The sequence below is a fragment of the Serratia sp. CC22-02 genome (assembly GCF_900182895.1).
GTDB classification, from domain to species: Bacteria; Pseudomonadota; Gammaproteobacteria; order Enterobacterales; family Enterobacteriaceae; genus Serratia; species Serratia nevei.
This window is the reverse complement of the sequence record NZ_FXUD01000005.1, coordinates 93038-323723: the sequence shown is the minus strand read 5'-3', so window position 1 is coordinate 323723 and position 230686 is coordinate 93038. Positions and strand designations below refer to the sequence as shown.

Below are 230686 nucleotides of genomic sequence, written 5' to 3'. Positions count from 1 at the left end.
CGCCACGGGTCAGCAGCGCGTTGGTCACCACCTTGTTGGCCGCCGAGGTGCCGTTGAGCACAAAGTAGGTTTTATCGGCGTTGAACACCCGCGCCGCGTGCTTTTGCGCATCCTTGGCCGACCCTTCGTGGATCAGCAGATCGCCCAGCTTGACGTCGGCGTTGCACATATCGGAACGGAACAGGGTCTCACCGTAGAAATCGAAGAACTGCCGGCCGGCCGGGTGCTTGCGGAAGAACTCGCCGCCCTGATGCCCCGGACAGGCGAAGGTCGAATTTTCCATCTCGACGTAGGTCTTCAGCGTTTTGAAGAACGGCGGCAGCAGCGCCTGCTCGTAGGCGTCGGCGGCAGCCTCCAGTTGCGCCATGTAGAACGGCTTGCTGGCACCGGCCAGCAGCGCGAAAACCCCACTGACGAACGGCAGATAGTCCGGCGAGAGATGCTCATCCCCTTCCACCGCCACGAAGGTTGGAATGTCGAACCCCGTCGCCTGCAAGCGCGCCAGAATGCCGGCGTTCACGTCGGCGACCGACACCACCACCGCCGCCACGTCGGTGTAGTCCGTCTGCTCTACGCGCACGATTTGGCGCAGCGTCTCAATGGTGGCGACCAGGCTGGCGCTGGTCGCGATTTTCAATTCTTTCATCATGCTGACTCTCAAACGGTGAAGGATGAGGGTGTGCCACCGGCACGGTAATGAGATAACGCGGTTATCCCGGTAAAGCGATACCCGGGCACGGCAGCATAAGCGGCGTGCGTGACCGGCTCATGATCGGGGATCATCAGGCGGCTATCGGGGGAACTGGTCTTGGCAGCGTCCGACAGGCATCAGTAAAATCAGGGCCGCAGCGCTGGCTTTACGCATGCCTAACAGCGAGCATCGGCGGCCTTACCGCATGGCCGGCAGGCGTATTCGGGCGGATGACGTGCGAAGGAGACAACGGCGGAACGGTGGCGGCGTCAGATGTCTGGTGCGCAGCAGCGCTTGAGCAACAAAACCAGTCATGCCAATAACCCTCTGGCTTATAAGAAGCGGGAACACCGTCAGGGAACGGAGAGTGCTAAAATTTGCGCAATGATTGCATGATTCGTTGCGGGGTTCAAGCAAGAATCGCCTTGGTTTAACGCGCATTGATTTTAAAATAATGCATTGTTATTTAACTAAAAAATCATAAAAACCCATATTAACGACGGTATAAATACACGTTTTATATGCATATTTATTGAATGACGATACCCTCCCATTCCCCACTCCGCCAGGTTCGCTGCCTGAAAATAGAGCAACCGATCGGCTTTGTGACAGAAAGCGATTGACGCCACCCGGCCAATACGGTTTAATGCGCCCCGTTGCCCGGATAGCTCAGTCGGTAGAGCAGGGGATTGAAAATCCCCGTGTCCTTGGTTCGATTCCGAGTCCGGGCACCATATTCAGAAGAACCCGCCTATGGCGGGTTTTTCGCTTTCTGGGATACGGACTCTCCATCGAACTGCGTTCGATTATTCGGCCAAAGGCCTCACCCTGCGGGCCAGCGCTGAAGCGCTGTTCAACCCGGCGCCAGCGCCGGTTGTCCGAGTCCGGTCGCCCTATTTAGAAGAACCCACCTATGGCTGGGTTTTTGCTTACTGAGATACGGACTCTCCATCGAACTACGTTCGATTATTCGGCCCAAAGTCCTCACCCTACGGGCCAGCGCTAAAGCGCTGTTCAACGCGGCGCTAGCGCCGGTTGTCCGAGTCCGGTCGCCCTATTCAGAGAACCCAGCCTATGGCTGGGTTTTTGCTTTTCGGAGCCAGGGCTCCCCATCGAACTGCGTTCGATGATGCGGCCAAGGGCCTCGCTCGGAAGAAGGCAAAGTGCAGCGCGTGGTCGATCTGCGGCCGCGCTGAGGCGCAGTACATACATAGCGGGACATCAGCAACGTCCTAAGCTCGAGGATTGGCTCAATGGCTGAGTGTCTAAAAGCATCCGCTGCAATGCTCTCGTGCAGAACTATTCCTACAAAACGGACTCCGGCATTGATCGCGACCAGAGCCGAGAAGAACTATATAGTTAATGAACGTATACCGAATAACTGTTTGAGCTGAAAATCAACGGCTGGAAGAACCGGTGAAAATAAATGACGAGTGGTTTTATACGGAAAAATTTTTCCCTGGTTTACTATGTGGTCTCTGATTTTTAACGGGCAGAAGGGCTCACCATTATTCCAGTCGTGTACTCTCACGCGTACATCAGTATAATCAAGCAATATACAAGGAAGGTACATTAGCCCAAGATTATTGGCCACACGATATCGATGGTTGCCATCCATAATGATCCCCGTGTGCTTTTCAATGGGAACGGGTGTTATCCATTTTTGGCAACGCGCTATATCCTCTGTTAATGCTATAACATGTTCCATATTGACCTCTTCAGAGGGACGGATCAAGGCAACTGGGTGTAATATTACCTCATACTGCATGTTCACCTCACCTGAAATTTTCAAGGGCATTAAGTAAGATATCTATCTCATCTTCACTGTTATACGCATGAACGGATGCACGAACGACTGACTCCAGCCCACGATTTCGCATGTCAATGAATGTCGAACTAAATCGAGAACATGAGACATTAATTCGACGTGGTTGAGCCGATAGGTATTCCTTAACAGATTCAGCTGTTTTATTTTTAACTGTAAATGTAACTATTCCTGATAGATTATCTCCTTTATCCTGTAACTGAACGTGCGTTATACATTTCAGGCCTAAGCGAAGTTGCTTAGCCAACTTAAAAATTCTTTGCGTTACTTTATCCTGCCCTAACGAAAGCGCATATTTCGCGGCAGCCCCCAGGCCAAGCCTGTCAGCGATATTTGCCTCCCAGCATTCGAATCGTCGGGCTCCCTCGCTAATATGATAACTCTGCTCATCTATAAGTCTTGCAGCATGGTGATCAAGCCACACCGGTTCAATATTCGAACTCAGGGTGCTGTCCATCCATAAAAAACCCGTACCGCGTGGAGCTCGCAGGTATTTACGCCCTGAGGCTGTTAACACGTGGCACCCAATTTTTTGGACATCAAGTTGTAAATGTCCAATACCCTGGCAAGCATCAAGGAAAAACCACACGCCAGCATCACGAGCAAGGGCGCCCATTTTTTCTACCGGCTGTATTGGTCCCCCATGAGTTCCCAGTATTGGGAGGCTGATTAATCTGACCCGAGGGTTGCCAAGGGCATGTTGTAATTGCTTCAGACAAACAGCCCCCTCCTCATCCGCTTCCAGAATGTTGATCTGAATGCCATCACGTTTTTGTCGTTGCAGGTAAGGTATATAATTACCTGCATATTCAGTGGTCGAAGTCAGGATGATATCTCCAGGGCGCAAGGGAAGAGAGTAGAATGCGATGTCCCAGGCCCGGGTAGCATTTTCCACAAGCGCGATATCTGCAGGCTTTGCCTGGATCATTTTCGCCAGATAACCATATATATCACTAAGCCATTGGCGCTCACTCTCTGCGGCTTCATACCCACCGAGGGTAATTTCTTTTAAATAGTGTTCATGCACAGCCTGTATAACCGGGACAGGCATTAAGCTTGCTCCTGCATTGTTAAAATGAATAACATGCTCAGTCCCTGGCGTGTCAGCGCGGAGTTGTGCCAGACTTAACGTCATGGTTATTCTCCTCTTTTTTCAGGCTTACCATATACCCGGATTGATACGGAACGGGAAGAAATTCCTGATGCATACGACGGAATGTGTCATCAGGGGCCAGGTCCGCGAATAATTGTGGATGTATCCATCTGGCGAGTTGCTGGATGGCAATAACGTCATACGGGCTGTTGTAGAACTGATGCCAGATGGCGAAAAATGCGCTATTACGGCGGGCAGTGCTATCTGCATAAGCTGGACGGGTGGTGAACCATGCCAGCTTACGCCTGGACTCCTCGATATTGACGCCCGGTCCGAGAGGGATCCACCTTCCGCCAGGAACGAAGGCCTGAAAATTCCCGCTGGTGAGTATGACGACATCAGGATTTGCAGCTATCACCTTTTCAGGATTTAGCGTAAAAAATGAACCGGGAGCAAGATTGGCTGCGATATTGTCTCCTCCGGCTAATTTAACAAAACGCCCAAAACTCCCCTTTCCAAAGGTCATACAGCATTCTTCTGAATAACCTCCAAGACGTTCTAAAAATACCTTTGGCAATGGCTTCTGTAATTTTAAAGTCCTGGATATGACGCGTTGTAACTCACTATCGCGAAACTTTAAATAGGCTTCAGAGCGTTCCGATTGACCAAATAACTCGCCAAATAGTTTCACTGTAGGAGGAATATGTGCAATAGGGTCATACCGAAAATCCACATAGACAATTGGGATACCCGCACTGGCAAGTGCGGCTTCATACCCTGAGTCAACAATGGCATTTCGCGCATCCATATTCATGATGATGACGTCAGGTTTCAAATTAATAGCCTGTTCGATATCGAAGGTCCCTTGCTCGCTGCCTCCAAATGTCGGGATTTTCTCCAGTTGTGGAAACTGTTGCCGGTACTGCTGCCATGTTGCCGGATCTGACTGTATTAAATCTTTCCGCCAGGCCACTATCCTCTTGGCAGGATTTTCTTTATCAAGCATTGCGACCAGATACAGTTGGCGCCCTTCCCCAAGGATGACACGCTGTACCGGTAATTTGATGTTAACGGTTCGGCCAAGGAGATCGGTTACAGGCGTCACCGTCTGTTCAGCATGAGCAACTGATGAGGTTAACAATACAATAAAGAGCACAAGTCGTAATATCATTTTTCATAACCTATTTTCTTGTTGAATTCCCTTGAAGAACGGCTGATTTTTAACGTAATCATTAAAGTCATGGAATACATGACCACAACGCAAAGAAACAACGCTGACAACCCCGGCCAGAGAAGGACTACGCCCCCCAAAGCAATACCTATGATGGAGGCGAACTGGCTGATGCTCTGGACCACCCCCAATATATACCCTTGCATACCTTCGGCTGTTGTGCGCGAAATTAATGCGGTAAGCACAGGCGTGGTTGCGCCAAGGAGAATTCCCCATAAAAAATAAAGCCCGATAAACCAGCTGGTTTCCCTTACTGTAGCCAGCAGCAGTGTTACCAGGATACATCCCATGATGATCCCCACCATTCGGTAGAGCGTGCTGGCTATATCGTGCGCTTCAAACCATCTTGCCCAGAGAGACGCTGATACAATCACTCCCGTAGCCTGTAATCCATAAGCTAATCCTGTTAGCCAATTAGGGGCATTGAACACCGTGCTGACATAAAGAGAAAAAGGCGTTTGCGTAATCATGCGGCTCATTAATAACAAGCCAAGAACCGTCAGTAAGCCAACAATGACGCCATTGTTGATTCCAGTTGGAGTCCTTTTCTTATCTTTTGAATGAACAGCTGAAGTAGACGAGACTCCATGAGGAGCATCAGCAGGTAATATGAAAAGAACAATCAGTGCACATAGCGTACAAATAATGAATGCGCTGACGTTTATCCAGAAGAAACTCAGTAGATCGAGAATGGCTCCCCCGATAATCGCCCCTGCCAAAGAGCCTGCGTTGGTCGACACCTGCAACCAGGCAAAAAGTCTCGTACGCTGTGCCGCTGGCACCATTGCAATACCATAGGCCTGCGCCGGCGCAATATAACCCGCACAGGTACCCTGTAAAAAACGTAAAATAAGCACCAGCCAGACGTCATTGGCGAAAGCAAGCCCAAGTTGCGTTAATGCCAGGCCCATCAGTGCGCGGATCATCATGACTTTATTGCCCGTTTTGTCGCCTACCCGCCCCCAGAATGTGCTGGTTAGCATAACGCCAAGCATCGGTGCTATATACACCCCTGTGCCAGCGATGCTCAATAGTTCTGTGGACGTCATGCTTTCGATATGAAGCGGCCAAAAAGGGCCGCTCATTTCCATCGCTCCCATCGAAAGTAGTTGCACGATAAACAGAAACTGGACAATAAAAGTCACACTGCCCGTTACGCGCATCCTCATTCCCTCCTTATCGTTGGCCAATCGGCGGGGATCGGGGAGCGGGCAATCTTCCCTCCCATATACTCGCAACACCAGTAATAGATTTCTTCTATATATGGTGTTGGCACCTTGAGCCTCTGGCCGATTAAAACCAGCAGGCTTAAACCGCAGCCAATATCTTCCCGAAAGACCCGATGGTTTTTGTCAAAAATAAAAGTGTCGGATCGCCCTTCGCGGATCAGAGGCAGCGGGATCCCCTCATAGGCCTTATTCGTTCGTAAAATACTGAGGAGTGTTCTGGGGTCAGAAATTGAGTCACCGTATGCCTCGACTATTTCCTGCTGCAATGGCTGCACAGAGCTGAGATCGATACCCAGTGAAAGTTCGGCAGCTTTACATAAGGCCTGATTTTCCTCATCACAGCGAGCAAGGAAATAAGCACCGAGTTCAGGGCAATCACTCCACCAACACGGAATATGATTGAAAGCATGCCCGTGCCACTGCCCCCATGGGCCGATGAGGCCATAAATGACGGAACTGTGCATGATTGGATTTCCTGGTGTAAGGGTAATCTCCAGATAATTAGACAGCAGAGTGACGGGAGCCTCATAAAGCTGCCTCAGATAATCAAGCAGAATATCGGTATTCTCAGGTGTTTCCCGGCGATGAACAGCCACGTACAACTGTGATTTCTCCCCCCCTATCCTGACACTTTTTCCGGGTACAAGATCAAACGCAATATGGGGGACATCTTTCATGCCCCATATAACAATATTCGATAACCCTCCAAATGCTTTTTCTGCCAGCCAGTCAAATCCGCCAAAACCGGGAATGGCTCCGACGAAGACCTGCTTATGCCGGGGCAGCGCTGGCGCGATGCTTTGAAGCACGCTTTCGCGTACATGGCTTGGGGCAGTAATGATAATGAGATCTGCAGCGGCGCAGGCTTCATCGACTGACGCCGTCATCCTGACGGCAGAGGCTTTTATGACATTTGCGTCAGGCATGATCGCATGCAACTGAGCGCCACTGCCTTGATATGCGGTGACAGTTTCTGGCCGGCTAGTGTAAAGAGTTACTGCAACTGCGGGATTTTGACTGAATAAAATGGCAGCAAGGTGGCCCGTACGGCCGGCCCCACATATTGTTACCCTTAACTTCTCGCCTGAGAACATTATTCTCCCTCCTGAACAGAAGAGAGTGCAAACCAGCCATCAAGTTTCTCCCAGACTTGCTCGGAGAGAAGATCCCGTTCTTTGAGCCACTCCTCATTGAAGATCGTATTTAGATATTTTTCACCGCCATCTGCAATAACGAGAGCCACATTCCCCCGAATCGTTCCATTATTGATAAATTCCAACGCTTTATATATTGCACCACCGGTAGAACCGCCAACAAGCAGCCCGAAACGGCGCGCAAGATAGCGTGCAGTTTCAAAAGCGCAGACGTCGGAAACCTGTTCACCATAATCAATGCAGCTGTAATCCAGAACTAATCCGACGGTGTCTCCTTCCGGTGTGCCGGTCCCTGATTGATAATAGGGTTTTCCTGGCTTGCCAAATACGATAGAGCCTTCTGGCTCTACCGCGATCGTAACTGTATCCGGATTATGAACCTTGAGGCCATGCGCTATCCCTGTCATCGAACCGCCAGTGCCAACACATCCAATCCACGCGTCGACTTTGCCAATCTGGCAGATAATTTCACGCACCAGGTCTGCATATCCACCGGCATTGGCCGCATTATCTGATTGGTTCATGAAAACTGCGCCGGGTATTTCACCTGCAATTTCAGCCGCCATACGCTGTCGTTCCACAACCGCGACTTCATTTTCACCATAATTACCCTTAACGTAACGAATATCTGCTCCCAGAGCTCGCATGATGGTAATTTTATCCTGAGCGGCATGATGGTCCACCACTGCAATAAATTTAAGCCCAAATTCGATAGCCGCAATGGCCAGGCCGATCCCCGTATTTCCTGATGATGATTCAACAATCGTCCCACCTGGTTGGATCCGCCCTGATTTCAGCGCCGCAACAATCATATTTCTGGCCATGCGATCTTTCATGCTCCCGCCAGGATTGTTCTTCTCCACTTTGATATAAAGACGAGAGTCAGATTGCGCCAGCGGTAATTGAATGACGGGAGTATTGCCAATCAAATCAGTTACTTTTCTGAAGATCATTTTACAACTCCTTAATTGTCAACGGTAAAAATGAGGTTTTGGCGCGAGCTCATGACAGCGGTCAGTCTTGTGGGGAGCGGGTGCCGGTGGAACTGGTTTTCCAGTAAATCCATTTGGTAACCAGCGGTATTAGCAAATATCAGCAAGTCGCCCGGTTCAGGCAGGTGCTTGAATGCAATCAGACGGTTAGTTATAACGTCCTCGTCAAGGCAACTATGACCCGCAATCCATGCTTTCGCAGCAGGAGATGGCTCATGAGAATTCTGACGAATATGAAGCGGATCGCTTAAGAATTCAGAGTTAAACCACGTTTCGCATGCACTGAAGCTACTTCCCTCGACAAAAATAACGTATCCGGAATCACCGTGAGGCCGGACTCGACATACACGAAAAACACTTATGGCGCTCTGGTTGGCCAGACTTCTTCCGGGCTCGACACACAGCGTTAATCCTTCATCGATTAATGCATCGCAGACTCTTTTACCCACAGGGCCCGCGCCGCCAAGAAACTGAGTGAGCCAGTGCTCAGCGTTTATATCACCACCATAGGGATAGAAAGCATCCGGGACCCGTCGAGTACGATAATTTTCCTGCGTCTGTGAGGATAGCCATGCCTTATAGCAATTCCCCTCTACATACTGAACGGGCAACCCTCCCCCGATATCGATAATGCATGGGGAATGGCCAAGACTACGGGCGCAGGCAATCAACGGTAATGTGTCAAAAAAAGCGTTAACCCTGGATACGGGCGAGTAGCCACTAAGATGGAAATGGAAGCCATCGATTTTTAATGGATTACAGGTCTCGAGTTTCTGAAGCACGGCACTCACTTCACTGGATGACATACCAAAACGGCTGGTATGGCTGAACGCGGGGCGAAGGCGCAGTAGTATACTGATTCGGCCTGTCGGGCTTTTCCAGCATTTAGCTACTTCCATGAGATCGTCCATTTCCTCGACTGAATCCACGACAATCCGCGCCCCCTGCAGAATTAACTCCTGCAAAAAACGTATTGTTTTTGCAGGACCGGTGGCACACAAATCGGTGCCTCTGCATCCAGCGCGGATAGCATCGTTGAGCTCATGCAGGCTGGATACATCAGCCCCTGTTCCGGCAGCGACGGCAGCCTGTAATAACGACTGTGATTTATTGACTTTAACGCCATAATAAAATTTCGCTTCAATACCAAATCCCGCCGTAATAGCAGCCATCGCATTGAAATTATTCTCCACGGTATGCGGCCAAACAATATTGAGCGGAGAACCGTAAATTTCTGATAAGCGAACAAGAGTATCAGGGGACGTCTCTAACCATCGGGCAATAACAGGATCCACATAGGGGGGTAATTCTCTGGCAGGGCTTACCCGCCATGAAGTGGTTTCCCGGCAATAGGTATTTAACAGCGAAGCCATATTAAATCCTCTCAGAAATCAATGGTTACCGATGCAAGGAAGGTGCGTGGCGCTCCCTGCGCAATGGTGCTGTATGACGCCACGCCAGCCCAATAATGGCGATCTAACACGTTCTGAACATCAAAGCGGAAAGTTGCCGGTGTACCGTACACACGCGTTTTATAGGCAGCCCCCATATCTACCGTTGTCCAAGAACGGATAGACTGCGTATTCGCCTGATTGACGTACTGCTTCCCGCTGTAATTAACATGACTGTTCAGGGACAATCCCCGTAGGACAGGGAGGTCATATTCCACACCCGCGTTTGCTTGTACCGGGGAGACGCCAACGGGTTTGTTACCACGAACGCCGGTGGAGGGAGATTTGGTGAGCTCAGCATCAATCAGGGAAAGGCTTCCTGACATTCGCAAATTATCAAGAGGTTTATGGGAGATATTCAGTTCAATTCCTCGGTTCCGCTGCTCGCTATTGGAATTGAATGTATTGTTACTGTCGATTGCACCACTCGGCTTCGTGATCTGGAAAAGAGCAAGACTGTTTTGGATTCCCGCCTCATCGTATTTAATGCCCACTTCGTATTGACGCGATCGGTATGGACGCATCACCTGACCTGCGTTTTGTGCCGTACCAGGGGCAACATCACCTTTGCTGAGCCCCTCAATGTAGTTGGCATACAGCGAAACGGGTTTCCAGGGACGGTAAACCAGGCCAAGCATCGGAGTGACGGCAGAGTCATCATAGGTGGATGAACGATCGCCATTAGCGGCGAAGTTATCGGCACGAACCCTTTGGAGACGCACGCCTGGCGTGATGTCAACACGTCCATCCAGTACGGTCATTGTGTCTGCAAGCGCGAGACCACTTAACTGGCTGGAGGAGGTTTTTGATACTCTGGCTGGCGCAGAAGGCAGGGTGACATCAACGTCTGACGGGGAATAAATATTGGAATCTACCGTTTGCCCCCAAGTGCTGGCGATTGCGAGGCGATCATGGTAATAACTGACCTGCAGCGTCGCCTGATGATCAATGGAACCGGTTGAAAAATAACTTCTTGCGCCAGCTTCTAAAGTATAACGATTCACCTTAAAGCGGAAATTAGTAATCGTCGAGACGACATCCCCTTTGTCGTTAATAATATTAGGGGTTTGCTCTGATATGCGTGAAACCATCGAGCGCCCACCGCCTGCATTCGCAAAAACGGTCACGTTGTCATTAATATCGTATTCTGTGTGTAGCAATGCCCCCTGATCCCGGATTTTCCACCACATCCCCTTTTGTGCGATGTTTGTCTTACCATCAGGAGCATCCGGAACATCAATGCCTGCAGCGACAGTGAAGGGGCGATTTGGGGATTTGACTCGCTGATATTGATCAAGCAGGTCAAGGGAAGCCCTCACCCCTCCGTTCCCATAATCGAGAGCAAGCGCGCCTAATGCCGTATTTTTATAGGCATTGTCGAGTGCCAAATCGCCACCACTACCGCCACCGTTAAAACGGATTCCCCACACCTCACCGTCCGGGGTAACCCACAATTTACCGACATCGACGTATGCACCGAGTTGGTTGTTGGACTCCCAGGTGGTGGTGAGTCGTTTAATATCCTGAGCTGTAGCCCTTTTAGTCACTGCGTTGATGACACCGCCAACCCCTCCATTCGGGGACATCCCATAGAGCCCCGCGCCCGGCCCCTTCAGTAACTCTATTCGTTCGAGATATTGCGGCAATAATTGATAATTTGGTGCCACACCATAGACACCATTGAGTGCCACTTCACCGGTATTGCCTTCACCAATAGGGAATCCACGGATCATGAAAGAATCCAGGATCCCGCCTGAAGGAGAGGTAACCCGCACGGATGAATCATTTTTTATAACATCGCCGAGAGATTTAGCCTGCCTGTCTTCAATGTATCGCGAGGTATATCCCTTGATACTGAATGGCGTATCATGAATGACTTTACTTCCTAATAAGCCAATGTTGGCTTGTTTGGATAGTTCATCTTCAGTTTGTGTAACAGCACTGTCGGCGGTAACGACAACGGTATCTTCCGCGTTCGCAATATAAGGAATTAAAATTTCTACAACAGCCAAAACCAGAAACTTCTTTCTACGATTCATAACCATTATCTCGAGTCCCAGAGTTACCGGCGTATCAATCAGCTAAAGGATTATTAAGGCCGTGCTGAAGTCGATAATCAGTATATTGTTGTAAATGCATGCTCATTAATGAGCGGGTATACCAGGGATGGTTCATAAAATGCTCGCGTTCCTGATGCCAGAAGCTGTCATCTAGCCTTGGGTGAAGTTCTTTAAATACACGGTCAAGTTCTTCGCCAATAACTTTCCACATACGGTTATCTTGGATGCAATAGAAGTGAGTCAGGCAAAGGGCGATTTCATGTAAATGACTGACAAGGCAAGCATCCACGACGAAGGTTCTGACGGGTTCAATATCATCTTCAAACACCGTGGGTAAAATGCCAGGCCAGATATAAGGCTTGAGTTCGTAACCTTGCTTACGGAGTGCCGGGGCCCAGCTGCGGCCATCGCCGAAGTCACGGATAAGCATGGCCACAGCGCGGCCGGAATCATCAAATAAAACCTGCGTATTTTGTTGGTGTGCTTCAAGCGCCACGCCATAAATCAAATACATAGCCAAGACCGGTTTCAGTATGATCCGGGTGTAATGACGAAACCATGTCTCAGGCGTGTATCCTGACAAGGCAATCAGCTCACTGATAAGGGGATCGGATTTATGCGGGAGGGCGGTAAATAGCGATGCAACCGTGATAGCCAATGAATTATCGTTTCTTTTCCACGCATCCGTACTACGAAACACGACGGAGAGAAACTTACCCTCAGCGTCATCCATACGATCTTTATGACGGAAGTGCCATGCGGCATCTTCCCGGAAAAAGTCCAGTTTGCCGTCAAAACCCTGCTCCACATCCAGGATATCCTCAATAATCGTACTAATACGCGGCCCCATGTGAATGGATTTAGCCTGGAGGCTACGCATCTCACTGGTCATCCATATGGCAACGGGCAATTTTATAAAAGGCAATGCCGGGGCCGTCGGAAGCATAGTTCTGAACGACATTGAGGGTGCGGTTTCAATTTCGGGACCAAATGGCAAAAGAATGCCTTCATCTATTTCTTTGGCGAAATGACCCAAGACCCAATGTTCAAGATGCCAGGGGTGAAGGGGAATGGGCAGCCATTCTTGAGGGTTGTGATGTTGACTTTCGAGCCAGGCGCACCATTCACTCCAGACGCCAGGAAAGGCCGATGACAGCCATTGATGGGTATCCTGAACATGAGGCATCTTCTCGCAATAAACCATGTCGGCCTGTATGGCTCCCATGCGAAGAATGACTCGGGCTCCAAATTCGGCGGACAGGGCCTCGATGTCTTCATCGTTTAATCCAGGCCGGGACTTCCAGGTAGGATAATAAGGGTGGCCTTCCAGAGATCCCCACTGGTCCAGGAGAGTCGCCCCCTCTCTCAAACTGTGATGGCGTCTTATCCATTTAACAAAATAAGACTCCCCCTCTTTCTCCATGTCTTTAGTAATGCTATTCCGCCATTTTGACCGATGCGCTCTGGCCAGCCGGTCATTATGGATACTGTTAGCAACATCTTTATTGAATTTAGCTATACCCTCAGCCGAAGGGCTGAAACTAAATTCATTTTTCAGGACGTCGATCAGTTGTTCATGTGACAGAATCGGTGTTTTGCTCCCGTCGGCTGCCTCGAGGATAATATCACCACGATTAATAACACTATTCGCCGGAAAAACCGCCGTTAGATTTAGCCGAAGGGTATATTCTCCATCAGAGAGGCGGTAATTAACCCTACTTTTATCATCGAAAATCTCAAGTTTCTTTTCATCAAGTAGTTTTTCCGAAAAAAGACAACGAATTATTCGAGAGAGTGCGTTACGAGCCGAAAAATCAGGTTGTGTTGAAAGTGCCTGTCTCGCAAAGCCATTCTCCTCTGCCAGCTCCATCATATTTTCTCCCAAAGTAAGAGGGTTGAAACGATTAGGCGTAAATTGAGAACCTTAAGATCAACGTGATATTTCATTGCTCTCTCAGGTTCCTTGAAAACTTTCAGTCACTACGCTACCATCAAAATAAATTCATGTAAATGATAATCAATATCATTCTCATAACTGTAATCCATGATGAGAGAATCAATTTATATCAATCACTTAGGCGGACAAGGTATGAGTATAGAGATTAGCTATTTGTTTATCCCTGCTAATAAAGAGGTAATGTTTTCGAAGGCGTTGGCCAGTGGTACCGATGCGATCATTATTGATCTTGAAGATGCTGTTCATCCGAACGAAAAGCCCCTTGGGCGTGATAACGTTCTGAGTTGGCTACATAAAATTAATAAGAGCAGCGTTAAAACCGGAATATATATCCGGATAAATCATCCAAACGACAAGGAATTTGATGACGACATCAGTTTACTCAATTCATTAAATAAGCCATTGATTACGGGTGTGATGGTGCCAAAACTGGAATGCAGTGAAACGATAAACCATTTGAAGTCGAGGCTTAATGCCGGAATATCAAGGCTACCCTTTATCGGCATCATAGAAACGGCGCGAGGATTGTATCACTGTGAGAGTATAGCCTGTAGCGGTGTGGTCAGATTAGCGTTCGGCTCTTTAGATTATTCGCACGATATTAATTGTCTGCAAACACCTGAGGCACTTCTCTATGCGAGAAGTCGTATCGTGGTGGCTTCACGGCTTGCCAACCTACCGCCCCCTATTGATTGCGTCACCCCCGAATTTTTTACGCCCGAAACGTTGTTAACGGATTGCTGCCATGCCCGATCTCTTGGATTCAGTGCGAAATTATGTATTCATCCGGATCAAGTCGATGTGGTTGCCAAAGCATTTAGCCCTACTGAGGAACAAATTAAATGGGCTGAAGAAGTGTTAAAACAGTCCAGAGAGAGTTATGCATTCCAGATCGGAGGTTCGATGGTAGATTTACCTTTAATAAAACAGGCGGCCCGTTTAATGGACAATAAATAAATCAGAATGGACATATTAGCAACCCACTCAAATAATATTAATCATAATTATTATTTGAGTGGTTATAGATAAACTCTCTCTATATATATTTAACCGTTCGATATCATTTAACGTCAGGCCAAAGCATTTGCCCCGGAGAGAGTGTCCGACAAGCAAAGAGTAGCCTTCCAGTAAGGAGCCCGAGTCTGCGATAGAGGCGCTGCATTTCGCACAAACCAGGCATGTTGTCACAACGCTCATTTTGGTAAGATTTTCTTATGAATTCATGATAGCATCGGGTAACACTATTACGCTGGCAAGGATGTCAGAGGGACTGAAATCATAGGGACGAAGATGCAGACTGCTATGCAAAGCAATCCCCCCGAAATTACACTATCAGCACTGAGCCATCTGGCCTTTTGTGCTCTTGTTGGGCTGGGTATTGCTCGCCAGGAAGGCGTTGCCAGTACGCCGTTGACTGAACATCTGTTTTTGGTTCGTTGGTTGGCTACGGCTCAAAAACAAAAGCGGTTTCCAAAATGTGTTGCCATTGATATTGCACTCCTGCTTGAGCAGGGACGGAGAAAAGGCCCCGCCAGCAAGCTGCGTGAAAAACTGCAATACCTGTGGCGATCCTGCACTGACCCCCTCATCACCCAATCGGACTTATTTCGACTCACCTATGTTACCGAGAAACTGAGAGAGCAAGGTTGGAAAAACTTCATCATGGACAGCCACATCTGGAAAGATGAACGCTTTTCTGCATCTTCTGCACCCAATGAGTTTTACACGGAAGAAAATACGTTAAGAGCAGCGTTCTCCGATAATGGTGAGTTAACCAATACTTTAGAGTTACGCATCATTGGAGATGTTGAATCACTCTTGGCGCTAATGGCCCAATCAGCTATTTCTGCAAAGCTGATTGAGAGAGGCGAGCTCTTCCATCGGGTCGTGCTGTTTCCCCAATAAGCACTTATATCCAATCACGCAGCCCTGCACGCTTGGCTGAGTCGTGCCACAGTGGCCAGCGCCAGTGTAAAGAAAATTAGCCGCCTTGCCGCCAATGATGCAGCAGCCGCTCGAGATAATGTGGAAAAAAGTCTATTACTACGGGAGGATCACGCAGGATAACAAACAGATTACCGAAGGAATGCTTTTTTCTTGCCGGGAGAATACAGGCAACCCACCTTGCGAAGTGGTCTATACTCCATAGACAAGTAAGCTTTTATTACCAAAGAGACATAACAAGAAGAGGCCCATTAAGAGGCCCTTGCAATCTTCAATTATGTTCCATCAACCCCATCCCATAGTGGATACATTATGGGATGCGTACCCTATTTTTTAGGCGCGGAACAAAGCCTCTCTGGCATCCTGCCGTTATACATGACAAGGTTGCCATCATCTAACTTTGCAAGTTTCAGCACATAGAGTCGTTTGTTAACACCCAGAAAAAATTTTTTCGCCTCGCCTAAGGAGAAGTTATCTCATCTAAGATAATTAGGCTATCGATTAAGAACCTCATAATCGCTCTATTAGACCCACTCTTAGTTCGGTACATAGCCGAAACATCAGCATCTTCCCATCCTTCTTGCCATTGATGGCATAGTAGCAAGTCAGGCCTTTATATCAGCGCAATCGCCTTACGCGGGGTAGCCGCTCCTCTTTGAGAGCCCATTGGCATTGAGTCGATGTTCACTAAACGCGCAACACATTTTGTATATGGCATGAACACTTCTTGTCCTATCACTTAACGCTCACAGGGGGCGAATTCTATTGATTCAGGATGAGAACGACGAAGTAAGGGAACCTCTTCCTCAGGCCCCCCCCCTGCTCATTCACTCAACAAGCAGCTATGAACAAGCATTCAACCCATTGAATTAAAATGTAAAAAAAGAAGTATAATAAACTGATTTCATAATTTCACTTTTAATTTCATTTTTTCAAAATACCCCCTGATTCTAATATCACGTTATTTCACCTTCTCAGCGCCTATTTTAGGGTTATTCTAAGCAACGAACACCCGATCCCGGAAATGAAAAACGAACGCAGGCTGGCGCATACACCAGAAAATCAGATGAGAACCCATACGATGGGTAGCCGCTTCAGGCGATCGTTTTCATGGCGTCGAGACTCAGGGATATCGGATTTTTACGTAGGAATAATCATTAAAACCACATGCAAGCTTTCATAGGGATTTTCATGGAAAGAAATACGCCCGTAGCCTTTACCTGATGCGCTACCTAATTCTAAACGGGCATTTAAAAATTCGGTATTTCTGGCCCGTACACATTTTAATTAAATTTAATTCGTGAAGCTTACTTATAAGAAAAAGGCAGCCTGGTTGCTATAAGCCACCCTATCTGCAGCCGTATTTCTGGGTATTATTCTCATTATACTGGAGCTTATTAATGAATCAGCGTTTGGATATCATCGGCATTGGCCTTGGCCCGTCGAATCTTAGCCTGGCGGCCTTAGGAAGTGAAATAGAGGGGTTTACTGGGCAATTCCTGGAGCGCAAACCTCATTTCTCCTGGCACCCAGGGATGATCCTGGCGGATTGCAGCATGCAGACCAACTTTTTAAAAGACCTGGTGAGCGCAGTTGCGCCCACCAATCGCTACAGTTTCCTCAACTACTTGGTAAAAAACAGAAAGTTCTATCGTTTTCTGACGACGGAACAGCGCACCGCATCGCGTGAAGAGTTCGCCGACTACCTCACCTGGGCCGCCGGCGGGATGGACTCGTTGGCGTTTAACCAAGACGTTCAGCAGATCGAGTTCGACGATCGGCAGCGCCAGTTCGTGGTGACCACCTCGAATAAGGTCTTCCACGCCAAACACGTCAGCATTGGTATAGGCAAGAAAATAAAGCTGCCGGATTGCGTGACGGCGCAAAGCGATCGCTGTTTCCACGCCAGCGAAATGATGCTGCGCAACCCCGATTTGACCGGCAAACGCGTGGCGATCGTCGGCGGCGGCCAGAGCGGCGCCGATCTGTTCCTGAATATTTTTAAAGGGGAATGGGGCCAGCCGGACCAGCTCGACTGGATATCGCGCCGCAACAATTACAACGCGCTTGATGAAGCGGCCTTTGCCAACGAATACTTCACGCCCGATTACGTCGAGAGCTTTTACTCGCTGGATAGCGCGGCCAAACGGCATATGCTGGCCGAACAGAAGATGACCTCCGACGGCATCACCAGTGAGTCGCTGCTGGCGATTTATCGCGCCATGTACCACCGCTTCGATGTCCTGCGCGAGAAATTATGGGTGCGCCTGCTGCCCAGCCGTTCGCTGACGGCCGTGAAACACACGCTGGATAACGCCTACCAACTCGAAACGCGTCATCATCTCGATCACGGTGAGGAAGCCTTCAAGGCGGACGTGGTGATCTTCGCCACCGGTTATCAGACGGCCACGCCAGAGTTCCTTGAACCTTTGGCCCACCGCCTGCTGACCACTGCGGATGGCGAATACCGCATCGCCCCAGACTTTACCTTTGAGTGGGAAGGCCCGGCGGAGAACTGCTTATTCGCCATGAACGCCAGTATGCACAATCACGGCATCGCCGATCCGCAGTTGAGCCTGATGGCGTGGCGATCGGCCCGGATTCTTAATCGGGCGTTAGACCGCAAGCCATTTGATCTGGGAACCACGCCGACGGCCATTCAATGGCGCAGTGAAAGCGTACCACACGCGTTTTAAATACAAGAACGTCTTAATCATTGTCACTACGCTTTGATGGAATTACGTATATGAAAAGACAAGTCATTAAATTTATTACGAAGCAGCTGGCCGTATTGGCCCCCGAATTCAAGGCCAGATTGCTCTACAAAAAAGCATTTGGCAAACCGTTGAACTTGCAGGCGCCATCCACCTGGAATGAAAAGATCAATCACCTGAAGTTGAATGGCTATAGCCACAATGCGTTGGTGAAGCAGTGTGCAGATAAATATGCGGTAAGACAGTACATCAAAGATCAAGGGTGCGAAGAGATCCTTAATGAATTGTACTTTGCCTGTGATTCAGTGAACGATATTCCGTGGGACGCATTACCGGATAAGTTTGTGATCAAAGGGAATCACGGTTCCGGATATAACCTGATTTGCCAGAATAAAAAATTGCTGAATATCAAGAGCGCCAAAAAATTGATCGATGGCTGGATGAAAGACGATTATTGGAAAACCTATGTAGAGCTCAACTACAAAGGGATACAAAAAAAGATCATTGGGGAGAAATATATCGAATCGGCCAATGGTCACGGGCCTGAAGACTATAAAATCTATTGTTTCCGCGGTGTGCCTTACTGCACGTTGCTGTGTGTCGGCAGAGATACCGGGTCGCCGAAGTATTACTTCTTTGACAAAGATTTCAAGTTTCTGTGCTACAGCGATGACTGCCTGGCCTTGAGCCAGGAAGAAATAGACGCCTTCGTGAAGCCAGAAGGCTACGATGAGCTGTTTGAGTATGCTTCACGCTTGTCCGCGCCCTTCGAGTTTGTTCGCGTTGATTTCTACATCTCCAAAGGCCAGATCATTTTCGGCGAATTGACCTTTACCCCCTCCGCCGGGCTGGATACGGATATCCTGCCGCCAACCGATGTTTTGCTCGGCGAGATGTTGACGTTGCAACAGCACTGATTTTCACCTGGCCCCACGGTGAAGATCGACCACGCCTGAGCAGAAATACCGGCCGGCACGTTTGCTGCCGGTCGGTATTGCCTTGAGGGTTATCGGGCCGAGGCTCTCGCCTGTTCTTCCGCCGTGACGGCAACATCTCCGCCTCCCGCCCTTGGCTATCCGCACCAGCCCCAAGGGCAATACCTCAACCAGGTTACATAACCATTTGAAAAACAATGGTATTGAGCGATTAATAAGAATCACTTACATATTTATAATAAAATGTTCTATATGTATAGGAAGCTATAATATAAGATACCGGAAAGTTTCCCTGGTGTTGTTGTGTGTCTTTGCCCTATTTTATAGGGCTTTTTTTGCTAAACAACGTTGATAACCGTGTGTTTTCACCCTTCTTCGCCGTTTGCTCACCCACAAAAATCATAACCATTTCTAATTAATTGTAATCCTTGTTATTCCTGACTTATCAATAATAACAAGGGGTTGCTATTAACCCGGCAAAGCAACTGGCGGCCCTCTGTGGGCTGCGGCCGCACTTCGCCGTCGGAATGCCCGCCCTAAAGGTAGGTTTTGCCGGCCCTAAAGGTAGGTTTTGCCGGCCCCGAACGGATGCTACTATCGGCTTTTTACAAGGATGTTGATCCGCATGTTCTTGTCCAACCGGCGTTTTATCTCCGCGCTTCTGGCGCTCGCCATCGGCCTTTGGCTGCCGGGCTCCGTGCTGGCCAGGCCCGACCTGGAACGCAAGATCGGCACTACCGTTGCCGATAGCGATTCTGCAGATTACCGTTTCAGCGATCTGCGCTTCACCTCCGCCGACGGCCAACGGCATTACCGCGTTCGCATCGCCCAGCCGCGCCAGGCCCCTGCGCCTGACGGCTATCCAACGGTTTATTTCCTCGACGGCAATGCAGTGCTGATGGGATTGAATCCCGCCTTGCTGGCCAAATTGGCGGCGGCGAAGCGGCCACCGGTGCTGGTGATGATCGGCTATGACAACGATCTGCGCATCGATGCCGCCGGCCGCGCCTACGACTATACGCTCCCTCTGCCGGCGGGCCTGAAGCAACCGCCGCGGGGCGGCGGGGGCGCGGATGCGTTCCTGCAATTGATTGAAACTCGGATCAAACCGGCGATCGCCGCCAAACTGGCGGTCGATCCGCAGCGGCAAACGCTGTGGGGTCACTCCTATGGCGGGCTCTTCGTGCTGCACACATTGTTCACCCATCCCACCGCCTTCCAACGCTACATCGCCGTGGAACCCTCGCTGTGGTGGGGCAACGGCATGATCCTGCAAGAAGCGCAGCAGATGATGGCGCGACGCCCGACGCCGGTGGCGAAGCTGCAACTGTGGGTTGGCCTGGCGGAACGCGATCGTGCGGCCCCGCCCGGCGTGAAGAGCCCCGCTCTGCCGGCGGACGCAACGCGTTTATTGGCCGAACACCTGGCGCAGCTCGACGGTCTCGCCGTCGGCTATCGGGAGTGGCCGGCCTTAGGACACGGCGCCATGCTGGATGCCGCCATCGAGCCGGCGCTGAGCAGCGTCATAACAGAGAACTAAATCAGCGGATCAGAAGGTATCGGCCACATTTTCATCTGCGGCGCATATCTTCTGATGAGAAGAGTGTTTAATATCTGAGACAGCGAATGGCGGGCGCGGCTGGGCGCGTCAAAAAACAAAGTGGCTCCCCCGTCGGCAATTGAGCTTGCTCTATCCGGTGGAGCCATACAGTACTGCAGTTTTCCCGGTGGGGCCCTGGTGAGGCGCAAGTAGGAAAAGATGGTGTAAGCAGGGCATTTCAGCGTTTTAATACCGCCTGTTTCACTATTTTCTTCTCCCTGCGACGCCTACTATAAGCGCCCCCTCCCCCGGCGGAAAAGGGTGAAAACCACCCTTGAAATACATTAACGGAAGTGATATTAGAAGCGGTTAGGGCGAAAGTGCCTAGTTCAGTTTTGAATAATTAAATCAGGGAATTATATTAAAAATGAATATTAATATCACCGACAAACCCAACCCGCAGGATGAAGAGTTCGTTATCGACAGCCTCTGGGCTCACAACCATAAAACCCAGCCCGTAGACATTCACCCACTGTTCCTGACCGTCACCGACGACAACCAGCAGATCGTCGGCGGCCTGGTCGCACGTACCTGGTGGGGCGGCCTGGAAGTGCAGTATCTGTGGGTCGGCGATCGGTGTCGCAAGAGTGGTTACGGCCGCCGATTGATGCAACTGGCCGAAGAAGAAGCCCGCAAGCGCGGTTGCCATATGGCCTATGTCGATACCTTCGATTTCCAGGCCCGGGGCTTCTACGAAAAACTGGGCTACCGGGTCTACGGCGAGCTGGGCGACTACGCGCATCGCCACACCCGCCATTACCTGGCTAAAAGCCTGTAACGCGGCCTGAGCGGCGCAGAGGTAGGTATGGGTTCATCGCATAAAAATAATGAATCTTATTTTAAGGGCCTCATCACCATGATGGAGCACCTGAGCGAGCCCTGGGGCATCAAAGACCAGCTGTCCCGCCACCTTTATATGAATCGCGCCGCTTATCTCTATACCAATACGCCGCTGAATTTCGACGTCGCCGGCAAATATGACCACGAATTCCCCGCCGACTGGGCCGACTCCGCCGCCGACTTTATCGAGCATGACAAGATGACCGAAGCGGCGCGCGATCGGGTCACGGTCATAGAAACGCACTACTGGTACGGCAAAGACAGCCTGACGCCGTTTATCAGCGAAAAGCTGCCGGTGTACAACGATGACAAACAGGTGATTGGCGTGATCTGGAACGCCAAGCCGATGAACAGCCTGTCGCCGCTGAAATACATCAATCAGCAAAAGCCCAGCGTGTTGACCACCGAAGTCAATAACGAGCTGTTCACCCGTGCCGAACTCGATGTCATTTTTCTTATGCTTCAGCGATTTACGGTGAAAGAGATCGCCAAAATCTATAACGTCAGCAATAAGACCATCGAAAACCGCATTTATAACATTTACCAGAAGGCCAACGTGCATACTCAGCAGCAATTTGAGGAGTACTGCAAATACGCCAACCTGGATAACTACATTCCCGATCGCCTGATAACCAAAGGCATTCAGTTTATTTGAACCGCAAGGAAGATCTCACCGTGATAAAGATCGAAGATTATCCGCTCACCCGGGTGCCGCAGGATAAAAGAGTTTCGTTTTTAAGCGTGGCCATCGTGCATATGGGCATGTTGACCGCGCTGGACCAGTTCATGCTCGGCGCCGTGCTCGGCAACTCCATGACGCTGCTTGACGCCTTCACCGCCATTTTCGTCGGCAGCCTGATCTTCGGCGTGGTGACCTACGGCCTGGGGCTGGCGGGCATGCGCGAAGGGATTTCCGGCAGCCTGCTGGCGCGCTGGTGCGGCTTCGGCCGTCTGGGGTCGGTGCTGATCGGCGTGGTGGTGGCCGTCAGCCTGTTGGGTTGGTTCGGCATTCAGAACGCCATTTTCGCCAAGTCGCTCGACTTCGCGCTCGGCAATAAGCTGGGCTTCGGCCTGGCCGCCGGGCTCTCGGGCACGCTGCTGACCATCCTGGTGGCATTCGGCTTCAAAGCGCTGCGCATCGCCGCCCGTATCGCGGTGCCGATGTTCATCATGCTGGTGGCCTATATATCGGTGACCGCACTGACCGGGCATAACCTGCAGGAGATCATCCAGCTGGCGCCGCCGGGTGAACCGCTGACCATCAGCGCCGGCATCACCATCGTCGTCGGCGGTGCCATCGTGGCCAGCCTGATGACGCCCGACCTGACCCGTTACTCCAAAAACGGCAAGCACGTGCTCGGCGTCACGATCTTCACCATCATCGCCGGCGAGTTCGTGGTGAACGGTCTGGCGATCCTGATCGCCAAAACCCTGGGCACCGCCGATGTGGTCACCATCATGTCGCAAGCAGCCGGCGGCGCCGGTTTGCTGGTCGTGGTGTTCTCCACCCTGCGCGTCAACGATCTCAACCTGTATTCCTCTTCGCTGGGCATCGTCAACGCGGTGGAAGGCATCACCGGCAAAAAGCTGAAGTACACCTACACCACTCTGGTGATCGGGATTCTGGGCACCACGCTGTCGGTGCTGGGCATTCTGGACCGCTTTGTCGACTTCCTGACGGTGCTTGGCGTAGTCTTCCCGCCGATTATCGGCATCATGCTGGTGGACTATTATCTGCTGCGCAGCCACCGCAAAATCCTGGACGAGAGCCGCCGCACGGGCCAGCTGCCAAACGAGACGCCAACCATCGGCTGGGCGGCGATCGTCGCCAGCATCGCCGGTGGCGCCGTTGGTCTGGCGACCGAATGGGGCGTACCGACCATCAACTCTCTGGTGGCCGCCAGCCTGCTGTATTGGGTGCTCAAACTGGCCTTCAGCCGGGCGCAAAAACCGCTGGCCTCACAGAAGTCGCTCTGATTTTCGCCCATGAGTTAATGCACTCCTCCGGTGACGGGGGAGTGTTTATGCTCAGGAAAGGTGGGCGTAACGGAAAAGAATGGGCCGATCGCGCGGACAAACGGCCATGATGGTTAGGGTCCCTGGTGTCGGTAGCAAGCTATCTATTAGACTCAGAGTGTGGCAGCGCCCCCTCTGAGTTTTTTATTATAAAATCGTTGGCTTCAGTGTTTTGATCATAAAGAAAAACTTCAGCTTGAATGAACAGTAGCTCATGAAATCGGCTTTGGTCAACATAAAAGGACACATAAAATTGGCTTTTGTGTTCACTTTTCCATAAGCAAAAGCTAATCAATTGATTTACACAGTTTTATCATCTTTGCAGGTCACCCCGATCGCCTGCGCTAACATCACTGCGCTAAACGGCTGACAAGAAACAATAATTACCACCAATAATCAGCCGGTTACCTTCCCCTCAGCGCCTTTTTATCTGGACAACGCCGACGCGTAAGATATAGTGAAGCCAGCGTAATGTTTGTAAGGACAGCCGATGAAAACCACCAACGCACAGCGCAAAATCAACATCATTAAAAATATTGAATATCTGATGCGTACCCGCGGTGAAACCAAGGCTTCCTTTTCCAACCGCAGCGGCCTGACGCGCACGACTCTCTACAAAATTCTTGACGGAAGAGTGAACAACGTTCAGCAATCCACCGTGAATCGGATTTCCGATTTCTTCGGGGTCTCCTGTGAAGAGATCGAAGACTACGATCTGGAAAAACTGGAGCTGCTCAACGAAACGCTGTCCACCGAGGGCAACAAGAACCCTTCCGCCATCCCGGTGATCCCGCAGTCGCGCTATCTGGCCGTCTCGCAGCGCAAGATCGGGCAGCTGGTCACCGAGTTTCCTCTGACTTATTTCTTCGGCGATGAGTCGAACATGTTGGCAATGAAAATAGAGACCGAAATTAAAGGGTCATTTATTCCCGGCGAAGTCATCATTATCAAACGCCCGCCGGTACTGATTTGCGATTCACCTTTGCTGTATCACTCGGGAAAAAGCGGCTTCTTTGTGGTTGACGACAAAGACAGCGAAAGCATGGACAAACGCCCTCAGGACACCGTGCAATTCCTGGGTTATATCGTTGGAGAAAGGTTATAAATGGAACCGAATCAGAAGTTCAAGCTGTTGGGCTTCACCCGACATGGCACCATCGCGGCCAATGTCATGGTATTGGCCACCGGCAAAACCATTACCATGGGGCTGAATGAGCTGGCCGACAGCGAAATATCAGAAGATCTGAGCCGGCACGAGCTGCAGGCGCTGTACCGCAAACTCTATGGCGACAACAAACAAAAAACCGCCTACGAGCTCAGCGATCGCCACGAACGCTCCTGGTACGCCTACCTGATTATTACCGTGGCGCTCAGCGTGATTTATATTTTCTCAACGCTGTGCGGCGTCAAGCCGATCCAAATCCCGGTGCTGAATCTCATCACGCCCCCGGCGATCTTCATCTACCCGCTCACGTTCATTTTGGTGGACATCCTCAACGAATTCTATGGATTACGGCTGGCCCGGCGCACGATTATCATCTCGTTTATCGCCAACCTGACCTTCGTCCTGGGGGTCTGGGTAACGACGCTGGTGCCGAGCATTCCGCAGTGGGAGTACAGCGAGACCTACAACGGCATCGTGCACAGCATCATGGCGGTGCTGGTGGCCTCGTCGGCGGCCTATCTGATCTCCGAGAACGTCAACTCCTACCTGCTTTGCAAAATCAAAGAGTTGACCAACTCCCGCTACCTGTTTGTGCGCGTGATCACCAGTACCGTTGTGGCTTCGGCCATCGACAGCGTGGTGTTCTGTACGCTGGCGTTCTACAACGTGCTAAGCTGGGACATCATCAAAACCATGATCCTGTCGCAGTTCCTGATCAAGGTGGTTTACGCCCTGCTGGGCGTCGGGCCAATCTACGCCACCCGCAGTCTGTTTAACCGCTACATCAATACCGAACAAGCAAAGGGCAATGAATATGCATATCCAAAAGCAAGATAAGATCACCCATCTTGGCGCGAACTCCGATTATCCGGATCAATATGCTCCCGCATTGCTCGAAGCCTTGCCGCGTGCGCGCGGCCGCGATCTGATCGGCGTGGACGAGCGGCAGCTGCCGTTCAGCGGCTTTGATCTGTGGACCGCCTTCGAGCTGTCCTGGCTCAACGCCAAGGGCAAGCCGGTGGTGGGCATCGGCGAATTTACCTTCCCGCATTCCTCGTCGAACCTGATCGAGTCCAAATCGTTCAAGCTGTATCTCAACAGCTTCAACCAAACGCGTTTCGACAGCGTGGAACTGGTGAGCGCCGCCATGCAGAAAGATCTGTCGCAGGCGGCCAACGGCCAGGTCACCGTCAAGCTCTATCCGGGGCTGGAAGATTACCCGGCGCAGATCGACCACCTGCCGGGCATCAACATCGACGATCTGGATATCGCGATCGACGACTTCACCTTCAAACCGGAATACCTGAACGGCGCGGCCGAGAGAGGGGAACCGGTGTCGGAGACGCTGTCTTCCAATCTGCTGAAATCCAACTGCCTGGTCACCAACCAGCCGGACTGGGGCAGCGTGGTGATCCGCTATGAAGGCCGCAAAATCGATCGTGAAAGCCTGCTGCGCTACCTGATCTCCTTCCGCCAGCACAACGAATTCCACGAGCAGTGCGTCGAGCGTATTTTCAACGACATCAAGCAAAGCTGCCGTCCGGAAAAACTCAGCGTGTTCGCGCGCTACACCCGCCGCGGCGGCCTGGATATCAACCCCTTCCGCAGCGATTTCGAAACGGCGCCGGCGCTCGGCCGCCTGATCAGACAGTAAGCGTTATCCCCACAATGCTCCCACCAGGGAGCATTGTTTCCCTCGCTTTCATCTCCCTGTTATTTTTCGCCATTATCGTCGTCAGCGGCTATCTTCAAAGCACACTGACGGAGATTAACGACGCATGCCTGACCTTTCACGCAGAGACATCCTGCGGGCTGCCGCCATCGGATCGGCGTTCTCGCTGTTGCCCGCCTCGATTCGCAAAGCGCTGGCCATTCCCGCCAACAACCGCACCGGCACCCTGCGCGACGTCGAACACGTGGTGATCCTGATGCAGGAGAACCGCTCTTTCGACCACTACTTCGGCACCCTGCCGGGCGTGCGCGGCTTCAGCGATCGTTTTACCATTCCATTGCCCGGCGATCGCCATGTCTGGCAACAGCAGGGCGCCGAGCGGTTGGTACTGCCCTACCACCTGGACAGCAAACGCGGCAACGCCCAGCGCGTCACCGGCACGCCGCATTCGTGGGTGGATGAGCAAGCCGCCTGGGATCACGGCCGCATGAGCGCCTGGCCCACCTACAAAACGCCGGCTTCAATGGGCTACTACCGCCAGCATGAGCTGCCGTTCCAGTTCGCGCTGGCCAACGCCTTTACCCTGTGCGACGCCTATCACTGCGCTATTCACGCCGGCACCAACACCAACCGGCTGTTCCACTGGACCGGAACCAACGGCCCGTCCGCCGCCGACGTGGCTGTGGTGGTCAACGAATGGGACAGCCCCGGCCCGGCGGAGATCGGCTACCAGTGGACAACCTATCCGGAACGGCTGGAGGCGAGCGGCGTCAGCTGGAAGGTGTATCAATTCCTGCCGGACAACTTTACCGACAACCCGTTGGCGGGCTTCCGCCAGTACCGCGCCGCCAGCATTCAGGTGGGCAATCCGGCGCGGCCGCCGAAAGACTTCAACGCCTTCGTGCCCTATCGCGATGCGCTCAACGAGGCCGCACCGCTGTACAAAGGCAACGGCAACACCCTGCCGGCCGCCGACGGCAACGATCTGGACGCCATGCTGGCCGGGTTCCGCTCCGACATACAGCAGGGCAAACTGCCGCAGGTCAGCTGGATCATCGCGCCGGCGGCCTATTCGGAACACCCCGATCCCTCCAGCCCGGTGCAGGGCGGCTGGTTCACCCAAGAGATCCTCAACGCGCTGACCGACAACCCGGAGGTGTGGAGTAAAACCGTCCTGCTGGTCAACTACGACGAAAACGACGGCTTTTTTGACCATATGCCTTCGCCTTCCGCGCCGTCGCTGCGCGAGGACGGCAGCTTCGCCGGTAAATCGACGGTGCCGTTCGACACCGAGATCTTCCAGCACGTGGCGCCGCCCGGTTCGCAGGATCAACCGCCGCCGGACGGCCGCATTTACGGCCCCGGCCCGCGGGTGCCGATGCTGGTGCTGTCGCCCTGGAGCCGCGGCGGCTGGGTCAATTCGCAGGTCTTCGATCACACCTCGGTGCTGCAATTCCTGGAAAAGCGCTTTCAGGTGCATGAACCCAACATCAGCGCCTGGCGCCGCGCCGTGTGCGGCGATCTCACCTCGGCGTTCAACTTCGTCAACCCTAACGGCGAAGCGCTGCCGAGCCTGCCCGCCACCAGCCGCCACGCCGCCGATGGCCTGCGCCAGCGCCAGGAACAGCTGCCGCAGGTACCGCTGCCATCGCCTGTCCACCAGCGTTTGCCCCACCAACGCCGCCTGGCGCGCCCTTCCCGCGCGCTGCCCTACCAGCTGCACGTCGAGGCCACCGTCGCGGCCGAACAGCGCCGCGTGACGCTGAACCTGTTCAATACCGGCGAGCAGGGCGCGGTGTTTCACGTCTACGATCGGCGAGATCTGGCGCAGATCCCGCGCCGTTTTACCGTCGAGGCGGGCAAGGCGATCAGCGACGACTGGCAGACGGAGGATGGGTACCATCTGTGGCTGCTCGGCCCCAACGGCTTTCATCGTGAACTGCGCGGCGCCCTGAACCGGCCGCAGCCGGAGGTGCGTTTGCGCCCGACGGGCCGCAGCCTGCAGCTGCAGTTGAACAATCCGGGCACCGAAGCGATAGCGGTTACCCTCGAACGCTGCCCCTATACGCAGCAGGGCCCGTGGCACATCACGCTGCCGGCAGGCGGCAGCCACCAGCAAAGCTTTGATGCCCACGCCAGCGGCGGTTGGTATGACCTTACGCTGCAAAGCCCGGGAGGTTGGCTACGCCGCCTGGCGGGCCGGTTGGAGGATGGCGAGCACAGCGTCAGCGACCCGCTGATGGGCCAGGAGTAAAGCGTTGTAGATTGAAATCGCGGAAATTAAACCGCCAGCCTCTTTTTTGTGGCGCCCACAGACGTCGGTTCTCCCGCGGTGGGCGCATTCTCAAAACCTTCTCCCTGCCCCACCCCCGCTATTTTTTTGATCTCGCTCACGGTCGGATATTATTTCATTGCCTTGCTAAACCGGTTCTTCTATTTTAGCCACCCATCTGACAAGGCTAATAACAGGGGTTAAGCATGATAAATCGCGTATGGGTACTGGGCGACGCCGTGATCGACCTGGTGCCGGAAAATGCCAACGGTTATCTCAAATGCCCCGGCGGCGCGCCGGCTAACGTGGCGGTGGGGATCGCCCGGCTTGGTGGCGACAGCGCCTTTATCGGGCGGGTGGGGCAAGACGGCTTCGGTGCCTTTCTGCAGCAGGTGCTGAGCGATGAAGGGGTGGATATCGGCCATATGCGGCCAGACCCCGAACACCACACCTCCACGGTCGTGGTGGATCTCGATCTGCAGGGTGAGCGCTCATTCACGTTTATGGTGCAGCCCAGTGCCGATCTGTTTTTGCAGCCTGACGATCTGCCGGATTTCCAACGGGGGGAATGGCTGCACCTCTGCTCCATCGCGCTCTCGCAGGAACCCAGCCGCAGCGCGGCCTTTGCCGCGATGGAACGCATCCGGGCGGCCGGTGGCCGGGTCAGTTTCGATCCCAACATCCGCGAAGAGGTCTGGCGCCAGCCGGAAGCGCTGCGCCCCTGCCTGCAAAAGGCGCTGCTGCTGGCGGACGTGGTGAAACTGTCGCGCGAAGAGCTGGCTTTCATCAGCCATCTTGACGATCTGGAGAACGCCATTCGCTGGATGATGCAAACCTATCCGCTGCGCCTGCTGCTGGTGACGCTGGGCGGCGACGGCGTCTATGTGCATGACGGCCAACGGCTGCGTCATTTCCGCGCGGCGCCTGTCGTTCCGGTCGATACCACCGGCGCCGGCGATGCCTTCGTCGCCGGGCTGTTAGCGGCGCTAGCACGCCTTCACGAATTGCCGCAGGAAGCGCAGTGGCCGGCGGTTATCGCCCAGGCGCAGGCCTGCGGCGCGCTGGCCACCACCGCCAAAGGGGCCATGACCGCCCTGCCCCACGCCGACGAGCTGGCGGCTTTCCTCCGTTGATCCTCTGCATCCACGGCGATCCTCAGGTTCGCCGTGGTCTTTTGCCCACGATTTGCGCGCTCGATCACAATAGCTGAATCGGGTTAGCTAACTGAGTTGCCAGCTCGCCTCCCTCTCGTTATCTTTCGCCTTGAAAAACCGGTTTAGCAATTTAGCAAACAATAATAACAACCCTTACCCGGATGATAGACGATGATGAAAAAACTCAGCTATTTGGCGATAACAACAGGGCTTTTCCTCTCCGCTTCCAGCGCAGCGGCATCGGGCAGCGGCGGCATCGAGGCGCGCCTCAACGCCCTGGAACAACGTCTGGCGCAGGCGGAACGGCGCGCCGCACAGGCTGAAACCCGCGCGACGGCGGCGGAACGCCGGGCGCAACAGCTGGAACAGCGCACCGCCAACACCGAACGGCAAACCGCGCAGATTGCGCAGCATGCCGCTACGCCGATTGCCCCGACCGGCGCACTGAAACTGAACGGCTTCAACGATCTGAAGCTGTACGGCGACGTGGAGTTCAACCTGGACGGCGCCAGCCGCAGCGGCCAACTGACGTCGCTGAAAGGCAGCGACCACAAGGACTGGAAGCCCGGCAACAAAGAGCGTTGGGATATCAACGGCCGCATTCTGGTCGGGCTGGACGGCTACCGCCGCAATCAGGACGGCAACTTCTCCGGCTTCAGCGTGCAGCCGCTGGCGGACATGACCGGCAAAATGAACCTGGACGACGCCGCCTTCTTCTTCGGCAATGAAAAGAACTGGCAAACCAAAATCGGCCGCTTTGAAGCCTACGACATGTTCCCGCTGAATCAGGACACCTTCATTCAATACTCCGGCAATACCGCCAACGATTTGTACGCCGACGGCTTCGGCTATATCTACATGATGAAAGAAGGCCGCGGCCGCAGCAGCAGCGGCGGCAACCTGATGTTGAGCAAATATGCCGGTGATGTCTATTTCGAGCTGAACACGCTGGTGGAGGACGGCACTTCGCTGTTCCAGGACAACAGCTACCACGGCAACGCCCTGAACAATAAGAAAAACGTCGCCTATTTGCGCCCGGTGATCGCCTGGAAAAAAGACGCCTTCAGCATCGCAGCGGCAATGGAAAGCAACGTGGTGAATAACGCCTACGGTTATCAGGACGGCCAGGGCCGCTTCGTCGATCAGTCCAAGCGCAACGGCTACGGCATGACGATGAGCTGGAACAACAGCGCCGCCGATCCGGACAACGGCGTGGTGGCCAACCTGAGCACCGCCTATCTGGATGCGTCAGGCGAGCAAGACTTCACCGCCGGCGTGAACGTGCTGTGGCGGCGCTTCGAACTGGGTTATATCTATGCCCATAACAATATCAAAGAGTTCAATACCGCCGGGATCGCCGCCGATATCCACAACCCGCTCAGCGAACCGGGCAACTACGACATCCACACCGTTCATGCGTCGTATCAGATACCTAACATTATGAATATGAAGAATTTCAATTTGTATTTGGGGGCCTATGTCTCGCTGCTGGAAGCCAACGCCGACAACAAGATAGCCAACGGCGACAACGACCAACGTTACGGCATGCGCGCCAGATTCAAGTATTTCTTCTGACATCGATTCACGTCGCTGCGCCGCAAACTGCGCAGCGGCATTTTTATTTAGCAAGGGGACAACATGGACATTACCGCAACCGCCAACGCGCTGTTGCCACTGCTCGGCGGTAAAGAGAATATCGCCAGCGCCGCCCACTGCGCCACGCGTCTGCGCCTGGTACTGGTGGACGACAGCAAAGTGGATAAAGAGGCCATCGGCAAACTGGACGGCGTCAAAGGCTGCTTCAGCAACGCCGGTCAGATCCAGGTGATCTTCGGCACCGGGCTGGTCAACAAGGTGCATGCGGAATTCATCAAGGCGGCGGGCGTCAGCGAATCCAGCAAGGCCGAAGCCGCCGATATCGCGGCGAAAAAGCTCAACCCGCTGCAGCGCATCGCCCGCCTGCTGTCGAACATCTTCGTGCCGATCATCCCGGCGATCGTCGCGTCCGGCCTGTTGATGGGGCTGCTCGGTATGGTGAAAACCTACGGCTGGGCCGATGCCAACAGCGCGCTATTCATCATGCTGGATATGTTCAGCTCGGCGGCGTTCATTATCCTGCCAATTCTGATCGGCTTCACCGCCGCACGCGAATTCGGCGGCAACCCCTACCTGGGTGCCACGCTCGGCGGCATTCTGACGCATCCGGCGCTGACCAACGCCTGGGGCGTCGCCGGAGGGTTCCACACCATGAACTTCTTCGGTCTGGACATCGCCATGATCGGCTATCAGGGCACCGTGTTCCCGGTGCTGCTGACGGTGTGGTTCATGAGCGTGCTGGAAAAGCGGCTGCGCAAGGTGATCCCCAACGCGCTCGATCTGATCCTGACGCCGTTCCTGACGGTGGTCATCTCAGGCTTTGTCGCCCTGCTGTTTATCGGCCCCGCCGGCCGGGCGCTGGGCGACGGCATCTCCTTCGTGCTCAGCACGCTGATTGCCCATGCGGGGTGGTTCGCCGGGCTGCTGTTCGGCGGCCTCTATTCCGCTATCGTCATCACCGGCATTCACCACAGTTTCCATGCGGTAGAGGCCGGGCTGCTCGGCAACCCCAATATCGGCGTCAACTTCCTGCTGCCGATCTGGTCGATGGCCAACATCGCTCAGGGCGGCGCCTGCCTGGCGGTGTATTTCAAAACCCGCGACACCAAAATCAAAGCCATCGCGGTGCCTTCGGCCTTTTCCGCCATGCTCGGCATCACCGAGGCGGCGCTGTTCGGTATCAACCTGCGCTTCGTGAAACCGTTCCTGGCGGCGCTGGCGGGCGGCGCGCTCGGCGGCGCCTGGGTGGTGGCCAACCATGTCGGCATGAACGCGGTCGGACTGACGGCGATCCCCGGCATGGCGATCGTGCAGGCCAGTTCGCTGGTCAGCTATATCCTCGGCCTGGCAATCGCTTTTGGCAGCGCCTTCGTGCTCTCCCTGCTGCTGAAATACAACACGGACGCGCAATGATGGAAGAACTCAGCTTAATCAAACAGGCACTGCGGGCGGTCATGAACGGCCAGCCACTCGCGCAGCGCGATCCGCACCGCCCGGCCTGGCATCTGGCGCCCAGCGTTGGCTTGCTGAACGATCCCAACGGCTTTATCCAGCACAACGGCGTTTATCACCTGTTCTATCAGTGGAATCCGCTGGGCTGCGATCATCGCAACAAGTGCTGGGGACACTGGCAGTCGATCGATTTAGTGCATTGGGAACATCAGCCGCTCGCCCTGGCACCGGGCGCCTGTTACGACAGCCACGGCTGTTACTCCGGCTCGGCGGTGGTGGCGGAAGACAAAATCACGCTGATCTATACCGGCAATGTGAAATTCCCCGACGGCTCACGCACCGCTTACCAATGCCTGGCTCAGGCAAGCGATCGGGGCGAATACCGCAAACTCGGGCCGGTGCTGCCGCTGCCGGAGGGCTACAGCGGCCACGTACGCGACCCGAAAGTGTGGCGTCATCAGGATGCCTGGTACATGGTGCTCGGCGCGCGTGACTTGCAGGATCGCGGCAAGGTGTTGCTGCTGCGTTCCAGCGATCTGCGCGACTGGCAAGCGCTGGGAGAGATCGCCGGTTCCGGCCTGAACGACCTGGGCGAATTCGGCTACATGTGGGAATGCCCGGATCTGTTCTCGCTGGACGGCGGCGACGTATTGATCTGCTGCCCGCAGGGGCTGGCGCCGCAGCCGGAACGCTATCTCAACCGTTATCAGGCCGGCTATCTGCTCGGCAAGCTGGATTACCGGCAGGCAGCCTTCAGCCACGGCGAATTTCACGAGCTGGACGCCGGCTTCGAGTTCTACGCGCCCCAGACAACGCTGGCGGAAGATGGCCGCCGCCTGCTGTTCGCCTGGATGGGCGTGCCCGAGCAAGATGAAGAAGCCCATCCGACGCGCCGTTATGGCTGGATCCATACCATGACCTGCCCACGCGAGCTGTCGCTGCGGCATGGCCGCCTCCACCAGCGCCCGGCGCGCGAGTTGCAACAGCTGCGCGGCGAGCGAGAAGACTGGCGAGGCCGCGCCGATGACGCCCCCGCCTATGCGCTGGGCGCCGCGGAGCTGCAGCTGACGCCGCAGGGCGCGTTCAGCGCCGCCTTTGGCGACGCGATGACACTGAGCTGGGACGGCGAGCGGCTGCAGCTGACGCGCGCCTCTCTGGCCGACGGCCGGCCGGAGCACCGTTACTGGCGCGGCCCGGTCACGCATCTGCAGCTGCTGTTCGATCGCTCCAGCGTGGAAATCTTCATCAACCACGGCGAGGCGGTGATGAGCGCGCGCTACTTCCCGGCAGGTGAACCGCAACTGCGGCTGAACGGGAGCGCAGCGCTGGCGTTGGAATACTGGCCGCTGACGCCATGCATGCTAGAATGACGCATCCTCCGATGACTTCAGATGGCGTCAGTGAAAAAAAATAAACGCATTACCATCAGTGACATCGCCACGCTGGCCGGGGTGTCGAAATCGACCGCCAGCCTGGTGCTGAACGGCCGCAGCAAGGAATACCGGGTGTCCGACGACACCCGCGATCGCATTCTGGCGCTGGCGCACGAACACCATTATCAGCCCAGCATCCACGCCCGCTCTTTGCGCTCCAACCGCAGCCACACGCTGGGGCTGGTGGTACCGGAGATGACCAACTACGGCTTTGCGGTGATCTCGCGCGAGCTGGAAACGCTGTGCCGCGAAGCCGGTCTGCAGCTGTTGATCGCCTGCACAGATGAAAACCCGGCGCAGGAGATGATGGCGGTGAACAGTCTGGTGCAGCGGCAGGTCGACGGCCTGATCGTCGCCTCCAGCCAGCTGAACGACGCGGAATACCAGAAGATCAACGTCGGGCTGCCGGTGGTGCAGATGGACCGCCTGATCGCCGGTTCCGAGCTGCCGCTGGTGATCACCGATTCGGTTAATGCGACCGCCGACCTGGTGGAAAAGGTCGCGCGCCAACATCCGGATGAGATCTATTTTCTCGGCGGGCAGCCGCGCATTTCACCGACCCGCGATCGGCTGGCCGGCTTCCAGCTTGGCCTGGAGCGCGCCGGCGTAACGTGCAAACCGGAATGGATCATCAACGGCAGCTACCACCCCAGCTCAGGTTACGAGATGTTCGCTCAGCTGTGCGCACAGCTGGGGCGTCCGCCCAAAGCGCTGTTCACCGCCGCCTGTGGCCTGCTGGAAGGGGTGTTGCGTTATCTGACGCAGCATCAGCTGATGGAGAGCGACATCCACCTGTGCAGCTTCGACGATCACTACCTGTTCGATTGCATGACGCTGAAGATAGACACGGTCGCGCAAGACTGCCGGGCGCTGGCGCAGCATAGCTTCGACCAGGTTACCGCGCTCATCGACGAGCGGCCGCTGGAACAGCATGCGCTTTATCTGCCGGGCCGCATCCACTGGCGTCATGCCGGTTCCCGGGCGTTGTTGGCCGGGGAGTGATATTTCTGAATCAATAAAAAAGGGCGCCTGAGCGCCCTTTATCGTTTTGCTGCCACTACTTGGCGGCGCCTTCCATGCCCACCAGCCCCACTTTCAGGTAGCCGGCTTTACGCAGGGTGTCCATCACGCTCATCAGCGTTTCATAGTCCACGCTCTTGTCCGCCTGGAAGAAGATGGTGGTTTCTTTGTTCGCCTGAGTGCGTTGATCCAGCACCGAAGTCAGCTGATCGGCATTCACCGGCTGATCGCCAACGTAGAGCTGCTTGTCGGCCTTCACCGACAGGAACACCGGTTTTTCCGGCCGCGGCTGCGGTTTGGCGGAAGAAGCCGGCAGATCGACGCGAATATCTACCGTTGCCAACGGCGCGGCCACCATAAAGATGATCAACAGCACCAACATAACGTCGATAAACGGCGTTACGTTGATTTCATGCAGTTCGCCGCTGTCGTCCAGATCTTCATTTAAGCGCATCGCCATGACTCACCCCGCCCGCAGTTGGTGTGCGTGCTGTGAGCGCTTGGCTTCCGCCGTCGCGGCCAGATCCAGATCGCGGCCCTGCAGCAGCAAGACCTGCGCCGCCACGTCGCCCACCTGGGCACGGTGGCCGCTGATGACGCGGGCGAAGATGTTGTAGATAACGACGGCAGGGATCGCCGCGACCAGGCCCAGCGCGGTCGCCAGCAGCGCCTCTGCGATGCCCGGCGCCACGACCGCCAGGTTGGTGGTCTGCGAATGGGCGATGCCGATGAAGCTGTTCATGATGCCCCACACGGTGCCGAACAGGCCGACGAACGGCGAGATGGCGCCGATGGTAGCCAGGAAACCGTTGCCGCGGCCCATGTTGCGGCTGTAGGCCGCCACGCGGCGCTCGAGGCGGAAGCCGGTACGCTCTTTGATGCCGTTGTTGTCGTTAGATTCCGCAGACAGCTCCAGCTCATTTTGCGCATCGTTCAGCAACACCGCGCTGACGCTTTCCGAGCCGAAGTTTTGCGCCAGCTCGGAGGCTTCATCCAACGAGCGCGCTTCGGCCAGCGCCAGCTGTTCGCGGCGCAGACGGCGCTTGGCGCGCAGCAGTTCGCTGCCTTTGGAGAACAGTATGGTCCAGGTCACGATCGAGGCCAGCACCAGGCCGATCATTACCGCTTTCACCACCGCGTCGGCGTGCTGGTACATGCCCCAAACAGACAGGTCCATGCCGCGGGTTTCCGGTGGCTGGATCGTTGGCGCCGGGTTCACCGGCGTGATGCTCTCCGGCGCGGCGGCTGCAGCAGGTGCAGGCGCGGTGGTCGGCGCAACGCTTTCGGTAACGGCCGGATTGGCCGCCGGCGCTGCCTGCGCACTGCCGGCCAGCCCCACGACCAGCACCATAGAAGCCATCAGGCTGCGGCCGAAGGCCTTGCCCCACTGCGCCCGGCCCTGGCCGAACGATCCTTGATTTAAATTCTTGCCAGCCGTTTTCACGCTGTGCCTCCACCCATTACCGATCAAAATTAAGGAATAATTCAGCGTGCGATCATATCAAACCAACCGGGGATTGATAGTAGTTCTCATTATTATTTACCAAATAAACGAGAAAATTTTAGCCAGCCCCGCCGCAAAGCGCCAATCCGCGCCCGTTCACCGCCAAACGCCCCTTTTATGGGGTTATTTCGTTACTTTTCTCCCACAACGGCGCAACAACGCCGCGCTGCCGAACGGCGTCTTGACCGAGGAATGGGCTTCTCTCTCGCCCCCCGGCAGAAGGATGAGGCAAGAAAGGCGCGCCCGGCAGCCAATTATAGCCGTTTCTGTATCCAGAAGTTAAAACGTCTGGATGGCTATATTAACTCATGCTAACGTAAGGGCTATCGCAAACGGGCACGTGCAGAGCAACCAGAGGTGAGCCAGGTACCATGACGTCAAAACACATCGAAACCACGCTGATCGGCGCCGGCCGTGGCAAACGCTACACCCAGGGCTCCGTCAATCCCGTCACGCAACGCGCCTCTTCTTTGGTTTTCGACTCCGTCGCCGCCAAAAAGCATGCCACCGTGCAGCGCGCCCACGGCGAGCTGTTTTACGGCCGACGCGGCACGCTGACCCACTTCGCCCTGCAGGATGCGATGGTGGAGCTGGAGGGCGGCGCCGGCTGCGTGCTGTACCCCTGCGGCGCAGCGGCGGTGGCCAATGCGATCCTGTCGTTCGTCGGCGCCGGCGATCACCTGCTGGTCACGGGTTCGGCGTACGAACCGACCCAGGATTTCTGCACCCATATCCTCGGCCGCATGAACATCAGCACCACCTATTTCGATCCGCTGATCGGCGCCGACATCGCCACGCTGATCCAACCCAATACTCGCGTGGTGTTCCTGGAATCCCCCGGCTCCATCACTCTGGAAGTGCAGGACATTCCGGCGATGGTGCAGGCCATTCGCGCCGTGGCGCCGGAGGTGGTGATCATGATCGACAATACCTGGGCGGCGGGCGTGCTGTTCAAGGCGTTGGATTTCGACATCGACATTTCGATTCAGGCCGGCACCAAATACCTGATCGGCCATTCCGATTACATGCTCGGCACCGCCGTCGCCAACGCGCGCTGTTGGGATCGGCTGCGCGAGTACTCCTACCTGATGGGGCAAATGGTGGATGCCGACACCGCCTACATGGCGAGCCGCGGCCTGCGCACCCTGAGCGTGCGCCTGAAGCAGCACGAACGCAGCAGCATCGAAGTCGCCCACTGGCTGGCGGCACGGCCGGAAGTGGCGACGGTCAATCACCCGGCCCTGCCCAGCTGCAAGGGCCACGAGTTCTACCGCCGCGACTTCAGCGGCTGCAACGGGCTGTTCTCCTTCGTGCTGAAAGAGCGGTTGGACGATGCGCAGTTGGCCGCCTACCTGGACAACTTCAGCCACTTCAGCATGGCCTACTCCTGGGGCGGCTTCGAGTCGCTGATCCTGGCCAACCAGCCGGAAGAGCTGGAAGCGATCCGTCCGGCGGGCGGCGTCGATTTCTCCGGCACGCTGGTGCGCCTGCACATCGGCCTGGAGAACGTCGAAGACCTGATCGCCGATCTGGCGGCCGGTTTCGATCGCCTCAACGGCGTGCGCTAAGGTGGATTCCGCTAATTTTCTTCGTCTCGTTTAATGTCGGCTTAAGCTATTAGCGGTACACTATCCGGGTAACTGTCAGATACGGTAACCGCCGCACCCTGGAGAACGTGACCCCGGGCGCAACCGGCATGCAACAGGACATAAAATGGATGTATTACGAGAGATTATTCATGCGCTTTGGCAGCAGGACTTTATTGCCCTCGCCGATCCAAGCGTAATTTGGGTGGTTTACGCCGTACTTTTCACCACTCTGTTTTTGGAAAACGGACTGCTGCCCGCCTCCTTCCTCCCCGGCGACAGCCTGCTGCTGCTGTCGGGTGCGCTGATCGCCAAAGGCGTGATGGGCTTTGCCCCCACCCTGCTGATTTTGACCGCTGCCGCCGGCCTCGGCTGCTGGCTGAGCTATATCCAGGGCCGCTGGCTGGGCCACACCGGCCTGGTGAAGGGCTGGTTGCTGCAGCTGCCGGCGCAATATCACCAACGCGCGCATAACCTGTTCAACCGCCACGGGCTGACGGCGCTGCTGATCGGCCGCTTCCTCGGCTTCGTGCGCACGCTGCTGCCGACCATGGCCGGCATTTCCGGGCTCAACAGCTCACGCTTCCAGGTGTTCAACTGGCTGAGCGCGGCGATCTGGGTTTGTGCGCTGGTGGGCCTTGGCTACGCTTTCAGCCAAATTCCGCTGGTGAAGCGCTACGAAAGCCAGGTGATGACCGGCCTGATGCTGCTGCCGCTGCTGCTGCTGTTCGTCGGCCTGCTGGGCGCCATGCTGGTCATTTGGCGTAAAAAGCGCGCCTCCTCCTGAGCCCGGCGCGCTACAGCGCCTTCTCGACCAACGCCAGACTGGCGGGCAACTTGCTCACCAGCGTATCCACCGCCAGCCGCACCTTCAGCGGCAGGTGAGGCGTGTGCGGCCACACCGCATGCGCTTCAAAGGCGGCGCCCGGCCGGTCGCGCAGCAAGCGCACCAGCGCCCCGCTCAACAGCTGCTCACGCACCAGCCAGCACGGCAACCAGGCAATGCCGAACCCCGCCGTCGCCGCATCCGCAATCGCCTGCAGATCGTCCATTTGCAGCCGGTTAGTCGGCATTACTTCCTGCAGCTTGCCGTCGCTATCCAATACCAACCAGCTGCGCCGCGCACCGGCGCGCATATAGGTCACCGCCTCATGCTGCACCAGCTGTTCGATGCTGTGCGGTTCACCGCACCGCTGCAGATAGGCCGGCGAGGCGCACAGCGCCATGCGGTGATCGCCGATGCGGCGCGCCACCAGCCCGCCGCTGTTGGCCAGCGTGCCGTTACGGACCGCCATGTCGAAGCCGTCCTCAATCAGATCCACCACCCGATCGCTGAACGACAGCTCCAGCTCCAGGCCCGGGTGCTCGCGTGTCAGCTCGGTCAACAGCGGCGCAATGCACATGCGGCCAAACAGCACCGGCATCGATACCCGCAGCCGGCCGCTGACCTGTCGCTTGCCCGACTCCAGCAGCGTTTCCGCACCGCGGATCTCCTCCAGCGCTCGCAGGCAGCGCTCATAGAATAACGCGCCGTCGTCGGTCAGGCTCTGGCTGCGGGTGGTGCGATGAAACAGCCGCACGCCCAACCGCTGTTCCAGCCGGGCGATGGTTTTCCCCACCGCCGAACGCGACAGGTGCAGCCGGCTGGCCGCCAACGCAAAACTGCCCGCCTCCACGGCGGTGACGAATACCGAAATACCGCTCAACCGATCGCTCATGATTTGTCGCCCTGAAAGAAACAATCTTCGGAAATCTTATCGCCACTGGCGAACCTTCATCAACGATATTATCGACCGGTCGTTAATCGCTGACTTTGGAGAACATCATGACCGACACGATGCAACGCTGGACGATGGACGCCCTGGGGCGTGAACACCTGCGGTTGACCGCCGACGCGATCCCGCAGCCGGGGCCACACGAAATCAGAGTGAAAGTGAAAGCGGTCGCGCTCAACTACCGTGACAAACTGATGATTGAAAGCGGCATGGGGCTGACGCTGCCGCAGCCGTTCACCCCCGCCTCGGACATGGCCGGCGAGGTCGACGCTATCGGCCCCGACGTCAGCCGTTTCCAACCCGGCGCCAGGGTCATCTCGACCTTCAGCCCCGGCTGGCTCGACGGCCGGCAAAAACCGTACGGCAATGCGCGCCAGGTGCCTTACCACACCCTCGGCGGCTTCTATCAGGGCGTGCTGGCGGAATATGTGATTTTGCATGAGGACTGGCTGGTGGCGGCACCGGCGTCGCTGGACGACGTGCAGGCCAGCACCCTGCCGTGCGCCGGGCTAACTGCCTGGTTCGCGCTGGTGGAGCAAGGAAAGCTGCATGCCGGCGAGACGGTGCTGGTGCAAGGCACCGGCGGGGTGGCGCTGTTCGCGCTGCAGATCGCCAAAGCGCACGGCGCCGAGGTGTATGTGACCTCCGGCAGCGATGAAAAGCTGGCGCGTGCCCAGGCGCTGGGCGCCAGTCACGGCATCAACCGACTGAACGGCGATTGGGTGGAAGCAGTTTATGCGCTGACGCAGGATCGCGGCATCGACCATGTGATCGATACCGTCGGCGGCCCGAATCTGGGCAACTCGGTACGCGCCGTGGCGGTGGGTGGCCGCATCTCGGTGATCGGCGTGCTGGCGGGCGCCGAGATTTCCGCCCCCGCCGGCCTGCTGCTGCTGAAATCGGCGGAGATCCAGGGCATCGGCGTCGGCCACCGCCGCGCGCTGGAAGATCTGGTGCGCGCCGTGGACGCCGTCAACCTGCAGCCGGTGATCGACCAGGTCTACCGTTTCGATCAGCTGCCGCAGGCGTTGGATCACCTCGATCGCGGGCCGTTCGGCAAGATCGTCCTGACCCCGTAAACGCGGTTCAGCCCTCCAGCAGCAGCGGGTTGGCGTCGCGCAGCCGGGCGATTTCATCGCTCGGCGTCATGCCGAACAGGCGCTTGAATTCACGGCTGAACTGCGACGCGCTCTCGTAGCCGACGCGGATCGCCGCCGTGCTGGCCTTCAGGCCGTCATGCACCATCAACAAGCGCGCCTTATGCAGCCGGTACGACTTCACGTATTGCAGCGGCGAGGTGTTGGTCACCGCCTTGAAGTTGTGGTGGAACGCCGAGACGCTCATGTTGACCTCGCTGGCCAACTGCTCGACGTTGAGGTTGTCAGCATATTGATTTTCTATGCGCCGCAGCGCCTTGGCGATCTGGCTGAAGTGGGTATGCCGGTTGACCAGCTCCTGCAGCGACGCGCCGCAGGTGCCGCGCAGCACGTAGTAAAGGATTTCGCGCACGATCTGCGGCCCCAGCACCCGGGCATCGAGCGGCTTGGCCATCACGTCCAGCAGGCGTTCGGTGGCGCACAGCAGCTCTTCCGTCAGCTCGGCCAGGTTCACCCCGTTGCTCTCTGCCCGCGGTTGCATCAGGTAGTCGTCGTCGCCGATGTCGATCAGCAAGTCCTGCAGCATTTGGGTATCGATATTGACCGCCAACCCAACCAGCGGCAGTTCCGGGCTGGCGAAGGTTTCGCATTCGAACGGCAGCGGCACCGTCATCAGCAGGTAGTTGCGCGGATCGTACTGGAACATCTTGTTGCCGCAATAGCCCACCTTGTGCCCCTGAAAGACGATCACGATCCCCGGCTCGTACATCACCGGTTGGCGCGGGCTGTGGCGATCGACATACAGGATCTTTACCCGCGGCACCGGTGACGGCGTGTAGCCGTTGCCGGTGGCGATAGCCATCGCCTGGCGCGCCATGCGGCTGCGCTGCGCATCGATTTCAATCACGGAAACACCCTCTTACAGTCAGAACGATTCGGCATAAATAATAATTTAAAACTCGCTATTTCTACAGTGACTTGTAGGAATAGGCAAGAACCAAACAGGAATGTGCATTGTGCGTTGCCGCCAGGTTCCTGACAATACGGGCCAGAAACCTTTGCGCCACTTTGGCGCCCGCCTGACAGAAAGAGAGAAATCATCCATGCAAAACTTCATTCTGCATACCCCAACCAAAATCCTGTTCGGCAAGGACCAAATTGCCGAAGTGGCCGGACAGATCCCGGCGGACGCACGCATCCTGATCACCTACGGTGGCGGCAGCGTGAAGAAAAACGGCGTGCTGGATCAGGTGTACAGCGCGCTGGCCGGCCGCGACGTGCGGGAGTTCTCCGGCATCGAGCCGAACCCGACCTACGAAACGCTGATGAAAGCGGTCGAAGTGGTGAAGGCGGAAAACATCGATTTCCTGCTGGCGGTCGGCGGCGGTTCGGTGGTTGACGGCACCAAGTTCATCGCCGCCGCCGCGCGTTACACCGCCGACGGCGACGCCTGGCATATCCTGCAGACCGTCGGCAGCCACATCGCCGACGCGGTGCCGATGGGCTGCGTGCTGACGCTGCCGGCCACCGGTTCCGAATCCAACAGCGGCGCGGTGATCACCCGTAAAAGCAGCGGCGACAAGCAGCACTTCTTCTCGCCGCTGGTGCAGCCGCGCTTCGCCGTGCTGGATCCGGTGGTGACCTACTCGCTGCCGCCGCGCCAGATCGCCAACGGCGTGGTCGACGCCTTCGTGCACACCCTGGAGCAGTATCTGACCTACCCGGTGGACGCCAAAGTGCAGGATCGCTTCGCCGAAGGCCTGCTGCTGACCCTGCTGGAAGACGGCCCGCGCGCGCTGGCCGAACCGGAAAACTATGGAGTACGCGCCAACGTGATGTGGAGTGCCACCATGGCGCTGAACGGCCTGATCGGCGCCGGGGTGCCGCAGGACTGGGCGACCCACATGCTGGGCCACGAGCTGACCGCCATGCACGATCTCGACCACGCGCAAACGCTGGCCATCGTACTGCCGGCGCTGCTGCACGAGAAGAAAGCGCAGAAGCGCGAAAAACTGCTGCAGTACGCTGACCGCGTCTGGGGCCTGCGCGAAGGCAGCGAAGATAGCCGCATCGACGGCGCCATCGCCGCCACTCGCGCCTTCTTCGAGCAGATGGGTGTACCGACCCGCATGGCGGATTATCAGCTCGACGGCAGCAGCATTCCGGCGCTGCTCGACAAGCTGCATCAGCACGGCATGACCGCCCTGGGCGAGCATCAGGACATCACCCTGGACGTCAGCCGCCGCATTTACGAAGCGGCGCGTTAATCGCAAAACGGCGATTTTTTGCTAGGCTTTAGTCTCCGCCAGCCATTTTTCGCCGCATCCGGCGCCCGGCCGATCACCGGGTGCCATCGGGCGCCTCCGCGCGCCGCCGATCGTTTCGCACCACCCGTCTTACCGCTCATTCGCAGGGAGAGCGGGGAGAAAGTCACCCTCCCGCCACCGCTGAAATTAGGCTGGCAAACCCGGCAACCGCCCATTTTGCCAACTAGAATTTATCTATAGCCGTTTCGGTGCCGCAGGCGCCGCAATCCGTACACAAGGAGATGCGCATGACAACGCAACAACCCATCATCAAACTCCACGATGGTAATCTGATGCCGCAGTTGGGTCTCGGCGTTTGGCAGGCGAGTATTGAAGAGACCACCCGCGCGGTGAGCAAAGCGCTGGAGATCGGTTACCGCTCCATCGACACCGCCGCGATCTACAAGAACGAGGAAGGCGTCGGCGCCGCACTGCAGTCCAGTTCGCTGCCGCGCAGCGAGCTGTTCATCACCACCAAGCTGTGGAACGACGATCAGGGCGATCCACTGGCGGCGCTGGAAACCAGTTTGGAAAAACTCAGGCTGGACTATGTGGATCTGTACCTGATCCACTGGCCGCGCCCGCAGCAAGATCAATACGTCTCCGCCTGGCGCGAACTGATCAAGCTGCGCGATCAAGGCCTGGTCAAAAGCATCGGCGTATGCAACTTCCATACGCCGCACCTGCAGCGCCTGCTGGATGAAACCAACGTGGCGCCGGTCGTCAACCAGATAGAGCTACACCCGCTGCTGCAACAGCGCCAGCTGCGCGCCTGGAACGCCACGCACCATATCGCCACCGAATCCTGGAGCCCGCTGGCGCAGGGTGGTGAAGGGGTGTTCGACCAGCCGCTGATCAAGGCGCTGGCCGAGAAATACGAGAAAACCCCGGCGCAGATCGTGGTGCGCTGGCACCTGGACAGCGGCCTTATCGTGATCCCGAAATCGGTCACGCCGTCGCGCATCCGCGAAAACTTCGAGGTGTTTGATTTCAAACTCGATAAGGACGAACTGGGCGAGATCGCCAAGCTGGACGTCGGCAACCGCCTCGGGCCGGATCCGGATACCCTGTAACCCCTCCCCAAGCCCTCTCCCGTCGGAGGGGGCTTTTCCTCCCGCGCATTGCTCCCTTGCGCCGCCTGACGTTATGATGACGACGCCGGAGGCCTCGCCCGCCGGTTAACGCCGTTAAAAAACAGACAAGCACGGAGCACCATGAAATTCTCTTTCTCACACGGGTTACGACTGGGCATGCTTTGCGTCATGCTGGTGCTGGCGGGTTGCGCCGGCAAGAAACAGCGTATCAGCTACGATCGCCACGCTTTCGATAGCGCCATTAAAGACGCCGCCAGCGAATACGGTGTGGACGCCAAGCTGATCACCGCCATGATCCAGGTGGAGTCCGGCTTCAACCCCGCGGCGGTGAGCAAGTCCAACGCTATCGGCCTGATGCAGCTGAAAGCCGATACCGCCGGCTGCGATGCCTACCGCTACAAAGGCAAACGCGGCTGCCCGGACGCTGACGACCTGCGGGATCCCGACACCAATATCGATCTCGGCGCCGCCTACCTGGCCACCTTGCAAAAACAGCAGCTTAAAGGGATCACGAACCCTGTTACGCTGCGCTACGCCACCATCATCGCCTACGTCAACGGCACCGGCGCGCTGCTGCGCACCTTCTCCAGCAACCGTCAGCAGGCCATCGCGATGATCAACAACCTGTCGCCGGAAGCCTTTAACTGGCACGTGCGCAAATACCATCCCGCTCCGCAGGCGCCGCGCCATTTGATGAAAGTGGAAGCCGCCTACGATAGTTTGTGATGAGCAAAAGTAAAAAGGAGAACCCGAGGGTTCTCCTTTTTGTTTGCGCACGCGGCGTCGCCGTTACGGCTTGGCTTTGCGAATCGGTTTGCGCGGCGGCCGGTTGGACGGCGTGCGCTGCCGATTGATATCGGTATGTTTGGTCAGCGCCGGCCGGGTATGGCGCTGCAGGCGTTTCGCTTCGCGCTGCTCGTCGATGCTTGGCGCCGGCACCAGACACTCACGGCGGCTGCCGATCAGGTGCTTCAGCCCCATCTCTTCCAGCGCGGTGCGGATCAGCGCCCAGTTGGCCGGGTCGTGGTAACGCAGCAGCGCCTTATGCAGGCGACGCTGGCGATCACCGCGCGGCACCACCACGTCTTCGCTCTTGTACCCCACCTTGCTCAGCGGGTTTTTGCCGCTGTAATACATGGTGGTGGAGTTGGCCATCGGCGAAGGATAGAAGTTTTGCACCTGATCGAGGCGGAAACGGTTCTTCTTCAGCCACAGCGCCAGGTTCACCATGTCTTCATCGCGGGTGCCCGGGTGCGACGAGATGAAGTACGGGATCAGGTACTGCTCTTTGCCCGCCTGCTTCGAATAGTGATCAAACAGCTGCTTGAAGCGATCGTAGCTGCCCATGCCCGGCTTCATCATCTTCGACAGCGGCCCTTCTTCGGTGTGCTCCGGCGCGATCTTCAGGTAGCCGCCGACGTGGTGGGTCGCCAGCTCCTTGATATAACGCGGATCTTCCACCGCCAGATCGTAACGAACCCCGGAAGCGATCAGGATCTTCTTGATGCCCTCCAGCGAACGCGCACGGCGATACAGTTTGATGGTCGGCTCGTGGTTGGTGTCCATGTAGGTGCAAATCTCCGGATACACGCACGAGGCGCGGCGGCAGGTCTGCTCGGCGCGCGGGTTGGTGCAGCGCAGCATATACATGTTGGCGGTCGGGCCGCCGAGATCGGAGATCACGCCGGTAAAGCCCGGCACCTTGTCGCGGATCTCTTCGATTTCGCGAACGATCGAATCTTCCGAACGGCTCTGGATGATGCGCCCTTCGTGCTCGGTGATCGAACAGAACGAGCAGCCGCCGTAGCAACCGCGCATGATGTTCACCGAGAAACGGATCATGTCATAGGCCGGAATGCGATCCTGGCCGTAGGACGGATGCGGTACGCGCTGATAAGGCAGCGCGAAGACGCTGTCCATCTCCGGCGTGGTCAGCGGGATCGCCGGCGGGTTGATCCACACGTAGCGATCGCCGTGTTTCTGCATCAGCGCACGGGCGCAGCCCGGGTTGGTTTCATGGTGCAAAATGCGCGAGGTGTGCGCATACAGCACCTTGTCGCCCTTCACTTTCTCGAAGGACGGCAGCAGCACGTAGGTCTTCTCCCACGGCTTCGGCTTGGCGGCGCGCACGGTGACAGGCTTGGCTTCAGGCTCTTTCGGCTTGGCGCCGTCGGCGCACGGCAGATCGTCGCCGTACGGGTTCGGGATAGCTTCGATGCGGCCCGGCTTGTCGAGACGGGTGGAATCCACGCCGCTCCAGCCCGGCAGCGCTTCTTTGCGCATCACCGCGGTATTGCGAATATCGTGGATGTCGCCGATCTTCTCGCCGGCGGCCAGGCGATGTGCCACTTCCACCAGCGGGCGTTCGCCGTTGCCGTAGATCAGCATGTCGGCTTTGGAATCCACCAGCACCGAGCGGCGCACGGTATCAGACCAGTAATCGTAGTGGGCGATGCGGCGCAGGCTGGCTTCGATGCCGCCCAGCACGATCGGCACGTCTTTGTAGGCTTCTTTACAACGCTGGCTGTAAACCAGGGTAGCGCGATCCGGGCGTTTGCCGCCGACGTTGCCGGCGGTGTAAGCATCGTCGTGGCGCAGTTTGCGATCGGCGGTATAGCGGTTGATCATCGAGTCCATGTTGCCGGCGGTGATGCCGAAGAACAGGTTCGGTTTCCCCAACCGCATGAAATCTTCTTTGTTGCTCCAGTCCGGCTGCGCGATGATGCCGACGCGGAAGCCCTGCGCTTCCAGCATGCGGCCGATGATCGCCATGCCGAAGCTCGGGTGATCGACATAGGCGTCGCCGCTGATGATGATCACGTCGCAGCTGTCCCAGCCCAGTTGATCCATCTCTGCTCGCGACATCGGTAAAAACGGCGCGGTGCCAAAACATTCAGCCCAATAAGGCTTATAGGAAAACAGTTCACGATCGGGTTGGATCAGGCTGGTGGTGCTCATTCTGCTGCTCTTTTTACAGGTTAATTAATCGCCGGGCGGCGATTATACGCACTAGCAGCAAAAAGAGCATGGTTATTTCGCTAACCGTTCACTTCGAATTCATAAACGTCGCTGCGACACAGGATATCGCTGAACTCCAGCGCCTCGCCCTGGGCATTGCGGCTGGTCTGGGTGATGTGCAACAACGGCGCGCCGCACGGCACGTTGAGCAGCTCGGCGACCTCGTCGCTGCAGGACACCGCCTTCAGCAGAAAGTGTTTATCTTCAGGCACGATGCCGCGCGATTGCCATAACGCATACAGCGAATGCTCCAGCTGCCCCGGTTCGGGCAGGAAGCGCGGCGGAATATAGGTGGTTTCCAGCGAGACCGGGCTGCCGTTCAGCAAGCGCAAACGCCGCAGTTTGATCACCTCATCCCCCTCCGCCAGCCCCAGCGCCGCCGCGGCCTTGGACGGCGCGCCGACCCGGGTGCGCAGCAACCATCGGTTACTGACGCTGCTGCCGTGGCGCAGCGCCTGAGCGGTGAAACCGCTGTCTTTATCGAGGGAATAGCCGATGCGCATCGCCACGCGGGTGCCAACGCCCTGCTGCCGCGAAATCAGCCCCTTCTCCTCCAGCAGCTTCATCGCCTTGCTGACGGTGACGCGCGACAGCCCCAGGCCTTCCGCCATCTGCCGTTCCGGCGGCAAAAACGCCTCCGCCGCCAACACCTGCTGCCTGATTGCGGTTTCTATCGCCGTCGCCAGCTGAATATAACGCGGCGCTACCGCCCCCTGCGCCAGATGGCCACGCAGCCAGGCCATAAAATCCGTCATTCGCCCGCCCTCTTACCTATGCCATTTGTCTGGATTTCGTTTTTTATCCTATCGCCGATCCGGCGATAAGCCCCTCACCTTAACTAAAATATCGCTAATGTTTTCAGAGTGGCATCACAATTTTTGCCTAATGGACTTTCATTGGATCTAGATCGCGCGTAATCTGTGCTTATTGATGTTGATACATCAATCGCACCAACACCAGGGACCCACTTTAAAAACAATAAAAAACCCGCTGCCAGCCCTAAAGGATACCCTTGATGGCCGGTAGCGGGGATATACTGTCAGCACAAACGGCCGAGAATAAGCAACGTAGCTAATGGATAGCTTGCTCACTGCTCATAGCCACATCACAGGATCCCCTTGCGGTGGGCGCAACGGATCGATGTCGGCAAATAGAAACGTTCCCGCTTCGCCAAACCCCGCTGCAGACCCACTCTTTGACTACACTCATTGGCGCCGTGCGGCCGACGTGCCTCACCCGATAAGGCGGATACCGCCCTCATTTTGACAGACCCGGCGGTCTCAGCCGCTACACACTGCGCGGAATCGGCGTCTTCACCGACAACGGAATAGCCGGCGTCAACCGCGCCAACGGAATCGATTTTCAGTCAACTGCGGCGGCCCTCGCGGCCCTGCGCTACAGGGATCATTTGCTATGACCGATATCAATCGCAATGAAGCATGGAAGGTAGAAAGCACCGGTATCGATCGGGTGCCGGACGCGGAACAGACCGGCAAGCCCATCGAGCTGTTTTGGATCTGGTCGGCGGCCAATATCGGCATTCTCGGCGTGGTGTACGGCGCCATTATCGTCGGCTTCGGCTTATCCTTCCTGCAATCGGTACTCGCCGCGCTGGTCGGCGTCGCCAGCTTCGTGCTGGTCGGCCTCACCAGCTTCGCCGGCAAGCGCGGGCGCACCTCTACGCTGACGCTCTCACGGGTGATTTTCGGCCTGAAGGGCAACGTGGCGCCCACCCTGTTCAGTTGGATCAACCTGATGGGCTGGGAAGCGGTCAATGTGATCACCGGCACCCTGACGCTGGCGGCGCTGTTCGAGGCCTTCGGGTTGGGTAGCAGCCACCTGCTGACCGCGCTCAGCCTGCTGCTGTTCGGCGGGCTCACTGTCGTCGTCAGCCTGCTGGGGCAAAATACCGTGGTCTGGATGCAAAGCTGGTTCAGCCGCATCTTCGGCACCATGACGCTGATCGTGGTGCTCTATATCCTGTTCAACACCGAGTGGAGCCAGGTGCTGGCGCTGCCTTCCGGCAGCTGGTTGACCGGCTTCCTGCCGGCAGTATCGGTGATCGCCGCCGGCACCGGCATCAGCTGGGCGATTGCCGGCGCCGATTACAGCCGCTATCAAAGCCCGAGCTCGTCGAGCAAAAGCATTTTCGCCGCGGTAATGGGCGGCGCCTGTTTGCCGCTGATGCTGCTGATGCTGGCCGGCATCCTGCTTTCCGTGCAGCTGCCCGATCTGGCCAGCGCCGCCAACCCCATCGCGCTGATAGGCTCCGTGCTGCCCGCCTGGATGGCGATCCCTTATCTGCTGGCCGCCACCGCCGGCATCGTCACCATCGCGGTGCTCAGCCTGTATTCCGCCAGCCTTAACCTGCTGACCATCGGCGTGCAGGTCAAACAGTGGCTGGCGGTGTCGATCGACGCGGCCGTAGTGCTGGGCATCGCCCTGTATGTGCTGTTCATCTCCGGCGATTTCATGGGGCCATTCATCTCCTTCCTGGTGTTCTGCGGCGTCTTCCTGGCGGCCTGGGAGGCGATTTTCCTGCTCGATTACCTGTGCCTGCGCCGCCGCCACGGGTATGATGGCAACGCTTTGTACGGCCTGCATGGCCAGAACCGCGGCGTGCGCAAAGCCCCGCTGTTCTGCTGGTTCCTCGGCGCCCTGTGCGGCCTGCTGGTCACCAAAACCGGTTTTATCGACGGCCCGCTGGCCAAAGGCTTGTTCGCCGATTCCAGCCTGGGGCTGTTTGTGTCGTTCGCGGTGAGTCTGATCGCTTACGGTCTGTACCTGACCCAACGCAGAGAACATCAATGAGTGAGTGGGAAGCTGTAACACCTGTCCTGGTTATTGGGGGCGCGGTCGGCGATCTGGTGATGACGCTGCCGCGCCTGCCGACCAGCGGCGAAGATATCGAAGCCCAGCCGCAGGCGCGGCAAATCGGCGGCTGCGCGTTCAACGTGGCGCGCGCGCTGGTGCGCCTGGAAACGCCGGTGATTAACGGCATGCCGGTTGGCAACGGCGAATGGGGCGCGGCTGCCGAAGCCGCCATGGGCGAGCTGGGGCTGGAGGTGCTGTTGCGCCACGGCCAGATGGACAACGGCTGGTGCCTGGCGCTGGTGGAGCCGGACGGCGAACGCACCTTCATCACGGTTTCCGGCTGCGAAAGCCAATGGAATAAAGCGCAGCTGGCGACGCTGCCGCTGACGGAGCACACCCTGATCTACGCCAGCGGCTACGAGCTGGCGGGCGAAAGCGGCGAAGCGCTGCGCGAGTGGCTGACGCGCATGCCGTTCGACCAACCGCGCCTGATCGATCCCGGCCCGCGCATCGCTCAGCTCAGTGAAGATTTCTTCGCCATGCTCAGCGACAGCCACACCCTATTGACGCTCAACCGCGACGAAGTGGCCGCGCTGTGCGGCGCCGGCGACGCCGTAGAGGCCGCGCAGCGCTATGCCGCCGCCCGCAACCTGACGCTGATCTGCCGCCTGGATCGCGACGGCGCATGGATCTGCGACGGCCGCACGCCGCCGCTGCACGTTCCCGCCTATCCGGTAGACGTGGTCGACACCATCGGCGCGGGCGATGCCCACTGCGCCGGTTTACTGGCGGGCCTGTCCGCCGGCTGGCCGCTGCCGCAGGCGGTCGATCTGGCCAACCGGGTCGCCGCTTGCGTGGTGGCCAGCCTCGGGGCCGCCAATCCGCCGGACTGGCAGCAGTTGCAACAGCGCTTCCCGCAGGCCTGACGTTTCAGGGCGCAGCCAGGCTGCGCCCCCAGCCTTACTGCGCCGCCACCGCGCTCTTCTGCGGCGAGTGGCGGTAGTTGAAGCTCAACGCGAACACGATCCCCAGCACCAGCGTATACAGCGCAAACACCAGCCAGATGCTCTGCCAGTCTTTCACGCCGTCATGGCTGAAGAAGTCCACCACCTCGCCGCTGGCGAGCGCCCCGAGATAGGCGCCCAACCCGTTCACCATGGTCATGAACAGCCCCTGCGCGCTGGCGCGGATGCGGTGATCGGCCTCTTTCTCGACGAAGATCGCGCCGGAGATATTAAAGAAGTCGAACGCACAGCCGTAGACGATCATCGACAGCAGCAGCAGAACGAAACCAAAGCCGACCGGCGTGCCGTACGCCAGGAACAGGAAACGCAGCGTCCAGGCCGCCATGCTGATCAGCATCACCTGCTTGATGCCGTAACGGCGCAGGAAGAAGGGAATGGTGAGGATAAAGAACACTTCAGAGATCTGCGACAGCGACAGCAGCACCGCCGGATACCGGACGCTGAGGCTGTCCTGATACAGCGGATTGAGCGACAGATCGTGCAGGAACGGGTTGCCGAAGGTATTGGTTATCTGCAGCGCCGCCCCAAGCAACATGGCGAACAGGAAAAACAGCGCCATGCGCCGCTGGCGGAACAGCACCAGCGCATCCAGCCCCAGCACGCTCACCCAGCTCTTTGACTCGGCCGCGCGGTTGGTCGGGCAGCGCGGCAGCGTCAGCGAATAGGCCGACAGCAGCAGCGACGCCGCAGAAGCCAGGTACAGCTGCAGATTGCTGAGCTCGATTTGGCTAAAGCCGACCAGCCACATCGCCAGAATGAACCCCACCGTGCCGTACACCCGCACCGGCGGAAAGTCCTTCACCGTGTCAAAGCCGTGCTTCTCGAGGCAAAAATAGGAAATGGCGTTGGAGAGCGCGATGGTCGGCATATAGACCATGGCGTTGAACAGCATCACCCAGAACATCAGCATCGGTTGCTCGACCTGCGCCGCGCAGTACAGCGCCAGCGCCCCGAGCAGGTGGCAAAGCGCATACAGAGAGTTGGCCTTCATCCACCGATCGGCAATGATGCCCGCCAGCCCCGGCATGATCAGCGCAGCGATGCCTTTGGCGCTGTAAACCATCCCCACCTGCATGCCGCTGAAATGCAGCGTGTTGATCATGTAGGAGCCCAGCGTCACCAGCCAGGCACCCCAGATAAAGAACTGCAGGAAAATCATGACTTTCAATCGTGTTTTTATCGCCATCGCCATCACCTTGTTATTATGCTTTCAACGATGATTGATGCGGCAGGCCCCCTGCAGCCCGCCGCCGGTTTGCTTGCGCTATTACAGCGTTTTGAACAGCTCGCGGATCAGGCGCATGAAATCGTCCGCCGCCAGCGCCGCGCAGCTGAGCGTTTGTTCATGGGAAAGCGGCGTATCCGACAGCCCTTCGGCGTAGTTGGTCATCGCGGATACCACCAGCACCTTGAGGCCGCAGTGGCGCGCCGTCAGGACTTCCGGCACGATCGACATCCCCACCACGTCGCAGCCCAGGGTCTGCATCATGCGGATCTCCGCCGGCGTTTCGAAATTCGGCCCGGTGTAGGCGGCGAATACCCCTTCCGCCAGCGGGATGCCCGCGCTTTCGGCCACCGCCGCCAGTTGGGCGCGCAGATCGCGATCGTAGGCGTTTGCCAGGCTGAAGAAGCGCGGCCCGAAGCGCTCGTCGTTGGCGCCGACCAGCGGCGATTCCGGCATGAAGTTGATGTGATCGGTAATGGCCACCAGGCTGCCCGGCGCCACCGAGTGGCGCAGCGAACCGGCGGCGTTGGTCGCCAGCAGGAATTCGCAGCCCAGCAGTTTGAAGGTGCGCACCGCGGTGGTCATCACCTGCATGCCGCGCCCTTCATAGAAATGACCGCGCCCTTTCATGCACAATACCGGTACGCCCTCCAGCTTGCCGGCGACCAGCTGCCCGGCATGGCCGGCGACGCCGCTCACCGGAAAGCCCGGCAGCTCCGCGTAGTCGATGGTGACGGTTTCGGTCATCACCTCCGCCAGGGCGCCGAGCCCGGAGCCGAGAATCAAGGCCGCTTTCGGCTGGAACCCCGGCAGGCGTGCGCGGACGACATCGGCGCAGGTAAAAGCATCTTCTTGATTAAACATCGTATTCTCTCTTTCAGCGGGGGATAATAATCCCCATAGTAGAGAGCGAGGCTCAGCCGAGACCAATACATTCTTGGCGGCCGATTTATTCCATTTACCTATAAGTTGAGCTGCGTCACAAGGAGACGATATCCCGGATGAATCAGCCCCATGCCCTGCCCGATCCCGGCCGGATTAACTTCCGCCTGCTGCACTATTTCCGCGTAGTGGCGGAAGAGATGAACTTCACCCAGGCGGCTCGGCGGCTGAATATGTCACAGCCGCCGCTCAGCAAGCACATCAAGGAGCTGGAGAGCCAGCTCGGCGTGGTGCTGTTCAAACGCACCACCCGCTCCATGACGCTGACGCCGGCCGGCCGCACGCTGCTGCGCAACGTCGAGCGGCTGCTGGATCAGGCCGACAGCGCGCTGCATCAGGTGCAACAGATGGGGCGCGGCGAAGGCGGCCACATGGTGGTCGGCATGGTCGGCACCTCGGCCTGGGGCGGCCTGATCGCGGCGCTGCGGCGGTTCAGCGAGCAAAGCGCCGGCGTCACCTGGTCGTTGAACGAGCTGACGCCCAGCCAGCAAATCGCCGCGCTGCAAAAGCGGCATATCGATATCGGGGTCTGGCGAGAGGCGCAGCAGCAGACGCTGCCGGGGTTGACCTGCCAACGGTTGGCGAGCGAAAGCATCGCCGTGGTGCTGCCGCTCGATCATCCGCTGGCGCAGCAGGAAAACATCCCGCTGGCGGCGCTGCAGAACGATAGCTTCATCGTGCTGCCGCCGCATGAGGCCAGCCTGGGGCTGTATCTGCACAATCTGTGTCTGCAGCAAGGATTCCTGCCGGACGTCGCTTATCAGGTCAACGAGCCGCAAACCCTGCTGGCGCTGGTGGCGGAAGGCTGCGGCATTACGCTGCTGCCGGACAGCTACGGCCGCATTCCGTGGCCCGGCGTCCGCTTTTGCTCGCTGCAACAGGCGCCGCCGGCGGATCTGTATGCGGTTTACCGCGCCGACAGCGTCACACCGGTGGTGCAGGCCTTTTTGGAGATGCTGCGGGCGCCGTAAGCGGCCCGCAGCGCAGATTACATCGTCGGCTGCACCATCAGCTGGCCGGCGGTGCCGCGATCGGCCATTTCCAGCGTCTGGCTGTAATACAGGAACGGGAAGTGTTCGGAGGTAGGTTGGTTGAAATACACCAGCAGCTCGACGTCGCCATCGACCCAGACGGTGTCCTTCCAGCCGCGATCTTCCGCCATCGGCTGCGCGCCGTTGACGCGTTTGATCAGGAACTGCACGCCCTGAATATGGAACGACTGCGGCGTATCCGCATGAATGTTCCAGCGTTCCCAGGTGCCTTGCTGCGCCTGCACGTCGATGCGGTTCATATCCCAAATCGCGCCGTTGATGCCAACGCCGCCGTCGCCCAGGCGGAAATCGCGGGTGCGGCTGGCGCTGCCGTCCAACAGCTGATCCGCCAGCAGGCGCATCGGCAGGTTGTCGGTCACCAGCGGCAGCAGGCCGGTCGGGCGCAGCGTCAGCACCTGGGTGGACACCAGAATGCTCGACGGCTCGAACAGGCCGCGCAGGCGATCCATGATGCCCGCCGCTTCACCGGCGGTGATGGTCACCTCGTCGCCCTTCGACATGTCGATCAGCACTTCCCGGCGTTCGCCCGGCGCCAGCGACAGCTGCTGCACCGCGACCGGCGCGGGCAGGAAGCCCTGATCGCTGGCGATCACGTTGAATGGGCGCCCGTCGCTGAGCTGCAGGGTATAGCGGCGCGCGTTGGAGGCGTTAAGCAGGCGCAAACGCACCCAGCCGCGCGACACTTCGACATACGGGTTTTGCACGCCGTTGACCAACAGCGTATCGCCGACGAAGCCGCCCTGCGACGGCGCATCGTATTGCGGCGTGCCGAAGTTATCGAAGCGCTTGTCCTGAATGATCAGCGGGAAATCGTCGACGCCGTAGTGGTTGGGCAGCGGCAGCGCTTTGCTGACGGCATCTTCCACCAGCCACAGCCCGGCCAGCCCGTTGTAAACGTGCGGCGCCATGCGGTTCGGCGTGTTGGCGTGGTACCAGCAGGTGGCTGCCGCCTGACGAATAGGCAGCACCGGCGACCAGTCGACGTTCGGCGACATCATGCGCGGCGCGCCACCCATCAGCGTGCCCGGCACCTGCAACCCGCTGACGGTCATCGCCACCGGCTCCTGCAGGCGGTTGCTGTAGATCAGCTTGACGTCGTCGCCGCTGTAAACCCGCACCGTCGGCCCCAAATACATGCCGTTGACGCCCCACACCGCCGCTTTGCGGTTATCCATAAACGCCCAGTGGGCGCGCTGCAGGGTCAGGAACAGCGGCTGACCGCGGCGAGACTCCAGCAGTGGAGGGATGGGTAATGGGGTCTGCGTTCCGCTCGCCTCTGCCCTCAGCGGCACGGCGCTCGCGCACAGCGCCAGGCCCGATGCCTGTAAAAACTGACGTCGACTGAGTGACATATTTTCTCCATGAAAAGCAATAACTAAACCGTGTGCAAAACCCAAACGCCCGCCAATCAAGATTAGCAGGCGCTCAGGCGTTAACGGCGCTGAACGCCAATTAAAAACGTATTCTTTGAAGCCGGTAGACTCTTATTTTTTGGCGGCGTTGCGCTGGGCGACTTCGGCGTCCAATTCGGCGATCTTCGCCTCCATCAGCTCGCGGCAATGGGCCGCCAGCTCGCGCACGTTTTCTTTGCCGTATTTGCTGGTATCCACCGGCGCCAACATCTCGACGATCACATGACCGTTATTCCAGCGATTAAGATTTATATTACCGCTGGTGGTCGATACGCAGATCGGCACAATCGGCACGCCGGCGGCGATGGCCGCGTGGAACGCGCCGGTTTTAAACGGCATCAGCCCGCGGCCGCGGCTGCGGGTCCCTTCCGGGAACATCCAGATCGAAATGTCCTTCTTTTTGAACTGCTCCGCCACCTGGGCGATGGTGCCGTGCGCCTTGGCACGATTATCACGATCTATCAGCAGATTACCGGTCAGCCAATACAGCGGGCCGAAAAACGGGATCCACACCAGACTTTTTTTACCGACGGTCACGGTGCGCGGCTGCACGATATTCGAGGCCGTCACCATGTCGTAGTTATTTTGGTGGTTGGCGATATAGATGCAGTTGCCGTTGTTGGCCGCATCGGCCGGCACGCGGGTTTCAACCTTGATGCCGAACAGCGTCGACAGGCGGCCGAAAAGGTGGCCGAAGGTCGCCACATGGCGGGGATTGCGCGGGCTGAACAAGCAATAAACAGAACCGAAAATACACACCAGAATACAGAAAAGAGTGGCGAGAACGGCACGCAAAATCAATAACATAACAACCTCATTAGCACACTGCCAACGCAGTTTACTTCGCTGCGCAGATTCCTTTACTCATTATTTGCCGGCCAGGCGATAAGCACGCCGATGTCGCCTGCCTTTCTCGCTATTTTCCCGCCAGCCGGCAATACGCACAATAATTTTATGCGCAGAAATGTTAACTATTTGGAAAATAAACGCCAGCAAAAATAAATAAGGCGGCCACAGCATGCTGCGACCGCCCGTTAACGCTAGCGCCAACGCTTACTCTTCGCTGTCGCCGCCCGACGCCCGCACCGGCGCATCCACTTCAACGCGATCGATACGCTGCAGTCCGCGCGGCAGCTGGGTGCCCTTGCGACCGCGCTCTGCACGGAACTTCTGCAGATCTTCCGGCCGCAGCGTCAGCTTGCGTTTGCCGACGTGCAGCGTGACGGACGCCTGCGGCGGCAGCACGAACAGCCAGGCCAGCTTGTCTTCACCGGCCGCCGCCTGGGCTGCCGGAATGGAGACGATCTTGTTGCCTTTGCCCTTCGACAGCTGCGGCAGATCGGCAACCGGGAACATCAGCATGCGCCCGGCGGCGGTGATCGACAGCAGCATGTCGTCTGCGCCGTGGATCTCCATCGGCGGCAGCGCCCTGGCGTTGTCCGGCAGCGTGATCATCACCTTGCCGGCGCGGTTGCGCGCCACCAGATCGTTGAAGGTGCAAACGAAGCCGTAACCGGCATCGGACGCCATCAGCAGCTTCTGATCGTCGGCCGCCATCAGCACCTGCTCAATGGTGGCGCCCGGCGGCGGCGTCAGCTTGCCGGTCAGCGGCTCGCCCTGCCCGCGCGCCGAAGGCAGCGTCATCGGATCGAGCGCGTAGCTGCGCCCGGTGGAGTCGATGAACACCACCGGCTGGTTGCTCTTGCCGCGCGCCGCGCCGCGGAAGCTGTCGCCGGCCTTGTAGCTCAGGCCGGCCGGATCGATGTCGTGGCCCTTGGCGCTGCGCACCCAGCCCATTTCAGACAGTACGATGGTCACCGGCTCGGACGGCACGAAGTCGTGCTCGCTCATCGCCTTGGCTTCCGCACGCTCGGTCAGCGGCGAACGGCGATCGTCGCCGTAGGTCTGCGCGTCGGCCTGGATCTCTTTCTTAATCAGCGTGTTCAGCTTGCGCTCGGACGCCAGTAGCGCCTGCAGCTGATCGCGCTCTTTCGCCAGCTCATCCTGCTCGCCGCGGATCTTGACCTCTTCCAGCTTGGCCAGGTGACGCAGTTTCAGCTCGAGGATCGCTTCCGCCTGGGTGTCGGAGATGCCGAAACGCTGCATCAGCACCGGCTTCGGTTCATCCTCGCTGCGGATGATGTGGATCACCTCGTCGATGTTGAGGAACGCCACCAGCAAACCTTCGAGGATATGCAGGCGTTTCAGCACTTTCTCGAGGCGGTAGTTCAGGCGGCGGCGCACCGTGTCGCGACGGTAGGCCAGCCATTCGGTGAGGATCTCCACCAGCCCTTTGACCTGCGGGCGGTTATCCAGACCGATCATGTTCATGTTGATGCGGTAGCTGCGCTCCAGATCGGTGGTGGCGAACAGGTGGTTCATCACCTGTTCCAGATCGATACGGTTGGAGCGCGGCACGATCACCAGACGCGTCGGGTTTTCGTGGTCGGATTCATCGCGCAGATCTTCGACCATCGGCAGCTTCTTGGCGCGCATCTGGCTGGCGATCTGCTCCAGCACCTTGGCGCCGGACACCTGGTGCGGTAAGGCGGTGATCACCGCGCTGCCGTCTTCTTTCTTCCACACGGCGCGCATGCGCACCGAGCCGCGGCCGCTCTGGTAAATTTTGCGGATTTCATCGCGCGGGGTGATGATCTCGGCTTCGGTCGGGAAGTCCGGCCCCTGCACGAATTCGAGCAGGTCATCGAGCGAGGCGCCCGGCTTGTCGAGCAGCGCCACCGCCGCCGCCGCGACTTCGCGCACGTTGTGCGGCGGAATGTCGGTCGCCATGCCGACGGCGATGCCGGTGGTGCCGTTCAGCAGGATATTCGGCAGGCGCGCCGGCAACATCTTCGGCTCTTGCAGCGTACCATCAAAGTTCGGGATCCAGTCGACGGTGCCCTGCCCCAGCTCGGCCAGCAGCACTTCGGCGTATTTGGAGAGGCGCGATTCGGTATAACGCATCGCCGCAAACGACTTGGGATCGTCCGGCGCCCCCCAGTTCCCCTGGCCGTCCACCAGCGGATAGCGGTACGAGAACGGCTGCGCCATCAGCACCATGGCTTCATAACACGCGCTGTCGCCGTGCGGGTGGTATTTACCCAGCACGTCGCCCACGGTACGGGCGGATTTCTTGAATTTGGCGCTGTTGTTCAACCCCAGCTCAGACATGGCGTAGATGATGCGGCGTTGTACCGGTTTCAAGCCGTCGCCAATGTACGGCAACGCCCGATCCATGATGACGTACATGGAATAGTTCAGATAGGCGTTTTCAGTGAATGTGTGCAGCGGTAAACGCTCTACACCGTCATGAGTCAGATCACTCATTACTCAATTATCCTCAGACCGTGGCTTGGCAATCCCTGGACGACAATAAGGCATCGCTTGTCGATTCTGCCCGCGATAGTAACCCATCTGCGGGGTGGCTGTCACAGTTGGCGCAAGGATCGCCGGCCGAAGGCGCTGTCGCCGGAGCGTTTAGGCAAAATTCCACCGTGATTGTTGATTAATAATCAACACTGTTGTGCCTGCCGTCACGTTTTTACTTGCCTGGCCAACGATTACACTCTCGTTCAGCAAGCTGTTTTTGCGCACCGCAGCGGAAAACGGCATCTATCTTAACTCTGACGGGAGCCGCAAAAGATGAGCAATATCCTGATTATCAACGCTAAAAAGCAATTCGGCCATTCCAACGGCGAACTCAACCAAACCCTGAGCGACGTGGCGGAAAGCTTCCTGCGCGATCTGCAGCACGATGTGCAGGTCACGGTGGTCGACGACGGCTATGACATTGAGGCCGAGGTGCAGAAATACCTGTGGGCCGATGCGGTCATCTATCAGATGCCGGGTTGGTGGATGGGCGAGCCGTGGATCCTGAAAAAATACATCGACGAAGTGTTCACCGCCGGCCACGGCAGCCTGTACGCCAGCGATGGCCGCACCCGCTCCGACGCCGGCAAGAAGTACGGTTCCGGCGGCCTGATTCAGGGAAAAAAATACCTGCTGAGCCTGACCTGGAACGCCCCGCTCGAGGCTTTCACCGATCCGAACCAGTTCTTCCACGGCGTCGGCGTCGACGGCGTTTACCTGCACTTCCACAAGGCCAACCAGTTCCTGGGGATGGAAGCCTTGCCAACCTTTATCTGCAATGACGTGATAAAACAACCGGATATCGAAACGGACATCGCACGTTATCGCGAGCATCTGGCGGAAATTTTTGCTTAACTGGCAGCGAAGGGCTTAACCAACGAGGTAATGATGATCACCGTAATCGCAGAAATCAAAGTCAAACCCGGCCACCGCGCCACCGTGTTACAAGCCATTGAAAAACTGGTGCCACTGGTGCTGGCGGAAGAAGGCTGCGGCGAATACACGCCGATGGTAGACAGCCACACCCAGGCCCCCTGGCAGAAACTGTCGCCGGACTCGGTGTTTATGCTGGAAAAATGGCAAAGCCAGGCGCATCTGGAAAAACACCTGCAGATCGACCATATGCTCAAGCACCGCGAGACCATCAAGGACTACGTGCTGGGCACCGAGATCTACGTGCTGGAAAACGCACTGTAATCCCCTCAGAGGCCCTCTGCGGCCTCTGGCGGTTCTCCCTCAAGGCGGGCGCTGACGTAGTCGAGAAAACAGGTGAGGCGCGCCGCCAGCTGGGCGTCGTGGTAATACACCGCGTGGATCGGTTGACGCACGTCCAGCGTCTCCCGCACCAGCAGCGGCACCAGCCTGCCCGCTTCCCGATCGCGTCGCGTCATAAAGTCCGCCAGCTGGACAATGCCCGCCCCACGCAGCGCCAACTCGCGCAGCGTCTCCCCGCTGGAGGCCGAGATCGTCGGTTCGATGGCGAAATGCCGCGCCTGCCGGTGGCGTAGCGGCCACTGGTTCAGCGACTCCGGATAGGTGAATCCCAACAGGCAATGGCGGTGCAGATCTTCCACGCCGCGCGGTTCGCCATGCCGTTGCAGGTAATCCGGGCTGGCGAGAATGCGCAACCGGCTGTTGCCCAGCAGGCGCGCGTGCAGCGTAGAGTCGCGCAGCGCGCCGATGCGGATCGCGATGTCGGCGCGTTTCTCCAGCAGGTCGATATTGCGATCGTCGGTGTCCAGCTCCAGCTCAATCTGCGGATAACGGCGGCGGAACTCCGCCACCATCGGCACCAGCACGTGCGCCATGAAAGGGGCGGCGGCGTTGACCCGCAGCCGACCGGCGGGCAGCCGGCGCCGCAGCGCCATGAGTTCTTCGGCCTGATCTACCGAACGCAGGATTTCTCGCGCAGGCGCCAGGAAGCTCTGCCCTTCTTCGGTCAGGCTCAGGCGACGCGTGGTGCGGCGCAAGAGCGTAGCGTCGAGCTTCGTTTCCAGACGGCTGAGTGCGCGGCTGACGCCGGAGGTGGTTTGGCCGAGCCGATCGGCGGCGGCGGTGACCGAACCGCTGTCGACCACCGCCGTGAACGCCAGCAGCTCTTCAAGGGTGATCTTCACGCGGTTCGCCCCAGGTTGACGGGCGCCGCATGCAACGCCCTGCGGGAAAGCAGGCCCAGCGTTTCACCGGGCCAGGGTCAGGCTCAGACCGCCAGTTCGGCCATGTCGCCCTTGTCTTGCAGCCAGTTGCGGCGATCTTCCGAACGCTTCTTGGCCAACAGCATGTCCATCACCGCCAGCGTCTGATCGACGTCATCCTCTGCCACCGTCAGTTGCACCAGACGGCGAGTGTTCGGATCGAGGGTGGTTTCGCGCAGCTGCAGCGGGTTCATCTCGCCCAGCCCTTTAAAGCGCTGTACGTTCGGCTTGCCCTTCTTGCGCTTCAGCTGTTCCAGCACGCCGGCTTTCTCTTCTTCATCCAGCGCGTAGAACACCTCTTTACCGAGATCGATACGGTACAGCGGCGGCATGGCGACATAGACATGGCCGCCTTTCACCAGCGAACGGAAGTGGCGCACGAACAGCGCGCACAGCAGCGTGGCGATGTGCAGGCCGTCGGAGTCCGCATCCGCCAGGATGCAGATTTTACCGTAGCGCAGCTGGCTGAGATCTTCGCTGTCCGGATCGATGCCGATCGCCACGGAAATGTCGTGCACTTCCTGCGAGGCCAGCACTTCGTCCGAGGAGACTTCCCAGGTATTCAGGATCTTGCCCTTGAGCGGCATGATCGCCTGATATTCGCGATCGCGCGCCTGCTTGGCCGATCCGCCCGCCGAGTCCCCTTCCACCAGGAACAGTTCGGTCATGGCCAGATCCTGCGAGGTGCAGTCCGCCAGCTTGCCCGGCAGCGCCGGCCCGCTGGTCAGCTTCTTGCGCACCACTTTCTTGGCGGCGCGCAGACGGCGCTGGGCGCTGGAGATCGCCAGCTCGGCCAGCTGTTCCGCCGCCTGAACGTTCTGGTTCAGCCACAGGCTGAAGGCGTCTTTCACCACGCCGGAAACGAAGGCCGCGCACTGGCGCGAGGAGAGACGCTCTTTGGTCTGCCCGGCGAACTGCGGATCCTGCATCTTCACCGACAGCACGTAGGCGCAGCGATCCCAGATATCCTCCGCCGACAGCTTCACGCCGCGCGGCAGAATATTGCGGAATTCGCAGAACTCGCGCATCGCGTCCAGCAGCCCCTGGCGCAGGCCGTTGACGTGGGTGCCGCCCTGCATGGTCGGGATCAGGTTGACGTAGCTTTCGGTCAGCAGCTCGCCGCCTTCCGGCAGCCACAGCAGCGCCCAGTCCACCGCTTCGGTGTCACCGGCGAAATTACCGACGAACGGCGCTTCCGGCAGGGTAATCAGGCCGTTGACCGCTTCCATCAGGTAGTCGGTCAGACCGTCCTGGTAGCACCAGCGCTGTTCGGTGTTGTTCACCTTGTCGATGAAATAGATCTCGACGCCGGGGCACAGCACCGCCTTGGCTTTCAGCAGGTGAGTCAGGCGCGATACCGAGAAGCGCGGGCTGTCGAAGAACTGTTCGTCCGGCCAGAAGTGCACGCTGGTGCCGGTATTGCGTTTGCCGCAGGTGCCGGTCACCGTCAGATCTTGCACCTTGTCGCCGTTTTCGAAGGCGATGCCGTAGACGTTGCCGTCGCGGCGCACGTTGACTTCCACCCGCTTCGACAGGGCGTTGACCACCGAGATCCCAACGCCGTGCAGGCCGCCGGAGAACTGGTAGTTTTTATTCGAGAATTTACCGCCGGCGTGCAGCCGGCACAGGATCAACTCAACCGCCGGCACGCCCTCTTCCGGGTGGATGTCCACCGGCATGCCGCGGCCGTCGTCGATCACTTCCAGCGACTGATCGGCGTGCAGAATCACGTCGATACGCTTGGCGTGACCAGCCAACGCTTCGTCGACGCTGTTATCGATCACCTCTTGGCCGAGGTGGTTTGGGCGCGTCGTGTCGGTATACATGCCGGGACGACGGCGCACTGGTTCTAGACCGCTGAGTACTTCAATGGCATCAGCGTTATAGCTGGATTGAGTCATCGTTGATTATTTTTTCGTGGTTAAAGGGAGGTGCCGGAACGGTCCGTCAGACCGCGTTTAGCCCTAAAAAATCCACAATCTGGGGGAAGTAGTGCTCGAAACCGACGAAGGCGTGGTTTCCACCCGACTCCACCGTTTGCCGACACGCGGTGTAATACGCCACTGCCTGGCCGTAATCGAGAATTTCATCGCCCGTTTGCTGCAGCAGCCAGATTAAATCCGGCGACTCCAAGGGATCGATCTGCATCACTTTCAGATCGTAAACGTGACGAGACTCTAACACATATTGCTGGCCGGTGTAGGGGTTCTCGTTGGCGCCGAGATAGTCAACCAGCAGCTCAAACGGCTTGACCGCCGGGTTGACCACCACCGCCGGCAGCGAAAAACACTGCGACAGCCAGGTGGCGTAATAGCCGCCGAGCGAGGAGCCGACCAGCCCGAGCGTTTGGCCGGCGCGCTCCAGCACCAGATTCTCCAGCATCTCGGCGGCCTCCGCCGGAAAAGCCGGCAGCTGCGGCACCAGCATCTGGATATCGGGATGGTGCTCAGCCAGCCAGGCCTTGAAGGCCACCGCCTTGGCCGACTGCGGCGAGCTGTTGAAACCGTGCAGGTAGAGCAGTGTCGAAGGCATCAGTATCCATCCGAGTCCATATCGGGGCGGAAATCGTCGTTTTCCAGGCGGAACACCTGCGTCTCGACGCGGCCATCCGGCAACAGATCGAGGTAGCGCCAGCCGGGGGAGACGTCGTCGATGGTGAAGTTCGTGCAGTGCGGCTTGAATTGCACGCAGGTCGAGGGCGTCGCCAAAAGGCGCCGGCCCTGCCATTCCAGATCCAGATCCTGGTGAATGTGCCCGCACACTACGGTATTCACTTTCGGATAACGCAGCAGGATCGCACCCAGCATATGCGGGTTGCGCAGGCTGTGCTGATCAAGCCAGGTACAGCCGGAAGGCAGCGGATGATGGTGCAGCAGCAACAGCGTATAGCGCTCGGGGTGAGCCTGCAGGCAGCGCTCCATCCACTCGAGCTGGTATTCGCTCAATTCGCCGTGCGGTACGCCGAACACCTGGCTGTCCAACATCAGCACTTGCCAGTTATCGCCCAGCAGCACCTGTTTGGAAGGCGCGATACCGGCGGCGGCCAACGCGTCGACCATCGCCGGTTGAAAATCGTGGTTACCCGGCAGCCACACGCAGGGGGCCGGCAGTTGCGCGATGCCGGCGGCGAAGTGGCGGTACGCCTCCTGCGAATGATCCTGCGCCAAATCTCCCGTGGCGACGATCAAGTCGACATCGCGGCGCTGCGCCTGGATGGCGTCCAGCACCGCGTGATAGCTGCGATAGGTATTGATGCCGAGCAACGTCTCGTGTTCGCCGGCAAAAAGGTGGGTATCTGTTATTTGTAGAATCCTGACCGCGGCCCCACTCGCCACGGGCAGTTTAAACAGGCTTTCCAAATGGTGTCCTTTGTTATTTCAGTCTGTCTAACAAACCGGAACCGCCATCGCTCCATGCGCCAAACAGTAGCGCAGCCAATCAGCAAGAAACTGGTTAATTTGATGCTTTTCGTCGCGTTGATGCAACTTTTTATTAGGATAATCATAACGCGCTTTAAAGCGGTAGATCTGCTGACTGGAACACACTTCCGCAACCATGGCGTCATGGTACAGCCGCACCGTCATCGCGGGCAGGCTCCAGTAGCTGACCGCCGGAAAGATCTGCTCGATCTCCACCAGCGACGTGTAACGCGTGGACTCAACGATGGTCAAACGATAGCCGGCGCCGTTCACCTGATAAGTCACCGTTTCGCCCGCTTCGTCGTTGCGCGGCAACAAGCGGCGCAATTGCGCGAAGTTGGTTTCGCACAATCTCATCATTTCGGGGAAATCAGGGGTATAGCGCTGTTTCATTAGTTGGCCCACTCTTTTCTCAACGATTCATGGTGCAACGCCAGCCATTGCAATGCAATCACTGATGCGGCGTTATCGATCGCGCCCTCCTCCACCCAGCGGTAAGCCTGCTCGCGGCTGACCACGTGGACGCGGATATCCTCATGTTCTTCCGCCAGGCCATGGATGCCTTCGGCGGTGCCGGCGTCTACCTCGCCGACCATGATCGACAGACGTTCGCTGGTGCCCCCTGGGCTGGCCAGATAGCTCAGCACCGGCTTGCAGCGCCCGACCACCACGCCGGCCTCTTCCTGCGCTTCGCGGCGGCACACGTCTTCGACGCTTTCGCCGGTTTCGATCATACCCGCCACCATTTCCAGCAGCCAGGGCGAATTACTGGTATCGACCGCGGCGATGCGCAGTTGTTCAATCAGTACCACTTCGTCGCGCACCGGATCGTAGGGCAGCAGCACCGCCGCATGGCCGCGCTCGAAAATTTCACGCGTGATTTCAGGACTCATTTCACCATTGAACAAGCGATGGCGAAACCGGTATAAATTGAGTGAAAAAAAACCACGATACAGCGTCTCGCGTGCAATAATTTCTACATCTTTTTTATCGAAAGTGACGGGTGACGGCTGCGAACGGTTCATGTGCGAATTCTCCTGCGTAGTATGCCGATAAAATAAACGGTTTTGATGACAGAAACAGTGGGACTCTCCGCCGCGGCTTTATGTTAGGCTGTTTTTCGCCGCCGGATGCGGCACGTTTGTGCGCTCGCATGTAATAGTGGGAAACAATCCGGATTGTCAGCCATAATATCAGCTGCAGCCGACCCGGGCAGTTTGCCAAGGTAAATGGGCGGTCTGGAAGGTAAAAGTTACGCGAGATGGCACATTCAGCCACCTGATGCGTACCGCAGACTCTGCTAGAATCGGCAACTATTTCGTCTATCGTCAGCGCTAACATAGCAATATTGCTGCACAACAAGGAATGCAAATGAAGAAACTGCTCCCCCTTCTTATCGGACTGAGCCTGGGCGGCTTCAGTGCAATGAGCCAGGCAGAGAACCTGCTGCAGGTCTACAAACAGGCCAGGGAAAGTAACCCGGATCTGCGCAAAAGTGCTGCTGACCGCGACGCCGCATTCGAAAAGATCAATGAAGCGCGCAGCCCGCTGCTGCCGCAGCTCGGCCTGAGCGCCGGTTACAACTACAACAACGGCTATCGCGACAGCAACGGCGTCAACAGCAATGTCACCAGCGCTTCGCTCGGCCTGACGCAAACCATCTTCGACATGTCGAAATGGCGTGCGCTGACGCTGCAGGAAAAGACCGCCGGCATCTCCGACGTGACCTTCCAGACCGCGGAACAGCAGCTGATCCTCAACACCGCCACCGCCTATTTCAACGTGCTGAGCGCCATTGACACGCTCTCTTATACCCAGGCGAACAAACAAGCGGTTTACCGCACGCTGGATCAAACCACCCAACGCTTCAACGTAGGCCTGGTGGCGATCACCGACGTGCAGAACGCCCGTTCCGCCTACGATACCGTGCTGGCGGCCGAAGTCACCGCCCGCAACAACCTGGACAACGCGCTGGAATCGCTGCGCCAGATCACCGGCACCTTCTATCCTGAGCTGGCCTCGCTGAATACCGATCGCTTCAATACCCAGCGCCCGGAAGCGGTGAACAACCTGCTGAAAGAAGCGGAAGCGCGCAACCTGAGCCTGCTGTCTGCCCGTCTGAGCCAGGACCTGGCGCGCGAGCAGATCCGCTCTGCGCAGACCGGTTACATGCCAACGGTCAACCTGAATGCGTCGACCGGGATCACCAATACCCGTTACAACGGTTCCGCCACTCACGACACGCTGAGCTCCAGCCGTTACAGCAATTCTGACGCCGGTCAGAACCAGGTTGGCGTTTCGATCAGCCTGCCGCTGTACAGCGGCGGCGCAACCAATTCGCAGGTGGAACAGGCGCAGTACGGCTTCGTCGGCGCCAGCGAGCAGCTGGAAAGCGCCCACCGCGGCGTAGTGCAGACCGTGCGTTCGTCGTTCAACAACGTCAACGCCTCGATCAGCAGCATCAACGCCTACAAACAGGCAGTGATCTCCGCGCAGAGCTCGTTGGATGCGATGGAAGCCGGTTATCAGGTCGGTACCCGCACCATCGTCGACGTACTGAACGCCACCAGTACCCTGTATAACGCCAAGCAGCAGCTTTCCAGCGCGCGTTATACCTACCTGATCAACCAGCTGAACATCAAGTCGGCGCTCGGCACGCTGAACCAGAACGATCTGCTGACGCTGAACGGCGCACTGGGCAAACCGGTGTCGACCGCGCCTGACGCCGTCGCGCCGCAGAACCGCTCTCAGGACGCCTACGCGGACGGCTACCAGGACAACGCGCCGATGCAACAGGTCGCCGCGCCGGCACCGAGCGCCACACGCGCTGCGGCACCGGCCGTCAGCCAACCGGCACGCAACAGCGGCAACCCATTCCGCAACTGATGCGCGCGCGTTGATAAACACGGGGTCCGGCCTGCGCCGCACCCCGTTTTTTTTGCCCCGATTTCCCCACTTCTGCCCGCCGCCTCACAGCCGTCGCTGCCCCAGGTGGTATCATCGTCACTCTCGTTTTCGCAGTCTGGTGAGGTTCGATGGACAACGATTCACGCTGGCAGCGCTTGATTAACGACGGCGAACTGCCGCCGCCGCTGCGCCCGGCACAGGCGATTTACGCCTCCTGGCTACGCTGCCGCAGCCTGATGCAGCCCGACGTCTGGCAAGCACCGCACCGCGCTCAGGGCGCCACCTTCGAATCGATTTGCCGCCGCAAGAACGACCTGCTGACGCTCGGCCAGGCGGCGCTGGAAGACGCCTGCGAATACATGGAGCCGCGTCGTTGCCTGTTGATGATCCTCGACGAGAGCGGCTGCATGCTGTGGCGCTGCGGCGACGCCAAAACCTGGGAGCTGTTGCAGCCATTGGGGTTCGCCCCCGGCGCTTACTGGGCCGAGGGGCAGATCGGCACCAACGCCCCGGCGCTGGCGGCGGCGGAAGGCCACCCGGTGCGGGTGAGCGGCGAAGAGCACGTGCGCCGGGCGCTGCACGGCTGGTCGTTCTGCGCCACGCCGGTCTACGACAACAGCGGCCGCCAACGCGGCTCGATCGCGCTAGGCTGCCTGCTGGCCGACTGCGCCGCCGGCGATCTGTCGCTGACGCTGGCCATCGCCCGCGAAATCGGCAATTCGCTGAACGCCGACGGCCTGCTGGCGGAATCCAACCGCCATCTGAATCAGCTTTACGGCCTGCTGGACGGCGTGGACGACGGCGTTATGGCCTGGGATCACCGTGGCTACCTGCAATACATCAACCAGCGCGCCGCCGGCTTGTTGAAGCTGGACGAGCAGCAGAGCCAGGGCAAACCGCTGGCGCAGCTGCTGACGCTGCCCGCCCTGCTCAAGCGCGCCATCACCGACCGGCAGCCGCTGCAACACGTCGAAGTCACCTTCGAAAGCCAGCGGCAGTTTATCGCCGCCTTGCTGACGCTCAAGCCGATTTTCGACGGCGATCGCTGCAGTTTCATCGCCCTGCTGCACCCGCTCGAGCGGCTGCGCCAGTACGTCAGCAGCCAGCTGGGGCGAGTCAGCCACAGCTTCGAGCAGATGCCCTCCGCCTCGCTGGAGATGCGGCGGCTGATCCGTTACGGGCAGCAGGCGGCCAAGGGCCAGCATCCAATCCTGCTGCGCGGAGAGGAAGGGGTCGGCAAAGAGCGGCTCAGCCAGGCTATCCACAACGCCGGCGAACGCGCCGCCGGGCCGTATATCGCCCTCAACTGCCAGCTGCTGCCGCAGGCGCAGGGGTTGCGTGAGCTGCTGGGCAGCGACGCCAGCGAAGAAGAGGCCGGCCAGCTGAGCAAATTCGAATTGGCCAACGGCGGCACGCTGTATCTCGAACAGATCGAATACCTGCCGGCGGAGATGCAGTCGGCGTTGCTGCAGGTGCTGAAAACCGGCGTGGTGATCCGCCTCAATTCCAGCCGGGTGATCCCGGTCGATGTGCGGGTGATCGCCGGCAGCGCCGCCGATCTGCCGCTGCTGGTGCAGCAAAACCGCTTCCGCCGCCAGCTGTTTTACAGCCTGCAAGCCTTCGAGATCCAGATCCCGCCGCTGCGCCAGCGGCTGAGCGATATTCCGCTGCTGGTCAAACACCATCTGCGCGCGCTGGAGCAACACTTTCAGTGTCGCTTTCGGGTGGATGACGAAGTGATGGCCCAGCTGGCGCTCTACCTGTGGCCGGGCAACGATTTGGAACTGAAAGGAGTGGTGGAGCGCGCGGCGATGATCTGCCACGGCCACCACATCCAGTTAGCAGATTTGCCGGCGCACCTGCTCGGCCAGCCGTCGCTGCTGGAGAGCGATCCGCAGCCCGGCGCGCCGCTGTTGACGCTGACGGACATGGAGCGCCAGGCGATCCTCCGCGCGGCGACCGTCAGCCGGGGTCAGCTGACGGAGATGGCGCAGCTGCTGGGCATCGGCCGCACCACCCTGTGGCGGAAGATCAAACAACACGGGATCGACATCCGCCAGTTCAAGCTGCGTGCCTAGTGGCTGAGCTGCAACACCCCACGCGCGGCGTCCAGCATCGCCTTCTGCCCGCTGCGGGTTTTGCTCAGGCAATCCTGCATGCCGACCACCATCGGAATGCCCATCGCCTTCGCCAGAATGGCGCTGTGCGACAGGGCATTGCCACCGCTGAGGCAGATGCCGAGCACCAGCCGCCTGTCGAGCATCACCACCTCTGAAGGCATCAGCTCGTCCATCACCAGTATCGATGGCTCTGCCAGCGCGATGGCCGGCAGCGGCAGCCCCTGCAGATGGCACAGCGTGCGGCGCAGCATGTCGCGCACGTCCAGTTCACGCGCCCGCATGTAGTCGTCATCCAGTTCGCGGTACTCTTCGGCGATCGCTTCCAGCACCTGCCGCCAGGCCTGTTCGGCGCAGCACAGCTGTTGCGCAATGCGGGTGTAAGCCGCCTGCTGCAGATCCGGATCGTCCAACAGCATGCTGTGGGCGCCGAAGATCGCCGCCTGCGGCTTGCCGATCAGCGTACCGGTACGTTCCGCCAGCCGGTTCAGATCGCTCAGGGTGTGCTGCAGCGCCTCCCGCAGGCGTTGCTGTTCGCCCAACACCTCGTCCGCGCCGATCCGTCGATCGACGGTTGACGGCCAGAAGCTGTGGGCCTGGAACACCGGCCCGCTGGTGACGCTTTCCGCCACCGGGATACCGTGCAGCGAAGGCTGCTGCCGCTCGGAGACCGTCTCGCCGAAATGTTGTTCCGCCAGCGCTTTGAACGCCGCCAGCGCTTCGTCCGCCTGTGCGCCGTCGGCGATCAGGCGAATGGTGTCGCCGTGGCGCACCTGCAGCAGCGCCAGCTGATTGAGGCTGCGCGGATCGACGCACTGCCCCTGTTTTTCCAGCACCAGCTCGGCCTTGAACGGCGCCAGCGCCTCTACCAGCCGCGCCGCCGGGCGCGCATGCAGCCCGTGCGGGTTCTGCACCGTCCAGGTTGCGCTTTTACCCTGCGCCAGCGGCAAAGCCGCGCTTTTCGCGGCCGGCGAGCCTTCGCCTAGCTGCGCCTGTTTAGCCTGCAACGCGCTCTGCGCCTCCGCCACCACCTGCTCCAGCGAAGCGCCGGAGTTGGCGGCGACCACCGCCGCCAGCGTGCCTTCGACCAGCGGCGCCGCACACAGCCGCACTTTGGCGGCCAAGCCCGGGTCCAGCAAATCGAGCGCTGTTTCCGCGCTGAGCAGCGCACTGCCCAAATCCATCAGCACCAGAACGCCGTCGCCGTCAGCAACCGCTTCAATCGCCTCCATCACTTTGACCGCGTCGGTACCGATCGGGTGTTCCTCGTCATCCACGCCCGCAGCCAGCGCCAGCTTGCAGCCATCGCCGCGCATCATCTGCCGCGCCAACTGCTCAACGCCGCGCGCCAGCAACGCACTGTGCGAAACCACCACGATATTAATCATCTCGCCTCCTGCTACGGCTAACTACCGGCGACCTCGGCCAGCGTTTTCATCATCAGCATCACCGAAGTGGCGCCGGGATCCTGGTGGCCGATGCTGCGCTCGCCCAGGTAACTGGCCCGCCCCTTGCGCGCCTGCATCGTGATGGTGCTCTCCACCGCCCGCTCGGCGCTGTCGGCGGCGCGCTGCAGCGCCTCCGCCACGCTCAGATTCTGCTGCGCGGACTGGCCGAGGCTGTCCACCACCGGCCACCAGACGTCGCACATAGTTTTGTCGCCCGGCTCCGCCTTACCGCGCATCACCACGCCTTCCACCCCCTCCTGCATCATCTGCTGCAGCTCCGCCAGATCCAGGCTTTGCTTGGCGTTCGCCGCCTGCGCCGCGCGGATGAAGAAGGTGCCGAACAGCGGGCCGCTGGCGCCGCCCACGCTCGACAGCAGCGTCATGCCGGTATTTTTCAGAATGAAGCCGATATCTTTGTCTGCCACCGACGGCAGTTTTTCTACCACCTTGTTAAAACCGCGATTCATGTTCAAACCGTGGTCGGCATCGCCGATCTCGGTGTCCAACCGGGTCAGAAAATCGCGCTCCCGGCTGAACACCTCGCCGCAACGCATCAGCCAATCGACAACCTGTTGTTTGGTCAACGCCATGATTCCTCCTCAGCAACCCCAACGCAGCGCAGGCGTTTTCACCGGCGCATCCCACAAGGACAACAGCTCGTCGTCCACGTTCAACAGCGTGATGGACACGCCCTGCATATCGAGCGAGGTGCAATAAGAGCCCACCAGGTTGCGTTCGATAATGATGCCCGCCTCGGCGCAGCGTTCCGCCAATCGATGGTACACGCCATACAGCTCGGACAGCGGCGTGGCGCCCAGGTTGTTGACCAGCGCGATCGCCCGATCGCCGCGCGTCAGCGGCTGCTTGGTTTGCATCTCGTCGCGCCACTCGCCCTGCTGACGATCCCAGACGCGGATCGTGCGCTGATAGTGGCCGTGGTCGATCAGCGTATGGAACATGTCGTCCACCGCCGCGTTGAGCGTGGTGAACGGGCGGCGCGCAATGCCCGGCTCGCCGTGAATGCCGACGCCGAACTCCATTTCGTTCTCCGCCAGGGTGAACGACGGCTTGCCGGCGGCCGGCACGGTGCAAGCCCCCAGCGCGATGCCGATCGAATGCCCGTGGTTATTGATGCGATGCCCCAGCGTCACCACGCAGTCCAGATCGTCGCCGCGCGCCGCGGCGGCGCCCAGCAACTTCTCCATCAGCACGGTGTTGGCTACCCCACGCCGCCCGGCGGTAAACAGACTGTCTTTGACCGCCACGTCATCATCCACCAGCACCGTCGCCACCGCGACGCCGCTGTCGTGCAGCAGCTCGGTGGCGGTTTCGAAGTTGAGCACGTCGCCGGTATAGTTCTTGATCAGCAGCAACACCCCGGCGCCGCCGTCGATCGCCTGGCCGCACTCGTACATTTTATCCGGCGTCGGCGAGGTAAAAATCTCGCCCGGACAGGCGCCGTCGAGCATCCCTTCGCCGACGAAACCGCAGTGCATCGGCTCATGGCCGCTGCCGCCGCCGGACAGGATCGCCACCTTGCCCGCCACCGGCGCGTCGGCGCGGGTCACGAACACCGGATCCGCGTGCACCAACAGCTCGGGATGGGCCTCCGCCAGCCCCTGCAACTGCTCTTCCAACACCGACTCGACCTGATTAATCAGTTTTTTCACGATGGTTTCCTCTGTAAGAACAGGGGCGCGGCGCACCGCGCCCCAAGGGTATCAATGACGCTGCAGCCAGGCGGCGCCCAGCCTATCCGCCGTCAGGATCGCCGCCTGCACGCCCGCTGGGGTGACCTTGAACGGCATGTTGTGAATGGTTTCGCCGGCGGCGCAGCTGGCCTCGGCCACCGCCATGATCTTCGCCGTCGCATCGCCGGTGACGCCCATCTGCGCCAGCGTGATCGGCAGGCCGATGCCATGGCAAAACGCCAGCACGGTTTCAATCTGCGCCATGGGGCTGTTCTGCAGCACCAGCTGTGCCAGGGTGCCGAACGCCACTTTCTCGCCGTGATACAGGTGGTGGCACTCCTCGAGCACGGTGAAACCGTTGTGAATGGCATGCGCCGCCGCTAGCCCGCTGCTCTCGAAGCCGATGCCGCTCAGATAGGTATTGGCCTCAATGATGCGCTCCACCGCTTCCGTCACCACGCCGGCCTCGACCGCCAGTTTGGCTTTTACCCCTTCCGCCAGCAGCGTGTCATAACACAGCCGCGCCAGGCTGAGCGCCGCCAGCGTCGATTTGCCGCCGGCCATGCTGGTGGCCTGGGCGTCGAAACAGGCCTGGGCTTCGAAATAGGTGGAGAGCGCGTCGCCCATGCCGGCCACCAGCAGGCGCACCGGCGCTTTGGCGATGATGGCGCTGTCCATCACCACCATGTCCGGGTTGCGCGGATAAATCAGGTATTCGGCAAATTCGCCCTGTTCAGTGTAGAGGACCGACAGCGCGCTGGTCGGCGCATCGGTGGAGGCGATGGTGGGAATAAGCACCACCGGCAGCTGTTGGTAGTGCGCCACGGCCTTGGCGGTGTCGAGCGTCTTGCCGCCGCCGACGCCGATCACGCCGCGGCGGCCGTGAGCCTGCAACTCATGGCCGAGCCGGTCTATCTCTTTGCGGCAGCATTCGCCGTTGAAGCGGGCCACGTGATGTTTCACGCCGTGCTGCTGCAGGCTGCCCATCAGGGTGTCGCCCGCCAGCTGCATCACGAAGTCGTCTGCGATCACCAGGTAGTGATCGGCGAGGGATTTGGCGTATTCGCCGACGGCGGCCAGCGCATTGGCGCCCTGAATATATTTACCTGGTGACTGGATGATTCTCAACATAACCGGATCCTTGTAGGGAGTTGGCGATGGTAACGTTCAGATATCAGGTGATGACGCGCCGACTTCGCCGCCGGCTTGTTGTTGTGCTTCGACTATGAGCGCCCGCCGCCCGCCTGGCGAGCTTCGCGATTTTTGTTCCATTATGGAACATCATCATAGCGACAACGTTTCATGATGAAACGCCAACGCGCGTTTTTTCGCCGCGAAAGCGAACTGGCGCACACCCCAACGTATAACTGCGTAAAGAGTCGATTCTGCGGGCGTTTCAGCTTTAATTTTGACCATGTTTCCCCTATCCTTAGCGCCACTACTGGGAAAGGGCGAAAACAGCCCGCATGATGGGATTGATAACGATGAAACGGACAAAAAACATCAACCAAGAGACGTTCCGCAAATCCTGGCGCAGCTACCGTGTCGCGCCCGTGGCTTTGGCGATCAGCGCTGTCTTTATGCTGGCCGGCTGCGAGAAGAGCGATGAAACGGTCTCCCTGTATCAGAATGCCGATGACTGTTCGCGCGCCAATCCTTCGATGAGCGAGCAGTGCACCACCGCCTACAACAACGCCTTGAAAGAAGCGGCGAAAACCGCACCGAAATACGCTACACGCGAAGACTGCGTCGCCGAGTTCGGCGAAGCGCAGTGCACCCAGGCGCCGGCTCCGGCGCAGGCCGGCATGGCGGCGGAATCGCAAAGCAGCGGCAGCTTCTGGATGCCGCTGATGGCGGGCTACATGATGGGTCGCCTGATGGGCGGCTCCGGCTTCGCGCAGCAGCCGCTGTTCACCTCCAAGAACGCCGCCAGCCCGGCGAACGGCAAGTTTGTCGACGCCAGCGGCAAGAGCTACGGCCCGGCCACCGCCGGCGGCCGCACCATGACGGTGCCGAAAACCGCCATGGCACCGAAGCCTGCGGTCACCAACACCGTGACCCGCGGCGGCTTCGGCGAGACCGTGGCCAAGCAGACCAGCATGCAGCGCAGCAGCGCCACCTCCAACTCCGGCTCTCGCAGCATGGGCGGTTGATGCATGAAACGTATTGCTATTACCGAGCGCCCGGACTGGCGTGAAAAAGCGACCGAGTTCGGGTTCCGTTTCCACACCATGTACGGCGAGCCCTACTGGTGTGAAGACGCCTATTACCAGTTCACGCTGGCGCAGATTGAAGAGATCGAAAGCGCCACCGCCGAGCTGCACCAGATGTGCCTGCAGGTGGTGGAAAAAGTGGTCGGCAGCGACGAGCTGATGGCCAAGTTCTGCATCCCGAAACACACCTGGGAGTTCGTGCGCAGCTCCTGGCGCACCAACCAGCCGTCGCTGTACTCGCGTCTCGATCTGGCCTACGACGGCGTCAACCCGCCGAAGCTGCTGGAGAACAACGCCGATACGCCAACCTCGCTGTATGAGGCGGCCTTCTTCCAGTGGCTGTGGCTGGAAGACCAGATCAACGCCGGCAAACTGGATCCGGAGTCGGATCAGTACAACAGCCTGCAGGAGAAGCTGATCGAGCGTTTCGCCGAGCTGAAAGCGCATCACGGCTTCGGCCTGTTGCACCTGGCCTGCTGCCAGGACAGCGAAGAAGATCGCGGCACGGTGCAATATCTGCAGGACTGCGCGCAGGAAGCCGGTCTGCCGACCGAGTTCCTGTTCATGGAAGAGATAGGCCTCGGCGAGAAAGGCCAGTTTACCGATCTGCAGGATCAGGTGATTGGTAACCTGTTCAAGCTCTACCCGTGGGAATTCATGCTGCGCGAGATGTTCTCCACCAAGCTCGAAGACGCCGGCGTGCGCTGGCTGGAGCCGGCCTGGAAGAGCATCATCTCCAACAAAGCGCTACTGCCGCTGCTGTGGGAAATGTTCCCGAACCACCCGAATCTGTTGCCGGCTTATTTCGCGCAAGACGATCATCCGCCGATGGATCATTACGTCACCAAGCCGCTGTTCTCACGCGAAGGCGCCAATATCCAGATCGTCGAAAACGGTCAGGAAGTGGCGCGCGTCGATGGGCCATACGGCGAAGAGGGCATGATCGTGCAGCAGTTCCATCCGCTGCCGAAGTTCGAAGACAGCTACACGTTGATCGGCAGCTGGCTGGTGAACGATCAACCTTGCGGCATCGGTCTGCGCGAAGATCGCGAACTGATCACGCAGGATCTGTCGCGCTTCTATCCGCACACCATCCTCGGCTGATCGCTCCGCCGAAGACAAAAACGCCAGTCTCTGACTGGCGTTTTTCTTTACCCCACCTGCACCGACAGCATGCTCAGCGCTCCCATTTCGATACCGTCGATCGGCACGCTGATGGCCTCTTTTCCATCCCAACCGCCAAGCACGTACAGCAACGGTAGATAGTGTTCCGGCGTCGGATTCGACAGCGCCGCCCCCTCATGGCGCATGAAATCCACCAGCGGATGGTTATCGCCCCGATAACGCAGGTTATCGCGGACAAAGTTATTGAACGATTCCGCCCACGGGTAGGCGCTGGTATCGCCCTGCCATTTCACCATGCGCAGGTTGTGCACCACGTTGCCGCTGGCGACAATCATCACCCCCTCATCGCGCAGCGCAGCAAGTTTGCGGCCCAGTTCATAGTGATAGGCCGCCGGCTGTGTGCCGTCGACGCTGAGCTGCACCACCGGGATGTCAGCATTGGGATACATCTTGATCAAGACGCCCCAGGTACCGTGATCCAACCCCCACTCGCCGAGATCGGCCGTTACCGGCACCGGCGCCAGCATTTGCTGCAGCTGCGCAGCCAGCGCGGGAGAGCCCGGCGCCGGATAACGGGTATCGAACAGCGCCTGCGGGAACCCGCCGAAGTCGTGAATGGTTTTGGGTTTTTCCATCGCGGTAACCGCAGTGCCGCGGGTATACCAATGTGCGGAAACCGCCACGATCGCCTTCGGGCGCGGCAATGACTCACCCAACGCACGCCATGCCCGGGTGTAACGGTTGTCTTCCAGCACATTCATCGGGCTACCGTGGCCAAGAAACAGTGCAGGCATACGAGAGGTGTTCATAGGGAGATCCTTAGTTCAAATTGTGCTATGCCGCTACATTACGCGCTTTGCCGCACCAACACAGCCGGATAACCGTGATGAAGATATTCAATAAATTTGAATTAAAAACGGAGGAATGCGCCGGCAGACAGAAAGATAAAAAATTTATATATTTCAATAGATTAATAACAAACATGAATGTCATGGCATTACTGCCACACAGATCCAATTTGTGAACAATTTATGTATTTTTTGTTAACACAATCTATACACTCCTCCTCTGCCGACGGGTGCCGACAGCCCCGCCGCGCAATGGGAATTACGTCTCACCAAGGAGGAATTCATGTTCAGACTCACACTGGCAACCCGCCTGGCACTTTCCATGTCCTTATTCGCCGGCTGGACGGCAACCGCCGGCACAGCGGACAACGCGCAGCTGACGCAGCGCGAAGACCCTTACTTCCTTCAGGCGCAAGCTCAGCTGCAACAGCGGCTGAAACAGACGCCAAACACCAACCGCGCCAAAAACGTCATTCTGGTGGTCGGCGACGGCATGGGGTTTTCCACCGTGACCGCCGCCCGCATTTTTGAAGGGCAGCAGCGCGGCGTGGACGGCGAATCCAACGTGCTGGCCTGGGAGGCCTTCCCCTATCTGGCGGCGGCCAAAACCTACTCCGCCGACGCCCAAATCACCGACTCCGCGCCCAGCGCTGTGGCGATGACTACCGGCGTCAAAACCATCAACGATCTGATGGGCCTCAACCATACGGCGACCCTCAACAATTGCGAGGACCAGCAAACCAAGGCCGTCACCACGCTGTGGGAGATGGCCGCAACGCTCGGCATGTCCACCGGCGCCGTGACGACCGCGACCATCACCCACGCCACGCCGGGCGCGACCTATGCCCATATCGCCAACCGCGATTGGGAATCCGACGCAAAAATGCCGGCAGCGGCCCTGGCCGCAGGCTGCCGCGACATCGCGCGCCAACTGGTGGAAATGAAGTACGGCAACGGCCTCAACGTGGCAATGGGCGGCGGGCGCGCCAACTTCCTGCCCGACAGCGTGAGCGATCCGGAATACCCCGGCAAGACAGGCGCCAGAAAGGATGGCCGCGATCTGACGCAGGCCTGGCTACAACGCTATGGCGAGCGAGGGCAATACGTATGGAATCAGGCGCAGTTCGACAAAATCGAGCCGGGTAAGATCGACCACCTGTTGGCCCTGTTTGAGCCGTCGCACATGAACTTCGAGCACGATCGGCGGCAAGACGCGGCGGGAGAACCTTCGCTGGCGGAAATGACCGGCAAGGCCATCGATATTCTGGCCAAGAATCCCGAGGGCTACCTGCTGTTGGTGGAGGGTGGACGCATCGATCACGGCAGCCATAGCGGTAACGCCTACCGCACGCTGAGCGACGCGGTCGCCCTGAACGAAGCGGTGAAAACCATCGTCGACAAGGTCAATCTGGACGAAACCCTGGTAATCGTGACCGGCGATCACAGCCACACACTCACCATCGCCGGCTATGCCAAGCGGGGTAATCCTATCCTCGGTATTTCCGTGGGGGTCAACGGCAAACCGCTGCTGGGCAGCGACGGCAAGCCTTACACCACCGTCGGCTTCGCCAATGGCCCCGGCGGCACGATCCCACTGGCCGAACGCCCGGCATTGACCATGGAGCAGGCCACCGCGCCCGACTTTATTCAGCCGGCGCTGGTCCCGCTGAAAAGCGAGACCCACGGCGGGGAAGATCTCGGCATCTACGCCATCGGCCCCTGGGCCCATCTGTTCCAGGGCACGGTGGAGGAGAACTACACCTTCCACGTGATGAATTACGCCAGCCGCATCGGCGAACGCCTGTCAAAACGGTAGCCACAAAAAAAGCCGCGTTACGCGGCTTTTTTATCGTTGAAAGCGGCCGGCTATCAGCTGGCTTTTTTCTCGTGCGCCTGGCGGTAGGCCACCAGATCTTCGATGGTCAGCACCACCATGTCGTGCTGTTTGGCGAAGGCGATCACTTCCGGCGCGTGCGCCATGCTGCCATCGTCGTTGGTCAGTTCACACAGCACGCCGGCAGGTTTGAAACCGGCCATGGAAACCAGATCGATGGTCGCTTCGGTGTGGCCGCGACGGCTCAGCACGCCGCCCGGCTGCGCGCGCAGCGGGAACACGTGGCCCGGACGGTTCAGGTCGCTCGGCTTGGCGCTGTCTGCCACCGCCGCACGGATGGTGGTCAGGCGATCGGAAGCGGAAACCCCGGTGGTCACGCCCTGCGCCGCTTCAATGGTCACGGTGAAGGCGGTCTGGAATTGGCTGGAGTTGTTGGTCACCATCATCGGCAGCTCAAGCTGCTGACGGCGTTCTTCGGTGATGCACAGGCACACGATACCGCTGCCGTGGCGAATGGTCAGCGCCATCTGCTCAACGGTCATGGTTTCCGCGGCGAAGATCATGTCACCTTCGTTTTCACGGTTTTCATCATCGAGCACCATTACGCCGCGCCCGTTGCGCAGTGCGTCAATCGCGCGTTCAACGCGTTCTGTCGGCGTGCCGAAGTCTGAAAGTAGCGTCTGATTCATGGTAAAAAACCTCATTAAAAATTATGGATTACCAGAACCAGGGCGATCTTGAGGAGTAGCTAGCAATAGCTAAAAAAATAACGCAAGCGGGCGCAAGCCCGGCAGATACCGTTACTCTCTCCCATCCGGACTATAACCGTCGGCCCCGGAATTACACCGGATCTGCTGACCTCTAACCGGCCCTGACAGGCTGGCTGAGCGCTCGCGGGCTTTCACCGTAGAAGGTGATTTACCGCCGGTGGGGACTTTCACCCCGCCCTGAGAATAAGCAGGATGACTATAACGCTAATGGGTAGGCAGGGCAATTGGCAAAAGCACAATTCGGCCACGCACGGCGAATGCGCTTAATGGTTTATCCGGCGGGCAACTCGCATTACACTAAGCGGCAGCTATTAAACTCTGAAAGGGATACGCCATGATTGACCCGAAAAAAATCGAACAAATCGCACGCCAGGTTCATGAGTCCATGCCTAAAGGCGTTCGTGAATTCGGGGAAGACGTTGAGAAAAAAATCCGTCAGGTCCTGCAGTCGCAGCTGACCCGCCTGGATTTGGTTAACCGCGAAGAGTTCGACGTACAGACTCAGGTGCTGTTGCGCACCCGCGAGAAGCTGGCGCTGTTGGAACAGCGCATGGCCGAGCTGGAAAGCAAACTGAGCGCGGCACCGGCCGCCAAGCAGGAAGACGAATAAATTCCCGCCAAGGGCGCGCACCGCGCGCCCTTGTTCTTTAGGTCGCCCGGCGTTAGCCGCGCCCGTCTTTGATCGCTTTGATGATGTTGGTGGTCGACAGCCCGTCTTCAAAGTTCAGCACTTTGACATCGCCGCCGTTGGCCCACACTTCCGCACTGCCGGCAATCTCTTCCGGTTTGTAATCACCCCCTTTCACCAGCAGATCCGGCAGAATGTCGGCGATCAAGCGCTGCGGCGTATCCTCTTCGAACGGCACTACCCAATCCACCGCTTCCAGCGCGCCCAGCACGATCATGCGGTTCTCCAGCGCGTTGACCGGGCGTGTTTCCCCTTTCAGGCGCTTGGTCGAGGCGTCGCTGTTCACCGCCACGATCAGGCGATCGCCCAGCTTGCGGGCGTTGGCCAGATAAGAGACGTGGCCCGCATGCAGAATGTCGAAGATGCCGTTGGTCATCACCACTTTCTCGCCGCGCTGGCGCGCCTGCGCCACGGCGTGTTTCAACTGCGCTTCGGTCATCACGCCAAAGCCGGTTTCGGCCCGGCCGCGCACCGCGTTTTCCAGCTCGATGGGCGACACGGTGGAAGTACCGAGCTTGCCCACCACCACGCCGGCGGCGGCGTTGGCCAGGAAACAGGACTCTTCCAGCGAATTGCCGGCGGCCAGCGAGGCGGCCAGCACGCCGATCACGGTGTCACCGGCGCCGGTCACATCAAATACTTCCTGCGCCTGGGTCGGCAGGTGCAGCGGCTCAACGCCAGGCTGCAGCAGCGTCATGCCGTGTTCGGAACGGGTGACCAACAGCGCCGACAGCTCGAAATCCGCCACCAGCTTCATGCCGCGTTCCACCAGTTCCGCCTCATCCTTGCAGTGGCCCACCACCGCTTCGAACTCGGACAGGTTCGGCGTCAGCAGCGTCGCGCCGCGATAGCGCTCGAAGTCAGAGCCTTTCGGATCGATCAGCACCGGCACCTTGGCGGCGCGCGCCAGTTGGATCATGCCCTGCACCTGGCTGAGCGCGCCCTTGGCATAATCGGACAGCACCAGCGCGCCGATCTGCGGCAGCGCCTGCTGAATGCGCTCCAGCATCGGCTGCGGATCGACGTTGGAGAAGCCTTCTTCGAAGTCGAGACGGATCAGTTGCTGGTTGCGCGACAGCACGCGCAGCTTGGTGATGGTCGGATGGGTCGGCACCGAGACGAAGTCGCAGCGCACGTTGACTTCATTCAGCTTGGCGCTCAGCGCCCGCGCCGCATCGTCGATGCCGGTCAGGCCCACCAGACGGGAAGTGGCACCCAGCGAAGCGATGTTCATCGCCACGTTAGCCGCGCCGCCGGGACGCTCTTCGATGGTATCGACCTTGACCACCGGCACCGGGGCTTCCGGTGAAATGCGGCTGGTCGGCCCGTACCAATAGCGATCCAACATGACGTCACCGACCACCAGCACACCGGCGCGGCGAAAATCAGGCAGCGTAACTTTCATCCGATAACTCCAAAAAAGTACAAAATTTTAGTGGCGCAGATATTACCACAGACCGCCGGAATACCCGCAAAAAGGTATTAATCCAGCCATTTGGCCCAGCTGGCGCGCACCTGCTCGCGCTCGGCGGCGAACAGCCCGCTGCCGACCTTGCCGGAATGCTCCTGCAGCGCCAGATGGTGGATCTCGTCGCGCATGGTGACATAGGCCTGGGTCAGCGCGCGCGCCTCCTCTTCCGGCATGATGTCGTAATTGGCCATCAGCTCGAAGATGCGCACGTTGTCCGACCAACGCGTCAGCCGCGGTTCACCCGGCGCATAGCGTAAGACCAGATATTGGGCGATAAATTCGATGTCGGTAATGCCGCCCTCATCGGTTTTGATATCAAACAGATCGCGCTGCTTGTTGCCGAGATGGTTGCGCATCTTTTCGCGCATCTCGCGCACTTCGCGCTTCAGGATCTCCGCATCGCGCGTTTTGCACAGGATCTCGCGCCGGATCGTGTCGAACTGCTGATGCAGCGCCGGGTCGCCATGCACGATGCGCGCGCGCACCAGGGCCTGATGTTCCCAGGTCCAGGCTTCGTTTTGCTGGTAATCGGCGAACGCCTCGACGGTGCTGACCAGCATCCCCGCAGCGCCGGAAGGCCGCAGGCGCGCGTCCACCTCATACAGAATGCCGGAGGAGGTGCGGGTGCTGAACAGATGCATCACCCGCTGCGCCAGCCGCAGGTAGAACTGACGACCGTCGATGCAGCGATCGCCGTCGGTCATCACCTCCGGCGGGCAATCCAGCAGGAATACCAGATCGAGATCGGAACTGTAACCCAGCTCCCAGCCGCCCAGCTTGCCGTAGCCGATCACCGCAAAGCCGCGCCCTTCACGCTCCTGCAGATGGGTCGGCTGGCCGTAGCGCGCCACCATGTCACTCCAGGCCTGCTGCACCACCGCGTCGATGATCGCCTCCGCCAGATAAGTCAGGTGGTCGCTCACTTTCATCACCGGCAGCGCGCCGGCGATATCCGCTGCGGCGATGCGCAGCTGCTGCGCCTGCTTGAACTGGCGCAGCGCCTCCAGCTTTTGCTCTTCGTCATCTTCCGGCACCCGCAGCAGGTACTGGCGCAGCTCGCTGCGGTAGGCGTCCAGCGCCACCGGCTGATACAGCGTGGCCGGATCCAGCAGTTCGTCCAGCAACAGCGGGTAGCGCGACAGCTGGTTGGCGACCATCGGCGACGCGGCGCACAGGCGGATCAGATGGCTGAGCGCCGCGTGATACTCCACCAGCAGTTCGAGGTAGGTAGTGCGGGTGACGATGCTGAGCAGCAGCTGCGCCAGCCGCACCAGCGCGGTCGGCGCATCCTGGCGCGGGCACACCTCAGCCAGCAGGCGCGGCATCAGCTGATCGAGCACGTCGCGGCCACGCGGGCCGATGGTGCGTTTGTCGACGTCGTGGCGGAAATCGGCGATGGTGCGCAGCATCTGTCGGCGCCCCTCTTCGTCCAGGTGCGGCGTCAGCGGCGCCAGCTCGTTTTCCTCCAGCGCGTCCTGCCACAGGCTGTGGTAGTGCTGGTAGTCGGGATCTTCGCCGACATCCGGGCTATCATCGCCGATCAGGTCATCGAACACCGCCCGCACCGCCTGCATGTGCAACTCCAGTGCCGCCATCAGCGCCGGCCAATCCGCCAGCCCCATACCGTAGGCCAGCCGCGCCTGATCGAGCGCATCCTGCGGCAGCGTCTGGGTTTGCTGATCGCCGATCGCCTGCAGCAGATTCTCCAGCCGCCGCAGGAACAGGTAGGCGGCGCTCAGCGCCCGCACCTGCTCGGCCTCCAGCAGCCCCAGTTCACCCACCGCCTGCAGCGTCGGCAGCAGCGAACGCCCCTGCAGCGCCGGCTCGCGGCCGCCGCGGATCAGCTGGAATACCTGGGTGATGAATTCGATTTCGCGAATGCCGCCGGCGCCCAGCTTGATGTTGTCCTTCAGGCCGCGACGCCGCACTTCACGGGCGATCATGCCCTTCATGTTGCGCAGTGACTGGATGACGCTGAAATCGATATAGCGGCGGAATACGAACGGACGCAGCGTTTTGCGCAGCTCCTGGCTGTAGGCGTCTTCCGCGCCGCCCATCAGGCGCGCCTTCACCATCGCATAGCGCTCCCAGTCGCGCCCCTGCTCCTGATAGTAATCTTCCAGCGCCGCAAAGCTCATCACCAATGGGCCGCTGTCGCCGAACGGCCGCAGCCGCATGTCGACGCGATAGACGAAGCCGTCAATGGTCTGCTGATCCAGCGCCTTGATCAGCCGCTGGCCAAGGCGGGTGAAGAACTGGGCATTGTCCAGCTCGCGCCGCCCGCCCTGAGTCTGGCCGTTTTCCGGGTAGGCGAAGATCAGATCGATATCCGACGAGAAATTCAGCTCGCCGCCGCCCAGCTTGCCCATGCCGAGGATCAGCAGCGGCTGCGGTTCACCGGCGGCGTTGCACGGTGTGCCCCACTCGCGGCAACAGGTTTGGTACAGCCAGTCGCGCGCGCTGACGATCAGCGTTTCCGCCAATCCGCTCAGCTGCAGCAACGTTTCTTCGGTCGAACACAGCCCCTGAGCCTGCGCCCAGGCGATGCGCACCAGCGTTTCACGGCGAAACAGACGCAGCGTGCGCATCAGCTGCGCCTCATCGCGCACCTCTTCCAGCTCGTCCTGCAGCCAGGCGGCATAGTGTTGCCACTCGCCGGGCGCCGGTGGTTGTTCGCGCAGCGTCGCCAGCCAGGCCGGCTGGGCAAGCAGCGCGTCGCTGACGAAGTCGCTCGACGCCAGCACCCACTGCTCCTGTTCGCTAAAGGCGCTGTCCGCGCCGTGAACTTCCTGAAAACGCTGCACAACCTGCTGTGCCTGAGCCTGTAACGCGGCTGAAAGTGGCGACATAGTGTATGACCCGTTCTGCGGCCCACGGCTGGCGGGCCGGCTTGATTAACGAAGCGCGCCGTTTAACCAGAATGGCGCATGCGATAAGGCCTGTTTGCGGCTGGCTTCATACCAGCCCTGACGGCGCTCGCTCAGCGCCGCCTGCAGTTCGCGCCAGGCCTCGATATAAGGGCCGGTCTGCTCGTCGGGGTAGGCACCCGACAGCAGGACCAGCGCCGAAATCTGACGCGTCAGGCGCGGCAATTGTTCCTGATATTCATCTTCGTTCAGCGTACGGCTGAAGGCTTCTTTCAGCTCCGCACCGCTGCGCCCCAGCATGATGTCGCTGAAGCGTTTGAAAGAACCGTCCAGCTTGGCCTGCGCTTTGGCATCGATAAACGGCCGCCAGGCGCCGCTCACCAGCCATGATGTGAGCGCCAACTTACATTGCAGGTAGGTGGCGCTGTAGCACAGGGCCTCTGGTTGCGCGGCTTTGTCCGCCAACAGCGGCTCGAGCTCGGTCAGACGGGCGCGCAGATCGGCGCTGGCCTTGCGCGGCACCAAACCGCCGAAGATCACCAGCGCCTGGCGAATCGTTCCGACCGCCTCAATCACCGAAGCGCGCGCCTGCGCGTCGCCGCGCAGCCACAGCTCTTCGTGGTACTGCCAGTGGCCCAGCGCCAGCTCGAAGGCGGCGATCATCCCCTGCTCCACGGTCGCCTTCGCCGCCGGCTTCAGCACCCGCAGCGGGCGCACCTCGCGCGGCGGATTGCCCTGCGCCAGGTGGTAACCACGCGCCGCCTTGCTCAGGCTGCCCTGACGCAGCCCGCCGTGCGCCGCCAGCTCACCGGCCAACGCCAGCAGATCGGCGGTATTGCCGTTCAGCAGCTCCAGCTCTACCTCGCTCAGGGCTTCGCTGAGGTCACCGGCGCGCACCTCGCCCTGGTCCAGGCCAATCTCGATCTCGCTTTGGCCGTAAGTAACCACCCACTTCTCTCGCACGAAATCGGTACGGAACAGCGGCTGCAACGCCTGCTGCAGCGCCGCGATATCGCAATCCTGCGGCCAGATGTCGGCAGGGAACTGCGCCAACGCCAGCTGCGGCTCGGCGATAGCGACATTGTATTCCGGGCGCTGGTGCAGGCCGCCCACCACTTTACCGGCGGTTTTGATGGTCATCTCATAGCGATCGTCGAAACCGCGAATGCGCAGCCCCATGTCGTGACGGCGCAGGACGTTGTCGGCCGTTTCGAAGTAAATGTTGGTCAGCTTTTGCGGCGCGGAATGCTGATGCGGCCAGGCGGCGAGCCATTGTGGCAGAGCGGCCACCGCTTGCGGCGCGGCGATGAATTTCAGTTCAATTTCAACGGTCATAATTCTTTAACACCAATAAGTTACGCATTCGCGTCAGTTTCAGCGCGGCGCGTTCGGCCCGCCGTATGCTGCCCAATGACGCACAGTTGCCATTATCTTACCGCGATTCCCGGCGCCTTAACCCTGCTAACTGTAGAAAAAACCTGTTACGTTATAAAACGCTGCGCAACTCACAGAATCAGCCACAGTAAGATAGTTCTCATTCCGGTTTTGGCGTTGCGTCGTCAGACTGAACGCTCTACTATCGTTCCATAAATTCACCCAGAAACGATGAACTAATGCAGAAATTACGCCTGATTTGCCTTGCCGCGCTGAGCTTCAGCATCACTTGGGCCGCACATGCCGAAGATAAACGCTATATCTCCGATGAGTTAAGCACTTACGTCCATAGCGGCCCAGGTAATCAGTACCGTATTGTCGGCACTCTGAACGCCGGTGAAGAAGTCACCCTGCTGAGCGTCAACGACAGCACCAACTACGGCCAGATCCGCGATCCGAAAGGCCGCACCACCTGGATCCCGCTCGACCAGCTCAGCCAGACGCCAAGCCTGCGCACTCGCGTGCCCGAGCTGGAACAGCAGGTGAAAACCCTGACCGACAAGCTGGCCAACATCGACAACACCTGGAACCAGCGCACCTCGGAAATGCAGGAGAAAGTCGCGGGCAGCGACAGCACCATCAGCAGCCTGCAGAAGGAAAACCAGGATCTGAAAAACCAGCTGGTGGTCGCGCAGAAGAAGGTCAACGCCGTTAACCTGCAGCTCGACGACAAGCAGCGCACCATTATCCTGCAGTGGTTCATGTACGGCGGCGGCGTCGCCGGCGTCGGTTTGCTGCTGGGCCTGCTGTTGCCGCACCTGATCCCGCGCCGCAAGAACAACAACCGCTGGATGAACTGATCTCAGTATCGTTCAGTTTGAGTATGGGCGCCTGCGGGCGCCCTTTTCATTGGTGCCGACATCCCGCGGCCAATTCATGTAATCTGATAGACAGAGCCTTACACGATATTCAGGAGTCAACAGTGCAGATTTATCTGGTCGGCGGCGCCGTTCGCGACAGCCTGCTCAACATCCCGGTGGTCGATCATGATTGGGTGGTGGTGGGCGCTACGCCGGCGGAGCTGCTGGCATTGGGTTATCAGCAGGTCGGCAAAGATTTCCCGGTGTTCCTCAACCCCGATTCTCATGAGGAGTACGCGCTGGCGCGCACCGAGCGCAAATCCGGCCAGGGGTATACCGGTTTTACCTGCTATGCCGCGCCGGACGTGACGCTGGAAGAAGATCTGCTGCGGCGCGATCTGACCATCAACGCCATCGCCCGCTCCGCCGAAGGGGAACTGATTGATCCTTACGGCGGCGTGGCCGATCTGCAGGCGCGCGTGCTGCGCCACGTTTCCGACGCGTTCGGCGAAGATCCGCTGCGCGTGCTGCGCGTGGCCCGCTTCGCCGCTCGCTTCGCCCATCTGGGTTTTCACATCGCCGACGAAACGCTCGCGCTGATGCGCCAAATGGCGCACGGCGGTGAACTGGCTGCGCTGACCGCCGAACGTGTCTGGAAGGAAACCGAAAAGGCGCTGCAAAGCCAGAGCCCGCAGGTCTATTTTCAGGTGTTGCGCGACTGCGATGCGCTGGCAGTGCTGTTCCCGGAAATCGACGCGCTGTTCGGCGTACCGGCCCCCGCCAAGTGGCACCCGGAGATCGACACCGGCGTGCACACGCTGATGGCGCTGGCGATTGCCGCCCGCCTCACGCCGGAGGTGGACGTGCGCTTCGCCACCCTGTGCCATGATCTCGGCAAAGGATTGACGCCGAAAGAATTCTGGCCGCATCACCACGGCCACGGCCCGGCGGGCGTGCGGCTGGTCGAAGCCCTGTGCCAGCGGCTGCGGGTGCCCAACCCGGTGCGCGATCTGAGCAAGCTGGTGGCCGAGTACCATGACCTGATCCACACCGTGAACAAGCTGCGGCCGGAAACCCTGCTGAAGCTGTTCGACGCCATCGACGTCTGGCGCAAGCCCCAGAGGCTGGAGCAGATGATCCTGACCAGCGAAGCGGACGCGCGCGGCCGCACCGGCTTTGAGGAGAACCCTTATCCACAGGGTGACTATCTGCGCCAGGCGTATCAGGTGGCGAACGCGGTATCTATCAAAGAAGTGGTGGCCAGCGGGCTACAGGGCACCGCGATCCGCGACGAGCTCAAACGCCGCCGCCAGCAGGCGCTGGCCGATTGGAAGCTCAGCCAAACGATTATCAACGATCAGGCATAAAAAAACCCCGCAGAGCGGGGTTTTTTCTTGGCGTCGGGCTTACAGGAATACCATGTAAACCACGGCTGCCACGATAAAGCGGTAGATGGCGAACGGCACGAACGAGATGCGTTTGATCAGCGACAGGAAGGTCTTGATCGCAATCAGCGCCACCACGAAGGCCGTAATGAAACCGACGGCAAACATCGGCAGATCGCCCCAGGTCAGGAAGTGCAGGCTCTTGTACAGATCCAGGCCGCTGGCGCCAATCATCATCGGCACCGCCAGGATGAAGGAGAACTCGGACGCCGCATAGCGGTTCACGCCCACCAGCATACCGCCGGCGATAGTGGAACCCGAACGGGAGAAGCCCGGCCACAGCGCCAGGCACTGGAAGCAGCCGATCATGAACGCCTGGCGGTAGGTGATGTCATCCAGCCCTTCCGCGCTCGGTTTCTTCGGCTTCAGCCATTCCGCCGCCAACAGCAGCAGGCCGCCGACCACCAACGCGTACATCACGTTTTTCGGCGCGAACAGCGACTTGATGAAATCATGGAAGGCCAGGCCCAGCACCACCGCCGGGATCATCGCCAACAGGATGTGCCCCAGCTTCAGCTGGCCACTGGTTTTGCCCTCGTGCTCCACCGGCTTGCCGCCGAAATGGATGCCGATCAGGCCGAACAGCCGGCGCCAGAACATCACGACTACGGCCAGGATCGACCCCAGCTGGATAATGACTTCAAAGGTTTTGGCTTTGTCGCCGGTAAAGCCCAGCCACTCGCCGACGATGATCATATGCCCGGTGGAAGAAACCGGCAGAAATTCGGTTAATCCCTCGACAACCCCAAGAACAAACGCAATAAACAGTGAATGCATGTCTGCCATGTGCTTCGCTCACCCCATAAAATAACGGCTATCACATAAAAAAGCGGCAATGCTTAAAGACAATGCCGCTAAAACAATTCTCAGGATTAAGACCAGGTTAACGGTCTTTCGTTGCAAGCAGATGACATAAAATCATGCGGGACGAGTGCCGCGCTCGATGATCACGCCGACCCGACTGGCATGTGCTACAGCGCCCGGTTTGCTGACCTTAATACGGACCCAGGGGGAATTGAAGCGCTGAAGCAAAATTTCAGATATTTCCTCTGCCACTCGCTCCACCAGCGCAAAACGGTTCGACTCTACGTGCTGGATCACGGCGTCGCTGACGTCGGCATAGCTCAGACAGTCAGTTACGTCGTCGCTGGCGGCGGCCGGCCGGTTATCCCAGCCCATTTCGATATCGAACACCAGCTTCTGACGAATGCCCTGTTCCCACTCATAAACGCCAATGGTGGTAATTACGGTAAGCTCTTCAATAAATACGATATCCATCACGTCATTCTCTGTTTTTGGCCTTGCCGGATACCACTTCCAGCGGAATGTGCGTATTATCCATAGATGTTGCGAGTAAAACGACCATTATTAAACGGAACCGCGTTATGAGTGCTACCGCGCTTGGCATGATTATCTTCGCGTATCTGTGCGGCTCGATTTCCAGCGCGATCCTGGTTTGCCGGATCGCCAGGCTGCCGGATCCGCGTGAACATGGCTCAGGAAATCCCGGGGCGACCAACGTCCTGCGCATCGGCGGCCGGCTGGCGGCAGCGGCGGTGCTGGTATTCGATATTCTGAAAGGGATGTTGCCGGTCTGGCTGGCCTACAAACTCGATGTGCCGCCGCTGTACCTCGGCCTGACGGCGATCGCTGCCTGCCTGGGGCACATCTATCCGGTGTTCTTCCACTTCCGCGGCGGTAAAGGCGTAGCGACGGCGTTTGGCGCCATCGCGCCTATCGGCTGGGATCTGACCGGCCTGATGACCGGCACCTGGCTGCTGACGGTGCTGCTCAGCGGCTACTCTTCGCTCGGCGCCATCGTCAGCGCGCTGATCGCCCCGTTCTACGTCTGGTGGTTCAAACCGCAGTTCACCTTCCCGGTGGCGATGCTCTCCTGCCTGATCCTGATGCGGCATCACGACAATATTCAGCGCCTGTGGCGCGGCCAGGAAGGCAAGATCTGGGGCAAGTTCCGCAAGAAGAAAAACCAGGCGGATGCGGATAACGGCGACCAGCCGAAAGACGAATAACAGAAGGGCCGGATTATCCGGCCCTTTGCTTTATACCGCAGGCAGTTCCGCCAGCGGCCAGCGCGGCCGCACCGAAACGCTCAGCTCCGGGTTGGCACCGCTCTTCAGGCGCACCATGCCGGCATAGGCGATCATCGCGCCGTTGTCGGTGCAAAATTCCGGGCGGGCATAGAATACTTCCCCACCGCGCTTGTGCATCATCTCCGCCAGCTTGGCGCGCAACGTGCGGTTGGCGCTCACGCCGCCAGCCATCACCAGGCGTTTGAAACCGGTCTGCTCCAGCGCGCGTTTGCACTTGATTGCCAGCGTGTCCACCACCGCATCCTCGAAGGCGCGCGCGATGTCGGCACGCGTCTGATCGTCGTTGCCGTTGGAGCGAATGGTGTTGGCGGCGAAGGTTTTCAGCCCGGAGAAGCTGAAGTCCAGGCCCGGACGATCGGTCATCGGCCGCGGGAAAGTGAAACGCCCCGCCGTGCCCTGCTGCGCCATCTTCGACAGCATCGGCCCGCCGGGGTAATCCAGGCCGAGCAGCTTGGCGGTTTTGTCGAACGCTTCGCCGGCCGCATCGTCGATCGATTCGCCCAGCAGTTCATACTCACCGATGCCGGTGACGCTGATCAGCTGAGTATGGCCGCCGGAGACCAGCAGCGCGACGAACGGGAACGCCGGCGGGTTATCTTCCAGCATCGGCGCCAGCAGGTGGCCTTCCATATGGTGCACCGGCACCGCCGGCACGTTCCAGGCGAACGCCAGCGCGCGCCCCACGGTAGCGCCGACCAGCAGCGCCCCCACCAGGCCCGGCCCGGCGGTGTAGGCCACGCCGTCGATGTCGGCCGGAGTCAGGTTGGCCTCTTTCAGCGCCGCCTGAATCAGCGGCACGGTTTTGCGCACGTGATCGCGCGAGGCCAGTTCCGGCACCACGCCGCCGTAGTCGGCGTGCAGCTTCACCTGGCTGTATAATTGGTTGGCCAACAAACCGGTTTGATCGTCATACACTGCAATTCCGGTTTCATCGCAGGACGTTTCTATACCCAGTACTCGCATTACATTTCCCATCATTCACGTGCGGCCGCCAGTCTACCACATTCCGCCGCATTTACCGCCGGTGCCGCGCATCTTGTCACCGGCTCGCACCTATGTCGATGATTCATCCAGAAAATGCCCAGGCGATTAAACACGAGCATTTTTTTCTGATTAGTCTATAATCAGCGCCCGGTGCAAAATTGCGCACGTTGCGGCAGAGCGACGCGGGTTTCAATTTGCGGTGATGCTTTACAAAGCAGCATCCATTGGAGTAAAATTCCGCACCATTTTGAAAAGGCTGGCGCTTGGCCAGCAACAAACCGAATTTTATTGAGGTGAGAGGCACATGCCGGTAATTAAAGTACGTGAAAACGAGCCATTTGACGTTGCTCTGCGTCGTTTCAAACGCTCTTGCGAAAAAGCAGGTGTTTTAGCTGAAGTTCGTCGTCGTGAGTTTTATGAAAAACCAACTACCGAACGTAAACGCGCTAAAGCTTCTGCTGTGAAACGTCACGCGAAGAAACTGGCTCGCGAAAACGCACGCCGCACTCGTCTGTATTAATTCTTCGGGGGCAACCCCACCGCGTGAATTTCTGATTTTCAAAATCGCGCAGACCGAGTAGTTGCATACGAAGGCCGTGCTTTCCGAAAGGAATGCGCGGCTTGTTCTCGTTTATAGGCTAATGAAGTAAGGGCTTATGGCTGGACGAATTCCGCGCGTATTTATCAATGACTTGCTGGCTCGCACCGACATCGTCGACTTGATCGACGCTCGCGTGAAGCTCAAGAAGCAAGGCAAGAACTACCACGCGTGCTGTCCGTTCCACCACGAAAAGACGCCTTCCTTTACCGTTAATGGCGAAAAGCAGTTTTATCACTGTTTTGGGTGTGGTGCGCACGGCAACGCCGTCGATTTTTTGATGAATTACGACCGACTCGAGTTTGTCGAAACCATCGAAGAGCTGGCGACCATGCACGGGCTGGAAGTGCCTTACGAAGCGGGCACCGGGCCAACCCAGATCGAACGCCATCAGCGCCAGAGCCTGTACCAACTGATGGAGCAGCTCAGCGCGTTCTATCAACAGTCACTGCAGCAGTCCTCCGGGGCACCGGCGCGCAGCTATTTGCAGCAGCGCGGATTAAGTGACGACGTTATTCGCCATTTCGCCATCGGCTTCGCGCCGGCGGGATGGGACAACGCCCTGAAGCGTTTCGGCCGCGACGCCGACTCGCGCCGCGCATTGAACGATGCCGGCATGCTGGTGACTAACGATCAGGGGCGTTCGTACGACCGTTTCCGTGAACGGGTGATGTTCCCCATCCGCGACAAGCGCGGGCGCGTGATCGCCTTCGGCGGCCGCGTATTGGGTGACGGTATGCCGAAGTACCTGAACTCGCCGGAAACCGAAGTTTTCCATAAGGGCCGCCAGCTGTACGGCCTGTATGAAGCACAGCAGAACCACCCTACCCTCCAGCGGCTGCTGGTGGTGGAAGGGTATATGGACGTGGTGGCGTTGGCGCAATTCGGCATCGATTATGCCGTCGCCTCGCTCGGAACCTCGACGACGGCTGAACACATTCAGCTGCTGTTCCGCGCCACCGACAACGTCGTCTGCTGTTACGACGGCGACCGCGCCGGCCGCGAGGCGGCATGGCGGGCGCTGGAAACCGCGCTGCCGTACCTGAACGACGGGCGCCAGCTGCGGTTCATGTTTTTGCCCGACGGCGAAGATCCGGACACCCTGGTGCGCAAGGAAGGCAAAGAAGCCTTCGAACAGCGAATGGAGCAGGCGCAGCCGCTGTCCACGTTCCTGTTCGAAAGCCTGCTGCCGCAGGTGGATCTGAGCAGCCCGGACGGACGCGCCAAGCTGAGCACGCTGGCGCTGCCGCTGATTACTCAGGTGCCGGGCGAAACGTTGCGCTTGTACCTGCGTCAGGAGCTCGGCAACAAGCTGGGGCTGCTGGACGACAGCCAGCTCGACAAGCTGATGCCCAAGCAGGCGGAAAATGCGAATCCTTATCAGGCGCCCCAGCTAAAACGCACAACCATGCGTATACTGATAGGGTTACTGGTGCAAAATCCGCAGTTGGCTACACTTATCCCTTCGCTTGAAGGGCTGGAGCAGACCAAACAGGCGGGATTGCCGCTGTTCGTCGAACTGGTGCAGACCTGTTTGGCGCAGCCGGGCCTGACGACCGGGCAATTGCTGGAGCTGTATCGCGACAACAAATTCAGCCAGCAGCTTGAAACCTTGGCGACATGGAACCATATGATCGTTGAGGACATGGTCGAACAGACCTTTTTGGATACGTTGGCCAGCCTGTACGACTCGGTGCTCGAGCAACGGCTGGAAACGCTGATCGCCCAGGCCAGAACGCGCGGCCTGAGCCCGGAGGAACGTGAAGAAGTCCGTTCTCTCAACCAGGTTTTAGCGAAGAAAAACTGAATACCAAACGGCTTAAGTGCCGATAATTGCGAGGGCAGAGCCCTGCACAGTGCCGCCATAGTGGGCCGCGGCGATAACGAAAACGCCCCAAATGCTATTGTTGGCGGTTTCGCCGACCGACACCAACCTAAATACTCTGAAGTGTGGATACCGTCTTATGGAGCAAAACCCGCAGTCACAGCTGAAGCTACTTGTCACCCGTGGTAAGGAGCAAGGCTATCTGACCTATGCTGAGGTCAATGACCATCTGCCGGAAGATATCGTCGACTCCGATCAGATCGAAGACATCATCCAGATGATTAACGACATGGGCATCCAGGTGATGGAAGAAGCACCGGACGCCGATGACCTGCTGCTCGCCGAAAACTCGAACAGCACGGACGAAGATGCGGAAGAAGCCGCCGCACAGGTTCTGTCCAGCGTGGAATCCGAAATCGGCCGCACCACCGACCCGGTGCGCATGTACATGCGCGAAATGGGTACCGTCGAACTGCTGACGCGCGAAGGCGAAATCGACATCGCCAAACGCATCGAAGACGGCATCAACCAGGTGCAGTGCTCGGTTGCCGAATACCCGGAAGCCATTACCTACCTGCTTGAGCAGTACGATCGCGTCGAAGCGGGCGAAGCGCGCCTGTCCGATCTGATCACCGGCTTCGTCGATCCTAACGCGGAAGAGGACATCGCCCCAACCGCCACCCACATCGGTTCTGAACTGTCGAGCGAAGAGCAAGACGACGACGAAGAAGATGAAGACGACGAAGACGACGATACCGAAGACGACAACAGCATCGATCCTGAGCTGGCGCGTCAGAAGTTCGCCGAGCTGCGCGATCAGTATGAAGCGACGCGTCTGGTTATCAAGAAGAACGGCCGCAGCCACGCCAGCGCCGCGGACGAGATCCTGAAGCTGTCTGAAGTGTTCAAGCAGTTCCGCCTGGTGCCGAAGCAGTTCGACTTCCTGGTCAACAGCATGCGCACCATGATGGACCGCGTTCGCACCCAGGAACGCATCATCATGAAGCTGTGCGTTGAACAGTGCAAAATGCCGAAGAAAAACTTCGTCACCCTGTTCGCCGGCAACGAAACCAGCGATTCCTGGTTCGAAGCCGCGCTGGCGATGGCCAAGCCATGGTCGGAAAAGCTGAAAGACGTGGCTGAAGACGTGCAGCGCAGCCTGCAGAAACTGCGTCAGATCGAAGAAGAAACCGGCCTGACCATCGAGCAGGTCAAAGACATCAACCGTCGCATGTCGATCGGTGAAGCGAAAGCCCGCCGCGCGAAAAAAGAGATGGTTGAGGCCAACCTGCGTCTGGTTATTTCTATCGCCAAGAAATACACCAACCGCGGCCTGCAGTTCCTGGATCTGATCCAGGAAGGCAACATCGGCCTGATGAAAGCGGTAGACAAGTTCGAATACCGCCGCGGCTACAAGTTCTCGACGTACGCCACCTGGTGGATCCGTCAGGCTATCACCCGCTCCATCGCCGACCAGGCGCGCACCATCCGTATTCCGGTGCATATGATTGAGACCATCAACAAGCTCAACCGTATTTCGCGCCAGATGCTGCAAGAGATGGGCCGCGAGCCGACGCCGGAAGAGCTGGCAGAGCGTATGCTGATGCCGGAAGACAAGATCCGCAAGGTGCTGAAGATCGCCAAAGAGCCAATCTCGATGGAAACGCCGATCGGCGACGACGAAGATTCGCATCTGGGTGATTTCATCGAGGATACCACCCTCGAGCTGCCGCTGGACTCCGCGACCTCGGAAAGCCTGCGCTCCGCCACCCACGACGTGCTGGCCGGCCTGACCGCGCGCGAAGCGAAAGTGCTGCGCATGCGTTTCGGCATCGATATGAACACCGACCACACGCTGGAAGAGGTAGGCAAGCAGTTTGACGTTACCCGTGAGCGTATTCGTCAGATCGAAGCCAAGGCGCTGCGCAAGCTGCGTCACCCAAGCCGCTCCGAAGTGCTGCGCAGCTTCCTGGACGACTAAGTCCGGCTGCCGCACCCAAAACAAAAACCCCGGCCTGCCGGGGTTTTTTTATGCCCTGAATACGCCCCGCCGCATCATTGCAACGCCAGGAACAGCTCGCGATAGCTGGCGGTAAGCTGCTCCAGCGTGGCGCGATTCAATCCGCTGGGGTTGGGCAATACCCACACCTCGGTTTCCCCCAGCATCAGCGCCTGCTTGCCCCAGGGCGCGTTTTTCACCCCGAAGGCGGTGGTAAACGCCTGCTTGCCCAAAATCGCCAGCGCGCGCGGCTGATAGCGCAGGATTTTCTCTTGCAGCACCTCGCCGCCGCTGCGCAGCTCGTCGCGCGACAGCTCGCTGGCCGCCACCGTCGGGCGCGCCACCAGCGCGGTAATGCCGCAGCCGTTATCCTTCAGCAGCTGCCACTGCTCCGGCGCCAGCTGGCGCTCGGTAAAGCCAGCCTGATGGATCACCTTCCAGAAGCGATTGCTGCCGTTGGCGAAAGGGTAGCCCTGATGGGCGGAAGAAAGGCCGGGGTTGATGCCGCAAAACACCACCCGCAGGTCAGGCGCCAGAAGTTCCATGAGTGTCGTGAGTCCATTGCAGGGATTTACTGCGGTTATCGCAAAATCCGCCAGCAATTACAACAGGCTAGAACTGTGCAGAAAAGCAACATACGGGCGGGTAACAGTAGACCGCCGCTTAAGGATTCCCTATAATCTCGCGGCTTGGCCCCTTAGCTCAGTGGTTAGAGCAGGCGACTCATAATCGCTTGGTCGTTGGTTCAAACCCAACAGGGGCCACCAAATTTTAGCTGTTTTCACAGCCTTACAAGCCATTCTGTCCGGGATGGCTTTTTTGTTTCCCGCCGCCGTGCCACACTTCTCTTTAGGCATTCCTGATTTATTCCGACTCATAAGGGCCCCGCATGATCGTCAACTGCGACCACGACAACCTCGACGCCTGGCTGGCGCTGCGCACCGCGCTGTGGCCCTCCAGCTCGCCTGAAGATCACCGCGCGGAAATGCGCGAGATATTGGCTTCGCCGCACCACACCGCGTTTATGGCGCGGGGGCTGGACGGCGCTTTCGTTGGCTTTGCCGAGGTCGCGCTGCGCTACGATTACGTCAACGGCTGCGAATCGTCACCGGTGGCGTTTTTGGAAGGGATTTATACCGTCGAGCGCGCGCGCCGCCAGGGCTGGGCCGCGCGCTTAATCGCACAGGTGCAGGAGTGGGCGAAGCAACAGGGGTGCAGCGAGCTGGCGTCGGATACCGACATCGCCAATCTGGACTCCCAGCGCCTGCATGCGGCGCTGGGCTTTGCCGAAACGGAGCGGGTGGTGTTTTACCGCAAAACGCTGGGCTGATCAGGCGGTCTTGCTTTGCCGCTGATGCGCCAGCTGCTCGGCGCGCAGCAGGATCTCCTGCAGATCGTCCTCGTCAATATCGAACAGATCCCCCTCCATCAGCGCCTCGTGCAGATCGGCGCGGGTGATGGCAACGGCATCGATCGGCAGATTGGCCGGTTTGGCCTCCGCCGGCGCCAGCGCGTGCGGGTAGCGTCGCCCGGCCAGGTTATTGAACAGAATGGCCAGCGCCGCCAGCAGCACCGAGTTCAGCAGCACCGGGTACAGCACGAAGTGGTAGCCCATCTGGTGAATGCCGGGGCCGCCGAGGATGGCGGTCAGCGCCACCGCGCCACCCGGAGGATGCAGGCAGCGCAGCTTGAACATCAGGCCGATGGCCACCGCCGCCGCAACGCCGCAGGCCAGGCCCGGATCGGGGATCAGCAGACCGGCGCTGACACCCACCGTCGCCGCCAGCGCATTGCCGCCGGCGATCGACCAGGGCTGCGCCAGCGGGCTGTTGGGCACGCCGAACAGCAGCACCGCCGAGGCGCCCATCGGCGCGATAAACCACAGGTTCACCTCGCCCAAAATAAAGTGGCTGATCCAGCCGGCGAGCATCAGCCCCAAACCGGCGCCGACGCTGGAAATCAGCATCTCTCGTTTGCCCACCGCCAGCGGGTGCGGCCACAGGCGCGCGCATCCCACTTTTACTCGTTCTATCCACTGCGTCTTCATGTTACCCAATACGGCTCAATTCACGTGTTGGCAACAAATATATCACATCATCCTGAAGGAGCTCACGGCGCCGTACGCCGCGCCACCCAAGAACTTTTAGGCTAACAGATTGATTTTTAGCCTCCCCTCGTCAATGATGAATGTTCCCCCCTTAACCCCGAGGAACCGCCGATGTCTCAACCGATCATCGAGCTTTATACCGACAGTGAATTTTTCAGCCCGTACGCCATGTCCGCCTTTGTCGTGCTGACGGAAAAAGGCATTCCGTTCACCGTGAAGCCGGTGGATCTGGCGAAAGAAGAGCACAAAGAGGCGGCCTACGCGGCGCTGTCGCTCACCCGCCGGGTGCCGACGCTGGCGATCGGCGAGTTTCAGCTCTCGGAGTCTTCGGCGATCGCCGAATACCTGGAAGACATCCACCCGGCCCACGCCGTGTACCCGCGCGACGTGAAGCTGCGCGCCAAGGCGCGCGAGATCCAGGCCTGGCTGCGCAGCGATCTGCTGCCGATCCGCGCCGAGCGCTCGACCGAAGTGGTGTTCAACAACGGCAAGTTCCCGCCGCTGTCCGAAGCCGCGCAGGAGGCCGCGCGCAAACTGATCGCCGCCGTGGAAAAGCTGCTGAGCCACGGGCAGGACAATCTGTTCAGGGAGTGGTGCATCGCCGACACCGATCTGGCGCTGATGCTCAACCGGCTGGTGATGCACGGCGATCCGGTGCCGGAGCGCGTGCGCCACTATGCGCACAAGCAGTGGCAGCGCCCGTCGGTGCAGGCGTGGCTAGCGTTGTCGGAAAAACGGCGCGCCTGAGAAAAAAATCGGCGGCCACGACGCCGCCGTTCTCAATGCCGAGAAACAACATCACTGCTTGAGGGAAGGCAAATCACCATCCAGAGGGCAGATAGCCTAACAATGAAGCGATGGCGTACACCGCGCTGGCCAGGTACAGCAGCACAATGCTGACCTGCAGCAGCGGGTGCGTGATCCAGTTGCACTGCCAGCGCGGGGTCTGGTCGCCGTGTTTCCGCGCGCCGCGCAGGATCAGCATCGGCATGATCGACAGGATCACCCCGCTGAACACCCCGGCGAAGTAGAGCGCGTTGACGAACGACACCAGCCCGCTGTAGGCCAGCACGAACGGCGGCACCACCACCAGCAGCAGCACGCCGAAGCGGCGCAGCGGCAGCTCGTCGTTGCCCAGCCGGAACTTGTCGAAAATATTGGTCAGGAAGCTGCCGCCCAATCCCCAGTACGAGGTTAGCATCGCACACAGCGCAAAGATGTTGGCGGAGAAGAACGCCCACTGCCCCAGCGCCTGGCCCCAGGAGATGGTGGCCACGTCGGAGATGTCATCCAGCCCGCTGAGCGCGATCACCGACATCGGCACCGCCGCCAGCAAAATGAAGGTCACCACCATACCGACGATGATCGCCTTCGGCAGTTGTTCCGGCTTGTCGGCAAAGCCGCGCGCCATTTCCGGCACGATGTACTGCGCCGAGAAGCAGAACACCACCACGTTGAACACCGGCACCATATAGCGCCAGTCGCCGTCCAGCAGGTTGCGCATCTGGGTGGTGTCTTTCAGCAGCGTTGCCGCCACCAGCGCGGTCAACATCACCACCATGCCGATGCTGATGAACTTCTCGCCGCGGCCGATCGCTTTCAAACCGAGGTACAGCACACCGGCGGCGGGCACGAAGAACAGCAGGCTGCCCAGCGCCGGCGAGATGCCGAACAGCGATTGCAGCAGCTTGCCGCTGCCGGTCATGTAGGCGGTAAGCGCCCCGACGCTGTTGACGCACACCGAAGCGAACATCAGCCAGGCGCCCAGGCCGCCTACGTAGCGCTTCGCCAGCCCGCTCAGCTGCAGATGTGCGCGGGTGCGCAGCGTGGATTCGGCGACGTACAGCATAGTGATGGTGGTCAGGCTCCCCACCAGCACCAGCCAGAACAGCAGCGGCAGGAAACCGGCCTTGCTAGAGGCGTAGGCGATGGAGAGCACCCCGGCGCCGATGTTGGTGCCGACGATCATCGCCACCCCTTCGAGGAAACTTAACGATTTGGCGGGTGCAGGTGCTCGCACCCCGGCGGCAAGCGCCGGAGAAACAGAGATATTATCAGACATGCATCATCCTTTATCGCCCGGCGACGCTGGCCGCCGGGATGGGTTAACGTCCTGACGCTCAACAGCTCACATCGATACACAGGTATTTCAGCTCCAGATATTCTTCTATCCCGTAGCGCGATCCTTCACGCCCGAGCCCTGACTGTTTCACGCCGCCGAACGGCGCCACTTCGTTGGAAATCAGCCCGGTGTTGATGCCGACCATGCCGTACTCCAGTGCCTCCGGCACGCGCCACTGGCGCGCGGCGTTCTGCGTGAACAGGTAGGCGGCCAGGCCGAATTCGGTGTCGTTGGCCATGGCGATGGCTTCCGCCTCGTCATGGAAGCGGAACAGCGGCGCCACCGGCCCGAAGGTCTCTTCTTTGGCGAAGCGCATCTTCTGCGTTACGCCGGTCACCACCGTCGGCTGGAAGAAAGTGCCGCCAAGCGCGTGCGGCTGGCCGCCGGTGGCGATCTGCGCCCCTTTGATCAACGCGTCGTCGATATGGCTCTGTACCTTCGCTACCGCATCGCTGTCGATCAGCGGCCCCTGGGTGGTGCCTTCCTGGCTGCCGTCGCCGACTTTTAGCTGCTCGACCGCCGCCACCAGTTTCTCCGCCAGCCGCTCGTAGATGCCGTCCTGCACGTAGATGCGGTTGGCGCAGACGCAGGTCTGGCCGCTGTTGCGGAACTTGGAGGCCATGATGCCCGCCACTGCCGCGTCCAGATTGGCGTCGTCGAACACGATGACCGGCGCGTTACCGCCCAGCTCCAGCGACAGTTTTTTGATGCTCGGCGCGCACTGCGCCATCAGGATGCGGCCGACCTCGGTCGAACCGGTAAAGCTCAGCTTGCGCACCACCGGGCTGTCGCACAGCACCTTGCCCACCTGTGCCGCTTCCCCGGTCACCACCTGCAACACGCCGGCGGGAATGCCGGCGTCCTGCGCCAGCTTGGCCAACGCCAGCGCGGTCAACGGCGTTTGCTCGGCCGGTTTGACGATGATGGCGCAACCGGCCGCCAGCGCCGGCGCCACCTTGCGGGTGATCATCGCCGCCGGGAAGTTCCACGGGGTGATGGCCGCGCACACGCCGATCGGCTGCTTCACCACCACCAGGCGCTGCGAAGCCTGCGGCGCCTGCAATACCGCACCGTCCACCCGCTTGGCCTCTTCGGCGAACCAGGTGATGAACGACGCGGCGTACGCCACTTCGCCGCGCGCTTCCGCCAGCGATTTGCCCTGCTCGGCGGTCATCAGCTGCGCCAGATCTTCCTGTGCGGCAAGTACCTTGTCGGCCCAGGCCAGCAGCAGCGCGGAACGCTGCTTGGCGGTCAGTTGCTTCCACTCGTTTTGCGCCCGCTGCGCCGCCGCGATCGCCTGCTGGGTTTCCTCTTCGCTGACCAGCGGAATGCTGGCCAGTTCGGCGCCGGTGGCCGGGTTGATCACCGCTTCGCGCTTGCCGCTCAGGGCATCGCACCATTCGCCGTTGATCAGACATTGGCTGCGCAGCAGTTCGGGATTGTTCAATTTCATGCCGTTCGCTCCTTAGTGGGCCAGCGCGCGAGACAGGATGCCCATCGCCTTGGTGAACTGATCGTCCGGGATGGTCAGCGGGTACAGGAAGCGAATCACGTTGCCGTTCACGCCGCAGCTCAGCAGCAGCAGCCCTTCTTCCATCGCCTTCTGCTGCACCTGACGGGTGATATCGGCAGATGGTTTGCCGGTGGCCGGATCGTTGAACTCCACCGCCACCATCGAGCCTTGCGCGCGCACATCGGCGATCGCCGGGCTGGTTTTGCGCGCCTGCTGCAACACTTCCACCAGGTGCTGCCCCAAACGCTGGGCGCGCTGGCACAGCTGCTCTTCGTCGATCACGTCCAGCACCGCATGCGCCGCGGCCACCGCCAGCGGGTTACCGGCATAGGTACCGCCCAGCCCGCCCGGCGCCGGCGCGTCCATCACCTCGGCGCGGCCCGCCACCGCCGACAGCGGCATGCCGCCCGCCAGGCTTTTCGCCATGGTGATCAGATCCGGTTTAACGCTGTAGTGCTCCATGGCGAACAGCTTGCCGGTACGGGCGAAGCCGGTCTGCACTTCGTCGGCGATCAGCAGGATGCCATGCTGGTCGCACAGCGCGCGCAGCGCCTGCATGAACTCGGCCGGCGCCACGTTGAAGCCGCCTTCGCCCTGCACCGGCTCCAGCACGATCGCCGCCACCTGCTTGGGATCGATATCCGCTTTAAACAGGCGATCCAGGCTGTTCATCGCGTCTTCGGTGGTCACGCCGTACAGCGCGTTCGGGTACTGGCCGTGGAACACCGAGCCGGGGAATGGGCCAAAGCCCAGTTTGTAAGGCGCCACTTTGCCGGTCAGCGCCATGGTCATGTAGGTGCGGCCGTGGAAACCGCCGCCGAAGGTGATCAACCCCGGGCGGCCGGTGTAAGCGCGGGCGATCTTCACCGCGTTTTCCACCGCTTCCGCGCCGGTGGTGAAGAAGGCGGTTTTACACGGGCCGGCGATCGGCGCGCGCTGGTTGATGCGCTCCGCCAGCGAGACATAGCTTTCGTAAGGAACGATCTGATAGGCGGTGTGGGTGAAGGCCTGCAGCTGCTTTTCAATCGCGGCGATCACCTTCGGGTGGCGATGGCCGGTGTTCAGCACGGCGATCCCCGAGGCGAAATCGATCACTTCTTTGCCTTCCACATCCCACAGCGTGGCGTTCTCTGCGCGCTCGGCGTAAAAACCACACATCACGCCCACTCCGCGCGGGGTGGCGTCCTGACGGCGTTGGTTCAATTCTGCGTTTTTCATGCTGTTCTCTCCGGTCGGTGCCAGTTACACGTTTCGTTCACATTCGTGAAACAATGCCGTTTATTTACACAGGATGTGGCCCTATAATCGAGTGCCAGTTACGAATAATTGAGGGATCCAATTGCGCTCATTGAGTGGTGATCTGTTGCTGCAGCGCCTCGGCGAGCAGCCCGATGACAAGCTGCACAAGCGGCTTTACAACGCGATCCGCACCAGCATTCTCGACGGCAGCCTGCCGCCCTCCAGCCGCCTGCCCGCCTCGCGCGATCTGGCGCAGGAACTCAGCCTGTCCCGCAACACCGTGTTAACCGTTTATGAACAACTATTGGCGGAAGGTTACGTGTTGGCGCGCGCCGGAAGCGGCACCTTCGTCGCCGACACGGTGCCGGACAGCTGCCTCTCCACCGGCAGCGCCCCGGCGGACGGCAGCGGGCAACCGCGCCGCGTCGAACTGTCGGAGCGCGGCGCCACGCTGCTGCACCACGCCAGCGCCAGCCCCAAACAGTGGGGGGCATTCATTCCCGGCGTGCCCGACGTCAACGCCTTCCCCCATCAGCTGTTCAGCAAGATCCAGGCGCGCCTCAGCCGCCGCCCGGCGCCGCAGCGGCTGACCTACAGCAATCAGGGCGGTAGCCCGGAGCTGCAGCATGCGCTGGTGGAGTATTTACGGGTGGCGCGCTCGGTGCGCTGCTCGCCGGAACAGATCCTGATCACCGAGGGCATCCATCAGGCGATCGATCTGGTGACACGCATGCTGTGCAATCCGGGGGATGACGCCTGGATCGAAGAGCCGGGCTATTGGGGGATCCGCAATATCCTGCGTATCAATGCGCTGAACATCTGCCCGCTGGCGGTGGACGAAGCCGGGCTGGTGCCGCCGGAGCAGCCGACCAACCCACCGCGGCTGATCTTCGTGACCCCGTCGCACCAGTATCCGCTCGGCTCGGTGATGAGCCTGGCGCGCCGCCAACGGCTGCTGGCGCTGGCGCGCAACGCCGGCGGCTGGATCGTCGAGGACGACTACGACAGCGAATTCCGCTTTTCCGGCCAACCGATCCCGGCGCTGCAAGGGCTGGAGGCCGACGCGCCGGTGATTTACATCGGCACCTTCAGCAAAACGCTCTACCCGGCGCTGCGCCTCGGCTATGTGGTGTTGCCGCCGCCGCTGGTGCAGGCGCTGAAAACCGCCCACGCCGAGCTGTACCGCGGCGGGCACCTCCTGATCCAGAGCGCGCTGGCTGAGTTTATTCAGGCGGGGCACTACACCGCGCATATCCGCCGCATGCGGTTGCTGTACGCCCGGCGGCGCGCCTTCCTGACCGGATTGATCGAACAGCACCTCGGCAAACAGGCGCTCAGCGAATTCAACAGCAACGCCGGATTGCACCTGATCCTCAACCTGCCGGACGAGGCCGACGACGTGGCGATCGCCGCCACCGCCGGCGCGCAGGGGGTGCTGGTGCGGCCGCTGTCGCGCTACTACATGCTGCCCAACCGCCGGCGCGGCCTGCTGATGGGATTTGCCTGCGTGCCGGAAGAGCAGATGGCCGCGGCCTTCACCCAACTGCTGGCCTGCATTAACGCGCCCGAGATGAAAAAGGCGGCCCCCTAGGGCCGCCTTTGCGCGTTACCAGGCCTGAAGCCGCCAGCCGTCCGCCTGCCGGTTCAGGCGGTGCGTCGGCCGCAGCGCCTGCAGGAAGTCTTCGTCGTGCGATACCACCAGCATCGCGCCGGGGAAATCCGCCAGGGCAGTTTCGATCGCCAGCGACGACGCCAGATCCAGGTGGTTGGTCGGTTCGTCCAGCAACAGCAGCTGCGCCGGTTGTCGCCGCCACAACGCGCAGGCCAGCGCCGCCTTAAGCCGTTCGCCGCCGCTCAGCGAGCCCAGCGGCAGCGCGATGCGATCCGCACCAAGCTGCAGCTGCGCCAGCCGAGTGCGCAACGCGCCTTCCGCCAGCGGCGAATCCTGCAGCCCCAGATGGTCCATCACCGACAGACTCGGGTCGAGCTGCGACAGAGTTTGATCGAGGTAGGCCGTCGACAGCGGGCAATGACAATGGCCGGAAAGCGCCGTCAGCTGACCGAGAACGGTTTTCAGCAAGGTGGATTTGCCGCAGCCGTTGGGGCCGGTCAACGCTACGCGCATCGGGCCGTCGATACGCAGATCCAGCGGCGGCGCGCTGACGAACGGCAGCTGCAGCTGCTCGAGCACCAGCACCTGCTTGTTCGCGCTCACCTCGCTGCCCGGCAGCGCCAGCAACACCGGTTGCTCGTCCTCCACCCGCTGATAGGCCTCGCGCACCGCCGCATCGAGGCTGTCGCGCTGGTCCTGATGCTGTTTGCGCAGCGTGCCGAGGCTCTCCTTCGCCGCCGATTTGTAGGCCACCCGTTCGAAAGAGGCGATATTCAGCGTATCGACGACGCGCAGCGTTTGCGCCGAGCGCCGCTGGCTCATGTCGTGCTCTTTCTGCTGACGGGCGCGGGTGCGGCGGCGCTCCTCGCGCGCATGTTCCAGATCGGCGCGCGCCGCCTGCTGCTCCATGTCGCGCTGGCGCCGGTAGTCGTCGTAGTTGCCGCCATAGCTGCGCAGCGCACCGGGCGTCAGTTCGACGATGCGCTCCATACGCCCCAGCAGCTGCCGATCATGGCTGGCGATCAGCAGCCCGCCGCGCCACTGATCCAGCTGCTGATACAGCCAGGCGCGCCCGGCGCTGTCGAGGTGGTTGGTCGGTTCGTCCAACAGCAGATAATCCGCCTCCCCCAGAAAAGCGCCACACAGCGCCGCGCGCATCCGTTCGCCGCCGCTCAGTGAGCTTGCGGGTCGCAGCGGATCGAAGGCCGGCAGCCCGGCGGCGGCGAAGGCGCTTTGCAGGCGATCGTTGAGATCCCAGCGCCTTTCCAGACGATCGATGTCGTCCGCCAACGGCCGCCCTTGCTCGATGCGCGCCAGCGCGGCGAAGACCTCGCCGTAGCCCAGCAGCTGCGCCAGCGTGGTGTTCGCCGCGATCTCCGGCTGCTGCGCAACGTAAGCCAATGCGGCATGGGATTCGACGTGCCCGTTGCCCGGCCGCTCCCGCCCGGCGATCAGGCGCAACAGCTGGGTTTTGCCGACGCCGTTGCGCCCCACCAGGCCGCAGCGCGACCGATCGAAAGCGAGATCCAGCGGGCCGAACAGCGTTTCGCCGTCAGCAAATTGGCAGGTCAGTTGATGTAAAACGAAATAAGGGGACTGCGCAAAATGAGCCATAAGCACTCCTGAATGAGATCAAAACATCCCCACAGGGCGCGGGAGCGCACAGCGTGGGACCCGATATCAGCAGGTGTGGTTGTTCATTTTCGGTTATGGCTCCGCAGAGAGAAGGAATTTACAACGCGCAAAGGTTAACCGATCTTTTGTTCGTTATGCAAACGGTGCCTGAGATTCATGACGTCTATCACATTCGGCACAACGCAGATTCCCAAGCGGCGCGACAACGGCTAGATTTATCTCATCCGACCACTTATGTTCACATAATTATAACAACGGGCCCCGATTTCACCCGATGGAGAGTGCAATGAGCAATTACCCTCACCTGCTGGCGCCGCTGGATCTCGGCTTTACCACCCTGAAAAACCGGGTGCTGATGGGATCGATGCATACCGGCCTGGAAGAGCTGCCTGACGGCCCGCAGCGCCTGGCCGCGTTCTATGCCGAGCGCGCCGCCGCCGGCGTGGCCCTGATCGTCACCGGCGGCATCGCGCCCAACGACAAAGGCGTGGTGTATCGCGGCGGTTCCACCCTCAACAGCGAGGCGCAGCTGCCTCACCATCGGCCGGTCACCGAGGCCGTTCATCGCGCGGGCGGCAAGATAGCGCTGCAGATCCTGCATGCCGGCCGCTACAGCTATCAGCCGCACCCGGTGGGCCCTTCCGCGCTGCAGGCGCCGATCAATCCCTTCGCGCCAAGCGCGCTGAATGAAGCGGAGATCGAGCAGACCATCGCCGACTTCGCCCGCTGCGCGGCGCTGGCGCAACAGGCCGGCTACGACGGCGTTGAGGTGATGGGTTCCGAAGGCTACCTGATCAACCAATTTTTGGCGGCGCGCACCAACCAGCGCGACGATCGCTGGGGCGGCAGCTTCACCAACCGCATGCGCTTCGCCGTCGAGATTGTGCGGGCGGTGCGCCAGGCGGTGGGCGCGGAATTCATTCTGATCTACCGGCTGTCGATGCTCGATCTGGTGGAAGACGGCTCCAGCTGGCAGGAGATTGAACAGCTGGCGCTGGCGGTCGAACAGGCAGGCGCCACGATCATCAATACCGGCATCGGCTGGCACGAGGCGCGCATCCCGACCATCGCCACCATGGTGCCGCGCGCCGGGTTCAGCTGGGTGACCCGCAAGCTGATGGGCAAGGTGGGTATTCCGCTGATCACCACTAACCGCATCAACGATCCGGCGGTGGCCGAGCAGGTGCTGGCGGACGGCTGCGCCGACATGGTGTCGATGGCGCGCCCGTTCCTCGCCGACGCCGCCTTTGTGCAGAAAGCCGCCGAGGGACGCGCCGACGAGATCAATACCTGCATCGGTTGCAACCAGGCCTGTCTCGACCAGATTTTTGAAGGCAAGCTGACGTCTTGCCTGGTCAATCCGCGCGCCTGCCGCGAAACCGAAATGCCGTTGACGATGGCGGAGAAACCGAAAAAGCTGGCGGTGATCGGCGCCGGCCCCGCCGGGCTGGCCTTCGCCACCACTGCCGCCAGCCGCGGCCATCAGGTGACGCTGTTCGACGCGGCCGATCAGATCGGCGGCCAGTTCAACATCGCCAAGCAGATCCCCGGCAAGGAAGAATTCCATGAAACCCTGCGTTACTTCCGCCGCCAGCTGGCGCTGCGCGAAGTGACGGTCAGGTTGGGCGTCAAGGTCGAGGCGGCGGATTTAAGCGAATTCGACGAAGTGATCCTCGCCTGCGGCATCGTGCCGCGCACCCCGGACATCCCCGGCATCGGCCACGCCAAGGTGCTGAGCTATCTGGACGTGCTGCGCGATAAAAAACCGGTCGGCCAGCGGGTGGCGATCGTCGGCGCCGGCGGCATCGGCTTCGACACCGCCGAGTACCTCAGCCAGCACGGCGTGTCCAGCAGCCAGGATCAGGCGGAATTCAACCGCGAATGGGGCATTGACGGCCGCCTTGAGCAGCGCGGCGGGCTGGCGGCGCAAGGCCCTCAGGCGCCACGCGCCGCGCGGCAAATCTATCTGCTGCAGCGCAAAACCAGCAAAGTGGGCGAAGGCCTGGGGAAAACCACTGGTTGGATCCACCGCGCCAGCCTGGCGATGCGCGGCGTGAAAATGCTCAACAGCGTCAGCTATCGGCTGATCGACGACGAAGGGCTGCACATCACCCGCGCCGAGCAGGACAGCTGCCTGCCGGTAGACACGGTGGTCATCTGCGCCGGGCAGGAACCACGCCGCGAGCTGCAGCAGCCGCTGCAGGCGATGGGGAAAATCGTACATCTGATCGGCGGCGCCGACGTGGCCGCCGAGCTGGACGCCCGCCGCGCGATCGATCAGGGTACGCGGCTGGCGATGGCGCTGTAAAAAAGGGGCGCACAGCGCCCCTTGGTCATCACGCTCAGCGACGCGCGCCGGATTTAACCGCTCTCAAGATCACGAACTTCTTGTTCGAGGCCACCAGCGTGCAGTTGCCGAACAGACGCTTGAGCTTCTGATGATAGTCGAGGTGGCGGTTGCCGACGATGCGTAACTCGCCGCCTACCTGCAGGCAGCGCTTGGCGTCGCAGAACATCTGCCAGGCGGTGTGATCGGTAATGGCATGCTGCTGGTGGAACGGCGGGTTACACAGCACCGCCTGCACGCTTTCGCGCTCGATGCCCGCCAGCGCGTTGTTCACCTCAAACTGGCAACGATCCAGCTCTTGCGGCAGGTTGTGCTCCACGTTCAGCTCGCTGGAGGCCACCGCCATGTAAGATTCATCGACGAAGGTCACCTGCGCTTCCGGGTTTTGCGCCAGCGCCGTCAGGCCAATCACGCCGTTGCCGCAGCCCAGATCGACGATATGGCCGTTCAGGCCACGCGGCAGATGTTCCATAAACAGGCGCGCGCCGATATCCAGGCTGCCGCGCGAGAAGACGTTGGCGTGGTTATGGATAAGCCAATCGGTGCCGTCCAGCGTCCAGTCGGTGGTTTCCGCCGCCGCCGGTGGGACGATATCCGCCGCCTGGCAGAAGATCAGGCGCGCTTTCTTCCACGCCAGGCTGGTGCGCGTCGGGCCCAGCACCTTTTCAAACAGCTGCATCGTCGAGGTATGCACGTCGCGCGCCTTGGCGCCGGCGACGATCAGCGTGTCTTCGGTCACGACGTGGCGCAGCGCGCGCAGCTGCTGCTCCAGCAGCGCCAGCGCTTTCGGCACGCGAATCAGCACCACCGCCGGCGCCGCCGGCAGCTCGGCCAGGCTGTCCAACAGCGTGACCTGCTCGGGATCCAGACCGTTGAGCTTCAGGTTGTGGCGCGTCGCCAGCTGGCTCATGTACGAGTCGCTGACGCTGTAAGGACGATGCGCGTGCAGCGCACAGGCCAGGGTGCCGAAGTTATCGTTGAAAATCAGCACCGGACGGCCGCCGATATCTACGTTTTCAAGCTGTTGCAGCAGATATTCGTCCGCTGCTTCCCACGCCTGCAGTTGGGTGGATTCTTCCTGTTGGGGATAACGCTCCAGCTCAAGTTGCTGTGTTCCCAGATCGAGTTGGCTCATTGCCCCTCCTGACTGATAAAATTTGGGCTGTTTATCCCCTAAAAACGCCCGTCAGTAAAATGTTTTTTCGGATAAATTGCGTATGTCAGGATTTGAGCGAAAAAACAGCATAGAATGACCGGCTGAATGGCCGTTGATACGGAACAAGAATGTCTGAATTGACCTACCTGCAAGGCTACCCAACGCATCTGCAAAGCCAGGTGCAGCAACTGATCCATCAGAACCGGCTGGGAGACGTGCTGCTGCAGCGCTATCCGCAGGTGCACGACTGCACCACCGACAAGTCGCTGTATCAGTTTACCGTCGATCTGAAAAACCAGTATCTGCGCAACGCCCAGCCGCTGAGCAAGGTGGCCTACGACAGCAAGATCCACGTCATGAAGCACGCGCTTGGCCTGCATACCGCCATCTCGCGCGTGCAGGGCGGCAAGCTGAAGGCCAAGGCGGAAATCCGCGTGGCGACGGTGTTCAAGGTGGCGCCCGAACCCTTCCTGCGCATGATCGTGGTGCATGAGCTGGCACACCTGAAAGAGAAAGATCACAACAAGGCGTTCTACAGCCTGTGCTGCCATATGGAGCCGGATTACCACCAGCTGGAGTTCGATACCCGGCTGTATCTGACGCACCTTTCGCTGTTCGGCGAGCTGTATGCATAGCGAGTGAGGGCGTGATAATCTGCGGTTTTAGGCCTGGACCGGAGCTCGCCATGATTCGCTTTGCCGTCGTCGGCACCAACTGGATTACGGAACGTTTTATCGATGCCGCCCATGAAAGCGGCAAACTCAAGCTGAGCGCCGTGTATTCACGCTCGCTGGACCAGGCGCAGGCATTTGGCGCCAACTATCAGGTCACGCAGTTTTTCGACTCGCTCGAGGCGATGGCACAGTCTGACGCCATAGACGCGGTGTATATCGCCAGCCCCAATTCCCTGCACTGCCCGCAATCGCTGCTGTTCCTGCGCCATAAAAAACACGTGATCTGCGAAAAGCCGCTGGCCTCCAACCAGCGCGAAGCGGAACAGCTGGTAGCCTGCGCGCGGGAAAATCAGGTGGTGCTGTTCGAAGCGTTCAAAAGCGCCTACTTGCCGAATTTCCTGGCGCTGCAGCAGGCATTGCCGAAAGTCGGCCGGCTGCGCAAAGCCTTTATCAACTACTGCCAATACTCTTCGCGCTACCCGCGCTATCTCGCCGGCGAGAACCCCAACACCTTTAACCCCCAGTTCTCCAACGGCTCGATCATGGACATCGGCTACTACTGCCTGGCCAGCGCGGTAGCGCTGTTCGGCGCGCCGCAGTCGGTGCTGGCCAGCGCCACGCTGCTGGATACCGGCGTGGACGCCCACGGCACCGTCTGTCTGAACTACGGCGATTTCGACGTCACGCTTTCCCATTCCAAGGTCAGCGACTCGGCGATCCCCAGCGAGATCCAGGGGGAAGAAGGCACGCTGATTATCGACAAGATTTCCGAGTGTCAGGGCGTGGCGCTGACGCCGCGCGGCGGCAACCGCCAGGATCTGAGCCAGACACAGCATATCAATACCATGCTGTATGAAGCGCTGGCCTTCGCCGAGCTGATTGAGAAGCATCAGGTGGAACACCCGGGGCTGGAGAATTCGCTGATCGTCGCCCGCCTGCTGACCGACATCCGCCGCCAGACCGGCGTCGTCTTCCCCGCCGACGGAGAATGAGATGAAACCGCTGCTCGTGATGCAAACCGGCGACGCGCCGCAGGCCATTCGCCAGGAACTGGCCAACTTTGAAGGTATGTTCCTGCAACAGGGCAACATCGACGCCGAACGCGCGCACATCGTGCACCTTCCCGCCGGCGAACGGCCGTTGCCGCCGGCCGCCTATTGCGGCGTTGTCATTACCGGCTCACCGGCGATGGTGACCGAACAGCTGCCGTGGAGCGAGGAAGCCGCCGAATGGCTGCGTCAGGCGATGGCGATCAAACTGCCGCTGTTCGGCGTCTGCTACGGCCACCAGCTGCTGGCCTACGCGCTCGGCGGCGAAGTGGGCTACCACCCGCAGGGCATGGAGGTGGGTACGCTGGAGATCGAACTGCTGCCCGCCGCGGCCGAAGACCGGCGGCTCACCCTGCTGCCGCCGCGTTTCAAGGCCAACCTTATCCATTCGCAGAGCGTGCTGACGCCGCCCGCCGGCGCGCAGACGCTGGCGCGTTCGCAGCAGGACGCGCACCAGATCCTGCGCTATGGCGATCACGCCCTGACCACCCAGTTCCATCCGGAATTCAACGGCGCGGTGATGAGCCAGTATCTGCAGTGGCTTGGCGAACTGCATCCCGAGCAACAAGCCCGCTATCAACAGCAACAACAACAGGTTAGCGACACGCCGTTCAGCCGCCTGCTGCTGCAGGGATTCGTCGTCAGCCTCGGCGCGCAAAAAGCGATGGCCGGCTAACGCGATTCACGTTGACCGCCGACACATTTTGCATTACTTTCTGCTCTGCAAAGGGGAGTAACTTCATTGCCGGTCAATCGTCATTACGATGCGCAAGCATCCGGTTACCGGGCAACCTGATGTCAAAGGTGTAACCACCTTCATCAACGTTGTAAGTGAGACCTTGCCGGAAGGCGAGGTTTGCTTGCAGCGTTCACAGAGCGGCTGGCGTCTTCCGACGTTGGCCGTTTTTGTTTTTGAAGGATACCTCTGATGATGAATTCCGTTGGCACACCGTGGTTATGGGGCAGCTTCGCCGCCGTCATAGTCGTGATGCTCGCAATCGACCTCCTGTTGCAGGGCCGTAAAGGCGCGCACACCATGACCCTGAAGCAGGCCGCCAGCTGGTCGCTGGTGTGGGTCAGCCTCTCCCTGCTGTTCAATTTCGGTTTCTGGTACTACCTGAATGAAACCGCCGGGCGCGCCGTCGCCGATACCCAGGCGCTGGCCTTCCTGACCGGCTACCTGATCGAAAAAGCGCTGGCGGTGGATAACGTGTTCGTCTGGCTGATGCTGTTCAGCTACTTCGCCGTGCCGGCCAACCTGCAGCGGCGGGTGCTGATCTACGGCGTGCTAGGCGCGATCGTCCTGCGTACCATCATGATCTTCGCCGGCAGCTGGCTGGTCAGCCAGTTCCAGTGGCTGCTGTATCTGTTCGGCGCCTTCCTGCTGTTCACCGGCATCAAGATGGCGCTGGCGAAGGAAGATGACTCGGCGATCGGCGACAAGCCGCTGGTGAAATGGCTGCGCAGCCACCTGCGCATGACCGACAGCCTGGAAGGCGAGCGCTTCTTCGTGCGCCGCAACGGCATCCTGTTCGCCACCCCGCTGGTGCTGGTGCTGATCCTGGTCGAACTGAGCGACGTGATCTTCGCGGTGGACAGCATCCCGGCGATCTTCGCCGTGACCACCGATCCGTTCATTGTCCTGACCTCTAACCTGTTCGCCATCATGGGCCTGCGCGCCATGTACTTCCTGCTGGCCAACGTGGCGGAGCGTTTCTCGATGCTGAAATATGGCCTGTCGGTGATTCTGGTGTTTATCGGCATCAAGATGCTGATTATCGACTTCTTCCACATCCCGATCGGCGTGTCGCTCGGCGTGGTGGCAGGCATCCTGACGCTTACCTTGCTGATCAACGCCTGGGTCAATCGCCGTAACGATCGCCTGGCGAAGAAATAACCACAATCTGTTATCCGGGGCGCTAGTCGCCCCGCGATTGTTTGGCAATTCCCCCAAAACGCCAAACGTTATTGCGATCACACAAATGTAACCAGTATGTTATCAAGTGTTGATCCGCGCTCAGAATTTCATCCCCGCCTCTTTCCAACATCATTCGATTGCTGAATACTGATTCGGCAAACACACTTAGTTACAGAATCATATAAAGCTACCCGGTGTCGTTCCCGCCGCGGCGGCCAGATAACATCAGGAAGAAAGCACTATGCAAAAACTACTACAAAGGATCACGCAGGGCAGCCTGGTCAAACAAATCATGGTCGGCCTGGTGGCCGGCATTCTGGTGGCGCTGGTTTCGCCGGCAGCCGCGGCCGCCGTCGGCCTGCTCGGCACCCTGTTCGTCGGCGCGCTGAAAGCGGTGGCTCCGCTGCTGGTGCTGATTCTGGTTATGGCCTCGATCGCCAACCATAAACAGGGGCAGAAGACCAACATTCGCCCGATCCTGTTCCTCTACCTGCTGGGCACCTTTGCCGCCGCGCTGGTGGCGGTCGTCGTCAGCTTTATCTTCCCTTCTACGCTGGCGCTGACCACCGGCGCGACGGACATTACCCCGCCGGGCGGCATCGTGGACGTGATGAAAGGCCTGTTGATGAGCGTGGTGGCCAACCCGTTCCATGCGCTGATTAACGCCAACTACATCGGTATTCTGGCGTGGGCCGTCGGGCTGGGGCTGGCGCTGCGCCACGCTTCCGAAACCACTAAAGGGCTGATCAACGACATGTCCCATGCGGTTACGCTGGTGGTGCGCGCGGTGATCCGCTGTGCGCCGCTCGGCATCTTCGGCCTGGTGGCTTCCACGCTGGCGGAAACCGGCTTCGGCGTGCTGTGGGGCTACGCCCAGCTGCTGATGGTACTGCTCGGCTGCATGCTGCTGGTGGCGCTGGTGCTCAACCCGCTGATCGTTTACTGGAAAATCCGCCGCAACCCGTATCCGCTGGTGTTCGCCTGCCTGCGCGAGAGCGGCGTGACCGCCTTCTTCACCCGCAGCTCCGCCGCCAACATCCCGGTGAACATGGAGCTGTGCAAGAAGCTGAATCTGAATGAGGACACCTACTCGGTTTCCATCCCGCTGGGCGCCACCATCAACATGGCCGGCGCGGCGATCACCATCACCGTGCTGACGCTGGCGGCGGTGAACACGCTGGGCATCGCGGTGGACGTCCCGACCGCTCTGCTGCTGAGCGTGGTGGCCGCCCTGTGCGCCTGCGGGGCCTCCGGCGTGGCCGGCGGCTCGCTGCTGCTGATCCCGTTGGCGTGCAACATGTTCGGCATTCCGAACGACGTGGCGATGCAGGTGGTGGCGGTCGGCTTTATTATCGGCGTGCTGCAGGATTCGGCGGAAACCGCCCTCAACTCCTCCACCGACGTGCTGTTCACCGCCGCGGCCTGCCAGGCGGAAGATCAACGGCTGGCGAACGAAGACCCGCTGAAGGTGCGTTAAGCGCAAGTTGCTTCATAAAAAGGCGCTCCCTCGAGCGCCTTTTTTGTCAGCGTTAGAGCGTCACCCCGCTTTTAAAGATCGCCAGCTCGCGGAAATCGTTGGCTTCATTGCGCGCCGGGCGGCCGTTGGCGATCTCGACGATCAGATCGACGAAGCGGCCGAGCAAGGTCTCCATCGCCACGCCGTGGATCAGGCCGCCGGCGTCGAAATCGATCCAATGCGGTTTCTTCGCCGCCAGCTCGCTGTTGGTGGCCAGCTTCACCGTCGGCACAAAGCCGCCGTATGGCGTGCCGCGCCCGGTGCTGAACAGCACCATATGGCAGCCGGCACCGGCCAGCGCGCTGGTCGCCACCGCATCGTTGCCCGGCGCGCTGAGCAGATTCAGCCCCGGCACGCGCAGCCGCTCACCGTACTTCAGCACGTCCACCACCTGGCTCAGGCCCGCTTTTTGGGTGCAGCCGAGCGATTTCTCTTCCAGCGTGGTAATGCCGCCGGCCTTATTGCCCGGCGATGGGTTCTCGTATATCGGCTGTTGATGGGCGATGAAATAGCGTTTGAAATCGTTGATCATGTCGACGGTTTTGTCGAAGGTCTCCCCGTCGCGGCAGCGGCTCATCAGAATGCGCTCGGCGCCGAACATCTCCGGCACTTCGGTCAGCACCGTGGTGCCGCCGTTGGCGATCACATAATCGGAAAAGCGCCCCAGCAACGGGTTGGCGGTGATGCCCGACAATCCGTCCGAACCGCCGCACTCCAGGCCGAACTTCAGCTCGCTCAGGCGGCCCGGCTCGCGGCGATCGTGGCGCATCTCCCGGTACAGCTCGTGCAACAGCGCCAGCCCGGCCTCCACCTCGTCGTCCTGCTGTTGGCACACCATAAAGCGCAGCCGCCGCTCGTCCGCCATCCCCAGCGTGGCGCGAAAAGCATCCACCTGATTGTTCTCGCACCCCAGCCCGATCACCAGCACCGCGCCGGCGTTGGGATGGCGCGCCATGTTCTGCAGCATGATGCGGGTGTTGGCATGATCCTGCCCCAGCTGCGAGCAGCCGAACGGATGGCTGAACAGATGCACGCCGTCGATCCCCTCCGCCTGCGTTTGCTGCAAAAAGCGCTGCTGGATCTGGCGGGCGATGCCGTTGACGCAGCCGACGGTCGGCACGATCCACAGTTCGTTGCGGATCCCCACGTCGCCGCCGGCCCGGCGGTACAGCTGCACCTCGCGATCCGCCGCCTGCGGTGGCAACGCCGGGAACTGCGGCTGGTAACGGTAGCTGTCCAGATCGCTCAGGTTGGTTTTGGCGTTTTGCGAATGAATATGCTCCCCAGGGCCGATGGCCACGAGCGCGTGGCCGATCGGCTGGCCATATTTGATGATGTCCTCGCCCTCGGCGATCGGGCCGAGCGCAAACTTGTGCCCGCGCGCCACCGGCTGCGCCAGCGGAACGGCGACGCCTGCCAGCTCAACCGTGTCTCCGGCGGCCAGGTCGCGCAGCGCTACCGCCACGTTATCCTGCTCGTGAATCTTTATCGTACTTTGCATAAACCGGTCCCGGATAACGGCTACGCCAGGTCAATGGCGAAATAGTCTTTGGCGTTGTCGAAGCAGATGTTTTTCACCATCCCGCCCAGCAGCGCGATATCGGCCGGCGCTTCGCCGTCCGTCACCCAGCGGCCGATCATCTGGCAAAGGATGCGGCGGAAGTATTCATGGCGCGTATACGACAGGAAGCTGCGACTGTCGGTCAGCATGCCGACGAAGCGGCTCAGCAGCCCGAGCTGCGCCAGCTGCGTCATTTGGCGCTGCATGCCGTCCTTCTGATCGTTGAACCACCAGCCGGAGCCAAACTGCATCTTGCCCGGCGTGCCTTCCCCCTGGAAATTGCCGATCATGGTACCGATCACTTCGTTATCGCGCGGGTTGAGGCAATAGAGAATGGTTTTCGGCAGGCCGCCCTGCCGCGCCTGGGCATCCAGCAGCCGCGACAGCGGCTCCGCCAGCGGCCGATCGTTGATCGAGTCGAAGCCGATATCCGGCCCGACGGCGGCCAACATGCGGCTGTTGTTATTGCGCAGCGCGCCGATGTGATATTGCTGCACCCAGCCGCGGCGCCGGTATTCGCCGGCCAGGAACAGCAGCACCGCGCTTTTGAACTGCGCGCTCTGTTCCGGCGTCGGCAGCTCGCCGTTCAGGCGACGCAGCAGGATCGCATCCAGCGTCGCTTCATCGGCCTCGCCGAACACCACCACGTCCAGCGCATGGTCGGCCACCTTGCAACCGTGGGCGGCGAAGTGATCCATACGCTTGTGCAGGGCGTCGCACAGCATGCTGAAACGGCCGATGGCGGTGTCCGCCGCCGCCTCCAGCTGCCGCAGATAGTCATTGAAGCCGGGCGCATCGATGGCGAAGGCCTTGTCTGGCCGCCAGCTCGGCAACACCTTGATATCGAAGCTATGATCGTCGGCGATCGCCCGATGGTGGCGCAGATCGTCGATCGGATCGTCGGTGGTACCGACCATTTTCACGTTCATCTGCCGCATGATGCCGCGCGCGCGAAACTCATCCTGCGCCAGCAGCGCATTGCCGCGCTGCCAGATCTCATCCGCCGTGCTCGGCGACAGCAGCGTCCCGGTGATGCCGAACGGCCGGCGCAGCTCCAGGTGCGTCCAGTGATAGAGCGGGTTGCCAATGGTGTGCGGCACCGTGGCGGCCCAGGCGTCGAATTTCTCGCGATCGCCCGCATCGCCGGTGCACAGCCGCTCCGCCACGCCGTTGGTGCGCATCGCCCGCCATTTGTAGTGATCGCCCCGCAGCCAGATATCGTACAGGTTGCTGAAGCGGGTATTCTCCGCAATCTGCTGCGGCGGCAAATGGCAGTGGTAGTCGAAAATCGGCTGCTGCGCCGCGTAGTCATGGTACAAACGCCGGGCAAATTCGCTGTCCAGCAGGAAATCTTCGCTCAAAAACGTCGCCATCTCGGGCTCCTTACCTTACTTGCCGTGCGGCACAGGGATCGAATCACAAAAGTTATCACACCAATTTTAGCGAGCGTCCAGCAAATTTTTCCCGCCATCTGCCGTTTTGCTGTCCTCCAATCCCTTTTTCACTCGTTTTTACGGCAAATGTGCGGCATAAACGCCCTATTTCACCGGCGACAGTATCGCTCAGGCGAATAATTCCTTTTGTGATATCACTCAACTTTTAAACCTGTATGACAGGTTATTGTCTCGCCAGCCGCATCGCCGGCCATACCTTCAAACGGGGAGACATTTCGGATGCGTAAAATTAAAGGGTTACGCTGGTACATGATCGGGCTGGTGACCGTCGGCACCGTGCTGGGTTACCTGACCCGCAACGCCATCGCCGTGGCGGCGCCGACGCTGGAAGATACGCTGCACATCACCACCCAGCAGTATTCCTATATCGTCGCCGCCTATTCCGCCTGCTACACCGTGATGCAGCCGGTGGCGGGCTATGTGTTGGACGTGCTCGGCACCAAGGTCGGTTACGCCATGTTCGCCATTCTTTGGGCGGTGTTCTGTATGGGCACCGCGCTGGCCAACAGCTGGGGCGGACTGGCGTTGGCGCGCGGCGCGGTCGGCATGGCCGAGGCGGCGATGATCCCCGCCGGGCTGAAGGCCAGCAGCGAGTGGTTTCCGGCCAAAGAGCGTTCGATCGCCGTCGGCTATTTCAACGTCGGTTCGTCGATCGGCGGCATGATCGCCCCGCCGCTGGTGGTATGGGCCATCGTGGCGCACAGCTGGGAGATGGCGTTCATCATCACCGGCGTGCTGAGCCTGATCTGGGCCATCTGCTGGCTGCTGTTCTACAAGCACCCGAAAGATCAGAAGAAACTGAGCCAGGAAGAGCGTCGTTACATCCTCGAAGGCCAGGAAGCGCAGCACCAGACCTCAAACGCCAAAAAGATGTCCGCCTGGCAGATCGTGCGCAACCGCCAGTTCTGGGGCATCGCGCTGCCGCGCTTTCTGGCGGAACCGGCCTGGGGCACCTTCAACGCCTGGATCCCACTGTTCATGTTCAAGGCCTACGGCTTTAATCTGAAAGAGATCGCCATGTTCGCCTGGATGCCGATGCTGTTCGCCGATCTCGGCTGCATCGTCGGCGGCTACCTGCCGCCGCTGTTCCAGAAGTATTTCAAGGTCAATCTGATCGTCTCGCGCAAGCTGGTGGTGACGATGGGGGCGGTGTTGATGATCGGCCCCGGCATGATCGGCCTGTTCACCAGCCCTTATGCGGCTATCGCGCTGCTGTGCGTCGGCGGCTTCGCCCATCAGGCGCTGTCCGGCGCGCTGATCACCCTCTCTTCCGACGTGTTCGGCCGCAATGAGGTGGCGACCGCCAACGGCCTGACCGGCATGGCGGCCTGGACCGCCAGCACGCTGTTCGCCCTGGTGGTCGGCGCCCTGGCGGACACCCTCGGCTTCAGTCCGCTGTTCGCCGCGCTGTCGGTCTTCGACATTCTCGGCGCCATCGTCATCTGGACGGTGCTGCAAAACCGCCCGGCCGCCGAACCGCAACCCGCCGCGCTGCAGCCGGCCCCGGCGCGCAGCTGATCCCGCCGCCCGGCCGCCGCGCCGGGCCTTTTGCTCCTCTGGCAGCGGTGCCGAATAAGTGGTATAACAAATCCGATGGCCACGCGCCCCCTCCCACCGCACCGTATAGAGCATTCACTATGGAATTCACCGAAACCAGACGCCTGTATCAGCAACTGGCCGCCGAGCTTAAGCAACGTATCGAAAGCGGCCGCTACCCGGTAGGCGACAAGCTGCCGGCCGAGCGATACATCGCCGAAGAGATGAATGTCAGCCGCACCGTGGTGCGCGAAGCGATCATCATGCTGGAAGTGGAAGGCTATGTGGACGTGCGCAAGGGATCCGGGATCCACGTGGTGTCCAACCAGCAAAAACACCTGGTGGTGCCGGGCGACAGCATCGAGTTCGCCACCGCGGGCCCGTTTGAGCTGCTGCAGGCGCGCCAGCTGATCGAAAGCAACATCGCCGAATTCGCCGCCACCCAGGTGACCAAACAAGATATCGTGCAGCTGATGGAGATCCAGGAGCACGCCCGCAAAGAGGATCGCTTCCGCGACTCGCAGTGGGATCTGAAGTTCCACGTGCAGGTGGCGCTGGCCACCCAGAACACCGCCATGGCCACCATCGTAGAAAAAATGTGGGTGCAGCGGGTCAACAACCCTTACTGGAAGAAACTGCACGAGCATATCGACGAACGTTCGATCGCCAGCTGGTGCGACGATCACGATCAGATCCTCAAGGCACTGATGCGCAAAGATCCTTACGCCGCTAAACTGGCGATGTGGCAGCACCTGGAAAACACCAAGCAGATGCTGTTTAACGCCACCAGCGACGACTTCGAATACAACGCCGACCGCTACCTGTTCGCCGAGAATCCGGTGGTGCATCTGGATGGCGTGAGCCACGAGCCGAAATAGCCCCGGCGGTCAAAAACCGTCGGCTTATGTCAGGTAATGTAAAATCCGCTGAATCGATGCCGGAACCGCCGTTTGCCGTGTACTATTTCACCGTCGGCAACGTAGATTTCCCTGTTGCCAATCGTGCTATTTTGGTAGAGTTAGCCCACTTTTTTACCCATTGCTGCGGGGGCGGGACGCGAATAAATGCGCTGGTTGTTTGCCATGCTGATTGCTGTTTTCTGCTGGACCGGTTCGGTCTCCGGCCAACAGCTATGCGTGGCGTCACCCAAGCCAACCCCCAGTGCGCTGAGCAGCCTGCCGCTGCTGGCGGAGCCGGCGCTTTCCCCCTATGATCATGTGTATCGGGCGCCGGCCGAAGCGCGCCGCAAAGCCCCCGGCAAGTTGCCGCTGCTGCTGCCCAGAGCGCACTCTTTCCCCGGTTCGCTGCTCGCGTCCTCCCTGACGGCACCGGTCTATACCCTGGCCGCAGAGCCGGGCTACCGAATTCGTTTCCCCCGCCAGGACACCCCGGCCCCCAACCGGCTTGCCCAGGTCGACTGGACGCTGGACGCCTCCAGGCAACAGAGCCGGCAGGCCGGCTGGAAAGAAAGCAACATGCAGTACCGTGGCACGCTGACTTACCACCTATGACCGGTGTCGCACCGCTTAGAAACCTTAAAGCAACGCCGTTTCATCGTTATCAGCATTCAGGATCGCCGCGCGCTTTCAGCCCACGCCCGCTCCGCCGCTGAGATAAAAATAAACAATGACGTTTTAGGAACACCGGATGGATATCATTAAAGAACTGATACATGCCTTGTGGCAGCAGGATTTTGAGACGCTGGCGAACCCTTCGTTGGTGTGGACCCTCTACATTCTGCTGTTCATGATCCTGTTTTTGGAAAACGGCCTGCTGCCGGCCGCTTTCCTGCCGGGCGACAGCCTGCTGATCCTGGTTGGCGTGCTGATCGCCAAAGGCACCATGGGCTTCCCGCTGACCATCGTCATCCTGACCGTCGCCGCCAGCCTGGGGTGCTGGGTCAGCTATATACAGGGCCGATGGCTCGGCAATACGCGAACGGTGCAAGGCTGGCTTTCGCACCTGCCGGCCCACTACCATCAGCGCGCTCACAACCTGTTCCACCGTCACGGGCTTTCCGCCCTGCTGGTCGGCCGCTTCCTGGCCTTCGTGCGCACCCTGCTGCCGACCATCGCCGGCCTGTCCGGCCTGAGCAACGCGCGCTTCCAGTTCTTCAACTGGATGAGCGGCCTGCTGTGGGTCTTGATCCTGACGACGCTGGGTTTCGCGCTGGGGAAAACCCCGGTGTTCCGCAAGTATGAAGATCAGCTGATGTTCTGCCTGATGATGTTGCCGCTGGTGTTGCTGGTGGTCGGGCTGGTCGGCTCGCTGATCGTGCTGTGGCGCAAAAAACGCGCCGGCAGCCAGAATCCGGGGAAAGGGGCGTGACAGCAAAGCGCCCGCGCTGGCAATACGTCTTGATGATCGCGCTCGCCCTGCTGGCGTTGGCGACGCTGTTGGTGCCCTGCATGGTGCGCACCGAGAGCGAGCTGCGCATTCGCGCCAGCCAGCAAGGGCTGTCGCTGCCCGACGGTTTTTACGTCTATCAGCGCCTGGATGAGCGCGGCATCCGCATCAAAAGCATTACGCCGGAAGGCGATGGCCTGGTCATCCGTCTGGATTCGCCGGAGCAGCAATTGCTGGCGCGCGAAGCGCTGCAAACCATCCTGCCGCCCGGTTACCACATCGCGTTGAGCGAGTCCCCCGTGCCGTCGCACTGGGTACGCGAATTTGCGCGTTCCCCACTCAATCTGGGATAATCCCCTTCATAGGAAGGGGTTTCCTTTCATTGCCATTATCTTCATTTTCATTCGCATCGATTAGCTCAAGAATTAATCAGTCGGCACTGAGTCACGGCTGATTCTTTGGGGGCACGCCGGTTTCATGACTATGCTGAAGGGTAACTTCAGCCGGCGATGAACGCCCTCCTCTCGCGCTGCCGCCTTCGGCAGTCAGGAAAGCGGATGCCTGTTCAGGCATCCCATGAAAAGGAACTGAAAGATGAAATTACGCCATTCACTGTTACTGCTGTTGCCACTCTGCACGCTGCCGGCGCTCGCTTCGGCCGCTGAGGGCGGCTGCGCCGCCAAAGCGCAAGACATCCAGCAGCAAATCGACTACGCCACCCAACACGGCAACACCCACCGCGTGGACGGGCTGAAAAAAGCGCTGAGCGAAGTACAGACTCACTGTACCGAAGCCGGCCTGCAGGCCGAACGCCAGAAAAATATCGCGGAGAAGCAGCGCAAGGTCGACGAGCGCCGACAGGAACTGAAAGAAGCACAGCAAACCGGCAAGCTGGACAAGGTCGCCAAGAAGCAGCAAAAGCTGGCGGAAGCGCAGGCTGAGCTGAAACGCGCCCAGGCGGAATAATTTTTTTACACCAGCGGATTTATCGATGAGAGCCCCATCACACGGGATTTCTTAAGCATATGGAATTGATGTCTGGTGTTATCTGCTGGCCATCACCCCTTTGCTCCGGCGAAAAAATCCGCTATGTTAAAAGTCTGTCGAAATAAACGTTAAGGAATAATCACATGGCACATGATTCAAATGCAGAAAACTTACGCGCTGAACTGAAGTCCTTAGCCGATACGCTGGAGGAAGTGCTGAACTCCTCCACCGATAAGCCGAAAGCCGAGCTGGAGAAGCTGCGTTCGAAAGCGGAAGGCGCGCTGAAAGAGAGCCGCGCTCGCCTGAGCGACGCCGGTGACAAGCTGGCTTCGCAAACCAAACAGATCGCCGGTCAGGCCGACGACTACGTGCGCGACAACCCGTGGACCGGCATCGGTATCGGCGCGGCGGTCGGCGTCGTGCTGGGCGTGCTGCTCGCGCGTCGTTAATCATGGCTGAACAACCGCAAGTGCGCGCGCAGGGCCCCGCTAAAGGGGTCCTGGATATCGGTCAGCGCATCATCACGATCCTGGTCGGCATGGTGGAAACCCGTGTCAGGCTGGCGGTGGTCGAGCTGGAAGAGGAGAAAGCCAACCTCATTCAGTTGCTGATCATGGCCGGTATGACGCTGCTGTTCACCGCCTTCGGTTTGATGAGCCTGCTGATCCTGATCTTCTGGGCCATCGATCCGGTCTACCGGCTGGTGGCGCTGGGCGCCACGACCGGGGTGCTGCTGTTCCTGGCCGTGGTCGGCACCATCTGGACGCTGGTCAAGGCCCGTCGCACCACGCTGCTCGGCGCCACGCGCAAGCAGCTGGAACTCGACCGCGCCGAACTGGAGCGCGAGCCATGAGCCGCCGCCGCTACCTGGAATGGAAAAAAGAAAGGCTGATTCGCCAGATCCAGCAGCAACGCCTGGATCTGGCCGAACACAAGTCTCTGTGGTTGGAGAAGACCGAACGCATTGACCGCGGCTGGCAGACGGTGTTTGGCCTGCGCCGCTATCTGGTGCTCGGTTCCAGCGTCATGGCGCTGTACGGCATTCGCCACCCCAGCAAGATGATCCGCTGGTCGCGCCGCGCTTTCGGTGCCTGGAGCGCTATCCGCCTGTTTAAAAAGACCTTCTCCGCCAAGTAAGCCTCACGCCTTTCCTTCAAACATCCTGTTGCTCCGCCCTCGTTTTCCCCCTAAAACAGCGCTGCTTATCCCGAGGGCCGGGCAACCTGCTGACCAGCGTCAGTTTATTAGCACGCTAAAGATTCAGATTTTTTGAAAAATTACGACAGTTTTACTTGCTAACAACCTGAGCACTTCCCGCTTAACATTCACTCCATCAATACGATATGGGCCGGACAGGGTGAGAGACCCGATATACCGCCCGTTGATATGACTACCGCCGAACAGGCGCACAAAAACACTTTGGAGTAGATGATGAAAAAATTAGAAGATACAGGTTTGCTGGTTGCTCGTATTCTGATGCCAATCCTGTTTATCGTGGCAGGCTACGGCAAAATGGGTGACGCTTATGCCGGTACCCAACAGTACATGCAATCGATGGGCGTGCCTGGCTTCTTGCTGCCGCTGACCATCCTGCTGGAATTTGGCGGCGGTCTGGCGATCCTGTTCGGTTTCCTGACCCGCACCGTAGCGCTGTTCACTGCCGGCTTCACCATTCTGACCGCGCTGCTGTTCCACACTGACTTTGCGGAAGGCGTAAACCAGCTGATGTTCATGAAAAACCTGACCATCGCCGGCGGCTTCATCGTGTTGGCGGTTGCAGGCCCGGGCGGCTTCAGCATCGACCGTCTTCTGAACAAGAAATGGTAATCTAAACTGTCATTCAGGGCCCGGCATGCCGGGCCCTGTCGCTTTTCACTCGGACACCAAGGAGATTCCCATGGGACAACTCGTCGATGGCGTTTGGCAAGACATCTGGTATGACACGAAATCTACCGGCGGCCGTTTCAAACGTTCAACCGCTCAGTTTCGCAATTGGGTGACCGCCGACGGTCAGCCGGGCGAACACGGCGCAGGCGGCTTCCAGGCCGAAGCGGGCCGTTATCACCTGTATGTTTCTCTCGCCTGCCCCTGGGCGCACCGCACGCTGCTGATGCGCAAACTGAAAGGGCTGGAGCAGATCATTCCGGTCTCGGTAGTGCACCCGCTGATGCTGAAAAACGGCTGGACCTTCGGCCAGGATTTTCCTGAAACCACCGGCGATCCGTTGTATCACGCCGACTTCCTGTATCAGATCTACCTGCAGGCCGATCCGCACTACAGCGGGCGCGTGACCGTGCCGGTACTGTGGGATAAACAGCGGCAAACCATCGTCAGCAACGAATCCGCCGACATCATCCGCATGTTCAACAGCGCGTTTGACGGCGTGGGGGCCCGCGCGGGCGATTACTACCCGGCCGAGCTGCGCGGCAAAATCGATGAGCTGAACGGTTGGATTTACGATCAGGTGAACAACGGCGTGTACAAGGCCGGTTTCGCCACCAGCCAGGAAGCGTATGACGAAGCGGTCAACGGGGTCTTCAACGCGCTGGAGCGCCTGGAGCAGATCCTGGGGCAGCACCGCTACCTGACCGGCGATCGGCTGACCGAAGCCGACCTGCGTCTGTGGACCACGCTGGTGCGCTTCGATCCGGTGTACGTCACCCACTTCAAGTGCGATAAACACCGCATCAGCGACTACCTGAACCTGTACGGTTTCCTGCGCGACATCTACCAGATGCCGGGCATTGCCGACACGGTCAGCCTGCCGCACATTCGCAACCACTACTACCGCAGCCACGCCACCATCAACCCGCACGGCATCATTTCCATCGGGCCGGCGCAGGATCTGGACGAGCCGCACGGCCGCGATCGGCTCTTCGGCTAAGACAAAAAAATCCCCTTGCCGCCCGGCAAGGGGATGTCATCCCACCGACGTTAACGCTGCGCGAACAGGCGCGGAATTTCGCGCAGGAACCAGGCTTTCGCCTCCCCCATGCTGTCGCGTCGCCAGGCCATGATGATATCGGCTTCGCGGCTGTATTCCGGCCCCACCACGCGCAGCCGCCCGGCCTCGATGTCTTTCTCCACCATCGGATACGGCATGGTCGCCACCCCCAGCCCGGCCAGCAGCGCCAGACGCTTGTCTTCGATGGTGCTCACCGTCAGACGCTGCTGCTTATCCAGCAGCTGCACGGTCAACACCGGGCGCTCGCGGGCGGTATCCGCCACCGCGATGCCGCGGTACTTCACGCGGGTCACCTCGGACAACGGCTCCGGCTCCTGGTGGATAGGATGATCCGGCGCGGCGACGTAAACGCTCATTACCTTGTACAGTTTGCGGGTGTTGATCTCCGACGACGCGCGAAAATGCATGTCCGGCGCGATCACGATGTCGGCGCGCCCCTGCTCCAGCCGTTCCCAGGCGCCCGCCAGCACCTCGGTGAAAATCGACACCTGGGTGTTGGCCTTCAGCGCCAGCTTGTCCACCAGCGGAAACAGCAGGCTCGGCGGCGACAGCGCTTCGCTGACGATGGTCAGGTGGGTTTCCCAACCGCGCGCCAGCGCCTCGGCGTCGGTGGTCAGCTTGTCGGCCGCTTCCAGCAGCACCCGCCCGCGCTCCAGCAACATGCGCCCTACGTTGGTGAACTTGGTGCGGTGGCCCGAACGGTCGAACAGCACCACGTCCAATTCTTCTTCCAATTTTTGCATGGTGTAGCTGAGCGCCGACGGCACCCGGCCCAATTCGTCGGCGGCCGCGGCGAAGCTGCCGCGGCGGTCGATCGCGTCCATCACTCTCAGCGCCTCAAGCGTGAGCGCCCGATCTCTGGCCATCACATCCCTCTGTCAGGAAATTTGAATATGCCGACCAGATTAACTGGCTAACAATCCGACGTCCAGATGCTTACCATTTGGATAATGAATTTAGAGAGCCGATTGCCATGATTACATGCAGAACAGCACAACAATGCGGGCAAGCTGACTTTGGTTGGCTGCAGGCTCGCTACACCTTTTCCTTTGGTCACTACTTCGATCCCAAACTGATGGGCTATGCGTCGCTGCGGGTGCTGAATCAGGAGGTGCTGGCGCCGGGCGCGTCGTTCCAGCCGCGCACCTATCCCAGCGTGGATATCCTGAACCTGATCCTGCAGGGCGAGGCGGAATACCGCGACAGCGACGGCAACGCCGCGCGCGCCAAAGCCGGCGAAGCGCTGCTGCTGGCCACCCAGCCAGGCCTGAGCTACAGCGAACAGAACGTCAGCAGCGATACGCCGCTGACCCGCCTGCAGCTGTGGCTGGACGCCTGCCCGGAACGCAACAACGAGCGGGTGCAGCGCCTGACGCTGCCGGCGGCGGGCAACCTGCTGCTGGCCTCGCCGGACGGTGCGCAGGGCAGCCTGCAGTTGCGCCAGCAGGTTTGGATCCACCATCTCGATCTGCAGCCGGGCGAAGAACAAACGCTGACGATTAACGGGCCGCGCGCCTATTTGCAGTCGATTCACGGCACCATCGCCGCCACCGGCGAACGCCACGAAGCGCAGCGCCTGACCTGCGGCGACGGCGCCTTCGTGCGCGAGGAGAACCGCCTGACGATTCGCGCCGAGACCCCGCTGCGCGCGCTGCTGATTGACCTGCCGGTGTAAGCCGGCCGGAAAACGAAAAACCCCGCGCAACTGGCGTTGCGCGGGGTTTTCTTTTGTCGAGGGAGTTGACCGGTAAGCCGGGTTCTGTCGTGGACAGTCATTCCTCTAGGCCAGCAATCGCTCACTGGCTCAAGCAGCCTACCCGGGTTCAGTACGGGCCGTACCATGTGAACCCCTATTTGGCCTTGCTCCGGGTGGAGTTTACCGTGCCACGAACTGTTGCCAGCCGCGCGGTGCGCTCTTACCGCACCCTTTCACCCTTACCTGATCCCGCTTGCGCGGGCCATCGGCGGTTTGCTCTCTGTTGCACTAGTCGTAGGCTTGCGCCTCCCAGGCGTTACCTGGCACCCTGCCCTATGGAGCCCGGACTTTCCTCCCCTCCATCTGTCTCCCCGAAGAGGACGGCAATGAAGCGGCGACTGTCTGGTCAACTCCGGCGCGGATAGTAGCGTCGCGGCGGCGGCAGGTCAACCGCTTTACGGCTGTTGTTGCTCCAGCGCGTGCTTATACAGCGCATTTTTCTTCACGCCGTGGATTTCCGCCGCCAGCGCCGCCGCCTTTTTCAGCGGCAGCTCTTTTTGCAGCAGCGCCAGCGTGCGCAGCGCCTCGAGCGGCAGCGCATCGTCCTGCGCCTTGTGGCCTTCGACGATCAGCACCATTTCGCCGCGGCGGCGCACTTCATCTTCCTGTACCCACGTCAGCAGCTCGCCCACCGGCGCGCCGTGGATAGATTCCCAGGTTTTGGTCAGCTCGCGCGCCAACACCACATAGCGCTGCGGGCCCCAGACGGTGACCATGTCCTGCAGGCTTTCCAGCAGGCGGTGAGTGGATTCGTAGAAAATCAGCGTGCGCGGTTCCTCCGCCAGCGCCATCAGCGTATCCTTGCGCCCCTTGGTTTTCGCCGGCAGGAAGCCTTCGTAGCAGAAGCGGTCAGAAGCGACGCCCGCGGCGCACAGCGCGGTGGTAGCGGCGCAGGCGCCCGGCAGCGGCACCACGCGAATGCCGGCCTCGCGGCAGCGGCGCACCAGGTGATAACCGGGATCGTTGATCAGCGGCGTGCCGGCGTCGGAAACCAGCGCGATGCTCTGGCCTTCCTGCAGTTTCGCCAGCAGCTGATCGGCTTTTTGCTGTTCGTTGTGGTCATGCAGCGCGAACAGACGCGCGTTGATCGCGAAGTGTTGCAGCAGCAATCCGGTATGGCGCGTGTCTTCCGCCGCGATCAGATCAACGCTTTTCAGTACCTCTAACGCCCGGTGAGTGATATCGCCCAAATTGCCGATGGGGGTGGGCACCACATACAGCGTTGATGCAGAAATGACTGATTGTTGGTGTTGATTCATTGTTTCATCCGGGTTGCCGATTTAATATTGAGCATCTTGAAAAAAACATCACTGGATACAGTATGCTTTCCTCAACATTCGTTCGTACCAAAGCAGGGCGTTCCAAGCCTGTCCGACTTACCGCAGTCATCGCGGCCGCCCTTTTCCTGGCAGGCTGTCCAAGTCGGGCCCCGCAAACGCCGCCCGCCAATATACAGGACGAAGCGAGCGCCAGCTCCGATTACTACCTGCAGCAGTTGCAGCAAAGCAGCGATGATAACAAGGCTGACTGGCAATTACTTGCTATTCGCGCCTTGCTGCGTGAAGGAAAACTGCCGCAGGCCGGCGACCAGTTGAATCAACTGCCGAAAAACCTCAGCGGTGCGCAGCAGACTGAACGCCAGTTGCTGACCGCCGAACTGCAGATCGCCAACAAGAGCTACGTCAGCGCCCGCAGCACGCTGGGCCATCTGGACAGCGCTTCGCTGTCGCCGAATCAGAAGGTGCGCTACTACCAGGCGCAGATTGCCGCCAATCAGGGCAAAGCGTCGCTGCCCTTGATCCGCGCCTATATCGCTCAGGAGCCGTTGCTGACCGGCAAACCGCACCAGGACAACCTGGATCAGACCTGGCAGGCGCTGCTGCAGCTGACGCCGCAGGAGATGAACAGCCTGGTGATCAACGCCGACGAGAACGTGCTGCAAGGCTGGCTGGATCTGCTGCGCGTCTATCAGGACAACAAGCAGGATCCCGATCTGCTGAAGGCCGGCATCAAAGACTGGCAGAACCGTTATCCGAAGAACCCGGCGGCCAAAACGCTACCCGCTCGCCTGAACCAGGTGCTGAACTTCACCCAGGCCTCCACCTCGAAAATCGCCCTGCTGCTGCCGTTGAACGGCCAGGCGAAAGTGTTCGCCGACGCCATCCAACAAGGCTTCGAAGCGGCGAAAAACGGCGGTTCCATGCCGGCACCGCAGCCTCAAGCCGCGCAACCGGCCAGCGCACCGGCCCCAACGGCGCCGGCCGATCAGGCCGCCACGGGTGACATCAACGCCAACGGCGCGGTCAGCCCTTCGGCGCAAGAGAGCCAGCCTGCGGTGACCGCCGCGCAACCGGCGGCGCCGTCCAGTGCGCCGATAACGCCGCTGCAGGCCGTTAACGCACAGGTCAAAGTGTACGATACCACCAGCCAGCCGCTGGCCGCCTTGCTGAGCCAGGCGCAGCAGGATGGCGCCACCCTGGTGGTCGGGCCGCTGCTGAAAGAGAACGTCGATCAGCTGTCCGCCAGCACCACCACGCTGAACGTGCTGGCGCTCAACCAGCCGGAAACGCCGAAGGACAACCTGAACATCTGTTACTTCGCCCTGTCGCCGGAAGATGAAGCGCGCGACGCCGCCCGCCACATCTGGGAACAGCAGAAGCGTCAACCGCTGCTGCTGGTGCCGCGCGGCGCCTTCGGCGATCGCGTCGCCAAGGCCTTTAACCAGGAATGGCAGAAGCAAGGCGGGCAAACCGTGCTGCGTCAGGACATCGGCTCTGCCGGCGAACTGCGCCAGATGGTCAACAGCGGCGGCATCCGCATGACCGGCACGCCGATATCGAGCGCCCCGGCGCCGCAGAGCGTGACCATCGCCGGATTGACCATTCCTGCGCCGCCGAGCGACGTGCCCGCCGCGACCGGCGGCAGCGTCGACGCGGTGTATATCGTCGCCACCCAGTCTCAGCTGACGCTGATCAAACCGATGATCGACATGGCCACCAGCTCGCGCGGCAAGCCGGCGATGTACGCCAGCTCGCGCAGCTATCAGGCCGGCGCCGGCCCGGACTTCCGTCTGGAAATGGAAGGCCTGCAGTTCAGCGACATCCCGCTGCTGGCCGGTTCAAACCCTCAGCTGTTGCAACAGGCCAGCGCGCGCTTCCGCAACGACTACTCGCTGGTGCGCCTGTATGCGATGGGGATGGATGCCTGGACATTGGCCAACCACTTTGCTGAAATGCGCCAGCTGCCGGGCTTCCAGGTTTCCGGCACCACCGGTACGCTGAGCGCGTCGCCGAACTGCGTGATCAACCGCAAACTGCCTTGGCTGCAATACCGTCAGGGTACGGTCGTTCCGGTCTCTTGAACCCACGCGCCTCAGGGGCGGGCTATGAGTTACTGGCCCGCCGTCACCTGGAACACGCCGGGCTCACCTTCTGCGCCGCCAACGTCGCGGTGCGCGGCGGTGAGCTCGACCTCATCATGCGCGACGGCGCCACCTGGGTGTTCGTCGAAGTGCGCTACCGCCGCAACAACGCCTTCGGCGGCGCGGCCGCCAGCGTCACCTTTCGCAAACAACAGCGGTTGCTGCATGCCGCCGCCGTCTGGCTGGCGGGGCGCGGAGCCAGTTTTGACACATCATCTTGCCGTTTTGATGTTTTGGCCATTACCGGTAGCCAGTTAGAATGGATACCCAACGCCTTCAATGCGGATTAATCGGGGTTTTGCGGCGCAGACCGGCCCTTTGACTTAGTGGATTAATACAACGTGCTGGATAGAATTAAAGTCTGTTTTACCGAAAGCATCCAAACCCAGATCGCGGCGGCGGAAGCATTGCCGGACGCCATTTCCCGCGCTGCGATGACGCTGGTTCAATCCTTACTCAACGGCAACAAAATCCTGTGCTGCGGCAACGGCACCTCGGCGGCCAACGCGCAGCACTTCGCCGCCAGCATGATCAACCGTTTTGAAACCGAGCGCCCCAGCCTGCCGGCCATCGCCCTCAACGCCGACAACGTGGTGCTGACGGCGATCAGCAACGATCGGCTGCACGACGAAGTGTACGCCAAGCAGGTGCGCGCGCTCGGGCACACCGGCGACGTGCTGCTGGCGATTTCCACCCGCGGCAACAGCCGTGATATTGTGAAAGCGGTCGAGGCGGCCGTCACGCGCGATATGACCATCGTCGCGCTCACCGGCTACGACGGCGGCGAGCTGGCCGGGCTGCTCGGCCAGCAGGATGTCGAGATCCGCATCCCGTCGCACCGCAGCTCGCGCATTCAGGAAATGCATATGCTGACCGTAAACTGCCTGTGCGATCTGATAGACAATACGTTATTCCCCCACCAGGACGATTAAGGAACTGAGATGAAGCTAAAAGCCACATTTGCAGTACTGTCCAGCGCCCTGCTGTTGCAAGGCTGTATCGCCGGCGTCGTCGTCGGCAGTGCGGCCGTCGCGACCAAAACCGCCACCGACCCGCGCAGCGTCGGGACCCAGGTGGATGACGGTACGCTGGAAGCCAGGGTCGAAAGCGCTCTGAGCAAAGACCAGCAGTTGAAGAAAGACGCCCGGGTGGTCGCCACCGCCTATCAGGGCAAAGTGCTGTTGACCGGCCAGTCGCCTAACGCCGATCTCACCGCGCGCGCCAAGCAGATCGCCATGGGCGTGGAAGGCACGACCGAAGTGTATAACGAAATCCGTCAGGGCACGCCGGTCAGCCTGAGCACCGCGTCCTCCGACACCTGGATCACCACCAAGGTGCGTTCGCAGCTGCTCACCAGCGATACGGTGAAATCATCCAACGTGAAGGTCACCACCGAAAACGGCGAAGTGTTCTTGCTGGGCCTGGTCACCCAACAGGAAGGGCAGTCGGCGGCGCAGATCGCCAGCCAGGTGAGCGGCGTGAAGCACGTCACCACCGCCTTTACCTATGTGAAATGAGCCTGCAGGCAAGGGGCCTTCCCCTTGCCGCTTTTCTGTACGCTTCCCGCTGTTTTACCCTGGTTTAATGAGCCGCGTTTAAAGTAATCTCTCACTTCATTACGGATAAAATTCAAATGGACAGAATTTTAATCGGTTTTCTCACTGCCGTTTCTTTATTCACCGCCGGAGTTTCCGCCGCCAATCCCACACAGGATGCGCCCCGCACCGAACATGCCCCGGCCCCGATGGCCGATCAAACCGTGGCTACTGAAGGCGCGATCACGGTCGACCAGGTAAAAATCAATTATCAGGCGCAAACCGGGGTGCTGGAATTGAGTAAAGAGGATCCGGAAGATCCCGTGACCGGCATGTTCTATGTTGCGTATTTCAAAAAGAATGAGAATAAGAACGAGAGCAGGCCGATTACCTTTATCTACAACGGCGGGCCGGGCTCCGCCTCGCTTTGGCTGCATATGGGGGCGCTGGGGCCTAAACGGGTTATCGCTACTCAGCCAGAGAAAACACAGCTGGCACCTTACCAACTCACCGATAACCAATACAGCCTGCTCAACGTCAGCGATCTGGTGTTTATCGATGCCCCCGGAACGGGTTACAGCCGCTTTTCCAGCAGTGCCGCCAGCCAGCCGGAGAGAGCGCAGCAAAAATCACAGAGTGCCAGCAACGTTTATGGCGTCAACGGCGATGCTCAGGCTTTCTCTCAATTTATCGTTCAGTTTTTAACGCATTACCAACGCTGGAACTCACCTAAATATTTATTGGGTGAAAGCTACGGCACTACCCGCTCGGTGGTATTGGCCGAGACGCTAAAAAATCAGAATATCGATCTTAACGGTATTATCCTGATGTCGCAGTTTCTGAACTACGACAATAACGTCGACGATCCCAATCAAAACCCCGGCGTCGATCAACCTTACTATCTGGCACTCCCCACCTACGCAGCCAGCGCATGGTACCACCAGCGGCTGCCGGGCAAGCACCCGAGCCTGAAAACCCTGTTAGACCAGGCCGAGCAGTTTGCGCTGGGGGCTTATGCCCAAGCCTTGCTGCAAGGTGCCAATCTGCCTGAAAAAGATCGCCAAACGCTCGCCGAGCAGCTTTACCAATTTACCGGCATTCCGGCCGATTATTGGCTCAAGGCCAATTTGCGCCTGAGTGGACCGGTCTTCGCCAAGCAACTGTTGCGCAGTCAGGACGAGACCATTGGCAGAATCGATACCCGCTATCGTGGGCCGTCGCTGGATAATATCGCTGAAACGTCCAACTACGATCCCAACGTCAGTGCCATTACTTCCGCCTACGTCGCGCAATTCCACAATTATCTTGGCAAAACGCTGCATTTTAGCGCCGACCAAAACTATCGCGCATTTTCCGATGAGGTCTATGACTGGAACATGTCCAGCAACAGCCGGGACAGATCATTTAACGTGTTGCCGAACCTGTCGCGGGTGATGAAAATGACCCCGACAATGAGAGTGATGGTGATTGGTGGGGTTTACGATCTGGCCACCCCTTACTTCGTCGCCAAATATGAGATGAGCCATCTGCCCGTGTCGCCCAAATTACGCGACAATATCCGTTTCTATTGGTATGACACCGGGCATATGCCGTACTTGGATGAACCATCGCTTAAAAAGATGCACGCGGATTTAACTGCATTTATCAGCGATAAGCCCTGATGCGGCATTAGCCACCGAAGAGAGAGATACCTTGCGCGAAAGCAGGGTATCTCTTGGTTAATCCAGCTTGTTCTCTTTCAGGAAACCTTCCCCGCCCAGCTGCCGCATCTGGCGCATGATCCACTGCTGTCGCTGTATCACATAGCCGGAAGGCGCATCGGCCCTGAAGCGATGCGGATTCGGCAATACCGCCGCCAACAGCGCCGCTTCCGCCGCGCTTAGCCGTTTGGCCGGCTTATGGAAAAAGCGTTGTGAAGCCTCTTCAACGCCAAACACCCCGTCGCCGAACTCGACGATGTTCAGATACACCGTCAGAATGCGCCGCTTGGTCCACACCAGCTCGATGCCCGACGTCAATCCGGCCTCCAGCCCTTTGCGTAGCCAGCTGCGGCCATCCCACAGAAACAGGTTCTTGGCGGTTTGCTGCGACAGCGTGGACGCGCCGCGGATGCGCGTCGGGCGCTTCTCGTTGTGACTAAGCGCCTTTTCAATGGCCGCCACGTCGAAGCCCCAATGGTCTGGAAACTTCTGATCCTCCGCCGCCATCACCGCCAGCGCCATCTGCGGCGAGATGTCGTCCATCGACACCCAATCCGAATGGGCGACGTAGCCAAAGTCGCCGCTCAGCCAGGCGCTGACTTGCCGCTCCACCATCACGGCGGAAAACGGCACCGGCAGGAAGGCAAAGGCCACAATGCCCAACACCCACAGGCCGAGAATCGCGATGACCCCGCGCTTCAGCCAATACCACGGGCGCAGTCGCCGCCATCCGCCGAGCGATTTTCTCATTCAGCCATTTCCAGTACCCGCACCACCAGCTTATCGATACCGAGGGCCGCCTGCGCGATCGACGGCGCCAGCATATAGGCCGGCGTGGTCACGACTTTGTGTTCGCTGTCCACCACGATATCGTCCACCGGACAAATCACCGGCTCGCCGCCCATGGCGTCAATCACTTCTCCCAGGTCCGGATCGTTGCCAATGGTCAGCCGCGCTTGTTGATCCAGCAGTTTCGGCAACAGCGCCGGCGCGATGCACATCAGGCCAATTGGTTTGCCGGCCTTATGCATCTCGCGCGTCAGACGCGCCAAATCCTCATCGACCCAACATTCCGCGCCGGCTTCGGCGAAATTGCTGAGGTTCTTGGCGGCGCCGAAGCCGCCGGGCACGATCAGCGCATCCAACTGCGCGGCCTCCGCCAGCGCCAGCGGCTGCACCGCGCCGCGGGCAATGCGCGCCGACTCGATCAGAACATTGCGCGACTCCGCCATCTCCTCACCTGATAAGTGATTAATAACATGGCATTGTGGTTTATCGGGCGCAAAGCACACCGCCTGCGCGCCGGCACGGTCCAACGCCAGCAGCGTCAGCACCGCTTCATGGATCTCCGTACCGTCATAAACACCGCTGCCGCTGAGGACGACACCCACCTTTTTCATCACTCTTACTCCTGTCGCTGCTGTCAACTGGTTCGTGCTCGGAGTTGACAAACACTAATCTACATCACACATTTTAATGAATCTTCTAACAAGAGCGCTTACATTTGCTATGTTGTTGGCTGTATGATGTTTAGGAATTCGCTACAACCTGCTCGACCAGAACACTGAAACCAATACGCAGGTTCACAATTTCCCTGGTGTTGGCGCAATATTCGCGCACCCCGGCTTAGGTCGGGGTCATTTTTTTTCAGCGTTCTCAACCCAAGCCCGCAGTACCTGCACGTCGTTGCGCCACTCTTGTTTCAACTCATCCACCCAATCCTGCACGTTATCCCACCAGGCCGGCAGCGTCGGCGTTTGAATCTGTTGCGCCAGCTGCTGCAGGTGACGCAGACCGACCGAACCGGCGGCGCCTTTGATCTTGTGCCCTTCTTCGGTGATGCCTTTCTGATCGCGCGCCGTCATGTTGGAGTCCAGCACCGCCAGGTAGCCCGGCATCATCTGTTCGAACATCTCCAGGCTTTGGTGGATCAGCTGCGGGCCAACCAGGTCCATGTACTGCTCCAGCATCGCGGTATCGAGTAACGACTCATTAATCTGCATCGCCTTGTGCTCCGTTTTCTTTGAAGTGTGAGAAGGTTGATGATCCCAATAGTGTTTGATGACCTGGGTCAACGCCGGCACCGACAGCGGCTTGCTCAGCACATCGTCCATGCCCGCCTCGAGGTACTCTTTTTTGTCTTTCAGCACGTTAGCGGTCAGGGCCACCAGCGGCGGCAGCGCCTGCCCGGCGTAGCGTTCGCGCAGCACCCGGGCGATGTCCAGCCCGGTCATGTCCGGCAGCTGGATGTCCAGCAGCACCAGATCGAACTCGTCCGGATCGAACATCGCCAGCGCGTCGTGGCCGTTCATCGCCACCTCGACGCTGTTGCCCAGTTTCTCCAGCACCGAGCGCGCCACGATCACGTTCAGCTCGATATCCTCCACCAGCAGGATGTGCAGCGCCGGCAACGGCAGTTCCTCTTCCTTCGGCACCGCGCTGGCGGCTTCCTGCACCGCCGGCGCCTGGATGGTCAGAGTGAAGCAAGAACCGTGCCCCTGTTCGCTGCGCACGGTGATGTCGCCGCCCATGCTCTGCGCCAGTCGCTTGGAGACCGCCAGCCCGATGCCGGTGCCGGTGGCCGGGCGGCCGCCGCGCTGATCTTTCACCTGGTAATACATGGCGAAGATCTTGTCCTGCTCGTCCTGCGGGATGCCCATGCCCGAGTCTTCCACCTCGAACACCAGCTTCTCCTGCGCCTCACGCCGCACGCGCACCACGATTTGCCCCTGCTGGGTGAATTTCACCGCGTTGCCGATCAGGTTCCACAAAATCTGCCGCAGGCGCGTACCGTCGGTCACGATCTGCTGCGGCAGCGGCGTCTGCGGCTCCATGATGAACTGCAGCCCTTTCGGCTGCGCCAACAGGCCGGAGAGGTTCTCCAGATCCGCCAGGAAGCCGGTGAAGTCCACCGGCTGGTTGTCGAGTTGCACCTTGCGCCGCTCGAGCTTATCCATTTCGATAATGTCGTTGAAGATATTGCCGAGGGTGATGGCGCTGACGTGAATGGTCTTCAGGTATTTCAGCTGCTCGTCGTTCAGCTCGGTATCGAGCAGGATACGGCTCAGGCCAACGATGCCGTTAAGCGGCGTACGCAGCTCGTGGCTGATCGTGGAGATAAAGGTGGTCTTCTCCCTGCTGGCGTTCTCCAGCGCGTCCTGGTAGCGCTTACGCTCGGTAATATCGCGGCCGAAGCCCATCAGCCCGTGGCGTTTGCCCACCCGGTCATAAAACGGGACCTTGCGCAGCTCGAAACAGGCCTTGCGACCGTCGGGATACACCAGCCACTGTTCGTAGGTCAGCGAGACGTTGTGGCGGAACACCTTCTCGTCGGTCTCAATGACCTTTTCGGCGATCTCCTGGCCGTAGACGTCGAACGGCGTCAGGCCGATCAGCTGCTTCTCGCTCTTGCCGGTCAGCAGCTCCATCGCGCGGTTGCAGCCGGAAAATTCTTTGTCTTCGTTGCGGTAGTAGACCAGATCCGGCGAGGCATCGAGGAAGGAACGCAGCAGCGCCGATTGCTGGCCCAGCTCAATCTGCGCCAGTTCACGCTGTTCCATCTCTTCCGTCAGCTTGTCCATCACCTGCAGGCGCTCTTCTTCCGCCTTGATACGGTCAGCGATCTCCTGGTTCAGCTGGCTGATATTGTCTTTGAGCTGCTGATTGAGCTCCAGATCGCGGTGGCGCATTTCCTCCAGCTTGTCCACCAGCCGCGCCAGCCGCTGGCGCGACTCCTCCAGTTGCTCCACCACCACCGAGAGGAAGTAGACCGCCCACGGGGTGATCAACAGGCCGAAGAAGATCGAACGCACCACGTCGATGCTTTCCACTTCGCCGCGCAGCAACATGGTCACCGCCATCTGCACCACCATCGCCAGCACCACCAGCGCCGAGGCCAGCAGCAGCGAGAAGCGCACCAACCCCAGTTTCACCATTAAATCGACGTAGTACTGGGCCAACACCCGGATTTGCTTCATAGCGGCTCCCATCAGACACAATCTTTTGAATCATACCGTAAAACAGCGGTGAGATAAGGCGGCAAACGCCGAAGTGTGGCAAAGATTGCACTTCAGAGCGGCATTCCAGGGCGGTAGCGCCGCTTTTCATCCAGCGCGCTGCCCTGCCCGCCGTATTGCTGCAGATAAGCGCCCACCGCCTGCATGCCGCTCCAGCGGTTTTCGCACCACAGCGGCGCCAGCAGCGTGGGCCGACGGGCGCTGGCGGACAGGCGGTGATACACCACCTCGCCAGGCGTGTGGCGGATCATCTCCCCGGCGCTGACGGCGTAGTCCTCCAGCGCCAGTTCGGGCAAACGCCCGGCTCGCCACGCGCGGGCCAGGGTACTGCCGGTCACGACGTGCAGCGGATGCAGCTTAATGCCATCCACGCCGGACTCCACCACCCGCTGCAGCGTGAGCAGATGATCGCGCTGGGTTTCTCCCGGCAGCCCGACGATCAGATGGCAGCACACCTTCAGCCCGCGCTGCCGGGCCCGTTGCGCGGTCTGCTGATAGCAGCGGAAATCATGGCCGCGGTTGATGCGTTTGAGCGTTTTATCGTGCGCCGTCTGCAGCCCCAGCTCCAGCCACACTTCATAACCCTCCTCGCGATACCCCGTCAGCAGATCCAATGCGGCGGGCGGCACGCAGTCCGGCCGGGTGCCGACGCACAGGCCGACCATCTCACTCTGCGCCAACGCCTGCCGATACATCGACGCCAACAATTCGACCTCCGCATAGGTGCTGGTATAGGCCTGGAAATAGGCCAGATAGCGCCGCGCCCGGTTGACCCGCGCGGCCTGCTGCGCCAGCTGTTCGGCGATACTTTGCCGCTGCATCGCCTCATCGGCAAACGAAGCGACGTTGCAAAACGTACAGCCGCCGCGCCCCAACGTGCCGTCGCGGTTAGGGCAGCTGAATCCGCCGTGCAGCGTGAGTTTATGGATCTTTTCGCCATAGCGGCGCTGGAGATCTGCGCCAAACATATTGACTAATTGCGGCAACTGCATAATCTTGGTGATTCTCTGTGTTCAAAGCCGCGATGCTAATAAGAAACGGCTTTTCCCGCGATGACAGAGATCAACGCTTTCCCCGCAAGGCGCCACCAGGCATAACTATTCATCATAAATGCAAATCAATTCACTATAATTCTGATGAATTATTCTAATCGTCGCGCAACCGTTAACGGCAATATGACAATGCGGTGAAAAACAGTGACAAACATCAACAAAGAAATATCTTATAGAATAAAATTCTGCCATTAACCCCCGCACTAGCATGGTGCAGAGATTAAGGGGTTGCACTATAGTGAGACAGCTCACACTTCTGTGGGGATCGGCGTTGCCCCACGATAGTGCAAAAACACATTAAAATACTTATTTTTCAAATAAATAAACATCATCAATTCGATAAGAATCTATCTTAAGCCCACATTTGACCTGCGAATTCTTTCTCGCTAAGTTGGAAGTCCGCTGGAAGCTTTCTGGACGGGCAAACGTCTCGTCATATTTATGCAGTAATTGAAGACTCCCTCTTAAAACAAGTCCTATACCACTTGTGAGACCGTCACGAGAGGCCATTGATGGAGGGCGGAAAAGCAGATTAGCGGGGTTAACTTGCTGATTGGACTTCTGCCTGAAATTGGGAAGCCCCCTCGCAGTAGGTTGTGAGAGTCACGCAGAGCCTGGGGAGGTTCACTGATATGTTGTACGATAAATCCCAAGAGAGGGACAACTGTGGTTTCGGCCTGATCGCCCACATAGAAGGCGAACCTAGCCACAAGGTGGTTCGCACCGCCATTCACGCGCTGGCCCGCATGCAACACCGCGGCGCAATCCTGGCCGACGGCAAGACCGGCGACGGCTGCGGCCTGTTGCTGCAAAAACCCGATCGCTTCTTCCGCATGGTGGCGGAAGAGCGCGGCTGGCGTTTGGCCAAGAACTACGCCGTCGGCATGATGTTCCTCAGCCAGAATGAAGAGGAAGCGCGCCTCAGCCGCCGCATCGTGGAAGAAGAGCTGCAAAACGAAACGCTGTCGATCGTCGGCTGGCGTGAAGTACCGACCAACCCGGACGTGCTGGGTGAAATCGCCCTCTCCTCCCTGCCGCGCATCGAGCAAATCTTCGTTAACGCCCCGGCCGGCTGGCGCCCGCGCGATATGGAGCGCCGCCTGTTCGTGGCGCGCCGCCGCATCGAGAAACGCGTGCAGGACAACAGCTTCTACGTCTGCAGCTTCTCCAACCTGGTGACGATCTATAAAGGCCTTTGCATGCCTGCGGATCTGCCGCGCTTCTATCTCGATCTGGCGGACCTGCGCCTGGAGTCGGCCATTTGCCTGTTCCACCAGCGCTTCTCCACCAACACCGTGCCGCGCTGGCCGCTGGCGCAGCCGTTCCGCTACCTGGCGCACAACGGCGAAATCAACACCATCACCGGCAACCGCCAGTGGGCGCGTGCCCGTACCTACAAATTCCAAACGCCGCTGATCCCGGATCTGCAGGCCGCCGCGCCGTTCGTCAACGAAACCGGCTCCGACTCCAGCTCGCTGGACAACATGCTGGAGCTGCTGCTGGCGGGCGGGATGGATCTCATTCGCGCCATGCGTTTGCTAGTGCCGCCGGCCTGGCAGAACAACCCGGACATGGACGGCGATCTGCGCGCCTTCTTCGACTTCAACTCGATGCACATGGAGCCGTGGGACGGCCCGGCCGGCATCGTGATGTCCGACGGCCGCTACGCCGCCTGTAACCTCGATCGCAACGGCCTGCGCCCGGCGCGCTATGTGATCACCAAAGACAAGCTGATCACCTGCGCCTCCGAAGTCGGCATCTGGGATTACCAGCCGGACGAAGTGGTGGAAAAAGGCCGCGTCGGCCCCGGCGAGCTGATGGTGATCGACACCCGCAGCGGCCGCATCCTGCACTCGGCGGAAACCGACAACGATCTGAAAAGCCGCCATCCGTATAAAGAGTGGATGGAGAAAAACGTCAAACGTCTGGTGCCGTTCGAAGATCTGCCGGACGATCAGGTCGGCAGCCGCGAGCTCGACGACGCGCAGCTCGAAACCTACCAGAAACAGTTCGGCTACAGCAGCGAAGAGCTGGATCAGGTGATCCGCGTGCTGGGCGAGATTGGCCAGGAAGCCACCGGCTCGATGGGCGACGATACCCCGTTCGCCGTGCTCTCCAGCCGGCCGCGCATCGTTTACGACTATTTCCGCCAGCAGTTCGCGCAGGTCACCAACCCGCCGATCGATCCGCTGCGCGAAGCGCACGTCATGTCGCTGGCCACCAGCATCGGCCGTGAAATGAACGTGTTCTGCGAAGCCGAAGGCCAGGCGCACCGCCTGAGCTTCAAATCGCCGATCCTGCTGTACTCCGATTTCAAACAGCTCACCACGCTGGAAGGCGAATACTATCGCGCCGAGACCCTCGATCTGACCTTCGATCCGCAGCAGCAGGATCTGGAGCAGACCATTCGCGCCCTGTGCGACGAAGCGGAACGCAAGGTGCGCGAAGGTGCGGTGCTGTTGGTGCTGTCCGACCGCGCCATCGCGCCCGGCCGCCTGCCGGTACCGGCTCCGATGGCGGTGGGCGCCGTGCAAACCCGCCTGGTGGAGAAAAGCCTGCGCTGCGACGCCAACCTGATCGTTGAAACCGCCAGCGCCCGCGATCCGCACCACTTCGCCGTGCTGCTCGGCTTCGGCGCGACCGCCATCTACCCGTACCTGGCCTATGAAACCCTGGCCAAGCTGGTGGACAGCCAGGCGATCGACAAGAAATACCGCGACGTGATGCTGAACTACCGCAACGGCATCAACAAAGGCCTGTACAAGATCATGTCCAAAATGGGCATCTCGACCATCGCCTCTTACCGCTGCTCCAAGCTGTTCGAAGCGGTCGGCCTGCACCGCGATCTGGCGGATCTGTGCTTCCAGGGCGTGGTCAGCCGCATCGGCGGCGCCAGCTTCAGCGATTTCCAGCAGGATCTGCAGAACCTTTCCAAGCGCGCCTGGCTGAAACGCAAGCCGCTGGAGCAAGGCGGCCTGCTGAAGTTCGTGCACGGCGGCGAATACCACGCCTACAACCCGGACGTGGTGAACTCGCTGCAAAAAGCGGTGCACAGCGGGGAATACAGTGACTATCAGGCCTACGCCAAGCTGGTGAACGAGCGGCCGGTCGCCATGCTGCGCGATCTGCTGGCCATCACGCCGAAAGGCGAACCGATCCCGGTCGATCAGGTTGAACCGGCGGAGTCGCTGTTCAAACGCTTCGACACCGCGGCGATGTCGATCGGCGCACTGAGCCCGGAAGCGCACGAGTCGCTGGCGATCGCCATGAACGGCCTCGGCGGCTTCTCCAACTCCGGCGAAGGCGGCGAAGATCCGGCGCGCTACCGCACCAACAAGGTGTCGCGCATCAAACAGGTGGCCTCCGGCCGCTTCGGCGTGACGCCGGCCTACCTGGTGAACGCCGACGTGATCCAGATTAAGGTGGCGCAGGGCGCCAAGCCGGGTGAAGGCGGCCAGCTGCCGGGCGACAAAGTCACCCCGTACATCGCCAGACTGCGTTACTCGGTGCCGGGCGTGACCCTAATCTCCCCGCCGCCGCACCACGACATCTACTCGATCGAAGATCTGGCGCAGCTGATCTTCGACCTGAAGCAGGTCAACCCGAAGGCGGTGATTTCGGTGAAACTGGTGTCCGAACCGGGCGTCGGCACCATCGCCACCGGCGTGGCGAAAGCCTATGCCGATCTCATCACCATCGCCGGTTACGACGGCGGCACCGGCGCCAGCCCGCTGTCCTCGGTGAAATACGCCGGCTGTCCGTGGGAGCTGGGCCTGGTGGAAACCCAGCAGGCACTGGTGGCCAACGGCCTGCGCCACAAGATCCGCCTGCAGGTGGACGGCGGCCTGAAAACCGGCGTGGACATCGTCAAGGCGGCGATCCTGGGCGCGGAAAGCTTCGGCTTCGGCACCGGACCGATGGTGGCGCTGGGCTGTAAATACCTGCGCATCTGCCACCTCAACAACTGCGCGACCGGCGTCGCGACTCAGGACGACAAGCTGCGCCGCGATCACTACCACGGCCTGCCGGAACGCGTGACGAATTACTTCCAGTTTATCGCGCGTGAAACCCGCGAGATCATGGCGCAGCTGGGCGTGAGCCAACTGGTGGATCTGATCGGCCGCACCGAGTTCCTGACCGAGCTGGACGGCATCTCTGCCAAGCAGAACAAGCTGGATCTTTCGCCGCTGCTGAAAACCGCCACGCCGCATCCGGGTAAAGCGGTGTACTGCACCGAAAGCAGCAACCCGGCGTTCGACAAGGGCCTGCTGAACAAAGAACTGCTGGCGCAGGCGCAACCGCATATCGAAGCGAAGCAGGGTAAAACCTTCTACTTCGACATTCGCAACACCGACCGCTCCGTGGGCGCCATGCTGTCCGGCGCTATCGCCGACGTGCACGGCGATCAGGGCATGGCGGCCGATCCGATCAAGGCGCACTTCTCCGGCACCGCCGGGCAGAGCTTCGGCGTCTGGAACGCCGGCGGGGTCGAGCTGACCCTGACCGGCGACGCCAACGACTATGTCGGCAAAGGCATGGCCGGCGGCAGCATCGCGGTGCGTCCGCCGATCGGCTCCGCCTTCCGCAGCCATGAAGCCAGCATCGTCGGCAACACCTGCCTGTACGGCGCTACCGGCGGCAAGCTGTTCGCCGCCGGCCGCGCGGGCGAACGCTTCGCGGTGCGCAACTCCGGCGCCATCACCGTGGTGGAAGGCATCGGCGACAACGGCTGCGAATACATGACCGGCGGCATCGTCTGCGTGCTGGGTAAAACCGGCATCAACTTCGGTGCGGGCATGACCGGCGGTTTCGCCTACGTGCTGGACGAAGACGGCGAGTTCCGCAAGCGCGTGAACCCGGAGCTGGTGGAAGTGCTGGATGTCGATCAGCTGGCGATCCATGAGGAGCACCTGCGCGGCCTGATCACCGAACACGTGCAGGCGACCGGCTCTTCCCGCGCGGAAGAGATCCTGGCCAACTGGCCGGAGTGGGCACCGAAGTTCGCCCTGGTCAAACCGAAGTCCAGCGATGTCAAAGCGCTGTTGGGTCACCGTAGCCGTTCCGCAGCCGAGCTGCGGGTGCAGGCGCAGTAAGAGGTAGGTCATTAATGAGCCAGAACGTTTACCAATTTATCGACCTGCAGCGTGTTGATCCGCCAAAGAAACCGCTGAAGATCCGCAAAATCGAGTTCGTCGAGATCTACGAACCGTTTTCGGAAACCCAGGCCAAGGCCCAGGCGGACCGCTGTTTGTCCTGCGGCAACCCGTATTGCGAGTGGAAGTGCCCGGTGCACAACTACATCCCGAACTGGCTGAAGCTGGCCAACGAAGGCCGCATCATGGAAGCGGCGGACCTGGCGCATCAGACCAACAGTCTGCCGGAAGTGTGCGGCCGCGTGTGCCCGCAGGATCGCCTGTGCGAAGGCTCCTGCACCCTGAACGACGAGTTCGGTGCGGTCACCATCGGCAATATCGAACGCTACATCAGCGATAAGGCCATCGAAATGGGCTGGAAGCCGGACATGTCGCACGTGCAGCCGACCGGCAAGCGCGTGGCGATCGTCGGTGCCGGCCCTGCCGGGCTGGCCTGCGCCGACGTATTGACCCGCAACGGCGTCAAGGCGGTGGTATATGACCGTCATCCGGAGATCGGCGGCCTGCTGACCTTCGGCATCCCGGCCTTCAAGCTGGAAAAGGAAGTGATGGTCAAACGCCGCAGCATCTTCAGTGAGATGGGCATCGAGTTCCAGCTGAACACCGAAGTGGGCAAAGACATCAGCATGGAGACCTTGCTGAGCGAGTACGATGCGGTATTCCTCGGCGTCGGCACCTATCAGTCGATGCGCGGTGGCCTGGAGAACGAGGAAGCGCAGGGCGTGTACGATGCGCTGCCGTTCCTGATCGCCAACACCAAGCAGCTGATGGGCTATGAAACCGAGCAGCACGAGCCTTACGTCAGCATGGAAGGCAAGCGCGTGGTGGTGCTGGGCGGCGGCGATACCGCCATGGACTGCGTGCGTACCTCGGTGCGCCAGGGCGCGACGCAGGTCACCTGCGCCTACCGCCGCGACGAAGCCAACATGCCGGGTTCCAAGCGCGAAGTGAAGAACGCCCGGGAAGAAGGGGTGGACTTCCAGTTCAACCTGCAGCCGCTGAGCATCGAGCTGAACAGCGCCGGCCGCGTGGCCGGGGTGAAGATGGTGCGCACTCAGCTGGGCGCACCGGATGCCAACGGCCGTCAGGCGGCGGAGCAGGTGCCGGGTTCCGAACACGTGATCGACGCCGACGCGGTGGTGATGGCATTCGGCTTCCGCCCGCACCGTATGGACTGGCTGGCGGCGCACGACGTGCAGCTCGATAAACAGGGCCGCATCCTGGCGCCGGAAGGCAGCGACAACGCGTTCCAGACCAGCAACCCGAAAATCTTCGCCGGCGGCGACGCGGTGCGCGGTTCCGACCTGGTGGTGACGGCGATCGCCGAAGGCCGCAAGGCGGCAGACGGCATCATGAACTACCTGGAAGTGTAAACCTTCCGTACCGCCAGAGGCCCGGCACATTGCCGGGCCTCTGTTTTTAGCCTGCCACGCTTTGTAACAACCTCCCCTCACCTCACCGCGTCAACGCGCTATAGTATTGAGTTAGCACCATTGCGGGGCGCGGCTGCGCCTGACACCGAGATAAGGATAGCGAACATGAAATGCTCCATTTCCCTGTTGGCCGGCGCAGTGCTGGCCGTCAGTTTCAGCGCTTCAGCCATGGCGCTGGATTCGCAGGAGGTCGGTTACAATATCGAAGCGCGCGGCGCGCGGCCGGTCGTGGCACAGTTGGGCAAGGCCGGGCAGTTCAGCGCCGTGGAAAACAGCATCCGGCTGGGGGACGACAGCTGGATTGCCCTGGCGCCCAAGCTGGCCGGCGGCGGCAATGCCGGCTTCACCGCCGGCATCAAATCGGCGCTCTCCGCCGCCCTGATTTACAATCCGGCGGCGGTGTTGCAGGCGCTCAACAAAGGCAACGATCTGCCGCTCAATGACATTTGCACCGCGCCGCCGGAAGTGCAAGGCGACACCGCCATCACCAGTTTCCGCCAGCGCGCAACCCGCGCCTTGTCCACCGTGCGCGTAGGCGATCTCAGCGCACCGCGCGATGCCTGCATTGCCGCCTTGAAAGGCTGATCCGCTTCTGCCGGGCAAAAAAAAAGCACCCCATAGGGTGCTTTTTCGTTTGTTCGCGCAGGGATTACTTCACCACGCGCAGCGCCGGGCGGCCACCGCGCGGCGGCTGCGGCGGCTCGTCGTCCGGGCCGTTGTCTTCCGCGGTATCCGGGCGATCGCCGTCGATCACCGACATCAGGGTTTCCGAAGGGATCGTCTCATTGTCCAGGCCTTCGAACACGCCTTCGCTCTCGTCGTAGGCGGCTTCCGGTTCGAACATCGTGCCGGCGCCGTTTTCACGCGCATAGATCGCCAGCACGGCGGCCATCGGCACCGAAACCTGACGCGGCACGCCGCCGAAGCGCGCGTTGAACTGCACGTCTTCGTTGCCCAACGCCAGGTTGCCTACCGCGCGCGGCGCGATATTCAGCACGATCTGGCCGTCACGCGCGAACTCCATCGGCACCTGCACGTCCGGGCGAGTCACATCGACCACCAGGTGCGGCGTCAGCTGGTTATCCAGCAGCCAGTCATAGAACGCCCGCAGCAGATACGGGCGACGCGGCGTCATCTGAGACATGTCCATCGCGCTTAGCCCCGGGTTTGCAGGCGCATTTCACGCTCGGCTTCGGTCAGGGAAGCCAGGAAAGCGTCGCGTTCGAAGACGCGGGTCATGTAGCCTTTCAGCTCTTTGGAGCCGGCACCGCTCAATTCAATGCCCAGCTGCGGCAGACGCCACAACAGCGGCGCCAGATAGCAATCCACCAGGCTGAACTCTTCGCTCATGAAATACGGCGCCTGGCCGAAGATCGGTGCGATCGCCAGCAGCTCTTCACGCAGCTGACGACGGGCGGATTCCGCTTCCTGACCGCTGCTCTTCTCGATCTTGTCCATCAGCGAGTACCAGTTCTTCTCGATGCGCAGCATCATCAGACGGCTCTCGCCACGGGCAACCGGGTAAACCGGCATCAGCGGCGGGTGTGGGAAACGCTCATCCAGGTATTCCATGATGATGCGGGATTCATACAGGGTCAGTTCGCGATCGACCAGCGTAGGCACCGTCTGGTAAGGGTTGAGGTCAATCAGATCTTGCGGCAGGTTATCCATTTCGACCTGCTCGATCTCGACGCTGACACCTTTCTCCGCCAGTACGATACGTACTTGATGGCTAAAAATGTCGGTCGGGCCAGAGAACAGCGTCATTACCGAACGTTTGTTGGCAGCGACAGCCATGAAAACCTCCAAGTTATCTAGAAAATACTGCGAATAGCCAACTGACAGGCTGCTATCCTGAATAATCTTGCCGCAGGCCGGCAGCACGCAGCGCGACCCGAGCCCATGAAAAACCGGCCCAGGAGGTCAACTGCACGGCGAACAGGCGCAAAAGTGGGTGATAGTTTACCAGATTTTGCTTGTTTTGTGGGGACGGTGCGGTGAATTCATGTTGAATTGTCTGATCTGCCACAGATTTTAGTCGGGGACGGCGGATTTCAGGCATAAAAAAACCCGGTGAAGCACCGGGTTTTTTGCGTAAATCGCACTGCCGAAGCAGCGAAAATTAACGCTTGGAGAACTGCGGACGACGACGTGCTTTACGCAGGCCGACTTTCTTACGTTCAACCTGACGAGCGTCACGGGTGACGAAGCCAGCTTTACGCAGTTCAGAACGCAGAGTCTCATCGTACTCCATCAGTGCACGGGTGATACCGTGACGGATAGCGCCAGCTTGACCGGAGATACCACCACCTTTAACGGTGATGTACAGGTCCAGTTTGCCAACCATGTCGACCAGCTCCAGCGGCTGACGAACTACCATGCGGGCAGTTTCGCGACCGAAGTACTGTTCCAGGCTGCGCTGGTTGATAACGATGTTACCGTTGCCCGGCTTGATGAAGACGCGAGCGGCGGAGCTTTTGCGGCGACCAGTGCCGTAGTATTGATTTTCAGCCATTGCCATTAATCCCGATTAAATGTCCAGAACTTGCGGTTGCTGTGCCGCGTGATTGTGCTCGGTGCCCGCGTAAACTTTCAGTTTACGGAACATAGCACGACCCAGCGGGCCCTTTGGCAGCATGCCTTTAACCGCGATTTCAATCACGCGCTCAGGACGGCGGGCAATCATCTCTTCAAAGGTCGCTTGCTTGATACCACCGATGTGGCCGGTGTGGTGGTAGTACACTTTGTCTGTACGCTTGTTGCCGGTTACAGCAACTTTGTCAGCGTTCAGAACGATGATGTAATCACCGGTATCCACGTGCGGGGTGTATTCCGCTTTATGCTTGCCGCGCAGGCGACGAGCCAGTTCAGTAGCGAGACGGCCTAAAGTTTTACCATCTGCATCAACAACGTACCAGTCGCGTTTTACGGTTTCTGGTTTAGCTGTAAAAGTTTTCATTAGAAAGCTTACCCAATAATTAGTTACACGTTGGTGAACACCCAAACGCTCGAAAACAGTTGAGGCTCACACGACCATACAAGTCCAGCAAACCTACCCCTTCGAATAGCCATTGCCGGCACTATAAAGTTTTTGGGAAAAAAAACTTTGTTGTAACGTGGGGTCGCAAGATTATAGAGAAGTCGCTCACAAAGATCGAACGGTTTTTGAATGGAAAATAAATTTATCGCCGGCGGCAGGCAACCGGCGATAGGCCCGGCGGACTCAGGGCAGATGCGGCAGCTTGAGGTACTCTTCGCTCTGCATTTCCTGCAGGCGCGACAGGCAGCGCTGGTACTCGAACTTCAGCCTCTCCCCCTGGTAGATCTCGAACATCGACGCCTCGGCGCCGATCACCAGCTTGACGTGTCGCTCGTAGAATTCGTCCACCAGCGCCAGGAAGCGGCGCGCGGTATTCTCTTTCAGCGGCCCCATCACCTGCACATTATACAGGATCACGCTGTGATATAGCCGCGACAGCGCAATGTAGTCCAGCTGGCTGCGCGCCTCTTCGCACAGCGTGTGGAAATCCACCGCCAGCACGCCGTCCACCGAACGGATCGCCTGCAGCGGCCGATGGTTGATCTGCAGCACCGGCGCGTCCTCCCCCGCCTTGCCCGCCAGCTTGACGAACATCCGATCCAGGGTCGCGCGCGTCTGGTCGTTCAGCGGCGTCAGATAGAGGTGCGCCTGGGTCAGGGTGCGCAGACGATAGTCGATGCCGGCATCGACGTTCATCACGTCGCAGTACTCATTGATCAGATCGATTGCCGGCAGGAAACGCGCCCGCTGCAGGCCGTTGCGGTACAGATCGTCCGGCGGGATGTTCGACGTGGCCACCAGCGTGATGCCCCGGGCGAACAGCGCCTGCAGCAGCGTGGCCAGCAGCATGGCGTCGGTGATGTCGGACACGAAGAATTCGTCGAAGCACAGTACGTCGGTTTCGGCCTTGAAGCCGTCGGCGACGATTTCCAGCGGGTTTTCCCGCCCTTGCAGTTCGGTCAGCTCTTCATGCACCCGCAGCATGAAGCGGTGGAAGTGCAGACGCATTTTGCGATCGCCCGGCAGGCTGTGGAAGAACATGTCCATCAGCCAGGTTTTGCCGCGCCCGACGCCGCCCCACATATACAGCCCCTGCACCGGACGCTGCGGCGCCGTTTCGCCGCCCTTGCCCAACAAACGGCTGAGCTTGCCGCGCAGCCCGCCCGCAGGCGCGCTCGCCGCGGGCTTTTGCAGCAGAGCCTGATAAATGCGATCCAGTTGAGCGACGGCCCGGCGTTGAACCTCATCGGCCTGATATTCCCCCGCGTCCAGCGCCTGCTGGTAGCGAGATAACGGTGATAGTGCCTGCATCTGTTCGATGTTCCCTAAGAACGCTTAGAAATTATTTAGCCAACGTTGGCGGCAAGTTGATGCCGATTCGCACCGTTATCGCCACAAATGCCCGCTGCGGGCGCCGTTGAAAACCCTGTAAACACTGGGTGGAAGCGCATCAGGATTCCACTCGGACAAGGTTAACGGTTATAGTGGATATTATTAAGTGAAAAATCCCTGCGGAACAACGAAGTCAAAATAGGAGTCATCATGACCTGGGAGTATGCGCTGATTGGTTTGGTCGTCGGTATCGTGATTGGAGCGGTGGCGATGCGTTTTGGCAACCGTAAATTACGTCAACAACAAGTCCTGCAGAACGAGCTGGACAAGAGCAAAACCGAGCTGGAAGAGTACCGCCAGGAGCTGGTCGGCCACTTCGCCCGCAGCGCCGAGCTGCTGGACAACATGGCTCGCGATTATCGCCAGCTGTATCAGCATATGGCGAAAAGCTCCAACAACCTGCTGCCGGATCTGCCGATGCAGGAGAACCCGTTCCGCTATCGCCTGACCGAAGCGGAAGCGGACAACGATCAGGCGCCGGTGGAAATGCCGCGCGACTATTCTGAAGGGGCCTCCGGCCTGCTGCGCGGTCAAAGCGCACGCCGCGACTGATATTCCTTCTTCGCCCGCGGGGCCACCCGCGGGTTTATTCCCCCTTTGTGCCTTATTGACCTTCCTTCGCATTACCTTTACTGAACTTTGCACGCAAATTCACGGTCTTACCCTTCACTATGACAAGGTGATTGCCTTATCATCAAATTTTCATCGGCAGGTATTGAGAGAGTTATCATCAATGAAGAAAAAGTCTTTAATTCTTAGTGCATTGGCAATGAGCCTCGGCCTGGCGTTCAGCGCCGTACCGGTGGCCAACGCGGCCCTGCCCGTTGCCGTTCAGGGGCAGCCGCTGCCGAGCCTGGCGCCGATGCTGGAAAAAGTCTTGCCCGCCGTAGTGAGCGTGCATGTCGCAGGCACCCAGGTGCAGCGTCAACAGCTGCCGGAAGAGTTCAGACGCTTCTTCGGCCCCAATTTCCCCGGCCAACAGCAGAGCTCCCGCCCGTTTGAAGGGCTGGGTTCCGGCGTCATCATCGACGCCGCCAAAGGCTACGTGCTGACCAACAATCACGTCATCAACAACGCCGATAAAATCCGCGTACAGTTGAACGACGGGCGCGAACTGGACGCCAAGCTGGTCGGCCGCGATGAGCAATCCGACATCGCCCTGCTGCAGCTCAGCGACACCAAAAACCTGACCGCCATCAAGATGGCCGATTCCGACCAGCTACGCGTCGGCGACTTCGCCGTGGCGGTCGGCAACCCGTTTGGCCTGGGCCAAACCGCCACTTCAGGCATCATCTCGGCGCTGGGCCGCACCGGCCTGAATCTGGAAGGGCTGGAAAACTTCATTCAGACCGACGCCTCGATCAACCGCGGCAACTCCGGCGGCGCGTTGGTTAACCTGAACGGCGAGCTGATCGGCATCAATACCGCCATTCTCGCGCCGAGCGGCGGCAACGTCGGCATCGGTTTCGCCATTCCGAGCAATATGGCGCAGAACCTGAGCCAGCAGCTGATCGAATTCGGCGAAGTGAAACGCGGCCTGCTCGGCATCAAGGGCAGCGAAATGACCCCTGACATGGCCAAAGCCTTCAACACCGACGCGCAGCGCGGCGCCTTCGTCAGCGAAGTGCTGCCGAAATCCGCCGCCGCCAAGGCCGGCATCAAAGCCGGGGATATTCTGGTTTCCGTCGACGGCAAGCCGGTGAACAGCTTCGCCGAGCTGCGCGCCAAGGTCGGCACCACTGCGCCGGGCAAAACCCTCAAAGTGGGCCTGCTGCGCGACGGCAAACCGCAGGAAGTCTCGGTCACGCTGGACAACAGCGAGAGCGCCTCGACCAATGCCGAAACGCTGTCGCCGGCGCTGCAGGGCGTTTCCCTCAGCAACGGTGCGCTGCCGAGCGGCGACAAGGGCGTGAAGGTAGAGAACGTGGATAAAGGCTCGACGGCGGCGCAAATCGGCCTGCAAAAAGGCGACGTGATCATCGGCGTCAACCGCCAGCGCGTGGACAGCATTACCGCGCTGCGCAAGGTGCTGGAAGCCAAACCACCGGTGATGGCGCTCAATATCGTGCGCGGTACCGAAACCATTTATCTGCTGCTGCGTTAATTTGTGCAAAAACCGGGCTCGGTGACATACTGCGCCCGGTTAACTCATGCTATCCTCCGAACATCGTTCACCACACCACGAAAACTCCATGTTTGCTAAGCTCTTGCGTTCTGTCGTTATCGGTCTCATCGTTGCCGGCCTGCTGTTGGCTGCCCTGCCCATGCTGCGCTCTTCCAACGGCCTGTTTGCAGAGAAAACCGAGAATACCAGCGACGAAACGCCGGTGAGCTACAACAAGGCGGTGCGCCGCGCCGCGCCCGCCGTGGTGAACATCTACAACCGCAACCTGAACGGCGCCGCCAACGTGCTGTCGCTCGGTTCCGGCGTGATCATGAACGAACGCGGCTATATCATCACCAACCGCCACGTGATCAAAGACGCCCAGCAGATCACCGTGGTGTTGCAGGACGGCCGCCGCTACGAAGCGCTGCTGGTCGGCTCCGACGGCCTGACCGATTTGGCGGTGCTGAAGATCGATCCCGGCAACCTGCCGGTGATCCCGACCAACAAAAACCGCGTTGCCCACGTCGGCGACGTGGTGTTGGCGATCGGCAACCCGTATAACCTGGGGCAGACCGTCACTCAGGGCATCCTCAGCGCCACCGGGCGCATCAGTATGAGCACCACCGGCCGACAGACTTTCCTGCAGACCGACGCTTCAATCAACCGCGGCAACTCCGGCGGCGCGCTGGTCAACTCGCTGGGCGAGCTGATCGGCATCAACACCCTGACCTATGACAAAATCACCGACGGTGAAACGCCGGAGGGCCTCGGCTTCGCCATTCCGATCGAACTGGCCACCAAAATCATGGACAAGCTGATCCGCGACGGCCGCGTGATCCGTGGCTATTTCGGCATTCAGGGCAAGGAGATCATTCCGCTGCGTTCCTCCAATTCCGGCATCGATCGCCTGCAGGGCATCATCGTGACCGAAATTACGCCGAACGGCCCGGCGAGCAGCGCCGGTTTCCAGATCAACGACATCATCATCAACGTGGATAACAAACCGGCGGTATCCGTGCTGGAGACCATGGATCAGGTCGCGGAGATCAGGCCGGGCACCGAGATACCGGTTATCGTACTGCGCGACGGCAAACGCATTACGTTGAAAATGACGGTGGGTGAATTCCCGGAAGACAGCAATTAAAAAAAGGGCCGGCATTGATAGCCGGCCCTTTGATTTTCATCCTGCCGACGCAGCCGCGCCGGCGCTAATCACTTACTCGCCTTTCACGCGCTCGATGTTCGCACCCAGCGCGCGCAGCTTGTCTTCAATACGCTCATAGCCGCGATCGATGTGGTAGATGCGATCGACGACGGTCACGCCGTCGGCGATGCAGCCGGCGATCACCAGGCTGGCGGAAGCGCGCAGATCGGTCGCCATTACCTGAGCGCCGGACAGCTGCTCAACGCCGTGGCAAATCACGGTGTTGCTCTCGATTTCCGCGTGCGCGCCCATGCGGATCAGTTCCGGCACGTGCATGAAGCGGTTTTCGAAGATGGTCTCGGTGATGACGCCGGTACCTTCCGCCACCAGGTTCAGCAGGCTGAACTGGGCCTGCATGTCGGTCGGGAAGCCCGGGTGCGGCGCGGTGCGCACGGTGACCGCTTTCGGGCGTTTGCCGTGCATGTCCAGGCTGATCCAGTCTTCACCCACTTCGATATCGGCACCGGCTTCGCGCAGCTTGGCCAGCACCGCATCCAGCGTGTCCGGACGGGTGTTGCGGCACATCACTTTGCCGCCGGAAACCGCGGCGGCGATCAGGAAGGTGCCGGTCTCGATGCGGTCAGGCAGCACGCGGTACACGCCGCCGCCCAGACGCTCGACGCCCTCGATGGTGATTTTGTCGCTGCCGGCGCCGCTGATCTTCGCGCCCAGCGTGTTGAGGAAGTTGGCGGTATCGACAATTTCCGGCTCACGCGCGGCGTTTTCGATAACGGTGGTGCCGGTCGCCAGGGTCGCGGCGCTCATGATGGTCACGGTCGCGCCCACGCTCACCTTGTCCATGACGATGTGCGCGCCCTTCAGGCGGCCCTCGACGGACGCCTTGACGTAACCTTCTTCCAGCTTGATCTCGGCACCCAACTGCTCCAGGCCGGTGATGTGCAGATCGACCGGACGCGCGCCGATCGCGCAGCCGCCCGGCAGGGAAACCTGGCCGCGGCCGAAGCGCGCCACCAGTGGCCCCAGCGCCCAGATGGATGCGCGCATGGTTTTCACCAGATCGTAAGGGGCACAGAACTCGTTTACCCCGCTGGCGTCCACGAAGACCGAACCGTTGCGCTCAATCTTGGTACCCAACTGGTTGAGTAGTTTAATGGTGGTGTCGATGTCCTTCAGCTTAGGGACATTCTGCAGCTCGACCGGCTCTTCCGCCAACAGGGCGGCGAACAGGATCGGCAGGGCGGCGTTTTTGGCCCCGGAAATAGACACTTCACCACTCAGGCGAGTCCGACCCTGCACACGAAATTTATCCATCTGACTACTCTCTGTTATCTAATCTGAAGCTGCCCGCCCGGCAGGGCAAACAGCCTTAAAATCCGTTGAGTTTGCGGTCTCGCTGCCACTCTTCAGGGGTGTACGCCTTGATAGACAAGGCATGAATGCGGTTGTCCGCAATGTATTCCATCAGCGGTGCGTAAACCGTCTGCTGTTTTTTGACGCGGCTCATACCGGCGAACAGTTCACCGACCACGATCGCCTGAAAATGGCTGCCGTCGCCCGTCACATGTACTTCATCCAGTGCCAATGCCTGCATCAGCACGTCTTTAATCTCGTTGGTTTCCATAGTATCCAGTTCTGCCGCTAAAGGATCATAAACAGCCTAGTATCTTAGTGGAATACGATGTTTTCTTAAACTAAAGAAAAAGCCCCTGCGTAACAGGGGCTTTGTATCGTTTTACCACGCAAGGGCGGCGTAAAACGCCGCTAACCGGCGGTATCGACAGGCATTATCGCCTGCAGGTTGTAGAGCGCGATCAGCGTTTTCAGGCGCTCGGTGGCGCCGAAAATTTTTAGCGCTACGCCGCGCTCGCGCTGCTCTTCCTGCAGATGCAGCAACAGCGCCAGCCCGGCGGAGTCCACCCGCTCCAGTTGCGCCACGTCGATCGCGGTTTTATCCGCCATCAGCGCATCGCGCTGCCGCCACAGCGGCTGCAGCGTTTCCCGGTCCAGTTCACCGCGCAGGATCAGCGTCTGCTGCTGTGATTCGAAGCTGAGCGCTGCCGACATCAGTTTTTCTTGTCCAGCGTAATAGGCTGCGCGGCGGCGGCCTGCAGCTGTTTGGTCAGGCCATCGATGCCCTGAGTACGCAGCGTGGACGCCCACTCGTTCTGCTTGGTGGTGATCATGCTGACGCCTTCGGCGATCATGTCATACGCCTGCCAATAGCCGGTTTTGCTGTTCTTGCGCCATTGGAAATCCAGACGTACCGGCGGACGGCCGCCGTTGTCGATGATGGTGACGCGAATGGCCACGATGTCGGCATTGCCCAGCGGCTGTTCAGGCGCGATCTGGTAAGTCTGGCCGTGGTACATCGCCAGCGCCTGGCCGTAAGCCTGCTCCAGGTAAGACTGGAAGGCGGTGAAGTACGCTTCGCGCTGCGCAGGCGTCGCGTCTTTGTAGTAACGGCCCAGCACCAGCGCGCCGGCGTATTTCACCTGCACGAACGGCATCAGTTCCTGATGCACGATGGAGCGCAGGTAGTTCGGGTCCTGCTTGATCTTCGGCTGTTCGTTCTTCAAACGGCTGAAGGTCTTCTGCGCCGCGTCTTGCATCAAGCTGTAAGGATTGGTTTGGTCGGCTGCGCTCGCCAGCGGTGCAACCACCAGCAGAGCCACCATCAGTAAACGTTTAAACATGCAGGTATCCTCTCTTAATGATTTGGAACAGCGGGTTGCGGTGCGGCGCCGGCAGCCGGCTCAGCGGCCGCGTCTCCCGATTTGGCGCTGTCCTGACCGCCGCTTTTATACAGGAACTGGCCGATCAAATCTTCCAGAACCATGGCTGACTTGGTGTCCTGGATGGTGCCGCCGTCTTTCAGAATGGTGGTGCCCATGTCAGGATCTTCGAAGCCCACGTTAAGCGCCAGATATTGCTCGCCCAGCAGGCCGGAGGTGCGGATCGCCAGCGAGCTGGTATCCGGGATTTGGTCGTACTTTTTCTGGATATCCAGCGCCACGCGCGGCGTGTAGGTTTTCGGATCGAGCTCGATGTCCGCCACGCGGCCGATCACCACGCCACCGATCTTCACCGGCGAACGCGGTTTCAGGCCGCCGATGTTGTCGAACGTCGCGTAAATGCGGTAGGTCGGCTCGCTGCCGATCGATTTAAGGTTCGCCACCTGCAGGCAGATAAACACGATGGCGCACAGCGCGATCAGCATAAATGCCCCAACCCAGATTTCACTCTTCTTCGTTTGCATCGAATCAATTCCCAAACATCAGTGCTGTCAGCACGAAATCCAATCCCAACACCGCCAGTGACGAATGCACCACGGTACGCGTCGTCGCCCGGCTAATCCCTTCAGAGGTAGGCACGGCGTCGTACCCGTTGAAAATGGCAATCCAGGTTACGGTAATGGCGAATACCACGCTTTTGATCAGGCAGTTGAGCAGATCTTTTTTCCACTCCACGGCACCCTGCATCGCCGACCAGAAGAAGCCGCTGTCGATGCCCTTCCAGTCCACGCCGACCACCGAGCCGCCCCAGATGCCGATCGCCACGAAAATGATGGTCAACAGCGGCATGCTGATGAGCCCCGCCCAGAAGCGCGGCGCCACGATGCGCCGCAGCGGATCGACCGCCATCATTTCCAGGCTGGAGATCTGCTCCGTCGCCTTCATCAGGCCGATTTCCGCCGTGAGCGCGGAACCGGCGCGGCCGGCGAACAGCAGCGCCGTCACCACCGGCCCCAGTTCGCGCAGCAGCGACAGCGCCACCATCATGCCGAGGCTGGCCTCGGCGCTGTAGGTGGTGAGCACGATATAGCCCTGCAGGCCCAGCACCATGCCGATGAACAGCCCAGAGACCATGATGATCAGCAGCGACTGCACGCCGACGCTGTAGAGCTGTTTCAACAACAGCGGCCACTGCTTGCCGGGTTCCGGCCGGCCAATCAACGCGTTGAACAGCATCAACCCGGCGCGGCCGAAGCTGGCGCTGGTGTTGATGCCACTGCGCCCCAAGGACGCTAACGCTCTTAATAACATGAGCTTATTTACTCCCTAAGCCTAGCAGTTCGGTCTGATAATCCCCGGCCGGGTAACGGAACGGCACCGGCCCATCCGCTATACCATCCAGGAACTGGCGCACGCGCGCATCAGGATTGTTCTGCAATTGCTGCGTGGTGCCTTCGGCGATCACCCGGTGATCGGCCACGATGTAGGCGTAGTCGGCGATGCTCAGCACCTCCGGCACGTCGTGCGACACCACGATGCAGGTAATGCCCAGCGCATGGTTCAGCTCATCGATCAGCTTGACCAGCACGCCCATGGTGATCGGATCCTGGCCGACGAAGGGTTCGTCGAACATGATCATCTCAGGGTCCAGCGCGATCGCGCGCGCCAACGCCGCCCGGCGCGCCATGCCGCCAGAAAGCTCATTGGGCATCAGCTGGGCCGCACCGCGCAGCCCTACCGCCTCCAGCTTCATCAGCACCGTGCTGCGCAGCAGGGGTTCAGGCAGGTTGCTGTGCTCGCGCAGCGGGTAGGCCACGTTTTCGAATACGGTCAAATCGGTGAACAGCGCGCCCGACTGGAACAGCATGCTCATCTTTTTGCGCGCGTCGTATAACTGACGGCGGGACAACGCGGGAATGTTGTCGCCGTCGAACCAAATCTCCCCGCTGTCCGGCGTCAGCTGGCCGCCTATCAGGCGCAACAGCGTGGTTTTGCCGATGCCCGATGGCCCCATGATTGCCGTGACCTTGCCTCGGGGCACCGTCAGGTTGATGTCTTCAAATATCCGCCGGTCGCCGCGCGAGAAGCTCATGTCGCGCACTTCGACCAAATTATCTGCCTTATGGAGCATGTTAATGGACCCTTTACGACTCATCTGTTGCTGAATCTACCCGTGATGTTAAAGCAATGGGCTCAATCCGTCTCATCTTTACAAAAACTTACTGCCATTTCGCGACCAATGGTGCCATTGGTTTTACTTTTCCGCGCCACCCGGTCAAAATTGGCGCCATAACGAAAAAAAACGAAACTGTTCAACTATTAGCCGGGAAAAACCGTTGCTGTAGCTCTAACGCACGCAACGGAGGGCAAGCAATACCGCCGCATTGACGGCTTTAACCAACGAACCGGGATAATACCCGACAAAGGACCCTGCATGTTTCTCGCGATAGCATTATTAATCGTTGGTTTATTTCTACTGGTGTATGGTGCAGACCGCTTAGTTTATGGTGCTGCCGTGATTTCCCGCTCGCTCGGCGTCCCGCCGTTGATCATCGGCATGACCATCGTCGGCATCGGCACTTCGCTGCCGGAGCTGATCGTGTCCACCACCGCCGCGCTGAACGGGCAGATAGATATGGCCGTTGGCAACGTATTAGGTTCCAACATTACCAACATTTTATTGATCCTGGGCGTGGCGGCGCTGATTCACCCGCTGGCCGCGCGCTCCGAGATACTGCGGCGCGAACTGCCGCTGATGTTAGCGGTCACAGTATTGTGCGGTTTCGTGTTGATGGACGGCACCCTGAGCAGGCTGGACGGCGTACTGCTGCTGGCCGCCGCCGCCGGCTTCATCCTGCTGATGCTGAAAATCGCCCGGCTGGCGCAGCGCGAGGGCAGCGACAGCCTGACCATGGAACAGATCGCCGAGCTGCCGCAGGACAGCAGCAACACCGTGGCGGTGCTGTGGCTGGTGTTGGCGTTTATCATTCTGCCGCTCTCTTCCAGGATGGTGGTCGATAACGCGACGGTGATTGCGCACTATTTCGGCCTGAGCGAACTGGCGGTCGGCTTGACCATTATCGCCATCGGCACCAGCCTGCCCGAACTGGCCACCTCCATCGCCGGGGCGCTGAAGGGCGAGGATGATATGGCGATTGGTAATATCATCGGCTCCAATATTTTCAACACGGTGATCGTGCTGGGCGTCCCCGCCCTGCTGTCGCCGGGTAGCGTGGACACCGCCGCCTTCCAGCGCGATTACTGGGTGATGCTGGCGGCCAGCGTGCTGCTGAGCGTGCTGTGCATCGGCCGCAAGCACCGCATCGGCCACCTGGCGGGCGCGCTGTTATTATGCGGCTTTATTGCGTATCTTGCGGTGCTGTTCTTTAACCCTTTCAGTACTTTCGGCTAAACCGACGGGAATGAGTATGTCGAACATTGAGTTGCAACCGGGCTTCGATTTTCAGCAGGCCGGCAAAGAAGTGCTTCAGATAGAGCGTGAAGGGCTGGCTCAGCTCGACAGCTACATCAACGCAGACTTCACCCGCGCCTGCGAAACGATCGCCGCCTGCGGCGGCAAAGTGGTGGTGATGGGCATGGGCAAATCCGGCCATATCGGCTGCAAGATCGCCGCGACCTTCGCCAGCACCGGCACCCCCTCATTCTTCGTTCACCCGGCGGAGGCCAGCCATGGCGATTTGGGCATGGTCACCCCGCAGGACATCGTGCTCGCCATCTCCAACTCCGGCGAGTCCAGCGAGATCCTGGCGCTGATCCCGGTATTGAAACGCCAGCAGATCACCCTCATCTGTATGACTAACAATCCGGAAAGCTCGATGGGCAAAGCGGCGGATATCCACCTGTGCATCAAGGTGCCGCAGGAAGCCTGCCCGCTGGGGCTGGCGCCGACCACCAGCACCACCGCCACGCTGGTGATGGGCGATGCGCTGGCCGTCGCGCTGCTGAAAGCGCGCGGTTTCACGCCGGAAGATTTCGCGCTGTCGCATCCGGGTGGCGCACTCGGCCGCAAACTGCTGCTGCGGGTTAGCGATATCATGCACAGCGGCGGCGAAATGCCCCACGTCAGCGCCGACGCCTCGTTGCGCGACGCGCTGCTGGAAATTACCCGAAAAAATCTGGGCCTGACGGTGATTTGCGACGATCTGATGAAAATCGCCGGCATCTTCACCGACGGCGACCTGCGCCGGGTGTTCGACATGGGCATCAACCTGCACGAGGCGAAGATCGCCGACGTCATGACGCCGGGCGGCGTGCGGGTGCGCCCCAACATCCTGGCGGTCGATGCATTGAACCTGATGCAACAACGCCACATCACCGCGCTGCTGGTTGCCGATGGCGACCAGTTGCTGGGTGTGGTACATATGCATGACATGCTGCGCGCCGGCGTCGTTTAATTAAGGAATAGAACGGAATGGGTATGGTAGAAACCTGCTACGGGCCGGTAGAACAAGAGGTTATGGCGCGTGCCGGGAACATCCGCCTGTTGATTTGCGACGTTGACGGCGTGCTGTCGGACGGCCTGATCTTCATGGGCAACAACGGTGAAGAATTGAAAGCGTTCAACGTGCGCGACGGCTACGGCATCCGCTGCTTGAAAACCTCGGACATCGAGGTGGCGATCATCACCGGTCGCTCCGCCAAGCTGCTGGAAGACCGCGCGCAGACGCTCGGTATCACCCATCTGTATCAGGGGCAGTCCGATAAGCTTTTGGCCTTCCGCAAACTGTTGGATAAACTGTCGTTAACGGCGGATCAGGTCGCCTATATCGGCGATGACCTGATCGACTGGCCGGTGATGGCGCAGGTCGGCCTGGCGGTCGCGGTGGCGGACGCCCACCCGCTGCTGACGCCGCGCGCCCACTACGTCACCCGCATTGCCGGCGGCCGCGGCGCGGTGCGCGAACTGTGCGACATCATTCTTTTGGCTCAAAATAAGCTGGAGGACGCCAAAGGGCTGTCGATATGAGTAAAACCAAACTGTGGATCACCATCCTGTTGACGGTGATCGTTCTGGCGCTGATCGGCTGGAACATGACGGATTTTAGCGACGACACGGCCCCTGGCCCGGTCAACGATAAGGATCCGACCTACCAGAGCCAGCACACGGTCACCGTGGTGTACAACCCGGCCGGCAAGCTGAATTACAAACTGGTGGCGGAAGACGCGAAGTATTACACCGCCGGCGAGCTGAGCTGGTTCACCCAGCCGGTGATGACGCTGTTCGATGAGAATGCGGTGGCCACCTGGTCAGTTCGCGCCGATCGCGCCAAACTGACTAAAGACCGGATGCTGTATCTGTATGGTCACGTCGAGGTAAACAGCCTGACCACCACCTCGCAGCTGGAAAAAATTAAGACGGACAACGCTCAGGTAAACCTGGTCACCCAGGACGTCACCTCCGATGACGAAGTCACGCTTTACGGGACCAATTTTACCTCTAACGGCATGAAAATGCGTGGGAACCTGCGGACCAAAACCGCTGAGCTGATTGATAAGGTTAAGACCAACTATGAAATTCAGAACCAAAAACCAACTCCGTAACCTGTTGCTCGGCAGCTTAGTTTTGGCCGCCAGCGCCCCCGCACTGGCGCTGAAATCCGACTCCAGCCAGCCGGTGAGCATCGACTCGCTCAAGCAGTCGTTGGACATGCAAAGCAACGTCAGTACCTTCACCGACAACGTGGTGATCAAGCAAGGCACCATCGATATTCGCGCCGATAAGGTGGTGGTCACCCGTCCGGGCGGAGATCAGAATAAGACCTATATTGAAGCGTTCGGCAACCCGGTAACCTTCTACCAGATGCAGGACAGCGGCAAGCCGGTCAAAGGCCACGCGCAGAAAGTGCGTTACGACGTGGCGACCCAGCTGGTGACCCTGACGGGCAACGCCTATCTGGAGCAGCTCGACAGCAACGTGAAAGGCGATCGCATCACCTATCTGGTGCAACAGCAGCAAATGCAGGCGTTCAGCGATAAAGGCAAACGCGTGACAACGGTTCTGGTACCGTCGCAGTTGCAAGACAAAAACGGGCAAAAAAAGAGTAACTAATCACTTATGGCAACACTCATCGCAGAAAACCTGGCGAAAGCCTACAAGGGCCGTAAAGTTGTCGAAGACGTCAGCCTGAAAGTGAAATCCGGCGAGATCGTCGGCCTGCTCGGGCCGAACGGCGCCGGTAAAACCACCACCTTCTACATGGTGGTCGGCATCGTGCCGCGCGACGCCGGGCGCATCGTGATCGACGAAGAAGACATCAGCCTGCTGCCGCTGCACGCCCGCGCGCGCCGCGGCATCGGATACCTGCCGCAGGAAGCGTCGATCTTCCGCCGCCTGAGCGTGTACGACAACCTGATGGCGGTGCTGGAGATTCGCCCCGACCTCACCAGCGAACAACGCGAAGACCGCGCCAAAGAGCTGATGGAAGAGTTCCACATCTCCCATCTGCGCGACAACCTCGGCCAGGCGCTGTCCGGCGGTGAACGCCGCCGCGTCGAAATCGCCCGCGCGCTGGCGGCCAACCCGAAATTCATTCTGCTGGACGAACCCTTCGCCGGGGTGGATCCGATTTCCGTTATCGACATCAAAAAAATCATCGAGCACCTGCGTGACAGCGGCCTGGGCGTGCTGATCACCGACCACAACGTGCGCGAGACGCTGGACGTATGTGAACGCGCCTACATCGTCAGCCAGGGCAAACTGATTGCCCACGGCACGCCGGATGCTATTCTGGCCGACGAGCAGGTAAAACGCGTTTATCTGGGCGAAGAGTTCCGCCTCTGAGCGCCGGCGCGCCCTGCGGGGCGACACCGTTAACGGAAGTAGACAGAAGACTATGAAGCAAGGTTTGCAACTCAGGCTCAGCCAACAGCTGGCCATGACTCCTCAGCTCCAGCAGGCGATCCGCCTGCTGCAGTTGTCCACGCTTGAGCTTCAGCAAGAGATCCAGCTGGCGCTGGAGAGCAATCCGCTGCTTGAACAGACCGATCTGCACGACGAAATCGACGCCAAAGAAATCCAGGAGACCGAGGGGCTCGATACCCGCGAGGCGCTGGAACAGAAAGACATGCCGGAAGAGCTGCCGCTGGACGCCACCTGGGATGAGATCTACACCGCCGGCACGCCGTCAGGCACCGGCACCGACTACAGCGACGACGAGCTGCCGGTCTATCAGGGCGAGACTACCCAAACGCTGCAGGATTACCTGATGTGGCAGGTGGATCTGACGCCGTTCTCCGATACCGACGCCGCCATCGCCACCTCCATCGTCGACGCGGTGGACGACACCGGTTATCTCACCGTGCCGCTGGAAGACATTCTGGAAAGCCTGGGCGACGAGAACGTGACCCTCGAGGAAGTCGAGGCGGTGTTGAAGCGCGTGCAGCGTTTCGATCCGATCGGCGTCGCCGCGCGCGATCTGCGCGATTGCCTGCTGGTGCAGCTCTCCCAATACGCCAAAGACACCCCTTATCTGGCCGAAGCGCGGCTGATCATCAGCGACAATCTGGATCTGTTGGCCAACCACGACTTTCGCAGCCTGATGCGATCAACCCGGCTAAAAGAAGATACACTGAAAGAAGCGATGCTGCTGATTCAGTCGCTCGATCCGCGCCCGGGGCAGTCGATCAATACCGGCGAATCGGAGTACGTAATTCCGGACGTGCTGGTGCGCAAAACGCAGAACACGTGGACGGTCGAGCTCAACGGCGACAGCATACCGCGTTTGAAGATCAATCAGCAGTACGCCGCGCTGGGCAACAGTGCCCGCAGCGAAGCCGACGGCCAGTTCATCCGCAGCAACCTGCAGGAAGCCAAGTGGCTGATTAAAAGCCTGGAGAGCCGCAACGAGACGCTGCTGAAGGTCACCCGCTGCATCGTCAGCCAACAGCAGGCGTTCTTCGAGCAAGGCGAAGAGTTTATGAAACCCATGGTGTTGGCGGATATCGCCCAGGCCGTGGAGATGCATGAATCGACGATCTCGCGCGTCACCACGCAGAAGTTTCTGCACAGCCCGCGCGGCATTTTCGAATTGAAATATTTCTTCTCCAGCCACGTGAATACCGACAGCGGCGGCGAAGCCTCCTCGACGGCGATCCGCGCGTTGGTGAAGAAATTGATTGCGGCGGAAAACCCCGCCAAACCACTCAGCGACAGCAAGCTGGCCACCCTGCTCTCCGATCAGGGGATCATCGTGGCGCGGCGCACCGTCGCCAAGTACCGAGAGTCTTTGTCCATCCCGCCGTCGAACCAGCGTAAACAGTTGGTTTGACCTCTATTGAGAAGGAAGACACTATGCAGCTCAACATTACCGGACACCACATCGAAATCACCGATCCGTTGCGCGAGTTCGTGAACAACAAGTTCGCCAAACTCGAACAGTATTTTGATCGCATCAATCAGGTGTATGTTGTATTAAGTGTGGAAAAAGTGCAGCAAATTGCGGAAGCAACGGTGCACGTGAATGGAGGCGAGTTGCACGCCACCTCGGAAGACGAGAATATGTATGCCGCAATTGATACGCTGATCGACAAATTGGCACGTCAATTGAACAAACATAAAGACAAATTGAAGCAACACTGACACCCTAACCCATTCCGTGAGGTTGCCTCCGTCGCAGCCTCGCCCTTCGGCGCGTGACCCGCATGGGTGACGCGCCGAACGGTAATCAGGGTTAAAACCGACGAAAAACCGCCTTGCCGGGTGCGCCCGGCGGCGCGGTTTTAAGTGAAGATGAGATGAACAACGAATATATGCAATTAAGCTCGGTGTTAAACATCGAGTGCACCAAAAGCTCGGTACACTGCACCAGCAAGAAGCGGGCTTTGGAAATTATCAGCGAACTGGCCGCCAAACAGCTCAATCTGCCTTCGCAGGTGGTGTTTGACGCGGTTCTCACCCGGGAACGCATGGGCAGCACCGGTATCGGCAACGGTATCGCCATTCCCCACGGCAAACTGGAAGAGGACACACTGCGGGCCGTTGGCGTGTTTATCCGTCTCGACCAACCCATCGCTTTCGACGCTATCGACAACCAGCCGGTCGACCTGCTGTTCGCGCTGCTGGTGCCTGCCGATCAGTGCAAAACCCATTTGCATACCCTGTCGCTGGTCGCCAAACGCCTGGCCGACAAAACCGTATGCCGCCGCCTGCGCGCCGCGCAGAGCGACGAAGAGCTTTACCAAATCATCACCGAGTGAGGCCCGGCCGGCGTGACTTCCAGCCCGGATAACGCTACTGTTTCACGATGATGGATCCGGCTGCGGCCGGAATAACAAAGTTTCCACCGGTGGCGATGAACGCCGCCGCGATGCCAGGGGAGTTGCCACATGGTGCTGATGATTGTCAGCGGCCGTTCCGGTTCCGGAAAATCCGTCGCCTTGCGGGCGCTGGAAGACATGGGTTTTTACTGCGTTGACAACCTGCCTGTGGTGCTGCTGCCGCAGCTCGCCAACACGCTGGCGGAACGCAATATCTCCGCGGCTGTCAGCATCGACGTGCGCAACATGCCGGAATCGCCGGAAGTGTTCGAATACGCGATGACTCAGCTGCCGGACAGCTTCTCGCCGCAGCTGCTGTTCCTCGATGCCGATCGCAACACGCTGATCCGCCGTTACAGCGACACCCGCCGCCTGCATCCGCTCTCCAGCAAAAACCTGTCGCTGGAAAGCGCCATCGACGAAGAGAGCGATCTGCTCGAACCGCTGCGCTCGCGGGCTGACCTGATTATCGACACCTCGGAAATGTCGGTGCACGAACTGGCCGAAATGCTGCGCACCCGCCTGCTGGGCAAGCGCGAGCGCGAGCTGACCATGGTGTTCGAATCCTTCGGCTTCAAGCACGGCATTCCGATCGACGCCGACTACGTGTTCGACGTGCGCTTCCTGCCTAACCCGCACTGGGATCCGAAGCTGCGGCCGATGACCGGTCTGGACAAGCCGGTCGCGTCGTTCCTCGATCGCCATACCGAAGTGCACAACTTCATCTACCAGACCCGCAGCTACCTGGAGCAATGGCTGCCGATGCTGGAAACCAACAACCGCAGCTACCTGACGGTCGCCATCGGCTGTACCGGCGGTAAACACCGCTCGGTATACGTGGCGGAACAGCTGGCCGATTACTTCCGCTCGCGCGGCAAGAACGTGCAGTCGCGCCACCGCACGCTGGAAAAGCGCAAACAATGACGGTCAAACAGACGGTTGAAATCAAAAACAAGCTGGGCATGCACGCGCGTCCGGCGATGAAACTGTTCGAGCTGGTGCAAAGCTTCGACGCCGAGGTGATGCTGCGCAACGAAAGCGGCACCGAAGCCGAAGCCAGCAGCGTCATCGCGCTGCTGATGCTGGACTCCGCCCAGGGCCGGCATATCGAAGTCGAAGCGACCGGCCCCGACGAAGTCAACGCGCTGGCGGCGGTGGTCGAGCTGTTCAACTCCGGGTTTGATGAAGATTAGCCGCTGAAGCCCTCTCGCGAATGCGTCGTACCGGCGCGTTCGTTCCCTTTGCCTCCTATCCCTGACACAACCTCCCGCTTTTCACTTTGCGTACCCGCTTCCAAAATCAGCAGTAACTGCCTGTAAATGCGAGGCATGGATTTACCATCACGGCGCTAACCGCAATAGTGTGCCACGACAGAAACGGGCTGCAGCCGGGTATTTCCCTCTCACTGCGAGCGGGGATGATAAGTTTACAATTTGTGAACACCTAAGGCAGCCGCTATAATGTTCACCAGGCAGGAATCGAGGGAACGATGCATATCATTTCCAGGGAACCGTTCAATAACGCAACGAAGCAATACCCTAATGAAGCCGCTGCTCTCGAGGCCATTTATAAAACGTTGCGACGCGGCGAGTTCCGCACGCCGGACGAGTTAAAAGCGCTTTTTCCTTCGCTCGATCGTATGAAATACAAAGAGAAATGGTGGGTCATTGACGTCGGCGGCAACCACCTGCGAATTTTGTTCTTTGCCAGCTTTGAGACACAGAAAGTATTCATAAAGCACATTGTTAGCCACGCCGAGTACGACAAGCTGATGCAGCACTATCGAAGGAGTTCATCATGATTACAGATGCCATTAAGGCCGCCGATGCGCTGCTGCGCGCCGTGCCCTTATTGCAGGGCAGCGGTTCTCAGCAAGACTACCGGGAAGCGCTCGAATTGGTGGAATATCTGCTGGAAAACGATGAACACCATCCGCTGATTGACATGCTGGCAAAAAAGATCGCCGAATATGAAGATAACAGCGCCGAGTTTACCGCATTCAACCAGCGTATCGCCCAACTCCCGCAGGGGGTGGCCGCGCTTCGCGTATTGATGGAACAGCGCCAACTCAGCCAAAGTGATTTTGAACATGAGATCGGCAAAAAGTCGTTGGTCAACCAAATCCTAAGCGGCAAAAGATCGCTGACCATTCCGCACATTATGGCGCTGGCCAAACGCTTCAATCTGCCCCCGGCCCTCTTTCTGCCGGAAGCAGATTAGCCCCCTCAACTCCGGCTCAGGCAGTCCAGCGCCACCGCTTTAAAGCTGTCGAAGCTGTCGCTGCCCAACAGACGGCTCATTGAGCGTTCACGCACGAAGGTGACGAACAGCTCGTAGATCGCCATCGCCTCTTCATAGTCGCTCTTGCTGATCGCCAGCAGGAAAATCACGTGCGCGACCTCGCCTTCTCCCCAGGCGACGCCCTGCGGCGCCAGCAGCGTCACCACCACGGTCTTTTTGGCCAGCAGCCCCAGCGAGTGCGGCAGCGCGATGCCCTCGCCCAGCAGCGTGGAGACGATCGCCTCGCGTTCGACCAGCGACGGATAGAAGTCCGCGCCGACGTACCCTTCCCGCTCCAGCTGGCCGCACACCCGGCTGAACAGCTCCGCCTGCGTCAACGGCTCGTTGAGCACCATGAAATGCTCGGCGTCGAAGAACTTCTCCAGCATGTACGGTCGGGTGCGATCCACCAGCACCAGCTTGCCCAGTTGCTCCAGTTGGTAATCGGTCGGGAACGGCGACATCACCACCACCGGCTTGTTCTTTTCGCCGATGCGGGCGTTGGAAATCACGAAGTCTTCGTCGATATGCGCAAGCATCTCGTAATCGCGCAGCGAGACAATGCGCGTCATCACCAGCTGCGGATACTTGCGCGCAATCTGCGCCTGGATCATGCGCACCGTCGAGTTGCCGGTATCGCACACCAGCATCACCTGCGGGTGGCGCTCATAACCGATGTTGTAATGCCGCTCCAGCCCCACGCCGATGTGCAGCACCAGATAGCCGATTTCGTTCTCGCTCAGGGTATAGGGGGTGTATTTGCCCCAGCTGGAGACCGCCGCCAGCGTCACGTCGTAAGCCATCGGATAGTGCTGCTTGATGTTGGCCAACAGCGGATTGGGGATATTGATCTGGTATTTCACCCGCGTAATCATGGTCTTGATATGGGTGAGCAGATCGGCCCGCAGCTGCTCGTCGCCCTGCAGGTTGTAGTTATAGTGTGCGTTGATGTAGGACAGGATGTAGTCCACCAGCGCTTCTTCATCGTCGGCGTTGATCTCGGTCGGCTGCACGTCCTGCACGCGCCGCGCGGCAATGTTGACCCGCAAATAGGCCTCTTCGGCCATCGAGATCTCTTTACCGGAGGCCGAACGCAGCTCCGCCGCCAGGCGGGTCGACACCTGACGCACCGCGTCGTCGCCGTCTTCCACCTCGAAGTCCGGCAGCGGATAGCCGTCGTTGATGCGCCGCAGCGCCACCGCGCAGTAGAAGATCAGGTACTGCTCGCCCTCGTCGGTCAGGCGAATGGCATATTGCGACAGCAGCGGGTGCAGCAATCCGGCGAACGCCGCTACCTGCGGCTGCAGCAGGATCTCGTTGTTGAGCAGCGGGTTCTCGGCGTCGGCCAGCTGCAGCTGGAACAGCAGATCGGTGAGACAGGCGCGGATCGCCATCTCGGCGCCGAACAGCTTCATGCCGTAGCGCGGCTTGGTTTCGATCGTCAATTGATAGTGCGCCAGACGCTCTCTCACCTCAGCCATGTCGTTTTGCAACGTACCGCGGCTGACGAACCACTCGTCGGCCAAATCCTCCAGTTTAAGGGAGAAGGCTGAGGTCAAAAAACGCACCAGCAGATAATGCACCCGCTCCTGCGCGCTGCGCGGGGTGGCGTGCTTGCGGCGCTCCTGATGCTGCAGAGCGCTGAACAGCGCGGCGTTATCGACCTGCAGGCGATAGCCGGCCCCGCGGCTATGCACGAAACGCGCGCCGTATTTGTCCAGAATCTCGTTCAGCGCGGTGATGTCCGCCCGCACCGTGCGGGTGGACACGGCGAAACGCTTCGCCAGCTCATCCTGCGGCAAAGTCTCGGTTTGCAAAGCATCGAACAAGTAAGCCAAACGCGGGTAAGGAAATCGCACCATTCTGTGTCCGTCAATCAGGCAACCCGCCCGGTGAACCGGGCGGGCCACGGGTTACTTCGGCGGCGGCAGGAACGCCATTTGCGAGGGGCTGCCGATCGGCAGATAGCCGCCCACAAAGCTGAGTTTGCCGTCCGTCGGATTTACGCTGAAACGGGTAACGTTATCGCTGCGCTGGTTCAACGCATACAGATAGCGGCCATCCGGGCTCAGCGCCAGCGAACGCGGGTAATCGCCACGCGTCCAGGTTTCCGCCACCGGCTTCAACTCACCGCCGGCGCCCACGCTGAACTGGGCAATGCTGTTATGCAGCCGGTTGGCGACGTACAGCGTGTCGCCGTTCTTGCTGAGCGCCAGCCCCGAAGCGAAGCTGGTGCCCTGATAGTCGGCGGGCAGTGCGGAAACCGCATGCAGTTGTTTCAGAGTACCTTTTTGGCGATCAAAACGGTAGCTGGTCAACGTCGAGGCCTCTTCGTTCACCAGCAGCACGGTTTCGCCGTCCGGATGGAACACAAAGTGACGCGGCCCCGCGCCGGCGGAAGAGGCGGCGATCCACGGCGGATCGTTCGGCGTCAGCCGGCCGCTCGCGGCGTCAAAGCGCCATTGGTAGATGCGATCCAACCCCAGATCGGTGGAGAACACGAACTTGCCGCTCGGATCGCTGGCGATCATATGGGCATGCGGGCCGTTGTGATCGCTGATGGCGAAGCTGCCGTTCACCGCCGCCGCCGGTTTGGCCGCGCCCGCCGGGCCCTGCTGTTGCTGCACCGAGCTGGCGGCGCCCAGGCTGCCGTCCGCTTCGATCGGGAAAGCCGCCACGCTGCCGCTGACGTAGTTGGCCACCAGCAGATGCCGCCCGTCCGGCGTCGATGAGAGATACACCGGCCCCGCCCCCTGCGAATCCACCTGGTTGAGCTGCGTCAGGCCGCCGTCGACAGGATTGACCCGGTAAGCGGTAATGCCGCCGTGTTTGCCGCCGTTGAAATCGGCCACTTCGCTGGCGACATACAGCGTCTTGCCATCGGCGCCCAGCGTCAGCTGGGCCGGATTCGGCACTTTGCTGACCAGCGTAGTGTGGCTCAGCGCGCCGCTGGCCGGATCGACCTGCACCCGGTAAACGCCTTCGCCGTTGGGATTATAGGTGCCGATATAGGCGAAATGAGATGACGTGGAATTCATTGCATCCTCAGCATGCAGCGCTGGGCCGGTCACGGCCAGCAGCGCCAGGAACAACGCGGTGCGTCGGGTTGGAGCCTGCCAGTTTCGCATAGTAATCCTCAGTATATATCCGTCATCTTTCAAGCTGCAGCGTTGTTGGCTGCCCGCACTCACCCCAGTCACTTACTTAAGTAAGCTCCTGGGGCTCCTGCGCTTGCCGCCTAGCTGCAACTTGAAAGCTATAGGCTATAGCTAACGGCGACGCGGCATGCCGCGCCACGAGAAAACCTTCGCCTCCCAGCGTTATCCCGTCATACTTAAAGTTGCTTCTGTGTTGGCTGCAAGCACTCCCCCCAGTCACTTACTTAAGTAAGCTCCTGGGGACTCATGCTCTTGCCGCCGGGAAGCAACTCCAATTATTTAGGGCATACCTCATCCTATTGCGCGTTCAGCCCACCAGCTTTTTGGTCATCGCCAGCAGGGTTTTCACGTCCTGCGGACGCGTGTCGCCGCTGGCGGCGTCGATGATCGAGCTGTAGACATGCGGGATCACGCGCTTCACGCCGGCCGCCAGCGCGATCTCGACGATCGGCTCGTAATTCTCCAGATCGATGCCGCCGGTCGGCTCCAGCATAAAGTCATGCTCGGCGCAGGCCTTGGCTACGTACTGGTACTCGTCCTTGCACTTCAGGCCACCCATCGGGAAATACTTGATCGAGCTGCCGCCCATGTCCTTCAGCAAGGCGATGGCGGTTTCCACCGGCACGATGCCGTCAGGCGCTGCGGCACTCAAGGGGCCGGTAGAAATCTTCACCCAGCCGACGCGGCCGGTCGGCGATACCAGGCCGTTGACCACGCTGTCATTCTGGCCCAGCAGCGCGCGGCTGGCGCCGACGCCGGTAAACACCTGGTTAACGTGCTGCGGCTGCACCTGCTGAGCGATCAGGCTGACCATCGCCGACTGTTTCGGATCGCCGGCGCCCAGGCCGACCGAGAGCGCGTTTTCGATCAGGCGCGCATAGCGCAGCATGTCGGTCACCGCGCTGTCGACGTCCGGGTAGTTCTTGGAGAGTACGCCCACCAGCACATGGCCTTCCGCCGCGGCGTAGATGTCCTGCGCGTTGGCTTTGGAGCCGGCCAGCACGTTCAGGCAGACACGGTCGCGATAGTAGTTAGGCTGCAGCTTCATGCTTGTTTCTCCGTAAACAGGTTCTTGATACAGCTAAAGACGGTCATCAGCTGTTGCTCGTCGACGCTGCGCACGTCGACCTCAATCTTGCCCTCGTTGGCCTTGTAGCCGCGGAAGTAGATGGCAATATCGCCGGTTTTCAGCGCCTGAACGATGTCATAGGTCGACCGCCCCAGCACCGCTTCGTCGAAAGTGATCTCGGCGCGGGCGATATCGCGGCCGGCGCTGTCCCAGACGGTTTTGGCGCTGACGCCGGTCAGGGTGTTGAGGCTATCGAGGAACGGCGTCATCCGCGCCACCATCTGTTGCCCGGTGGTTTTCTCAAGCGTCAGATAGCTTTCAATCGCCTGCGTCAGCCCGAGGATGCCCTCTTTGCCGACCTTCATCGCCCGGCCGATACCGCCGGACTGCAGCTTCACCCACTCGACGTACTGTTTCTTGCCGATAACCAGGCCGCTGGTCGGCCCTTCGATGGCTTTGGCGCCGCTGTAGATCACCAGATCGGCCCCCATCTGGTAGTAACACATCAGATCTTCTTCCGCCGCGGCGTCGACGATCAGCGGCAGGTTATGCTTGCGCGCCACTACCGCCGCCTGTTCGACGGACAGAATGCTTTTCTGCACGCAGTGGTGCGATTTGACGTACAGGATCGCCGCCGTCTGCGGCGTGATGCAGGCTTCAATCTGCTCCGGCGAACATTCGTTGGCGTAGCCCGCCTCCACCACCTTGCCGCCGCCCAGCGCCACCATGGTGTCCACCGGCGCGCCGAAGTTGACGTTGTGACCGCGCGGCAACACGATCTCGCGCGGCACGGCGATCGGCGCCGAGTGCAGGTTCACCAGCAGATTGGCGTTATCTTTGACGATCGCTGCCGCCACCGACTGGGCGATGCCCGCCGAGGCGCAGGAAACGATCACCGCGTCCTCAACGTTGAGCAGATCGGCGATGTAGGCGCCGGTCTTGTTGACCAGATCCTTTATTTCGAAATAGTGATTCAGGCCGTAGTCAACGGCGTCAATCACGTCCTGGCGCGGCGTGGAAACGCCGAGAATGGTCATGCGGCCGGAGGTGTTGATCACCTGCTTCAAACCGTATTTTTCATAAATCGAAGACATGGGCTGCCTCCCCTTGTTCGGTTAATAGGATTTCCCCGGCCACCACCGCGGCCAGCGGCACCAACAGCTGTTCGCCCTCGGCGGTTTGCCCTTCGGCGTCGGCGAACACCTGCGGTTCGCGGCGCAGTTCAAACAGCGTGAAATCAGCGTCATAGCCCGGCTCCAACCGCCCTTTGCCGCTCAGCTGCAGCGCCGACGCGGCGTTCTCCGTCACGCAGGCGATCACCTGCGGCAGCGTCAGGCCGACGCTGAAGAATTTGGACATCACCGTCGCCAGGCTGTGCACCGGCCCGTTCATGCGGTTGCGGCAGTAAATATCGGAGCTGATGGTATGCGGCAAAATGCCCAGCGAGATCGCCTGGCGCGCCACCTCGAAGCTGAAGCTGGCGGTGCCGTGCCCCACGTCGAGCAACACGCCGCGCCGCAGCGCGCGCTGGATCGACTCGCGCAGCGTGCCCGCCGGCGTCAGAATGCGGTTCGGTTTGCCGTTGTAGCAGTGGGTGATGATGTCGCCACGGGTCAGCAGATCGGCGATCTCGTCCAGATTCGGCGGGTTGTTGCCGATATGCACCATCAGCGGCAGCTGGCGGTTTTCCCGCTGGATCTCTTTGGCCAACACCAGCGGCCGGGTGCCGTTCTTGCCCACCACGCTACTGCTCATGCGCGCCTTGATGCCGATGATAAAGCCGGGATGGTTGGCGATGGCCTGGCCGGCCTCGTGCTTGTCGATGTCCGTCAACTCCGCCAGCTCGTTCTGCCGCAGCAGGCCGATGCGCGAGATGTTGAGGAAGGCGAACACGTTGGTTTTGGCGCTGCGCGTCAGCTGATAAAAGGCGTCGATATCGTCGGCGCCGGTGCTGCCGGCATCGACCACGCTGGTGACGCCGCTGGCGACACCGACCCGATCCGGCTCGTCATGGTAAATCGGCGAGTCGGGATAGCAGTGTACGTGCGCATCGATCCAACCGGCGCTCAGGCGGCAGTTGCCCGCCAGATCCAGTTGGCGAACGGCGCTGACGTCCGCCGCCAACCGCCCGACCGAGGCTATTTTGCCGTCTTTCACCGCCAGATCGATCAGCGTGTCGTCCGCCAGCCTGGCGCCTCTGATTACTAAGTCATACATACCGCATTGCTCCTGTTAGCCCGGGCGCCGCCGCAGCATCGGGCGGCGCCTGGCGCAGGCCTCTTAAGAAATGGCTACCGGGAAGATCGCCCCCAGGATCATCGCGCCGAGGATCGCTCCGCCGGTGATCGGTTTACCCCAGATATAGAACAGCAGCGCGCCGAGCAGCGAACCGATGCCGATCGGGATCGAGGCGGTCATCGCCGACAGGATGATCAACGGCCCGAGGAAGCGGCCCGACGAGTTGCCCGCGCCCATCATCACGTCCGCCCCGTAGGTGGAGTTGCTCTGATTGATGGTGAATTTGCGCGCCAGGATGATCACGTAACCGATCGCCAGGCCGATGACGAGGCCGGTGGCCAGCGAAGCGGCGAAGTTGGCGACCGGGAACACGATGCCGGCCCCCAGCAGCAGCGCCGGTACGCCCAGCCCGACGCCGGTCTGGATCGCGCCACCGATGTCCAGGATCCCCACCAGCGAACCTTCGATGATGCGCGCGAACAGGAAGCTGGCGCCGAACGCCGCCACCGCGCCATACACGCCGGTATCCATCCCCGCCCGCAGCATGGAAACGAACGCCACTTCGTTAAAGGCGCCGATGCCGTACAGGTAGTACATGTGCGTCCCGGCGAACACGCCGGAGGACAGCAGGCCAACAAAAATCGGGAATGACCAGTCGGCGTACCAGAAGCCTTTTTGGGTTTGCTCTTCCATCATCCCGCTCCTTATTTACCGCTCAGGGTGTTGTGAATGGCGTCCAGCCAGCCCGGCACGCCGAGGCTGAAGGACTCGAGAACTTTCATGTCGAAGCCGCGGAAGAAGCCGCTCAGCACGAACAGCAGCACGATCACCGCCATCATGATCTTGGTGATCTTGTTCCAGCCGCTCTCTTCCACGCCTTTGCCGATCAGAATGCCCAGCACCAGGCCCGGTACGGCGTTGCCCATGATCAGCTGCGCCAGGCCGCCGAAGATGGTGCCCCAGAAGCCGGAACGGCGCCCGGCGTCGATCGCCGCCAGCCAAAAGATCACCGGCATCACGGTGTTCACCAGCAGGTTGGCCGCCGGCACCAGCACCTTGATCGCGGTGACCTGCAGCGCGGCAGGCACGGCGGAAGCGGTGGTATTGAGGAACGCCACCACCAGCATGCCGATGATGCCGCAGGCAATGGCCATTTTTTTCGGATCGTGCAGCGTTTGCGCCAGATTGCGGTTCTTGACCATCAGGGCCGCCGCACCCCAGTGCGGGATGATGCGGTGGTCGACGTCCTGCGTGAAGGAGCCCGCCGCCACGGAAGACGCCCAGGCGTTGAAGAAGAAGCCCAGACCGAATGAGAAGTGGGAAGCCGGATCGCCCTCGCAGGAATTCAGCTCGCCCAGGGTGCGAAACGCCCCCATGCCCTGTGTTGTCGGTGCGTGGAACATGCGCGCGGCGCCGGCCCCTACGCCGACCCCCACCAGCCCACCGATAATAATCGATTTAAATAAGATGATTAAAAACATCAGTATACCCTTTCATTTATGCTAACGTTTTTATTTCGTGACGAAGACAACCTTCTCGGTATTGATAATGGTTACGTTCACGGTTATTTCCAGAGAAACGGCATAGCTCTTTCTTTCACGCGGCAAAAAGAAGAAAAGAAATTTCTCTTTAGTTATTTTCTCTTCCGCTTTCACTACGCTGACGTCCTGCGGCTCGATACGCAGCAGAATATTGTTGGTGGACTTTAATACCGCGCCCTGCACATTAGCCAAGGCGGAAGCAAAAGCTTTCGCTTTGCTGTCGCCTTTACCCTCCACCTTTACCGATGTGGTATATTGCTCTTTCATTATGGATTGCCATGTTTTTTGACGTAGGCTTCCACCAGTTTCTGGCCCAGCTCTTCTTTATCCATAAAGCCGAAGCCCAGCACGTTGTAGCCTTCGTTAATTGCCGTCACGCCCTCTTCCACCGAACGCATGCCATATTTAGCCTTGTAGCCGTGTTTGGTTTGCGCGGTAATCGCGCCGGCGCCGCCGCTGCCGCAAAAAGAGATGCCCAGCTGCGCGTTTTCCGCTTTCATGACGTCGCCGAGCTTCATGTCCGCCGCGACGCCGGGGATGACCACCGCTTTTCCGCCTGCGCTTTCAACGCCTTGGCCAACTTTTTGCCCTTTGCCCAGACGATCGCCGATCACTACGGTAATTTGACCCATGGTATATTCTCCTGATTGAAATCGATGCGTTAACCGCTATGCGTTATTATCTTTCGCCACTTCGAAGTGCACTGACAGCAAATAGGCTTCTTCGATAGGCAATGTGCCAAACTGATTCACCACGCGCTCCGCCATTTGCATGGATTCGGCAGAGATTTCGTCGAACAACGATTTATCCACCTCCGGCAACGGCTCACCGGTTATTGAACGCAGCACCATGGCGCGAATATGCGATTCCAGCATCTGTTGCTGCACCGCATTGGTATAAATATTTTCAGCATTCAGCATCGCGGTAATATCCGCCAACACCCGAGCAGCGATCGCTCCGGCTTCGCTGACATCGGATTGTTCAATTTCTTTTATCGAAGCAGATCCATCATTCACTTTTCAGTACCCCTAGATCCTACATTAATCAGTAAGCCGTAAAGCGCATCACCTGAATAACCCGCTTTCTGTGATGTCTTTACCCTACCCCCGGTAGGATTTTCTGTGTAGACCGGTTTTTTCCAGTTCGAAGTGGAAATCGAATGACGCGCGGGGATCCATTTCGCAAAACGGCGCGGCGGTGAAAAAGTCAATGAGATAACAAATAGATAACCGGGCTAACCGTTTCTTTTGCCACGATTGACGATAAAAGCCTTCGTGATCGGGATCTCTTTCTTTTCTCGCCCCAACCGCCTACTATCAATAGGACAAATCGACATTACCCACACCCCCGCTCCTCTGGCGCGGGGGTGTTGCTTTGTGTTGTTTTTCCGAATTTATGGGTGCACAGACTGGCACCCTTTGATTTGACTGGAGAGTGGAATGACCAAACCCATCATTACTATTAATGAGCTGGATGCGGAACGCCTGGATGCGCTATTGGAACAACCGGCCTTTGCCAACACCGACGTCGCCGCCGCGCTGAACGACGAGTTGGATCGCGCGGAAATCCTGCCGCCGGAGAAAATGCCGGCCAACGTGGTGACCATGAACAGCCGCGTGCGTTTTCGCGATCTGCACACCGATGAAGAGCACGTGCGCACGCTGGTTTACCCGGCATCGCTGAAAGACAGCCACGATCAGCTGTCGGTGATGGCGCCGCTCGGCGCAGCGCTGCTCGGCATGCACGTCGGCAAGCAGATCTCCTGGCAATTGCCGAACGGTGAAGAAGCGCGGATTGAAGTGCTGGAATTGCTGTACCAGCCGGAAGCGGCGGGCGAATACCACCGTTAAGCGGTTCTCAGGGCGGCATCCGGCCGCCCTTTCTGTTTCAGAGGCAAATAGCGATCAGCACGGCGATCAGCAGCAGCACGTAGATTTTGGCATGCAACGCATCGCTCACCTTAGGCAAACAGCGCCTGGCAAACACGATCCCCGCAATCCCCGCGACCACCAGCAACCCCAGAATGTTCAGATTGACGTAGCCCAGATACTGCGGCCCGCTCATCTCGTGCCACCCCAACACGATATACATCAGCGCCCCGATCACCGCCACCGGGATCGACAGCGGGTTGGCGGCACTGACGCAATACTTCATGTCGTAACCATGGCGGCGCAGCAGCGGCACGGTCATCACGCTGCCGCCCACCCCCAGCAGGGTGGCGATGCCGCCGATCAGCGGCCCACCGCCCCACAGCGTAACGGGGGACAGTTCGGCGCGCGCCGGTTTGATCAAAAAACCCCGGCGGAACAGGCAGTCGGCGATGGTCACTGCCATATAGACCACAAACAGCCCGCGGATCACGCCGTCCGCCAGCAGTGAAGAGGCGAACGCGCCCAGCGCCGCGCCGATGCCGATGAAAAAGATCAGCGGCACGATGGTTTCACGCAGCAGGTTGCCGCTGCGCCAGTTGGTCAGCGTGGCGTAACTCGCGTTGAGGATCATCACCGCCGTCGAGGTCGCCACCGCGATATGCATCGCCTGGCCGGGCTGCTCGCCCGAGGCGGAGATCAGGTGATAGACGAAAGGCACCACCACAAAGCCGCCGCCGAAGCCGAACAGAATGGTGGTGATGCCGGTCAGAAAGCCGGCACCCAGTACAATCAAGGTTTCAATCATGGCCGTGCGCCCGCACGAAGTCGTCGAACCCGGCGCAGAACTGCCCCGCCAGCGGGTGGAAACGATCGCCGACGAACAGCCCCAGATACTGCTCTCGCACGGCGTCATGGTCCACCAGCTCAATGCCCGCCTGCTCTGCCTGCGCCAGCGTCTGCGCGTCCGGGAAGCCCCAGTAGCGCGAATCGCCCTGCTTTTCCGCCGCTATCGCTTCGCTATGCTCCGCCCGCATCAGCTGGCGCGCCAGGAAAGTGCCGCTCTGCACGCCCAACAGCATCATGTTTTCCAGGAACGACAGATCGTGACGCAGCTCGGCGGGCAGGCGGGCGATCACCGGGCCGGCGTCCCAGTGCTCATCCATTTCATGCAGCGTTACCGCACAGTCCCTGTCACCGTTCATCATCGCGCGGAACAGCGTCATCACCCCGCGATAGCGCGGCAAATCCCCCGGATGCAGGTTCCAGAGCAGCTTGCCGCGTCGGCTGAAGGCGCGCACATAGTCGGCGGAGAATTTCTGATAACAGCGCAGGGAGATCACCCCATCCATATGCCCCAGGCTGCTGATAAACGCGGTGTCGTTGATGTCGAGAACGCGATGCGCTTTGACCCCGGCGGCGGCCAGGAACAGCGCCGGCGGCTGATAGACGCCCTCGCAGGCGGCGGCGTTGCGGCCCACGAACGGGAACACGAAATCGTTCAGCACTTCGCGCTCATACAGCCCCAGGTGGCGAACCGCCGGCTCCTGCGTGCGCCCGGCGCTTTTCGCCAGGGGGAAATACACCGTAAAGGCACACTCGCCTTTCAGGGCGGCGATCAGATCCTGACACACCAGCCAGGAGAAAATGTCGTTGCCGACAAAGAGCGCTACGTTTTTCATACTTCAGCCTTCTTTGCGTTGAAAATAGGGTTGTTAAACACGATCTTGCTGATATCCCGCGTGATGGACTCCATCGCCGAGGTGTAAAACAGATCGCCCTTGGCGGGCGCGCCGAGCGAGTAGAGATGCTGCTCGCGGCCGCGCCGGTCGGCGATTTTCAGCGTGTGCGGGTTGCACTTCACGCCGCCGAACAGGTTCTCTTGCACCAGCCCGTCTTGCAGCAGCTGATGGCTCAGGCGGTTGGGCGGCAGTTGATAGGAAGGCGTGGTGCAGTTGAACAGATACTGCGCGTGCACCCGCGTCTCATGGCAACGGAGGGTAAACCCGTCCGCTCCCTTGCTGATATCCGCCAGGCCGCCGCAGGCGCGCAGGCGTTGGCTCTCCAGCGCCGCCACGATCTTGTTGGCGTTCTTGATCGGCATGGCGTGCCGATTGCGCATCCAGGAGGAGTTGTAAAAACGCATGAAGACCTGCCGGTTGTTGGCATCCATCTTGACCCAGGCGGCGCACACCGCCGGGTGGATCGCCGCCAGATAGCTGCAAATATGCTCCCGGGCAAAACGCGCGCGATCGAGGCTGTCCGCCAGATCGCGGTAACAATCGCGCCTTTCCCCCAGCGCCGAGAGCACCGTCAACCGCTCCGGCCCCGGATAGTGGCGCGCCAGCGCGGCATTGATCGCATGCACCAGCTGATGCGCATCAATGAAATCGCTGCCGGCGACAAAGCGCCGCACCCCCTCCACAAACGCCTCCGGCGGCGGACGCATCAGCGCCGGCTGCACGCTGGGGAACAGGCCCGAGCGCGATAAAGCGCAGATGTCGGTCGCCCCCAGGCGCTCCATCAGCTCTACGATGGCGTCAATCGCCGTCAGGCTGCAGCCGATCACGCCGATGGTCGAATAAGGGTTGATCGGCGGCAGATCCTGGTGGGCCTGATAAGCGATCACCCCGTCCACCGGATAGAGACATTCCGGCGGGTTGTGCCCTGAGCACAGCACCAGCGCGTTCATCTGCTCGGCGCCGCCGCAGGCGGTGGTCAGCCGATAGCCGGCTTCGTGCGGCGCGATGGCATTCACTTCGGCGGTCACGAAATTCAGCGTCACGTTACTGTCCGCCGCCATATAAATCGTCATGTCGCGAATAAAATCGAGATATTCCCGATACAGCCAGCGCGGCGGATAACGATCCTGGCAAAACTGCGGGAAATGCATGGCAATCCAATCAACAAAGTGCGCATCGTCGAAAATATCCGCCGACATGTTTTCCGGCGTCATATTTAATATATGGCTGTCAAAATCGCTGCTGTATGCCATACCGCCCTTGAAGCCCTGCTTGTCGAAAACCTTCAGGGAAAGCGGTCTTTTGCAATGATTAACCGACTTATTTTTTATAAAGTTATACGCAAAAGAGATCCCGGCGGCTCCGCCGCCAATCACACCGAACTTATACATGAAATATCACCTTATAGTCATTGAACTGCACTAAGAACTATTGCTTCAGGTGTTGGAATAAAATGACGCTTTATTCCTTATTAACTTCTTGTATTGCGAGAACGAGAACGTTCGTCCCACCCCGGTGTGAAAACTTGCATGGGTTGCCTGGCCGATAAAATAGCGGCGCCCCGAACAAGCGTTATTTTTCTGCCCCGATAGTAGGGCGACGGCCGTTGGCTTGCTTTATATGAAGGGCCAACTATCATTGCGTTTCGGCCAATCTGCCCGCCAAAGAGGACACATGCGCAATGTCCACATTGATGACATCGACCACGTAACGCGCGCGGTGATCGCCATCGGCACCGACTACCCGCCGGGGCATCTGCTGCCGATGCACAGCCACCGGCGCGCGCAGTTGCTGTACGGCGCCACCGGCGTCATGCACGTTTTCACCCAGCAAGGCAATTGGGTCGTCCCGCCGCAGCATGCGGTGTGGCTGCCGCCGCAGATGCCGCACGCGGTAAGGATGGTCGGCGTCACCACCCGCAGCCTGTATCTCGAACCCGGCGCGTTGCCCGCCGAACGGCCGCAGGTCTGTCAGGTGGTCAGCGTTACCCCGCTGATGCGCCAGCTGTTGATGGCGGCCGTGGATATGCCGCTGGAGTATGAGCAAGACGGGCGCGACGGGGCGTTGGCGGCGCTGCTGCTGCACGAGCTGGCCCGGCTGCAACCCTTGCCGTTGCACATCCCGCTGCCCGCCGATCCTCGGCTGGGCGAGCTGTGCCACGCCTTTTTGCAGCACCCCGACGCCCACGACTCCGCGCAGCGGTGGGCGCCTCGTCTGTACATGAGCATTCGCACCTTCAGCCGCTTCTTTCGCGCGCAGACCGGCCTGCCGTTTTCGCAATGGCGCCAGCGCGCCTGCGTGGTGCTGGCGTTGGCGCTGCTGGCCGAAGGGCGCAGCGTAACGCAGGTGGCGATGGAGATGGGATATGACAGCAGCGCGGCGTTTTCAACCATGTTTCGCCGCGTGCTGGGGCAGGCGCCCTCCTCCTATCTGACGGAAGACGGGCGCGACGGTTGACGGATTAGCGGAATTTCTTGTGGTTGGCGTCGCGGGTTTGCTTGAAGCCCTGCGCCAGCTGCTTCGCTTCGGCGACTTTGCCCTGGTTGGCCAGCGCCAACGCCTGATCGATCTGGCCTATCAGGGTATCCAGCCCGCTGCGAAAATCTTTCATCTCCGGGCTGTCGGCGGCTTTGTCTTCCAGCTTCGGCGGGGTGCCCTGCTTGGCATCCTGCGCGGCGGCGCGCATGTTTTGCAGGCTCTGTGTGAGGGTAGCGGCCGAATCGGTATTTAGCACCGTTTTGTAGTTTTCCGCCAGGGTGTCCATATCGTCGCCCAGATCGGCGGCGGCCGCCAGCGAACTGGCTGCCAGCAGCGTCAACGCCGCCAGCGCTTTCAGGGTATTCTGCATGTTTGCTCACCTTCCAGTTATTGTTTTAATTAACCCACCGTTACCATAGGCAAGGCCGGGCAAAACCGAAACCGGAGATTTGTAAGCAAGGTTGAGACGGGATAACGCGCGACCGGCGGGCGCCGGCCGCGCAGAGGATCATTGACCGGCGATCTTCATTTCCGGCAACAGCACCGAACCGCACTGGATATTGCTGCGGGTTTCGATATCGCTGCCGACGCTGACGATATTGCGCAGCATGTCTTTCAGGTTACCGGCGATGGTGATCTCGCTGACCGGGTATTGGATCTCGCCGTTTTCGACCCAGAAACCGGCGGCGCCGCGCGAGTAATCGCCGGTAACGCCGCTGACGCCCTGGCCCATCAGCTCGGTCACCACCAGGCCGGTGCCAAGCTGTTTCAACATGCCGGCAAAGTCCGCGCCCTGCCCGGCAATGCGCCAGTTATGGATGCCGCCGGCATGACCGGTGCTGTGCAGGCCCAGCTTGCGCGCCGAGTAGCTGGTCATCAGCCAGGTTTGCAGCACGCCGTCCTTGACGATATCGCGCCGCTGGGTGCGCACGCCCTCGCTGTCGAACGGCGTCGACGCCAGCCCTTTCAGCAGGTGCGGATGCTCCTCGACGGTCAGCCACGCCGGCAGGATCTGTTTGCCGAGCGAGTCCAGCAGGAAGGTCGACTTGCGGTAAACGCTGCTGCCGCTGATGGCGCCCACCAGATGGCCGAACAGCCCGGTGGCCACCTCGGAGGCGAACAGCACCGGCGCCTTCATGGTCGACAGTTTGCGCGGCGCGAGACGCGCCAGCGTGCGACGGGCGCACTCTTGCCCCACCCACTCGGGGCTGTGCAGATCGCCCATCGCACGGCCGATGGTGTAAGCGTAATCTCGCTCCATATCGCCGTCCTGCTCAGCAATGACGCAGCTGGACAGCGAGTGGCGGCTGGAACAGTAGCTTTGCAGCATGCCGTGGCTGTTGCCGAACACCTTGATGCCGTAGTGGCTGTTGAAGCTGCCGCCTTCGGTGTTGGTAATGCGCTTGTCCGCCGCCAGCGAAGCCTGCTCGGCGCGCGCCGCCAGCTCGATGCCGCGCTCGGCGTCCAGTTCGATCGGGTGGAACAGATCGAGATCCGGCGCCTCGAACGCCAGCAGATCTTTCTCCGCCGGGCCGGCGCAGGGATCTTCAGAGGTGTAGCGCGCGATATCCAACGCCGCCTGCACGGTGCGGGCGATGGCGTCCGGGCTGAGATCGGTGGAAGAGGCGCTGCCTTTGCGCTGACGGTGATACACGGTGATACCCAGCGCGCCATCGCTGTTGAACTCGACGTTTTCCACCTCGCCGAAGCGGGTACTGACGCTGATGCCGGTCGATTTGGTGACCGCGACTTCCGCCGCGTCGGAACCGGCGCGGGCCAGCTCCAGCGCCTGAGAAACGGCCTGTTCCAGCGCCTTGCGCTGTTCTGCAACTTGAGTGACTACTTTCATCAATCTGCCATAATTAATCAGAAAATCGTTGAGAAAAGTGCCGGAGCGGCGTAGTTGTGCACGCGGGGCGGCGCGCAAAAATCCTGAGATCTCTGCCGTTGAGTCTAACAGGAACCGCGTTGAATTTCGCATAAAGCCGGCAACCTGTTAGGATTAGCCTCTTTTTAACGGAGCCTACCATGAACAAACAGCCTGAAGACTGGCTCGACGATGTCCCGGAGAATGAAAACGAGGACGATGACGAGATTATCTGGGTCAGTAAAAGTGAGATTAAACGTGATGCCGAAGCGCTGAAAGACCTGGGGGCCGAAATGGTCGATCTGGGCAAAAACGCGCTGGACCGCATTCCGTTGGACGAAGATCTGCGTGCCGCCATCGAGCTGGCGCAAAAGATCAAGAAAGAGGGCCGTCGCCGTCAGCTGCAGCTGATCGGCAAGATGCTGCGCGCCCGCGATATCGAGCCGATCCAGACCGCGCTCGACAAGCTGAAAAACCGCCACAACCAGCAGGTTTCGCTGTTCCATAAACTGGAAGCGCTACGCGACCGCCTGGTGGAAGAAGGCGATGACGTCATTCCGTCGATCCTGGATCTGTATCCGGCCGCCGATCGCCAACAGCTGCGTTCACTGGTGCGCAACGCGCAGAAAGAGAAGGCCGCCAACAAGCCGCCTAAGGCTTACCGCCAAATCTTCCAATACCTGCGCGAGCTGGCCGAAGCGGCCGACTAAGCGCCGCCGCCATCCCGGGATGAAGCCGTTTCATCCCCGGTGATGGGCCGGCTCGCCGCTGCTTTCACGGATATTGAAGCGCAGGCTGCCTTCCAGCTCTTCTTCCGCCTCTTCAAACAGCAGAATGATCGCGCCGAAACGACGCTTGCTGCGGGCATTCAGGTGAGTGAACTCGATTTCCACCGGCAGGCCGATATCGCCGGTCACCACGTCCCACAGCGCGTCGAGGTTGGCGCCGAACCCCTCGTCCAGCGCAAACTTGCGCGCGAAATCGCGGTAGAAGGCCGGCACATCCTGGATCTGTTCAAAATCAAACTCTACTTTTGCCATCAAACTCACTCCACACGAATGAAGTTTTTGTAATGGTCGCGCGTGACGAAGATCAGACCGTCGCTCGAATACAGCAGGCGATCGGCGCCGCGCCGGCCACACTGGTAATTGATGTCCGCTTCGCGCCAGACCCGGCCGCCGGCGGTCGGCAATTGCCCTTCACGGTTAGAGAATCGATCGCCGCCAATCGCCTTGCCCGGCAATACCACACAGAGGTTGCCTGAACGCGGATCCCAGCCCTGCTCGCGCGCCTGCTTCTTGGTGACGTAATAATCCGGCAGCCGCTGATGCTGCTGCAGGTAACTCACCACCGTTTGCTGCTGCGTGAGCCGATCGATGCTCTGCTGCTGCCCCGCCGGGGCCTGGACCACCGCCGGATTGCCGCCGATCGCACGGTGCTCGTTGCCGCGCAGCGCGCTGAAGACGGCGATAACCACGGCGATGACAATCGCCACCAGAATCCGCTTGTTCATGACATTCCCTGAAATTATGCCGCCGAAGGCGCCGCAGCTCCCCCAGGCTAGTTAGGTATATAGTCGACCTGGATGAAACTAAGATGACCGGCAAGTAACGTTTTCGCGGCGGCTAAGGTTTCATCCATTCATGACAATGATGCCACTTTCCAGCCGTTCTGGCACTCGGAGTCTCTCTGAAAACGGGCCGCCTCTTATGAGACGGCCGCCGTACCAGGCGCTGCTTTCAGTATAGTCAGGGAAGGCGCCGCATAACGCGGCGCAAAAGGCGGGAACGCATCAATCGATCAAGGCGTGGCGATAGCGATGCAGCATGTTGGCCAGGCGTTTCACCGGCCCGGTGACGCTGAGCGGCGCCTGATTGTCCACCAATTTTTGCTGGTACTCGTTCATTTCACCCAGCAAGCGATCGTAGTAATAGGCGCGCTTGACGTCGTTCTTGGCCGAGACCACCCGATCGGCGGTGCTGCGGATCTGGCGGTGGAAGGCCGACAGCTCTTCGCTGACCGGGATTTCCGCCCGCTGCATACGCTGGTGGGCGATGATCAGGTTCAGCGCCAGACGATACTTGGCGATATCGTTCGGGAACATCATCAGCAGCTGGTTGAGCTGTTGATACAGCGCTGGCAGGTGGTTCTGCCGACGGCGCGCCGCCTTGGTGGTCAGCGCCGACACCGCGCTGCTGACGAACTGGTTGAGCAACGTGCGGCCGGTGCGCTCGCGCGAATTGTCGCGGATCAGCAGCAGCACCATCAGCCCCACGCAGCTACCGAGGAACTGGCCGAGCGCCCCATCGAGAAACTGGGTGACGTTGAACTCCATCGGGTTGCTCAGCACCAGAATGTTGATCGTCCCCGCCAGCAGCCCCAGCGAACCGAGCCGCCGCTTCTGCACCTCGATGCCGATGAAAAACGCCAGCAGGCCGAGGCTGAGACACAGCAGCAAGATGCTCTGCTGCGTCGCCGGCAGGATCACCATGAAGAACAGGGAACCGACCGGGATCGCCGCCAGCATGCCCAGCACGAAATCCATCGCCACCATGCGCGGCGCCGGGGTGCGCATCGCCAGCGAGGTGATTACCGCGATGATCACCATAAAACCGCTGCCGGACGTCCAACCGGTCCACAGCCACAGCAGGCTGCCGAACGCCGTGGCCACAAAGGTGCGCAGGCCGTTGATCATCGCGTGATGCCCTTCCGCCGAGGTCGGCTTGACCACGGTTTCATTGCTCAACACACCCTCTTCCACCGCGCTGATGCTGCCGTTGGTGTGTACGCCCTTCGACAGCAGCAGGTAGCGCGTCGCCGCGCCGACCCAGCCGGTGAGGGTCGGCAGCGTTTCATCGGAGCGATGCGTGGTCAGCACCTGGCGCAACAGCTTCATGCGCTTGTGGATCTCCTGCGGGGTTTCCGCCGGCACCATCAGTTGCTCCCGCAGGCTCGCTTGCAGCGCGTTCGGGTGATTCAGCAGGATCAGATAGGTTTCGCAAGCCTGGGTGATCAGCGTCAGCGACAGGGTATGCAGCGCCTTCACCCGACGGTTGACCTTCTGCCAGCGCGAGGACTCCATCATCAGGTTGTTGCGCATGCCATCCAGCGCCGTGGTGCTCTTGACCAGATTGCTCCAGGCACGGTCAATGTCTTCTTTGTCGGCGTTGCTGATGCACATCTGCATCAGGCGATATTGATCCACCAACAGCTCATCCACCGCCCGATCGATGTCCTGCTTGATCGAACGCGGCGAGAACAGCAGATCCGCCAATACGGCGCTGACGATGCCCAGCACGATCTCGCTGCAACGCTCGATGGCGAACTGCGGCGCTTCCAGCAGATGGGCCTCGCTGGTGGCGACCGTCACGATGATGATCAGCGCGGTATAGCCGGCCAGGCCCCAGGCGTAGGAGTTCTCGACCTTGATCAGCGAAGAGAGCCAGGTGCAGAAGCCGGCCCAGATGCAGCACAGCAGCAGCATCACCACCGGCGCACGGGCGGTGGTGATGATAATGATCAGGCCGACAAAGCAGCCGATAAAGGTGCCGATGATGCGCAGCCAGCCGCGGTGGCGGATGGCGCCGGAGAAGGGTTCACCGCCGGCGGCAAAGGCCGGGCCGGCGGCGACGATGGCGGCGGTCATCGCCGACCAGCGCGGGGTTTCCAGGTTGAGATGGAAACCGACGAACAGCGCAAACACAATCGCGAAGCTGAGTTTGAAGGCAAACCTCAGCCGGATAAAGGTTGGGCTGTTCATTAGCCGAACTCACGCAGCCGGTGCATCAGGCGCACAAAGGGCGAGCCGCTGTCGGCATTGCGATCGTTCTTGCCGACGATCACCACGGTGGCGGTGGTGCCGGCCGGGTACGGATGCTGTTGGTCCTTGGCGTCCAGCAGGATCTTCACCGGCACGCGCTGCGCCAGGCGCACCCACTCCAGGTTGCTGTCGATCGAGGCCAGCCCTTTGCTGTTGACCGTGCTGCTGCTGTTGTTTACCGCCGCCGCCACGCTGTCGACGGTGCCGTGCATGATGCGATTGCTGCCGAGCGGAGTGATCTCCGCGCGGTCGCCCTTATTCAGGCCGGTCAGCTTGGTTTCTTCCAGATAGGCCAGGATGTAGAAGGAGTCTTTCTTCACCAGCGCCACCGCCACCGAGCCGCGGGTGATGTATTCGCCGGCGTGGACGTTGAGGTTGGTGATCCAGCCATCGGCCGGGGCACGCACCGTGGTGCGCTCCAGATCCAGCTGCGCCAGCTCGCGCGCCGCCACGGCCTTCGCCAGCTGGTGTTGCACGGTCTGCAGCGAGTTGTTCGACTGGTCGATTTCTTCCTGCGACATCGCCTGCACGCCCAGCTTGACGCGGCGGCCGGCCTCGCGCCGTTTTTCCGCCGCCAGCGTTTGATAGTAGGCGACGTCGGCACCGGCTTCCGCCAGCGCCTGCTCATAGCGCGGCCGATCGACCACGAACAGCACCTGCCCTTTCTTCACCAGTTGGTTGTCCACCACCGGTACTTCGGTCAGCAGGCCGCTGACGTCCGGGGCGATCGCCACCACGTCGGCGGTGAACTTGGCGTCACGTGTCCACGGCGACTCGGTGTAGAACACCCAGGCCTTGAACACCGCAACGATACCCAGCAGCACAAGAATCAAAGTGATCGCGATTCGGGTTATTTTTATCGAAAAATTTTTCACAGCGACCTCAAACAAAAAGACATGAAATCAGATAAAACAAGCAGCAATACAGCGCGGTGTTAAACAGCGCCGGATGCCAGACAAAATCGTAAATCCCCGTCGGCTGCAGCAGGCGGCGCAAGAGAAAAAACAGCGCCAGCGACACCAGCAGCTCGAAAAACACCGGCGGAAACGACAGTCCGAAGATGACCATAACCGGAAGCAAACTCATCACTTTTTCCTTATTGTTCACTACGCCGGGGAAAGACACATCTCGCCATTCACATTCTCTTTACATTTTAGCGTGCGCGCGCCACAAATCTTGACCGGACAGCTTGTCCAGGTCACGAACCCGAAAAAAGGTTAAACTTTGGGGCAGACATCCACGACAGGGATTGCGAGGGTGCCGGAGGAGCGGCAGGATTGCGTCGCCGCTCGCTCTCGCACGTTGGTAAGGTCTATTCACCCGACCACGTTATATTAGCCTGCTTACTATCAAGGCATCAACAATCTGTGATCTAAATCACTTTTAAGCCAGAGTGAATAATGGAAAGATTAAAACGGATGTCGGTATTCGCCAAAGTGGTTGAGTTCGGGTCGTTTACCGCGGCCGCGCGCCAACTCGACATGAGCGTTTCATCGATCAGTCAAACCGTCTCGAAACTGGAAAATGAGCTGCAGGTCAAGCTGTTGAACCGCAGCACGCGCAGCATCGGCCTGACCGAGGCCGGCAAAATCTACTATCAGGGCTGCCGACGCATGCTGCAGGAAGTCAGCGAAGTGCATGAGCAGCTGTACGCGTTTAACAATACGCCTGCCGGCACGCTGCGCATCGGCAGCTCATCCACCATGGCGCAAAACGTGCTGGCGAACATGACCGCCGAGATGATGAAAGAGTACCCGGGCCTGACGGTCAACCTGGTGACCGGCATTCCGGCACCGGATCTGATCACCGATGGATTGGATCTGGTGATCCGCACCGGCGCGCTGCAGGACTCCAGCCTGTTCTCCCGCCGCCTGGGGCAGATGCCGATGGTGGTGTGCGCGGCCAAAAGCTACCTCAGCCAGCACGGCACGCCGCAGAAGCCGAGCGACATGGTCAACTTTTCCTGGCTGGAGTACAGCGTGCGCCCCGACAGCGAATTTGAACTGATGTCGCCGGAGGGCATCACCACGCGCATTTCACCGCAGGGGCGCTTCGTCACCAACGACTCCTCCACCATGATCCGTTGGCTGAAAAACGGCGCCGGCATCGCCTACGCCCCGCTGATGTGGGTGATCGAAGAGATCAAGCGCGGCGAGATCGAGATCCTGTTCAAAAGCTACCATTCGGATCCGCGGCCGATCTACGCGCTCTATACCGAGAAGGACAAACTGCCGCTGAAGGTGCAGGTGTGTATCAACTACCTAACCGACTATTTCGAACGCGTGGCGGCGGTCTATCAGGGCTATCGCTGAGCGACGCTCAAATAGCGGTGCGCCAGCGCGCCCAGCAGCATCAGCGCCAGCATGCCGAGGCCCCATAGCAACCAGACGGCGTAGCCGGCCCAGTTCAGCAGCAGAGGAAAATAGCTCGCCACCCCGCTGCCCAGCTGTTTCAGCCACGGCAGCCAGGCATCCAGCACCGTCTGCGGCACCAGACTCAGCGCACCGCTCACCGGCAGCGATGCGCCGCCGGCCGCTTCCGCCAACGCCGGGAGCCAGGTCAGCACGCCGGCCACGCCCCAGGCCAGCAGCGTCCATAGCGCCATGGCGCCCAGCAGTAACGCGGCTGTCCAACCGCCCCGGTTCACGGCACACCGCCACCGCACTGCGGGCAAAAGCGGCTGCCCAGCGGCAACGGCGCGGCGCACTGGCCGCAGGTGGCGCTCACTGCGGCAAATGGCTGGCCGCAGCGATGGCAATAACGCGCGCCCGGTTTATTCACCGCCTGGCATTCCGGACACTGCGGCCCCGGCTCGCCATGCTGGTTATAGCGGTTGCCATGATGCCCGCCGCGGTGACCCGCGCGCTGATGACCGCCGTTAATACCGCCTTGCCCCAATAACCTTTTCAGTAAGCTCATCCCGCCTCTCCTCTGTACATTGACGCTAAAGCTCACTGTAAACCCTGGAGTAAACTCCAGGGTAAAGCCCGGCGATGAGGATTTACGTTTCATTACATCGAAAAAGTGGCAAGGCTTTGATGCCGTTAACAAAAGCACCATCGGTATTATCCCACGCCGCCGCGCTGCGTTATGCTGCGGGAACCTCTCCCTGCATCAGGAATAACCATGAAAAAAATCATACTGGACTGTGACCCGGGGCATGACGACGCCATCGCCCTGCTGCTGGCCTGGGGCAATCCGCAGATCGACCTGCTGGCGGTCACCACCGTGGTGGGCAATCAGACGCTGGACAAAGTGACGCGCAACGCACTGGCGGTGGCGCGCATCGCCAATATCACCGGCGTGCCCTTCGCCGCCGGCTGCCCGCGCCCGCTGGTGCGCAATATCGAAGTGGCGCCCGACATTCACGGCGATTCCGGCCTCGATGGCCCGGTGCTGCCGGAACCCCACCTGCAGCTGGACTCGCGCCACGCGGTGGATCTGATCATCGATACCGTGATGGCTCACCCGCCCGGCAGCGTGACGCTGGTGCCGACCGGCGGCCTGACCAATATTGCCATGGCAGTGCGCAAAGAGCCGCGCATTGCCGAGCGGGTCAAGGAAGTGGTGCTGATGGGCGGCGGCTACCACGTGGGCAACTGGAGCGCGGTGGCGGAGTTCAATATCAAAATCGATCCTGAGGCGGCGCACATCGTGTTTAACGAAAAATGGCCGCTGACCATGGTCGGGCTGGATCTCACCCACCAGGCGTTGGCCACGCCGGCAGTCTGCGAGCGCATCGCCGCCCTCGGTACCCGGCCGGCCGCCTTCGTCGGCGAACTGCTGGCCTTCTTTGGCCACATGTACCGGCAGGCGCAGGGCTTCAGCGCCCCGCCGGTACACGATCCTTGCGCGGTGGCTTACGTGATCGATCCGAGCGTGATGACGGTGCGCAAAGCGCCGGTGGATATCGAACTCACCGGCACCCTGACGCTGGGCATGACGGTCGCGGACTTCCGCGCGCCGCCGCCGCCGGACTGCCACACCCAGGTGGCGGTCAAGCTGGATCAGGATAAATTCTGGGATCTGGTGGTGGATGCGCTGGAACGGATTGGCGAAGTGGAGTGAGATCTGTGAAACATGGATTAACGCGCTTTTACAGGCGCGTTGGTCCGTCTGGCATGATGGCAACAGGGATAGGCAGACCATCTCTCCGTTATTTACAAGAGCACAGAACAATCTTAAAAAAATTTACTTTAATAAAATTCAAAAAAAACCATAAGAACAAGAATAGTCTTAACAAAAATAAAAAATGGCGTGATAAAGAAAATGTGAAATAAGATAATGAACAGCGATAAATAAAATAACGCCCACCGCACCGCCATTAGCAACAACGATTTAACAAGAAAATGCTTATCTCATTGGCTCCGTCAGCTGTTTGCCCAGACACTCGTTGCCGCTCACACGGCGTTTTATTACGCACAAAACAATCACAAACAATTGATTTAAATATAAAAATAAAACAATAGATTAAAAATTGACTGGAGCGAGATAAATTTGAGAAAATGACAACCCTGTTTTAAAATAAAGAAAAAACCTTTTTTCAAGCAACTGAATACGGCTTCCCCTTTTTATACAAGCAGTCCCCGCGCTCACAGGGGGAAATTATTTATCACTTCGACATGAAGTCTTTTCAATTCCTATAAAGCATTTTAGGCATTGACGCTTCAGCGAATTTAACCATCAGGATAAGGATAGGAAATCCTCAAAACATGCATTCAATGAACGATATCGAGACATGGCGGGTTAACCATGACCGATAAAGCCCCCGTTAACGCACCGGCTATCGCCGTGTTGCCCCTGCTGCTGATCTGGATGGCGGTGATCCTGCCGGTCTATCACCCCAACATGGGCGGCGGCGGCCTGGCGCTGCCGCAAAATATTCTGGCCTGGAGCGTCATGGCACTGACCACGCTGATCGTGACCTTCACCGTTTGCCTTGGCCGTACCCGTCTTTCGCTTACCCCCACGGCACGCCTGTTGCTGCTCGGCATCGCCGTGCTGGCGCTGCCGCTGCTGTATACCCGCCCCGAGTGGCGCGAAGATGCCCTGTGGCGCTGCGCCGGTTTGCTCGGCGGTTGGCTGTTCTATGTCGCCTGTCTGCAGCTGCGCCTGACAGCCCGGCAGCGCAACCTGTTGCTGTACGGCCTGCTGTTCGCCGTCGGCGTTCAGGCGTTGCTAGCGGCGCTACAGCTGTTCGCCCCTGCTCTGGCCTGGGTATCTCCTAACGGCAGCCGGGTCTACGGCGTCTTTCAGCAACCGAACGTGCTGGGCAGCTTCATCGCCACCGGGCTGGCTTTGGCGCTCTGGCTGCTGCTTGCCCCTCTCTCTGTGCCGACGCGGCGGCAGCTCCCGCTGCTCGTGTTGCTGGCCGCTTTTTCCACCCTGCTGGTGCTGATCCAGTCGCGCGCCGCCTGGCTGGGCGGTGCCCTGGCAGCGGCGTTGCTGCTGTGGCGTTTTGCCCGCCAGAGCCCGGCCGTGAGCCGCTGGGCCGGCGGTGCGCTGCTGTTGGGCGTGGCGCTCGGTACCACGGTGTTGCTCACCGGTTTCGGTCTGGATGGCCGCGCGGGTCTGATCGGTCGGGAGCTTTCCAATAGCGCTCGCCTGACCATGCTCCATGACGTCGGCGCCATGATCCTGGCCAAACCGCTGCTAGGCTGGGGCTACGGCGGCTTTGAATACAGCTTCGCGCACTTCCGTCTGCAGACAATGCCCTGGCGAGAAGTGTTGGAAGTCGCCGGGCACCCGCACAATGAAATCCTGCTCTGGTGGGTTGAGGGCGGCCTGCCGGCGCTGGCGGGTATCGTTATCGTCCTCGTCGCCGGCGCGCTGCTGTTGAAACGCGCCTGGCAACGGGATCGCGAGCAGCCGGCCGGTGTGCGCGTCGGGCTGTTTCTGGTGCTGCTGCCAATGCTGGTACACACCCAGCTGGAATACCCTTTCTATCTGTCTGCGCCGCATTGGCTGGCGTTTCTGCTGCTGCTGGCGCTGCTGGATGGCCAAACCGGCGAGCCGCGCCCGCTGCCGTTCGCCAAAGCCCTGAGCCTACCGGTGGCGATGGCGGCCATCGGCGTACTGGTGATGGCGGTCTTCGCCTGGCAAGGGCGCATGGCGCTCACCCAATCGGAGCGCACCATGCTGGCCACCATCGACAGCATCGAGCAGATGCCGCCGGCCGCCGCCTGGATCTACCGGGAGCGCAAAACCTTCGACGAGCAATCTCACGCGCTGCTGGTCTATAACCAAACGCGTGATGATGCCCTGTTGACCGGCTATCGGCAGTGGGCCAACGCCTATCTGCAGCGCCGTATCGACGCCAACGTCTACGCCACGCTGATCATGATCTTGCGCTACCAGGGTGCTCAGGCGGAAGCCGACGCTCGCCAGCGGGAGGCCGCTTTCCTGTTTGCGCGGGATGCGCGGTTCAGGTAGGAAAAGTGAGGTGAGAGCGTGTTGCTCTCACCTGCCGTCTTGAGATTCACGCGGCAAAATCGCGCACGCTTTATCCAGCAGCGATTCTACCGAGGCGCGGTTGCCAACGTCCCAGCCGCGCTTCGAGGCCAGCAAGATAAACCCCCGTTGGCCGGCAAACGTGGTCGGGACGACGGCCACGCCATATTCCGCCAGCTGCTGCGGCGACAGATGAAAATAATCCGCAAGATCCTTAATCGGGTAGATGCCCATCGCGGTCGGTTGCATCACGCGGCGGGCAAAGTAGGTGTGGCGCAACAGCTTATCCGGCAAAGGTCGCCATTGTTCCTGAATATAGGGGCGCTCTGCCTGCAATTGGCGCCGTACATCTTCGCGCAGACAGGTCAGGTGAATATGCAATTGGTTCTGGCTGCGGCCATAAGCGGAGTTGATCGCCATGCCCAGCCTGTCGTCCGGCACCGGCCCGCCATACTCGGCGGCCAGCCGGTAACGCATCAGCCATGCATAGCCAAAATAGTCCGTCCGCTCCCCGGCCAGCAACTGCGGGCTTTCAATGCCGGAAAGCGGCGCCGTCGGCACCAAAATGAAGTGATAGGGATAACGCGGGTTTTGCAGCACGCTAAAACCCTGCGCTTTCCCCTGCGGCATATAAATCTGCTCACACGGGGCCGGATCGCGCTTTTGCTGATAGTTGGCCATGCAGAGCTTATCGACCACGCCCCACAGCGCATCGGAACGGGCGCAGCCCGTCAGGGAAAGAACGCCCAGCAACAGCAACCAACGCTGGGTAGACACACCAAAGCACGCCATCGTCATCTTTCTCGGCATCATCGCCGCACAGCACTCTTTGCGTGGGCGAGAAAAAACTCAAAATGGGGAATGAACAAGGGGCCAGTGCATGGCCCCTTGAGGAAAGATTACGCCGTGCCGCCGACGGTCAGCGTATCCAGTTTCAGCGTCGGTTGGCCGACGCCTACCGGCACGCTCTGGCCTTCCTTGCCGCACACGCCCACGCCTTTATCGAGCGCCAGATCGTTGCCGACCATCGAGATCTGCTGCATCGCCTCGATGCCGGAGCCGATCAGCGTCGCCCCTTTCACCGGTTTGGTGATGCGGCCCTTCTCGATCAGGTAGGCTTCGGTGGTGGAGAACACGAACTTGCCGGAGGTGATGTCCACCTGGCCGCCGCCAAAGTTCGGCGCGTACAGGCCGTACTCGACGCTGGCGATGATCTCTTCCGGCGTCGATTGGCCCGCCAGCATGTAGGTATTGGTCATGCGCGGCATCGGCAGATGCGCATAGGACTCGCGGCGGCCGTTGCCGGTCGGCGCGACGCCCATCAACCGCGCGTTGAGCTTGTCCTGCATGTAGCCTTTCAGCACGCCGTTTTCGATCAGCACGTTGTACTGGCCCGGCACGCCTTCGTCGTCGATCGCCAGCGAACCGCGCCGCCCTTGCAGGGTGCCGTCATCCACCACGGTGCACAGCTCGGAAGCCACCAGCTCGCCCATATGGCCGCTGAACACCGAGGTGCCACGCCGATTGAAGTCGCCTTCCAGGCCGTGGCCCACCGCCTCGTGCAGCAGGACACCCGGCCAGCCGGCCCCCAGCACCACCGGCATATTGCCGGCCGGCGCCGCCACCGCGCCAAGGTTGACCAGCGCCATGCGCACCGCTTCTTTGGCGTAAGCATCGGCGCGCACGTCGCCGTCGACGGTTTCCAGGAAGTAGTCATAGCCGAAACGGCCGCCGCCGCCGCTGGAGCCGCGCTCACGCTTGCCATCCTGCTCCACCAGCACGCTGACGGAGAGGCGTACCAGCGGGCGAACGTCCGCCGCCAGCGTGCCGTCGGTGGCAGCCACCAACACCTGTTCGTAAACGCCGGTGATGCTGGCGTTCACTTCCTGCACCCGTGCATCGGCGGCACGCGCCACCTTGTCGACGCGGTGCAGCAGGGCAATTTTCTCTTCGCGCGGCAGGCTTTGCAGCGGATCGAGCAGCGGGTACAGCGCCCGATAGCCGATCTCGCCCAGGGTGTGCGCCCGCCCGTCACCCTGCTCACGCACGATGCTGCGCGCCGCCTGGGCGCTCTGCTGCAGCGCATTCAGGGTGATCTGATCGGCATAGGCGAAGCCGGTCTTCTCGCCGCTGACGGCGCGCACGCCAACGCCCTGGTCGATATTGTAAGAGCCATCCTTGATGATGCCGTCCTCGATCACCCAGGCTTCGTGATAGCTGGACTGGAAATAGAGATCGGCGTAATCGATACGGCGTTCTGCCAGTTGACCCAGTACCTTGTACAGGTCTTGATGACTCAGCTTGTTGGTAGCGAGTAACTGCTCACTGACAAACGTCAGGCTCATAATGGTTTCACTCTTGATTGGAGGATAACTTGTCAGACGGCGCCGTCAGCGACGTCTGGAATCGGTTGTGCTGCAGCACCGGCATCTGCGCACGAATATTTTTCAGGCTTGCGGTGTCCACGCGCACCTTCAGCGCCGCCACGGCGTCCGCGTTCTCAGCCAGCACCTTGCCCCAGCCGTCGACAGCCAGCGAGTGGCCCCAGGTGCGGCGGGTCGGCCCGTGGCGCCCCACCTGCGCCGGCGCCAGGATCATGCACTGGTTCTCGATCGCCCGGGCGCGCAGCAGAATTTCCCAATGCGCCTCGCCGGTGACCCGGGTAAAGGCCGCCGGCACTGAAATCAGTTCGGCCCCCTGCGCCCGCAGCGCCTGGAACAGCGCGGGAAAGCGCAGATCGTAGCATATGGTCATACCCAAACGCCCGACCGGCGTATCCACTACCGTCAGGTGCTGCCCGTGCTGGTAGGTATCCGACTCGCGGTAGTGGCCGTGCGCATCGTTGATGTCCACATCGAACATGTGCAGCTTGTCGTAGCGGGCGCGGATTTCGCCCTGCTCGTCGAACAACAGGCTGCTGGTGGTGATAAGCTCCGGGTTTTCGCGGCTGATCAAGGGCATCGAGCCCACCAGCAACCACACGCCATAGCGGCGCGCCAGCTCGCGCACCGCGTTTTGCAGCGGACCGTCGCCCTGTTTTTCCGCCTGTTGGCGGTAAGCCGCGGAGTTGGCGAACAGCAACGCGTTCTCCGGCGTCATGACCAGTTTTACCCCGGCATTGAGCTGTTTGATCTGCTGTTCAATCTGGGCCAGGTTATCGCGCACCTGATCGCCACTGCACAACTGCAACAACGCAACGTTAGCATTCCTCATGACGCCTTATCCTCCTTTGCCTTACGAAGTACCTCATTGATCTTCGGCTGGTCGAGATCGCCGCCGATATGGTAGCGAATCAGCGAAATCTTGCTCCACAGCGGCCCCAGCACCTGCGAGGCGGCAAATACCGCCGCGCCGACGATCGGGTTCACCACAAACGCCGTGGCCACGCCGACGGTCGCCGAAATCGCCGGCGCCACCACCGCCTCCATATCAATACGGCGGCGCGCCAGATCGATCTGGCCACTCATGGCGATATCCGCCGCCAAGCCGTCGATCAATAGATTATCAGTATGCATTATGCCATCTTTCAGCCAGGCGGTGCTGCGGATGGAATCAAAGTAGAAGCCTTTGCCGAAGGTATCGCTGAAATCGAACTGCAGCTTGCGCAGCAAGGCGTCGAAGCTGACCAATCGCAGCAACTGACCGGCACGGCCGCCGCCCATGCTGTCGATCTCGCCCTTGCCCATCTTGACCTGCAGCGCGCCGCTCAGCGTATTGACCTGCGGCTGCCACGGCGCGCCGTGCCAGTACAGATCGAAGTCCACGTCGTAAGGCGCGCCTTTCAGCGGAATAGTGATGCCGAAGAAGGCGGCGGTTTCATCTATTTTGCCGCCGAGCAGCTTGCCTTTCAGCGAGCTGCGCTCTTCCTGCGCATTTTGCTTCCACAGGCCGGTGGCGCTCATACGCCCTTTGCCGGTGTCGACCAGGCCGTGATCCAGCGTCAGGGTATCCCCCCGATTGCTCAGATCCGCCTCGACCCTGCCGAAGTTCTGCCCCAGCACCCAGCACGACTTGCAGCGCAGCATCAGCGAAGGCCAGTCGCGGAAGGAAACTTTCTCCGCCGGCGGCGTCGGCGTGCCCGCCGCGTTTTTCGTCTCGGCGAACTGCGGGTTGTAATACAGGTAGTTGATATCGGCGCGCCACGGCCCGCGATCGGCCACCCGCAGGCTGCCGTCCACTTCATCGCTCTTGGCGCTCACCACGGTGGCACCCAGCTGTTTTTCGGCCGACAGCGTCAGCTTATGCCAGGCCTGGCCGCCCAACAGCAGCTGCGGCGTGGTCAGCGCCACGGTGGTGGGGAAGCTGAAACCGCCCACCTGACCGCTACCGCCCCCCTGTTTCAGCGCCGGCGCCAGCAACGCCAGCCACTGCTCGCCGTCCAGCGCCGGCAGGTTCAGCGTCATCGACTTGCCGGCCGGCAGCGGCGGCGTGCCGCCACCGTTGGTTTGCCAGGCGGCGCGCGCCAGATTCACCTGTTTTTTGTCGAAGCGCCATTCACTGTTGAAGCGGTTTTGCTTGCCCGCGCTGCCGGTCAACATGAAGCCGTTCAGACCGCCTTTGACCTTAACGTTCACCGGCAACGCCTCGCCCGGCGGTTTGTCCAGCGGTGAAGGTAAGTGACTGCTCACTTTTTTCAAATCCGCGTCGATGCCGATATCGTAGCTGGCCGAGCCCTGATGTGGGAGCGTGATGGCCACCTGGCTCTGCCAGGGCGCACTGCCGCTGAGCGCATCGGCAACCTCTTTCGGCAGGCCGGGGAACTTGCCCGGCTGCCAATCACCCTTCAGGCCGACGTCAATCTTGTAGTCGCGAGCGCCTTCCTGCGTGGAGAAGTTGACCGCCACCGGCTGCCCGAACCAGGTGGCCGACAGCGGGTCGCTCTGCAGGTTACCGTTGTCGAAGCGGAACTTGCCGCTGAGCTTCTGCAACTCGCTATCCAGCGGCTTAATCAGCAACGAGTTGTTGTTCAGCGCCACTTCACCGGTGGCTTTGACCAGCTCGCCGTCCAAGGGGATATTGAGATGTAAGCGCCCACTGACATCACCGCCAATCTGCAGCTGATCCAGCGCCGCCCCCAGCGAATCGTGCAACGGCGTCTGCATGAAGTAGTCGTGCACGTCGCTGCCCGCGCCTGCGACTTCGGCGTCGATCAGCAGCCGCTCTTTCAGGTAATCCGGGATCACCGCGCTGATATTTTTGCCCGCCACCTTGCCCAACCGGGTTTGCGGCGCATGCATCCACAGCCCCTCGTTGGCGAAGTCGAGGTCGATCGCCAAATCGGTCAGCGCCGGCCAGCCCGGTTGGAACTGGAAGGTGGCGTGGCGCAGCGGCACGAAGACTTCAAACTGTCCTTCGTTTTTACGGTACGGGAAGTGCTGCGGATCGCCGGAATAAATCAGCGTGGCGTTATCTACCTGGCCGCCCTGAATGGCGCCGCTCAGGTAGTCCACCAGATGCTTGCCCATCAGCGGTTCAGGGAAATAGCGCCAGGCGTCGGCGCCGTCATACAGGCGGATGCCCGCCAGAATGTTCAGCCACGGATCGCCCTTGGCCGGCTGCTGATAACGAAAATCGCCGTTGACCCACAGCGACTTCGCCTTGACGTCCAGCCCCTGGCTCGCCAGCTCCCAGCCTTGATCGTTGTAACGCCAGGTCAGCGCGCCACGCGCGCTGCTGATTTCAAGCGGGGCGCGGAACATGTCGCCGTAAGGCAAGGTGCTGCCTGCCAGCCCCAGCGTCAGGCGGCCGTTCTCCACCCCACCGCTCAACGCGCCGGAGAAGTGGTTGACGCCCGGCAGCAGTTCCCAACGCTGCCAGCTGACATCGCGCCACAGCGCCTGGAAACGGCTCTTTTCCGGCTGGTTCAACGGGATGTCCAGCGCCAAGGCCTCCATCATCCCCTGCGGCTGCAGATCGTTCCAGCGATCGAGCACGTCCGGGCTGAGGAACGAGAAGGTCGGCAGCAGCGCCGACAGGCGCTCCAGCTGAAGGTTGGTCGCGCGCACCCGCAGCTCTTCATTCTGCGCCGGCCCCATGAACTCGGTGTTTTCCGGCAGCCACAGGGCGGAAAGCGTGCCCTGCGGCCAAGCCTGGCCGTCGGTGCTCAAGCGCAGCTGCGGCACGTCGAGCTGCCAACCGGTACCCTGGCGGCGCAGCGACAGCGCCAGATTGTCCACGTCCAGCCGGTGCTGCGCGGCGCCGGTATTCCAGTTGGCCGCCCCCTGCTTGAGCAACGCGTGGCCGCCGGCAATCTCGCCGTTCTGCACCTGCAGCCAGGCCGCCAGGCTGAAGTCGGCGCTTTCCAGCCCGGTGTTGGCGCGCAGCCAGCGGGTAAACCAGGGTTTCATGTCGATGTTATCGGCCTGCAGGTAGACCGTGCCAGTGTCCAACAGGCCCTGATTATCGCGCAGGTCCATGCGCAGCTGCACCACGCCGTGTTGGCCGTTCAGCGTCGACAGGCTGATCTGCCCCTCGGCGCGGTGACGATCGCGGCCGTTGAGCCAGGTCAGCTGAGGAATGTCGAATTCGGCGCGCGCGCCGGCGGGCGTCAGGAACGAGATGCGGCTGTCGCGCAAATCGAAGTGGTCGAGCTGGCGTAGCATCAGATCGCTGATTTTACCCGGTTCAAGGCCTTCGCCCTGCCGGTCGCCGCCCAGCGTGGCGTTCAGATCGAGCCGGAATTGATAGAAGGTCAGATCGCGGAACTGCCAGCGCCAGTGCAGCAGCGATTGCCACACGTCCAGCGCCAGCGTCACGCGTTCGATATGCACATCGCTTTTGGGCAGCGTAACGCTCAGGTTACGCACTTCAAGCTGTGGGCCGAACGTTTCCCAACTGCCCTGCAGGAAATCCATCTGCACGGGCACGCCGGACAGCTTCTCCACCTGCGCCAGCAGTTGGGGACGGTAGTCGTTCAGCTTCGGCAGCATCAGGCGCAGCCCGCTGATCAGCAGCGCCACAATCACGATTAGGGTGGCGCCTGTTGCTAACAAAATCCCAGGCAGTCGCCTCACGCAGTTCTCCTTGCTCCGCTGCCTGGCAACGGGAATATCTATGCACTGACGGGCCCGGCATCCGGGCCCTTACGATGTCGGACGGGCTACATCATGACGACGTCGAACTGCTCCTGGCTGTACAACGGTTCGATCTGCACCTTCACCTGTTTGCCGACGAAGATCTCCACTTCGGCCAGCGCATGCGACTCTTCGCTCTTCAGCGCTTCGCCGACCGCCGCCGAAGCGTACACCAGGAAGCGATCGGAATCGTAAGCATGGTGCACGCGCACAATCTCGCGCAGGATCTCGTAGCACACGGTTTCCACCGTTTTCACGGTGCCGCGTCCATTGCAAGTAGGACAATCGTGACAGAGCACATGTTCAATGCTTTCACGCGTTCGTTTACGCGTCATTTCAACTAAGCCTAGCTGAGAGAAGCCGTTAATCGTGGTTTTTACCCGATCTTTACTCAACGCCTGCTCCAGCGAGTGCAGCACCCGGCGGCGATGCTCTTCGTTGTTCATATCGATAAAGTCGATGATGATGATGCCGCCCAGGTTACGCAGCCGCAGCTGGCGCGCGATGGCCTGTGTCGCCTCGATGTTGGTATTGAAGATGGTTTCGTCGAGGTTGCGGTGGCCGACGAAGGCGCCGGTGTTGATGTCGACCGTGGTCATCGCCTCGGTCTGATCGATGATCAGATAGCCGCCAGACTTCAGCTCCACCTTGCGTTCCAGCGCACGCTGGATCTCGTTTTCCACATCGTACAGATCGAAAATCGGCTGGCTGCCGGTATAGAGTTCGAGCTTGTTGGTAATGTCCGGGATGTACTCGCCGGTAAACTCCACCAGCAGATCGTGCGTTAGCCGCGAATCGACGCGGATGCGATCCAGCGCCGCGCCGGCGAAATCGCGCAAGATGCGTTGCGCCAACGCCAGCTCGCCGTACAGCTTGTATTTGGTCTGGTTGCGCTTCTTGCGCTCCATTACCTTGGTCCACAGGCGTTTAAGGAACGCGGCATCCTGCGCCAGCTCTTCCTCGCCGATGCCTTCCGCCGCGGTGCGGATGATAAAACCGCCCAGCTCGTCGCAGTGCGGCGCAACGATGGATTTCAGGCGCTCGCGCTCGGCTTCGCTGTCGATACGCTGTGAAACGCCGACGTGCGCCGCGCCCGGCATGAAGACCAGATAGCGCGATGGCAGCGTGATGTCAGTGGTCAGGCGCGCGCCCTTGGTGCCGAGCGGATCTTTCACCACCTGCACCATCAGGTCTTGCCCCTGGCGCACCAGCTCGGCGATGTCGCGCACGTGGAAGTTTTTCCGCTCGTCGCCGGCGACACATTCGGTATGCGGCATGATGTCGGAGGCGTGCAGGAAGGCGGCCTTGTCCAGGCCGATGTCGACGAACGCCGCCTGCATCCCCGGCAAGACGCGGCTGACGCGCCCTTTATAGATATTGCCGACGATGCCGCGTTTGGATTCGCGTTCGATATGGATCTCTTGCAGAATGCCGCCATCGATATAGGCGACCCGCGTTTCAGACGGTGTGATATTAACCAGTAGCTCAGCTGTCATGCCTTCTCCTCAGAGCCGGTCGATAATGGCAGCGCCCATCAACCGGTTCTTACATCACGTAATGCGACAAAATTACTGAGCAGCTCATGTGTTTCGACCAGCGGCAGACCGACCACCGCGTGATAACTCCCGGTTATCGTTCTGACGAAACAACCACCCTTTCCTTGAATTCCATAGGCGCCCGCTTTATCCATCGGTTCGCCCGTAGCAATATAGTCGCGGATATCCTGTTGTGACAGGCTGCGGAACGTCACGTCGGTCACCACCAGCTGGCAGCGCACGTCGTGGCGATCGGCGATCGCCACCGCCGTCATCACCTGATGCTGTTTGCCCGACAGAGCCGCCAGCATGTCCGCCGCATGGGCTTCGTCGCGCGGCTTCTCCAGCACCCGGCCGTTGAGCACCACGATGGTGTCGGCGCCCAGCACCGGCCGATCTTCCTGCGCCAACGCTACACCCGCTTTGGCCTTGTCCTGCGCCAGGCGGCGCACATAGGCTTCGGCGGCTTCGCCTTCCCGGCGCTGCTCTTCGGTATGCGTCAGCAGAATGTCGAACGACACGCCCAACAGGGTCAGCAGTTCACGTCGACGTGGGGAGCCGGAGGCCAGATAAAGCGAAGTCATTGAGATACCCTTACTGTACGGCGAACTGACGGCGGATTTTGCGCATCAACAGGAACAACCACGGCCACAAAATGCCGTTTACCACACTACTCCAGAACACCTCTGGGCGGAAAGAGACGTTGATCACTAAAAACTCAGCCCAGAACACCACCACGTCCATCGACAGCGACAGCAGCACGACGATCAGCGCCTGTTGCCACAGCGCCATATTGCGGAACAGTTGGAATTTGAACGCCACCAGGTAGGCGATAATACCCAGCGCCAGCGCGCGCACGCCCAGCGTGGAGCCGAGGATCAGATCCATGATCAACCCCAGCACGAAGCCGGTGCCGACGTTGACCCGGTGCGGCAAGGCCATTACCCAGTAGATCAGGATCAACACCAGCCAGGAAGGCCGGAACATGTAGATTTGCTCCGGCCACGGCATGATTTGCAGCACCAACGCCACCAGGAACGACAGCCAGATTATCCAGCGCCCGTGGCTGCGGTAGCTGTTCATTGCACCACTCCCGCCGCGGCAGGCTGAGCTTGAGGCTGGGCAGACGCCGGAGCGGCGGTTTGCGGCGCCACGCCGGTAGCCGGAGCCGGCAGCTGAGGCCCGACCGAACCGGCAGGCGGCAGCACCTGCGGCATCATCTGCATCAGGCGTTCATTGGCCACGCGGTGCACTTCGTCCGGCGGCAGCGGCATGTCGCCGTTGCGATCGGCGCCCCACAGCAGCAGCAGGTAGCGCAAGCGCTGCAGACCGGCGGTCGGCCGCGCCTGAATCACGGTGTAAGCGCGCTGGTTGTCGACCTTGACCGAGGAGACCACCGCCACCGGATAGCCTTCCGGGAAGCGGCCGCCGAGGCCGGAGGTCACCAGCACGTCGCCAACGCGGATATCGGTGTTGTTCGGCAGGTGCTCCAGCTGCAGATCGTCGGCGCAGCCGCTGCCTGCGGCAATCACCCGAATATCGTTGCGCAGCACCTGGATCGGCAGCGCGTGCGAGGCATCGCAGATCAGCAGCACGCGGCTGGTGACTTTCGCCACCGCCACCACCTGACCGACCACGCCTTTGTCGCTGATCACCGGCTGGCCTTCATAGACGCCGTTGTCCGACCCTTTGTCGATCACCACCTGATCGCTGTACGGATCGGAACCGGTGGAGATGACCTGGGTCACCATCTTGTGTTCGTCCTGGCGCAGCGGGGAACCCAGCAGCTCGCGCAAGCGGGCGTTTTCCTGCTTGAATTGGCCAAGAAGAAGAATATCGCTGTTTTTCAGCAGCAGTTCCTGCCGCAGAGCTCGGTTTTCCAGCTCCAGCTGTTGGCGGGTAGCCAGCGTTTCTGACACGCTGTCCAAAACTTTACGCGGCCCGTTGGCCAGAAAATAGAAAGGGCTGACTGCGGTGTCCATGTAGTTGCGTATCTTCACGAACGTGCCGAGCCGGCTGTCGGCAACGATCAGGCCAATGGCCGCGATCACCGCCAAAAAAAGTCGCAGTTGCAGGGAAGGCCCCCTGCTAAAAATCGGCTTCATAAATTATGCGAGTTCCTCGACAACAGAAAGAGGAACCGTACCCGATTTTCGCTGTGCGCATTCATCCGATACGATTCCTCCTTCCAGGGGCTGACTATTCTTCGCTGAACAAATCGCCGCCGTGCATGTCGATCATTTCCAACGCCTTGCCGCCACCGCGCGCTACGCAGGTCAACGGATCTTCCGCCACCACGACCGGAATACCGGTTTCTTCCATCAGCAGACGATCGAGGTTGCGCAGCAGCGCGCCGCCGCCGGTCAAGACCATACCACGTTCGGAAATGTCGGAGGCCAATTCTGGCGGGCACTGCTCCAGCGCAACCATCACCGCGCTGACGATGCCGGTCAGCGGCTCTTGCAGGGCTTCGAGGATTTCATTGGAGTTCAGGGTAAAGCCGCGCGGTACGCCTTCGGCCAGGTTACGGCCGCGGACTTCGATTTCGCGCACTTCGTCGCCCGGATAGGCAGAACCGATTTCGTGCTTGATGCGCTCGGCGGTCGCTTCGCCGATCAGCGAGCCGTAGTTACGGCGCACATAATTGATGATGGCTTCATCGAAGCGGTCGCCGCCGATGCGCACGGAAGAGGAGTACACCACGCCGTTCAGCGAGATCACCGCCACTTCCGTGGTACCGCCACCGATATCCACCACCATGGAACCGGTCGCTTCGGAAACCGGCAGACCTGCGCCGATCGCCGCCGCCATCGGCTCTTCAATCAGGAACACTTCACGCGCGCCGGCCCCTTGGGCGGACTCGCGGATAGCGCGGCGTTCAACCTGGGTTGCGCCGACCGGCACACAGACCAGCACGCGCGGGCTTGGGCGCATGAAGCTGTTGCTGTGAACCTGTTTGATAAAGTGCTGCAGCATTTTTTCGGTCACGAAGAAGTCGGCGATCACGCCGTCTTTCATCGGGCGAATAGCCGCGATGTTACCGGGGGTGCGGCCCAGCATCTGTTTGGCGTCATGACCGACGGCCGCTACGCTCTTTGGGGAGCCGGCACGATCCTGGCGAATGGCAACCACCGAAGGTTCATTCAGTACGATGCCTTGCCCTTTAACATAAATCAGGGTATTGGCGGTACCCAAGTCGATGGACAAGTCGTTGGAAAACATGCCACGAAATTTCTTAAACATAACGAAAGGATAATCCTGCAAGCTGGGGGCGGAAAATAAAATCCGCCTACTTTACCAACCACACGAAGCAGCGACAAGGCGCAAAAACGTTCTACTTCGGTGAAAAATAGTCTGTATTGTTTCTGCTCGAATGCACGGAAATTGGATGAGGCCTGAATTCCCTGAACAAAGGCTCAGTTTACCACCCTGTCAACGCACGAAACGGCGTAACACAGCTCATAAAATCTAACATATTCCCTGATTGCCGCCGATGGTAAGCACCTACCAACGTCAACCAGATAAAAGCTGACAAGAGCCTATCTCAAATAGGCGTCGTTGTCGCAGGCAGATTGGAGAAAACTCCAAAATGACGGGTGACATGGCCCAGATGGATCCGGCGTTCATTCTACGTCAATTTTTGTCCGGCAATCAGCTTAAACACGATAACGACGTGAATATTTTTTACGCCCCACGTCGATCGGTTCCGGCGACGCAAAAAAGTCGCCCTGCCCGCCGTGGATACCACGCTCTTTCAGCGTCTGCCACTCGTTGCGCGTGCGTACGCTGGCGGCGAACACCTGCGCGTGCGTGCCCGCGCAGGCGCCCGTCAGGCTCTGCACGAACAGCTGATTTTCGTCCCGCTTATCGATACTCCGCACCAGCCCCGGGTGGAGCTTGACGATCTCCACCTGCAACGACTTGATATAGGACGTACTGACCACGGTTAAACCCGCTTTGGACACCGCGAGGCGGCAGCCCAGCCCTGACAGCAACTTCAGTACCGGACGCAAACGGTCGATATGTTGACACACATCTGCCTCCGCAAGTTCAATCAGAATTCGCCTACGCTGACTTTTTTCGCACTGCAACAGCGTATCGCGCAGCCAGCGCTGGAAAGAACGCTGCAAAATCGAGTCGACGCACAGCGGAAACGCCAGCGTTTCCTCAGGCCATTGCGCCAGCAAGGGGATGATGCGGCTCACCTGTTGGCGATCGTAACTCTCCGCCAACCCCAGCTGCTGCACCAGCGGCATATATTCCGCCGGCAGCAACTCCTGGGAGCCGTCATAAATCCGGCTCATGATCTCAAGATGGTGTACCTCGCCTGCCACGGTCACCGCCGGTTTCTGATACAGCCGCGGGCCGCCGCGCGCCAGTACCTGTTCCAGCAAAGTGCGCCACTTGACGCTGCCGCGCCCCTTTTCCGGCACCTGGCTGTCGTACACATACCAGCCGTTCTCGCCCTGCAGCGTCGCGTGGCGCGTCGCCTGCTCCGCGTAATCGATCACCTGCTCCGTGGTTTGGCCGCTGCGGTACGCCACGATGCCGATGTGCAGGAAGGCCTCACGATCGATCAGCGCCGTGGAAGGCAAGGCATCGATGGCGTTGACCAGCTGTGACGCGATGCCGTCGGCCTCCTTCAGGGTTCGATGCGGCAACAGCACGGTAAAATCGCTGTGGAAATAGCGCGCCAGCAGCGCCGAGGGGTAGCGCATCACGAAGGTAGACAGCAGGTTGACCAGCGAATACATCAGCTCCTGGACCGCCACGCTGCCGTGCGTGTCGCGCAGGGTCTCGAAATCGGGCAGCCGCACCATCATCACGATGCCGTGCGAACCTTCGTCTTCCAGCTGAGTGGTCAATTGATTATCGAAGAACAGGCGATTATTCAGCCCGGTTTTGGCGTCCTGCGCGGCGAAGGCGCGGATCAGCGTATCGACCCGGCTGCGCTCTTCCCGCGCTTCCGCCAGATCGGCCAGCAGGCGATCGAGCGCGCCGCTGACGTTGGCCGGCCACTCACGCACGTCGCCCTGCATGACGTTTTCACGCTCGCCGTTCAGAATGCGCCGCGCGCGGCGTTCCAGGCGATCTTCACCGTCGGCCTGCTCACGCAACCAGCGCAGGCTGAACAGCAAAACCACCACCATGACGACGATCGACAGCGTGACGGCGGCGGTGGACTGCAACGTGCGCACGTCGCTGGCGAAGGGATCGAGGTAAGTGATGTACAGCGTGCTGCCCGGATGTTGCAACAGGGGGCGCGAGACCTGACGATAGCCGTTCAGCGTATCCCAGGGCTCTTTTTTCAGCGTCGGCAATTTATAGTTGAGAAACTGGCTGGTGCCAGCCTCTACGCGGATCGACACGATGCCGAGCGGGCGCATGACGATCGGCAACCATTTCTCCTGATCGCGCGGCGATTCGTGCAACATGGCCTGATCGAGAGAGGTAACCAGCGAATCAAAGCGACGCTCCTGGCGATCCTGGGTAACGTAAAAGAAGCTGTATGAGCATCCCATCAGCATCAAAAACATCGCCAGCGCGACCAACAGAGTGATCAATGCAGAGAGTTTGGTGGTAAATCGCATCCCTGTGCCTTGTCCGCTATGGTTAAGTGAGTGTTCACCCTTTAGCTAAAAGGGGCCGTCCAACCCTAACAAGCCTTGCTGAAGAATTAAACCTGCAAGCGCCGTTTTTGTCCTTTATCAGGACTTGGGCCGCTTATTATGCATATAGTCAAATAAATGTGATTCAGCCATTGATAGAAAAGTGTAAACGAGAGGAAGAGTGACATGCGTGCACTGTTATTGGAACAACAAGACGACCAAACTCTGGCTCAAATCAAAGATATCGGCAGCGATCGGTTGCCGGAAGGCGATGTCACCGTCGACATCAACTGGTCCAGCCTAAATTATAAGGATGCGCTGGCGATCACCGGCAAAGGCAAGATCGTGCGCAACTTCCCGATGGTGCCGGGCATCGACTTCGCCGGCACCGTGCGCCACAGCCGCGACGATCGCTTCAAAGAGGGGCAAAGCGTGGTGCTCACCGGCTGGGGCGTAGGTGAACATCACTGGGGCGGCCTGGCCGAGCAGGCGCGCGTCTCGGGCGAATGGCTGGTACCGCTGCCGAACGGCCTGGATGAGCGCAAGGCGATGATCATCGGCACCGCCGGCTTTACCGCCATGCTGTGCGTCATGGCGCTGGAGGAAGGCGGCGTGCACCCGGACGACGGCGATATTCTGGTGACCGGCGCCAGCGGCGGCGTGGGCAGCACCGCCATCGCCCTGCTGGCGGCGTTGGGCTATCGGGTGACCGCCATCAGCGGCCGCGACAGCAATACCGACTACCTGAAAGCGCTCGGCGCCAAAGAGGTGATGTCGCGCGATGGCTATATCGACACGCCGCGCCCGCTGGAGAAACAGCTGTGGGCCGGCGCGGTGGACACCGTCGGCGACAAACTGCTGGCGCGGGTGCTGGCGCAGATGAACTATAACGGCACCGTCGCCGCCTGCGGCCTGGCGGGCGGTTATCAGCTGCCGACCACCGTGATGCCGTTCATTCTGCGCAACGTGCGTCTGCAGGGCGTGGATTCGGTACATACGCCGCTGCACCGCCGCCAAACCGCCTGGGAGCGGCTGGCCGGTATTCTGCCGGACAGCTTCTATCAGCAGGCCACGCATGAAATCACCCTCGAGCAGGCGCCGGCCACCGCCGCCGCGCTGCTGAACAACCAAATCACCGGCCGCACCCTGGTGAAAATCCGCTGACCTTCTCCCCCCGGCAACGGGGGTTCACCCGCTTCTGCGAAATTTCATATTTTCCCGCGTCCCCTCGCTTCCGGCCGGCTTTAGCGCCATGCTTATTTCATGGAGACCCGTTAGCCGCTCGCAGGCGGCGGGAATCAGTCGCGGAGAACATAAGCATGAACAAACACCCGAAATTGACCGAGGCCGACGTCACGCCGGAGAGCGTGTTCCACCAGCGGCGCAAAGTGCTGCAGGCGCTCGGCATCACCGCCGCTACGCTGGCGCTGCCTACCGGCGCACGGGCGGACCTGCTGTCGTGGTTCAAAGGCAACGATCGCCCCAAGGCGCCGCCGGGCAAAGCGCTGGAATTCAGCAAGCCGGCCGCCTGGCAGGCGCAGCTGGCAATGACGCCGGAAGACAAGGTCACCGGCTACAACAACTTCTATGAATTCGGCCTCGACAAAGCCGATCCGGCCGCCAACGCCGGCGGGCTGAAAACCGAAGGCTGGAAAGTGCGCATCGACGGCGAAGTGGCGAAGCCGATAACGCTGGATATCGACGATCTGATGAAGCGTTTCCCGCTGGAACAGCGCATTTACCGCATGCGCTGCGTCGAGGCCTGGTCGATGGTGGTGCCGTGGATCGGTTTCGAACTGGGCAAGCTTCTCAAGCTGGCCGAGCCGAACAGCAACGCGCGCTACGTGGCCTTCCAGACGCTGTACGATCCGGAGCAGATGCCCGGCCAGAAAGATCGCTTTATCGGTGGCGGCCTGAAATACCCCTACGTCGAAGGGCTGCGGCTGGACGAGGCGATGCATCCGCTGGCGCTGCTGACCGTCGGCGTGTACGGCAAAACCCTGCCGCCGCAAAACGGCGCGCCGCTGCGGCTGATCACACCGTGGAAATACGGCTTCAAAGGCATCAAATCGATCGTGCATATCCGTCTGGTGCGCGATCAGCCGCCGACCACCTGGAACCAATCCGCGCCGAACGAGTACGGTTTTTATGCCAACGTGAACCCGCACGTCGATCATCCGCGCTGGTCGCAGGCCACCGAGCGCTTCATCGGCTCCGGCGGCATTCTCGACGTCAAACGCCAACCGACGCTGCTGTTCAACGGCTATGCCGATCAGGTGGCGTCGCTGTATCGCGGCATGGATTTGCGGGAGAATTTCTAAGTGCGCCTGACGCCTGTTCATATCAAATGGCTGAAAGCCGCCCTGCATCTGGCGGCGTTTTTGCCCTTTCTGTGGTTGGTGCTGGCGGTAGATCAGGGCTGGTTCAGCGCCGATCCGTCCAAGGACATCCAACATTTTACCGGCAGGATGACGCTGAAACTGCTGCTGGCCACGCTGATGATCGCCCCGCTGGCGCGCTACGCCCGCCAGCCACTGCTAATCCGCTGCCGCCGTCTGGTGGGGCTGTGGTGCTTTGCCTGGGGCACGCTGCACCTGATAAGCTACTCCACGTTGGAGCTGGGGCTGAGCAACCTCGGCCTGCTGGGCAGCGAGTTGGTGAACCGACCTTACCTGACACTCGGCATCCTCACCTGGCTGATCCTGCTGGCGCTGGCGGCCACCTCGACGCTGTGGGCGATGCGCAAACTGGGCGCCAAATGGCAAATGTTGCATAACTTCGTCTATCTGGCAGCGATCCTCGCCCCCATCCACTACCTGTGGTCGGTCAAAACGTTTTCCCCCCAGCCGTTCATCTACGCGCTGCTGGCGGTGGCGCTGTTGGGCCTGCGTTACAAGAAATTCCGCGCCTGGTGGCGCTGAATCACGCGGCGGCACGCGTTATTGTCGTTGAAAAACACGTGCCGCCGGCCGGAACTTTTTCTGTGTTCCAGCGCTCATATTCCTGTCACGGATCCCCGAGTTAGTCGATTTGGGGTTGAATATCTTCGCTGATAAGACCAGTATTTAGCTGCGAATTGCTACGATATCGTTATAATGCCCGACCTTGTTTCTGTTCTCAGGGTGAATTGGCCCCTTAACAGGTGACAAATCGATAACATCGGGTTATTTTCTACGATGATGGTTTTATTGCCGGAGATACCAGCACAATGGCGGATAAGTTTCACATTTTGCTTCTGAACGGCCCCAATCTCAATCTGCTGGGGACGCGTGAGCCGGAGAAGTACGGCAGCACGACGCTGACAGAGATTGTTAACGGATTGGAAAACCAGGCATCCGCATTGGATATTACCCTGAGCCATCTGCAATCCAACGCCGAGCATCAGCTGATCGATCGCATTCATCAGGCGCGCGGCAACACCGATTTCATTCTGATAAACCCGGCGGCGTTCACGCATACCAGCGTGGCGCTGCGCGATGCGTTGCTGGCGGTGCAGATCCCGTTCATCGAGATCCACCTGTCCAACGTGCACGCCCGCGAACCTTTCCGCCATCACTCCTATCTCTCAGACGTGGCGGTAGGCGTGATTTGCGGCCTCGGCGCGGATGGCTACGCTTTCGCTTTACAGGCAGCGGTTAACCGTCTGTCAAAAACCCACTAATTGCTCCACAAAAAGAGTACGGAATCACACTCATGGATATTCGTAAAATCAAGAAACTGATCGAACTGGTTGAAGAATCAGGCATTTCTGAACTGGAAATCTCTGAAGGCGAAGAATCGGTTCGCATCAGCCGTGCCGCACCGGCGCAGGCTTACCCTGTCATGCAACAGGCCTATGCGATGCCGGCACAGCAGCAGCCGGCCCTGGCTGCCGCCGTTGCTACCGCACCTGCGGCAGAAACCCCGGCGGCACCGGCGGCCATGAGTGGCCACGTCGTTCGTTCGCCAATGGTAGGCACCTTCTACCGCACCCCAAGCCCGGACGCGAAAGCCTTCGTGGAAGTGGGCCAGAAAGTGAACGCCGGCGATACCCTGTGCATCGTTGAAGCCATGAAAATGATGAACCAGATCGAAGCGGACAAGTCCGGCGTCGTGAAAGCCATCCTGGTGGAAAACGGCCAGCCGGTCGAATATGACGAGCCGCTGGTCGTCATCGAATAACGAGGCGCCCCCATGCTTGATAAAATTGTTATCGCCAACCGCGGCGAGATCGCGCTTCGCATCCTGCGTGCCTGTAAAGAACTGGGCATCAAGACCGTTGCGGTTCACTCCGCGGCCGACCGCGATCTGAAACACGTGCTGCTGGCCGACGAGACCGTCTGCATCGGTCCTGCGCCATCGGTAAAAAGCTACCTGAACATCCCGGCCATCATCTCGGCGGCGGAAATCACCGGCGCCGTGGCGATCCACCCGGGCTACGGCTTCCTGTCTGAGAACGCCGACTTCGCCGAGCAGGTTGAACGCTCCGGCTTCATCTTCATCGGCCCGAAAGCCGAAACCATCCGCCTGATGGGCGACAAGGTTTCCGCGATCAACGCCATGAAGAAAGCCGGCGTGCCTTGCGTACCGGGCTCCGACGGCCCGCTGACCGACGACATGGATAAAAACCGTGCCTTCGCCAAGCGCATCGGTTATCCGGTGATCATCAAGGCGTCCGGCGGCGGCGGCGGTCGCGGCATGCGCGTCGTGCGCAGCGACAAAGACCTTGAGCAGTCCATCAACATGACGAAAGCGGAAGCCAAAGCGGCTTTCAACAACGACATGGTGTACATGGAAAAATACCTGGAGAATCCGCGCCACATCGAGATTCAGGTATTGGCCGACGGCCAGGGCAACGCCATCTATCTGGCCGAGCGCGACTGCTCCATGCAGCGCCGCCACCAGAAAGTGGTCGAAGAAGCGCCGGCACCGGGCATCACCAGCGAAATGCGCCGTTACATCGGCGAGCGCTGCTCGAAAGCCTGCGTGGAAATCGGCTACCGCGGTGCGGGTACCTTCGAGTTCCTGTATGAAAACGGCGAGTTCTATTTCATCGAAATGAACACCCGTATTCAGGTCGAGCACCCGGTTACCGAAATGATCACCGGCGTGGATCTGATCAAAGAGCAGCTGCGCATCGCTGCCGGTCAACCACTGTCGATCAAACAGGAAGAAGTGAAGATCCACGGCCACGCGGTAGAATGCCGCATCAACGCCGAAGATCCGAACACCTTCCTGCCGAGCCCGGGCAAGATCACCCGCTTCCACGCGCCAGGCGGTTTCGGCGTGCGTTGGGAATCTCATATCTACGCCGGTTATACCGTACCGCCGTACTATGACTCCATGATCGGCAAACTGATCACCTTCGGCGAAAACCGTGACGTGGCGATTGCCCGCATGAAGAACGCCCTGGCTGAACTGATCATCGACGGCATCAAAACCAACGTTGAGCTGCAGCAGAAGATCATGAACGACGAAAACTTCCAGCACGGTGGCACCAATATCCACTATCTGGAGAAGAAGCTGGGTCTGCAGGAAACCTAAGGCAGCCACGCAGCATCGTCTGACGAAAGGCCGGTTAATCACCGGCCTTTTTCTTTGGCGTTGCCGCCAGTAACGGCTTGGCAAAACGCCGTCATGCCGTAAAATTCCCTACCTTTGATGAATCCATCACCGTAAACCTATGGGAGACACGGATGGACAAACGTTTTATCCAGGCGCACCGCGAAGCGCGTTGGGCGCTGGGGCTGACGCTGCTCTACCTGCTGGCCTGGGGGCTGGCGGCCTACCTGCCGGACAGCGCTATCGGCGTCACCGGCCTGCCGCACTGGTTCGAAATGGCCTGCCTGCTGGTGCCGCTGCTGTTCATCGGCCTGTGCTGGCTGATGGTGCGCACGGTGTTCCGCGACATTTCGCTGGAGGACCGCGATGCAAACTGAAGTGATCCTGCCGCTGGTCGCCTACCTGCTGCTGGTGTTCGGCGTGTCGGTGTACGCCTACAGCCGCCGCCAGAGCGGGAATTTCCTCAGCGAATACTTCCTCGGCAACCGCTCGATGGGCGGCTTTGTGCTGGCGATGACCCTGACCGCCACCTACATCAGCGCCAGTTCGTTTATCGGCGGCCCCGGCGCCGCCTACAAATACGGCCTGGGCTGGGTGCTGCTGGCGATGATTCAGCTGCCGGCGGTGTGGCTGTCGCTCGGGGTGCTGGGCAAGAAATTCGCCATCCTGGCGCGGCGCTACAACGCCATCACCCTCAATGACATGCTGTATGGCCGCTACCAAAGCCGCCTGCTGGTGTGGCTGGCCAGCCTCAGCCTGCTGGTGGCGTTCCTCGGCGCCATGACGGTGCAGTTTATCGGCGGCGCCCGCCTGCTGGAGACCGCCGCCGGCATTCCTTACGACACCGGCCTGCTGATCTTCGGCATCAGCATCGCGCTGTACACCGCCTTCGGCGGCTTCCGCGCCAGCGTGCTGAACGACGCCATGCAGGGGCTGGTGATGCTGCTCGGCACCGTGCTGCTGCTGGTGGCGGTGATCCACGCCGCCGGCGGACTGGACAGCGCGGTGCACAAGCTGCAGCAGATCGATCCGGCGCTGGTGTCGCCACAGGGCGGCGATCAGATCCTCAGCCTGCCGTTTATGGCGTCGTTCTGGATCCTGGTGTGCTTCGGGGTGATCGGCCTGCCGCACACCGCCGTGCGCTGTATCTCCTACAAGGACAGCAAGGCGGTGCATCGCGGCATTCTGCTCGGCACCGTTGTGGTGGCGGTGCTGATGTTCGGCATGCACCTGGCCGGCGCGCTCGGCCGCGCGGTGTTGCCGGATCTCAAGATCCCCGATCAGGTGATCCCGACGCTGATGATCACCGTGCTGCCGCCGTACGCCGCCGGGATCTTTTTGGCGGCGCCGATGGCGGCGATCATGTCGACCATCAACGCCCAGCTGCTGCAATCCTCCGCCACCATCATCAAGGATCTCTACCTGGGCGTGCGGCCGCAGCAGATCCACAACGAGCGGTTGATCAAGCGCTTCTCCAGCCTGACCACGCTGATCCTTGGCCTGCTGGTGCTGCTGGCGGCCTGGCGACCGCCGGAGATGATCATCTGGCTCAACCTGCTGGCTTTCGGCGGGCTGGAGGCGGTGTTCCTATGGCCGTTGGTGCTGGGCCTGTATTGGGAACGCGCCAATGCTCAGGGAGCGCTTAGCTCAATGGTGTCGGGTGCGGTATGCTATACGCTATTGGCCAGCTTCAACCTGCAGCCGGCGGGGCTGCACCCTATCGTGCCTTCGCTGTTGCTCAGCCTGTTGGCGTTTTATCTCGGTAACGTCGTCGGCGAAAAGCGCCGGGCGGCGTCATCATTATCTTCTTGAAGAGAATTGCTATGCCTTGGATCCAACTCAAACTGAACACCACCGGCAGCCAGGCGGAAGACCTGAGCGACGCGCTGGTGGAAAGCGGCGCCGTGTCGGTGACCTTCCAGGACACCCACGACAACCCGGTGTTCGAACCCTTGCCGGGTGAAACCCTGCTGTGGGGCGATACCGACGTGATCGGCCTGTACGACGCGGAAACCGATATGGCCGAGGTGGTGGCGATGCTGGAACAGCACCCGCTGCTGGGCGCCGGTTTCCGCCACAAGATAGAACAGCTGGAAGACAAGGACTGGGAGCGCGAGTGGATGGACAACTTCCACCCGATGCGCTTCGGCGAGCGCTTGTGGATCTGCCCGAGCTGGCGTGACGTGCCGGATCCCGACGCGGTCAACGTGATGCTCGATCCGGGCCTGGCGTTCGGCACCGGCACCCACCCGACCACGGCGCTGTGCCTGCAGTGGCTGGACGGCCTCGATCTGGCCGGCAAAACCGTTATCGACTTCGGTTGCGGTTCCGGCATCCTGGCAATCGCCGCCCTGAAGCTGGGTGCAGCGCGCGCTATCGGCATCGATATCGATCCCCAGGCCATTCAGGCCAGCCGCGACAACGCGCAGCGTAACGGCGTTTCAGAGCGTCTGGAGCTGTATCTGCCGAAAGACCAACCGGCAGACCTGCTGGCTGACGTGGTGGTCGCCAACATCCTCGCTGGCCCGCTGCGCGAGCTGGCGCCGCTGATCGGTTGCCTGCCGAAGGCCGGTGGTCATCTGGGGCTGTCCGGCGTGCTGGCCAGCCAGGCCAGCAGCGTTGCGCAAGCCTACGAAGAGAAGTTCACGCTCGACCCGGTCGCCGAGCGTGAAGAGTGGTGTCGCATCACCGGCCGCCGCAAGTAAACGTCACGGTCTATTGCCCCCTCATCCACCGGCCCTGCGCCGGTGGATTTTTTTTGCCTGGCGATCGGCCTGCGGGCGAGACAAAATTTTATGCAATTTTTCGCCGCTCAACGACGGATCGCCCTGACAATGCGCCTTCCAGACAGGCTATCTCGGCAAAAAACGCGGGTGAATGCAGATAATATTCTGCGCAGAGGCGAATATTTTGCCGCACACAAAATAAGCACTTTTCGTCAACTTATTGTAAAATATATATAATATTTTTATGAATCACCGCGTAGCGCATTTTTCGTCCTAATATCGGGCCAATTGGTTAAAGTTTGGCCTTTCATCTCGACGCAAAAATGCGTAATATACGCGCCCTTGCGGACACAGTATGGTCACTCTTTGTCTATGCGCATTGGACACCACCAGCTTACTAATTGCCTGATTGCGGCCCCGATGGCCGGTATTACAGATCGCCCGTTCAGAACCCTCTGTCATGCAATGGGTGCTGGGATGGCTGTATCCGAAATGCTCTCCTCCAACCCGGAGGTGTGGCGGACGGATAAGTCGCGTCTGCGTATGGTGCATAGCGATGAACCAGGGATCCGCTCCGTGCAGATTGCCGGATGCGATCCTGATGATATGGCCGCCGCCGCGCGTATCAACGTGGCCAGCGGCGCGCAGATCATCGACATCAATATGGGATGCCCTGCCAAAAAAGTGAACCGGAAGCTTGCCGGGTCCGCCTTGTTGCAGTACCCGGATCTGGTAAAACGGATCCTCCACGCGGTGGTTGACGCGGTGGATGTGCCGGTAACGCTGAAGATTCGCACCGGCTGGGCGCCAGAGCATCGTAACTGTGTAGAGATTGCCCAACTGGCCGAAGACTGTGGTATTCAGGCCCTGACGATTCACGGCCGAACCCGCGCCTGTCTGTTTAACGGCGACGCGGAATACGACAGCATTCGGGCAGTTAAGCAGAGTGTTTCCATTCCGATTATCGCGAATGGGGATATTACTGACCCGCATAAAGCCAGAGCAGTGCTCGACTACACCGGGGCCGACGCCCTGATGATAGGCCGCGCTGCTCAGGGGAGACCCTGGATCTTCCGGGAAATCCAGCATTATCTGGACACTGGGGAGCTGCTGCCGCCGCTGCCGCTTGGCGAGGTGAAGCGCTTGTTGATTGGGCACATTCGGGAATTGCACGGCTTCTATGGCCAAGGCAAGGGATTCCGGATTGCTCGTAAGCACGTGTCCTGGTATCTCCAGGAACACGCTCCGAATGACCAGTTTCGGCGCACATTCAACGCCATAGAGGATGCCAGCGAACAGCTGGAGGCGTTGGAGGCATATTTCGAAAATCTTAGCGTAAAAAAAGAGCTGACAGAACTATGTTCGAACAACGCGTAAATTCTGACGTACTGACCGTTTCTACCGTTAACTCACAAGATCAGGTGACTCAAAAGCCTCTGCGTGACTCGGTTAAACAAGCACTGAAGAACTATTTTGCTCAACTGAACGGTCAAGACGTAAATGACCTGTATGAGCTGGTACTGGCTGAAGTTGAACAGCCACTGTTGGACATGGTGATGCAATACACCCGTGGCAACCAGACCCGCGCAGCCCTGATGATGGGCATCAACCGCGGCACGCTGCGCAAGAAGCTGAAAAAATACGGCATGAACTGATACTAGTCAGTTAACGTGTTGAAAAGGCGCTTTATCTCATTTGATAAGCGCCTTTTTCTTTTTCTGGCCTGTGCCTACATTGGCGGGGCTTTACGCGGAATGCGCTTATCAATATATCCGGCAATGAAATAGCAAATACCCGCCACGCCCGCGATCATCACGTAGCGCTTCCACCCGTCCAACTCCACACCCAGGCTATCCAGCCCGCTCAACACCACAAACACCAGCAGACCCAAAATAACCGATGCTCTGCCTGTCCAGGTTGGCGGAGGTGTAAATAAACGCCTTACCCAATAGGGCCTCATAGGGCTTCCTTCTTACTTACGACGGAGTCACCAATCGATGAAGGATACTCTCACGTTTTAATCAGGGCGACAAAGCACGACATCAGCGTGGCGGATTATAACCATAAAAAAAGGCCGGAAACCCGGCCCTCTTGTTGTGACGACAGCAAATTACTCGGTCGCTTTGTTCTTGAGGCTTTCCGCCCCTTGCTTGGTCTTATCCCAAGCCTTCTCCGTACCCTGTTTGGTGGAGTGCCAGGCCTTTTGCGAGCCTTCGCTCACTTTGCTGCCGACGCTGTCGCTCTTGCCTTCAGCGGCGTGCTTGGCTTTCAGCTTCAGCTCTTCACCCTTGTCCTGAGACTGGTGCAGCTTTTCTTTGGCGGTATCCGCCCCTTTGTGCGCTTCGGCAACGACCTCGTTGCTGGCGTGAGCGGCGGTGTCGGTCGCGGTCTCAGCGGCGAACACCGGGGAAGCGAGCAGCAGTGCAGACAAGGCAATGATTGATTTCTTCATAAGTCCCTCTTTTTTCAGATACGTGCCATTCGTCATGAAACAAGATGGCATGAAACGCCCCTTGAACGATTTAAGAATAGGACTAAAACCAAAAAAATCGATATAAAGTTTTATTAAAAATAAATTTCTCATTTTTTTATGCCGTTCGAGCGAATCCCGGTCAAAAAGCACGAAAACGTTAAATTTTTCCTGTCACAAAACTATAATTTGTATGAATTTTTAACAAGCATTAACAGGGATGGATTCTATGGTTGCCGCGATCATTATCGGCATTTTCATCGTCAGCTTCTTCTACGCGCACTCCCGCGGCAAAGAGAAACAAAAGGTTACCCGCCAACTGTTCGATCACTCCACCTTTATGGGGCCGATCAACATGTTTATGACCGGTTTCTCCCGTTTGCCCGCCAAACAGCCCTATTTCGACGAAAAAGGCTTCCCGGAGCTGCAGACGCTGACCGACAACTGGCAGGTGATCCGCGAAGAAGCGGTGCGCCTGCAGGATCACATCAAAAAGGCGCAGTCGCACAACGATGCCGGCTTCAACACCTTCTTCAAACGCGGCTGGAAACGTTTCTATCTGAAATGGTACAGCGACAGTCACCCTTCGGCGCAGACGCTGTGCCCGCAAACCGTCGAGCTGCTCAACCGCATCCCGTCGGTCAAGGCGGCGATGTTCGCCGAGCTGCCGCCCGGCAGCCATTTGGGTAAACACCGCGACCCTTACGCCGGCTCGGTGCGCTATCACCTGGGGCTGATGACGCCCAACGACGATCGCTGCTTCATCGAAGTGGATGGCGAACAGCACAGCTGGCGTGACGGCGAGGCGGTGATCTTCGACGAAACCTACGTGCACTGGGCACAGAACGACACCGACCAGACGCGCATCATTCTATTTTGCGACGTCGAGCGGCCGATGAAGTGGCGCTGGGCGCAGGCGGTCAACCACTGGGTCGGCTCTACGCTGATGTCGGCGGCCAGCTCGCCGAACGACGACCAGGACCGCACCGGCGGCATCAACCGCATCTTCAAATACGTCAACGCGGTGCGCGATGCCGGTCAGCGCCTGAAAGCACGCAACCGCCGCGGTTACTACCTGCTGAAATGGCTGGTGATCGCTGCAATCTTCGCCGCGATTATCATTCCCAGCCTATAAAACGCGCCAATCTTCAACTTAGGGGCAACGCGAATGAGAATATTCGCATGCCCCTCTTCCGCCACACCCCGTACCCTGTGCTAGCATAAGCATTCCTAGAGCCGCCTCCGCTGGCCAACAGCTATCCCTCCGAAGCCTGATAGCAGCGCAAACCGCCCTTCGAATGTAAATGTTTAGTCAATTATGGAATCCCGACTAAACCCTGGTCGTGCCCGGGTGTCTGAGTGGTCGTATCGCTATCGAGTGGAACCTTTATGCGTTACAGCTTGCTGCCCCTTTTTAACGTATAAAACGAGTTTCTATGAAATCAGCCAAAGCATTTCAACTGGCCTTGCTGCACCCGCGCTACTGGCTCACCTGGTTCGGCCTCGCCCTGCTGTTCCTGCTGGTCCAGCTCCCCTATCCGTTGCTTTACCGGCTGGGGGTGTGGATGGGGCGTACCTCGATGCGTTTTCTCAAGCGTCGCGTCGCCATCACCCGCCGCAACCTCGAGCTGTGCTTCCCCGAGATGGACGAAGCGCAGCGCGAGCACAAAGTGGTGGGCAACTTCGAATCGCTCGGCATGGGCCTGTTGGAAACCGGCATGGCCTGGTTCTGGCCGGATAAACGCGTCAAGCGCTGGTTCAACGTCTCCGGCATCAACCACCTCAACCTGGCGCAGCGTGACGATCGCGGCGTGCTGGTGATCGGCGTGCACTTTATGTCGCTGGAGCTGGGCGGCCGGGCTATGGGCCTGTGTCAGCCGATGATGGCGATGTACCGCCCACACAACAACAAAGCGATGGAGTGGGCCCAGACCAAGGGCCGTATGCGCTCCAACAAGGCGATGATCGATCGCAAGGATCTGCGCGGCATGGTGCACGCACTCAAGCGCGGCGAGGCGGTGTGGTTCGCGCCGGATCAGGACTACGGCCCGCGCGGCAGCGTATTCGCCCCGCTGTTCGCCGTCGATCAGGCCGCGACCACCAGCGGCACCTTTATGCTGGCGCGCATGGCCAACCCGGCGCTGGTGCCGGTGGTGCTGATCCGCCGCGAAGGGGGCCGCGGTTACGACCTGCTGATTCAACCGGCCCTGGAAGACTATCCGCTCAGCGACGAACAGGCGGCGGCGGCCTATATGAACAAAGTGATCGAGAAAGAGATCCTGCGGGCACCGGAGCAATATCTGTGGCTGCACCGCCGCTTCAAAACCCGGCCGGTCGGCGCGCCGTCGCTGTACTGACCCCTTTTTCCAGCCCGGCCGACGCCGGGCTTTTTTGTGCGCAGCGTTTAAAAAATCTGCGGTTCACGATCCCGCTTTCCTGTAATCTCCTTTTTTACCCGCACAGGAAAGGAAATGATGAAAGCTCAAGTCCGCATTGCTCTGGTCGGTGATTACACCCCGCAAGCCGTGGCCCATCAGGCCATCCCCGTAGCGCTCCAGCTCACCGCCGCCCACCTCGATATCGACGTGCAGCCCCAGTGGCTACCGACCGACACCCTGACCTCCCCCGACGTCCTACAAGATTTCGACGCCATCTGGGTGGTGCCGGGCAGCCCGTATCGTCACGACGACGGTGCCTTTATGGCGATCCGTCATGCGCGGGAAAACGACGTGCCGTTCCTCGGCTCCTGCGGCGGTTTTCAATACGCGATCGTCGAGTACGCCCGCAACGTGATGGGCTGGCACGACGCCGGTCATGCGGAAACCGACAGCGGTGGCCGGCTGGTGATCGCTCCGCTTAGCTGCTCGCTGGTGGAAAAAACCGGCGACATCGTTTTCCAGCCCGACACCCGCGTCGCACGGGCCTACGGCAGCCTGAACACCCATGAAGGCTACCACTGCAACTTCGGCGTCAATCCGGAATTCGTCGTCGATCTGCAACGCTTCCCGCTGGTCATCAGCGGCCACGACAGCGAAGGCGACGTGCGCGCCATCGAACTGCCGGCTCACCGTTTTTACGTCGCTACGCTGTTCCAGTCGGAACGCGCCGCGCTGCGCGGCGAGCTATCACCGCTGGTGGTGGAGCTCGTCAAAACCGCCGCCAACGGGTAAAAAAAAAGCCCTCTTGCGAGGGCTTTCTCATCGGATACATCCCGCCGGCTTACGCCTGTCCGAGCTCGCGCAACGCCAGATTGAAGTGTTGCCCCAGCTCACGCCGATGAACCGGATGCTCCATCATCGACACATGGTCGCCGTTGACCTGGCTGACGCGGACGGTCGCCGGCGGCAGCAGCTTATCCCATCCCAACGCGGAAGCGTCTTCGCGGCAATATCCCGCCTGCTTGATCTTCTGCCAATACGCCTGGAACTGTGCGTTCTGCGAATTGACGGAAACCTGCTCCTGCTTCGCCTTGAACAGATGGATTTTCAGCGATGCGGGCTGCACCAGGGTCGCTTCCACCAGTTTGGCGTAGTGGTGCCGCTGCTGCCAGAGCGCCGCCTCGTCGGCCACTTCCTCACGCTGAGTCTTGATCCCGGCGCGTTGCACGGCCGCAATCGCCTCCGGCAACGGCAGCTCAGCCAACTGCTGACAGAACTGCGGATCCGGCCTTTCCTGCGTTGACTCCACCCAGTTCAGCAACAGCTGGACCGGGCTGTGCATCGCCGCCACCGGCCGCAACGTGTCGATCAACCCCAGGAAAGCGACCGCTTCCCCGGCCGATTGCAGCTGCTCGGCGATGGCATAGGCCAACACCCCGCCGGAAGAGTACCCCGCCAGATGGTATGGCCCCTGCGGCTGCACTTCGCGAATCAACGCCACGGCGCTGGCGGCCATATCGGACATGGTGGCCGGCTTCTCCTCCACCGCCGGCCACGGCACGGCGTAGACCGGGAAGGTCTCGTCGATCTCCTTGGCCAATTCAAACACGTAGGAGTGGTCGCCAAAGCCGGTCGGGACGAAGAACAGCGGCGGCCGGCTGCCGCTGCTGCGAGCCGGCACCGCTTTACGCAACGGAGCCTCGGCGGTGCGACGATCTATCCGCTCGGCCAGCTCGGCCAATATCGGATGGTTGAAGATCGCCTGTACCGGCAAGGTGATGCCTTGCTGACGCAGCTGGCTGGAAAGACGTACCGCCAGCAGCGAATGGCCACCGAGCTCGAAGAAATTGTCGTGACGCCCTATCTGGCCAATCTCGAGCAGCTCACACCATACCCGCGCCAGCGTCGTTTCGGTCTCCCCCTGAGGCGCCGCATACTCCCGAGTGCCGACTGCCGCGCGCTCCGGCTCCGGCAAGGCGCGCCGATCCAGCTTGCCGTTGGCGGTCAACGGCAGCGCATCCAGCCAGACATAAGCCGACGGCACCATGTACTCCGGCAAACGTTCGCTCAGATAGGCCCGTAGCTGTCCCTGCAACGCGCTGCGGTCAACGTCGGCCGTCGGTACGATCCAGGCGACCAGGCGCGGATGATGTTCCGTCGAACAAACCTGCACCACCGCTTCCCGCACCCACGGGCTCGCCGCCAGCTGCACCTCAATCTCGCCCGGTTCGATGCGGAACCCGCGCAGCTTGATCTGCTGATCGCATCGCCCCTGGTATTCAAGACTGCCGTCCGGCAAATAACGCGCCAGATCGCCGGTGCGATACATGCGGCCGCCACCGACCGGATTGAACGGATCGCTCAGGAAGCGCTGTGCCGTCAGTTCCGGTCGGTTCAGGTAGCCCAACGCCACCCCCACGCCGCCGATGTGCAATTCCCCCACCGCCCCCATCGGCACCGGGCGCCCGCGGGCGTCCAGCAAGTAAGCGCGGGTATTGCCGATCGGTTTCCCAATCGGCAAGCGCGCCTCCCCTTCAGCCCGCTCGATACGTGCCGTCGTCGCAAAGGTGGTGGTCTCCGTCGGCCCATAGGCATGGATCAGGTGCACCGGCCCCCGCTCTTGCAACAGCCGCGCATAAGCGCCCGGATCCTCTTTCTCCCCTCCGCTAATCAGATATTTCAACTGCGCCAGTGCGCCGCTGATGCTGTGCACATACTGATTGAACAGCGCGGTAGTCAAGAACAGCGTGGTGATGCGATGGCGTTGCAGTTCGGCCGCCAGACGCTCGGCCTCCATCATCACCTCCGGCGCGATCACCACCAGCGCACCGCCATTCAACAGGGCGGCCCAAACCTCCATCGTGCTGGCATCAAATGCCGGGTTGGCGGCAAAGGCGATGCGGTCGTCGGCGTCAAAGGCGGCGTAGCGGTTGTTGCGCACCAGACGCGTGATCCCCTGGTGCGGCGTCATGACGCCTTTCGGCGTACCGGTCGAGCCGGAGGTATACATGATGTAGGCCGTCGCGCCGCTCGACACGCGCAACGCCGGGTTACCGACATGACCTTCAGCTTCGCGATCCTCGACCGTCAGCTGCGGAATGCTTTCGTCGCCGACGGCGTCCGTCAGCATCAGGCAGGCGCCGCTGTCATCGGCGATCCACGCCTGGCGCGCGGCCGGCAGTTGCGGATCGATAGGGACATACGCCGCCCCGGCCTTGATTACCGCCAATTGGGCGCAGACCAGTTCGATGCTGCGCGCCAGCCGCACGGCGACCCGGTCGCCCGGTTGTACGCCGCGCTCAATCAGCCGATGCGCCAACCGGTTGGCGCGCGCATTCAACTGTGCGTAGCTGAGCCGTTGCGCATCCTGAATCAAAGCGATGGCCTGCGGCGTCTGCCGCGCCTGCTGTTCAAACAGTTCGTGCACGCAGGTATCCGCCGGGTAAGCTTCCGCCGTATGATTCCAGCGGCACAGCTGCAGCGCATACTCTTCATCCGGCATTACCTCCAGTTCGCAGACCGGTGTCTGAGGCGCCTGCTCCAATGCCTGCGCCAATGCGCTCAACGCCTGCGCCATATAGCCGCACACGCGCTGCGCTTCAATCGGCTGCCTGACCTGCGCCGTCAGGCCCAGCGAATCACCGCCATCCTCGACCGACAGCACGAACGGATAGTTGGTACGTTCCTGGCTATCGAGCAGCGTCACGCCGGTCGGCAATGCGGTCTCCTCGCCGCTGTTATGCCGGTAGTTCAGCAGGGCACTGAACAGCGGCGTGCCTGCGGCGACGCCGCTGCAGCGCTGCGCCAACGCCAGCGGCGCATGCTCATGGGCCAGCAGCCCGCTCAGCCGGATGTGCGCCTGCAACACCGCCGATTCCGCGCCGACCTCGTTGACATCCAGCCGTAGCGGCAGAGTATTGATAAACAATCCGAGCGCCCGTTCCGCCCCGTCTCCGGCCTGCATGCGGCCCAACAATACGGTGCCGAACACCACCTCATCGCGGCCGGTAGCGCGCGCCAACACCTGCGCCCAGGCCAGGTGGCACAGGCTGGCCAGGCTGACGCCCAGCCGCCGCGCCTGCCGCCGCAGCTGTTGGTTGAGCGTATGCGGTAAGGCCAGGTGCGCTGTCGAGATATCCCGCCCTTCGCCATGCACGTCGCTCAGGCCGAACGGCAACGACGGTTCATCGATATCCGCCAGCATAGTGCGGAAGAACTGTTCGTGTTCGGCCCTGCTGACGCCGAGCCTTGCCTGCGCCACCGCGTTGCGGAACGGCGGCGCCTTGGCCAGTTCGTCCCCGCGCCCGGCCAGGATCAGGTTGATCTCCTCCTGCATCACCGCCAGGGTCGAGTGGTCGCCGATCAGGTGATGCCACTGCTGGAGCACGCACCAACTGCCTTCTTCCCCCTGTGCGGCGACAAAGCTCAGCAACGGTGCGCGCGTCAGGTCAGGCCGCACGCGGCGCGGATCAAACAACGCCGTCAGCCGCGAACCGATCTCGCCCTCCGCCGGATTGAGCCGCAGTTCTCGCAGCGACAACTCGGCCTTGCGCCACACCACCTGCACCGGCGATGACACGCCCTGCGTGATGAACGCGGTGCGCAGAATGTCATGGCGATCGATCACCTGCTGCATCGCCGCCAGCCAGGCGTCCAGGCGCGCACGGCTGTCGAAACGCAGCACCGCGGACAGCTGGTACGGGTCGCCCCGTTCCGCCAGCAGATGGTGGAACAAAATCCCCTCCTGCAGCGGCGACAAGGCGTAGATGTCCTGTACGTTGGCCACGCCGCCCGGCACCTGCGCTACCACCGCGTCGATCTCCGGCTGGCTCAGCGTCGCCAGCGGCAACATCTCCGGCGTAATGGCTACGCAGCCCGGTAGGATACCGTTGGCCGGCACGCTCACTTCCTGCTGCGTGACCAACGTCTGCGCCAGCGTTGACAGCGTCGGCGCGGTGAACAGCGTTTGCACCCCGGCGCTCAATCCGACACGGCGCAGCTGCGCCATCAACTTCACCGCCAGCAGCGAGTGGCCGCCCAATTCGAAGAAGTTATCGTGGCGCCCGACCCGCTCAAGGCCCAGCAGCTCGCGCCAGATCCCCGCCAGCAGCGTTTCCAGTTCGCCTTCAGGTTCGGCGTAAACCTCACGCACGTAGGCGTCCTCCTGCGGCTCAGGCAGCGCGCGCCGATCCAGTTTGCCGTTCGGCGTCAGCGGTAGCGTATCCAGCGCCACCCAGGCCGCCGGCAGCATAAACTCCGGCAACATCCCCGCCAGATACTGTCGCAGCGTCACCGCCAACGTCTGGCGATCCGCGTCAGCCTCCGGCACTACCCAGGCCACCAACCGCTTAGTGTCCGCTTCGCCGAGGACATCCACCACCGCTTCGCGCACCGCCGGGTGACCGGCCACTCGCGCCTCGATCTCACCGCATTCGATGCGGAAGCCGCGAATTTTCACCTGCCGATCGTTGCGTCCCAGGTAGTCGATATTGCCGTCCGGCAGATAGCGCGCCAGATCGCCGGTGCGGTACATCCGCTCGCCTGGGTTAAACGGATCCGCCAGGAATCGCTCTGCCGTTAACTCTGCGCGGTTGAGATAACCCAGCGCCACTCCGGGGCCGGCGATGTAGATCTCGCCGGTCGCGCCGAGCGGCACCGGTTGCCCGTGCGCATCCAGCAGATAAATCCGGGTATTGCCGATTGGCCGCCCGATAGGCAAACGCTGCCAGGGATCCACCCGCTCGATCGTGGCCGTCGTGGCAAACACCGTACACTCGGTCGGCCCATAACCGTTGATCAGCCGTACCGGCCCAGCCTCTTTCAGCATGCGGGCAAAGGCGTGCGGATCCGCCGCTTCACCGCCGCTCAGCAGATATTTCAACTGCGCCAGCGTCGCGGCGATGCTATGGACATATTGGTTAAACAACGAGGTGGTCAGGAACAAGACGTTAATCCCTTGCCGCACCAGCGCCGCCGCCAACGCCTCGGCTTCCGTCAACACTTCCGGCGCAATGATTGCCAGACTGGCGCCATTCAACAGGGCTCCCCACATTTCCAGCGTGCTGGCGTCAAACGCCGGATTGGCGGCGAAAGCGAAGCGATCGCCGCGTTCAAACGACGCAAAACGGTTGTTGATCGCCAGCCGGAGGATGCCTTGATGCGTCACCATGACGCCTTTAGGCGTACCGGTCGAGCCCGAGGTATACATGATGTAGGCCGGCGCGTCGCCGGCGCGAGGCACCGCCGGATCGTGGGTCGGATTCTGCCGCAGCCGATCGATACGCAGGCATGCGATCTCGCCGGCTATCTCGCGGTCGAGATCGCGATCGCACAGGATCAACGACGCCCCGCTGTCGCCGATGATCCACGCCTGCCGCGCAACGGGCAGGTGCGGATCGAGCGGCACATAAGCAGCCCCCGCCTTGAGGATCGCCAGCTGGGCGATGACCAGAGAAACGCTGCGTTCAAGCGACGTGGCCACGCGATCGCCCGGGCGCACGCCCTGTGCGATGAGTTGGTGCGCCAGTTGGTTGGCGTGGGCGTTCAATTGGGCATAGCTCAGGCTGTCCCGATCGTTCACCACCGCAACGGCGTCCGGCGTGCGCTGCGCCCACTGTTCAAACAGGACGTGGGCACTGCTCTGCGCCGGATAAACTTCCGCGGTTCGGTTCCAGCCGTACAACAACAGTTCGCGCTCGGCAGCCGGCAGCAGATCGAGATGCGACGCAGGCTGCGTAGCATTTGTCGCCATCGCCCGCAACACCTGCACCAGGTAAACGCCGTAACGCTCGGCGGTAGCGCGGTCGAACAGCGCGGTGGCGAAGTTCAGCGTACCGCTGATTTGCTCATCGCGCTCCGCCAGATCGAGCGTCAAATCATACTTGGCGATCTGATAGCCCAACTCGGCACTCTCGGCCTGCAGCCCAGGCAGCGAGATATCGCGCACCGAGCCGTCCTGCCAGGCCAGCATCACCTGGAACAGCGGGGTATAGCCCAGGTGGCGCGGCGGATTGACCAGCTCCACCACCTGCTCGAACGGCAGATCGCGATTTTCCTGTGCCGTTAGCACCGTGTGGCGGATCCGCGCGATCAGCGTCGGCAGATCCGGATCGTCGCGAAGATCGATGCGCAGCGCCAGCGTGCTGACGAAGAAGCCGACCAGCGATTCGGTTTCCAGCCGGCCACGGTTGGCCTCCGGCGTGCCGATCACCAGCTCCTGCTGCCCGGCCATGCGCGCCAGCACCAGGCTCCAGGCCGCCAGCACCGTCATGAACAGCGTGCCGCCATGCTGCCGGCTGAACTGCCGCAGCGCCTGTGTCAGCTCGGCGTCGATCGCGATCGGCACCTCTCCGCCACTGAAAGACTGCACCGTCGGACGCGGTCGGTCGGTCGGCAGCGTCAGCAGCGCCGGCGCATCGCTCAGCGTTTCGCGCCAGTATTGCGCCTGCGCCGCCAGCCGCTCCGGCGTCAGATAGCGACGCTGCCAGGCGGCGTAATCCGGGTATTGCAGCGTCAGCGGCGGCAGCGGATCGGTATCGCCGCGACGGAAAGCCCCGTACAACGCCCCCAGTTCACGCAGCAGAATGCCGGTCGACCAACCGTCGGAGACGATGTGATGACAGGTGAGCAGGAACAGATGTTCCTCATCCGCCAGGCGGATCAGCGCGGCGCGCACCAGCGGCCCCTGCGTCAAATCGAAAGGCGCCTCCGTCAGGCGCTGCGCCAGTTGCCGCGCCTGGCTCTGAGCATCCTGCCGCCCGCGCAGATCGTGAACCGTCAACGGCAGCGCGTCTGCCGGCAGAATGTGCGCCTGCGGCTGCCCCTCGACGGTGACAAACCGGCTGCGCAACGCTTCGTGGCGGGCATAGAGCGCATCCAGGCTCTGCCGCCAGGCGGGCAGATCCAGCTCGCCGCGCAGGCTCAGCGCCAGGGGAATATGGTAAGTTTCACTCAGGCCTTCCAACTGCGTCAGGAACCACAAACGCTGCTGGGCAAACGACAGCGGCAACTCGGCGCCGCGTGGCATAGCCTCGATCGGCGGCAGCGCCTCATCGGTTCTCCGCAGTTGCTGCGCCAACGCCAGCAGCGTCGGGTTGGCGAACAGGGTCTGCAACGGCAGCTGCCATTCCACCTGCTGCAGACGGTTGGTCAGACGTACCGCCAACAGCGAGTGCCCTCCCAGTTCGAAGAAGTTATCGTGGCGACCTACCTGCTCCACGTTCAGCAGCTCGCGCCAGATCGCCGCCAGCAGCGTTTCGTGTTCACCCTGCGGCGCTTCGTACGCTGCCTGGCTCTGCGCCCCCTGCGGCTCCGGCAACGCCCGACGATCCAGCTTGCCGTTCGGCGACAGCGGCAACGCCGCCACCACCACCCAGGCCGACGGCACCATATAGTCCGGCAGCGCCGCGCTCACATGCTGCCGCAGCGCGCCTGCCAGCGTCTCTTCTGCCACGCCGGCGGCCGGCACCACCCACGCCACCAGCCGTTTGTCGTCGCCCACCGCCCGCGCATCCACCACCGCTTCACGCACCGCCGGGTGCGCCGCCAGCACCGCCTCTATCTCCCCGCATTCGATGCGGAAGCCGCGGATTTTCACCTGCTGGTCATTGCGCCCCAGGTACTCGATGTCGCCGCTCGCCAGATAACGCGCCACGTCGCCGGTGCGGTACATCCGCCCGCCCGGCGCGAACGGATCGCTCAGGAAGCGCTCCGCCGTCAATTCGGGCCGATTCAGATAGCCCCGCGCCACCTGCACCCCGCCGATATACAGCTCGCCCACCGCCCCCAGCGGCACCGGCTGCCCGTGCTCGTCCAGCAGGTAGAT

General features: G+C 60.0%; 208 protein-coding genes, 2 tRNA genes, 1 other RNA gene and 1 riboswitch (1 of these 212 only partly in view). Of the genes, 107 read left to right on the top strand and 104 right to left on the bottom strand.

Annotated elements, in window-relative coordinates; genetic code table 11:
• Positions 1-646, bottom strand: partial view of an ornithine decarboxylase SpeF gene (gene speF, locus QOL81_RS18465; protein ID WP_048234788.1) — the 5' portion only. 1520 nt of this gene lie to the left of the window's left edge; only the first 646 of its 2166 coding nucleotides appear in the window; it begins with the start codon at positions 644-646; its stop codon lies beyond the left edge, outside the window.
• Positions 647-1349: 703 nt separating this feature from the next.
• Here speF and QOL81_RS18460 point away from each other — a divergent pair.
• Positions 1350-1425, top strand: a tRNA-Phe gene (locus QOL81_RS18460).
• A gap of 617 nt (positions 1426-2042) precedes the next feature.
• Here QOL81_RS18460 and QOL81_RS18455 read toward each other — a convergent pair.
• The 9 genes from QOL81_RS18455 to QOL81_RS18415 are packed head-to-tail and all read right to left on the bottom strand — an operon-like array spanning position 2043 to position 13596.
• Positions 2043-2459 carry a ParB N-terminal domain-containing protein gene (locus QOL81_RS18455; protein ID WP_075335028.1) on the bottom strand — a complete coding sequence of 139 codons (417 nt, stop codon included), beginning with the start codon at positions 2457-2459 and terminating at the stop codon, positions 2043-2045.
• Between the two features lie 7 nt (positions 2460-2466).
• Positions 2467-3651: an aminotransferase class V-fold PLP-dependent enzyme gene (locus QOL81_RS18450; protein WP_060441031.1), complete on the bottom strand. Its 1185-nt coding sequence runs from the start codon at positions 3649-3651 to the stop codon at positions 2467-2469.
• Positions 3620-4780: an ABC transporter substrate-binding protein gene (locus tag QOL81_RS18445; RefSeq protein ID WP_060422633.1), complete on the bottom strand. Its 1161-nt coding sequence runs from the start codon at positions 4778-4780 to the stop codon at positions 3620-3622. The genes QOL81_RS18450 and QOL81_RS18445 overlap by 32 nt, the downstream gene beginning before the upstream one ends.
• Positions 4777-6003, bottom strand: coding sequence for an MFS transporter (locus tag QOL81_RS18440; protein WP_060422630.1), 1227 nt, complete (start codon positions 6001-6003; stop codon positions 4777-4779). Before QOL81_RS18440 ends, QOL81_RS18445 begins: the two co-directional genes overlap by 4 nt.
• Positions 6004-6005: 2 nt before the next feature.
• Positions 6006-7163, bottom strand: coding sequence for an NAD/NADP-dependent octopine/nopaline dehydrogenase family protein (locus QOL81_RS18435; protein WP_060441029.1), 1158 nt, complete (start codon positions 7161-7163; stop codon positions 6006-6008).
• Complete coding sequence (locus tag QOL81_RS18430) at positions 7163-8176, bottom strand: PLP-dependent cysteine synthase family protein (protein ID WP_060422622.1); 1014 nt, start codon at positions 8174-8176, stop codon at positions 7163-7165. The genes QOL81_RS18435 and QOL81_RS18430 overlap by 1 nt, the downstream gene beginning before the upstream one ends.
• Positions 8177-8187: 11 nt before the next feature.
• Positions 8188-9588, bottom strand: a complete 1401-nt coding sequence (locus QOL81_RS18425; protein ID WP_060422618.1) for a Y4yA family PLP-dependent enzyme — start codon at positions 9586-9588, stop codon at positions 8188-8190.
• 11 nt (positions 9589-9599) lie between these two features.
• Entirely contained in the window at positions 9600-11705 is a 2106-nt protein-coding gene (locus tag QOL81_RS18420; RefSeq protein ID WP_060423105.1) for a TonB-dependent receptor, read from the bottom strand.
• A 34-nt stretch (positions 11706-11739) separates the two neighbouring features.
• Positions 11740-13596 (bottom strand): IucA/IucC family protein, encoded by a 1857-nt coding sequence (locus QOL81_RS18415; RefSeq protein ID WP_425504614.1) that lies wholly within the window; start codon positions 13594-13596, stop codon positions 11740-11742.
• Positions 13597-13815: 219 nt separating this feature from the next.
• Here QOL81_RS18415 and QOL81_RS18410 point away from each other — a divergent pair, with 219 nt between their 5' ends.
• The 17 genes from QOL81_RS18410 (at position 13816) to QOL81_RS18330 (ending at position 35478) form a co-directional block, all read left to right on the top strand.
• Positions 13816-14640 carry an HpcH/HpaI aldolase/citrate lyase family protein gene (locus QOL81_RS18410; RefSeq protein ID WP_070913715.1) on the top strand — a complete coding sequence of 275 codons (825 nt, stop codon included), beginning with the start codon at positions 13816-13818 and terminating at the stop codon, positions 14638-14640.
• 345 nt (positions 14641-14985) lie between these two features.
• Positions 14986-15588 carry a DUF2913 family protein gene (locus QOL81_RS18405; RefSeq protein ID WP_158524203.1) on the top strand — a complete coding sequence of 201 codons (603 nt, stop codon included), beginning with the start codon at positions 14986-14988 and terminating at the stop codon, positions 15586-15588.
• Between the two features lie 1439 nt (positions 15589-17027).
• Positions 17028-18323 carry a lysine N(6)-hydroxylase/L-ornithine N(5)-oxygenase family protein gene (locus QOL81_RS18400; protein WP_060422606.1) on the top strand — a complete coding sequence of 432 codons (1296 nt, stop codon included), beginning with the start codon at positions 17028-17030 and terminating at the stop codon, positions 18321-18323.
• Positions 18324-18373: 50 nt separating this feature from the next.
• Positions 18374-19258, top strand: coding sequence for an ATP-grasp fold amidoligase family protein (locus QOL81_RS18395; protein WP_060441025.1), 885 nt, complete (start codon positions 18374-18376; stop codon positions 19256-19258).
• A gap of 643 nt (positions 19259-19901) precedes the next feature.
• Entirely contained in the window at positions 19902-20816 is a 915-nt protein-coding gene (locus QOL81_RS18390) for an alpha/beta hydrolase (RefSeq protein WP_283439979.1), read from the top strand.
• A 427-nt stretch (positions 20817-21243) separates the two neighbouring features.
• Positions 21244-21654 (top strand): GNAT family N-acetyltransferase, encoded by a 411-nt coding sequence (locus QOL81_RS18385; protein ID WP_102985295.1) that lies wholly within the window; start codon positions 21244-21246, stop codon positions 21652-21654.
• A gap of 27 nt (positions 21655-21681) precedes the next feature.
• Positions 21682-22371: a helix-turn-helix transcriptional regulator gene (locus QOL81_RS18380; RefSeq protein ID WP_033636032.1), complete on the top strand. Its 690-nt coding sequence runs from the start codon at positions 21682-21684 to the stop codon at positions 22369-22371.
• A gap of 20 nt (positions 22372-22391) precedes the next feature.
• Positions 22392-23693, top strand: coding sequence for a cytosine permease (locus QOL81_RS18375; RefSeq protein ID WP_049198549.1), 1302 nt, complete (start codon positions 22392-22394; stop codon positions 23691-23693).
• Between the two features lie 529 nt (positions 23694-24222).
• Positions 24223-24837 (top strand): helix-turn-helix domain-containing protein, encoded by a 615-nt coding sequence (locus QOL81_RS18370; protein ID WP_004937341.1) that lies wholly within the window; start codon positions 24223-24225, stop codon positions 24835-24837.
• Positions 24838-25734, top strand: a complete 897-nt coding sequence (locus tag QOL81_RS18365; RefSeq protein WP_019453032.1) for a queuosine precursor transporter — start codon at positions 24838-24840, stop codon at positions 25732-25734.
• Entirely contained in the window at positions 25712-26551 is an 840-nt protein-coding gene (queF, locus tag QOL81_RS18360; RefSeq protein ID WP_283439983.1) for an NADPH-dependent 7-cyano-7-deazaguanine reductase QueF, read from the top strand. The genes QOL81_RS18365 and queF overlap by 23 nt, the downstream gene beginning before the upstream one ends.
• Positions 26552-26675: 124 nt before the next feature.
• Positions 26676-28823, top strand: coding sequence for a phosphocholine-specific phospholipase C (locus tag QOL81_RS18355; protein WP_283439978.1), 2148 nt, complete (start codon positions 26676-26678; stop codon positions 28821-28823).
• 224 nt (positions 28824-29047) lie between these two features.
• On the top strand, positions 29048-29974 hold the full coding sequence (cscK, locus tag QOL81_RS18350; protein ID WP_038879399.1) for a fructokinase: 927 nt from the start codon (positions 29048-29050) through the stop codon (positions 29972-29974).
• Positions 29975-30169: 195 nt separating this feature from the next.
• Positions 30170-31570 (top strand): carbohydrate porin, encoded by a 1401-nt coding sequence (locus QOL81_RS18345; RefSeq protein WP_087763632.1) that lies wholly within the window; start codon positions 30170-30172, stop codon positions 31568-31570.
• Between the two features lie 63 nt (positions 31571-31633).
• Positions 31634-33004 carry a sucrose-specific PTS transporter subunit IIBC gene (locus QOL81_RS18340; protein ID WP_060441022.1) on the top strand — a complete coding sequence of 457 codons (1371 nt, stop codon included), beginning with the start codon at positions 31634-31636 and terminating at the stop codon, positions 33002-33004.
• Positions 33004-34413, top strand: a complete 1410-nt coding sequence (locus tag QOL81_RS18335) for a sucrose-6-phosphate hydrolase (RefSeq protein ID WP_283439982.1) — start codon at positions 33004-33006, stop codon at positions 34411-34413. The genes QOL81_RS18340 and QOL81_RS18335 overlap by 1 nt, the downstream gene beginning before the upstream one ends.
• A 21-nt stretch (positions 34414-34434) precedes the next feature.
• Positions 34435-35478, top strand: coding sequence for a LacI family DNA-binding transcriptional regulator (locus QOL81_RS18330; RefSeq protein WP_060422585.1), 1044 nt, complete (start codon positions 34435-34437; stop codon positions 35476-35478).
• A gap of 55 nt (positions 35479-35533) precedes the next feature.
• On the opposite strand, the gene exbD is transcribed toward QOL81_RS18330, so the two are convergent.
• Entirely contained in the window at positions 35534-35956 is a 423-nt protein-coding gene (exbD, locus tag QOL81_RS18325) for a TonB system transport protein ExbD (RefSeq protein ID WP_004937307.1), read from the bottom strand.
• A gap of 3 nt (positions 35957-35959) precedes the next feature.
• Positions 35960-36940 (bottom strand): tol-pal system-associated acyl-CoA thioesterase, encoded by a 981-nt coding sequence (gene exbB, locus QOL81_RS18320; RefSeq protein ID WP_072265379.1) that lies wholly within the window; start codon positions 36938-36940, stop codon positions 35960-35962.
• A 431-nt stretch (positions 36941-37371) separates the two neighbouring features.
• Here exbB and metC point away from each other — a divergent pair, with 431 nt between their 5' ends.
• Together metC and QOL81_RS18310 are read left to right on the top strand one after the other, a co-directional pair.
• Positions 37372-38568 carry a cystathionine beta-lyase gene (metC, locus tag QOL81_RS18315; RefSeq protein ID WP_193158408.1) on the top strand — a complete coding sequence of 399 codons (1197 nt, stop codon included), beginning with the start codon at positions 37372-37374 and terminating at the stop codon, positions 38566-38568.
• 145 nt (positions 38569-38713) lie between these two features.
• Positions 38714-39373 carry a DedA family protein gene (locus tag QOL81_RS18310; protein ID WP_038879412.1) on the top strand — a complete coding sequence of 220 codons (660 nt, stop codon included), beginning with the start codon at positions 38714-38716 and terminating at the stop codon, positions 39371-39373.
• Between the two features lie 10 nt (positions 39374-39383).
• Here QOL81_RS18310 and QOL81_RS18305 read toward each other — a convergent pair whose 3' ends face one another.
• Positions 39384-40304 carry a LysR family transcriptional regulator gene (locus QOL81_RS18305; RefSeq protein ID WP_197757836.1) on the bottom strand — a complete coding sequence of 307 codons (921 nt, stop codon included), beginning with the start codon at positions 40302-40304 and terminating at the stop codon, positions 39384-39386.
• Between the two features lie 107 nt (positions 40305-40411).
• Here QOL81_RS18305 and QOL81_RS18300 point away from each other — a divergent pair, with 107 nt between their 5' ends.
• Positions 40412-41440 (top strand): zinc-dependent alcohol dehydrogenase family protein, encoded by a 1029-nt coding sequence (locus QOL81_RS18300; protein WP_060424786.1) that lies wholly within the window; start codon positions 40412-40414, stop codon positions 41438-41440.
• A gap of 7 nt (positions 41441-41447) precedes the next feature.
• Here QOL81_RS18300 and QOL81_RS18295 read toward each other — a convergent pair whose 3' ends face one another.
• On the bottom strand, positions 41448-42335 hold the full coding sequence (locus QOL81_RS18295; RefSeq protein ID WP_194243114.1) for an AraC family transcriptional regulator: 888 nt from the start codon (positions 42333-42335) through the stop codon (positions 41448-41450).
• 226 nt (positions 42336-42561) lie between these two features.
• Between QOL81_RS18295 and yqhD the strand changes: the two genes are divergently transcribed.
• From yqhD to QOL81_RS18280, 3 genes are all read left to right on the top strand, one after another.
• Positions 42562-43725: an alcohol dehydrogenase gene (yqhD, locus tag QOL81_RS18290; protein ID WP_049196195.1), complete on the top strand. Its 1164-nt coding sequence runs from the start codon at positions 42562-42564 to the stop codon at positions 43723-43725.
• Positions 43726-44012: 287 nt separating this feature from the next.
• The gene (dkgA, locus tag QOL81_RS18285) at positions 44013-44837 is read left to right on the top strand and encodes a 2,5-didehydrogluconate reductase DkgA (protein WP_060424784.1); all 825 of its coding nucleotides are present in this window, start codon (positions 44013-44015) and stop codon (positions 44835-44837) included.
• Positions 44838-44978: 141 nt separating this feature from the next.
• Positions 44979-45584: a transglycosylase SLT domain-containing protein gene (locus QOL81_RS18280; RefSeq protein WP_060424782.1), complete on the top strand. Its 606-nt coding sequence runs from the start codon at positions 44979-44981 to the stop codon at positions 45582-45584.
• Between the two features lie 63 nt (positions 45585-45647).
• Here the strand turns inward: QOL81_RS18280 and QOL81_RS18275 are convergent, their stop codons facing one another.
• Positions 45648-47816 (bottom strand): YgiQ family radical SAM protein, encoded by a 2169-nt coding sequence (locus QOL81_RS18275; protein WP_060424780.1) that lies wholly within the window; start codon positions 47814-47816, stop codon positions 45648-45650.
• Between the two features lie 80 nt (positions 47817-47896).
• A complete protein-coding gene (locus QOL81_RS18270) occupies positions 47897-48631 on the bottom strand; it encodes a GntR family transcriptional regulator (protein WP_089186467.1) in 735 nt (244 codons plus the stop codon).
• A gap of 658 nt (positions 48632-49289) precedes the next feature.
• On the opposite strand from QOL81_RS18270, the gene QOL81_RS18265 reads away from it, so the two are divergent.
• Both QOL81_RS18265 and QOL81_RS18260 read left to right on the top strand, forming a co-directional pair.
• On the top strand, positions 49290-50687 hold the full coding sequence (locus tag QOL81_RS18265; protein ID WP_049296251.1) for a purine-cytosine permease family protein: 1398 nt from the start codon (positions 49290-49292) through the stop codon (positions 50685-50687).
• Entirely contained in the window at positions 50684-51616 is a 933-nt protein-coding gene (locus QOL81_RS18260) for a PfkB family carbohydrate kinase (protein WP_060424774.1), read from the top strand. Before QOL81_RS18265 ends, QOL81_RS18260 begins: the two co-directional genes overlap by 4 nt.
• A 34-nt stretch (positions 51617-51650) precedes the next feature.
• Here QOL81_RS18260 and QOL81_RS18255 read toward each other — a convergent pair whose 3' ends face one another.
• On the bottom strand, positions 51651-52901 hold the full coding sequence (locus tag QOL81_RS18255; protein WP_169318768.1) for a nucleoside permease: 1251 nt from the start codon (positions 52899-52901) through the stop codon (positions 51651-51653).
• A gap of 81 nt (positions 52902-52982) precedes the next feature.
• A complete protein-coding gene (gene xapA / locus QOL81_RS18250) occupies positions 52983-53804 on the bottom strand; it encodes a xanthosine phosphorylase (protein ID WP_283439977.1) in 822 nt (273 codons plus the stop codon).
• Between the two features lie 137 nt (positions 53805-53941).
• Between xapA and QOL81_RS18245 the strand changes: the two genes are divergently transcribed.
• Positions 53942-54853: a LysR family transcriptional regulator gene (locus tag QOL81_RS18245; protein ID WP_049198459.1), complete on the top strand. Its 912-nt coding sequence runs from the start codon at positions 53942-53944 to the stop codon at positions 54851-54853.
• 17 nt (positions 54854-54870) lie between these two features.
• On the opposite strand, the gene ftsP is transcribed toward QOL81_RS18245, so the two are convergent.
• The 3 genes from ftsP to parC all read right to left on the bottom strand — a co-directional run bounded on the left by ftsP (position 54871) and on the right by parC (position 59673).
• Positions 54871-56286, bottom strand: coding sequence for a cell division protein FtsP (gene ftsP, locus QOL81_RS18240; protein ID WP_049198460.1), 1416 nt, complete (start codon positions 56284-56286; stop codon positions 54871-54873).
• Positions 56287-56418: 132 nt separating this feature from the next.
• Positions 56419-57153, bottom strand: a complete 735-nt coding sequence (locus tag QOL81_RS18235) for a 1-acylglycerol-3-phosphate O-acyltransferase (protein ID WP_004937266.1) — start codon at positions 57151-57153, stop codon at positions 56419-56421.
• Positions 57154-57399: 246 nt separating this feature from the next.
• Positions 57400-59673, bottom strand: coding sequence for a DNA topoisomerase IV subunit A (parC, locus tag QOL81_RS18230; RefSeq protein WP_025304301.1), 2274 nt, complete (start codon positions 59671-59673; stop codon positions 57400-57402).
• A gap of 315 nt (positions 59674-59988) precedes the next feature.
• Between parC and QOL81_RS18225 the strand changes: the two genes are divergently transcribed.
• Positions 59989-60570, top strand: a complete 582-nt coding sequence (locus tag QOL81_RS18225; protein ID WP_038879461.1) for an NAD(P)H-dependent oxidoreductase — start codon at positions 59989-59991, stop codon at positions 60568-60570.
• Between the two features lie 33 nt (positions 60571-60603).
• Positions 60604-60912 (top strand): putative quinol monooxygenase, encoded by a 309-nt coding sequence (locus tag QOL81_RS18220; RefSeq protein ID WP_033638602.1) that lies wholly within the window; start codon positions 60604-60606, stop codon positions 60910-60912.
• Positions 60913-60917: 5 nt separating this feature from the next.
• Here QOL81_RS18220 and QOL81_RS18215 read toward each other — a convergent pair whose 3' ends face one another.
• From QOL81_RS18215 to nudF, 6 genes are all read right to left on the bottom strand, one after another.
• Positions 60918-61832 carry a LysR substrate-binding domain-containing protein gene (locus tag QOL81_RS18215; protein WP_060424765.1) on the bottom strand — a complete coding sequence of 305 codons (915 nt, stop codon included), beginning with the start codon at positions 61830-61832 and terminating at the stop codon, positions 60918-60920.
• 83 nt (positions 61833-61915) lie between these two features.
• Positions 61916-63811: a DNA topoisomerase IV subunit B gene (gene parE / locus QOL81_RS18210; protein ID WP_025304305.1), complete on the bottom strand. Its 1896-nt coding sequence runs from the start codon at positions 63809-63811 to the stop codon at positions 61916-61918.
• A 46-nt stretch (positions 63812-63857) separates the two neighbouring features.
• Positions 63858-64442, bottom strand: a complete 585-nt coding sequence (gene yqiA, locus QOL81_RS18205; protein ID WP_038879469.1) for an esterase YqiA — start codon at positions 64440-64442, stop codon at positions 63858-63860.
• Positions 64442-65269 (bottom strand): 3',5'-cyclic-AMP phosphodiesterase, encoded by an 828-nt coding sequence (gene cpdA, locus QOL81_RS18200; RefSeq protein WP_004937250.1) that lies wholly within the window; start codon positions 65267-65269, stop codon positions 64442-64444. The genes yqiA and cpdA overlap by 1 nt, the downstream gene beginning before the upstream one ends.
• Positions 65270-65296: 27 nt before the next feature.
• Entirely contained in the window at positions 65297-65722 is a 426-nt protein-coding gene (locus tag QOL81_RS18195) for a DUF1249 family protein (protein ID WP_004937244.1), read from the bottom strand.
• Entirely contained in the window at positions 65722-66354 is a 633-nt protein-coding gene (gene nudF, locus QOL81_RS18190) for an ADP-ribose diphosphatase (RefSeq protein ID WP_004937242.1), read from the bottom strand. The genes QOL81_RS18195 and nudF overlap by 1 nt, the downstream gene beginning before the upstream one ends.
• 346 nt (positions 66355-66700) lie before the next feature.
• Between nudF and tolC the strand changes: the two genes are divergently transcribed.
• On the top strand, positions 66701-68215 hold the full coding sequence (tolC, locus tag QOL81_RS18185; protein ID WP_070915375.1) for an outer membrane channel protein TolC: 1515 nt from the start codon (positions 66701-66703) through the stop codon (positions 68213-68215).
• 149 nt (positions 68216-68364) lie between these two features.
• Positions 68365-70314 carry a dihydroxyacetone kinase operon transcriptional regulator DhaR gene (dhaR, locus tag QOL81_RS18180; protein WP_147840348.1) on the top strand — a complete coding sequence of 650 codons (1950 nt, stop codon included), beginning with the start codon at positions 68365-68367 and terminating at the stop codon, positions 70312-70314.
• On the opposite strand, the gene dhaM is transcribed toward dhaR, so the two are convergent.
• The 5 genes from dhaM to QOL81_RS18155 form a co-directional block, all read right to left on the bottom strand.
• Complete coding sequence (dhaM, locus tag QOL81_RS18175) at positions 70311-71741, bottom strand: dihydroxyacetone kinase phosphoryl donor subunit DhaM (RefSeq protein WP_070915378.1); 1431 nt, start codon at positions 71739-71741, stop codon at positions 70311-70313. The genes dhaR and dhaM overlap by 4 nt on opposite strands.
• A 17-nt stretch (positions 71742-71758) precedes the next feature.
• On the bottom strand, positions 71759-72391 hold the full coding sequence (dhaL, locus tag QOL81_RS18170; protein ID WP_197827458.1) for a dihydroxyacetone kinase subunit DhaL: 633 nt from the start codon (positions 72389-72391) through the stop codon (positions 71759-71761).
• A gap of 9 nt (positions 72392-72400) precedes the next feature.
• Positions 72401-73471: a dihydroxyacetone kinase subunit DhaK gene (gene dhaK / locus QOL81_RS18165; RefSeq protein WP_283439976.1), complete on the bottom strand. Its 1071-nt coding sequence runs from the start codon at positions 73469-73471 to the stop codon at positions 72401-72403.
• Positions 73472-73522: 51 nt separating this feature from the next.
• A complete protein-coding gene (locus tag QOL81_RS18160; protein ID WP_283439975.1) occupies positions 73523-74623 on the bottom strand; it encodes a glycerol dehydrogenase in 1101 nt (366 codons plus the stop codon).
• A gap of 153 nt (positions 74624-74776) precedes the next feature.
• Positions 74777-74908, bottom strand: a complete 132-nt coding sequence (locus tag QOL81_RS18155; RefSeq protein WP_255411660.1) for a hypothetical protein — start codon at positions 74906-74908, stop codon at positions 74777-74779.
• 68 nt (positions 74909-74976) lie between these two features.
• On the opposite strand from QOL81_RS18155, the gene QOL81_RS18150 reads away from it, so the two are divergent.
• Both QOL81_RS18150 and QOL81_RS18145 read left to right on the top strand, forming a co-directional pair.
• Positions 74977-75645: a DUF1190 family protein gene (locus QOL81_RS18150; protein ID WP_033644601.1), complete on the top strand. Its 669-nt coding sequence runs from the start codon at positions 74977-74979 to the stop codon at positions 75643-75645.
• Between the two features lie 3 nt (positions 75646-75648).
• The gene (locus QOL81_RS18145) at positions 75649-76809 is read left to right on the top strand and encodes a glutathionylspermidine synthase family protein (RefSeq protein WP_033649062.1); all 1161 of its coding nucleotides are present in this window, start codon (positions 75649-75651) and stop codon (positions 76807-76809) included.
• A 47-nt stretch (positions 76810-76856) separates the two neighbouring features.
• Here the strand turns inward: QOL81_RS18145 and ygiD are convergent, their stop codons facing one another.
• Positions 76857-77639: a 4,5-DOPA-extradiol-dioxygenase gene (ygiD, locus tag QOL81_RS18140; RefSeq protein ID WP_033636069.1), complete on the bottom strand. Its 783-nt coding sequence runs from the start codon at positions 77637-77639 to the stop codon at positions 76857-76859.
• Between the two features lie 322 nt (positions 77640-77961).
• On the opposite strand from ygiD, the gene QOL81_RS18135 reads away from it, so the two are divergent.
• Positions 77962-79494 carry an alkaline phosphatase gene (locus tag QOL81_RS18135; protein WP_283439974.1) on the top strand — a complete coding sequence of 511 codons (1533 nt, stop codon included), beginning with the start codon at positions 77962-77964 and terminating at the stop codon, positions 79492-79494.
• A 53-nt stretch (positions 79495-79547) separates the two neighbouring features.
• Here QOL81_RS18135 and ribB read toward each other — a convergent pair whose 3' ends face one another.
• A complete protein-coding gene (ribB, locus tag QOL81_RS18130) occupies positions 79548-80201 on the bottom strand; it encodes a 3,4-dihydroxy-2-butanone-4-phosphate synthase (protein WP_033636071.1) in 654 nt (217 codons plus the stop codon).
• A 109-nt stretch (positions 80202-80310) separates the two neighbouring features.
• Positions 80311-80471: riboswitch (FMN riboswitch) on the bottom strand.
• A gap of 145 nt (positions 80472-80616) precedes the next feature.
• Between ribB and ubiK the strand changes: the two genes are divergently transcribed.
• Entirely contained in the window at positions 80617-80892 is a 276-nt protein-coding gene (gene ubiK / locus QOL81_RS18125; RefSeq protein WP_004937216.1) for a ubiquinone biosynthesis accessory factor UbiK, read from the top strand.
• Between the two features lie 52 nt (positions 80893-80944).
• On the opposite strand, the gene hldE is transcribed toward ubiK, so the two are convergent.
• From hldE to QOL81_RS18110, 3 genes are all read right to left on the bottom strand, one after another.
• Positions 80945-82375 (bottom strand): bifunctional D-glycero-beta-D-manno-heptose-7-phosphate kinase/D-glycero-beta-D-manno-heptose 1-phosphate adenylyltransferase HldE, encoded by a 1431-nt coding sequence (gene hldE / locus QOL81_RS18120; RefSeq protein WP_019453075.1) that lies wholly within the window; start codon positions 82373-82375, stop codon positions 80945-80947.
• A gap of 77 nt (positions 82376-82452) precedes the next feature.
• Positions 82453-85290 carry a bifunctional [glutamate--ammonia ligase]-adenylyl-L-tyrosine phosphorylase/[glutamate--ammonia-ligase] adenylyltransferase gene (gene glnE / locus QOL81_RS18115; RefSeq protein WP_283439973.1) on the bottom strand — a complete coding sequence of 946 codons (2838 nt, stop codon included), beginning with the start codon at positions 85288-85290 and terminating at the stop codon, positions 82453-82455.
• 45 nt (positions 85291-85335) lie between these two features.
• Positions 85336-86643: a CYTH domain-containing protein gene (locus QOL81_RS18110; RefSeq protein WP_060424745.1), complete on the bottom strand. Its 1308-nt coding sequence runs from the start codon at positions 86641-86643 to the stop codon at positions 85336-85338.
• Between the two features lie 278 nt (positions 86644-86921).
• Between QOL81_RS18110 and QOL81_RS18105 the strand changes: the two genes are divergently transcribed.
• Both QOL81_RS18105 and QOL81_RS18100 read left to right on the top strand, forming a co-directional pair.
• The gene (locus QOL81_RS18105) at positions 86922-87542 is read left to right on the top strand and encodes a TIGR04211 family SH3 domain-containing protein (protein ID WP_019453078.1); all 621 of its coding nucleotides are present in this window, start codon (positions 86922-86924) and stop codon (positions 87540-87542) included.
• Between the two features lie 122 nt (positions 87543-87664).
• Positions 87665-88909 carry a multifunctional CCA addition/repair protein gene (locus tag QOL81_RS18100; RefSeq protein WP_060424743.1) on the top strand — a complete coding sequence of 415 codons (1245 nt, stop codon included), beginning with the start codon at positions 87665-87667 and terminating at the stop codon, positions 88907-88909.
• Between the two features lie 39 nt (positions 88910-88948).
• On the opposite strand, the gene bacA is transcribed toward QOL81_RS18100, so the two are convergent.
• Both bacA and folB read right to left on the bottom strand, forming a co-directional pair.
• Positions 88949-89773, bottom strand: coding sequence for an undecaprenyl-diphosphate phosphatase (gene bacA, locus QOL81_RS18095; RefSeq protein ID WP_025160107.1), 825 nt, complete (start codon positions 89771-89773; stop codon positions 88949-88951).
• Between the two features lie 132 nt (positions 89774-89905).
• Entirely contained in the window at positions 89906-90265 is a 360-nt protein-coding gene (folB, locus tag QOL81_RS18090; protein ID WP_019453081.1) for a bifunctional dihydroneopterin aldolase/7,8-dihydroneopterin epimerase, read from the bottom strand.
• Between the two features lie 107 nt (positions 90266-90372).
• Here folB and plsY point away from each other — a divergent pair, with 107 nt between their 5' ends.
• Entirely contained in the window at positions 90373-91017 is a 645-nt protein-coding gene (plsY, locus tag QOL81_RS18085; protein WP_047729813.1) for a glycerol-3-phosphate 1-O-acyltransferase PlsY, read from the top strand.
• Positions 91018-91047: 30 nt separating this feature from the next.
• Here the strand turns inward: plsY and tsaD are convergent, their stop codons facing one another.
• Positions 91048-92061: a tRNA (adenosine(37)-N6)-threonylcarbamoyltransferase complex transferase subunit TsaD gene (gene tsaD, locus QOL81_RS18080; RefSeq protein WP_033654813.1), complete on the bottom strand. Its 1014-nt coding sequence runs from the start codon at positions 92059-92061 to the stop codon at positions 91048-91050.
• Between the two features lie 325 nt (positions 92062-92386).
• Here tsaD and rpsU point away from each other — a divergent pair, with 325 nt between their 5' ends.
• From rpsU to rpoD, 3 genes are all read left to right on the top strand, one after another.
• Positions 92387-92602: a 30S ribosomal protein S21 gene (gene rpsU, locus QOL81_RS18075; RefSeq protein WP_001144069.1), complete on the top strand. Its 216-nt coding sequence runs from the start codon at positions 92387-92389 to the stop codon at positions 92600-92602.
• Between the two features lie 136 nt (positions 92603-92738).
• Positions 92739-94487 carry a DNA primase gene (gene dnaG / locus QOL81_RS18070; RefSeq protein ID WP_025304325.1) on the top strand — a complete coding sequence of 583 codons (1749 nt, stop codon included), beginning with the start codon at positions 92739-92741 and terminating at the stop codon, positions 94485-94487.
• Between the two features lie 157 nt (positions 94488-94644).
• Positions 94645-96486: an RNA polymerase sigma factor RpoD gene (gene rpoD, locus QOL81_RS18065; protein ID WP_004937194.1), complete on the top strand. Its 1842-nt coding sequence runs from the start codon at positions 94645-94647 to the stop codon at positions 96484-96486.
• A gap of 74 nt (positions 96487-96560) precedes the next feature.
• Here the strand turns inward: rpoD and mug are convergent, their stop codons facing one another.
• Entirely contained in the window at positions 96561-97049 is a 489-nt protein-coding gene (gene mug / locus QOL81_RS18060) for a G/U mismatch-specific DNA glycosylase (protein ID WP_060424741.1), read from the bottom strand.
• A 146-nt stretch (positions 97050-97195) separates the two neighbouring features.
• Here mug and QOL81_RS18055 point away from each other — a divergent pair.
• Together QOL81_RS18055 and aac(6') are read left to right on the top strand one after the other, a co-directional pair.
• A tRNA-Ile gene (locus QOL81_RS18055) sits at positions 97196-97271 on the top strand.
• Positions 97272-97393: 122 nt separating this feature from the next.
• Positions 97394-97834: an aminoglycoside 6'-N-acetyltransferase gene (aac(6'), locus tag QOL81_RS18050; RefSeq protein WP_060422871.1), complete on the top strand. Its 441-nt coding sequence runs from the start codon at positions 97394-97396 to the stop codon at positions 97832-97834.
• Here the strand turns inward: aac(6') and QOL81_RS18045 are convergent, their stop codons facing one another.
• Positions 97835-98551 (bottom strand): HPP family protein, encoded by a 717-nt coding sequence (locus QOL81_RS18045; RefSeq protein WP_283439972.1) that lies wholly within the window; start codon positions 98549-98551, stop codon positions 97835-97837.
• Positions 98552-98722: 171 nt separating this feature from the next.
• On the opposite strand from QOL81_RS18045, the gene yfcF reads away from it, so the two are divergent.
• Positions 98723-99358 (top strand): glutathione transferase, encoded by a 636-nt coding sequence (gene yfcF / locus QOL81_RS18040; RefSeq protein WP_060424737.1) that lies wholly within the window; start codon positions 98723-98725, stop codon positions 99356-99358.
• 73 nt (positions 99359-99431) lie between these two features.
• Here the strand turns inward: yfcF and QOL81_RS18035 are convergent, their stop codons facing one another.
• From QOL81_RS18035 to QOL81_RS18025, 3 genes are read right to left on the bottom strand one after another with little or no spacing between them, the layout of a single operon-like run.
• Positions 99432-100673, bottom strand: a complete 1242-nt coding sequence (locus QOL81_RS18035) for an aromatic amino acid transport family protein (protein ID WP_033639324.1) — start codon at positions 100671-100673, stop codon at positions 99432-99434.
• Between the two features lie 58 nt (positions 100674-100731).
• Positions 100732-102186, bottom strand: a complete 1455-nt coding sequence (locus tag QOL81_RS18030; RefSeq protein ID WP_038879538.1) for an NAD-dependent succinate-semialdehyde dehydrogenase — start codon at positions 102184-102186, stop codon at positions 100732-100734.
• Positions 102187-102198: 12 nt separating this feature from the next.
• Positions 102199-103464, bottom strand: coding sequence for a 4-aminobutyrate--2-oxoglutarate transaminase (locus QOL81_RS18025; RefSeq protein WP_048234933.1), 1266 nt, complete (start codon positions 103462-103464; stop codon positions 102199-102201).
• Positions 103465-103585: 121 nt separating this feature from the next.
• On the opposite strand from QOL81_RS18025, the gene pdxR reads away from it, so the two are divergent.
• Positions 103586-105076 (top strand): MocR-like pyridoxine biosynthesis transcription factor PdxR, encoded by a 1491-nt coding sequence (pdxR, locus tag QOL81_RS18020; protein WP_060424727.1) that lies wholly within the window; start codon positions 103586-103588, stop codon positions 105074-105076.
• Positions 105077-105091: 15 nt separating this feature from the next.
• On the opposite strand, the gene QOL81_RS18015 is transcribed toward pdxR, so the two are convergent.
• Positions 105092-106711, bottom strand: a complete 1620-nt coding sequence (locus QOL81_RS18015; protein WP_283439971.1) for an ABC-F family ATP-binding cassette domain-containing protein — start codon at positions 106709-106711, stop codon at positions 105092-105094.
• 307 nt (positions 106712-107018) lie between these two features.
• Here QOL81_RS18015 and QOL81_RS18010 point away from each other — a divergent pair, with 307 nt between their 5' ends.
• On the top strand, positions 107019-109040 hold the full coding sequence (locus tag QOL81_RS18010; RefSeq protein WP_283439970.1) for an oxidoreductase: 2022 nt from the start codon (positions 107019-107021) through the stop codon (positions 109038-109040).
• A 34-nt stretch (positions 109041-109074) separates the two neighbouring features.
• Here QOL81_RS18010 and rlmG read toward each other — a convergent pair whose 3' ends face one another.
• Complete coding sequence (gene rlmG / locus QOL81_RS18005; RefSeq protein WP_015379148.1) at positions 109075-110214, bottom strand: 23S rRNA (guanine(1835)-N(2))-methyltransferase RlmG; 1140 nt, start codon at positions 110212-110214, stop codon at positions 109075-109077.
• A 149-nt stretch (positions 110215-110363) separates the two neighbouring features.
• On the opposite strand from rlmG, the gene QOL81_RS18000 reads away from it, so the two are divergent.
• From QOL81_RS18000 to sstT, 5 genes are all read left to right on the top strand, one after another.
• Positions 110364-110870, top strand: coding sequence for a M48 metallopeptidase family protein (locus QOL81_RS18000; RefSeq protein WP_004937154.1), 507 nt, complete (start codon positions 110364-110366; stop codon positions 110868-110870).
• Between the two features lie 50 nt (positions 110871-110920).
• Positions 110921-111901: a Gfo/Idh/MocA family protein gene (locus QOL81_RS17995; RefSeq protein WP_070915396.1), complete on the top strand. Its 981-nt coding sequence runs from the start codon at positions 110921-110923 to the stop codon at positions 111899-111901.
• 1 nt (position 111902) lies between these two features.
• Positions 111903-112634: a glutamine amidotransferase gene (locus QOL81_RS17990; RefSeq protein ID WP_060424716.1), complete on the top strand. Its 732-nt coding sequence runs from the start codon at positions 111903-111905 to the stop codon at positions 112632-112634.
• 252 nt (positions 112635-112886) lie between these two features.
• Positions 112887-113855, top strand: coding sequence for a TerC family protein (locus QOL81_RS17985; RefSeq protein ID WP_060424713.1), 969 nt, complete (start codon positions 112887-112889; stop codon positions 113853-113855).
• Between the two features lie 262 nt (positions 113856-114117).
• Entirely contained in the window at positions 114118-115353 is a 1236-nt protein-coding gene (gene sstT, locus QOL81_RS17980; protein ID WP_060424710.1) for a serine/threonine transporter SstT, read from the top strand.
• A 52-nt stretch (positions 115354-115405) separates the two neighbouring features.
• Here the strand turns inward: sstT and QOL81_RS17975 are convergent, their stop codons facing one another.
• From QOL81_RS17975 to QOL81_RS17965, 3 genes are read right to left on the bottom strand one after another with little or no spacing between them, the layout of a single operon-like run.
• Entirely contained in the window at positions 115406-116893 is a 1488-nt protein-coding gene (locus tag QOL81_RS17975) for a UxaA family hydrolase (RefSeq protein ID WP_070915399.1), read from the bottom strand.
• A gap of 20 nt (positions 116894-116913) precedes the next feature.
• Entirely contained in the window at positions 116914-118326 is a 1413-nt protein-coding gene (gene uxaC / locus QOL81_RS17970; RefSeq protein ID WP_060424706.1) for a glucuronate isomerase, read from the bottom strand.
• A gap of 55 nt (positions 118327-118381) precedes the next feature.
• The gene (locus tag QOL81_RS17965) at positions 118382-118549 is read right to left on the bottom strand and encodes a hypothetical protein (RefSeq protein ID WP_154618198.1); all 168 of its coding nucleotides are present in this window, start codon (positions 118547-118549) and stop codon (positions 118382-118384) included.
• Between the two features lie 77 nt (positions 118550-118626).
• Between QOL81_RS17965 and QOL81_RS17960 the strand changes: the two genes are divergently transcribed.
• The 11 genes from QOL81_RS17960 to QOL81_RS17910 all read left to right on the top strand — a co-directional run bounded on the left by QOL81_RS17960 (position 118627) and on the right by QOL81_RS17910 (position 126160).
• A complete protein-coding gene (locus QOL81_RS17960; RefSeq protein ID WP_060424703.1) occupies positions 118627-119925 on the top strand; it encodes an MFS transporter in 1299 nt (432 codons plus the stop codon).
• A gap of 119 nt (positions 119926-120044) precedes the next feature.
• Positions 120045-120821: a transcriptional regulator ExuR gene (exuR, locus tag QOL81_RS17955; protein WP_033636102.1), complete on the top strand. Its 777-nt coding sequence runs from the start codon at positions 120045-120047 to the stop codon at positions 120819-120821.
• 186 nt (positions 120822-121007) lie between these two features.
• Positions 121008-121454: a hypothetical protein gene (locus QOL81_RS17950; protein ID WP_060424701.1), complete on the top strand. Its 447-nt coding sequence runs from the start codon at positions 121008-121010 to the stop codon at positions 121452-121454.
• A 136-nt stretch (positions 121455-121590) separates the two neighbouring features.
• Positions 121591-122271: a DedA family protein gene (locus QOL81_RS17945; protein ID WP_049198505.1), complete on the top strand. Its 681-nt coding sequence runs from the start codon at positions 121591-121593 to the stop codon at positions 122269-122271.
• Entirely contained in the window at positions 122268-122642 is a 375-nt protein-coding gene (mzrA, locus tag QOL81_RS17940) for an EnvZ/OmpR regulon moderator MzrA (RefSeq protein WP_004937130.1), read from the top strand. Before QOL81_RS17945 ends, mzrA begins: the two co-directional genes overlap by 4 nt.
• A gap of 241 nt (positions 122643-122883) precedes the next feature.
• Positions 122884-123255: a DUF1090 domain-containing protein gene (locus QOL81_RS17935; protein WP_033636105.1), complete on the top strand. Its 372-nt coding sequence runs from the start codon at positions 122884-122886 to the stop codon at positions 123253-123255.
• A gap of 164 nt (positions 123256-123419) precedes the next feature.
• Complete coding sequence (locus tag QOL81_RS17930; RefSeq protein ID WP_060424699.1) at positions 123420-123725, top strand: ElaB/YgaM/YqjD family protein; 306 nt, start codon at positions 123420-123422, stop codon at positions 123723-123725.
• 2 nt (positions 123726-123727) lie between these two features.
• Positions 123728-124129 carry a phage holin family protein gene (locus QOL81_RS17925; protein WP_015379160.1) on the top strand — a complete coding sequence of 134 codons (402 nt, stop codon included), beginning with the start codon at positions 123728-123730 and terminating at the stop codon, positions 124127-124129.
• Positions 124126-124413, top strand: coding sequence for a YqjK-like family protein (locus QOL81_RS17920; protein ID WP_004937121.1), 288 nt, complete (start codon positions 124126-124128; stop codon positions 124411-124413). The genes QOL81_RS17925 and QOL81_RS17920 overlap by 4 nt, the downstream gene beginning before the upstream one ends.
• Before the next feature lie 294 nt (positions 124414-124707).
• Positions 124708-125103, top strand: a complete 396-nt coding sequence (locus tag QOL81_RS17915; protein WP_004937119.1) for a DoxX family protein — start codon at positions 124708-124710, stop codon at positions 125101-125103.
• A gap of 70 nt (positions 125104-125173) precedes the next feature.
• Entirely contained in the window at positions 125174-126160 is a 987-nt protein-coding gene (locus QOL81_RS17910; protein ID WP_060424696.1) for a glutathione S-transferase family protein, read from the top strand.
• 50 nt (positions 126161-126210) lie between these two features.
• Here the strand turns inward: QOL81_RS17910 and QOL81_RS17905 are convergent, their stop codons facing one another.
• Positions 126211-127107: a LysR family transcriptional regulator gene (locus QOL81_RS17905; RefSeq protein WP_004937113.1), complete on the bottom strand. Its 897-nt coding sequence runs from the start codon at positions 127105-127107 to the stop codon at positions 126211-126213.
• A gap of 107 nt (positions 127108-127214) precedes the next feature.
• Here QOL81_RS17905 and QOL81_RS17900 point away from each other — a divergent pair, with 107 nt between their 5' ends.
• Entirely contained in the window at positions 127215-127916 is a 702-nt protein-coding gene (locus QOL81_RS17900; protein WP_060424694.1) for a pirin family protein, read from the top strand.
• Between the two features lie 57 nt (positions 127917-127973).
• Here QOL81_RS17900 and rnpB read toward each other — a convergent pair.
• An RNA gene (gene rnpB, locus QOL81_RS17895) (RNase P RNA component class A) lies at positions 127974-128351 on the bottom strand.
• A 41-nt stretch (positions 128352-128392) separates the two neighbouring features.
• A complete protein-coding gene (gene rsmI / locus QOL81_RS17890) occupies positions 128393-129256 on the bottom strand; it encodes a 16S rRNA (cytidine(1402)-2'-O)-methyltransferase (protein WP_201966236.1) in 864 nt (287 codons plus the stop codon).
• Between the two features lie 62 nt (positions 129257-129318).
• On the opposite strand from rsmI, the gene QOL81_RS17885 reads away from it, so the two are divergent.
• The 5 genes from QOL81_RS17885 (at position 129319) to QOL81_RS17865 (ending at position 134614) form a co-directional block, all read left to right on the top strand.
• Positions 129319-131358 (top strand): penicillin-binding protein activator, encoded by a 2040-nt coding sequence (locus QOL81_RS17885; protein WP_197757809.1) that lies wholly within the window; start codon positions 129319-129321, stop codon positions 131356-131358.
• Positions 131355-131708, top strand: coding sequence for a YraN family protein (locus QOL81_RS17880; protein WP_283439969.1), 354 nt, complete (start codon positions 131355-131357; stop codon positions 131706-131708). The genes QOL81_RS17885 and QOL81_RS17880 overlap by 4 nt, the downstream gene beginning before the upstream one ends.
• 51 nt (positions 131709-131759) lie before the next feature.
• Positions 131760-132350, top strand: coding sequence for a DnaA initiator-associating protein DiaA (diaA, locus tag QOL81_RS17875; protein ID WP_004937103.1), 591 nt, complete (start codon positions 131760-131762; stop codon positions 132348-132350).
• Positions 132351-132359: 9 nt separating this feature from the next.
• Positions 132360-132935, top strand: a complete 576-nt coding sequence (dolP, locus tag QOL81_RS17870; RefSeq protein WP_004937101.1) for a division/outer membrane stress-associated lipid-binding lipoprotein — start codon at positions 132360-132362, stop codon at positions 132933-132935.
• A gap of 116 nt (positions 132936-133051) precedes the next feature.
• Complete coding sequence (locus tag QOL81_RS17865; protein WP_283439968.1) at positions 133052-134614, top strand: S10 family peptidase; 1563 nt, start codon at positions 133052-133054, stop codon at positions 134612-134614.
• 57 nt (positions 134615-134671) lie between these two features.
• On the opposite strand, the gene mtgA is transcribed toward QOL81_RS17865, so the two are convergent.
• The 4 genes from mtgA to mnmL form a co-directional block, all read right to left on the bottom strand.
• Positions 134672-135403: a monofunctional biosynthetic peptidoglycan transglycosylase gene (gene mtgA, locus QOL81_RS17860; protein WP_197658524.1), complete on the bottom strand. Its 732-nt coding sequence runs from the start codon at positions 135401-135403 to the stop codon at positions 134672-134674.
• Positions 135400-136053: an isoprenoid biosynthesis glyoxalase ElbB gene (gene elbB, locus QOL81_RS17855; RefSeq protein ID WP_169318783.1), complete on the bottom strand. Its 654-nt coding sequence runs from the start codon at positions 136051-136053 to the stop codon at positions 135400-135402. The genes mtgA and elbB overlap by 4 nt, the downstream gene beginning before the upstream one ends.
• Positions 136054-136290: 237 nt before the next feature.
• Positions 136291-138630, bottom strand: a complete 2340-nt coding sequence (gene arcB / locus QOL81_RS17850; protein ID WP_070915405.1) for an aerobic respiration two-component sensor histidine kinase ArcB — start codon at positions 138628-138630, stop codon at positions 136291-136293.
• A gap of 92 nt (positions 138631-138722) precedes the next feature.
• Positions 138723-139661 (bottom strand): tRNA modification radical SAM protein MnmL/YtqA, encoded by a 939-nt coding sequence (gene mnmL / locus QOL81_RS17845; protein WP_060424679.1) that lies wholly within the window; start codon positions 139659-139661, stop codon positions 138723-138725.
• Between the two features lie 692 nt (positions 139662-140353).
• On the opposite strand from mnmL, the gene gltB reads away from it, so the two are divergent.
• The 3 genes from gltB to QOL81_RS17830 all read left to right on the top strand — a co-directional run bounded on the left by gltB (position 140354) and on the right by QOL81_RS17830 (position 146892).
• On the top strand, positions 140354-144814 hold the full coding sequence (gltB, locus tag QOL81_RS17840; protein WP_033649002.1) for a glutamate synthase large subunit: 4461 nt from the start codon (positions 140354-140356) through the stop codon (positions 144812-144814).
• 14 nt (positions 144815-144828) lie between these two features.
• On the top strand, positions 144829-146247 hold the full coding sequence (locus QOL81_RS17835; protein ID WP_048234903.1) for a glutamate synthase small subunit: 1419 nt from the start codon (positions 144829-144831) through the stop codon (positions 146245-146247).
• A gap of 165 nt (positions 146248-146412) precedes the next feature.
• A complete protein-coding gene (locus QOL81_RS17830; RefSeq protein ID WP_084827503.1) occupies positions 146413-146892 on the top strand; it encodes a hypothetical protein in 480 nt (159 codons plus the stop codon).
• Between the two features lie 64 nt (positions 146893-146956).
• Here the strand turns inward: QOL81_RS17830 and sspB are convergent, their stop codons facing one another.
• The 5 genes from sspB to zapE form a co-directional block, all read right to left on the bottom strand.
• The gene (gene sspB, locus QOL81_RS17825; protein WP_004937084.1) at positions 146957-147457 is read right to left on the bottom strand and encodes a ClpXP protease specificity-enhancing factor; all 501 of its coding nucleotides are present in this window, start codon (positions 147455-147457) and stop codon (positions 146957-146959) included.
• Positions 147458-147462: 5 nt separating this feature from the next.
• The gene (gene sspA / locus QOL81_RS17820; RefSeq protein WP_004937082.1) at positions 147463-148104 is read right to left on the bottom strand and encodes a stringent starvation protein SspA; all 642 of its coding nucleotides are present in this window, start codon (positions 148102-148104) and stop codon (positions 147463-147465) included.
• Positions 148105-148429: 325 nt separating this feature from the next.
• Complete coding sequence (rpsI, locus tag QOL81_RS17815; protein ID WP_004937080.1) at positions 148430-148822, bottom strand: 30S ribosomal protein S9; 393 nt, start codon at positions 148820-148822, stop codon at positions 148430-148432.
• Positions 148823-148837: 15 nt separating this feature from the next.
• Positions 148838-149266 carry a 50S ribosomal protein L13 gene (rplM, locus tag QOL81_RS17810; RefSeq protein WP_004937079.1) on the bottom strand — a complete coding sequence of 143 codons (429 nt, stop codon included), beginning with the start codon at positions 149264-149266 and terminating at the stop codon, positions 148838-148840.
• 264 nt (positions 149267-149530) lie between these two features.
• Positions 149531-150658, bottom strand: coding sequence for a cell division protein ZapE (zapE, locus tag QOL81_RS17805; RefSeq protein ID WP_060424675.1), 1128 nt, complete (start codon positions 150656-150658; stop codon positions 149531-149533).
• Positions 150659-150889: 231 nt separating this feature from the next.
• Here zapE and zapG point away from each other — a divergent pair, with 231 nt between their 5' ends.
• From zapG to degS, 3 genes are all read left to right on the top strand, one after another.
• Positions 150890-151291, top strand: a complete 402-nt coding sequence (gene zapG, locus QOL81_RS17800; RefSeq protein WP_004937074.1) for a Z-ring associated protein ZapG — start codon at positions 150890-150892, stop codon at positions 151289-151291.
• Positions 151292-151472: 181 nt separating this feature from the next.
• On the top strand, positions 151473-152843 hold the full coding sequence (degQ, locus tag QOL81_RS17795; protein ID WP_060424673.1) for a serine endoprotease DegQ: 1371 nt from the start codon (positions 151473-151475) through the stop codon (positions 152841-152843).
• Between the two features lie 88 nt (positions 152844-152931).
• Complete coding sequence (gene degS / locus QOL81_RS17790; RefSeq protein WP_019453130.1) at positions 152932-153990, top strand: outer membrane-stress sensor serine endopeptidase DegS; 1059 nt, start codon at positions 152932-152934, stop codon at positions 153988-153990.
• Between the two features lie 72 nt (positions 153991-154062).
• On the opposite strand, the gene murA is transcribed toward degS, so the two are convergent.
• The 7 genes from murA to mlaF all read right to left on the bottom strand — a co-directional run bounded on the left by murA (position 154063) and on the right by mlaF (position 158874).
• Positions 154063-155322, bottom strand: coding sequence for a UDP-N-acetylglucosamine 1-carboxyvinyltransferase (gene murA, locus QOL81_RS17785; RefSeq protein ID WP_004937068.1), 1260 nt, complete (start codon positions 155320-155322; stop codon positions 154063-154065).
• 55 nt (positions 155323-155377) lie between these two features.
• Complete coding sequence (gene ibaG / locus QOL81_RS17780) at positions 155378-155632, bottom strand: BolA family iron metabolism protein IbaG (RefSeq protein WP_004937066.1); 255 nt, start codon at positions 155630-155632, stop codon at positions 155378-155380.
• A 140-nt stretch (positions 155633-155772) separates the two neighbouring features.
• On the bottom strand, positions 155773-156075 hold the full coding sequence (gene mlaB / locus QOL81_RS17775; RefSeq protein ID WP_060424671.1) for a lipid asymmetry maintenance protein MlaB: 303 nt from the start codon (positions 156073-156075) through the stop codon (positions 155773-155775).
• A complete protein-coding gene (mlaC, locus tag QOL81_RS17770; protein ID WP_084827500.1) occupies positions 156075-156704 on the bottom strand; it encodes a phospholipid-binding protein MlaC in 630 nt (209 codons plus the stop codon). Before mlaC ends, mlaB begins: the two co-directional genes overlap by 1 nt.
• Before the next feature lie 14 nt (positions 156705-156718).
• Positions 156719-157267: an outer membrane lipid asymmetry maintenance protein MlaD gene (mlaD, locus tag QOL81_RS17765; RefSeq protein ID WP_060424667.1), complete on the bottom strand. Its 549-nt coding sequence runs from the start codon at positions 157265-157267 to the stop codon at positions 156719-156721.
• Between the two features lie 4 nt (positions 157268-157271).
• A complete protein-coding gene (gene mlaE / locus QOL81_RS17760; protein ID WP_004937059.1) occupies positions 157272-158054 on the bottom strand; it encodes a lipid asymmetry maintenance ABC transporter permease subunit MlaE in 783 nt (260 codons plus the stop codon).
• A gap of 4 nt (positions 158055-158058) precedes the next feature.
• Entirely contained in the window at positions 158059-158874 is an 816-nt protein-coding gene (gene mlaF / locus QOL81_RS17755; RefSeq protein ID WP_038879647.1) for a phospholipid ABC transporter ATP-binding protein MlaF, read from the bottom strand.
• 303 nt (positions 158875-159177) lie between these two features.
• Between mlaF and QOL81_RS17750 the strand changes: the two genes are divergently transcribed.
• From QOL81_RS17750 to QOL81_RS17690, 13 genes are all read left to right on the top strand, one after another.
• Positions 159178-160155: a calcium/sodium antiporter gene (locus QOL81_RS17750; RefSeq protein ID WP_283439967.1), complete on the top strand. Its 978-nt coding sequence runs from the start codon at positions 159178-159180 to the stop codon at positions 160153-160155.
• Between the two features lie 16 nt (positions 160156-160171).
• Positions 160172-161158, top strand: a complete 987-nt coding sequence (gene kdsD / locus QOL81_RS17745; protein ID WP_060440978.1) for an arabinose-5-phosphate isomerase KdsD — start codon at positions 160172-160174, stop codon at positions 161156-161158.
• A gap of 17 nt (positions 161159-161175) precedes the next feature.
• Complete coding sequence (kdsC, locus tag QOL81_RS17740; RefSeq protein WP_283439966.1) at positions 161176-161730, top strand: 3-deoxy-manno-octulosonate-8-phosphatase KdsC; 555 nt, start codon at positions 161176-161178, stop codon at positions 161728-161730.
• Positions 161727-162305: an LPS export ABC transporter periplasmic protein LptC gene (lptC, locus tag QOL81_RS17735; RefSeq protein WP_063988600.1), complete on the top strand. Its 579-nt coding sequence runs from the start codon at positions 161727-161729 to the stop codon at positions 162303-162305. The genes kdsC and lptC overlap by 4 nt, the downstream gene beginning before the upstream one ends.
• Positions 162274-162813, top strand: a complete 540-nt coding sequence (gene lptA, locus QOL81_RS17730; protein WP_025304377.1) for a lipopolysaccharide ABC transporter substrate-binding protein LptA — start codon at positions 162274-162276, stop codon at positions 162811-162813. Before lptC ends, lptA begins: the two co-directional genes overlap by 32 nt.
• 6 nt (positions 162814-162819) lie before the next feature.
• On the top strand, positions 162820-163545 hold the full coding sequence (gene lptB, locus QOL81_RS17725; protein ID WP_198811421.1) for an LPS export ABC transporter ATP-binding protein: 726 nt from the start codon (positions 162820-162822) through the stop codon (positions 163543-163545).
• 52 nt (positions 163546-163597) lie between these two features.
• Complete coding sequence (gene rpoN / locus QOL81_RS17720) at positions 163598-165031, top strand: RNA polymerase factor sigma-54 (protein ID WP_283439965.1); 1434 nt, start codon at positions 163598-163600, stop codon at positions 165029-165031.
• A gap of 23 nt (positions 165032-165054) precedes the next feature.
• Entirely contained in the window at positions 165055-165342 is a 288-nt protein-coding gene (hpf, locus tag QOL81_RS17715; protein ID WP_004937038.1) for a ribosome hibernation promoting factor, read from the top strand.
• 155 nt (positions 165343-165497) lie between these two features.
• Positions 165498-165959 carry a PTS IIA-like nitrogen regulatory protein PtsN gene (gene ptsN / locus QOL81_RS17710; RefSeq protein ID WP_016930212.1) on the top strand — a complete coding sequence of 154 codons (462 nt, stop codon included), beginning with the start codon at positions 165498-165500 and terminating at the stop codon, positions 165957-165959.
• Positions 165960-166088: 129 nt separating this feature from the next.
• A complete protein-coding gene (gene rapZ / locus QOL81_RS17705; protein ID WP_015379177.1) occupies positions 166089-166943 on the top strand; it encodes an RNase adapter RapZ in 855 nt (284 codons plus the stop codon).
• Positions 166940-167212, top strand: coding sequence for a PTS phosphocarrier protein NPr (gene npr, locus QOL81_RS17700; protein WP_004937034.1), 273 nt, complete (start codon positions 166940-166942; stop codon positions 167210-167212). The genes rapZ and npr overlap by 4 nt, the downstream gene beginning before the upstream one ends.
• A 296-nt stretch (positions 167213-167508) precedes the next feature.
• The gene (locus QOL81_RS17695) at positions 167509-167820 is read left to right on the top strand and encodes a type II toxin-antitoxin system HigB family toxin (RefSeq protein WP_060424659.1); all 312 of its coding nucleotides are present in this window, start codon (positions 167509-167511) and stop codon (positions 167818-167820) included.
• Positions 167817-168239: a helix-turn-helix domain-containing protein gene (locus tag QOL81_RS17690; protein ID WP_142110565.1), complete on the top strand. Its 423-nt coding sequence runs from the start codon at positions 167817-167819 to the stop codon at positions 168237-168239. Before QOL81_RS17695 ends, QOL81_RS17690 begins: the two co-directional genes overlap by 4 nt.
• Before the next feature lie 5 nt (positions 168240-168244).
• Here the strand turns inward: QOL81_RS17690 and QOL81_RS17685 are convergent, their stop codons facing one another.
• From QOL81_RS17685 to QOL81_RS17640, 10 genes are all read right to left on the bottom strand, one after another.
• Positions 168245-170161, bottom strand: coding sequence for a BglG family transcription antiterminator (locus QOL81_RS17685; protein WP_060424654.1), 1917 nt, complete (start codon positions 170159-170161; stop codon positions 168245-168247).
• Positions 170162-170212: 51 nt separating this feature from the next.
• Positions 170213-171427 (bottom strand): lactonase family protein, encoded by a 1215-nt coding sequence (locus tag QOL81_RS17680; RefSeq protein ID WP_126180456.1) that lies wholly within the window; start codon positions 171425-171427, stop codon positions 170213-170215.
• Positions 171428-171764: 337 nt separating this feature from the next.
• Positions 171765-172505 carry a 2-dehydro-3-deoxy-phosphogluconate aldolase gene (dagF, locus tag QOL81_RS17675; RefSeq protein WP_283439964.1) on the bottom strand — a complete coding sequence of 247 codons (741 nt, stop codon included), beginning with the start codon at positions 172503-172505 and terminating at the stop codon, positions 171765-171767.
• On the bottom strand, positions 172502-173620 hold the full coding sequence (locus QOL81_RS17670) for a DgaE family pyridoxal phosphate-dependent ammonia lyase (RefSeq protein ID WP_049273708.1): 1119 nt from the start codon (positions 173618-173620) through the stop codon (positions 172502-172504). The genes dagF and QOL81_RS17670 overlap by 4 nt, the downstream gene beginning before the upstream one ends.
• Positions 173604-174743 carry an amidohydrolase/deacetylase family metallohydrolase gene (locus QOL81_RS17665; RefSeq protein WP_060440973.1) on the bottom strand — a complete coding sequence of 380 codons (1140 nt, stop codon included), beginning with the start codon at positions 174741-174743 and terminating at the stop codon, positions 173604-173606. The genes QOL81_RS17670 and QOL81_RS17665 overlap by 17 nt, the downstream gene beginning before the upstream one ends.
• 63 nt (positions 174744-174806) lie before the next feature.
• The gene (locus tag QOL81_RS17660) at positions 174807-175457 is read right to left on the bottom strand and encodes a DUF4310 family protein (protein ID WP_048234891.1); all 651 of its coding nucleotides are present in this window, start codon (positions 175455-175457) and stop codon (positions 174807-174809) included.
• A gap of 11 nt (positions 175458-175468) precedes the next feature.
• Positions 175469-176245, bottom strand: coding sequence for a DUF4311 domain-containing protein (locus QOL81_RS17655; RefSeq protein ID WP_004937006.1), 777 nt, complete (start codon positions 176243-176245; stop codon positions 175469-175471).
• A gap of 30 nt (positions 176246-176275) precedes the next feature.
• On the bottom strand, positions 176276-176572 hold the full coding sequence (locus QOL81_RS17650) for a DUF4312 family protein (protein ID WP_004937003.1): 297 nt from the start codon (positions 176570-176572) through the stop codon (positions 176276-176278).
• Positions 176572-176937, bottom strand: coding sequence for a glycine-rich SFCGS family protein (locus QOL81_RS17645; RefSeq protein WP_019453148.1), 366 nt, complete (start codon positions 176935-176937; stop codon positions 176572-176574). Before QOL81_RS17645 ends, QOL81_RS17650 begins: the two co-directional genes overlap by 1 nt.
• Before the next feature lie 36 nt (positions 176938-176973).
• A complete protein-coding gene (locus tag QOL81_RS17640) occupies positions 176974-177300 on the bottom strand; it encodes a glycine dehydrogenase (protein WP_369803947.1) in 327 nt (108 codons plus the stop codon).
• Positions 177301-177744: 444 nt separating this feature from the next.
• Between QOL81_RS17640 and rnk the strand changes: the two genes are divergently transcribed.
• Positions 177745-178155: a nucleoside diphosphate kinase regulator gene (gene rnk / locus QOL81_RS17635; RefSeq protein ID WP_004936993.1), complete on the top strand. Its 411-nt coding sequence runs from the start codon at positions 177745-177747 to the stop codon at positions 178153-178155.
• 37 nt (positions 178156-178192) lie between these two features.
• On the opposite strand, the gene QOL81_RS17630 is transcribed toward rnk, so the two are convergent.
• From QOL81_RS17630 to QOL81_RS17620, 3 genes are read right to left on the bottom strand one after another with little or no spacing between them, the layout of a single operon-like run.
• Positions 178193-178981, bottom strand: a complete 789-nt coding sequence (locus tag QOL81_RS17630; RefSeq protein ID WP_060424644.1) for a sulfite exporter TauE/SafE family protein — start codon at positions 178979-178981, stop codon at positions 178193-178195.
• A complete protein-coding gene (locus QOL81_RS17625) occupies positions 178974-179855 on the bottom strand; it encodes a formyltransferase family protein (protein WP_060424642.1) in 882 nt (293 codons plus the stop codon). Before QOL81_RS17625 ends, QOL81_RS17630 begins: the two co-directional genes overlap by 8 nt.
• A complete protein-coding gene (locus tag QOL81_RS17620) occupies positions 179852-181306 on the bottom strand; it encodes an FAD/NAD(P)-binding protein (RefSeq protein ID WP_049273715.1) in 1455 nt (484 codons plus the stop codon). Before QOL81_RS17620 ends, QOL81_RS17625 begins: the two co-directional genes overlap by 4 nt.
• Before the next feature lie 283 nt (positions 181307-181589).
• Between QOL81_RS17620 and QOL81_RS17615 the strand changes: the two genes are divergently transcribed.
• The gene (locus QOL81_RS17615; protein ID WP_060424639.1) at positions 181590-182372 is read left to right on the top strand and encodes an AraC family transcriptional regulator; all 783 of its coding nucleotides are present in this window, start codon (positions 181590-181592) and stop codon (positions 182370-182372) included.
• 4 nt (positions 182373-182376) lie between these two features.
• Here QOL81_RS17615 and cybC read toward each other — a convergent pair whose 3' ends face one another.
• Both cybC and pmbA read right to left on the bottom strand, forming a co-directional pair.
• Entirely contained in the window at positions 182377-182763 is a 387-nt protein-coding gene (cybC, locus tag QOL81_RS17610; RefSeq protein WP_060424637.1) for a cytochrome b562, read from the bottom strand.
• 138 nt (positions 182764-182901) lie between these two features.
• On the bottom strand, positions 182902-184242 hold the full coding sequence (gene pmbA / locus QOL81_RS17605) for a metalloprotease PmbA (protein ID WP_060424635.1): 1341 nt from the start codon (positions 184240-184242) through the stop codon (positions 182902-182904).
• A 179-nt stretch (positions 184243-184421) separates the two neighbouring features.
• Between pmbA and yjgA the strand changes: the two genes are divergently transcribed.
• Positions 184422-184970: a ribosome biogenesis factor YjgA gene (gene yjgA, locus QOL81_RS17600; RefSeq protein WP_004936968.1), complete on the top strand. Its 549-nt coding sequence runs from the start codon at positions 184422-184424 to the stop codon at positions 184968-184970.
• Positions 184971-185000: 30 nt separating this feature from the next.
• Here the strand turns inward: yjgA and QOL81_RS17595 are convergent, their stop codons facing one another.
• The 5 genes from QOL81_RS17595 to aaeX form a co-directional block, all read right to left on the bottom strand.
• On the bottom strand, positions 185001-185300 hold the full coding sequence (locus QOL81_RS17595; protein ID WP_047730838.1) for a barstar family protein: 300 nt from the start codon (positions 185298-185300) through the stop codon (positions 185001-185003).
• A gap of 5 nt (positions 185301-185305) precedes the next feature.
• Positions 185306-185773: a ribonuclease gene (locus QOL81_RS17590; RefSeq protein WP_060424634.1), complete on the bottom strand. Its 468-nt coding sequence runs from the start codon at positions 185771-185773 to the stop codon at positions 185306-185308.
• A 279-nt stretch (positions 185774-186052) separates the two neighbouring features.
• On the bottom strand, positions 186053-188020 hold the full coding sequence (gene aaeB, locus QOL81_RS17585; RefSeq protein WP_283439963.1) for a p-hydroxybenzoic acid efflux pump subunit AaeB: 1968 nt from the start codon (positions 188018-188020) through the stop codon (positions 186053-186055).
• Positions 188020-188955 (bottom strand): p-hydroxybenzoic acid efflux pump subunit AaeA, encoded by a 936-nt coding sequence (aaeA, locus tag QOL81_RS17580; RefSeq protein WP_084827489.1) that lies wholly within the window; start codon positions 188953-188955, stop codon positions 188020-188022. Before aaeA ends, aaeB begins: the two co-directional genes overlap by 1 nt.
• A 7-nt stretch (positions 188956-188962) precedes the next feature.
• Positions 188963-189166, bottom strand: coding sequence for a p-hydroxybenzoic acid efflux pump operon protein AaeX (aaeX, locus tag QOL81_RS17575; RefSeq protein WP_004936952.1), 204 nt, complete (start codon positions 189164-189166; stop codon positions 188963-188965).
• A 314-nt stretch (positions 189167-189480) separates the two neighbouring features.
• Here aaeX and aaeR point away from each other — a divergent pair, with 314 nt between their 5' ends.
• Positions 189481-190392, top strand: a complete 912-nt coding sequence (gene aaeR / locus QOL81_RS17570) for an HTH-type transcriptional activator AaeR (protein WP_004936950.1) — start codon at positions 189481-189483, stop codon at positions 190390-190392.
• Here aaeR and QOL81_RS17565 read toward each other — a convergent pair.
• The gene (locus tag QOL81_RS17565; RefSeq protein ID WP_283439962.1) at positions 190383-190685 is read right to left on the bottom strand and encodes a hypothetical protein; all 303 of its coding nucleotides are present in this window, start codon (positions 190683-190685) and stop codon (positions 190383-190385) included. The genes aaeR and QOL81_RS17565 overlap by 10 nt on opposite strands.
• Positions 190686-190723: 38 nt before the next feature.
• A complete protein-coding gene (locus QOL81_RS17560) occupies positions 190724-190999 on the bottom strand; it encodes a zinc ribbon domain-containing protein (protein WP_084827488.1) in 276 nt (91 codons plus the stop codon).
• A 207-nt stretch (positions 191000-191206) separates the two neighbouring features.
• On the opposite strand from QOL81_RS17560, the gene uriH reads away from it, so the two are divergent.
• Together uriH and QOL81_RS17550 are read left to right on the top strand one after the other, a co-directional pair.
• On the top strand, positions 191207-192148 hold the full coding sequence (gene uriH, locus QOL81_RS17555; protein WP_060424624.1) for a uridine-preferring nucleoside hydrolase UriH: 942 nt from the start codon (positions 191207-191209) through the stop codon (positions 192146-192148).
• 684 nt (positions 192149-192832) lie between these two features.
• A complete protein-coding gene (locus QOL81_RS17550; RefSeq protein ID WP_197757816.1) occupies positions 192833-194512 on the top strand; it encodes a PglL family O-oligosaccharyltransferase in 1680 nt (559 codons plus the stop codon).
• A gap of 27 nt (positions 194513-194539) precedes the next feature.
• On the opposite strand, the gene QOL81_RS17545 is transcribed toward QOL81_RS17550, so the two are convergent.
• The 10 genes from QOL81_RS17545 to csrD all read right to left on the bottom strand — a co-directional run bounded on the left by QOL81_RS17545 (position 194540) and on the right by csrD (position 208729).
• Positions 194540-195322, bottom strand: a complete 783-nt coding sequence (locus QOL81_RS17545) for a CDP-diacylglycerol pyrophosphatase (protein WP_197757817.1) — start codon at positions 195320-195322, stop codon at positions 194540-194542.
• 107 nt (positions 195323-195429) lie between these two features.
• Positions 195430-196875 (bottom strand): metalloprotease TldD, encoded by a 1446-nt coding sequence (gene tldD, locus QOL81_RS17540; RefSeq protein ID WP_049273727.1) that lies wholly within the window; start codon positions 196873-196875, stop codon positions 195430-195432.
• A gap of 7 nt (positions 196876-196882) precedes the next feature.
• The gene (gene nit1, locus QOL81_RS17535) at positions 196883-197743 is read right to left on the bottom strand and encodes a deaminated glutathione amidase (RefSeq protein WP_060424620.1); all 861 of its coding nucleotides are present in this window, start codon (positions 197741-197743) and stop codon (positions 196883-196885) included.
• Entirely contained in the window at positions 197740-201543 is a 3804-nt protein-coding gene (yhdP, locus tag QOL81_RS17530; protein ID WP_169318792.1) for an AsmA2 domain-containing protein YhdP, read from the bottom strand. Before yhdP ends, nit1 begins: the two co-directional genes overlap by 4 nt.
• 86 nt (positions 201544-201629) lie before the next feature.
• Positions 201630-203099 (bottom strand): ribonuclease G, encoded by a 1470-nt coding sequence (rng, locus tag QOL81_RS17525; RefSeq protein ID WP_025304418.1) that lies wholly within the window; start codon positions 203097-203099, stop codon positions 201630-201632.
• Positions 203100-203137: 38 nt separating this feature from the next.
• The gene (locus tag QOL81_RS17520) at positions 203138-203722 is read right to left on the bottom strand and encodes a Maf family protein (protein ID WP_004936921.1); all 585 of its coding nucleotides are present in this window, start codon (positions 203720-203722) and stop codon (positions 203138-203140) included.
• Positions 203723-203732: 10 nt separating this feature from the next.
• Positions 203733-204221 carry a rod shape-determining protein MreD gene (gene mreD, locus QOL81_RS17515; protein WP_004936918.1) on the bottom strand — a complete coding sequence of 163 codons (489 nt, stop codon included), beginning with the start codon at positions 204219-204221 and terminating at the stop codon, positions 203733-203735.
• Positions 204218-205243: a rod shape-determining protein MreC gene (gene mreC, locus QOL81_RS17510; RefSeq protein WP_060440962.1), complete on the bottom strand. Its 1026-nt coding sequence runs from the start codon at positions 205241-205243 to the stop codon at positions 204218-204220. Before mreC ends, mreD begins: the two co-directional genes overlap by 4 nt.
• Positions 205244-205337: 94 nt before the next feature.
• Positions 205338-206381 carry a rod shape-determining protein MreB gene (gene mreB, locus QOL81_RS17505; RefSeq protein WP_003855260.1) on the bottom strand — a complete coding sequence of 348 codons (1044 nt, stop codon included), beginning with the start codon at positions 206379-206381 and terminating at the stop codon, positions 205338-205340.
• Positions 206382-206794: 413 nt separating this feature from the next.
• The gene (gene csrD / locus QOL81_RS17500; protein WP_060440961.1) at positions 206795-208729 is read right to left on the bottom strand and encodes an RNase E specificity factor CsrD; all 1935 of its coding nucleotides are present in this window, start codon (positions 208727-208729) and stop codon (positions 206795-206797) included.
• A 204-nt stretch (positions 208730-208933) separates the two neighbouring features.
• Between csrD and acuI the strand changes: the two genes are divergently transcribed.
• From acuI to fis, 11 genes are all read left to right on the top strand, one after another.
• On the top strand, positions 208934-209911 hold the full coding sequence (acuI, locus tag QOL81_RS17495) for an acrylyl-CoA reductase (NADPH) (protein WP_047729768.1): 978 nt from the start codon (positions 208934-208936) through the stop codon (positions 209909-209911).
• 155 nt (positions 209912-210066) lie between these two features.
• The gene (gene msrP, locus QOL81_RS17490; RefSeq protein WP_047729767.1) at positions 210067-211068 is read left to right on the top strand and encodes a protein-methionine-sulfoxide reductase catalytic subunit MsrP; all 1002 of its coding nucleotides are present in this window, start codon (positions 210067-210069) and stop codon (positions 211066-211068) included.
• Positions 211069-211668: a protein-methionine-sulfoxide reductase heme-binding subunit MsrQ gene (gene msrQ / locus QOL81_RS17485; RefSeq protein ID WP_047729766.1), complete on the top strand. Its 600-nt coding sequence runs from the start codon at positions 211069-211071 to the stop codon at positions 211666-211668.
• Positions 211669-211955: 287 nt separating this feature from the next.
• Complete coding sequence (gene aroQ / locus QOL81_RS17480; protein ID WP_004936891.1) at positions 211956-212408, top strand: type II 3-dehydroquinate dehydratase; 453 nt, start codon at positions 211956-211958, stop codon at positions 212406-212408.
• Between the two features lie 32 nt (positions 212409-212440).
• Positions 212441-212908: an acetyl-CoA carboxylase biotin carboxyl carrier protein gene (gene accB, locus QOL81_RS17475; protein WP_038879746.1), complete on the top strand. Its 468-nt coding sequence runs from the start codon at positions 212441-212443 to the stop codon at positions 212906-212908.
• 12 nt (positions 212909-212920) lie between these two features.
• Positions 212921-214270: an acetyl-CoA carboxylase biotin carboxylase subunit gene (accC, locus tag QOL81_RS17470; protein ID WP_004936886.1), complete on the top strand. Its 1350-nt coding sequence runs from the start codon at positions 212921-212923 to the stop codon at positions 214268-214270.
• A 152-nt stretch (positions 214271-214422) separates the two neighbouring features.
• Positions 214423-214665, top strand: a complete 243-nt coding sequence (locus QOL81_RS17465) for a YhdT family protein (protein ID WP_004936865.1) — start codon at positions 214423-214425, stop codon at positions 214663-214665.
• Positions 214655-216100, top strand: a complete 1446-nt coding sequence (gene panF / locus QOL81_RS17460; RefSeq protein WP_060424610.1) for a sodium/pantothenate symporter — start codon at positions 214655-214657, stop codon at positions 216098-216100. Before QOL81_RS17465 ends, panF begins: the two co-directional genes overlap by 11 nt.
• An 11-nt stretch (positions 216101-216111) precedes the next feature.
• Entirely contained in the window at positions 216112-216993 is an 882-nt protein-coding gene (prmA, locus tag QOL81_RS17455) for a 50S ribosomal protein L11 methyltransferase (protein WP_033636181.1), read from the top strand.
• A 393-nt stretch (positions 216994-217386) separates the two neighbouring features.
• On the top strand, positions 217387-218391 hold the full coding sequence (gene dusB / locus QOL81_RS17450) for a tRNA dihydrouridine synthase DusB (RefSeq protein WP_004936856.1): 1005 nt from the start codon (positions 217387-217389) through the stop codon (positions 218389-218391).
• Positions 218373-218669 carry a DNA-binding transcriptional regulator Fis gene (gene fis, locus QOL81_RS17445; protein WP_000462905.1) on the top strand — a complete coding sequence of 99 codons (297 nt, stop codon included), beginning with the start codon at positions 218373-218375 and terminating at the stop codon, positions 218667-218669. The genes dusB and fis overlap by 19 nt, the downstream gene beginning before the upstream one ends.
• Positions 218670-218743: 74 nt before the next feature.
• Here the strand turns inward: fis and QOL81_RS17440 are convergent, their stop codons facing one another.
• On the bottom strand, positions 218744-218974 hold the full coding sequence (locus QOL81_RS17440; RefSeq protein WP_141960366.1) for a hypothetical protein: 231 nt from the start codon (positions 218972-218974) through the stop codon (positions 218744-218746).
• A 150-nt stretch (positions 218975-219124) separates the two neighbouring features.
• A complete protein-coding gene (locus QOL81_RS17435; protein WP_016930249.1) occupies positions 219125-219466 on the bottom strand; it encodes a KPN_00521 family repetitive protein in 342 nt (113 codons plus the stop codon).
• A gap of 247 nt (positions 219467-219713) precedes the next feature.
• On the opposite strand from QOL81_RS17435, the gene lpxO reads away from it, so the two are divergent.
• The 3 genes from lpxO (at position 219714) to QOL81_RS17420 (ending at position 222654) form a co-directional block, all read left to right on the top strand.
• Positions 219714-220619 (top strand): lipid A hydroxylase LpxO, encoded by a 906-nt coding sequence (gene lpxO / locus QOL81_RS17430; RefSeq protein WP_060424607.1) that lies wholly within the window; start codon positions 219714-219716, stop codon positions 220617-220619.
• A 301-nt stretch (positions 220620-220920) separates the two neighbouring features.
• On the top strand, positions 220921-221841 hold the full coding sequence (gene lpxP / locus QOL81_RS17425; protein WP_060424606.1) for a kdo(2)-lipid IV(A) palmitoleoyltransferase: 921 nt from the start codon (positions 220921-220923) through the stop codon (positions 221839-221841).
• A gap of 114 nt (positions 221842-221955) precedes the next feature.
• Positions 221956-222654, top strand: coding sequence for a CTP synthase C-terminal region-related (seleno)protein (locus QOL81_RS17420; RefSeq protein ID WP_321189997.1), 699 nt, complete (start codon positions 221956-221958; stop codon positions 222652-222654).
• Positions 222655-222703: 49 nt separating this feature from the next.
• Here QOL81_RS17420 and QOL81_RS17415 read toward each other — a convergent pair.
• The coding region (locus QOL81_RS17415; RefSeq protein ID WP_283439960.1) for a non-ribosomal peptide synthetase at positions 222704-230686 on the bottom strand (7983 nt) is incomplete at its 5' end.

What these genes read in the sequence shown, in the direction of transcription:
- QOL81_RS18455 (WP_075335028.1), bottom strand. Translation starts at nt 2,459, where the DNA reads ATGCAGTATGAGGTAATATTACACCCAGTTGCCTTGATCCGTCCCTCT.
- QOL81_RS18450 (WP_060441031.1), bottom strand. Translation starts at nt 3,651, where the DNA reads ATGACGTTAAGTCTGGCACAACTCCGCGCTGACACGCCAGGGACTGAG.
- QOL81_RS18445 (WP_060422633.1), bottom strand. Translation starts at nt 4,780, where the DNA reads ATGATATTACGACTTGTGCTCTTTATTGTATTGTTAACCTCATCAGTT.
- QOL81_RS18440 (WP_060422630.1), bottom strand. Translation starts at nt 6,003, where the DNA reads ATGCGCGTAACGGGCAGTGTGACTTTTATTGTCCAGTTTCTGTTTATC.
- QOL81_RS18435 (WP_060441029.1), bottom strand. Translation starts at nt 7,163, where the DNA reads ATGTTCTCAGGCGAGAAGTTAAGGGTAACAATATGTGGGGCCGGCCGT.
- QOL81_RS18430 (WP_060422622.1), bottom strand. Translation starts at nt 8,176, where the DNA reads ATGATCTTCAGAAAAGTAACTGATTTGATTGGCAATACTCCCGTCATT.
- QOL81_RS18425 (WP_060422618.1), bottom strand. Translation starts at nt 9,588, where the DNA reads ATGGCTTCGCTGTTAAATACCTATTGCCGGGAAACCACTTCATGGCGG.
- QOL81_RS18420 (WP_060423105.1), bottom strand. Translation starts at nt 11,705, where the DNA reads ATGAATCGTAGAAAGAAGTTTCTGGTTTTGGCTGTTGTAGAAATTTTA.
- QOL81_RS18415 (WP_425504614.1), bottom strand. Translation starts at nt 13,596, where the DNA reads ATGGAGCTGGCAGAGGAGAATGGCTTTGCGAGACAGGCACTTTCAACA.
- QOL81_RS18410 (WP_070913715.1), top strand. Translation starts at nt 13,816, where the DNA reads ATGAGTATAGAGATTAGCTATTTGTTTATCCCTGCTAATAAAGAGGTA.
- QOL81_RS18405 (WP_158524203.1), top strand. Translation starts at nt 14,986, where the DNA reads ATGCAAAGCAATCCCCCCGAAATTACACTATCAGCACTGAGCCATCTG.
- QOL81_RS18400 (WP_060422606.1), top strand. Translation starts at nt 17,028, where the DNA reads ATGAATCAGCGTTTGGATATCATCGGCATTGGCCTTGGCCCGTCGAAT.
- QOL81_RS18395 (WP_060441025.1), top strand. Translation starts at nt 18,374, where the DNA reads ATGAAAAGACAAGTCATTAAATTTATTACGAAGCAGCTGGCCGTATTG.
- QOL81_RS18390 (WP_283439979.1), top strand. Translation starts at nt 19,902, where the DNA reads ATGTTCTTGTCCAACCGGCGTTTTATCTCCGCGCTTCTGGCGCTCGCC.
- QOL81_RS18385 (WP_102985295.1), top strand. Translation starts at nt 21,244, where the DNA reads ATGAATATTAATATCACCGACAAACCCAACCCGCAGGATGAAGAGTTC.
- QOL81_RS18380 (WP_033636032.1), top strand. Translation starts at nt 21,682, where the DNA reads ATGGGTTCATCGCATAAAAATAATGAATCTTATTTTAAGGGCCTCATC.
- QOL81_RS18370 (WP_004937341.1), top strand. Translation starts at nt 24,223, where the DNA reads ATGAAAACCACCAACGCACAGCGCAAAATCAACATCATTAAAAATATT.
- QOL81_RS18365 (WP_019453032.1), top strand. Translation starts at nt 24,838, where the DNA reads ATGGAACCGAATCAGAAGTTCAAGCTGTTGGGCTTCACCCGACATGGC.
- queF (WP_283439983.1), top strand. Translation starts at nt 25,712, where the DNA reads ATGCATATCCAAAAGCAAGATAAGATCACCCATCTTGGCGCGAACTCC.
- QOL81_RS18355 (WP_283439978.1), top strand. Translation starts at nt 26,676, where the DNA reads ATGCCTGACCTTTCACGCAGAGACATCCTGCGGGCTGCCGCCATCGGA.
- cscK (WP_038879399.1), top strand. Translation starts at nt 29,048, where the DNA reads ATGATAAATCGCGTATGGGTACTGGGCGACGCCGTGATCGACCTGGTG.
- QOL81_RS18345 (WP_087763632.1), top strand. Translation starts at nt 30,170, where the DNA reads ATGAAAAAACTCAGCTATTTGGCGATAACAACAGGGCTTTTCCTCTCC.
- QOL81_RS18340 (WP_060441022.1), top strand. Translation starts at nt 31,634, where the DNA reads ATGGACATTACCGCAACCGCCAACGCGCTGTTGCCACTGCTCGGCGGT.
- QOL81_RS18335 (WP_283439982.1), top strand. Translation starts at nt 33,004, where the DNA reads ATGGAAGAACTCAGCTTAATCAAACAGGCACTGCGGGCGGTCATGAAC.
- QOL81_RS18330 (WP_060422585.1), top strand. Translation starts at nt 34,435, where the DNA reads ATGGCGTCAGTGAAAAAAAATAAACGCATTACCATCAGTGACATCGCC.
- exbD (WP_004937307.1), bottom strand. Translation starts at nt 35,956, where the DNA reads ATGGCGATGCGCTTAAATGAAGATCTGGACGACAGCGGCGAACTGCAT.
- metC (WP_193158408.1), top strand. Translation starts at nt 37,372, where the DNA reads ATGACGTCAAAACACATCGAAACCACGCTGATCGGCGCCGGCCGTGGC.
- QOL81_RS18310 (WP_038879412.1), top strand. Translation starts at nt 38,714, where the DNA reads ATGGATGTATTACGAGAGATTATTCATGCGCTTTGGCAGCAGGACTTT.
- QOL81_RS18305 (WP_197757836.1), bottom strand. Translation starts at nt 40,304, where the DNA reads ATGAGCGATCGGTTGAGCGGTATTTCGGTATTCGTCACCGCCGTGGAG.
- QOL81_RS18300 (WP_060424786.1), top strand. Translation starts at nt 40,412, where the DNA reads ATGACCGACACGATGCAACGCTGGACGATGGACGCCCTGGGGCGTGAA.
- QOL81_RS18295 (WP_194243114.1), bottom strand. Translation starts at nt 42,335, where the DNA reads ATGGCGCGCCAGGCGATGGCTATCGCCACCGGCAACGGCTACACGCCG.
- yqhD (WP_049196195.1), top strand. Translation starts at nt 42,562, where the DNA reads ATGCAAAACTTCATTCTGCATACCCCAACCAAAATCCTGTTCGGCAAG.
- dkgA (WP_060424784.1), top strand. Translation starts at nt 44,013, where the DNA reads ATGACAACGCAACAACCCATCATCAAACTCCACGATGGTAATCTGATG.
- QOL81_RS18280 (WP_060424782.1), top strand. Translation starts at nt 44,979, where the DNA reads ATGAAATTCTCTTTCTCACACGGGTTACGACTGGGCATGCTTTGCGTC.
- QOL81_RS18275 (WP_060424780.1), bottom strand. Translation starts at nt 47,816, where the DNA reads ATGAGCACCACCAGCCTGATCCAACCCGATCGTGAACTGTTTTCCTAT.
- QOL81_RS18270 (WP_089186467.1), bottom strand. Translation starts at nt 48,631, where the DNA reads ATGACGGATTTTATGGCCTGGCTGCGTGGCCATCTGGCGCAGGGGGCG.
- QOL81_RS18265 (WP_049296251.1), top strand. Translation starts at nt 49,290, where the DNA reads ATGACCGATATCAATCGCAATGAAGCATGGAAGGTAGAAAGCACCGGT.
- QOL81_RS18260 (WP_060424774.1), top strand. Translation starts at nt 50,684, where the DNA reads ATGAGTGAGTGGGAAGCTGTAACACCTGTCCTGGTTATTGGGGGCGCG.
- QOL81_RS18255 (WP_169318768.1), bottom strand. Translation starts at nt 52,901, where the DNA reads ATGGCGATAAAAACACGATTGAAAGTCATGATTTTCCTGCAGTTCTTT.
- xapA (WP_283439977.1), bottom strand. Translation starts at nt 53,804, where the DNA reads ATGTTTAATCAAGAAGATGCTTTTACCTGCGCCGATGTCGTCCGCGCA.
- QOL81_RS18245 (WP_049198459.1), top strand. Translation starts at nt 53,942, where the DNA reads ATGAATCAGCCCCATGCCCTGCCCGATCCCGGCCGGATTAACTTCCGC.
- ftsP (WP_049198460.1), bottom strand. Translation starts at nt 56,286, where the DNA reads ATGTCACTCAGTCGACGTCAGTTTTTACAGGCATCGGGCCTGGCGCTG.
- QOL81_RS18235 (WP_004937266.1), bottom strand. Translation starts at nt 57,153, where the DNA reads ATGTTATTGATTTTGCGTGCCGTTCTCGCCACTCTTTTCTGTATTCTG.
- parC (WP_025304301.1), bottom strand. Translation starts at nt 59,673, where the DNA reads ATGAGTGATCTGACTCATGACGGTGTAGAGCGTTTACCGCTGCACACA.
- QOL81_RS18225 (WP_038879461.1), top strand. Translation starts at nt 59,989, where the DNA reads ATGAGCAATATCCTGATTATCAACGCTAAAAAGCAATTCGGCCATTCC.
- QOL81_RS18220 (WP_033638602.1), top strand. Translation starts at nt 60,604, where the DNA reads ATGATCACCGTAATCGCAGAAATCAAAGTCAAACCCGGCCACCGCGCC.
- parE (WP_025304305.1), bottom strand. Translation starts at nt 63,811, where the DNA reads ATGACTCAATCCAGCTATAACGCTGATGCCATTGAAGTACTCAGCGGT.
- yqiA (WP_038879469.1), bottom strand. Translation starts at nt 64,442, where the DNA reads ATGCCTTCGACACTGCTCTACCTGCACGGTTTCAACAGCTCGCCGCAG.
- QOL81_RS18195 (WP_004937244.1), bottom strand. Translation starts at nt 65,722, where the DNA reads ATGAAACAGCGCTATACCCCTGATTTCCCCGAAATGATGAGATTGTGC.
- nudF (WP_004937242.1), bottom strand. Translation starts at nt 66,354, where the DNA reads ATGAACCGTTCGCAGCCGTCACCCGTCACTTTCGATAAAAAAGATGTA.
- tolC (WP_070915375.1), top strand. Translation starts at nt 66,701, where the DNA reads ATGAAGAAACTGCTCCCCCTTCTTATCGGACTGAGCCTGGGCGGCTTC.
- dhaR (WP_147840348.1), top strand. Translation starts at nt 68,365, where the DNA reads ATGGACAACGATTCACGCTGGCAGCGCTTGATTAACGACGGCGAACTG.
- dhaM (WP_070915378.1), bottom strand. Translation starts at nt 71,741, where the DNA reads ATGATTAATATCGTGGTGGTTTCGCACAGTGCGTTGCTGGCGCGCGGC.
- dhaL (WP_197827458.1), bottom strand. Translation starts at nt 72,391, where the DNA reads ATGGCGTTGACCAAACAACAGGTTGTCGATTGGCTGATGCGTTGCGGC.
- QOL81_RS18160 (WP_283439975.1), bottom strand. Translation starts at nt 74,623, where the DNA reads ATGTTGAGAATCATCCAGTCACCAGGTAAATATATTCAGGGCGCCAAT.
- QOL81_RS18155 (WP_255411660.1), bottom strand. Translation starts at nt 74,908, where the DNA reads ATGGTCAAAATTAAAGCTGAAACGCCCGCAGAATCGACTCTTTACGCA.
- QOL81_RS18150 (WP_033644601.1), top strand. Translation starts at nt 74,977, where the DNA reads ATGAAACGGACAAAAAACATCAACCAAGAGACGTTCCGCAAATCCTGG.
- QOL81_RS18145 (WP_033649062.1), top strand. Translation starts at nt 75,649, where the DNA reads ATGAAACGTATTGCTATTACCGAGCGCCCGGACTGGCGTGAAAAAGCG.
- ygiD (WP_033636069.1), bottom strand. Translation starts at nt 77,639, where the DNA reads ATGAACACCTCTCGTATGCCTGCACTGTTTCTTGGCCACGGTAGCCCG.
- QOL81_RS18135 (WP_283439974.1), top strand. Translation starts at nt 77,962, where the DNA reads ATGTTCAGACTCACACTGGCAACCCGCCTGGCACTTTCCATGTCCTTA.
- ribB (WP_033636071.1), bottom strand. Translation starts at nt 80,201, where the DNA reads ATGAATCAGACGCTACTTTCAGACTTCGGCACGCCGACAGAACGCGTT.
- ubiK (WP_004937216.1), top strand. Translation starts at nt 80,617, where the DNA reads ATGATTGACCCGAAAAAAATCGAACAAATCGCACGCCAGGTTCATGAG.
- hldE (WP_019453075.1), bottom strand. Translation starts at nt 82,375, where the DNA reads ATGAAAGTTACGCTGCCTGATTTTCGCCGCGCCGGTGTGCTGGTGGTC.
- glnE (WP_283439973.1), bottom strand. Translation starts at nt 85,290, where the DNA reads ATGTCGCCACTTTCAGCCGCGTTACAGGCTCAGGCACAGCAGGTTGTG.
- QOL81_RS18110 (WP_060424745.1), bottom strand. Translation starts at nt 86,643, where the DNA reads ATGACCGTTGAAATTGAACTGAAATTCATCGCCGCGCCGCAAGCGGTG.
- QOL81_RS18105 (WP_019453078.1), top strand. Translation starts at nt 86,922, where the DNA reads ATGCAGAAATTACGCCTGATTTGCCTTGCCGCGCTGAGCTTCAGCATC.
- bacA (WP_025160107.1), bottom strand. Translation starts at nt 89,773, where the DNA reads ATGGCAGACATGCATTCACTGTTTATTGCGTTTGTTCTTGGGGTTGTC.
- folB (WP_019453081.1), bottom strand. Translation starts at nt 90,265, where the DNA reads ATGGATATCGTATTTATTGAAGAGCTTACCGTAATTACCACCATTGGC.
- plsY (WP_047729813.1), top strand. Translation starts at nt 90,373, where the DNA reads ATGAGTGCTACCGCGCTTGGCATGATTATCTTCGCGTATCTGTGCGGC.
- tsaD (WP_033654813.1), bottom strand. Translation starts at nt 92,061, where the DNA reads ATGCGAGTACTGGGTATAGAAACGTCCTGCGATGAAACCGGAATTGCA.
- rpsU (WP_001144069.1), top strand. Translation starts at nt 92,387, where the DNA reads ATGCCGGTAATTAAAGTACGTGAAAACGAGCCATTTGACGTTGCTCTG.
- dnaG (WP_025304325.1), top strand. Translation starts at nt 92,739, where the DNA reads ATGGCTGGACGAATTCCGCGCGTATTTATCAATGACTTGCTGGCTCGC.
- rpoD (WP_004937194.1), top strand. Translation starts at nt 94,645, where the DNA reads ATGGAGCAAAACCCGCAGTCACAGCTGAAGCTACTTGTCACCCGTGGT.
- mug (WP_060424741.1), bottom strand. Translation starts at nt 97,049, where the DNA reads ATGGAACTTCTGGCGCCTGACCTGCGGGTGGTGTTTTGCGGCATCAAC.
- QOL81_RS18045 (WP_283439972.1), bottom strand. Translation starts at nt 98,551, where the DNA reads ATGAAGACGCAGTGGATAGAACGAGTAAAAGTGGGATGCGCGCGCCTG.
- yfcF (WP_060424737.1), top strand. Translation starts at nt 98,723, where the DNA reads ATGTCTCAACCGATCATCGAGCTTTATACCGACAGTGAATTTTTCAGC.
- QOL81_RS18035 (WP_033639324.1), bottom strand. Translation starts at nt 100,673, where the DNA reads ATGTCTGATAATATCTCTGTTTCTCCGGCGCTTGCCGCCGGGGTGCGA.
- QOL81_RS18030 (WP_038879538.1), bottom strand. Translation starts at nt 102,186, where the DNA reads ATGAAATTGAACAATCCCGAACTGCTGCGCAGCCAATGTCTGATCAAC.
- QOL81_RS18025 (WP_048234933.1), bottom strand. Translation starts at nt 103,464, where the DNA reads ATGAAAAACGCAGAATTGAACCAACGCCGTCAGGACGCCACCCCGCGC.
- QOL81_RS18015 (WP_283439971.1), bottom strand. Translation starts at nt 106,711, where the DNA reads ATGGCTCATTTTGCGCAGTCCCCTTATTTCGTTTTACATCAACTGACC.
- QOL81_RS18010 (WP_283439970.1), top strand. Translation starts at nt 107,019, where the DNA reads ATGAGCAATTACCCTCACCTGCTGGCGCCGCTGGATCTCGGCTTTACC.
- rlmG (WP_015379148.1), bottom strand. Translation starts at nt 110,214, where the DNA reads ATGAGCCAACTCGATCTGGGAACACAGCAACTTGAGCTGGAGCGTTAT.
- QOL81_RS18000 (WP_004937154.1), top strand. Translation starts at nt 110,364, where the DNA reads ATGTCTGAATTGACCTACCTGCAAGGCTACCCAACGCATCTGCAAAGC.
- QOL81_RS17995 (WP_070915396.1), top strand. Translation starts at nt 110,921, where the DNA reads ATGATTCGCTTTGCCGTCGTCGGCACCAACTGGATTACGGAACGTTTT.
- QOL81_RS17990 (WP_060424716.1), top strand. Translation starts at nt 111,903, where the DNA reads ATGAAACCGCTGCTCGTGATGCAAACCGGCGACGCGCCGCAGGCCATT.
- QOL81_RS17985 (WP_060424713.1), top strand. Translation starts at nt 112,887, where the DNA reads ATGATGAATTCCGTTGGCACACCGTGGTTATGGGGCAGCTTCGCCGCC.
- sstT (WP_060424710.1), top strand. Translation starts at nt 114,118, where the DNA reads ATGCAAAAACTACTACAAAGGATCACGCAGGGCAGCCTGGTCAAACAA.
- QOL81_RS17975 (WP_070915399.1), bottom strand. Translation starts at nt 116,893, where the DNA reads ATGCAAAGTACGATAAAGATTCACGAGCAGGATAACGTGGCGGTAGCG.
- uxaC (WP_060424706.1), bottom strand. Translation starts at nt 118,326, where the DNA reads ATGGCGACGTTTTTGAGCGAAGATTTCCTGCTGGACAGCGAATTTGCC.
- QOL81_RS17960 (WP_060424703.1), top strand. Translation starts at nt 118,627, where the DNA reads ATGCGTAAAATTAAAGGGTTACGCTGGTACATGATCGGGCTGGTGACC.
- exuR (WP_033636102.1), top strand. Translation starts at nt 120,045, where the DNA reads ATGGAATTCACCGAAACCAGACGCCTGTATCAGCAACTGGCCGCCGAG.
- QOL81_RS17950 (WP_060424701.1), top strand. Translation starts at nt 121,008, where the DNA reads ATGCGCTGGTTGTTTGCCATGCTGATTGCTGTTTTCTGCTGGACCGGT.
- QOL81_RS17945 (WP_049198505.1), top strand. Translation starts at nt 121,591, where the DNA reads ATGGATATCATTAAAGAACTGATACATGCCTTGTGGCAGCAGGATTTT.
- QOL81_RS17935 (WP_033636105.1), top strand. Translation starts at nt 122,884, where the DNA reads ATGAAATTACGCCATTCACTGTTACTGCTGTTGCCACTCTGCACGCTG.
- QOL81_RS17930 (WP_060424699.1), top strand. Translation starts at nt 123,420, where the DNA reads ATGGCACATGATTCAAATGCAGAAAACTTACGCGCTGAACTGAAGTCC.
- QOL81_RS17925 (WP_015379160.1), top strand. Translation starts at nt 123,728, where the DNA reads ATGGCTGAACAACCGCAAGTGCGCGCGCAGGGCCCCGCTAAAGGGGTC.
- QOL81_RS17920 (WP_004937121.1), top strand. Translation starts at nt 124,126, where the DNA reads ATGAGCCGCCGCCGCTACCTGGAATGGAAAAAAGAAAGGCTGATTCGC.
- QOL81_RS17915 (WP_004937119.1), top strand. Translation starts at nt 124,708, where the DNA reads ATGAAAAAATTAGAAGATACAGGTTTGCTGGTTGCTCGTATTCTGATG.
- QOL81_RS17910 (WP_060424696.1), top strand. Translation starts at nt 125,174, where the DNA reads ATGGGACAACTCGTCGATGGCGTTTGGCAAGACATCTGGTATGACACG.
- QOL81_RS17905 (WP_004937113.1), bottom strand. Translation starts at nt 127,107, where the DNA reads ATGGCCAGAGATCGGGCGCTCACGCTTGAGGCGCTGAGAGTGATGGAC.
- QOL81_RS17900 (WP_060424694.1), top strand. Translation starts at nt 127,215, where the DNA reads ATGATTACATGCAGAACAGCACAACAATGCGGGCAAGCTGACTTTGGT.
- rsmI (WP_201966236.1), bottom strand. Translation starts at nt 129,256, where the DNA reads ATGAATCAACACCAACAATCAGTCATTTCTGCATCAACGCTGTATGTG.
- QOL81_RS17885 (WP_197757809.1), top strand. Translation starts at nt 129,319, where the DNA reads ATGCTTTCCTCAACATTCGTTCGTACCAAAGCAGGGCGTTCCAAGCCT.
- dolP (WP_004937101.1), top strand. Translation starts at nt 132,360, where the DNA reads ATGAAGCTAAAAGCCACATTTGCAGTACTGTCCAGCGCCCTGCTGTTG.
- QOL81_RS17865 (WP_283439968.1), top strand. Translation starts at nt 133,052, where the DNA reads ATGGACAGAATTTTAATCGGTTTTCTCACTGCCGTTTCTTTATTCACC.
- mtgA (WP_197658524.1), bottom strand. Translation starts at nt 135,403, where the DNA reads ATGAGAAAATCGCTCGGCGGATGGCGGCGACTGCGCCCGTGGTATTGG.
- elbB (WP_169318783.1), bottom strand. Translation starts at nt 136,053, where the DNA reads ATGAAAAAGGTGGGTGTCGTCCTCAGCGGCAGCGGTGTTTATGACGGT.
- arcB (WP_070915405.1), bottom strand. Translation starts at nt 138,630, where the DNA reads ATGAAGCAAATCCGGGTGTTGGCCCAGTACTACGTCGATTTAATGGTG.
- mnmL (WP_060424679.1), bottom strand. Translation starts at nt 139,661, where the DNA reads ATGCAGTTGCCGCAATTAGTCAATATGTTTGGCGCAGATCTCCAGCGC.
- gltB (WP_033649002.1), top strand. Translation starts at nt 140,354, where the DNA reads ATGTTGTACGATAAATCCCAAGAGAGGGACAACTGTGGTTTCGGCCTG.
- QOL81_RS17835 (WP_048234903.1), top strand. Translation starts at nt 144,829, where the DNA reads ATGAGCCAGAACGTTTACCAATTTATCGACCTGCAGCGTGTTGATCCG.
- QOL81_RS17830 (WP_084827503.1), top strand. Translation starts at nt 146,413, where the DNA reads ATGAAATGCTCCATTTCCCTGTTGGCCGGCGCAGTGCTGGCCGTCAGT.
- sspB (WP_004937084.1), bottom strand. Translation starts at nt 147,457, where the DNA reads ATGGACATGTCTCAGATGACGCCGCGTCGCCCGTATCTGCTGCGGGCG.
- sspA (WP_004937082.1), bottom strand. Translation starts at nt 148,104, where the DNA reads ATGGCTGTCGCTGCCAACAAACGTTCGGTAATGACGCTGTTCTCTGGC.
- rpsI (WP_004937080.1), bottom strand. Translation starts at nt 148,822, where the DNA reads ATGGCTGAAAATCAATACTACGGCACTGGTCGCCGCAAAAGCTCCGCC.
- rplM (WP_004937079.1), bottom strand. Translation starts at nt 149,266, where the DNA reads ATGAAAACTTTTACAGCTAAACCAGAAACCGTAAAACGCGACTGGTAC.
- zapE (WP_060424675.1), bottom strand. Translation starts at nt 150,658, where the DNA reads ATGCAGGCACTATCACCGTTATCTCGCTACCAGCAGGCGCTGGACGCG.
- zapG (WP_004937074.1), top strand. Translation starts at nt 150,890, where the DNA reads ATGACCTGGGAGTATGCGCTGATTGGTTTGGTCGTCGGTATCGTGATT.
- degQ (WP_060424673.1), top strand. Translation starts at nt 151,473, where the DNA reads ATGAAGAAAAAGTCTTTAATTCTTAGTGCATTGGCAATGAGCCTCGGC.
- degS (WP_019453130.1), top strand. Translation starts at nt 152,932, where the DNA reads ATGTTTGCTAAGCTCTTGCGTTCTGTCGTTATCGGTCTCATCGTTGCC.
- murA (WP_004937068.1), bottom strand. Translation starts at nt 155,322, where the DNA reads ATGGATAAATTTCGTGTGCAGGGTCGGACTCGCCTGAGTGGTGAAGTG.
- ibaG (WP_004937066.1), bottom strand. Translation starts at nt 155,632, where the DNA reads ATGGAAACCAACGAGATTAAAGACGTGCTGATGCAGGCATTGGCACTG.
- mlaB (WP_060424671.1), bottom strand. Translation starts at nt 156,075, where the DNA reads ATGTCGGCAGCGCTCAGCTTCGAATCACAGCAGCAGACGCTGATCCTG.
- mlaC (WP_084827500.1), bottom strand. Translation starts at nt 156,704, where the DNA reads ATGTTTAAACGTTTACTGATGGTGGCTCTGCTGGTGGTTGCACCGCTG.
- mlaD (WP_060424667.1), bottom strand. Translation starts at nt 157,267, where the DNA reads ATGCAAACGAAGAAGAGTGAAATCTGGGTTGGGGCATTTATGCTGATC.
- mlaE (WP_004937059.1), bottom strand. Translation starts at nt 158,054, where the DNA reads ATGTTATTAAGAGCGTTAGCGTCCTTGGGGCGCAGTGGCATCAACACC.
- mlaF (WP_038879647.1), bottom strand. Translation starts at nt 158,874, where the DNA reads ATGCTCCATAAGGCAGATAATTTGGTCGAAGTGCGCGACATGAGCTTC.
- QOL81_RS17750 (WP_283439967.1), top strand. Translation starts at nt 159,178, where the DNA reads ATGTTTCTCGCGATAGCATTATTAATCGTTGGTTTATTTCTACTGGTG.
- kdsD (WP_060440978.1), top strand. Translation starts at nt 160,172, where the DNA reads ATGTCGAACATTGAGTTGCAACCGGGCTTCGATTTTCAGCAGGCCGGC.
- kdsC (WP_283439966.1), top strand. Translation starts at nt 161,176, where the DNA reads ATGGGTATGGTAGAAACCTGCTACGGGCCGGTAGAACAAGAGGTTATG.
- lptC (WP_063988600.1), top strand. Translation starts at nt 161,727, where the DNA reads ATGAGTAAAACCAAACTGTGGATCACCATCCTGTTGACGGTGATCGTT.
- lptA (WP_025304377.1), top strand. Translation starts at nt 162,274, where the DNA reads ATGAAATTCAGAACCAAAAACCAACTCCGTAACCTGTTGCTCGGCAGC.
- lptB (WP_198811421.1), top strand. Translation starts at nt 162,820, where the DNA reads ATGGCAACACTCATCGCAGAAAACCTGGCGAAAGCCTACAAGGGCCGT.
- rpoN (WP_283439965.1), top strand. Translation starts at nt 163,598, where the DNA reads ATGAAGCAAGGTTTGCAACTCAGGCTCAGCCAACAGCTGGCCATGACT.
- hpf (WP_004937038.1), top strand. Translation starts at nt 165,055, where the DNA reads ATGCAGCTCAACATTACCGGACACCACATCGAAATCACCGATCCGTTG.
- ptsN (WP_016930212.1), top strand. Translation starts at nt 165,498, where the DNA reads ATGAACAACGAATATATGCAATTAAGCTCGGTGTTAAACATCGAGTGC.
- rapZ (WP_015379177.1), top strand. Translation starts at nt 166,089, where the DNA reads ATGGTGCTGATGATTGTCAGCGGCCGTTCCGGTTCCGGAAAATCCGTC.
- npr (WP_004937034.1), top strand. Translation starts at nt 166,940, where the DNA reads ATGACGGTCAAACAGACGGTTGAAATCAAAAACAAGCTGGGCATGCAC.
- QOL81_RS17695 (WP_060424659.1), top strand. Translation starts at nt 167,509, where the DNA reads ATGCATATCATTTCCAGGGAACCGTTCAATAACGCAACGAAGCAATAC.
- QOL81_RS17690 (WP_142110565.1), top strand. Translation starts at nt 167,817, where the DNA reads ATGATTACAGATGCCATTAAGGCCGCCGATGCGCTGCTGCGCGCCGTG.
- QOL81_RS17685 (WP_060424654.1), bottom strand. Translation starts at nt 170,161, where the DNA reads ATGGTGCGATTTCCTTACCCGCGTTTGGCTTACTTGTTCGATGCTTTG.
- QOL81_RS17680 (WP_126180456.1), bottom strand. Translation starts at nt 171,427, where the DNA reads ATGCGAAACTGGCAGGCTCCAACCCGACGCACCGCGTTGTTCCTGGCG.
- dagF (WP_283439964.1), bottom strand. Translation starts at nt 172,505, where the DNA reads ATGAAGCTGCAGCCTAACTACTATCGCGACCGTGTCTGCCTGAACGTG.
- QOL81_RS17670 (WP_049273708.1), bottom strand. Translation starts at nt 173,620, where the DNA reads ATGTCTTCGATTTATGAAAAATACGGTTTGAAGCAGGTGATCAACACC.
- QOL81_RS17665 (WP_060440973.1), bottom strand. Translation starts at nt 174,743, where the DNA reads ATGTATGACTTAGTAATCAGAGGCGCCAGGCTGGCGGACGACACGCTG.
- QOL81_RS17660 (WP_048234891.1), bottom strand. Translation starts at nt 175,457, where the DNA reads ATGGAAGAGCAAACCCAAAAAGGCTTCTGGTACGCCGACTGGTCATTC.
- QOL81_RS17655 (WP_004937006.1), bottom strand. Translation starts at nt 176,245, where the DNA reads ATGTTTTTAATCATCTTATTTAAATCGATTATTATCGGTGGGCTGGTG.
- QOL81_RS17650 (WP_004937003.1), bottom strand. Translation starts at nt 176,572, where the DNA reads ATGAAAGAGCAATATACCACATCGGTAAAGGTGGAGGGTAAAGGCGAC.
- QOL81_RS17645 (WP_019453148.1), bottom strand. Translation starts at nt 176,937, where the DNA reads ATGGGTCAAATTACCGTAGTGATCGGCGATCGTCTGGGCAAAGGGCAA.
- rnk (WP_004936993.1), top strand. Translation starts at nt 177,745, where the DNA reads ATGACCAAACCCATCATTACTATTAATGAGCTGGATGCGGAACGCCTG.
- QOL81_RS17630 (WP_060424644.1), bottom strand. Translation starts at nt 178,981, where the DNA reads ATGATTGAAACCTTGATTGTACTGGGTGCCGGCTTTCTGACCGGCATC.
- QOL81_RS17625 (WP_060424642.1), bottom strand. Translation starts at nt 179,855, where the DNA reads ATGAAAAACGTAGCGCTCTTTGTCGGCAACGACATTTTCTCCTGGCTG.
- QOL81_RS17620 (WP_049273715.1), bottom strand. Translation starts at nt 181,306, where the DNA reads ATGTATAAGTTCGGTGTGATTGGCGGCGGAGCCGCCGGGATCTCTTTT.
- QOL81_RS17615 (WP_060424639.1), top strand. Translation starts at nt 181,590, where the DNA reads ATGCGCAATGTCCACATTGATGACATCGACCACGTAACGCGCGCGGTG.
- cybC (WP_060424637.1), bottom strand. Translation starts at nt 182,763, where the DNA reads ATGCAGAATACCCTGAAAGCGCTGGCGGCGTTGACGCTGCTGGCAGCC.
- pmbA (WP_060424635.1), bottom strand. Translation starts at nt 184,242, where the DNA reads ATGAAAGTAGTCACTCAAGTTGCAGAACAGCGCAAGGCGCTGGAACAG.
- yjgA (WP_004936968.1), top strand. Translation starts at nt 184,422, where the DNA reads ATGAACAAACAGCCTGAAGACTGGCTCGACGATGTCCCGGAGAATGAA.
- QOL81_RS17595 (WP_047730838.1), bottom strand. Translation starts at nt 185,300, where the DNA reads ATGGCAAAAGTAGAGTTTGATTTTGAACAGATCCAGGATGTGCCGGCC.
- QOL81_RS17590 (WP_060424634.1), bottom strand. Translation starts at nt 185,773, where the DNA reads ATGAACAAGCGGATTCTGGTGGCGATTGTCATCGCCGTGGTTATCGCC.
- aaeB (WP_283439963.1), bottom strand. Translation starts at nt 188,020, where the DNA reads ATGAACAGCCCAACCTTTATCCGGCTGAGGTTTGCCTTCAAACTCAGC.
- aaeX (WP_004936952.1), bottom strand. Translation starts at nt 189,166, where the DNA reads ATGAGTTTGCTTCCGGTTATGGTCATCTTCGGACTGTCGTTTCCGCCG.
- aaeR (WP_004936950.1), top strand. Translation starts at nt 189,481, where the DNA reads ATGGAAAGATTAAAACGGATGTCGGTATTCGCCAAAGTGGTTGAGTTC.
- QOL81_RS17565 (WP_283439962.1), bottom strand. Translation starts at nt 190,685, where the DNA reads ATGGCGCTATGGACGCTGCTGGCCTGGGGCGTGGCCGGCGTGCTGACC.
- QOL81_RS17560 (WP_084827488.1), bottom strand. Translation starts at nt 190,999, where the DNA reads ATGAGCTTACTGAAAAGGTTATTGGGGCAAGGCGGTATTAACGGCGGT.
- uriH (WP_060424624.1), top strand. Translation starts at nt 191,207, where the DNA reads ATGAAAAAAATCATACTGGACTGTGACCCGGGGCATGACGACGCCATC.
- QOL81_RS17550 (WP_197757816.1), top strand. Translation starts at nt 192,833, where the DNA reads ATGACCGATAAAGCCCCCGTTAACGCACCGGCTATCGCCGTGTTGCCC.
- QOL81_RS17545 (WP_197757817.1), bottom strand. Translation starts at nt 195,322, where the DNA reads ATGGCGTGCTTTGGTGTGTCTACCCAGCGTTGGTTGCTGTTGCTGGGC.
- tldD (WP_049273727.1), bottom strand. Translation starts at nt 196,875, where the DNA reads ATGAGCCTGACGTTTGTCAGTGAGCAGTTACTCGCTACCAACAAGCTG.
- nit1 (WP_060424620.1), bottom strand. Translation starts at nt 197,743, where the DNA reads ATGAGGAATGCTAACGTTGCGTTGTTGCAGTTGTGCAGTGGCGATCAG.
- rng (WP_025304418.1), bottom strand. Translation starts at nt 203,099, where the DNA reads ATGACAGCTGAGCTACTGGTTAATATCACACCGTCTGAAACGCGGGTC.
- QOL81_RS17520 (WP_004936921.1), bottom strand. Translation starts at nt 203,722, where the DNA reads ATGACTTCGCTTTATCTGGCCTCCGGCTCCCCACGTCGACGTGAACTG.
- mreD (WP_004936918.1), bottom strand. Translation starts at nt 204,221, where the DNA reads ATGAACAGCTACCGCAGCCACGGGCGCTGGATAATCTGGCTGTCGTTC.
- mreC (WP_060440962.1), bottom strand. Translation starts at nt 205,243, where the DNA reads ATGAAGCCGATTTTTAGCAGGGGGCCTTCCCTGCAACTGCGACTTTTT.
- mreB (WP_003855260.1), bottom strand. Translation starts at nt 206,381, where the DNA reads ATGTTTAAGAAATTTCGTGGCATGTTTTCCAACGACTTGTCCATCGAC.
- csrD (WP_060440961.1), bottom strand. Translation starts at nt 208,729, where the DNA reads ATGCGATTTACCACCAAACTCTCTGCATTGATCACTCTGTTGGTCGCG.
- acuI (WP_047729768.1), top strand. Translation starts at nt 208,934, where the DNA reads ATGCGTGCACTGTTATTGGAACAACAAGACGACCAAACTCTGGCTCAA.
- msrP (WP_047729767.1), top strand. Translation starts at nt 210,067, where the DNA reads ATGAACAAACACCCGAAATTGACCGAGGCCGACGTCACGCCGGAGAGC.
- aroQ (WP_004936891.1), top strand. Translation starts at nt 211,956, where the DNA reads ATGGCGGATAAGTTTCACATTTTGCTTCTGAACGGCCCCAATCTCAAT.
- accB (WP_038879746.1), top strand. Translation starts at nt 212,441, where the DNA reads ATGGATATTCGTAAAATCAAGAAACTGATCGAACTGGTTGAAGAATCA.
- accC (WP_004936886.1), top strand. Translation starts at nt 212,921, where the DNA reads ATGCTTGATAAAATTGTTATCGCCAACCGCGGCGAGATCGCGCTTCGC.
- QOL81_RS17465 (WP_004936865.1), top strand. Translation starts at nt 214,423, where the DNA reads ATGGACAAACGTTTTATCCAGGCGCACCGCGAAGCGCGTTGGGCGCTG.
- panF (WP_060424610.1), top strand. Translation starts at nt 214,655, where the DNA reads ATGCAAACTGAAGTGATCCTGCCGCTGGTCGCCTACCTGCTGCTGGTG.
- prmA (WP_033636181.1), top strand. Translation starts at nt 216,112, where the DNA reads ATGCCTTGGATCCAACTCAAACTGAACACCACCGGCAGCCAGGCGGAA.
- dusB (WP_004936856.1), top strand. Translation starts at nt 217,387, where the DNA reads ATGCGCATTGGACACCACCAGCTTACTAATTGCCTGATTGCGGCCCCG.
- fis (WP_000462905.1), top strand. Translation starts at nt 218,373, where the DNA reads ATGTTCGAACAACGCGTAAATTCTGACGTACTGACCGTTTCTACCGTT.
- QOL81_RS17440 (WP_141960366.1), bottom strand. Translation starts at nt 218,974, where the DNA reads ATGAGGCCCTATTGGGTAAGGCGTTTATTTACACCTCCGCCAACCTGG.
- QOL81_RS17435 (WP_016930249.1), bottom strand. Translation starts at nt 219,466, where the DNA reads ATGAAGAAATCAATCATTGCCTTGTCTGCACTGCTGCTCGCTTCCCCG.
- lpxO (WP_060424607.1), top strand. Translation starts at nt 219,714, where the DNA reads ATGGTTGCCGCGATCATTATCGGCATTTTCATCGTCAGCTTCTTCTAC.
- lpxP (WP_060424606.1), top strand. Translation starts at nt 220,921, where the DNA reads ATGAAATCAGCCAAAGCATTTCAACTGGCCTTGCTGCACCCGCGCTAC.
- QOL81_RS17420 (WP_321189997.1), top strand. Translation starts at nt 221,956, where the DNA reads ATGATGAAAGCTCAAGTCCGCATTGCTCTGGTCGGTGATTACACCCCG.